Genomic DNA, 226,419 nt, shown 5'->3' on the forward strand with positions numbered 1-226,419 from the left:
TCCCTGATCGCCCGCGGCACCGGCACCGGCTGGATCTCCGGCCCGCGCAACGAGGACTTCACCATCGACCTCGCGGCGGCCGAGCGGGCCGTCGCCGAGCACCGCCCGGACGTCGTCTTCGTCACCAGCCCCAACAACCCCACCGGCACCGCCGTCGCCGCGGACACCGTCATCGCCCTGTACGAGGCGGCCCAGGCGGCCAAGCCCTCGATGGTGGTCGTCGACGAGGCCTACGTGGAGTTCAGCCACCGGGACTCGCTGCTGCCCCTCATCGAGGGCCGCCCGAACCTGGTGGTCTCCCGGACCATGTCCAAGGCCTTCGGCGCCGCCGGACTGCGCCTCGGCTACCTCGCCGCCCACCCGGCCGTGGTCGAGGCCGTCCAGCTGGTCCGGCTGCCGTACCACCTCTCCGCCGTCACCCAGGCGACCGCGCTCGCCGCCCTGGAGCACACCGACACCCTCCTCGGGTACGTCGAGCAGCTCAAGGCCGAGCGCGACCGGCTCGTCACCGAGCTGCGCGGGATCGGCTACGAGGTCACCGAGTCGGACGCCAACTTCGTGCAGTTCGGGAAGTTCCCGGACACCCACGCGGTCTGGCAGCGGATCCTCGACCGGGGCGTCCTGGTCCGGGACAACGGCGTACCGGGATGGCTGCGGGTCACCGCGGGCACCCCCGAAGAGAACGACGCGTTCCTCGACGCGGTTCGTGAATTGATGAAGGAGCAGGAGCGATGAGCCGCGTAGGCCGCGTTGAGCGCACCACCAAGGAGACCTCCGTCGTCGTCGAGATCGACCTCGACGGCACCGGAAAGGTCGATGTGTCGACCGGGGTCGGGTTCTACGACCACATGCTCGACCAGCTCGGCCGGCACGGTCTGTTCGACCTCACCGTCAAGACCGACGGCGACCTGCACATCGACTCGCACCACACCATCGAGGACACCGCCCTCGCCCTCGGTGCCGCCTTCAAGCAGGCCCTCGGCGACAAGGTCGGCATCTACCGCTTCGGCAACTGCACGGTGCCCCTGGACGAGTCGCTCGCCCAGGTCACCGTCGACCTGTCCGGCCGCCCCTACCTCGTGCACACCGAGCCCGAGACCATGGCGCCGATGATCGGTTCGTACGACACGACGATGACCCGGCACATCCTGGAGTCCTTCGTCGCGCAGGCCCAGATCGCGCTGCACGTCCACGTCCCGTACGGGCGCAACGCCCACCACATCGTGGAGTGCCAGTTCAAGGCCCTCGCCCGCGCGCTCCGCTACGCCTCCGAGCGCGACCCGCGCGCCGCCGGAATCCTCCCCTCCACGAAGGGCGCGCTCTAACCGTGACCGGCCTCTCCTCCATCCTGATCGTCGTCGGCCTCTTCCTGCTGGGCGGCGTCTACTCCTTCGTCAAGCAGAAGCTGCCCAAGGGCCTCATCGTGCTCGTCTCCCTCGGCGCCGCGATGTGCCTCTCCGCCGGCGTGCTGCGGCTGAGCGTGTGGTCATGAGCGCGGCCGCCCCCAAGAAGGTCGTCGTCTTCGACTACGGCTTCGGCAACGTGCGCTCCGCCGAGCGGGCCCTCGCCCGGGTCGGCGCCGACGTGGAGATCACCCGCGACTACGACACGGCGATGAACGCCGACGGACTGCTCGTCCCCGGCGTCGGCGCCTTCTCCGCGTGCATGCAGGGCCTCAAGGAGGCCCGCGGCGAATGGATCATCGGCCGCCGCCTCGCCGGCGGCCGGCCCGTGATGGGCATCTGCGTCGGCATGCAGATCCTCTTCGCCCACGGCATCGAGCACGGCGTGGAGACCGAGGGCCTCGACGAGTGGCCCGGCACGGTCGAGCCGCTGAACGCCCCCGTCGTCCCCCACATGGGCTGGAACACCGTCGACGCGCCCGCGGACACCCAGCTGTTCGCCGGCCTCGACGCCGACACCCGGTACTACTTCGTGCACTCCTACGCGGTGCGCGAGTGGACCCTGGAGGTCGGCAACGTCAACATCCGCGCCCCCAAGGTCACCTGGGCCTCCCACGGCGAGCCCTTCGTCGCGGCCGTCGAGAACGGCGCCCTGTGGGCGACCCAGTTCCACCCCGAGAAGTCCGGCGACGCCGGAGCCCAGCTCCTCACCAACTGGATCGGAACCCTGTGACTGTGTCGTCTCGAAGCGTGCTCGAACTCCTTCCCGCCGTCGACGTCCGCGACGGCCAGGCCGTCCGCCTCGTGCACGGCGAGTCCGGCACCGAGACCTCGTACGGCTCCCCGCTCGAAGCGGCGCTCGCCTGGCAGAGCTCCGGCGCCGAGTGGCTGCACCTGGTCGACCTCGACGCCGCCTTCGGCACCGGGGACAACCGGCAGCTGATCGCCGAGGTCGCCCAGGCCATGGACATCAAGGTCGAGCTCTCCGGCGGCATCCGCGACGACGCCTCGCTCGCCGCCGCCCTCGCCACCGGCTGCACCCGCGTCAACCTCGGCACCGCCGCCCTGGAGACCCCCGAGTGGGTCGCCAAGGTCATCGCGGAGTACGGCGACAAGATCGCCGTCGGCCTCGACGTCCGCGGCACGACCCTGCGCGGCCGCGGCTGGACCCGTGACGGCGGCGACCTCTACGAGACGCTGGCCCGTCTCGACTCCGAGGGCTGCTCCCGCTACGTCGTCACCGACATCGCCAAGGACGGCACCCTCCAGGGCCCCAACCTGGAACTCTTGAAGAACGTCTGCGCGGCCACCGACAAGCCCGTCGTCGCCTCCGGCGGCGTGTCCTCCCTGGACGACCTGCGGGCCCTGTCCGGGCTGGTCCCGCTGGGCGTCGAGGGCGCGATCGTCGGCAAGGCGCTCTATGCCAAGGCGTTCACCCTGGAGGAGGCGCTCGAAGTGGTGGCCTCGGCATGACGGACGCGGTGCGCAAGGTCGTCACCGGAGCCCCCTGGGAGGAGCAGATCGGCTACTCCCGCGCGGTCGAGCTCCCCAACGGCCTGGTCCTGGTCGCCGGCTGCACGTCGGTGATCGACGGCCAGATCGCCGACGGCGGCCCGTACGACCAGACGGTCAACTCCTTCAACGTGGCCTTCGCCGCGCTGAAGCAGCTGGGCATGGGCCCGGAGCACGTCGTCCGGACCCGGATGTACATCACCCACGCCCGGGACGTGGACGAGGTCGGACGCGCCCACAAGGAGCTGTTCGACGCCGTCCGCCCGGCCGCCTCGATGGTCATCGTCTCCGGCTTCATCGACCCCCGGCTCGTCGTCGAGGTCGAGGTCGAGGCGTACCGGGGGAGTGCGGAATGAGCCTCGCCGTACGGGTGATCCCCTGCCTGGACGTCGACAACGGCCGGGTCGTCAAGGGCGTCAACTTCCAGAACCTCCGGGACGCGGGCGACCCCGTCGAGATGGCCAAGCTGTACGACGCCGAGGGCGCCGACGAGCTGACCTTCCTCGACATCACCGCCTCCTCGGGTAACCGGGAGACCACCTACGACGTGGTGCGCCGCACCGCCGAGCAGGTCTTCATCCCGCTCACCGTCGGCGGCGGCGTCCGCTCGGCGGAGGACGTCGACAAGCTGCTGCGGGCCGGGGCCGACAAGGTGGGCGTCAACACCGCCGCCATCGCCCGCCCCGAGCTGATCCGGGAGATCGCGGAGCGCTTCGGCCGCCAGGTGCTCGTCCTGTCGGTCGACGCCCGGCGCACCGCCTCCGGCTCCTTCGAGGTGACGACGCACGGCGGCCGCAAGGGCACCGGCATCGACGCCGTCGAGTGGGCGCACCGGGCCGCCGAGCTGGGCGCGGGCGAGATCCTGCTCAACTCGATGGACGCGGACGGCACCAAGGACGGCTACGACACCGAGATGATCGCCGCCGTGCGCGAGCACGTGACGGTGCCGGTGATCGCCTCCGGCGGCGCCGGCAAGCTGTCGGACTTCCCGCCGGCCGTGGCGGCGGGCGCGGACGCGGTGCTCGCGGCCTCCGTCTTCCACTTCGGCGACCTGCGGATCGGGCAGGTCAAGGACGCGCTGCGGGAGGCGGGCCACCCGGTCCGCTGAGCCGCCCGTCTCACGCCACGAAGAAGGGCCCCGCTCCCGGGGCCCTTCTTCTTCGACAAGATGCACAAGATTTATTGCGCATATTCCATTGCGCAAGTTTTCCTTCCTGTCTACCGTCGGGAACATGACCTCGCCCGACTCCCGCCGGATCACCGAGCTCGGCACCCTCAAGGCCCTCTCGCACCCGCTGCGGATGCGCCTCTACCGCGCCCTCTTCGTGGCCCGTACCGCCACCGCCTCCCAGCTCGCAGACCAGGTCGACGAGGCCGTCTCGCTGATCAGCTACCACCTGCGCAAGCTCGCCGAGCACGGCCTCATCGAGGAGGCCGAGGGCCGCTCCACGGACGGCCGCGAACGCTGGTGGCAGCCCTCCTCGTACGGGATCGCCATCCGCGACGAGGACGTGCGCGGAACCCCCGAACTGGCCGCCGCGAGCGACGCCCTCAGCCGCACGATCAACGAGCAGCGCGACGCGCTCCACCGCCGCTTCCTCGACGAGCGCCTCAGCTGGCCCGACGACTGGCGCTCCGCCGCGATCAGCTCCGAGTGGCTGCCCCGCCTCACCGCCGCCGAACTCGCCGCGCTCGGCAAGGAGCTCGACGCCGTCCTCAGGAAGTACGACCAGCGGGCCCGCGCCGCCGAAGCCGCCGGCGACACCGAGTGCCGCGAGAAGGTCGCCGTCCACCTCCACGGCTTCCCCTACCGCTCATGACGGCCCCCGCCGCCGCCCAGGCCGCCCCCGCCGCGCGCCCCGCCCACCGCGACTCCCAGGTTCTCCGCTGGCTCGGCGCCTACACCGCCTCCACCCTCGGCAACAGCGTCTACTACCTCGCCCTCTCCTGGACCGCCGTCAGCAGCGGCACCCCCGCCCAGGCCGGACTCGTCATGGCGGTCTCCGCCGTACCCCGCGCGCTGCTCATGCTCGGCGGGGGCGTCGTCGCCGACCGGCTCGGCCCGCGCCGGGTCGTCATCGCCTCCGACACCGTCCGCTGCCTGGTCGTCCTCGGCCTGGCCGCGACCCTGCTGCTCGCCTCGCCCGGCCTCTGGGCGCTCGCCGCCGTCGCCCTCGTCTTCGGCGTCGTCGACGCCCTCTTCCTGCCGGCCGTCGGTGCCCTGCCGCCCCGGATCACCGAACGCGACCAGCTCGCCCGCGTCCAGGGGATGCGCGGCCTCGCCTCCCGGCTCGGCCCCGTCCTCGGCGGCCCGCTCGGCGGCCTCGCCGTCGCCCTCGGCGGCCCGGCCACGGCCTTCGGAGCCGCCGGACTGCTCTTCGCCCTCTCCCTGCCCCTGCTGTACGCGCTCCGCCTCCGGCCGCTGCCCGACCCGCAGGCGCCCCGCGCCGGGACGGCCCTGCGCGACCTCGCCGACGGACTGCGCTATCTGCGCGGACACCGGGTCCTCGGCCCGCTGATGCTCGTCGTGCTGCTCAGCGACCTCGGCTTCGCCGGCCCCTTCAACGTCGGCCTCGCCGTCCTGGCCGAACAGCGCGGCTGGGGCGCCTCCGGCATCGGCTGGATCCTCGCCGGCTTCGGCGCGGGGGCGGGCGCCGCCTCACTGCTCCTGACCGTCCGGGGACGCGTCCCGCGCGCGGGAGCCGTCAGCGGCTGGACCATGACGGCGGGCGCCGTCGCCATCGCCGCCCTCGCCCTCACCCCGCGGCTGCCCGTCGCGGTCGCCGTCGGCCTGGCCGTAGGCCTGCTCGCCGGACTCTCCGGGGCGCTCTGCAACGCCCTCGTCCAGACCGAGTGCGACCCCGCCTACCTCGGCCGCGTCTCCGCCGTCGCCGCCCTCTGCTCCCTCGGCATCGCACCGCTCAGCTTCCCGCTCACGGGCGCGGCGATCGAGCTGTGGGGCGTCGGACCGGTGTACGCCGTGAGCGCGGCGGTCTGCGCGCTCGCGGGCGGCTACAGCCTGGTGGCCCCCGCCGTCCGGCGGGCCGAGCTGCCCCGCTGACCCTCAGATCCCCAGCTGCCTGGTCTCCCGCAGCCGCTCGATGGCCTCCGGCTCCCCGTCCAGTTCCACCTTGGCCGAGGCCTGGCGCCCGTACAGGTACATCGTCAGCTCGCCCGGCTCCCCGGAGACCGTCACCACCGGGGTGCCGCGGTGGGCGACCGCCGTCTGCCCGTTCGGCCGGCGCAGCACCAGTCCCACCGGCACCTTGCGGCCGAGGAGCCGGGCCGTGCGCTCCAGACGGGACCAGAGGGCGTCCGCGAAGACCGGGTCGAGCTCGCGCGCCGACCAGTCCGGCTGGGCCCGGCGCACGTCCTCCGCGTGGACGTAGAACTCGACGACGTTCGCCCCCTCGTCCACCTGCTTGATGGTGAACGGCGAGAACCGCGGCGGCCCCGTCCGGACGAGCTGGATCAGTTCTTCGTAGGGCTTCTCGGCGAACTCCGCCTGCACCCGGTCCCGCCGGTCCTTCAGCGCCGCTACGAGCGAACCGGCCGCGGCGTCCGGGCGCCGCTCGCGCACCACCACATGGGCGGCGAGGTCCCGGGTCCGCCAGCCCTCGCAGAGCGTCGGCGCGTCCGGGCCGGCCGCCTCCAACAGGTCGGCGAGCAGAAGCCGTTCACGTTTGGCATGGGTCGACATGACCGCCAGCGTACGGCCGCCGCCACCCGTCCGCCCAGTGGACGCCCCGCCGGACCACGGCTGCGGGCGCGGCACAATGGCGCCATGAGCAGCAATCTCGACCCGGCCGTCTCCGCCCGGCTCAAGCGCGGCCCCGACGGGCTCTTCCCCGCCATCGCCCAGCAGTACGACACCGGTGAGGTGCTGATGCTCGGCTGGATGGACGACGAGGCCCTCCACCGCACCCTCACCACCGGCCGCTGCACCTACTGGTCCCGCAGCCGCCAGGAGTACTGGGTCAAGGGTGACACCTCCGGTCACGTCCAGCACGTGAAGTCCGTCGCCCTCGACTGCGACGCGGACACCGTCCTCGTCAAGGTCGACCAGGTCGGAGCCGCCTGCCACACCGGCGACCGGACCTGCTTCGACGCCGACGTGCTCCCCGTATCCACGTCCGACGTGGACCCCGTCTCCGAGTAGGGTCTGGCGCCATGGATCTCGACACCTTCCGCAAGCTGGCGGCCGACCGCCGCGTCATCCCCGTCAGCCGCCGGCTGCTCGCGGACGGCGACACCCCGGTCGGGCTCTACCGCAAGCTCGCCGCCGAACGGCCCGGCACCTTCCTCCTCGAATCCGCGGAGAACGGCCGCAGCTGGTCCCGGTACTCCTTCATCGGCGTCCGCAGCGACGCCACCCTGACGGTGAAGGACGGCGAGGCCCACTGGCTGGGCACCCCGCCCGTCGGCGTCCCCACGGACGGCGACCCGCTCCGGGCCCTGCGCGCCACCGTCGAGACCCTGCACACCCCGCGCGACCTCGCGTCCGGGATGCCCCCCTTCACCGGGGGCATGGTCGGCTACCTCGGCTACGACATCGTCCGCCGCCTGGAGAAGATCGGCGACTCCACCCGGGACGACCTGAAGCTCCCCGAGCTGACCATGCTCCTCACCAGCGACCTCGCCGTCCTCGACCACTGGGACGGCTCGGTCCTGCTGATCGCCAACGCGATCAACCACAACGACCTGGAGACCGGGGTCGAGGAGGCGTACGCGCACGCCGTCGCCCGCCTCGACGCCATGGAGGCCGACCTGGCCCGCCCGGTCGCCACCGTCCCCGCCGCGCTCCCCGCCTCGGAACTGCCGGAGTTCTCGGCGCTCTGGGGCGGGCCGGCCTACCAGGACGCCGTCGAGGACATCAAGGAACGCATCCGGGCCGGCGAGGCCTTCCAGGTCGTGCCCTCGCAGCGGTTCGAGACCCGCTGCACCGCCTCCGCGCTCGACGTCTACCGAGTGCTGCGGGCCACCAACCCGTCCCCGTACATGTACCTCTTCCGCTTCGAGAACGGCTTCGACGTCGTCGGCTCCAGCCCCGAGGCCCTCGTCAAGGTCGAGGACGGGCAGGCGATGCTCCACCCCATCGCCGGCACCCGGCACCGGGGCGCCACCCCGCAGGAGGACCACGACCTCGCCGAGGAACTGCTGGCCGACCCCAAGGAGCGCGCCGAGCACCTGATGCTCGTCGACCTCGGCCGCAACGACCTCGGCCGGGTCTGCACCCCCGGCTCCGTCGAGGTCGTCGACTTCATGTCCGTCGAGCGCTACTCGCACGTCATGCACATCGTCTCCACCGTGACCGGCGAGGTCGCCGAGGGCCGCACCGCCTTCGACGTCCTCACCGCCTGCTTCCCCGCCGGCACCCTCTCCGGAGCCCCCAAGCCGCGCGCGATGCAGATCATCGAGGAGCTCGAACCCTCCCGGCGCGGTCTCTACGGCGGATGTGTCGGTTATCTCGATTTCGCCGGCGACGCCGACACGGCCATCGCCATCCGCACCGCCCTGCTCCGCGACGGAACCGCGTACGTGCAGGCCGGAGCGGGTGTCGTCGCCGACTCCGACCCCGTCGCCGAGGACAACGAGTGCCGCAACAAGGCCGCCGCCGTCCTCCGCGCCGTCCACACGGCCAACCGGATGAACGACAACTGAGGACGTAGGGGATAGTGGGGTACGTGAGTGCCGTACCCGTACCCCAGCCCCGGGCCGCCCGAGCGGCCGTCCCCGGCAACAGCCGCCGCAGCCTGGCCGCGGCCCTCCTCCTCGGTGCCCTCGGCGCCACCGTCGTGCTGCTCTCCGCCGGCCAGATCTGGGCGGAGGGCACCGCCTCCGTCGGCGGCGGCACCGTCCCCGTCGAGGCCGACGGCGGCACCGTCACCGGTGTGCCCACCGCCCTCGCGATCGTCGGCCTGGCGGCGCTCTTCGCCGTCTTCGCCGTCCGCCGCACCGGCCGCACCCTCGTCTCCGCGCTCCTCGCGCTGAGCGGCGCGGGCGCCGCGCTCGCCGCCGTCCTCGGCGCCTCCGACCGCGCCGCGCTGGACGCCGAGGCCGCCCGCATCAGCGGCGACACCGCCGCCGCCGTCGCCGGACTGACCCACACCGTCTGGCCGTACGTGACCGCCGCGGGCGCCGTCCTGATCCTCCTCGCCGGCCTCTTCGCGCTGCGCTTCGGCAAGACCTGGCCCGCGATGGGCGGCCGCTACGAGCGCTCCGGCGCCCCCCGCGCCACCCGTAAGGCCCCCACGACCGACCCCGACCGGCCCGAGGACCTGTGGAAGGCCCTGGACCGAGGCGAGGACCCCACCCACGGCGCCTGACCGGGCGACGGGGGCGGCGGACCGACGGCGCCGGCCCGCCGGCGGGAGGTCCGGCCGCGACGCGTGATCGTCCCGGTACCCCCGATTCATCCTCGCGCGCCCGCGTGCGGGACAATGAACGCCGAGTGTCCGCGCACGCGAGACCTCACCATCGAGCAACTGCAACGAGGAGCAACTCATGGCGGGCAGCGCCCACGGACACACCCCGGCCGCCTGGACCGGTGTCATCATCTCCTTCATCGGCTTCTGCATCGCCGGCGTCTTCATGGTGGCCGCCAACCTGCCCGGTTTCTGGGCCGGCGTGGGTGTCATCGTGCTCGGCGGCATCGTCGGCGGCGCGATGAAGGTGGCGGGTCTCGGCATGCCGAAGGAGTCGGCGGCCGTCACCGCCGCCCGCGAGGCCGCGACCGCGCAGATCCGTTCCTGACACGACACGACGCATCCGAGAGCGCAGTCCGGCCGTGCCGGGCTGCGCTCCCGCGCGTCCGGGGCGAGAATCACCGGGTGGACACGCAGCCGACGGCCGGAGCCGCGACCGAGGAACCCCGCACCCGTCCGGGTGAACCCGGGAACGGAGCCGTACCGCCGCACGCGGGCGGGTGGCCGCCGGGGGGACCCGACGTGCCGCACCACGCGCAGGAGGGGCAGCCCCACGTGCACGGGATGCCGCCGCACGCGCACGCGTGGCCCGGTGAGGGGGACACGCCGTCCCCCGCGCACGCGTGGCCCGGTGGGCCGCGGCCCGCGCCCCGGTCGCTCGCCCGGCGGCTGTTCGTGCCCGGCGCCGTCCTCGCCGGGGCCGTCGCCGCCTTCGCCTACGTCGGGGCCGTCGACCCCAACGAACCCGGGCACTACCCCGTCTGCCCGCTGCTCCGCTTCACCGGGATCTACTGCCCCGGCTGCGGCGGACTCCGCAGCGCCCACGCCTTCGCCCACGGCGACCTCCCCGCCGCCCTCGGCGCCAACGCCCTCGCCGTCGTCGGCTACGGCGTCTTCGCCGTCGTCATGGCCCTCTGGCTGATTCGCGCCGTCCGCGGGGTGCCCATGCGCCTCGCGGTCTCCCCGGCCTGGTCGTGGGGGATCGGGGCCGTCCTCGCCCTCTTCACCCTGGTCCGGAACCTTCCCTTCGGCTCCGCGCTGGCCCCGTGAGGGCCCGTACGGCGCCGAGGCGACCCCTACGGGAGTCCCAGCAGTTGGGACGCCACTCCGGCCGATGCGGGTCCGGAGCCGTCCTGCGGATAGGATCGATGTGGCTGAACCTGGTTCCTCATCACCATCACCGTCCCGGAAGGGGGCCCCTCGCGTGAGTGTGCTCGACGAGATCATCGAAGGCGTACGCGCCGACCTCGCAGAGCGGCAGGCGCGGGTCACCCTCGACGAGCTCAAGGAGCGCGCCGCCAAGGCGCCGCAGGCCAAGGACGGGGTCGCCGCGCTGCGCGGCGACGGCGTCAAGGTGATCTGCGAGGTCAAGCGCTCCAGCCCGTCCAAGGGCGCGCTCGCCGCCATCGCCGACCCGGCCGGACTCGCCGCGGACTACGAGGCCGGCGGCGCAGCCGTCATCTCCGTCCTCACCGAGCAGCGCCGCTTCGGCGGCTCCCTCGCCGACCTGGAGGCCGTCCGGGCCAAGGTCGACATCCCGGTCCTGCGCAAGGACTTCATCGTCACGGCGTACCAGCTCTGGGAAGCGCGCGCGTACGGAGCGGATCTCGCGCTCCTCATCGTCGCCGCCCTGGAGCAGGAGGCCCTGGTCTCCCTCATCGAGCGCGCCGAGTCCATCGGGCTCACCCCGCTCGTCGAGGTGCACGACGAGGAAGAGGTCGAGCGGGCCGTCGACGCGGGCGCCCGGATCATCGGCGTCAACGCGCGGAACCTCAAGGACCTCAAGGTCGACCGCTCCACCTTCGAGCGCGTCGCCCCGGAGATCCCGGCGCACATCGTCAAGATCGCCGAGTCCGGCGTGCGCGGCCCGCACGACCTGATCGCCTACGCCAACGCGGGCGCCGACGCGGTCCTGGTCGGCGAGTCCCTCGTCACCGGCCGCGACCCGAAGGCCGCCGTCGCCGATCTCGTCGCCGCCGGTGCCCACCCCGCCCTGCGGCACGGCCGGAGCTGACCGCGCCATGACCCCGCGCCACGACACGCCGACACCTCCGGGCAGCGCCCGGGGGGCCGTCGTCGTGCCGTCGGCGCCCGGCCGCCGCGGTCGGCTCCGTAGCGCGGCCGCCCCCGTCTCCAAGCACGCCCCGCTGGCCCGCGGCTGCCGGCCGCGCGGCTGCCGGGCGCCGGCCCGGCGGGTCCACGGGCGCCGGGTGCGGTACGTGATCGGCTCCGAGCCGGGCCAGGTCAACGGCATGCGATGGCGCCGGCGCCTCGCGCGCACCTTCACGAACAGCGCAGCCGCCTAGCCCGTAACCGGGCGGGTGGGCTCGGCGGGCGTTCGTGGAGGGGGCGGGCGCATACCGTGACCATCACCCGCACGTCACCCGGGGCACCCGCCCCGCGAGGAGCAACCGCATGTCCAGCGAGTTCTTCATTCCCGACCCGGAGGGTCAGGTCCCCACCGCCGAGGGCTACTTCGGCGCCTACGGCGGCAAGTTCATCCCGGAGGCCCTCGTCGCCGCCGTGGACGAGGTCGCCGTCGAGTACGACAAGGCCAAGTCCGACCCCGAGTTCGCCCGCGAGCTCAACGACCTGATGGTCAACTACACCGGCCGGCCCAGCGCCCTCACCGAGGTGTCCCGGTTCGCCGAGCACGCCGGCGGCGCCCGGATCTTCCTCAAGCGCGAGGACCTGAACCACACCGGCTCGCACAAGATCAACAACGTGCTCGGCCAGGCCCTCCTGACCAAGCGCATGGGCAAGACCCGGGTCATCGCCGAGACCGGCGCCGGCCAGCACGGCGTGGCCACCGCCACCGCCTGCGCCCTGTTCGGCCTCGAATGCACCATCTACATGGGCGAGATCGACACCGAGCGCCAGGCCCTCAACGTGGCCCGGATGCGGATGCTCGGCGCCGAGGTCGTGGCCGTGAAGTCCGGCAGCCGCACCCTCAAGGACGCCATCAACGAGGCCTTCCGCGACTGGGTCGCCAACGTGGACAGGACGCACTACCTGTTCGGCACCGTCGCCGGCCCGCACCCCTTCCCCGCGATGGTCCGCGACTTCCACCGGGTCATCGGCGTCGAGGCCCGCCGCCAGATCCTGGAGCGCGCCGGACGCCTCCCCGACGCGGCCATCGCCTGCGTCGGCGGCGGCTCCAACGCCATCGGCCTCTTCCACGCCTTCGTCCCGGACGCCGGTGTGCGCCTGATCGGCTGCGAGCCGGCCGGCCACGGCGTCGAGACCGGCGAGCACGCGGCCACCCTCACCGCGGGCGAGCCCGGCATCCTGCACGGCTCGCGGTCGTACGTCCTCCAGGACGAGGAGGGCCAGATCACCGAGCCGTACTCGATCTCGGCGGGCCTCGACTACCCGGGCATCGGCCCCGAGCACGCGTACCTCAAGGACAGCGGCCGGGGCGAGTACCGCGCCGTCACCGACGACGCCGCCATGCAGGCGCTGCGCCTGCTCTCCCGCACCGAGGGCATCATCCCGGCGATCGAGTCGGCGCACGCCCTCGCCGGGGCCCTGGAGGTCGGCAGGGAACTCGGCAAGGACGCCCTGCTCCTGGTCAACCTCTCCGGGCGCGGCGACAAGGACATGGACACGGCCGCCCGCTACTTCGGCCTGTACGACGGGGAGGGCTCCCAGTGACGACCGGCAACATCAAGCTGCTCAGCGACACCCTCGCCGTGGCGAAGGCGGAGAACCGGGCCGCGCTCATCGCGTACCTCCCGGCCGGCTTCCCGACGGTCGACGGCGGCATCGCGGCGATCAAGGCCGTCTTCGACGGCGGCGCGGACGTGGTCGAGGTCGGCCTCCCGCACAGCGACCCGGTCCTCGACGGGCCCGTCATCCAGACCGCCGACGACATCGCCCTGCGCGGCGGCGTCAAGATCGCCGACGTGATGCGCACGGTCCGCGAGGCCCACGAGGCCACCGGGAAGCCGGTCCTCGTCATGACGTACTGGAACCCGATCGACCGGTACGGCATCGACCGCTTCACCGAGGAGCTGGCCGCGGCCGGCGGCGCGGGCTGCATCCTGCCCGACCTGCCGGTCCAGGAGTCCGCGGTCTGGCGCGAGCACGCCGACAAGCACGGTCTCGCCACCGTCTTCGTCGTCGCGCCCAGCAGCAAGGACGAGCGCCTCGCCACCATCACGGCGGCCGGCTCCGGGTTCGTCTACGCGGCCTCCCTCATGGGCGTCACCGGCACCCGCGTGTCGGTCGGCGCGCAGGCCGCCGACCTGGTCCGCCGGACCCGGGCGACCTCCGAGCTGCCGGTCTGCGTCGGCCTCGGCGTCTCCGACGCGGCCCAGGCGAAGGAGGTCGCGGCCTTCGCCGACGGCGTCATCGTCGGCTCCGCCTTCGTGAAGCGGATCCTCGACGCCGACGGCGACGAGGCCGCGGGACTCGCCGCCGTAAGGGAACTGGCGGCCGAACTCGCCGAGGGCGTACGGCGCGTTTCGTAACCCATCTGGGTGGATCTGCAACCGGGGAGGCGCGTTCGTGCCTCCCCGGTTCGTTCCTGAGGCGTGAGCGAGAACAACCGTGGTGACGGTAACCGGAGCGCGCGGGAGCGCCTCCAGCAGCAGCGTGAGCGTGACAAGGCCCGCGAGAAGCAGCGGCGCGTCCTGATCGTGTCGGCGGCGGTGGTCGGCGTCCTCGGCCTGGCCGCGATCGTCGGCGTGATCGCGGCCGGCGGCGACAAGGACGGCGGGTCCGACAAGGCGGGCCCGGTGGTCGCGCCGACCGGGGCGATCGAGGAGGACGCGAAGCCCGCCATCCCCACCGGGAAGACGGACGCGCCGTCCACGCTCGCGGTCTGGGAGGACTTCCGCTGCCCGGCGTGCGCCCAGTTCGAGAACGTCATGAGGGCCACGGTCCACGAGCTGGAGGCCTCGGGCGCGCTCAAGGTCGAGTACCACCTCGCCACCCTCATCGACGGGAACATGGGCGGCAGCGGCTCCCTGCGCGCGGCGAACGCGGCGGCGTGCGCCCAGGACGCGGGGAAGTTCACCGCGTACCACGACACGCTCTACATCAACCAGCCGCCGGAGACCGACGACGCCTTCGGCAACAACGACAAGCTGATCGAGCTGGCCGGGAAGGTCCCGGGGCTCGACACGCCCGCCTTCCGCAGCTGTGCGAACGACGGGACGCACGACAGCTGGGTGACCAAGTCGAACGAGGCCTTCCAGAACGGCGGCTTCCGGGGCACGCCGACCGTCCTCCTCAACGGCGAGTCGATCTTCCCGACGAAGGGGAACGAGCAGATCTCCCCGGAGAACCTGAAGAAGTGGGTCGCCGAGGCCAACAAGGGCAAGAAGCCGGGCACCGCCAGCCCCGCCGCCGGGGTCTCCCCGTCGGCCGGCTGAGGCCCGCTCCGGCGGCGTTAGTTACCCAGACGTTGCCGGGTGGGCTGCCGTCCCGCCCGCCCGGCAGGGTAGCGTCGGTCCTGCCATGGACCTTGCCTATATTCCCAGCCCGTCGACCGGCGTGATCAACCTCGGACCGATCCCGCTGCGCGGCTATGCCTTCTGCATCATCATCGGTGTCTTCGTCGCCGTCTGGTACGGCAACAAGCGCTGGATCGCCCGGGGCGGCACCGCCGGCACCGTGGCCGACATCGCCGTCTGGGCGGTGCCCTTCGGCCTCGTCGGCGGACGCCTCTACCACGTGATCACCGACTACCAGCTGTACTTCAGCGAGGGTGAGAACTGGGTCGACGCCTTCAAGATCTGGGAGGGCGGCCTCGGTATCTGGGGCGCCATCGCGCTCGGCGCGGTGGGTGCCTGGATCGGCTGCCGCCGACGGGGCATCCCGCTCCCGGCGTGGGCCGACGCCCTCGCTCCCGGTATCGCCTTCGCCCAGGCCATCGGCCGCTGGGGCAACTGGTTCAACCAGGAGCTCTACGGGCGGCCGACCGATCTGCCCTGGGCCCTGAAGATCACCGAGGGCGCGAACCGCGAGGCCGGGCTGTACCACCCGACCTTCCTGTACGAGTCGCTGTGGTGCGTCGGCGTCGGCTTCCTGGTCATCTGGGCCGACCGCCGCTTCAAGCTCGGCCACGGACGCGCGTTCGCGCTGTACGTCGCCGCGTACTGCTCCGGCCGGGCCTGGATCGAGTACATGCGGGTGGACGAGGCGCACCACATCCTCGGCCTCCGGCTGAACGTGTGGACGGCGATCATCGTCTTCCTGCTCGCGGTGCTCTACATCGTGATCTCGGCGCGGATCCGTCCGGGCCGCGAGGAGATCGTGGAGCCGAGGGCCGTCACGAAGGACGGCGAGGACGCGAAGGGCGACGACGCCGAGGACGGCGAGGCCGCGAAGGCCGAGGCCGGGGAGAAGGCCGAGGACGCCGGCCCCGAGGACGCCGCCGCTGCCGCCGGCGGGCCGGATCTCGTCAAGGACAAGGTCAAGGACGCGGCCAAGGACACGGCCGAGGACGCGGACAAGGACACCGACGGCTCCGACGCGGACGTGGAGCACGGGGCCGACAACGGCGCCGGGTCCGCCGCCAAGAGCTGATCGTTCACAGTCGGTCGAAGGGCCGCCGGAACCTCGTGGTTCCGGCGGCCCTTCCGTATGCCGGGGCACGGCGGCGCCCGCCGGCGGACGGGCGTCAGGCCGCGCGGGCGGCGAGGGCCAGGACCCGCCGGGCGCCCTCGACCACCGCCGCGTCGACGAAACGGCCGTCCGGAAGCGCCAGCGCGCCCTGCCCGGTGGCGGCCGCCGCGACCACCTCCCGGGCCGCGTCGATCTCGGCCGGGGTGGGCAGATAGGCCCGCTCGATGACCGGGAGCTGGCGGGGGTGGATGGCCGCCCGGCCGAAGAAGCCCAGGGCCCGGCCCCGGGCGCAGCCGGTGGCCAGCGCGTCCAGGTCGGCGATGTCCGGATGGACCGACTGGGCCGGCGGCGGGAGGGCGGCGGCGCGGGCCGCCACCACCACCCGCCCGCGCGGCCAGTCGAGGGCCGAGTCCTCCCGTACCCCCAGGTCGACGCGGAGGTCGGCCTCGCCGAGCGCGATGCCGCGCACGGCCGGATGGGCGGTGGCGATGGCGTACGCGTGCTCCACGGCGAGGGCGTTCTCCAGGAGCGGATAGAGGGGGAGGCCCGGGGCCAGCCGGGCGATCCGGTGGATGTCAGTGGCGTGTGTCACCTTGGGTACACGGAGACCGTGGAGGCCGGGGAGGGGGGCCAGGGTGGGGATGTCGTGCGGGGTGTGGACGCGGACGTGGACCGGGACGGGGTGGGAGTCCGCGAGGAGATCCGCCGTGGCGTCCAGGGCGTACGCCTTGCGGTCCGGGGGGACGGCGTCCTCCAGGTCGACGATCACGACGTCGGCGCCGGCGGTCAGGGCCTTGGCGACCACACGGGGGCGGTCGCCGGGCGCGTACAACCAGGTGAGAGGGGTGAAGGGCGCCGGGTACCGGGGGAGTTCCGTGCCGGTCGCGCGGGTCATGGCCCCGCTCATACCGCCCCCTGGTCGCGGAGGGCGTCGATCTCGGCGGGGCTGAGGCCGAGTTCGGAGAGGACGGCGGTGGTGTCGGCGCCGTGCGGGCGGCCGGGCCAGCGGATGGCGCCGGGCGTCTCGGAGAGGCGGAAGAGCACGTTCTGCATCTTGATCGGGCCGAGTTCGGGATCCTGCACCTCGGTGACGGTGCGGAGCGCCCGGTACTGCGGATCGGCCACCACGTCCCGGATGTCGTAGACCGGGGCGATGGCCGCCTCCGCCTTCTCGAAGGCCGCCATGGCCTCGTCCCGGGTGTGGCGGGCGATCCACGAACCGACCGCCTCGTCCAGGACGTCCGCGTGCTCGGCCCGGCCGGTGCCGTCGGCGAACCACGGCTCGTCGATCAGTTCCGGGCGGCCGACCAGCCGGAGGACCCGCTCGGCGATCGACTGGGCGGAGGTGGAGACGGCGACCCAGGAGCCGTCGGCGGTCCGATAGGTGTTGCGCGGGGCGTTGTTGCGGGAGCGGTTGCCCGTCCGGGGCTGGACGTAGCCGAGCTGGTCGTACCAGAGGGAGTGGGGTCCGATGACGGAGAGCATCGGTTCGATGATCGCCATGTCGACGACCTGGCCGCGGCCGGTCGTGTTCCTGGCGTTGAGCGCGGTCATCACGGCGTACGCGGTCGCCAGGGCGGCGATCGAGTCGGCCAGGCCGAAGGGGGGAAGGGTGGGCGGGCCCTCGGGTTCGCCGGTGATGGCGGCGAAGCCGCTCATCGCCTCGGCGAGGGTGCCGAAGCCGGGGCGGTGGGCGTACGGGCCGAACTGGCCGAAGCCGGTGACCCGGGCGAGGACCAGCCGGGGGTTGACGGTGGACAGCTCCTCCCAGCCCAGACCCCAGCGTTCCAGGGTGCCGGGGCGGAAGTTCTCCACGACGACGTCCACGTCGGCGGCGAGCGCGAGCAGGGTGTCACGGCCGCCCGGCGAGGACAGATCGAGGGTGATGGTCCGCTTGTTGCGGCCGAGGACCTTCCACCAGAGGCCGACGCCGTCCTTCGCGGGACCGTGGCCGCGGGACGGGTCGGGCTTGCGGGGGTGCTCGACCTTGACGACGTCGGCGCCGAAGTCCCCGAGCATCATGGCGGCGAGCGGGCCGGCGAAGAGGGTCGCGAGATCCAGGACGCGCAGGCCCTGGAGCGGAGCCGCGGGGGTGGGCGGCGCGGTGGGTGCGGTGGTCATACGGGGTCGGTCTCCCTCGTGCCGAGGGGGCCGAAGGCCGCCTCGATCTCCGTGCGGAACGGCATCGACGTCGAGGCGCCCTCGCGCTGGACGGAGAGCGCGGCGGCGCTCTGCGCCCAGGCGAGCGCCTCGGGGACGGGGCGGCCCTCGCCGAGGGCGACCGCGAGCGCGCCGACGAAGGTGTCGCCCGCGCCGGTGGTGTCCACGGCCCGGACCCGGGGGGCGGGCACCGCGACCGGGTCGGCGCCCCGCGCCGCGTACAGGCTGCCGGCCGCCCCCAGGGTGACGACCACCTCGGGCACGTCCCCGAGCAGGGCGAGGGCGGCCTCGCGCGGGTCGGTGAGGCCGGTGAGCGCGGCGGCCTCGTGCTCGTTGGGCACCAACAGGTCGGTGGCTGCCAGGAGTTCGGGAGGGAGGGGCTGGGCGGGAGCGGGGGTGAGGACGGTACGGACGCCGAGGCGGCGGGCGGTCGTGGCGGCCTCCACGACGACGGAGAGCGGCAGTTCCAGCTGGAGGAGCAGGACGTCGGCGGTACCGAGGAGGGCCTCGTCGCCGTGGGTGAGGGAGGTGACGGTGCCGTTCGCGCCGGGGACGACGACGATCGCGTTGCCGCCCTCGTCGTCGACGACGATGTGGGCCGTGCCGGAGGCCCCCTCGGAGGTGCGCAGGAGGTCGGTGTCCACCCCGCAGTGTTCGAGCGTGGACCGGAGGCGGGCTCCGAACTCGTCCGCGCCGACCGCTCCGACCATCGACACCTCGCCGCCGGCGCGGGCGGCGGCGACGGCCTGGTTGGCGCCCTTGCCGCCGGGGATCGTACGGAAGGAGCGGCCGGTGACGGTCTCGCCGAGGGCCGGGGCCCTCGGTACGTAGGCGACGAGATCCATGTTCGTACTGCCGAGTACGACGATGCTGGTCATGGGCGTACGGCCTCCAGACGGGTCAGTTCGGCCAGGGTGTCGAAGCCGATGCCGTCGAAGGACGGGACCGAGGTCGACAGCCGGTTCTTGAGGGGTGCGGTCCAGTGCTCGGGCAGCCGGTCGGGGTGCCCGGCGAGCAGCCCGGCGACCGAACCGGCGGTGGCACCGTTGGAATCGGTGTCCCAGCCGCCGGAGACCGCCGCGCAGACGGAGCGGGTGAAGTCGCCGTCGGCGTGGGTGAGGGCGGCGGCGAGCAGCGCGGCGTTCGGGACGGCATGGACCCAGTGGTACCCGCCGAGTTCGGCGTGCAGCCGGTCGACGACCGGGTCGAAGCCCGCGCGGTCGCCCGCCGCCTCACGGGCGTACCCGATGCCCCGGCGGACGGCCTCCGCGAGGCGGGAGCGCGGCGGGATCACGGCGAGACCGGCGGCGAGCGCCCGGTGGACGTCGGCGGTGCCGGTCGCGGCGGTGGCGAGGGTGGCGGCGACGAACATGGCGCCGTAGACGCCGTTCGCGGTGTGGGTGAGCACCGCGTCCCGGTGCGCCCGCGCGGCGGCGGCCACCGGGTCGCCGGGGTGGGTCCAGCCGTGGACGTCGGCGCGGATCTGGGCGCCGATCCACTCGCGGAAGGGGTTGCGGTGGACGGCGGTCAGCGGGGGTTCCACGCCGTCGAGGAGGTTGCGGTAGGCGACGCGTTCGGCCGTGAAGGTGCGGCCGGCGGGCAGTTCGTCGAGCCAGAGGCGGGCGACGTCGGAGGTGGTGAAGCCGCGGCCGTGCCGCTGGAGGAGCAGCAGGTTCAGCAGGGGGTAGTTGAGGTCGTCGTCCTCGGGCATGCCGTCGATGTTCTCGGCGAGGGAGGTGGGGGCGGAGCGACGGTTCCAGGGGTGGGCGGCGAGCAGCTCGGGCGGGACGCCACGGGCGGTGAACCAGGTGGAGAGGGGCCAGTTGCCGGCGGCGCGGGCGAGGGCGCGGATCGCGGCGAGGGGCAGTTTCTCGACGGGCTTGCCGAGCAGGCATCCGGCGGCCCGGCCGAGCCAGGCGGCGTGGAGCCGGTCGCGGAGTGCGTCCTCCCCTCCCGGCGGGGACGCGGGACGGCCGCCCGTGGAAGGGGTGGTGGCGGTCGTGCCGGGGGCCGTCAGGGCGCGGATCGCGGGGAGGGAGGTCGGCTCCAGGGCGGCCAGGGGAGTGGGGAGGGAGGCCAGGGCGTCCAGGAGTTCCTCCGCCAGGGGGCGGAGGTCCGGGCGGGGGGTCCCGGAGGCGCCGGCCGTCTCCGGGGCGGGCGGGCCGCCCGCCGCCGCCCAGCGGGCCGCGAGGGCGCGGGCGTCGCGGCCGTCCTCCGCGGCCTGGCGGAGCTCGTGCCCCACCAGGTCCTCCGGCTGGACCCAGGTCAGCCGGAGGTTCACCGGGCCGCGCTCGTCAGCGTGGCGAACGCGGCCTCGTGGGCCCGGCGGCGAGCGGCGTCCTCCGCGAAGACCTCGTGGGTCACCTCGGCCAGCGCCCGGGCCGGGGCGTGCAGATCGAGACGGCTGGCCTCGGCCACCCGCTTCGCCCAGTCGGCGGGCACCGCGGCCTCGCCGTGCAGCGCGCCCACGATCGCCCCCGCCATCGTCGCGATGGAGTCGCAGTCGCGGCCGTAGTTGACGGCGCCGAGCACCGTACGCCGGAAGTCGCCCTCGCCGACCAGCAGCATGCCCAGGGCGACCGGCAGTTCCTCGATCGCGTGGAGGCGGGAGGGGCGGCGGGCGCCGAGGGACGGGGTGCGGTAGTCGGGGCCGACCGAGTCGAAGGGAGCGACGGCCTTGCGGAGCGGGGCGAGGGCCGACTCGAAGTCCCGGTGCCCGGAGGCCACTTCCGCCACCGCTTCGATCGCCGACCGGGTGCCGTCCTTCGCCAGCGCCAGGGCCGTCGCGACCACCGAGGACGGGGTGGCGCCCGGCGCGCACGCCGCCGCCACCGCCGCCGCGAACACGCCGGCCGCCTCACGGCCGTACGAGGACTGGTGGGCGCCCGCGATGTCGAGGGCCTCGGCGTACGCGGCCTCCGGGTGGGCCGCGTTGACGAGGCCGACGGGTGCCATGTACATCGCGGCGCCGCAGTTCACGATGTTGCCGTTGCCCGCCTCGCGCGGGTCCGCGTGGGCGTAGTGGAGCCGGGCCACGATCCACTTCTCGGCGAGGAAGATCCGCTGGAGCGGCAGCGCCTCCGCCTCCAGTTCGGGGATCCAGACGGGGGAGCCCATGAGTTCGGGGACCAGATGGTCCGCGACCGCGTACGCGTCGAGGTGGCCGCGGACCTTCTCGTACACCCTGATCAGGGCGTGGGTCATCAAGGTGTCGTCGGTGACGTGCCCGTCGCCCTTGTGGTACGGGGCGATGGGGCGGGCCGTGCGCCAGTCGCCGCCGTTCCAGGGGCCGACGATCCCGGTGACGCGGCCGCCGTGGCGCTCCACGATCTGCTCGGGGGTGTAGCCCTCGACGGGGCCGCCGAGCGCGTCGCCGACGGCGGCCCCGAGGAGACTGCCGGTGATCCGGTCATCCAGTGTGGGTGTCATGTCGGAATTGTCCACCTGGGGTGGCCGGTTCCGTGGTTGTCAGCAGCCCGGCGAGTTCCACCAGATCCGTCCCCGCGAGCCGGGGGAGCGCGCAGCCCGCCAGTGTCCGGCAGGCGTCCCGCCAGGTCGTCGGCACCGAACGGCCGCCGCCGAGCGCGCCGGTGAGCGCGCCCGCGAGGGCGGGGGCGGAGTCGGCGACCCGGGAGAGGCAGACCGCGGCCGGGACGGCGGCGGTCATCTCGCCCCGGGAGGCGGTCGCCAGGGCCAGCGCCACCGGGACGGTCTCGGCGGCGGCGATGCCGTAGCTGTAGACGTGGTCGACGATCCGGTGCTCCAGGAGCGGCACCAGTTCGAAGGCCGAACCGGCGGTCCGGGCGAGCTTCACCGCGTACCGGGCGTTGCGGCCGATCTCGGTGACCGGGGGGAGTTCGGCGAGGGCCGCCGCGACGGCCTCGTCGACCGTCGCCCCACCGAGGGCCGCCGCGACGGCCGCCGCCGTCGCGCGGGCGCCGTGGACGCCGTCGCCGTCCTGGGTGTACCGGGCGTCGAACTCGGCGAGTTCGGCGGCGGCGCGGGGGTCGCCGGGGTGGACGAGGGCCAGGACGGCGGCCCGGACGCAGGCCGCGTCGTCGAAGTAGTGCGGGTTGTCGTGGCCGGTGGCCGGCGGGCGCAGACCGGTGGCGAGATTGCCGAGGCCGGCGCGGACGGAGATCCGGGCGCGGAGGGGGAGTACGGCGGACTCGACCTCCGGGGCGCGGTCGGCGGCGGCGGCGACCTGGCTCGCCAGGGCGTTCCAGGCCAGGTCCACGGCGGCGCGGAGCCGGCGCTCCGGGGGCAGCGTCGCGAACACCGGGCCGGTGGAGGCGAGCACCGCCTCGGCGGTGAACACCGCCCATTCGGCGTCGTCCGAGGGGCCGAGGCGGAGCGGCTCCGGGGGCTGGTTGAGGGCGATGGGGACGGGGAGGGTGGTCGTGGCGTTCTGCTCGGCGAAGGTGTCGAGTTCACGGGTGAGCCGGCGGGTCCACTCGGGCATGCGGGCGGCACGGTGGCGGGCGGCGGGCCAGCCGGCGGCGTCGCCTGCGGCGATCCCGAGGAGCAGGCCTTCGACGGCGTCGCGGGTGGGGCGGAGGGGAGTGACGGGGGGCGGGGGGTTGTGGGTGCGGTGCCATGCGCCGGTGGCGCGCGGCTGTGAGCCGAAGCCGAGTGGGCCGGGGTCCCGCGGGGCGAGGTCCGTCGGGTCGGCTGCCGGGGCAGGGGGTTCCGCCAGGTCCTGGGGGGTGCCGAGGAGGGGGCCGCAGCCCGCCGTCGTGGGCTGCGCCCACCCTCCCCCGAGCTCTCGGTTCCGTTCGAGCAGGGGGGAGCTGCCTTCCCCGGCGGGACGATGGCCCGCTGCGGTGGAGGTGGTGTCGGTGGTGGCGGCGGTGGTGCCGGTGTCCGGCCCCGTGGCTGTGTCCACGGCGGCGCCGGTGTCCAGCCGCAGGGCTGTGCCCACCGCGGTGCCGTCCGGTCCCGGGGCTGCGCCCCCGGGGGGCGTCGCCTGCGTCGTCAGGTCCGCGCTCATCAGGACTCCTCCTCCGGGGTCAGCAGGTCCGCCACGTCCAGGACGTGGTAGCCGCGCATCGACGGGAGGCAGCTGCCCGTCACCGGGGTGATGGCCGAGGCCCAGTCCGCCGGGATCGCGCCCACGCCGCCCGCCGCGCCGGCCAGCGCGCCCGCCACCGCCGCCGTCGTGTCCGCGTCGCGGCCCATGTTGACGGCCGTCAGGACCGCCGTACGGAAGTCGCCCCGCGCGGCGGCGAACGCGCCGAAGGCCAGGCCCACCGCCTCCGGGGCCAGGTCCGTCCAGGGGTAGCCGCCGATGACGACCGCCGAGCGGACCTGGCGTTCGCGGGTGAGCGGGTCCGGCTGGACGCGCTGCGCCGCGACGACCGCGCGGCGCAGCGAGCGGGCCGTCCAGGAGTCCATCGGGACGACCGAGAGCGCCGCCGCGATGACCGAGGTGACGCTCGCTCCCGTCATCGCCGCCGCCACGCCCGCCGCCACCGCCTGGCCGCCGTAGATGCCCTCGCCGTCGTGGCTGACGCTGCCGTCGATGGCGACGAGCCGGGCCGCCTCCGCCGGGCGCCCCGCCGCGAACACCCCGAACGGCGCCGCGCGCATCGCGAGACCGTCGCTCCAGGCGTGCCGGTGCTGGGCGGAGATGGGGGCGGCGAGGCCCCTGCGGAGGTTCTCCAGCGTGCCGCGCTCCGAGAAGCCCGCACCCCGGAAGGGCCCCTCGTCGAGGTCGGCGATCCAGTGGTGCCAGGCCCGTTCGACGTGGTGGACGGTGAGGGCCGAGCCGTGCCGGGCGAGGAGGAGCGCCGAGAAGATGGCGTACTCGGTGTCGTCGGTGCCCGCGGGGCTCTCCGTCACGAAGCCCTCGATCCGGCCCCAGCGGCGGCGGATCTCGGAGGGCCGCATGTTCTCGGCGGGCGCGCCGAGCGCGTCGCCGACGGCGAGGCCGAGCAGCGCCCCTCTCGCCCGTTCGCGCGTGTCGCGTGCCGTGGTGGTCACCATGTCCGTGGCCCCTTCCTCGGTGGGGGCGCGTCGATGGCGCCCCGATGCCTGGATCTGTGCCACCACGCGCGGCGAACTCGCCGAAGAAACGTCTCTGTCACCCGCCTGACACCCCGCCAGGTTGCGGTGCCCTCAGTGAGGCGGGCCTTAGTAAGTACGGCCTGCCTTGCTGGCGCGCCCCTTACATCGCGCGTACTTTCGAGGGTGTTGGGGGCGGCGGGTGCGACCCGGCCCGCCGGAACGAGGGGAGAGCCATGTCCATCATCGAAGCTCAGGCGCCACTGCACGAGGCCCACCGCGACAACCACACCCACCGTGACGTCAACGGCGGTTGGCTGCGTCCGGCGGTCTTCGGCGCGATGGACGGACTCGTCTCCAACCTCGCCCTGATGACCGGTGTCGCCGGTGGCGCGGTCACCTCGCAGACCGTCGTCATCACCGGCCTCGCCGGACTCGCGGCCGGCGCCTTCTCGATGGCGGCCGGCGAGTACACCTCCGTCGCCTCGCAGCGTGAACTCGTCCAGGCGGAACTGGACGTCGAGCGCCGTCAGTTGCGCAAGCACCCCGTCGACGAGATGGAGGAGCTCGCCGCCCTCTACGTCTCCCGGGGCGTCGAGCCCGCGCTCGCCCGCGAGGTCGCGATGCAGCTGTCGAAGGACCCCGAGCAGGCCCTGGAGATCCACGCGCGCGAGGAACTGGGCATCGACCCGGACGACCTGCCGTCGCCCACGGTCGCCGCGGTCTCGTCCTTCGGCTCCTTCGCGCTCGGCGCCCTGCTGCCCGTACTGCCGTACCTGCTCGGCGCGACCGCGCTCTGGCCCGCCGTGCTGCTCGCCCTCGTCGGGCTTTTCGCCTGCGGCGCGCTGGTGGCCCGGGTGACCGCGCGCGGCTGGCTCTTCAGCGGCATGCGCCAGCTGGTCCTCGGCGGGGCCGCCGCCGCCGTCACGTACGGCCTCGGCATGCTCTTCGGAGCGGCGCTGTAACCCGGGGCCGCCGTGGGGTCCGCGCCGCGCGGACGACCCGGCGGCTGCGGATTCCGTACCCCGCGAAGGGCTCGGCGCCTACGGATTCCGTACCGCCCGGAAGGCGCGACGGAATCCGTACCCACGCAGAAGACCGAGAGGCTCCCATAGGGGGCCTCTCCGGCATTTCGGGGCACCATTCAGGGGCAAAAGACATGAATCGGCTGTGACGTATCTCCCTGGTCCGATCCGCCGCAGCGATGAGACACTATGCGGGACGCCACATAAGTAGCCGGTTACTCGGCGGTTTCGAACCCGTGACCAACGGGAATGAGGCATGAGCGTCGCTGGGCAATGAAGCCCACACAGTGACGGGTCGCCGGAGACCCGGAGATCTTCCGGATCGCCTTCGATCCGCCCCCGCGGGACAGCCCCTGTCGCCGCACCCCCAGGTGAACCTCCCAGGTGAACCCCCATCACCGCTCCGTGTCGGCGGTGTCCGCATGTTGGAATGAACTATCCGCTTCGTGAGAACTCAGCCATCATGTAACCTGCACGAAATTTCGCGGAGGGCCAACGTCGTCCCTCGGCATCTGCATATGCCAATACGACGACGGGAGAGCCGATGCGTTCCGACGCCTGGTCGCCCATGGACGGTCGCCCCGCTCCGCAGGGGATGTACGACCCCCGTAACGAACACGACGCCTGTGGTGTCGGGTTCGTGGCCACCCTCACCGGTGTAGCCAGCCACGCGCTGGTCGAGCAGGCGCTGACCGTACTGCGCAACCTCGAGCACCGCGGCGCCACCGGCTCCGAGCCCGACTCCGGCGACGGCGCCGGCATCCTGCTCCAGGTCCCGGACGCCTTCCTCCGCGAGGTCGCCGGATTCGAGCTCCCCGAGGCCGGCGCGTACGCCGTCGGCATCGCGTTCCTCCCCGAGGACGACACCGAGGGAACCGCCGCGAAGATCGGGACGATCGCCGCCGAAGAGGGCCTGGACGTCCTCGGCTGGCGCGAGGTCCCCGTCGCCCCCGAGCTGCTCGGCGCCTCCGCCCGCTCGACCATGCCGGTCTTCCGCCAGCTCTTCGTGGCCGCCGCCGACCGCTCCACCACGGGCATCGCGCTCGACCGCAAGGCCTTCGTCCTGCGCAAGCGCGCCGAGCGCGAGGCCGCGACGTACTTCCCGTCGCTCTCCGCCCGCACCATCGTCTACAAGGGCATGCTGACCACCGGCCAGCTGGAGCCCTTCTTCCCGGATCTGTCGGACCGCCGCTGCGCCACCGCCGTGGCCCTGGTCCACTCCCGGTTCTCCACCAACACCTTCCCGAGCTGGCCGCTGGCCCACCCGTACCGCTTCGTCGCCCACAACGGTGAGATCAACACCGTCAAGGGCAACCGGAACTGGATGACCGCCCGCGAGGCGCAGCTCGGCTCCGAGGTCTTCGGCGAGGGCCCGCTGGACCGGATCTTCCCGATCTGCACCCCGGACGCCTCCGACTCGGCCTCCTTCGACGAGGTCCTGGAGCTGCTCCACCTCGGCGGCCGTTCGCTGCCGCACGCGGTCCTGATGATGGTCCCGGAGGCGTGGGAGAACCACGAGACCATGGACCCGGCCCGCCGCGCCTTCTACCAGTACCACTCCACGATGATGGAGCCCTGGGACGGCCCGGCCTGCGTCACCTTCACCGACGGCGTCCAGGTCGGCGCGGTCCTCGACCGCAACGGTCTGCGCCCCGGCCGCTACTGGGTTACCGACGAGGGCCTCGTCGTCCTCTCCTCCGAGGTCGGCGTCCTCGACATCGACCCCGCCAAGGTCGTCCGCAAGGGCCGCCTCCAGCCCGGCAGGATGTTCCTCGTCGACACCGCCGAGCACCGCATCGTCGAGGACGACGAGATCAAGGCCGGCCTCGCCTCCGAGAACCCGTACGCGGAGTGGCTGGAGACCGGCGAGATCGAGCTCTCCGACCTCCCCGAGCGCGAGCACATCGTGCACACCCACGCCTCGGTCACCCGCCGCCAGCAGACCTTCGGCTACACCGAGGAAGAGCTGCGTGTCATCCTCGCCCCGATGGCCACCACCGCCGGCGAGCCCCTCGGCTCCATGGGCACGGACTCGCCGATCGCGGCCCTGTCCGCCCGCCCGCGGCTCCTCTTCGACTACTTCACGCAGCTGTTCGCGCAGGTCACGAACCCGCCGCTGGACGCCATCCGCGAAGAGCTGGTGACGAGCCTCCGCTCCTCGCTGGGCCCCCAGGGCAACCTGCTGGAGCCGACCTCCGGGTCGTGCCGCAGCGTCACCCTGCCCTTCCCGGTGATCGACAACGACGAGCTCGCCAAGCTCATCCACATCAACGCCGACGGCGACATGCCCGGCATGAAGGCCGCGACCCTCTCCGGCCTCTACCGGGTCTCCGGCGGCGGCGAGGCCCTCGCCGCCCGCATCGACGCGATCTGCGCCGAGGCCGACACCGCCATCGACGGCGGCGCCCGCCTCATCGTGCTCTCCGACCGGCACTCCGACGCCGAGCACGCGCCGATCCCCTCGCTGCTGCTCACCGCGGCCGTCCACCACCACCTCATCCGCACCAAGCAGCGCACCAAGGTGGGTCTGCTGGTCGAGGCCGGTGACGTCCGCGAGGTCCACCACGTCGCCCTGCTCATCGGCTACGGCGCCGCCGCGGTCAACCCGTACCTCGCCATGGAGTCCGTCGAGGACCTGGTCCGCGCCGGCACCTTCATCGAGGGCCTGGAGCCCGAGCAGGCCATCCGGAACCTGATCTACGCCCTCGGCAAGGGCGTCCTCAAGGTCATGTCCAAGATGGGCATCTCCACCGTCGCCTCCTACCGCGGCGCCCAGGTCTTCGAGGCCGTCGGCCTCGACGAGACCTTCGTCGCCACGTACTTCAACGGCACGGCCACCAAGATCGGCGGCGCCGGTATCGACGTCGTCGCCAAGGAGGTCGCCGCCCGGCACACCAAGGCGTACCCCGTCTCCGGCGTCCCCTCGGCGCACCGCGCCCTGGACATCGGCGGCGAGTACCAGTGGCGCCGCGAGGGCGAGCCGCACCTGTTCGACCCGGAGACCGTCTTCCGCCTGCAGCACGCCACGCGCACCAAGCGGTACGACATCTTCAAGAAGTACACGGACCGGGTGAACGAGCAGTCCGAGCGCCTCATGACGCTCCGCGGCCTCTTCGGCTTCACCTCCGACCGCCCGTCGATCCCCCTCGACGAGGTCGAGCCGGTCTCCGAGATCGTCAGGCGCTTCTCCACCGGCGCCATGTCGTACGGCTCCATCTCCCGCGAGGCGCACGAGACCCTCGCCGTCGCCATGAACCAGCTGGGCGCCAAGTCCAACACCGGTGAGGGCGGCGAGGACCCGGACCGTCTCTACGACCCGGCCCGCCGCTCCGCGATCAAGCAGGTCGCCTCCGGCCGCTTCGGTGTCACCAGCGAGTACCTGGTCAACGCCGACGACATCCAGATCAAGATGGCGCAGGGAGCCAAGCCCGGCGAGGGCGGCCAGCTGCCCGGCCACAAGGTCTACCCGTGGGTCGCCAAGACGCGTCACTCGACGCCCGGCGTCGGCCTCATCTCGCCGCCGCCGCACCACGACATCTACTCCATCGAGGATCTCGCCCAGCTGATCCACGACCTCAAGAACGCCAACCCGGTCGCCCGCATCCACGTGAAGCTGGTCTCCGAGGTCGGCGTCGGCACGGTCGCCGCCGGTGTCTCCAAGGCCCACGCGGACGTCGTCCTGATCTCCGGCCACGACGGCGGTACGGGCGCCAGCCCGCTCACCTCCCTCAAGCACGCGGGCGGCCCCTGGGAGCTCGGCCTCGCCGAGACCCAGCAGACCCTGCTGCTCAACGGCCTGCGCGACCGGATCGTCGTCCAGACCGACGGCCAGCTGAAGACCGGCCGCGACGTGATCATCGCCGCGCTGCTCGGCGCCGAGGAGTTCGGTTTCGCGACCGCGCCGCTCGTCGTCTCCGGCTGCGTCATGATGCGCGTCTGTCACCTGGACACCTGCCCGGTCGGCATCGCCACCCAGAACCCGGTCCTGCGCGACCGCTTCTCCGGCAAGCCCGAGTTCGTCGTCAACTTCTTCGAGTTCATCGCCGAGGAGGTCCGCGAGCTCCTCGCCGAGCTGGGCTTCCGCACCCTCGAAGAGGCCGTCGGCCACGCCGAGCTGCTGGACACCAGCCGCGCGGTCACCCACTGGAAGGCGCAGGGTCTCGACCTGGAGCCGCTCTTCTACGTGCCGGAGCTGCCCGAGGGCGCGGTCCGCCACGCCCTGATCGAGCAGGACCACGGTCTGGAGAAGGCCCTCGACAACGAGCTGATCGAGCTCGCCGCCGAGGCCCTGAACGCCGCCTCCGCCGAGGAGGCCCAGCCGGTCCGCGCCCAGGTCGCCATCCGCAACATCAACCGCACGGTCGGCACCATGCTCGGCCACCGGGTGACGAAGAAGTTCGGCGGCGCCGGCCTCCCGGCCGACACCATCGACATCACCTTCACCGGTTCCGCCGGCCAGTCCTTCGGCGCCTTCCTGCCGGCCGGTGTCACCCTCCGCCTGGAGGGCGACGCCAACGACTACGTCGGCAAGGGCCTCTCCGGCGGCCGGGTCGTCGTCCGCCCCGACCGGGGCGCCGACCACCTCGCCGAGTACTCGACCATCGCGGGCAACACCATCGGATACGGCGCGACCGGCGGCGAACTGTTCCTCCGCGGCCGCACCGGCGAGCGCTTCTGCGTCCGCAACTCCGGCGCCCTGGTCGTCTCGGAGGGCGTGGGCGACCACGGCTGCGAGTACATGACCGGCGGCACGGCGGTCGTCCTCGGCGAGACCGGACGCAACTTCGCGGCCGGCATGTCGGGCGGTGTCGCCTACGTCGTCGACCTCGACCGGGACAACGTCAACTCCGGCAACCTGGGCGCGATCGAGGCCCTGTCGGACGCCGACAAGGAGTGGCTGCACGACGTCGTGCGCCGCCACCACGAGGAGACCGGCTCCACCGTCGCCGAGAAGCTGCTCGCCGACTGGACCGCGAACGCCGACCGGTTCAGCAAGATCATCCCCACCACGTACAAGGCAGTGCTCGCCGCCAAGGACGCCGCTGAGCTCGCCGGTCTCTCCGAGTCCGAGACCACCGAGAAGATGATGGAGGCTGCGTCCCATGGCTGACCCCAAGGGCTTCCTGACCACCGGGCGCGAAGTCGCCCAGACCCGTCCGGTGGGCGAGCGCGTCAGGGACTGGAACGAGGTCTACGTCCCCGGCTCCCTGCTGCCGATCATCAGCAAGCAGGCCGGCCGCTGCATGGACTGCGGCATCCCGTTCTGCCACAACGGCTGTCCCCTCGGGAACCTCATCCCCGAGTGGAACGACTACGCCTACCGCGAGGACTGGTCGGCGGCGCAGGAGCGCCTGCACGCCACCAACAACTTCCCGGAGTTCACCGGCCGCCTGTGCCCGGCTCCCTGCGAGTCGGCGTGCGTGCTCGGCATCAACCAGCCGGCCGTCACCATCAAGAACGTCGAAGTCTCCATCATCGACAAGGCCTGGGACGGAGGCGACGTCAAGCCGCAGGTGCCCGAGCGCCTGTCCGGCAAGACCGCCGCCGTCATCGGCTCGGGCCCGGCGGGTCTCGCCGCCGCCCAGCAGCTGACCCGGGCCGGCCACACCGTGGTCGTGTACGAGCGCGCCGACCGCATCGGCGGCCTGCTGCGCTACGGCATCCCCGAGTTCAAGATGGAGAAGCGGCACATCAACCGCCGCATCGAGCAGATGCGCGCGGAGGGCACCAAGTTCCGCACCGGCATCGAGATCGGCCGCGACATGACGGCGACGGACCTGCGCAAGCGGTTCGACGCGGTCGTCATCGCCGCCGGCGCCACCACCGCCCGCGACCTGCCCGTCCCGGGCCGGGAGCTGAACGGCATCCACCAGGCGATGGAGTACCTGCCGCTGGCCAACAAGGTCGTCGAGGGCGACTTCGTGGCCCCGCCGATCACCGCCGAGGGCAAGCACGTCGTCGTCATCGGCGGCGGCGACACCGGCGCCGACTGCGTCGGTACGGCCCACCGCCAGGGCGCGGCCTCGGTCACGCAGCTGGAGATCATGCCCAGGCCGGGCGAGGACCGGAACGCCGGCCAGCCCTGGCCGACCTTCCCCATGCTCTACAAGGTCACCTCCGCGCACGAGGAGGGCGGCGAGCGGGTGTACTCCGTCTCCACCACCCACTTCGAGGGCGACGAGGACGGCAACGTCCAGTTCCTCCACCTCGTCGAGGTCGAGTTCGTCGAGGGCAAGCTGACCCAGAAGCCGGGCACGGAGCGGAAGATCCCCGCCCAGCTGGTCACGCTCGCGATGGGCTTCACCGGCACGGACGTGGAGAACGGCCTGGTCGCGCAGTTCGGCCTGGACCTGGACGAGCGCGGCAACATCGCCCGTGACGCGGACTTCGCCACCAACGTCGACGGCGTGTACGTCGCCGGTGACGCCGGCCGCGGCCAGTCCCTCATCGTCTGGGCCATCGCCGAGGGCCGCTCCGCCGCCCGCGGCGTGGACCGCTTCCTGACCGGAGCCAGCTCCCTGCCGGCCCCGATCCGTCCGACGGACCGTTCACTGATGGTCTGATCCGGCCGGATCACCCCCGGAGACGTCCCGTACAACGACGTGCGGAACTGAGCGCAGCACCCCCCGAAGGTCCCCGACCGGACGACTGGGGGGTGCTGCGGCGCGTTCGCCGGGGCCTCGGCCCAGACCGGCCAGCCACCCGGCGGCCCCGTCCAGGGCCCCGTCCGCCTCCGGGAGGACGCCCGCCCCGCCCAGGAAGCCGTGGAACATGCCCGTGTGCAGGTGGACCTCGGTCCGGACGCCCGCCGCGGAGAGGCGCCGGGCGTAGGCGAGGCCCTCGTCGCGCAGCGGGTCGCAGTCCGCGAGGACGAGCAGGGCCGGCGGGAGGCCGGTGACGTCGGTGGCCAGACCGGGGGAGGCCGCGGCCGGGTCGCCGTCCGGGCCCAGGTACTGCTCCCAGTACCAGCGCATATGGGCCGTGGTGTGGAAGTGCCCCTCGGCGTACGTCTCCGCCGACGGGCCGGCCAGCCGGTGGTCCAGGGCCGGATAGAGGAGCAGTTGTCCGGCGAGCGGCGGGCCGCCCCGGTCGCGGGCGCGGAGCGCCGCCGCGGCGGCCAGACTGCCGCCGCTGGAGTCGCCCGCCAGGACCAGGGAACGCCCCGGATACGCCTCCGCCGCCCAGGCCAGGGCCGCACACACATCGTCCTCGGCCGCCGGGAAGCGGTGCTCGGGAGCGCGCCGGTAGTCGACCGAGACGAGGGTCGCGCCGGTACGGGAGGCGAGCGCGCGGCACGTGCGGTCGTGGGTGTCCAGGTCGCACAGCACCCAGCCGCCGCCGTGCGCGAAGACGATCACCAGGTCGCCCGTCCCCTCGTACACCCGGACCGGCACGCCGTTCGCCGCGACGGAAGCGGTGGGCGGGATCTCGCCGAGGTGGGCCCTGGCCGCCGCCCGCAGCGCCTCCGCGCCCGCCTCCGGCCGGGGGAAGACCGCCGACATCGCGTCGCAGAGCGCCCGGGCCGCCGGGGTGAGGGAGTCGCCCGTCATGCCGTCAGCCCCCCGTCCACCGTGAACTCGGCGCCCGTCACGTACGAGGCCGCGTCCGAGAGCAGGAAGACGACCAGCTCCCCGGCCTCCTCCGGGCGGCCCATCCGGCCCAGCGGCACAGGGGACCAGTCCCGGTCCGCGACCGCCGCCGTCATCGGGGTGTCGACCGCGCCCGGGTGGACCGAGTTGACGCGGACGCCGTACGGGGCGAGATCGCGCGCCGCCGAGCGGCTCAGTCCCCGGAGCCCGAACTTGCCCGCCGCGTAGGCGGCGTGGCCGGGGACACCCTTGAGGCCGGCCGTGGACGACACGTTCACGATCGCGCCGCCGCCCGTCTCCCGGAGTGCGGGAAGCACCGCCTGGATGCCGAGGAAGGGACCCAGCAGATTGACCCTGAGCAGGAGTTCGAAGTTCTCGTACGTCTCCGACTCCACCGGCGCGGTGCGCCAGAGCGCCGCGTTGTTGACCAGCCCGTCGATCCTCCCGTACGAGGCGAGGGCCGTCCCGGTCGCGGTCCGCCAGTCCTCCGCACGCGTCACGTCGTGGCGGACGAAGACCGCCGCGTCCCCGAGGTCCGCGGCGACCGCCCGGCCCTCCTCCTCCCGTACGTCGGTGAGGACGACGCGCGCCCCCGCCGCCACCAGCAGCCGGGCCTCCGCCGCGCCCTGTCCGCGCGCCGCGCCGGTCACCAGGACGACCTTGCCGCGGAGGCCGTTCACGCCGTCGCCCCCGAGTCGCGGAAGTGCGGGATGACCTTCGTGCCCCACTGGCGGATGGTCTCCAGACAGACCTCCTGCGGGACGGTCCCCATCTGGATCAGGCACATCACCTCGTCGACGCCGATCTCCCGGAGCCGTTCGACGTAGGCGACGGCCGTGGCCGCGTCCCCGTAGGCGTGGTCGGTGTGGTAGGTGCCGGTGTCCACGGGCCGGGCCGGGATGTCCGCCTCGTGGAGCCGGGCGATCAGCTCCTCCCGCTCGCGGGTCAGGGCGCCGGCGTGGTCCTCGTCCTCCGCGTAACCGGTGGGGGCGGGGGCGCCGCCGTACCAGTGCGCGATCGACTCGGCGAAGAAGCGCTGGCCCCGGGTGCCGAGCCGGACGGCGCGGGCGGCGTCGTCCAGGACGATCGTCGGGCAGAGGGCGGAGAAGTGGTCGTTGACCTCGGTGGACACGAACCGGGAACCGTCCCGGCCGGCCACGGCCTCGTCGTACACCGCGCGCATCGCCCGGACGTCCTCGGCGCCCGCGAACCCCATCACCAGGGCCCCGATGCCGAGTTCGGCGGCCTGCCGCAGCGACTCGTGCTGCGAGCAGGCCATGAAGAGCGGGGGGTGGGGGTGCTGGACCGGGCGGGGCAGCACCGCACCGGGGCCGATGTCGAGGGTGCCGTGCCACTCGAACTCCGGCTCGCGCCAGGCGGCGGCGAAGATCCGCAGGGCCTCCTCCGTCTGCGGCCGGGTGTCCTCGGGGCGGACCCCGAACATCCGCGTCTCCTGGCGGGTCGCGCCCCGCCCGGCGCCGACGTCGACCCGGCCGCCGGAGAGGACGTCGAGCATCGCGGCGCGCTCGGCGACCCGGACGGGGTGCTGGTAGCCGAAGGGCATGGTGACGACGCCGTGGCCGACGCGGAGGGTGCGGGTGCGGGCGGCGACCCAGGTCAGGAAGATCTCGGACGCGCTCATGTGGGCGTACTGGGTGAGGGAGTGGTGCTCGACCGCCCAGATCCGGTCGAAGCCCATCTCCTCGGCGAGGACGGCCTGTTCGACGCAGTCGTGGAGGACACGGTGTTCGTTGGCGGGGGTCGGGTCGACGAGCTGTGCTTCGAAGATCATGGAGAACTTCACGGGACGCTCCTCCCGGAGACATGGCGACTATGCCTAATCGAAATACTTCTAGCAGGCATAGATGGGGGAGGGAAGGGCCGCGTAGACTGCCGACCGTGGCGGACGAAGAGACCGTGCCGGCGCTTCCGGCGACGAGCTGGGCCGTGCTCGGACTGCTCTCCTTCGGGCGCGAGTTGTCCGGCTACGACCTCAAGAAATGGTCGGACCGCTCCCTCGGCCTCTTCTACTGGAGCCCGTCCTTCAGTCAGATCTACAGCGAACTCAAACGCCTGGAGTCCGCCGGATACGCCGGCTCCCGGCTGGTCGCCCCCCAGGCCGGCTCCCGCGACAAGCGCGTCTACCGGATCACCGACGAGGGACTCGCCGCCGTCCGCGCCTGGGCCGCCGACGCCCCCCTCGACCCCCCGGTCCTCAAGCACGGGCCGATGCTGCGGCTCTGGCTCGGCCACCTCCTCGAACCCGGGCGGACCCGGGAGATCCTGACCGCGCACCGCGAGCACGCCGAGGGCATGCGGCGGCGCGCCGAGGCGGACGTGGCCGACTCGGGGGCCGACGAGGCCTGGGCGTACCCCCGGCTCACCCTCACCTGGGCCGAGCGGTACTACGCCGCCGAACGCGACCTGGCCGACGCCATGCTCGCGGACATCGAGGAACTGGAGAGGGAACGCCCGTGCCCCTGAGCCTGCGGAAGGTCGAGGAGACCGCGCCCGCCCTGGTGAACCTCTACAAGGAGGCCGGAGCCTCGCTGCGGCGGAACGGGATCGAGGGGCAGCGGGTCGCCGTCCACCTCGTCGTCGACTACTCCGGCTCGATGAAGCCGTACTACCGGAGCGGCGCCGTCCAGGCCCTGGCGGACCGGGTCCTCGGTCTCTCCGCCCACCTCGACGACGACGGACGGGTCCCCGTCGTCTTCTTCTCCACCGACGTCGACGCCGAGACCGAGATCCGGCTCGACGACCACGCCGGGCGGATCGACCGGATCGTCGCCGGGCTCGGCCACATGGGGAAGACCAGCTACCACCTGGCCATGGACGCCGTCATCGACCAGTACCTGGACAGCGGCTCGACCGAACCCGCGCTCGTCGTCTTCCAGACGGACGGCGGGCCGATCAACAAGCTCGCGGCCGAGCGGTACGTGTGCAAGGCGGCCCGGCTGCCGATCTTCTGGCAGTTCATCGGCTTCGGCGACCCGGACAGCCGCCAGTTCGACTTCCTGCGACGCCTCGACGACCTGGACGTGCCGGGGAAGCGGCCCGTCGACAACGCCGGCTTCTTCCACGCCGGGCAGGACCCGGGCCGGATGCGGGACGCCGAACTGTACGACCGGCTGGTCGCAGAGTTCCCCGCGTGGCTCGCGGCGGCCCGGCGGCAGGGCATCGTCCGGTCCTGAACTCCCCGGCGCGGCAAGGGAGGACGAACCCCGCGCGGGGTGGAAAACGGGTGGCCCCGGGCGCGGCCCCGGGACATCATGCGGCCATGAGTTCTCTCGTACGACATGTGACCATCGACTGCGCCGACGCCTACGCGCTCGCCACCTTCTGGGCCGGGGCCCTGGAGGTCGAGCTCTCCGAGGACGACCAGCCCGGTGACCCGGAGGCCCTGGTGGAGTCGCCCGGCGCGAACCTCCTCTTCATCCGGGTCCCCGAGCCGAAGGCGGCCAAGAACCGCGTCCACCTCGACCTCCAGCCGCAGGACCGCAGCCGTGACGAGGAGGTCGAGCGGCTGCTCGGCCTCGGCGCCACCCTGTTCGAGGACCACCGCAACCCGGACGGCACCGGCTGGGCGACCCTCACGGACCCCGAGGGCAACGAGTTCTGCGTGGAGCGCAGCCAGGCGGAGCGGGACGCGACCGCCGCGGTCTGACGCGGCCCGGCCGGTGGCGTCCGGAGTAATCCGGACAGTGGGTGTCGGGTATCCGGTGTTTCCTGGAGACATGGGAAGCATGGGAGACACCGATGACCCGACACCCGGCTGGCCGGCCTTCGAGGCCGCCGAACCCGAACTCGCCGCGACCGTCCGCGCGCGCTTCGGGCAGTACACCCACCACGCCCTCGCCACCGTGCGCAGGGACGGCTCGCCCCGGCTCAGCGGCATCGAGGCGGACTTCCGCTTCGGTGAGCTGTGGCTCGGCATGATGCCGAACTCGCGCAAGGCCCTCGACCTGCGCCGGGACCCCCGCTTCGCCCTGCTCGCCAATCCCGGCCCGGGCACCGACATGGGCGGCGGGGACGTCCGCGTCTCCGGCCGGGCGGTGGAGGTCACCGACCCGGAGACCGTGGACCGGTACGCGGCCGAGGCGGGCGCGCCCCGCCCGTTCCACCTCTTCCGGGTGGAGCCGGCCGAGGTCGTACGCACCTGGGTGGACGACGACGAGATCGTCCTCCACACCTGGACCGCCGCCGGCCCGACCCGCGTCCTCCGTCGCGGCAACGACGACAGCCCGCCGCGCGAGGACGCGTAGCCGTCCCGGGACGCGTACCCCTGCCGCGCTTCGGGCGCGCGCCTCAGGCGTACGCGTCGAGCACGGCCGCCCGGCACTCCGCCGGGTTCCCCCACGCGTCCCTCAGCGGCCGGGCCCTGCGCAGCCAGAGCGAGAGGTCCAGTTCCTCCGTGTAGCCGACGGCGCCGTGGATCTGGAGGGCCGTGCGTGCCGCCGTGTAACCGGCCTCGCCGGTGGCGACCTTCGCGGCGGCGAGGGCGCCTTCGGCCTCCCGCACGTCCGCGTCGTCCCCGGCCGCGAGCGCCACCGCCGCCCCGAACAGCAGCGGGCGGGCGAACTCCAGGGCCAGCAGGGTGTCGGCCAGCCGGTGCTTGACCGCCTGGAAGGCGCCGATCGGGGTGCCGAACTGGGTGCGCTGCCGGGCGTACGCCACCGTCCGGTCGAGCAGCGCCAGGCCCACCCCCAGCGACTGCGACGCCGTCGCCAGCATCGCCCAGCGCCGGGCGTGCGCCGCCGCGACGGCCACCGCCGGTCCCTCGGCGAGGAGTTCCCCGCCGGGCGCCGGGCGGGCCAGCCGCCGCGCGGGGTCGGCGGAGACCCTGACCGGCCCGTGGCCGGGCGCCTGCCACAGCTCCTCGCCCCGTACGACGAGCACGGCATCGGCCCGGTCGGCGTCCAGGGCGTACGGCACGACGTTCCGTCCCGTCTCCGTCCCGGGTCCGGTCATCGCCAGCGTCGCCGTCCGCTCGCCGCTCGCCAGGCCCGGCAGCAGCCGCTTCGCCGGGCCCGGCTCGCCGAGCGCGGCCAGTTCGCCGAGGAGGACCGCCGACGCGACCGTCTCGGCCAGCGGGCCCGGCACCGCGTGGCGGCCCGACTCGACCAGGGCGTGGGCGAGTTCGACGGGCAGCGGGCCCACTCCCTCGTACGCCTCCGGTACGGCGAGGGCGAACACCCCCGCCTCCGCCAGCCGCCCCCACAGCGCCCGCCCGGGAGCCGGGTCGCCGCCCGCCCAGGCCCGTACGGTCGCGGGGGTGTCGGCGGCCGTGAGCATCGCGTCCAGGGAGCGGGCGAAGGCCCGCTGCTCGTCGGTCGGCAGGAAGGCCATCAGCGGCGCCCCTTCGGGAGGCCGAGCAGCCGCTCGGCGATGATGTCGCGCTGGATCTCGTTGGTGCCCGCGTAGAGGGGCCCCGCGAGGGAGAAGACGTACCCCTCGGCCCACGCCGTGTCCGTCAGCTCGCCGTCCGCTCCCAGGAGGTCGAGCGCGGTCTCGTGCAGGGCGAGGTCGTACTCCGACCAGAAGACCTTGTTGAGGCTCGACTCGGCTCCCGCGGAGGCCCCCGGGCCGCCCGCCGCCAGCCGGGCCGCCGCCCCCGCCGTGAACAGGTGGTACGCCCGCGCCCCGATCACCGCGTCCGCGACCCGGTCCCGCACCGCCGTGTCCGCCGGGTCGCCCTCCGCCCGCCACAGCCCCACGAGCCGGTCGGCGGCGGCGAGGAAGCGGCCGGGGGAGCGGAGCATCAGCCCCCGCTCGTTCCCGGTGGTGGACATCGCGATGCGCCAGCCCTGGCCGGGCTCGCCGATCACGTCCTCGTCGGGGACGAAGACCTCGTCGAGGAACAGCTCGGCGAAGGCCGGCTTCCCGTCGAGCCGGCCGATCGGCCGGACGGTCACCCCCGGCGCCCGCAGGTCGAACATCAGATACGTGAGGCCCCGGTGGGGCCGGTCCGCCGTCGGGTCGCTGCGGAAGATGCCGAAGGCCCGGTCCGCGAAGGCGGCCCGGGACGACCAGGTCTTCTGCCCCGAAAGCAGCCAGCCGCCGTCGGTGCGGACCGCGCGGGAGGTCAGCGACGCCAGGTCGGAGCCGGCCTCGGGTTCCGACCAGGCCTGCGCCCAGATCGTCCCGCCGGTCGCCATCGACGGCAGGATCCGGGCCCGCTGCTCCTCGGTGCCGTGGTCGAAGAGGGTGGGGGCGAGGAGCTGGACGCCGTTCTGCGAGACCCGGCCGGGCGCCCCCGCCGCCCAGTACTCCTCCTCGAAGACCAGCCACCGGGCGAGGTCGACGCCCCGCCCCCCGTACTCCTCGGGCCAGGAGACCACCGACCAGCGGGCGGCGGCCAGTTCGGCCTCCCAGGCGCGGTGGGCGGCGAAGCCCTCGGCCGTTTCGAGGGAGGGCGGCGGCGTCGCGGGGACGTGCTCCCGCAGCCACTCCCTGGCCTCCGCCCGGAAGGCCTCCTCGGCCCGTGTGTACGAGAGATCCATCGGTCACCCCGCCCTCACCCGTTCCCTAACAAGTGTTTGGTAGGTTAACGTACGGCCATGAGCAGCGTCGAGGAGTTCCGGGCGGAGATACGGGGCTGGCTGAAGACCCACCTCAGCGGCTCCTTCGCCGCCCTCAAGGGCCGGGGCGGACCCGGCCGCGAACACGAGGCCTTCGCCGAACGGCTCGCCTGGGAAAGGCACTTGGCCGACCACGGCTGGACCTGCGTCGGCTGGCCGAAGGAGTACGGCGGACGCGGTGCGAGCATCGAGGAACAGATCGCCTTCCACGAGGAGTACGCCCTCGCCGACGCCCCCGCCCGCGTCAACCACATCGGCGAACAGCTCCTCGGCCCCACCCTCATCGACCACGGCACCGAGGAGCAGAAGGCCCGCTTCCTGCCCCCGATCCGCGCCGTCCGGGAACTCTGGTGCCAGGGCTACAGCGAACCCGGCGCCGGATCCGACCTCGCCGCCGTCCGCACCCGCGCGAGCCTGGAGGGCGGGAGGTGGGTGGTGAACGGCCAGAAGATCTGGACCTCCCTCGCCCACGAGTCCCAGTGGTGCTTCGTGCTGGCCCGGACCGAGCCGGGCTCGCGGCGCCACGCCGGACTCTCCTACCTCCTCGTCCCCCTCGACCAGCCCGGCGTCGACATCCGTCCCATCGTCCAGCTCACCGGCACCAGCGAGTTCAACGAGGTCTTCTTCGACGGCGCCACCGCCGACGCCGCGCACGTCGTCGGCGCCCCCGGCGACGGCTGGCGCGTCGCCATGGCCACCCTCGGCTACGAGCGCGGCGTCTCCACCCTCGGCCAGCAGGTCGGCTTCCGCCGCGAGCTCGACGCCCTCGTCGCCCTCGCCCGGCGCAACGGCGCCGCCGCCGACCCCGACATCCGCGACCGGCTCGTCCGCGCCTGGGCCGAACTGGAGGCCCTGCGCGCCGGCGCCCTGCGCGGCACCGACCCCTCCGCCGCCAAGCTGTACTGGTCCCACTGGCACCGCGGCCTCGGCGAACTCGCCCTGGAGGTGTGCGGGCCCGCCGCCACCCTCGCCGCCGGAGCCCCGTACGAACTCGACGACTGGCAGCGGCTGTTCCTCTTCTCCCGCGCCGACACCGTCTACGCCGGATCCAGCGAGATCCAGCGCAACATCATCGCCGAGCGGGTGCTCGGCCTCCCGAAGGAGCCGCGACCGTGACCGGGAAGCAGCCACCACCCCCCTACGTGCCGGGCCACGGCCTGCTGGCCGGCCGGACCGCCGTCGTCACCGCCGCCGCCGGAGCCGGCATCGGCGGCGCCACCGCCCGCCGCTTCCTGGAGGAAGGCGCCCGCGTCGTCGTCAGCGACGCCCACACCCGGCGCCTCAAGGAGACCGAGGCCGCGCTCGCCGCCGAGTTCGGCGCCGACGCCGTCGCCTCCCAGCCCTGCGACGTCACCGACGAGCACCAGGTCCAGGCGCTCTACGACACCGCCGAACGCCTCCACGGACGCCTGGACGTCATCGTCAACAACGCCGGCCTCGGCGGCACCGCCGAGCTCGCCGACATGACCGACGACCAGTGGAACCGCGTCCTCGACGTCACCCTCGGCGGCACCTTCCGCTCCACCCGCGCCGCCCTCCGCCGCTTCCGCGACTCCGGCACCGGCGGAGTGATCGTCAACAACGCCTCCGTCGTCGGCTGGCGCGCCCAGACCGGACAGGCCCACTACGCCGCCGCCAAGGCCGGAGTCATGGCCCTCACCCGCTGCGCCGCCGTCGAGGCCGCCGCGTACGGCGTCCGCGTCAACGCCGTCGCCCCCTCCCTCGCCATGCACCCCCACCTCGCCAAGGTCACCACCACCGAACTCCTCGACGAACTCACCGCCCGCGAGGCCTTCGGCCGCCACGCCGAACCCTGGGAGATCGCCAACGTCATCGTCTTCCTCGCCGGCGACTACTCCTCCTACATGACCGGCGAGACCGTCTCCGTCAGCAGCCAGCGCGCGTAGCACCACAATGGACGCGTGCCGACGACCAAGAAGAAGAACCAGGTGAACGCCGCCGCGCCCGAGCGGCGCCGCGAACTGCTCGACACGGCGGCCGAGGTCTTCGCCGCCCAGGGGTACAACGCCACCACCGTCCGCAAGATCGCGGACGCCGCCGGCATGCTCGCCGGCAGCCTCTACTACCACTTCGACTCCAAGGAGTCGATGCTCGACGAGATCCTCTCCACCTTCCTGCACGAACTGTGGGAGGGGTACGACGCCGTCCTCGCCGCCGGGCTCGGCCCCCGCGAGACCATCGAGGCCCTCGTCACCGAGTCCTTCCGCGAGATCGACCGGCACCGCGCCGCCGTCGCGATCTACCAGAAGGAGTCCCGGCACCTCACCGACCTGCCCCGCTTCCACTACCTCACCGACTCGCAGCTCAAGTTCGAGAAGGCCTGGCTCGGCACCCTGGAGCGCGGCGTCGCCGCCGGGGTCTTCCGCGCCGACCTCGACGTCCGCCTCACCTACCGCTTCGTCCGCGACACCGTCTGGGTCGCCGCGTCCTGGTACCGGCCCGGCGGACTGCACAGCCCCGAGGAGATCGCCCGCCAGTACCTCTCGATGGTCCTGGACGGGATCGCCGTACGTACCTAGCCATCTGGAGGAGTCGTCATGGCCGAGGCCTACATCGTCGAAGCGGTCCGCACCCCGGTGGGCCGCCGCAAGGGAGGACTGGCCTCCGTCCACCCGGCGGACCTCGGCGCGCACGTCCTCAAGGCCCTCGTCGCGCGCTCGGGCATCGACCCCGCCGCCGTCGAGGACGTCGTCTTCGGCTGCCTCGACACCGTGGGCCCGCAGGCCGGCGACATCGCCCGTACGGCCTGGCTGGCCGCCGGACTCCCCGAGGAGGTCCCCGGCGTCACCGTCGACCGCCAGTGCGGCTCCTCCCAGCAGGCCGTGCACTTCGCGGCCCAGGGCGTCCTCTCCGGCACCCAGGACCTGGTCGTCGCCGGCGGCACCCAGAACATGTCGATGATCCCGATCGCCTTCGCCTCCCGGCAGGCCGCCGAACCCCTCGGCTTCACCGAAGGCCCCTACGCGGGCTCCGAGGGCTGGCGCGCCCGGTACGGCGACGCGCCCGTCAACCAGTTCCACGGCGCCGAACTCATCGCGAAGAAATGGGGCATCACCCGCCGCGACCAGGAGGAATTCGCCCTCCGCTCGCACGAGCGGGCACTGCGCGCCATCGACGAGGGCCGCTTCGCACGGGAGACCGTGGCCTACGGCGAGGTCACCGCGGACGAGGGCCCGCGCCGGGACACCACCCTGGAGAAGATGGCCGGCCTGAAGACGGTCGTCGAGGGCGGCACGATCACCGCCGCCTGCTCCTCCCAGGTCTCCGACGGCGCCGCGGCGATGCTGCTCGCGAGCGAGCGGGCCGTACGGGAACACGGGCTGACCCCCAGGGCCCGCATCCACCACCTCTCCGTACGCGGCGAGGACCCGATCCGGATGCTCTCCGCCCCCATCCCGGCCACCGCGTACGCCCTGAAGAAGATCGGTCTGACCATCGACGACATGGACCTCGTCGAGATCAACGAGGCCTTCGCCCCCGTCGTCCTCGCCTGGCTCAAGGAGACCGGCGCGGACCCGGCCCGGGTCAACGTCAACGGCGGCGCCATCGCCCTCGGCCACCCGCTCGGCGCGACCGGGGTCAAACTGATGACGACCCTCCTCCACGAGCTGGAGCGCACCGGCGGCCGCTACGGCCTCCAGACGATGTGCGAGGGCGGCGGACAGGCGAACGTGACGATCATCGAGCGGCTGTGACGGCCGCCGCGGGCACCTCCGACGGCCCCCGGGAGCTGTGAGGTCGCCCACGTCGCACGTCGCTGGTCAGGCCGGATCCGTCCTGGCATCGGTCGGGCGGGGCGGGAAGGTCCCGAGGCGCACTATTGTTCCTTGGATACAGCGAGAAAACAGCCGGGGCCCGTATCGCGTGTTCCGGGTAGAGCAGCCGGGGCCCGCACCGTGCAGGTGCGGGCCCCCGCTGTGCCGCGAGCACCGGCCAGAAAGGCACGCATGACCCGCTCCGAGCGCCCCCACAAGCGCAGCCCCCGCACCTCCCCGGCGAAGTCCACGTCACAGCCGAAGGCCTCCCGCGGTGGCCGACGTCCCACCGCGCCCCCGCCCCCGAGCGAGTTCACGCCGCCGGAGACGGTGACCCCCGGGCTTCCCGCGGTGGAGTCCTTCGCCGACCTCGACATGCCCGAGGGCCTGCTGCGGATCCTGGGCGAGCAGGGCGTCACGGAGCCGTTCCCGATCCAGGCCGCGACCCTGCCGAACTCCCTCGCCGGCCGTGACGTGCTCGGCCGGGGGCGTACCGGCTCCGGCAAGACCCTCGCCTTCGGGCTCGCGATCCTGGCCCGCTCGGCCGGCCGCCGCGCCGAGCCCGGCGCGCCGCTCGCCCTGGTCCTGGTGCCCACCCGCGAGCTCGCCCAGCAGGTGACGGACGCGCTCACCCCGTACGCCGCCGCGCTGCGCCTCCGCATCACCACCGTCGTCGGCGGCATGTCGATCAGCCGGCAGTCCTCCGCGCTGCGGCGCGGCGCCGAGATCCTCATCGCCACCCCGGGCCGGCTCCACGACCTCATCGACCGGGGCGACTGCCGCCTCGACCAGGTCGCCGTCACCGTCCTCGACGAGGCCGACCAGATGGCCGACATGGGCTTCCTGCCGCAGGTCACCAAGCTGCTGAAGCAGGTCGAGCCGGGCGGGCAGCGGCTGCTGTTCTCGGCCACCCTCGACCGGAACGTCGACCGGCTGGTCAAGATGTTCCTCGACGACCCGGTCGTCCACTCCGTCGACCCGTCGGCCGGCGCGGTCACGACGATGGAGCACCACGTCCTGTACGTGATGGACGAGACCGACAAGAAGGCCGTCACGCTGAAGATCGCGGCCCGCGACGGCCGCACGATCCTCTTCCTGGACACCAAGCGGTCCGTGGACCGGCTGGTCAAGCGGCTCCTCGCCAACGGCGTACGGGCCTCCGGACTGCACGGTGGCCGCTCGCAGCCGCAGCGCAACCGGACCCTGGACCAGTTCAAGAGCGGCCAGGTCACCACGCTCGTCGCCACGAACGTGGCCGCCCGAGGCATCCACGTCGACGACCTCGACATGGTCGTCAACGTCGACCCGCCGATGGACCACAAGGACTACCTGCACCGCGGTGGCCGCACCGCCCGCGCCGGTGAGTCCGGCAGCGTCTTCACCCTGGTGCTGCCCGAGCAGAAGCGCGACATGGGCCGTCTGATGTCGCACGCGGGCATCAGCCCCCGCACGGCGCAGATCAAGTCCAGCGACGAGCAGCTCGCCGAGCTGACCGGCGCGCGGGAGCCCTCGGGCGTCCCGGTCGTCGTCGAGACGCCGCAGCCGACCCAGCCCCGCAAGGCGGCGGGCGGCGGCACCGGCTCGGGCAGCGGCAACCGCCGTCGCCGCCGTCCGGCTCCGGCCGGCGGCTCCACCGGCACGGGCTCCGGCTCCGGCCGCTCCGGCGCCTCGGGCACGGGCACGGGCGGCCGCTCCGCCGGTGCCGGTGCGGGCCGTACCGCCGGTTCCGCCGGGGGCACGGGCCGTGGCTCCGGCTCCGGCCGTGGCTCCGGCACGGGCGGCGGACGCGGTGCCGCCGCGGGTGCCGGTGCCGGTGCGGGTCGCGCCGGGCGTCAGGCCCCGGGCACCAGCCGTTCGCGCAGCGCCAGCAGCTCGCGGAACTCCAGGCCGAGGCCGACCGACACGTAACGGAACACGCTCCCGTAGGAGCTGCGCAGCTGCTCCAGGGCGGTGTCGAGGTACTCCGCCCGCACCTCCTGGAGCGGCACGATCAGCTCCGGGTTCTGCATCAGCCCGCCCTGCTTCAGCCCCTCCCGCAGCCGCGCGTCGTACGCGGCGCGGAAGGTGTTGGAGGCCAGGTAGTCCGCGCGGGCGAGGCTGTCGGGCACTCCGAGCAGGGTGAGCAGCAGCCAGCCGGTCCAGCCGGTGCGGTCCTTGCCGGAGGTGCAGTGCAGGAGCAGCGGCCCCCGGCGGGGATCGGCGAGGTCCCGCAGGGTCGCCGCGAAGGCGGCCCGGTTCGCGGGATCGGTGACGAAGGTGCGGTACACCTCGCACATGAAGGCGGCGGCCCGTCCGCCGCCCAGCATCTCCTCCTGGCGTATCGGGTCCCGGGAGCCGATCGCGGCCAGCAGCTGCCCGAACAGGCCCTTGTCGGTGACCGGCCGGGAGACCGGGGCCGGTCCCGGGGGCAGCCGGTCGGCGCCGTCGTAACCGACCTCCGCGGGGATCCGCAGATCGACCACGGTCCCGAGACCGAGCCCGGCGAGGGTGCCCAAATCGGCGTCGGTGAGCTTCGCCAGGTGGTCGCCCCGGTAGGCGAGCCCGTACCGGACACGGCTCCCGTCGTACGTGGGGTATCCGCCCAGGTCACGGACGTTGACGGCGCCCTGGAGCGGGATCTGCCGGATGGCGGGCACCGACCGGGGGCGGAGCGTGGGCGCGGGCCGGGGACGGGCGAGCGCCTCCGTCGGCAGGGCGGCGATCAGGGCGGCGGCCCCGGTGGCGGTGAGCAGAGCGCGTCGAGACAGGTGCACGGCCGGACTCCTTTGCGGCTCAGGGTGTCGGGAGCGGTGAGCGGGTGTCACGACTCGGGGCGGGGGAGCGTGCGGAGCACCTGCGCGGCCTCCGTCATGATCCGGGCGACCAGCTCCTCGCAGCTGGGCAGGTCCTCGATGACACCCGCGACCTGGCCCGCGGCCATCACGCCGAGGTCGGTGCGGCCCTCGACCATGGACGCCCGCAGGAGCATCGGGGTGTTCGCGGCGAGCAGCACCTGACTCCAGGACAGGTCCTTGCCGTGCCGCATGGCGAGGCCGTCGCGGACCATCGCCGGCCAGGAGAGCCCGGAGAGCCGCCGGAAACCGGCGGCCCTGCGGACGGCCTGCGCCAGCGCTCGGACCCGGCCGGCGTTCTCCAGGGACGCGACGAGCTCGGTGCGGAGCATCCGGTGCGGCAGCCCGTCGACGGCGGTGGTGACGGTGACGTCCTTGACCGTGGCGGCCAGATAGCGGGCCTTGACCGCGTCCGGCACGGTCGAGTCGGAGGTCAGCAGGAAGCGGGTGCCCATGGCGATGCCGGCCGCCCCGTGGGCGAGGGCGGCGACCAGCCCCCGGCCGTCGTGGAAACCGCCGGCCGCGATCACCGGGATGCCGACGGCGTCCACCACCTGCGGCAGCAGCACGCTCGTGGCGACCTCCCCGGTGTGCCCGCCGCCCTCGCCGCCCTGCACGAGGACGGCGTCGGCGCCCCAGCCCGCGACCTTCTCGGCGTGCCGCCGGGCGCCCACGGACGGGATGACGACGACCCCGGCGTCCTTCAGCTCGGCGATCAGGTCGCGGGACGGGGCGAGGGCGAAGGAGGCCACCCGTACGCCCTCGTCGACGATGATCCGGACCCGCTCGCGGGCGTCCCCCGCGTCGGCGCGCAGGTTCACGCCGAAAGGCCGGTCGGTGCGGGACCGCACCTCGCGGACCGCGGCGCGCAGTTCGTCCGCGGTCATGGTGGCGGAGGCGAGGATCCCGAGCGCGCCCGCGTTCGCGGTGGCGGAGACGAGCCGGGGACCGGCGACCCAGCCCATCCCGGTCTGCACGATCGGGTGGCGGACACCGGTCAGCTCGGTGAGGGCGGTCCTCATCGGGGCGCGACCTCGCGGTCCCGCAGCCCGCGCGGGTCGATCACCTCGCGGATCAGCCGCAGCTCCTCGGCCGTGGGATCCCGGGTGTACGGCACCTCGTCGGCGATCACCAGGTCGAAGCCGGTGGCCGCGCGGACCTCGTCGACGGTGACGCCCGGGTGCACGGAGGCGAGCCGCATCGCGTGGCCGGGGCTCTCGAAGTCGAGGACGGCGAGGTCGGTGACGACCCGGGGGAGGCGGTGGTACGGCCCGACGGCATGGTCGTAGCCCACACCGCTGATCATGTCGACGCGCTCGACGAAGACCCGGGGCGAGTGCTTGGGGATCCAGTAACTCACCGGATTGTTCAGGGTGTTGACCGGCGCGCCGCGCACCCCGAGGAGCTGGCGGGTGGGGCGCTCCCAGTCGCCGATGCAGGAGATGTTCTGGTTGCCGTACCGGTCGATCTGGCTGGCCCCCATCATCACGTGCCGCTTGCCGCCGGTGACCATGGTCAGGTGCCTGCGGTACGGCAGCCAGCCCTCGGGCTGCCCGTCGAGGCCGACGAGCAGGGCCTCGCCGTCGGTGAGGAGGAGGTCGGGGGCGAAGGTGCGCTTGGCCAGCCGGGCGCCGAAGGAGGGGATCGGGCCCATCGGGCTGGCGAGCACCTCGCCGTTGTCGCGCCAGGCCTCGGCGCAGGCGATGAGGCAGTGCTCGGCCCGGCTGACCGCCGGCGTCGTGTCCCTCGTCGTTTCCGTCGTCACGTCCGCTGCTCCTCGTGCCAGGCCTGGACGGCCGCCTGGTAGTCGTTCTCGCTCTTGCCCGACAGGAAGCGCTCGGCGAACTCGGGCCAGGGAGTGGTCGCGTAGAGCTTCTGGAAGGGCTCGTCGCGGTCGTGGTCGGGGGCGCAGGAGGTGAAGTGCGCCCCGTTCGGGGTCTCGACGACGCCGGTGACGCTGTGGCGTCCGATCAGGAGGGTCTGGGGCACGGTGTCGGGCGCGAAGCCGTCGACGAGCGCCTCGCACGAGACGTACGCGGTGTCGGCGGCCTCGCAGAAGAGGTCGTCGAAGTACGGGTCGGGGCCGAGGTACTGGCCGTTGCCGAGCCGGTCGGCGCGGTTGACGTGGACGAGGGCCGCGTCGAGCCGCAGGGCGGGCACGGCGACGAACTCCTCGCCGTCCTCGTACGGCGAGGTGACGGTCCGCAGGCCTGGGTTGACCCGCATCACGTCGGAGCCGAGCCCCGCCCGCACCGGCAGGAAGGGCAGCCGGTTGGCGGCGGCGTGCAGGCCCCACATGAACATCGCCTCGTCGTACTCGGTGAGTTCGAGGGTGCCGCGCTCGCGGGCCGCCCGGAAGTGGGGTTCGAGGGGGATGGAGTCCAGGGTCACGAAGGGGGCGACGAGCCGCCGGATCCGGCCGGCGGCGGCGAGCAGGCCGACGTCGGGGCCGCCGTACGAGACCACCGTGAGATCGGTGATCTCGGACCGGAGCAGCGCTCTGACCAGGGCCATCGGCTTGCGCCGCGAGCCCCAGCCGCCGATCCCGATCGTCATGCCGGAGCGGAGCCGGCCCACGACGTCCTCGGGGGTCATGGTCTTGTCGGTCACGGGGAGTTCTCCTTCCCGAAGGTGTCGCGGACCCGGTCGGCGACCCCGCTCAGATTGGCCTCGAAGGTGAAGCCCTGCTCGAAGCGGTAGCTGCGCCGGACGTCCACGGGGTCGATGCCGTTGAGCGCGGCCTTCGCGAGCCGCAGCAGGCTGCCGTCCTTCGCGGCGATCTCCCCGGCGAGCGCCAGGGCGGCGTCCAGGAGTCCGGCGCGGGGGACCACCTCCCAGACCGAGCCGTGGGCATGCAGTTCGGCGGCGGTCGCGGTCCGCGAGGTGTAGTAGAGCGTCCGCATCAGGTGCTGGGGGACCAGCCGGGCGAGATGGGTGGCGGCGCCGAGCGCGCCCCGGTCCAGCTCGGGCAGCCCGAAGACGGCGTCCTCGGCGGCGACGATCGCGTCGGCGTTGCCGACGAGCCCGATGCCGCCGCCCAGGCAGTGCCCGGCGACCGCGGCCACGACCGGCACCTCGCACTCGTAGACGGCGGCGAAGGCCTCGGCGCAGCCGCTGTTGGCGCCGATCAGGGAGGTGTGCCCGGGGTCGCGCTGCAACTCCTTGATGTCGACGCCCGCGTTGAAGCCGCGTCCCTCGGCGGCGAGGACGACGCAGCGGACCTCGGGGTCGCGGCCGGCCGTGCGGACGGCGTCGGCGAGCGCGTACCAGCCCTTGACGGGCAGGGCGTTGACGGGGGGGAAGTCGACGGTGACCAGGGCCACGCCCGGAGCGGGGCGCGAGGTGCAGACACCCATGAGTGGATCAGCTACCTTTCCACCAAACGTTTGTTAGGTAACCTCTTGAGGAGGAAGGTAGCAGCCGATGGAGCTGGACGGGAGGGTCGTGCTCGTCACCGGCGGAACCCGCGGCGTCGGAGCGGGCATCGCACGCGCCTTTCTGCGGGCCGGCGCCCGGGTCGCCGTCTGCGCCCGCAGGCCCCCGGACACACCGGTCGCGGCGGCGGGCCGCACCGCCGACTTCCACCCGCTCGACCTGCGGGAACCCGCCGCTGTACGGGAGTTCTTCACTGCCTTCGCCGAGCGGTACGGACGGCTCGACGCCCTCGTCAACAACGCGGGCGGCAGCCCGTACCGGCTCCTCGGCGAGGGCGAGGCCGAACGTCACGCGCGGGTCGTCGAGCTGAACCTCACCGCCCCGCTCGCCGTCAGCCTCGCCGCCCGCCCGCTGCTCGGCGCCTCGCGCGGCGCCGTCGTCATGATCGGCAGCGTCAGCGGCACCCGGCCCTCCCCGGGGACCGCCGCCTACGGCGCGGCCAAGGCGGGCCTGGAGAACCTGGCCCGCTCCATGGCCGTCGAATGGGCCCCCGAGGTACGGGTCAACACCCTCGTCCTCGGCATGGTGCGGACCGAGCTGTCCCACCTGCACTACGGCGACGAGGACGGGATCGCCGCCGTCGGCCGGACCGTACCGCTGGGCCGGCTCGCCGAACCGGACGAGATCGGGGAGGCGGCCGTCTTCCTCGCCTCCGGCCGGGCCGGCTACGTCTCGGGGGCCTCGCTCCTCGTGCACGGCGGCGGCGAACGCCCCGCCTTCCTGGACGCCGCAACCGCCAACAAGGAGAGCTGACATGGGGATCTGCGAGGACCGCGTGGTCATCGTGACGGGAGCCGGACGCGGGCTCGGACGGGCGCACGCGCTCGCCTTCGCCGCCGAGGGCGCCCGGGTCGTCGTCAACGACCTGGGGGTCGGCCTCGACGGCCGCCCCGGGCCCGACAGTCCGGCGGCGGCGGTCGTCGAGGAGATCAGGGCCGCGGGCGGCGAGGCCGTCGCGCACGGCGGCGACATCGCGACCACCGAGGGCGCCGCCTCCCTGATCGCGACCGCCCTCGACACGTACGGGCGGCTCGACACCCTCGTCAGCAACGCCGGCTTCCTGCGCGACCGGATGCTCGTCAACCTCGACGAGGAGGACTGGGACGCCGTCATGCGCGTCCACGGCAAGGGCCACTTCCTGCCGCTGCGGCACGCCGCCGCGCACTGGCGGGCCGAGGCGAAGGCGGGGCGGACGCCGGTGGCGCGGATCGTCCACACCACCTCGGGCGCGGGCCTCCTCGGCAGCGTCGGACAGGGCAACTACGCGGCGGCGAAGGCGGCGATCGTCGGCCTCACCCTGGTCGCGGCGGCGGAGCTGGCCCGGTACGGGGTCCAGGTCAACGCCATCGCCCCGGCGGCCAGGACCCGGATGACCGAGCAGGTCTTCGACGGCCTCGACGCCCTCCCCGAGGACGTGTCCCCCCTGGTGGTCTGGCTGGGCTCGGCCGCCTCGGAGGGCGTGACGGGCCGGGTCTTCGAAGCGGAAGGCGGCCGCCTCACGGTCATGGAGGGCTGGCGCCCGGGCCCGACGGCGGACAAGGAAGGCCGCAGAACCCCGACGGAAGCGGGCGAGACGGCCCGCGAACTCCTGACGGAGTCGGAGCGGCCGATGCCGGTCTACGGCGCTTAGCCCTCGTCCGTCAGGCGTTTCGTCGCGGCGCGTTGGCGGGTCGTCGCGCCGGTCAGGAAGCGGGTGATCGTCTTCAGTTCGTCGGTGGTGAACTCCTCGTAGAGTTCGTGCACTTCGCGGGCCCAGTCGTCGAAGAGGGGGGCCAGTTCCGCCAGTTTCTCCGGGCGGGGCTCGACGAGCACCCGGCGCTTGTCCGTCGGGTGCTTCACCCTGCGGACGAAGCCCTTGCGTTCGAGGCGGTCGACGAGGCCGGTGACGGAGGCGGGGGCGAGGCCGGAGTGTTCGGCCAGTTCCTTGGCGGTGAGGGCGCCGTGCCGTTGCAGCAGGTCGAGCGTCTTGGTCTCGGTGGCGCCCAGGTCCTGCTGGGCGGCGACCGCCGAGTGGAAGGCGACGGACGCGGCGCTGGAGTCCCGCCCGGCGGCGGTGAGGGCGGCGGTGACCTCGGCGCGTGTGGGGTCCTGCTGGCTCATGGGGGCAGCCTAGCAAAATTCATTTAGTTCGCCCGAACGAAAGACTTGCGATCACGGGCCGCCCTGTGCCAGTTTTTATTTCGTTCGCCCGAACGAAATAAAAGGAGGGTCGAGATGTCCACGACCGCCACGACCGACACCGCCGCCACCGGCGACCCGTTCACCGTCCACCCGCGCCGCTGGGCCGCCGCCGTCGTCATGATGACCGCCGCCCTGATGGACCTCGTGGACGTCACGATCGTCAACGTCGCCCTGCCCTCCCTCGGGCAGGGCCTCGGCGCCTCCGAGAGCGCCCTCCAGTGGACCGTCTCCGCCTACCTCCTCGGCTTCGCCGCCACCCTCGTCGTCGCCGGACGGCTCGGCGACCGGTACGGCCGCAAGGCCCTCTTCCTCGCCGGCACCGCCGGCTTCGGCCTCGCGAGCCTCGCCTGCGGCCTCGCCCGGACCCCCGGCCAGCTGATCGCCGCCCGCGCCGTCCAGGGCGTGACCGCCGCCGTCCTCATGCCCCAGGTGCTCGGCTCCTTCCAGAGCCTCTTCCGGGGCGAGGAGCGCGGCAAGGTCTTCGGGATGTACGGCGCCGTCGCCGGCTTCGCCTCCGCGATCGGCCTGCTGCTCGGCGGCGTCCTCACCGACGCCGACCTCTTCGGGCTCGGCTGGCGCAGCGTCTTCCTCGTCAACGTGCCCGTCGCCGCCCTCACCCTGGCCGCCGCCTTCGTCCTCGTCCCCGCCACCCGCGAGCGCGCCGCCGACCGGCCCCCGCTGCTCGGCAGCCTCGTCCTCGCCGCCGGTCTCGTCGCCGTCGTCCTGCCGCTCGTCCAGGGCCGCGGCTGGGGCTGGCCGCTCTGGGGCTGGGCCCTGCTCGCCGCCGGAGTGCTCACCGTGACGGCGGTCGCGGTGCGCGGCTCCGTACTGCCCGGCCGGATCTTCGCCGTCCCCGCCTTCTCGTACGGCCTCGCCGTCCAGCTCCTCTTCGCCTTCGGCATGCAGGGCTTCTTCCTGGTCCTCGCGATCTGGCTGCAGGGCGGCCAGGGCTACAGCCCGACCCAGGCGGGCGTCCTGATGGCGGCCTTCTCCGCGGGCGGCTTCCTCACCGCGCCCGCCGCCGAACCGATCGCCGTCAGGCTCGGCCGGTACGTCCCCGCCTCCGGCGCACTGCTGATGGCCCTCGGCTACGGCTGGGTCTGGTACGCCATGGAGGCCGCCGCCCCCGTCCACACCGGCGCCTGGCCGCTGGTCCCCGGCCTCGCCGTCGCCGGCGCGGGCCTCGGACTCCTCGTCGTCCCGCTCGTCGGCATCGTCCTCTCGGCAGCCCCGGCGGAACTCGCGGGCGGCGCGTCCGGAGTCTTCTCCACGGCCCAGCAGTTCGGCGGCGCCCTCGGCGCCGCGGCCATCGGCACCGCCTGGTTCGCGGACCTCTCGCTCGGTGCGGCCATGCCCTGGGTCCTCGCCGCCTACGCGGGCGCGGCCCTGCTGAGCCTGCGGCTCCCGGCGGGCGGCCGGTGAGGCCCACCCCGCGAACGGTGCGGACGGTGCGGCGCCGGGTTCCCCGCGAACCCCGGCTCCGCACACCGGATTCCGGCGGGCTCCGCGCCGCGCACCGGATTCCCGCGAACCCCCGCGCCGCGCACCCGATTCCCGCGGACCCCGCCCCGCACACCGGATCCCCACGTTCGCGGGGAAGCGGTTAACGTCCGGAGAATTGAAGGCCGTCGGGCTTCCCGGCCGGTTCTACGCGCGTCATCGTCGTAGCCATGCGAATCCCCCCTCGATTCACCCTCGCCGGCGGTGTCGCCACCGCCCTCCTGTCCTCCCTCCTCCTCGGCGCCCCCGCCACCGCCGCCCCGGCCCCCGCGCCCGCCGCCGTCACCACCGTCACGGCGACCGCCTCCGTCGGGAGCATCTGCTACTCCGCCCTGCCCGGCCAGGCGTACGACACGCTCCGGCTGATCGACGCGGGCGGCCCCTTCCCGTACAGCCAGGACGGCTCCGTCTTCCAGAACCGGGAGGGCGTCCTGCCCTCCCACACGCTGGGCTACTACCACGAGTACACGGTCAAGACCCCGAACGTCACCACCCGGGGCGCCCGCCGCATCGTCACCGGGAACGCGGCGGACGAGGACTACTACACCTCCGACCACTACGCGTCCTTCGACCTGATCGACCACGGCTGCTGACGCTCCCCGCGCTCAGGCGCGGCGCGGATGCATCCATTCCAGCCGGGTCCTGGCCCGGGGGTCGTGGACGTACTCCAGGGCGGCCAGCGCCGTCTCCCGCGCCGCGCCCTCCGGGTCGCCGTCCGCGAGCACCGCGGCCAGCGCGTCGACGGCGCGCGGGTCCTGACGGATCGCCAGTCCGCGCGCCGCCTCCGCCGCCGTCTCCGGATCGCTGTCGCCGAGCCGCTCCGCGAGCCCCTCCCGTACGAGCGGGGTGTCGTCGGGCAGTTCGGCGAGGGCGAGCGTCGCCCAGTCCCGTACCCGCGCGTCACCGTCCCGGCTCAGCGCGAGCAGCACCCCGAGCGCCTCCACGTGCCCGGCCGGCACGATCCCGGCGAGCGCCCCCGCGACCGCCCGCCGCACCACCGGATCGGGATGCGCGGCCGACGCGAGGAGTTCGGGCACCGCCGACGGCTCCGCGCACTCCCCGAGCGCCCACACCACCGACAGCGCCGGCTCCCGCGCGGTGCCCGTCGCCTCCGCCGCCACCCTCCGCAGCACCGGCACCGCGCTCGGCCCGAAGCCCGGCAGGGCGCCGAGGACCCGTGCGCCCAGCGCCCGGCGCAGCGGATCGCGGTACGCGCACCAGGCCGCCGCCGCCACGAAGGTCTCCTCGTCGGCCCGGCCCGCCAGTTCGGCCACCGCCGTCGTCCAGTCGTCCAGCTCCGGATCGCCGCAGCGCAGCGCCCGCGCGGCCAGCTCCTCGTGCGAGGTGTGCAGCCCGAGCGCGGTCTCCAGCAGGGTGGAGACCGCCGCGTGCCCGGTTCCCCGGTCGTCGCCGCGCCCCGGGGCGCCGTCCTCCCGCAGCAGTTCGACGACGACCGTCACCCCGCCGTCCTCCCGGACCCGGCGCACCACCGCCTCGTACGTCTCCCCGCCCTCGTTCCCGGCGACGAGCCCGCGCCGCAGCTCGGCCGCGATGTCCGCGCCGATCCAGCGCCGTGCCTCCCGGAGCGCCGCCTCCCGCGCGTCCGCCCCGTGGTCGAGGAGCGCCCGCACACAGCCGGTGGAACCGCGCCGGGCGGCGGCCACGAGGGGGAGCAGCCCGTCGGGCCCGCGCCGGTCCGGGTCGGCCCCGTACTCCAGGAGCACCCTCGCCGTGTCGGCGTGCCCGAGGCGCAGCGCCCAGGCGAGCGCCGTGAAGCCGTAGGCCTCCTCCTGGTCCGCCGGCGCGCCCGCCGAGAGCAGGGCCCGCACCACTCCGGCGTGCCCGCCGCAGGCGGCCCCGCACAGCGGCAGGTCGCCGCCGTCCTCGCCGCTGCCCCGGCCCGGGTCCGCCCCGGCGGCCAGCAGCACCCGCACGATTCCGGCCTCGTCGCTGACGGCCGCCCGGTAGAGGGCGGTCTCGTCGTCCTCCCGGTCCTCGGGGTCGGCCCCGTCCCGCAGGGCGCGTACGGCCCCGTCCTCGTCCCCGTCCCGGATGGCGTCGAACAACGTGCTCATGCCCCGACCCTGACTCCCCGTCCGGTCCTGGCGCAAATCGATTGCCCCCGCCGGGCGCGCCGCCGGGTCGCGTCCAGGGCGTGCCGGAAAGTCCCGCCTGGCGCACGACGCCCGGCACGCACGCTCGCCGCGTCAGCCCGCGCACTCCAGGACCGTCCGGCACACCCCGCACCGGGCCCGCAGCGCCCGGCCCGCCGGGACGCGGAGGCGCCGGCGGCAGACCGGGCAGCGGAAGGAGACGCCCGTCGCGGGCGCTCCGCCCTCGAAGCGGTACGGGGCGCCCTCGCCCGCCCGGCCCCGGCGGCGCTCCCAGCCGTACCGGCGGCGCTCGGCCCAGCCCGCTCCGGCGAGCGGCGGCGGCGTCCGCTCCCGGCCGGCCTCCGCCCGGCCGCGTACCCAGGCCTCGTAGGCCACGTCGCTGGTGAACCACGGCGAGGGGTCCTCGCCGAAGACCTCGGCCCGCTTGGCGAGGACGTAGCCGAACTCCTCCGGGGTCAGATAGCCCAGCTTCTGGCTCTCCACGCCGTCCTGCCGGAACGCGTCGAGCAGCAGCCAGCCCGCGCCCAGATAGGTGGTGACGACGTCGGTGAGGATCTCGTTCTCGGCGGTGCCGGGGAAGCCGAGGCCGAGCCGGTGCAGCAGGACATGGGTGATCTCGTGGGCGAGGGCCGCGCCGATGTCCCGGCGGCGGGTCCGGAAGCGGTCGTTCAGCTCCACGAAGTACTCGGGTCCCGCCGCGAGTTCGACGGCCGCCGCGTGTTCCATCGGCCGGAAGCTCACGATCATGCGCGCCTCGGGCAGCCGGAGGTGCCGGACCAGGGTGCGGGCCACCCGCTGGGCGCCGAGGTGGAGGTCCTCGTCGTCGGCGAGGGCCACGTCGGCGGCGGGCACGCTCAGCGGATAGCGGTGGACGCCGTCGGGGGAGAGGCGCCGGTAGAGCGCGGTGAGCGAGTCCTCGACGGTGGCGCGGTGCGGGAAGCCGTGGGCGACACGCGTGCCCTCCTGGCGGTGCGGCATACCGGTTCCCCCCTTCCGTCCACTGTACGGTCCCCTCTCCGGGCCTGGCCGAAAACGCTTCCTTGTGGGGGCAGTTGGCCGCTGTCCATAATCCGGACATGTCTTGACGGGCGCATGTCATCGCCCGTGGAGGCCAACCCCCCATGAGAGAAGGCAGGCACATGAAGCAGCACCGCATGGTCCGCGCACTCCAGAAGCTGGCCGCCGCAGGCGCCGTCGTCCTGGCGGCCGTCAGCCTCCAGCCCACCACCGCGTCCGCCGCCCCCGCCCCCGTCGTCGGCGGCACCCGCGCCGCCCAGGGCGAGTTCCCCTGGATGGTCAGGCTCTCCATGGGCTGCGGCGGCTCGCTGATCAGCCCCCAGGTCGTGCTCACCGCCGCGCACTGCGTCAGCGGCTCCGGCAACAACACGAGCATCACCGCCACCGCCGGTGTCGTCGACCTGCAGAGCTCCAGCGCCATCAAGGTCAGGTCCACCAAGGTGCTCCAGGCCCCGGGCTACAACGGCAAGGGCAAGGACTGGGCGCTGATCAAGCTCGCCAGCCCGATCACCTCGCTGCCCAACCTGAAGATCGCCGACACCACCGCGTACAACAGCGGCACCTTCACGGTCGCCGGCTGGGGCGCCGCGACCGAGGGCGGCAGCCAGCAGCGCTACCTGCGCAAGGCGAACGTGCCGTTCGTCTCCGACGCCTCCTGCCAGTCCTCCTACGGCACGGACCTCGTGCCCGCCGAGGAGATCTGCGCCGGCTACAGCCAGGGCGGGGTCGACACCTGCCAGGGCGACTCCGGCGGCCCGATGTTCCGCAAGGACAACGCCGGTGCCTGGGTCCAGGTCGGCATCGTGAGCTGGGGCGAGGGCTGTGCGCGGGCCGGCTACCCCGGCGTCTACACGGAGGTCTCGACCTTCGCCGCCGCGATCACCTCGGCCGCGGCCACGCTGTAGCGGCCCCGTGAACGGGTGCCCCGGAGCGGCCTCGGCTCCGGGGCACCCCCACGTTCACACCGGGTCCAGCTCCACCGAGGACGGCGCTCCGCCCTCCAGCTCCAGGACCCACACCTCGTTCGCGCCCTCGCGCAGCACGGGCCCCGGTACGAACAGCGCGTCCTGCGGGCCGGCCGTCGTCCAGTAGCGGCCCAGGCAGAAGCCGTTCACCCACACGAAGCCGCGGGTCCCGCCCGGCAGCCGCAGCACCGCGTCCCCGGCCCCGGTCACCTCCAGCGTCCCCCGGTGGAGACCCGGCCCGTACGCCTGCGCCGCCTCGAACGGCAGCTCGTCCACCGCCGCCGCCCCGAACGCATCGAGCCGCAGCCCCCGGGACCGGAACCCGTGCAGATACTGCCGCTCGTGCCGTACGCCCCCGGTGATCCCCTTCGGCTCCGCGAGCCGCGGCCCGTAGTTGACCCGGCCGAGCGACTCCACCCACAGGTCCACGACCGCAGGGCCCGCCACCGGCTCGGGAAGGACGGCGTCCACCTCGTCCAGCACCCCCGCCGGGAGCCCGTCGACGTACACCACCGCGCGGTCCCGCAGCCCCGTCACCCCCAGCGGGTACGGCTGCCGGGGACCCGGCACCGCCACCCGGTGGCGGACCAGACCCCGGTCCACCCCCAGCTCCTCGAAGGTCGGCGGCACCGGCGTCACCGTCTCCTCCCCGCCGAGCGCACCGAGCACCGCGTCCAGCGGCACCCAGCCCTCCAGCGCCCCGGAGACCGGGGCCGCGAGCCGCGCCGGGGGCTCCGGCACCTCCGGCAGCGGCCCCTCCGCGTACGCCGCGAGCACCTCGCGGAAGGCCCAGAACTTCTCCGTCGGCCGCCCCGCCTCGTCGACCGGGGCGTCGTAGTCGTACGAGGTCACCGTCGCCCGCAACGGCCCGTCGTGCAGCTCACCGTCCCGGTTCGCGCCCGCCCAGCCGCCGAAGTTCGTCCCGCCGTGCGCCATGTACACATTGACCGAGGCCCCGCACTCCAGGATCTCCCGCAGCGCCGCCGCCGCGTCCGCCGCGTCCCGCACCGCGTGCTCCCGGCCCCAGTGGTCGAACCAGCCGCACCAGAACTCCATGCACATCAGCGGCCCCGAAGGCTGGTGGCGCCGCAGCGTCGCGAGGCCCTCCCGCGCCCCCGAGCCGAAGTTCGCCGTCGCGAGCACCCCCGGCACCGAACCACCCGTCAGCATGTGGTCCTCCGGACCGTCCGAGGTGAACAGCGGCACGCTCACCCCGCACTCCCGCAGCAGCTGCTCCAGCCACTCCAGATAGCCCCGGTCGCTGCCGTAACTCCCGTACTCGTTCTCCACCTGGACGAGGACCACCGGGCCGCCCCGGTCGATCTGCCGCTCCACCACCTGCGGAAGCAGCCGCCGGAACCAGGACTCCACCGGCGCCAGGAACTCCGGGTCGAAGGTCCGCACCCGCCGCCCGAGCGGTCCGGTCAGCCAGTGCGGCAGCCCGCCGTTCTCCCACTCGGCGCAGATGTACGGCCCCGGGCGCACGATCGCCCGCATCCCGGCCCGCCCCACCGCGTCCAGGAACCGGCCGAGCGCCTCCACGTCCGCGTACCGGCCCGGCTCCGGCTCGTGCAGATTCCAGGGGACGTACGTCTCCACGCAGTCGAGGCCCATCGCACGCAGCATCCCGAGCCGGTGCTCCCACTGCCCCTCGTGCACCCGGAAGTAGTGCAGCGCCCCCGAGAGCAGCCGCACCGGCCGCCCGTCGAGCAGAAAGTCCTCGTCACCCACAGCGAACGTGCTCATGGCCTCAGCCTCACCCCCTGGCGGCGAACCGGTCCATGGACAAAGATCGTCGCAGTTTGGACGTTCAGGGTCCGCCGACGCCGGCCCCGACGTCAGGGCCCGACGGGGCCCGCCCGACCACGTGCCGGCCCGGGGAGGGCAACCACCGCATGTACCACACCTGGATGCGCTACTTCACGCCCAGCCCCGTCCACCACCGCCTCGGCCTCGTCTGCCTCGGCGTCGGCCTCCAGCACGGCACCCTGCCCACCGTCGGGCCCCGCACCCTCGACCACCACGTGGCCGTCGTCGTCTCCGCCGGCGGCGGCTGGTACCGGGGCGCCGACGGGCGCCGCACCGCCGTCACCGCCCCCGCCCTGCTCTGGCTCACCCCCGGCGTCCCCCACCACTACGGGGCCGACCCCGGCACCGGCTGGGACGAGGCCTTCGTCGACTTCTCAGGACCGGCCGCCACCACGTACACCGAACTCGGCTACATCGAGCCCGACCGGCCCGTCGTCCCCCTCTCCGACGCCGCGCCCGCCCGCGCCGCCATCGCACGGATCGCCCGCGCCGCCCGCCCCGGCAACCCCCTCCTGGAGGTCGAGACCGGCGCCGCCGTCCACGAACTCCTCGTCGCCCTGCGCCGCGCCCGCGCCGACACCAACGCCGACGGCGACCCCGTCCTCGCCGCCCTCGCCCGCGACGCCTTCCAGCCGCTCTCCGTCGCGGAGCACGCCGCCCGGCACGGCATGACCGCCGCCGAACTGCGCACCGCCGTCCGCCGGGCCGCCGGGTGCAGCCCCAAGGACTATCTGCTCACCGTCCGCCTCGGCCGCGCCAAGGAACTCCTCGCCGCCACCGAACTGCCCGTCGCCGCCGTCGCCCGCCGCGTCGGCTACGACGACCCCGCCTACTTCTCCCGGCTCTTCACCCGCCGGGTCGGCACCGCCCCCATCCGCTTCCGCGAGCAGCAGGGACGGTCCGTGCACGGGGGCTGGAGCAACCGCGTTCCGGATCCCGAACACCCGCCCACGATCCTCCCGCGATCCGTCTAAGCTCGCAGATCATGAGCGACTCCAGCGCGAATGACCCCACCGTCACCGCAGACGCGATCGACCCGACCGTCACGGCGGAACTGACCCGTCTGCGCGAAAGCATCGACAACATCGACGCGGCGGTCGTGCACATGCTCGCCGAGCGCTTCAAGTGCACCCAGCAGGTCGGCGTCCTCAAGGCCCGCCACCAGCTGCCGCCCGCCGACCCCGCCCGCGAGGCCCGCCAGATCGCCCGGCTGCGGGAACTCGCCGGGAGCGCGAAACTGGACCCGGCCTTCGCGGAGAAGCTCCTCAACTTCATCATCGCCGAGGTCATCCGCCACCACGAGACGATTGCGGACGGAGCACGCTGATGGCCCGCGTCACGGTCTTCACCCTCGGAGGGACGATCTCCGCCCGCGGCGGCGACGCGGCCCGGATGAGCGGCCAGGAGGTCCTCGCCGAGCTCGGCGGCGACCTCGACGTGGTCCTGAAGGACTTCCGCCGCGTCCCCAGCTCCTCCCTCACCCACGAGGACCTCGCCGCCCTCGCCGCCGAGGTGCGCGCCACCGTCGCCGAGGGCTCCGGCGTGGTCGTCGTCCAGGGCACCGACACCCTGGAGGAGACCGCCTTCGTCCTCGACCTGCTCTGCACCACCGAGCAGCCGATCGCCGTCACCGGCGCCATGCGCCGCCCCGACCTGCCGGGCGCCGACGGCCCCGCCAACCTGGCCGCCGCGCTCGCCGTCGCGGCCGACCCCGCCTGCCGCGGCCTCGGCGTCCTCGTCGTCCTCGCCGACGAGATCCACGCCGCCCGGTTCGCCCGCAAGACCCACACGACCTCCGTCGCCACCTTCGCCTCGCCCGGCACCGGGCCCATCGGCTCCGTCGTCGAGGGGGAGCCCCGCGTCCTGCTCCGCCCCGCCGTCCCGCCCACCCTCTGCCGGCTGAAGCTCGACCCCGAGGTGCGGGTGGCCCTGGTGACCCTCTCCCAGGGCGACCGCGGCGAACTCCTCGAAGCCGTCGACCACCGCTTCCAGGGCCTCGTCGTCGCCGCCTTCGGCGCCGGACACGTCCCCACCTGGCTGGTCGAACCCCTCGAAGAGCTCGCCCACCGCATCCCGGTCGTCCTGGCCTCCCGCACCGGCGGCGGCGCGACCCTCTCGCACACCTACCGCGGCCCCGGCTCCGAGTACGACCTGCTGCACCGCGGCCTCGTCCCGGCCGGCCCGCTCGACCCCGCCAAGGCCCGGATCCTGCTCCACACCCTGCTCTCCAGCGGCGCGGCCGGCCCGGCCGGCTACGACCGCCCCCGGATCGCCGCCGCGTTCGCCCACCTGAACGGCTCCGGACTCGCCTGAGCGGAATGCCCGACCACCCCTGCCCGTCGCCGCGAGCATCGGGCAGCATAGGGCCATGTCCGTACTGACGCGCGACGAAGCGCAGACCCGTGCCCAGCTCCTCGACGTCCACCACTACCGCGTGGACCTCGACCTCACCACCGGCGACGAGACCTTCCACTCACGGAGCCTCATCCGCTTCACGGCCCGCGCCGCGGGGGACACCTTCGTCGAACTCAAGCCCGAGACGCTGCACTCCGCCCTCCTCGACGGCGCGCCCCTCGACATCACCGCCCTCGACGGCAACCGCCTGCCGCTGAGCCTCACCGAGGGCGAGCACACCCTGCGCATCAGCACCACCATGCGGTACTCCCGCACCGGCGAGGGCATGCACCGCTTCAAGGACCCGACGGACGGCGAGTCGTACGTCTACACCCAGCTCTTCATGGAGGACGTCCAGCGCGTCTTCGCCGCCTTCGACCAGCCCGACCTGAAGGCCGTCTTCGAGCTGTCCGTCAGGGCGCCCGAGGGCTGGACCGTCCTCTCCAACGGCATCACCGAGCAGCAGCCCGACGGCCGCTGGCAGGCCGCCCCCACCCCGCTGCTCTCCACCTACTTCGTCTGCGTCGCCGCCGGCCCCTGGCACTCGGTCCGCACCGAGCACGCCGGGCTCCCCTTCGGCATCCACTGCCGCCGCTCGCTCGCCGCGCACCTCGACACCGACGCCGACGAGATCCTCGCCGTCACCAAGGCCTGCTACGACCGCTACCACGAGAAGTTCGACGAGCCGTACCCCTTCGACTCGTACGACCAGGCCTTCGTCCCCGAGTTCAACGCGGGCGCCATGGAGAACCCCGGCCTCGTCACCTTCCGCGACGAGTTCGTCTTCCGCTCCGCCGTCACCGTCACCGAGCGCCAGAGCCGCGCCATGGTCATCGCCCACGAGATGGCCCACATGTGGTTCGGCGACCTCGTCACCCTGCGCTGGTGGGACGACATCTGGCTGAACGAGTCCTTCGCCGAGTACATGGGCTTCCAGACCGTCAACGAGGCCTGCGCCGACCTCTTCCCCGACACCTGGGTCGACTTCGGCGTCACCCGGAAGGCCTGGGGCTACGAGGCCGACCAGCGGCCCTCCACCCACCCCGTCGCCCCCGACCCGGAGTCCGTCCCCGACACCGCCTCCGCGCTCCTCAACTTCGACGGCATCTCCTACGCCAAGGGCGCCTCCGCCCTCCGCCAGCTCGTCACCTGGCTCGGCGAGAAGGACTTCCTCGCCGGCATCAACATCCACTTCAAGCGCCACAAGTTCGGCAACGCCACCCTCGCCGACTTCATCGACAACCTCGCCGCCGCCACCGACCGCGACGTCCACGCCTGGGCCGAGCAGTGGCTGCGCACCACCGGCGTCGACGTCCTCACCCCCCGCCTCGAAGGCGAGGGCAACCAGTGGCGGCTGCACGTCGACCGCGACGGCAGCCGCCCGCACCGCATCCAGGCGGGCGTCTACGACCGGCAGCCCGACGGCGCGCTCACCCTGCGCGAGCGCCGCGAGCTCGACGTCCTGCAGGAGGCGCCCGCCGAACTGACCGGCCCGCGCCCCGCGCTCGTCGTCCTCAACGACGGCGACCTCACCTACACCAAGCTCCGCTTCGACGAGGTCTCCGAGGAGTCCGCCCTGCGCGGCCTCTCCCGCGTCCCCGACGCCCTCACCCGCGCCGTGATCTGGAACAGCCTGCGCGACATGGTCCGCGACGGGCAGCTGGAACCCGTCGCCTACCTGGAGACCGCGCGGGCACACCTCGTCGAGGAGACCGAACTCGCCCTCGTCCAGGGCGTCCTGGCCTTCGCCCGCAACCAGATCGCCGACCGGTACGTCACCGAGGCCGAGCGTCCGGCCGCCCTCGCCACCATCGGCGAGATCGCCCGCGCGCTGCTCCGCCGCACCGAGGACGGCGAGGAGCCCGGACTGCGCCTCACCGCCGTCCGCGCCTGCGTCGACAGCGCCACCACCCCCGACAAGATCGCCTCCTGGCTCGACGAGGACACCGTCCACGGCGGCCCGGAACTCGACCCCGAGCTGCGCTGGCGCATCCTCGCCCGGCTCGCCGTCCTCGGCGCCACCGACGAGACCGTGATCGCCGCGGAACTCGAACGGGACCCGAGCGCCACCGGCCAGGAGGGCGCGGCCCGCTGCCGGGCCTCGCTGCCCGCGGCGGATGCCAAGGAGGCGGCCTGGTCGGCCATGTTCGACACGGACGACCTGTCCAACTACCTGTTCACCGCCACCGCCCTGGGCTTCTGGCAGCCCGAACAGGCGGAGCTGGTACGCGGATACGTGCCGCGCTTCTACCCGGCGGCCGTCGCCCTGGCCGACCGCCGGGGCCCGGCGATCGCCGAGGCGGCGGGGCGCTACGCGTTCCCGTCGTACGCCATCGACGCGGAGTCCCTGGCACTGGGCGAGTCCCACCTCGCGAACGACCCGATGATCCCGGCCCTCCACCGCAAACTGGCCGACCAGCTGGACGACCTCCGCCGCGCACTGAAGGCCCGCGAGGCGTAACCGAGTGGGCGGGAGCCGCGCCCCACGGCCGGCTCCCACCCACCCGGCGGGTGCCGTCAACGGCCCGGCGGCGGGGACGCGCCCCCCCGCCCCCCGTCCCCCGTTCGGGTCACAACACCCGCACTCCACGGACAAACCCCGACAACCCCCGGCACCCTGGCGTCCATGCGCGCCGCACCCCCACCCCTCGCCGGAGGCGCCCCCGGCGCCGAGGCACTTCGACCCCTTCTGGACACCGTTCTCGACGCCCTCCGGGAAGGCGCGCGGAACAGGGGCGGGCCCCTCCCGGCCGGCGGCCCGGAGGCGGCCGGACGGCGCGTGCGCGAGGCCCTCGGGGAGCCGCTCCCCGCGACGGGCCGGGGCGCCGACGAAGCGCTCCGCACCCTCGTCCACGCCCTGGCGGAAGGCGCCGCCGACCCCGCCCACCCCCTCTGCGCCGCCCACCTCCACACCCCGCCCCTCGCGCTCGCCGCCGCCGCCGACCTGGCGGCCTCCGCGCTGAACCCGTCCATGGACTCCTGGGACCAGGCGCCCGCCGCCTCCGCCCTGGAAGCCCTGGTCACGGCCGCCCTCGCCGCCGAGGTCTTCCCCGCCGCCGGCCGGCCCGACGCCCTCGTCACGACCGGCGGCACCGAGTCCAACCAACTGGCCCTGCTCCTGGCCAGGGAGCGCCACGGCCCCGCCCTCCGTACCGTCGTCGGAGCCAACGCCCACCACTCCTTCCACCGCGCCGCCTGGCTCCTCGGCCTGCCCGAGCCCGTCGTCGTGCCCACCCCCCGGGGGACGCTCGACCCGGCCGCCCTCGACACGGCGCTGGCCGCCCTCACCGGCCCGGGAGGCCCCGTCCTCGTCGCCGCCACCGCCGGCACCACCGACGAGGGTCTGATCGACCCGCTCCCGGACCTCGCCGAACTCTGCGAGGCCCGGCACGCCGAGTTCCACGTCGACGCGGCCTACGGCGGCCCCGCCCTCTTCAGCCGTACCCACCGGCACCTCCTGACGGGCCTCGACCGCGCCCGTACCGTCACCGTCGACCTGCACAAACTCGGCTGGCAGCCGGCCGCCGCCGGACTCCTCGCCGTACGCGACGCCGACGACCTCGCCGCGCTCGGGCACACCGCCGCCTACCTCAACGCCGACGACGACACCGAGGCCGGCCTGCCCGACCTGCTCGGCCGCTCCCTGCGCACCACCCGCCGCCCCGACGTCCTCAAGACCGCCGTGACCCTCCGCGCCCTCGGCCGCGACGGGCTCGGCGCCCTCGTCGACGCCTGCGTCGCCCTGGCCAGGGACCTCGCCGACCTGGTGGAGAAGGCGCCGGGGCTCGACCTGCGGGCCCGCCCGACGCTCACCACCGTGCTGTTCCGGCCGGCCGGTGCCGAGGACACGGCCGTGGCCGCGATCCGCCGCACCCTCCTCGCCGAGGGCCGCGCCGTCCTCGGCCGCGCCGAGGCGGACGGCCGGCTCTGGCTCAAGGCCACCCTGCTCAACCCCCATGCCACCCCCGGCGACCTGGCTCAGCTCATCACCCTCGTGGAAGGCAGCGCGCACCGATGACCGGCAGCACCCCCAAGGACGACCTCGACCGCCCCCACGATCTGGTGGGCGTCGGCATCGGCCCCTTCAACCTCTCGCTCGCGGCCCTCGCGCACGGCGTCCCCGGCGGTCTCGCCGCCACCTTCTACGAGCAGAAGCCGGCCTTCACCTGGCACCCGGGGCTCCTCATCGAGGGCGCCACCCTCCAGGTCCCCTTCCTCGCCGACCTGGTCACCCTGGCCGACCCCGCCAGCCCGTGGACCTTCCTCAACTACCTGAAGAGCCGCGAGCGCCTCTTCCCCTTCTACTTCGCCGAGAAGTTCCACATCCAGCGCGCCGAGTACGACGCCTACTGCCGCTGGGTCAGCGAGCGGCTGCCCGGACTGCACTTCGGCCACCAGGTCGACTCGGTCCGCTGGAACCCCGAACGGCGCCTGTTCGAGGTCGACTTCACCCAGATCGACCCGGCCGGCGAGGCCGAGGCCCTGGGCCGCGCCTACACCCGGAACATCGTCCTCGGCGTCGGCACCGAGCCGTACGTCCCCGAGCCGCTCAGGCCGCTCGCCGAGGCCCCCGGCGTCCCGGTGATCCACTCCGCCGACTACCTCGCCCACCGCGAGTCCCTGCTGCGCGCCGGGCACGTCACCGTCATCGGCTCCGGCCAGTCCGGCGCCGAGATCTTCCTCGACCTGCTCAGGGCCCGCCCCGCCGGAGCCGAACGCATCCACTGGCTGGCCCGCACCGAGGCCTTCGCCCCGATGGAGTACTCCAAGCTGGGCCTGGAGCACTTCACCCCCGACTACACCCGCTACTTCCACGCCCTGCCCGAGCCGGTACGCGCCGAACTCATGCCCCGCCAGTGGCAGCTGCACAAGGGCATCGACGCCGAGACGATCGCGGCCGTCCACGACGAGCTGTACCGCCGCACCCTGCACGGAGGCTGGCCGGACGCCGTCCTCACCCCCGGCGTCCGGGTCCGCACGGCGGGCCGCGTCGCCACCACCCGGATCGAACTGCACCTGGAGCACCTCCAGCAGGGCAGCCGCTCGCGGCTCACCACCGACGCCGTCGTCCTCGCGACCGGCTACCGGGAGCGGCCGGTGGACCGGATGCTGGCCGGGCTCGACCCGTACCTGCGGCACGACTCGGCGGGGCGCGCCCGGATCGACGAGCAGTACCGGCTGGTCCTCGACCCCTCCGTCACCGGCTCGGTGTACGTCCAGAACGCCGAGCGGCACACCCACGGCGTCGGCGCCCCCGACCTCGGCCTCGCGGCCTGGCGCAGCGCGACCATCCTCAACGCGGTCACCGGCAAGGAGCCGTACCCGCTGCCGCGCCGCACCGCCTTCACCAGCTTCGGCCTGGAGACGCGAGAGGCGCCGGCCATCCCGTCCCAGGACAGGAAGCTGACGCCTCTCACACAGATCGTCTAGGGCCTGCGGACCCCGGGGGGCCTAGAACACCGGCACGCCGTCCCGGGTCAGCTTCCAGTCCACCGAGGCGAAGGTGCCCGGGTCGACGGTCCCCTTGGCCTTCACCCACTGGATGATGGTGTTGCGGATCTCGTCCGAGTTCGCCCACAGCTGCTGGGCGCCGGCGACGTGCGGGAACGCGCCGCCGCCGCTCGCCCGGTAGTTGTTCACCGCGAGGACGAACTTCGCCGCCGGGTCGAGCGGCTTGCCCTCGAAGGACAGGCCGACGATCCGCTGCCCGACCGGCTTGGCGATGTCGATGTCGTACGTCAGACCGGACACGGCGTCGTAGTTGTAGTCCGGCGTGTTGTCCGCGTTGGTCAGCTTCGCGGTGTCGACGGGCGCGCCCGCCGGGGTCTGGACGTAGTACTTCGCCGAGTACTCCAGGTAGTCCTTCAGCTGGGCGCCCGTCAGCAGCCGGGCTTCCATCGTGTTCTCGAAGGGGTAGAGACCGGCGGCGTCCTTGATGGTGATCTCGCCGGCGGGGATGCGGGCGGTGCGGGAGAAGCAGGAGGCCTGCGAGAGCACCGGCAGGGCCGCGTGGGCACCGCCCGCGAGGGCCGCCTTCACCGTCTCGGCCTGGACGACGTTGATCAGGTCGATGATCGGCTCGTCCTTCCACGGCGCGTCGGCCGTGGTGATGGCCGCCGTGGAGGTGCCGATGACCTGGTTGACGTACGCGACGACCTTCTTGTGCTCGTCCGCGAGCAGCCCGGTGATCTCCGGGTCCTCCGCCACCGTGTTGGAGTTGAGGACCTGCGCGCCGACCTTCTCGACGACCCAGCGGCCCTTCTCCCACACCAGGTCGAAGTCGAAGAGGGTGAGGCGCTGGCCCCACTTGAGCGGCTCGGACAGGACGACGTCCTTGCCGGTCTCCTTGTTCGTCACCCGGTACTCGGGGATCTCGCTGTGCGCGTGGCCGACGAGGATCGCGTCGATGCCCGGCACCTGCTCGGCGACGAGCCCGGCCGCGTTCTCGATGTACGGGAGCTGGTCACCGTACGAGGAGGTGCCGCTGGAGCCGGAGTGCGCCGAGACGACGACCACGTCGGCGCCCATCGAGCGGAGCTTCGGCACCCACTTCGCGGCCTGCTCCTCAAGACCGGGGAAGACCATCCTGCCGCTGACGTTCGCCTTGTCCCAGATGGCGATGCCGGGGTTGGTCAGGCCGAGCACCGCGACCTTGACGTCCTTGCCGTGCGGGGTGCGCAGGCGGTGCATGCTGTACGGGGCGAAGGCCGGTCGCAGGGTCTTGGCGTCGAGCGCGTTGGCGCCGAGCAGCGGGAAGTCGCACTGCTCCTCGAACTTCCGCAGCACCGGGATGCCGTAGTTGAACTCGTGGTTGCCGAGCGCGGCGGCGTCGTAGCCGATGGCGTTCATGGCCTGGGCCATCGGGTGGACCGGGCCGCGGCGGGCGGTGATCGGGTCGACCTTGGCGTAGTAGTAGGACAGCTGGGTGCCCTGGATGGTGTCGCCGGCGTCGATGAGCAGGGTGTTGCGGCGGCCCTTCGCCGCGCGGACCTGGTCGACGAGGGTGGAGATCTTGGCGAGGCCGACGTCGTTGTGGGCCTTGTCGTCGAATTCCTTGTCCGTGAAGTAGTCCCAGTTGAAGACGTTGCCGTGCAGGTCGGTCGTGCCCATCACGGTGAAGGAGTACCGCTTCTGCGGACGCGGGCGGCCGGGGCCGTGGGCCTCGGCGGGAACGGCGACGGCTCCGGTGACGGCCACTCCGGCCCCGGCGGCGGCGGTGCGCTCCAGGAACGTCCTGCGGTTCAGCGGCATGTTCTTTTCTCCCCTTGGTTCAGTGACATCGGCGCCGACTGCGGCACACAACGCGCGTAGATTCTGGCTCAGGAGTCACGTCGGCAACAGACCTTTCGGGTTACGGAGTGGGAAAGTGTTCGGTGACACCGCCGACGCCGTACGTGGAGGAGCCCGCCGTGACGCAGGAACACCCGACCCCCGAGGCGCCCCAGGTGACGGTCCGTGGGGAGGGCCGTCTGGAGGTCGATCCCGAGCTGGCCCAGGTCTGGGTGACGGTCGCGTCCCGGGGGACGGACCGGGCGGCGGCGCTCGCCGATCTGACCCGGCGCAACGCCCGGGTGCTCGATCTGCTCAAGGCGCAGGGCACACCGGTGGAGAAGGTGGAGACGGGCAGCGTCTCGATCGCCCCGGACCTCGGCAGGCGGGGGCGCGGCGAACGGGTGCAGAGCTATCGGGGCCGGGTCGCGGTGAAGGCCGAGCTGACCGACTTCACGGTGTTGGGGGAGCTGGTGACGCGGCTCGCCGATCTGGAGATGACGAGCGTGGAGGGCCCGTGGTGGGCGCTGCGGCCGGACTCCCCGGCGTACGCGGAGGCGCGCCGGCTCGCGGTGACGGAGGCGGTCCAGCGGGCGCGGGCGTACGCGGAGGCGCTCGGCACCTCGCTCGCCTCACTCCTCGAACTGTCGGACGCCGGAGCCGACCGGGGCCTCATGCCGAGGGACCGGGGGTACGGCGCGGGGCCGGTGGCCTTCGCGGCGGAGGCGGCCGGCGGGGCCCCGGCGCTCGACCTGGAACCGCAGCGGCAGACGGTCACGGCGGAGGTCGTGGCACGGTTCACGATGCGGCCGCCCGCACTCTGAGACAGGGGGTGCGGGGGCGCGGAAATCGCTCATCGGAGCACCCCGGCGCACAGATTCAAGACTTGTCAACAGCCTTTCACGGAAAGGTTGTTGAGTAGTCATGTCTCGCCAACTCGCTACTGGCGGGTAAGGCCTAGGGTCGACCCATGCGCCGAGCGAAAATCGTTTGTACCCTTGGGCCCGCCACCGAAACATACGACCAGATCAAGGCGTTGGTCGAGGCCGGAATGGACGTGGCCCGCCTCAATCTCAGCCACGGTTCGTACGTCGAGCACGAGGAGCGCTACCGGCGCGTCCGCAAGGCCTCCGACGAGGCCGGCCGCAGCGTCGGGGTGCTCGCCGACCTTCAAGGCCCGAAGATCCGCCTCGGCCGCTTCCGCGAAGGTCCCGTACTCCTTGAACGCGGTGACGAGTTCGCCATCACCGTCGAGCCGATGGAGGGCGACCGCCACTGCTGCGGGACGACCTACTCCGGTCTCGCCGCGGACGTGACCGCCGGGGAGCGCATCCTCGTCGACGACGGCCGCGTCACCCTGGAGGTCACCTCGGTCGAGGGCCCCCGGGTGAACACCCTGGTCATCGAGGGCGGCATGGTCTCCGACCACAAGGGGCTCAACCTCCCCGGCGTCGCCGTCTCCGTCCCCGCCCTCTCCGAGAAGGACATCGAGGACCTGCGGTGGGCGCTGCGCATCGGCGCCGACGTCATCGCCCTCTCCTTCGTCCGCAGCGCCCGCGACATCGACGACGTGCACCGGATCATGGACGAGGAGGGCCGCCGGCTGCCCGTCATCGCCAAGATCGAGAAGCCGCAGGCCGTCGAGAACATCGAGGAGATCGTCGCCGCCTTCGACGGCATCATGGTCGCCCGCGGCGACCTGGGCGTCGAAATGCCCCTGGAGCAGGTGCCGATCGTCCAGAAGCGCGCCGTCAAGCTGGCCAAGCGGAACGCCAAGCCGGTCATCGTCGCCACCCAGATGCTCGACTCGATGATCGACAACTCCCGCCCCACCCGTGCGGAGGCGAGCGACGTCGCCAACGCCGTCATCGACGGCACCGACGCCGTGATGCTCTCCGGCGAGACCAGCGTCGGCCGCCACCCGATCGAGACCGTGCGCACCATGAGCCGGATCGTCGAGGCCGCCGAGGAGGACGTCCTCGCGAAGGGCCTGCCGCCGCTGACCGAGCGGAACAAGCCCCGGACCCAGGGCGGCGCGGTGGCCCGTGCGGCGGCCGAGATGGGTGACTTCCTCGGCGCCAGGTTCCTGGTCGCCTTCACGCAGTCCGGCGACACGGTCAAGCGGCTGTCCCGCTACCGCTCGCCGATTCCGCTGCTCGCCTTCACCCCGGACCCGGCGACCCGCTCGCAGCTCAATCTGACCTGGGGCGTCGAGACCTTCCTCGGCCCGCACGTCGACTCGACGGACGCGATGGTGGCCCAGGTGGACGAGGAACTGCTGCGGATCGGCCGCTGCCGTCCGGGCGACATCGTGGTCATCACGGCGGGCTCGCCGCCGGGTGTCGCAGGGTCGACGAACCTGGTCCGGGTGCACCACATCGGAGAGGCTCTGACGTAGGACGGGCTATTCGTCTCAAACCTTGGAATCAAAGGTAAAGTGCCCCGGGTGGGATTCGAACCCACGCTGTATGGTGTTTGAGACCACTGCCTCTTCCGCTGGGCTACCGGGGCATCCTTCGAAACGAAGGTCGGTGATCACCCGCCGTGTCCCTACCTTACAGGAGGTAGGTAGGCTCATGGGGAGCTGTATCCGCCTCGGAACGAGGCCATCGAACGAGGAGCCCGCGTGACCGCCCCCGAGTCGCCCCAGCCCGCCGACGACGCCGACGCGTCGCACGTCCCGCCGCTGACGACCCGCGTCGTCATCGCCGAGGACGAGGCCCTCATCCGCCTCGACCTCAAAGAGATGCTGGAGGAAGAGGGCTACACGGTCGTCGGTGAGGCCGGCGACGGCGCCACCGCCGTCGAGCTCGCCCGCGAGCACCGCCCCGACCTCGTCATCCTCGACGTGAAGATGCCCGTCCTCGACGGCATCTCGGCCGCCGAGAAGATCGCGGGCGAGTCCATCGCCCCGGTCCTCATGCTCACCGCCTTCTCGCAGCGCGAGCTCGTCGAGCGGGCCAGGGACGCCGGCGCCATGGCGTACCTGGTGAAGCCGTTCAGCAAGAGCGACGTCGTGCCCGCCATCGAGATGGCCGTCTCCCGCTTCTCCGAACTGCGCGCCCTGGAGCAGGAGGTCGCGGACCTCTCCCAGCGCCTGGAGACCCGCAAGCTGGTGGACCGCGCCAAGTCGGTCCTGCAGACCCAGTACGGACTGACCGAGCCGGCCGCGTTCCGCTGGATCCAGAAGACCTCCATGGACCGCCGCATGTCGATGCAGCAGGTCGCCGAGGCGGTCATCGAGGACGCCGAGGAGAAGAAGGCGGCCAAGGGCCAGTAGCAGGCCCCGCCCCGTACACGAGAAGGCCCGCCCCACGACGTCGTGGGGCGGGCCTTCGGTTCGTGGGGCTCAGTCCTCGCCGAGGTACGCCTTGCGGACGGACTCGTCGTGGAGCAGGTCCTGCCCCGTGCCCGAGAGCACGATCTTGCCGATCTCCATCACATGGCCCTGGTCCGCCAGGGCCAGCGCGGCCTGGGCGTTCTGCTCGACGAGCAGGATGGTGGTGCCCTGGGCCTTCAGCTCGGAGATGGTCGCCATGATCTTCTGCATCATGATCGGCGAGAGACCCATGGAGGGCTCGTCGAGCATGAGCAGCTTCGGCTGGGACATCAGCGCCCGGCCCATGGCGAGCATCTGCTGCTCACCGCCGGAGAGCGTGCCGGCCGCCTGCTTGCGACGCTCGCCCAGGATCGGGAAGAGGTCGTAGGCGCGCTGGACGTCCTTGGCGATGCCCGCGGTGTCCTTCCGGAGGAAGGCGCCGAGGAGCAGGTTCTCCTCGATCGACATCCGGGGGAAGATGTGGCGGCCCTCGGGGGAGTGGGCCAGACCCAGCGAGACGATCTTGTGCGCGGGGATCTTGCGGAGGGACTTGCCCTCGAACTTGATCTGGCCGCCGACCGGCTTGAGGAGCCCGGAGAGGGTCCGCAGGGTGGTGGTCTTCCCGGCGCCGTTGGTGCCGATGAGGGTGACGACCTCACCGGCGTCGACGGAGAAGGAGATGCCCTTGACGGCCTCGATCTTTCCGTAGGCGACGCGCAGGTCCTCGACTTCGAGCAGTGCGGTCATGCGTCGTTCTCCTTGCCCGAAGCAGGGTCGTGCGGGGTGTCCTCCGAGGCCTCTTCGGCGGCGGGGGCCTCGGGGGACTCCTCGCTCCCGTCGGCCTCGGGGGCGTCGTCGTCGGCGGTGGTCTCGTCGGCCTCGTCCGCCTCTTCGGCCGCGGGGGCCTCAGGGGCGTCCGGCTCCGCGACCGGCGCCTTCTCCGACTCGACCGGCTCGCCCAGGTACGCGGCGATGACCCGCTCGTCGCTCTGGACGGTCTGGCTGTCGCCCTCGATCAGCTTCTGGCCCTGGACGAGCACGGCGACCCGGTCGCAGAGGTTGAAGATGAACCGCATGTCGTGCTCGATGACGAGCACGGCGATGCCCATGTCCCGGATGGCGAAGATGAGTTCCTCCGCCGCCCGCGTCTCCTGCGGGTTCATGCCGGCGGTGGGCTCGTCGAGCAGGATCAGGCCGGGGTCGCTCGCGAGGGCGCGGGCGATCTCCAGCTTGCGCTGCTCGCCGTACGGGAGGTTCTTCGCGAGGTGCTGCGCCTTGTCCTGCAGGCCGATGAACTCCAGGAGCTCCATCGCCCGCTTCGACGCCTCGGCCTCGGTCTTCCGGAAGCCGGGCAGCCGGAGCAGCGCGGACCAGAGGCCCTGCTTCATCCGGGTGTGGCGTCCGACGAGGACGTTCTCCAGGACCGTCATGTTGTGGAAGAGACGGATGTTCTGGAAGGTACGGGCGATGCCGGCGTCGGTGACCTTGAAGGACGTGGGCGGCAGGACCGTGCCCTTGTACCGGACTTCGCCCTCGGTCGGGATGTAGAGACCGGTGAGGCAGTTGAAGAAGGTGGTCTTGCCGGCGCCGTTGGGGCCGATGAGACCGACGATCTCGCCGCTGTTCACGGTGAGGTTCACATCGCGCACGGCGGTGAGGCCGCCGAACCGCATGGTGACCCCGCGCGCGTCGAGCACGGTCTCGCGGGCGGCCGGCTCGGTGGTGGCCCCGGCCTTGGTGGTGGTCGTCGTCATGGTTCAGGCACCTGCCTTGGCGAGCGTGGCGGGCGTCTCGTCCTTCTCGTGGAACTCCAGCTGGTTGCGCCGGTTGGCGATCATGCCCTCCGGGCGGAAGCGCATGAGCAGGATCAGCGCGACGCCGAAGAGCAGCAGCTGGTACTCGCCCATGAACTGGAGCTTGTTCGGGATGAGGAAGAGCAGGGACGCGCCGACCAGGGGACCGCTCATGGTGCCCATGCCGCCGAGGACGACGGCCGCGAGCAGGAAGGCGGAGTTGGGCGGGATCGGACCGGCGAAGAGGTACTGCTCCGGGGTCACCGTGTAGGTGACGTGGGCCTGCACGGTGCCGGCGAGACCGGCCAGCGAGGCACCGAGCGCGAAGGCGATCAGCTTCACCCGGAAGCCGTTGATGCCCATGGCGAGCGCGGCGGTCTCGTCCTCGCGGATGGCGACCCAGGCGCGGCCGATGCGGGAGTCGCCGCTGCGCCGGAAGACCAGCACGACGACCGCCATGATCAGCAGCATCAGGAAGAAGTAGTTCGCGAAGCGGCCGATGGTGAAGCCGCCGATCACGTGCTCGGCGCCGAAGTCGAACCCGAACATGCTCAGGTTCGGGATGGACGCGATGCCGTTGGAGCCGTTGGTGATGTCGGGACCGGAGGTGCCGTCGGTGTTGTTCACCGTGATCCGGAAGATCTCACCGAAACCGAGGGTGACGATGGCGAGGTAGTCGCCGCGCAGCCGCAGGGTCGGGGCGCCGATGAGGACACCGAAGATCAGGGAGGCCGCCGCACCGACCAGGATGGCCGCCCAGAAGGGGAAGTGCAGACCGAACGGGGAGGTCGGGGCGCCCGAGACGAGGGCGGCCGCGTAGGCACCCACGCCGAGGAAGGCGACGTAACCGAGGTCGAGGAGACCGGCGAGGCCGACGACGATGTTCAGGCCCAGGGCGACCGTGGCGAAGATCAGGATGTAGACGCCGAGCGTCGCGTACTGGTCGTCGGTCTGGGTGAAGGGGAAGAGAGCCGCGGCGGTGAACGCGCCCGCGATGGACAGGTTCTGGTGCTTGCCGGTGAGCTGCGTGGCCTGCGCGATGAGACCCGACTTGTTGACCGCGGCGAAGCCGAGGCCGGCCGTGATCAGGAAGCCGAGGAACAGCTCGTCGTACTCCGTGCCGACACCGTAGGTGAAGACGCCGAGCGCCACGGCGAGGACGCCCGCGATGATCAGGATCTCCAGGGAGGAGTGCATCGAGGGCAGTCGGCGCACCGAACCGGTGGTGGCGAAGGCCGCCTTGAAGGTGGCCCAGTTGTTGCCGGCCTTGTGCTTGAACTGGTCCCAGCCGGTGTCCTCGGGGTCCACGGGCAGCAGCTTCGGCCGCTCGAAGGGGAGGGCGAGGGCGCCGAGGAGGGCGAGCAGGGTGGCGAGCGCGAGGATCGCGCCGCCCGGCTCCAGGTTGACCGGGCCGCCGAGCTCGATGCTGATGGCGCCGACCGTGAACCAGGCGGTGCCGAAGGAGGCGAGCGCGGCGAGCTTGAGGGCCGCGTCACCGCCGGCCGGGGTCAGCCAGCGGGTGCCCTTGACGCCGTACGACGAGAGGGCGAAGAGGACGGTGAGCAGGCCCAGCACCAGGACCTGCATCTGCAGGCCGGCGGGGGAGCCGTAGAACGTGAGGTCGCCGGGGAAGCGGGACGTCCAGGTCCAGGAGAGGAAGCAGCTGGCGACCGTGACGACGGCGCCGCCGAGGGCGAGGGGGCGGGCGGCCCCGGCCGGCACGAAGCCGATGAGGCCGGTCGCCTCGGGGGCGGGAGCCGTCGCCGCCGTGGTGTTCTCGGAGATGGTGGTCATGGTGCTCACGCCCTGTCCGCGACGCGCTCGCCGAGGAGGCCTTGTGGCCGGGCGAGGAGTACGACGATGAGGAGTACGAAGGCCCAGACGTCTGCCCAGGACTGGCCGCCGAGCTGGTCCATACCGGGGATGTGGCTGATGTAGGCCGTCGCCATGGTCTCCGCGACGCCGAGGACCACACCGCCGATCATGGCCCCGTAGATGTTGCCGATGCCGCCGAGGACGGCGGCGGTGAACGCCTTGAGTCCGAGGAGGAAGCCCATCTTGTAGTCGACGACGCCGTACTTGAGGCCGTAGGCGACGGCGCCGACCGCGGCGAACGCGGCACCGAGGGCGAACGCGATCACGATGATCCGGTCGGTGTTGACGCCCATGAGCTTCGCGGTGTCCGGGTCCTGCGCCGTGGCCTGCATGCCGCGGCCGACGCGGGTGCGCATCACGAAGAAGGCGAGGACGGCCATGCAGATCGGGGCGGCGATCAGGAGGAAGACGTCGCCGGTCTGGATGGTGACCGGGCCGAGCTCGATCGGGCCGCCGGGGATCTGCGGGAAGGTCCGGGCGGACTTCGCCTCGGGGTAGAAGGTCCACACGGCCTGCTGGAGGGCGAGCGAGAGACCGATCGCGGTGATGAGCGGGGCGAGGCGGGGGCCACCGCGCAGCGGGCGGTAGGCCAGGCGTTCCGCCCCGACGGCTATCGTCGTCGCGACGAGCACGGCACCGATGATCATGAGGGGCAGCGCGACCCACATGGTGGTGCCGCCGGGCAGGATGAGCCAGACCGTGAGCGCCCCGAAGCCGCCGGTCATGAAGATCTCGCCATGGGCGAAGTTGATGAGCTGGACGATGCCGTAGACCATCGTGTAGCCGACGGCGACCAGCCCGTACATGGATCCCAGTAGCAGGCCGTTGACCAGCTGCTGCGGCAGTTCGTTCACCGCATTGTCCTCCGAGACTTTCGACGGATGTGACACCGCGCGGGGCGCCTGGTGCGGCCCCCCGCGCGATGAAAGTGGTGCTGAGTGGTGCGGTACGGGCTGCTGAGGATCAGCCGCCGAAGGTGCCGGACTCGACCGGCTTGTACGCGCCGCCCTCGACCTTGTAGACCGTGAGCTGCTTGTTCGTGGTGTCACCGAACTCGTCGAAGGAGACCTTGCCGGTCACGCCCTCGAAGGAGACGCCCTGCATGGCCTCGACGACCTTGGCGCGCTCCGGGACCTTGCCGCCGTTGCCCTCGGTGGCCTTCTTGACGGCCTCGATGACCGCCCAGGTCGAGTCGTAGGCGTAGCCGCCGTAGGCCTCGTAGGCCTCCTTGTAGCCCTTGGCCTTGTAGTTGGCCAGGAACTCCTTGGCGGACGGGAGGGACTCGATCGGCGAACCGACGGAGGTGGCGATGTCGCCCTCGGCCGCCGTGGCGCCCGCCAGCTTCACGTACTCGGGGCTGTAGATCGCGTCGCCGCCGACGACGGTGACCTTCGCGCCGGCCTCCTTGATCTGCTTGGCCAGCGGGCCGGCGGCCGGGTACTCGCCACCGTAGTAGACGACGTCGGCGCCGGAGCTCTTCACCTTGGTCGCGACCGCGGAGAAGTCCTTGGTGTCCGGGTTGATGTGCTCGGTGCCGAGGACCTTGCCGCCGAGCTTCTCGAACTCGCCCTTGAAGGTGCCCGCGAGGCCGGCGCCGTAGGTCTTCTTGTCGTCGATGATGAAGGCCTTGGTCTTCTTGGCCTTGTTGAAGACGTACTGCGCGGCGAACGGGCCCTGGATGGCGTCCGTGGTCGCGGTGCGGAAGTACGACTTGTAGCCGCGCTTCTTGTCACCGGTGGACCAGTTGGGGCCCTGGCTCAGCGACGGGTTGGTGTTGGCCGGGGAGACCTGGACCAGCTTGGCGTCGTCGAAGACCTTCTGCATCGACTCGGACACCGAGGAGTTCAGCGGACCCACGACGCCGAGGACGTTCTTGTCGGCGACGAACTTCGTGGCGTTCTGCTGGCCGGCGGAGGGCTGCGCCTGGTCGTCCAGGGTCTCCAGCTTGAAGGTCACGCCCTTGACGTAGGCCTTCTCGTTGGCCGTCTTGACCGCGAGGTCGGCCGAGTTCTTGATGCCGAGGCCGAGGGCGGACAGCTCACCCGTGAGGGGCGCGTCGAGACCGATGGTCACGGTGACATTGCCGCCGTCACCGTTCCCGGCCTCGCCACCCTTGTCGTCGCGAGAACCACAGGCGGTGAGCGTGAGCGCTCCCGCGGTGACCGCGGTGGTGAGTATGAGCAACGAACGGTTTCGCACGAAGGGTCCTTTCCCTGGCGCGGCCCCCTCGGACGAGGCGGTGCCGTGAAGCTGCGGAGCGAGGGGCGCCGTTGTGGAACGCCGGGCCGTACTGGGTTTGGTACAAGGCCGTGCAGTAGAACGCGCCCGGCGGCGCGGTGACTGGCGGTGACTCTAAGCGCAGGTGGGGAGGGTCGGGGAGCGGCGAGGACAGGATGTGACTGTCTTGTTATGCCGAGGGGGAAATGGTGTGCGCGGCGCCTGGGAAAACCGGGGCATAGGGGTCGGTAACGCGGTGTTCACATACTGAGAACGCCCAGTTCCGCTAAGGGGCTTGAGCGATTCTTGGTACTGACGGTCCGCTCAGCGGACTCTCCGGATATCGGACAGCGGCAGAAACCTGAGCGGACGAACCGGCCCTTCCGCTTCAGGTCGGAGCGACTCGTGTGTATGTGACACAGCGTGACGAAGGGGAGGGTGGGCGAAGGGCGGGAACGCCGAAGGGGGCGGCACCCGCGGGTGCCGCCCCCTTCGTGGTCCGTCGCTGGTCAGGCGCCCGGGGCCACCGCCGCGTCCGCGCCGGAGGCCGCCGCGGGGCCGTCGCCCGTCAGCATCGCGGCGTCCTTCGCGGTGACCTCACGCAGCAGACAGGTCAGCCGCGCCGAGCAGACCCGCTTGCCCTGCTCGTCGCTGATCACGATCTCGTACGTCGCCGTCGTGCGGCCGCGGTGCACCGGGGTCGCCACACCGGTCACCAGCCCGCTGCGCACCCCGCGGTGATGGGTGCAGTTCAGGTCGACGCCCACGGCGATCCGGGAGGACCCGCCGTGCAGCATCGAGCCGACGGAGCCCAGCGTCTCGGCGAGCACCGCCGACGCGCCGCCGTGCAGCAGACCGTACGGCTGGGTGTTCCCCTCCACCGGCATCGTGCCGACGACCCGCTCGGCGGACGCCTCCACGATCTGGACGCCCATCCGGTTCCCCAGGTGCCCGGCGGAGAAGAGCGCCGGGAGGTCGACGCCCAGCGCCGCGTACTCGTCGATGACCTCCTGCGGGAACGTCACGTGCTGCTGCTCGCCCATGGGCCGGCTCCGTTCGTCTTCGTACGGCGACTGCTCTTCGTACGGCTGCTGATACCGCCTGAGCAAACGCTTAGGCGGAAGGGGATTGTTCCAGACGGACGACCACGGACTTGCTCGCGGGGGTGTTGCTGACGTCCGCCGTCGACTCCAGCGGCACCAGGACGTTCGTCTCCGGGTAGTACGCCGCCGCGCACCCCCGGGACGTCGGATAGTGCACCACCCGGAAACCGGGCGCCCGCCGCTCGCTGCCGTCCGTCCACTCGCTCACCAGATCCGCGTACGCCCCGTCAGCGAAGCCCAGCGCCGCCGCGTCCGCCGGATGGACCAGCACCACCCGGCGGCCCCCCTTGATGCCCCGGTAGCGGTCGTCCAGACCGTAGATCGTGGTGTTGTACTGATCGTGCGAGCGCAGCGTCTGGAGCAGCAGCCGGCCCTCCGGCACGCGCGGGTACTCGACGGGCGCCGCCGTGAAGTTCGCCCTGCCGGTCTTCGTCGGGAAGCGGCGCTCGTCACGCGGCCCGTGCGGCAGCGCGAAACCGCCGGGGTTCGCCGCGAGCCGCGCGTTGAAGTCCTCGAAACCGGGCACCACGCGCGCGATGCGGTCCCTGATCGTCGCGTAGTCGGCCTCGAACTCCTCCCAGGGCGTCGCCGACCCCGCGCCGAGGACGGCGCGGGCCAGCCGCGCCACGATCGCCGGCTCGGAGAGCAGATGCGGGCTCGCGGGCGGCAGATTGCCGCGCGAGGCGTGCACCAGACTCATCGAGTCCTCGACCGTCACGACCTGCTTGCCGCTCCGCTGCACGTCCTTGTCGGTGCGCCCGAGCGTCGGCAGGATCAGCGCGCGGGTGCCCGTCACCGCGTGCGAGCGGTTCAGCTTCGTCGACACGTGCACCGTCAGCCGCGCGTTCCGCATCGCGGCCTCGGTGACCTCGGTGTCCGGGGTCGCACCGACGAAGTTCCCGCCCATGGCGAAGAACACCTTCGCCTCGCCGTCGCGCAGCGCCTGGATCGACCGCACCACGTCGAAGCCGTGGTGGCGCGGCGAGACGATCCCGAACTCCTTGTCCAGGGCGTCCAGGAAGGCGGGCGCGGGCCGCTCGAAGATCCCCATCGTGCGGTCGCCCTGCACGTTCGAATGACCGCGCACCGGGCACACCCCGGCGCCCGGCCGGCCGATGTTCCCGCGCAGCAGCAGGAAGTTGACCACCTCGCGGATGGTCGGCACCGAGTGCTTGTGCTGGGTGAGGCCCATCGCCCAGCAGACGATCGTCCGCTCCGAGGCGAGCACCATCTCCAGGGCCCGCTCGATCTCGGCGCGGTCGAGCCCGGTCGCCGCGAGCGTCTCGTCCCAGTCGGCCGCCTTCGCCGCCGCCACGAACTCCTCGTACCCATGGGTGTGCTCGCGTACGAAGGCCTCGTCGACGGCCCCGGCGGTCTCCAGGACCAGCTTGTTGAGCAGCCGGAAGAGGGCCTGGTCGCCGCCGATCCTGATCTGGAGGAAGAGATCGGTGAGCGCGGCGCCCTTGAGCATGCCCTGCGGGGTCTGCGGGTTCTTGAAGCGCTCCAGCCCCGCCTCCGGCAGCGGGTTCACCGAGATGATCCGCGCGCCCGCCGCCTTCGCCTTCTCCAGGGCGGACAGCATCCGGGGATGGTTCGTCCCCGGGTTCTGCCCGGCCACGATGATCAGGTCCGCCCGGTGCAGGTCCTCCAGGGAGACGCTGCCCTTGCCGATGCCGATGGTCTCCGTCAGCGCCGAGCCCGAGGACTCGTGGCACATGTTGGAACAGTCCGGCAGGTTGTTCGTGCCGAACTCGCGGGCGAAGAGCTGGAGCAGGAACGCGGCCTCGTTGCTCGTACGCCCCGAGGTGTAGAAGAGCGCCTCGTCGGGGGAACCGAGCGCCCGGAGCTCCTCCGCGAGGATCGCGAAGGCCCGCTCCCAGGTCACCGGCTCGTACCGGTCGCCGCCCTCGGGCAGCAGCATCGGCTCCGTGATCCGGCCCTGCTGGCCCAGCCAGTACCCGCTGCGGGTCGCCAGGTCCGCCACCGGGTGCGCGGCGAAGAACTCCGGGGTCACCCGGCGCAGCGTCGCCTCCTCGGCGACCGCCTTCGCGCCGTTCTCGCAGAACTCCGCCACATGCCGCTTGTCGCCCTCCGGCCAGGCGCAGCCGGGACAGTCGAAGCCGTCCTTCTGGTTGACCTTGAGCAGGGTCCGGGCGGTCCGCAGCGTCCCCATCTGCTCCTGCGCGATCCGCAGCGTGTGCCCGACGGCGGGCAGCCCGGCGGCGGCGTGCTGCGGCGGCGTGACCTGCGGTGCGTCCTGGACCGGGTCGCCCACCGGCGGCTTGCTGACCATCGCGCTCTCCCTTGAGCGGTAATCCTGCTGCGTACGTCCCCGATCCTGTCACGCGGCACCGACAGCCCGGGACCCCGCCGGTGTGGACGGGATTGTCAGCGGTCCGTGGCAGGATCGTCATGTGGCCGAGACAGCATCGAAGAACCCCGCAGACACCCGCCCCCGCCTGCTCCTCATGGACGGGCACTCGCTCGCGTACCGGGCGTTCTTCGCGCTCCCCGCGGAGAACTTCACCACCGCGACCGGGCAGCCGACGAACGCGATCTACGGGTTCGCCTCGATGCTGGCGAACACGCTCCGCGACGAGGCCCCCACCCACTTCGCGGTCGCCTTCGACGTGTCCCGCAAGACCTGGCGGTCCGAGGAGTTCCCGGAGTACAAGGCGAACCGCTCCAAGACCCCCGACGAGTTCAAGGGGCAGGTCGAGCTGATCGGCGAGCTGCTCGACGCGATGCACGCGCCGCGCTTCGCCGTCGACGGCTTCGAGGCCGACGACGTCATCGCGACCCTCGCCACCCAGGCCGAGGCCGAGGGCTTCGACGTGCTCATCGTCACCGGCGACCGGGACTCCTTCCAGCTGGTCTCCGACCGCACGACCGTGCTCTACCCCACCAAGGGCGTCTCCGAGCTGACCCGCTTCACCCCGGAGAAGGTCCAGGAGAAGTACGGCCTCACGCCCTCGCAGTACCCCGACTTCGCGGCCCTGCGGGGCGACCCGTCCGACAACCTCCCCGGCATCCCGGGCGTCGGTGAGAAGACCGCCGCCAAGTGGATCAACCAGTTCGGCTCCTTCGCCGAGCTCGTCGAGCGCGCCGAGGAGGTCAAGGGCAAGGCCGGGCAGAACTTCCGCGATCACCTGGAAGCCGTCAAGCTCAACCGCCGGCTGACCGAGATGTCCAAGGACGTCGAGCTGCCGAAGACGGTCACCGACCTCGCCCGCGAGCCGTACGACCGCGGGGCCGTCGCCCTCGTCCTCGACACCCTGGAGATCCGCAACCCCTCGCTGCGCGAGCGGCTCCTCGCCGTCGACCCGGGCGCCGCCGAGGAGGCCGCCCCGGCCCCCGCCGCCGGTGTCGAGATCGACGGCACCGTCCTCGGCGCCGGCGAGCTGGCGCCCTGGCTCGCCGAGCACGGCACCGAGCCCCTCGGCGTCGCCACCGTCGACAGCTGGGCCCTCGGCACGGGGAACGTGAGCGAGGTCGCCCTCGCCGCCGCCGACGGCGCCGCCGCCTGGTTCGAGCCGAGCGCGCTCGACGAGGCCGACGAGCGCGCCTGGGCCGAGTGGATCTCCGACGCCGGCCGCCCCAAGGTCCTGCACAACGCCAAGGGCGCCATGCGAGTCTTCCCCGAGCACGGCTGGAGCGTCGCGGGCGTCACCATGGACACCGCCCTCGCCGCCTACCTCGTCAAGCCCGGCCGCCGCTCCTTCGCCCTCGACGCGCTCTCCGTCGAGTACCTCGGCCGTGAGCTGGCCCCGGCCGCCGCCACCGACGGACAGCTCGCCTTCGGCGCCGACGACACCGCCGAGGCCGAGGCCCTCATGACGCAGGCGAGGGCCGTCCTCGACCTGGCCGACGCCTTCGACGAGCGGCTCGGCGAGGTCGGCGCCCGCGAGCTGCTCCACGAGGTCGAGCTGCCCACCTCCGCCCTCCTCGCCCGTCTGGAGCGGCACGGCATCGCCGCCGACCGCGACCACCTGGAGGCCATGGAGCAGCAGTTCGCCGGGGCCGTGCAGCAGGCCGTGAAGGAGGCGCACGCCTCCGTCGGCCACGAGTTCAACCTCGGCTCGCCCCAGCAGCTCCAGGAGGTCTTCTTCGGCGAGCTGAACCTGCCGAAGACCAAGAAGACCAAGACCGGGTACACCACGGACGCCGACGCGCTCGCCTGGCTGGCCGGCCAGACCGAGCACGACCTGCCCGTGATCATGCTCCGCCACCGCGAGCAGGCCCGGCTGCGCTCGACGGTCGAGGGCCTGATCAAGACGGTCGCGGCGGACAACCGCATCCACACCACCTTCAGCCAGACCGTCGCCGCCACCGGCCGCCTCTCCTCGACCGATCCCAACCTGCAGAACGTGCCGGTGCGGACGGACGAGGGCCGCGCCATCCGGCACGGCTTCGTCGTCGGCGAGGGCTTCGAGGCCCTCATGACCGCCGACTACAGCCAGATCGAGCTGCGCGTCATGGCCCACCTCTCCGAGGACGAGGGGCTCATCGAGGCCTTCACCTCCGGCGAGGACCTGCACACCACCGTCGCCTCCCAGGTCTTCGGCGTCGAGCGGTCCGCCGTCGACGCGGAGATGCGCCGCAAGATCAAGGCCATGTCGTACGGCCTGGCCTACGGCCTCTCCGCCTTCGGCCTCTCGCAGCAGCTGAACATCGACCCGGGCGAGGCCCGCGGCCTGATGGACACCTACTTCGAGCGCTTCGGAGGGGTACGGGACTACCTGCGCCGTGTCGTCGACGAGGCCCGCGCCACCGGGTACACCGAGACGATGCTCGGCCGCCGCCGGTACCTCCCCGACCTCAACAGCGACAACCGGCAGCGCCGCGAGGCCGCCGAGCGGATGGCGCTCAACGCCCCGATCCAGGGCACGGCCGCCGACATCGTCAAGGTCGCCATGCTCAACGTCGACCGGGCGCTGGCCGAGGAGGGCCTCGCCTCCCGGATGCTCCTCCAGGTCCACGACGAAATCGTGCTCGAACTCGCCCCCGGCGAGCGCGAGCGGGTCGAGGCCCTGCTCCGCGAACAGATGTCGGCCGCGGCCGACCTGCGAGCCCCCCTCGACGTCTCGGTGGGCGTGGGCCCGAACTGGGACTCGGCGGCTCACTGACGCGATGACGGCCCACCGGGGCCGGGCGATCGCCCGGCCCCGGTGGCGCCTTCGGCCCGCACGCCGTGGGCCGTCGCCTCGCCCCGCTCCCGCCTCCGTGCGGGCAAGCGTCCCGCCGGGGCGTGGGGGTTCCCGGACGAAGTCCGGGGGAGGGCGGGCACGCGGGACATCGCCCCTGCCGGGCCGAGGCTCCTGGACGACAGGGCGTCACGGCCAGCACAGGCGCCCGGCCCCGGCGCCTGTGCGCCACTCGGACCAGTCGGAGGGCGCCCCACCACCTCCGCTCCCGAAACTGGGGGCATGACCCCGCGCCGCCGCCCCCGCCTCCCCACCTGGGCCCTCCTCGGCGCCCTGCTCGGCGCGTCCGCCACCACCTGGCCCTGGCCCGCCGAGGCGCACCGGGCAGCCGCCCTCTGCACCTCGACCCGCGAGCCCGCCCTCGCCCTCCGGCTCTCCCAGGACATCGCGGCCGTCCTCAAGGGCCGCGACGGCACGGTCTCCGTCGCCGTCCACGACCCCGCCCGCGAACTGCGCTGCCGGCTCGACGACACCCTGGCCTACGACTCCGCCAGCGTCGCCAAGGTCCTGATCATGCAGGCCGTCCTCGGCCGCGCCGAGGAGCTCGGCCGGGCGCCGACCCGCCTGGAGGCCAGGCGCATGAAGGCGATGATCACGCGCTCCGACAACACCGCGGCCTCCGACCTCTGGCAGGGCCTGTCCCGCGCCCGGCTGAACAGGGTGCTGCGCGAGGCCGGCGCCCAGGACACCGTCCTCGGCCACGACCGCTACTGGGGGCTCACCCGCACCACCGCCCGCGACCAACTGGCCCTGCTCGCCGCCGTCTCCCGCCGCGCCGAGGCGATGAACCTGATGGGCCAGGTCGCCCACGACCAGGCCTGGGGCGTCTCCGCGGGCGCCCCCCGCACGGTCAAGGTCCACCTCAAGAACGGCTGGCTGCCCCGCGCCACCCACGCCTGGCGCGTCCACAGCATCGGCATCGCGCGCCCGGCCTCGCCCGCCCCGGGCGGTGCGCTCGACTACCGCATCGCCCTCCTCAGCCACGACAACCCCACCATGCGGTACGGCGTCCGGACCCTGGAGGGGATCGCCCTCGTCGTGCACCGCGCCCTCTCCGGCGGCGGCACCGCGGCCCGGGGCTTCACCCCGCCGGAGAAGATCAGCGAGACCCCTGACGGGAGCGCTCCGTACGAGCCGCCGGGCGCGCGCCCTCCGGAACGGACCGACCCGACGGAACAGGCTCCCCCGAAGGCCCCACCGGAGCAGGGCCCCGGCCCGGCCGGGCGGACAGCCGCACCCACGTCCCGTACAGCACGAGTCCGACGGCGAGCCCCGCGCCGGCCCCGAAGCAGGCCGTCGGAATGACGTCCAGGGGCGTCTCGATCCGGTCCCAGCCCCAGTACGCGGCCCAGCGCAGCACCCGGTGCCCGATCCCGGCGAGGACACAGCCGCCGATCAGCCCCACGGCAAGGAGCCGCCCCCGCCGGTCCGGGACCGGCACCCCGGCGGGCAGCGCCGGGCCGGGAGCGGCGGAGCGCAGCGCCCGCGCGAGGAACCACCCGAGGAAGCCCAGGGCCAGCGCCGAACCCCCGTACTGCGCGTAGAGGTAGACCGGGAACCCGGCGACGACGTCGCCGAGCACCGGGATCGCCCGCGTGCCCCAGCGGTCGATGTGGGTGAAGGAGTCCCACACGACGTGGGTGGTCGCGCCGAGCGCGGCGGAGAGGCCGAACCATCCGGCGAGCGCGGCCGGGTGCCGGTCACGCCAGGGCCGGCCCCGGACCAGCCCGTACACCCGCCCGCGCCATCCGGCGGGCAGCAGCGCCACGAGCGGCTCGCGGACGGTCAGCCACAGACCCACGAGCAGGGCCGTGATCAGCACGTCGGCGGTGACGACGCCGACGGGGGAGTGGGTGACGTCCCCGAAGGTCATCGCCCCGGGGAAGGCCGTCGCGGCGAAGTAGGTCATGTCGGGCGCGAAGGAGCCCGCGACGAGCGCGGACGCGACCAGCGGCCCGCGCGCGGTCCCGTTCCGGCGCAGTCCGGGCAGCACGGCAGCGGCATGACTCAGCGTGAAGGGCAACGGGACTTCCCCCAGGTTCCGGTGGTGACGGCCGCGGCACGTCGTCGGCCACCGGGGAAGAGGCCCCGGACCGGCCCCCCGGTTCCCGTACGCGCCGGGTCCGGAAGCGGCCGAGAGGTGACGAAAGCGTGAAACAGGGTCAGGCGCCGGTGCCTGGTGGGCCGGTGTTGGCATAGGGTCGCCGGGGGTCACACGCGGGGAGCGTGGGGCCGGAGTCGAGGGGGAAGGGACCACGGACATGTCAGCGACGCATTTGGGCCGCAGGCTGCGCAGGGGAGCCACCAGCGGTGCGGTGGTGGCCGCGGCGGTCGCCGCGCTCGCCGCCTCGCAGGCGCCGGAAGCGGTCTCTCCGCCCACGGACAACGCGGGAGGCGACCGTTCCGTCGGCGCCGGGGACACCGCGACGCCCCCCGGTGACGGCTCCGCCACCGGTGACTCGCCGTACTACACGGACCTGCCGCCGCTGAACACCCCGAACAAGCCCGGTGTGACGCCCGCCGTCCCGCCGGCCTTCACCGGGCCCGCCGAGGCCGGCATACCCGCGTCCGTGATCTCCGCCTACCAGCGCGCCGAGCAGTCGATCCGCTCCACCGACCCCGGCTGCAACCTGCCCTGGCAGCTGCTCGCCGGCATCGGCAAGGTCGAGTCCGGCCAGGCGCGCGGCGGCCGGGTCGACGCCAACGGCACGACGCTGTCGCCGATCCTCGGCCCCATCCTCAACGGCGTCGGATTCGCCAACATCTCCGACACCGACGGCGGCGCCTACGACGGCGACAAGACCCACGACCGCGCCGTCGGCCCGATGCAGTTCATCCCGTCCACCTGGGCCGTCTGGGGCCAGGACGCCAACAGCGACGGGAAGAAGGACCCGAACAACATCTACGACGCCGCGCAGGCCGCCGGGCTCTACCTCTGCGCGAACGACCGCGACCTGGCGCTCAAGGCCGACCTCGACCGGGCGATCCTCAGCTACAACCGCTCGACGGAGTACCTGAACACGGTCCTGTCCTGGTTCACCTACTACCAGCGCGGCACCCACCAGGTCCCGGACGGCACGGGCATGCTCCCGGTCGACCGCAGCGACGGCCGGGGCCAGGGTCACCGCCCCGCCCCCACCTTGCCGCCGGTACGCCTCCCGGCGACCCCCACGCCGAACCCGAAGCCGTCGAAGCCGGGCACCCCGGGGGAGGCCACCCCGCCGCCGACCGCGCCCACCACCCCCACCAAGCCCCCGGTCACCCCGCCGACGAAGCCGCCGACCGTGCCGCCCGCCGCCAAGGTCACCCGCCTCTCGCCCGTCGCGACGGGCAAGCTGACCGCGACCACCGGGAACGCCTTCGCCAAGGCCCCCGCGGTCGCCGCGCTCGACGGCGTCGGCACCCCGGTCAGCGGGGTCGAGATCCGCTTCGAGATCACCGGGACCACCGACTCCCGTTTCCCCGGCGGCTCGACCACCGCGACCGTCACCACGGGCTCCGCCGGCATCGCGACGGCCCCCCTGCCGAAGGCCGGCGAGAAGACCGGGTCGTTCACGATCAAGGCCACCGTCGTCGGCCGCACCCTGGCCGCGGCCGAGTTCACCGCGACCGTCACCGAACGGCAGGCGGACGCCCTCGCCCGGGTCGGTGGTGACCCCCTGACGGCCACCACCGGCACCGCATACGCCCAGCGGGTGCAGGCGAAGGCCACCGACGGGGGCGCGCTCGCCCCCGGCGTCGTCGTCACCGCCGTGGTCGTCGCCTCGGCGGCGGACACCGCGGAGAGCGCCGACGGCCCGTACTTCAAGGACGCGGCGGGCAACCCCCTCCGCACCCTCACGCTCACGACCGACGAGAACGGTCTGATCTCCCTCCCCGAGCTCTTCGCGGGCGACAAGGCCGGCGCGTACGTGCTGCGCCTCACCGCGCCCGGCGGAGGCAGCACGGAGATCACGCTGACGGTCACGGCACCGGCCACCACGCCCACCCCGGACCCGTCCCCGTCCGGCAGCGGCTCGCCCGAGGCCACCCCGTCCGCCTCACCTTCCTCCCCCTCCTCCTCTCCCTCGGCCTGATCCCCGGCCCTCGACCGGGCCTCACCCGCGCTCAGCGCCGCCTCCCCGCGCCGCTTCTCCGCCCACCGGGCGGAGGGGCGGCGCTTCGCGTTGCCCGGGTGCAACGTGTTCTCATCTCGCGGTCGCGTTGCTACGGTGCCCCAGCCCTGACGACTCATCAGATCGCATACCGGGAGGCCGACCATGCGCGCCCTCGTCGCCGCCGCCATCGGACTCGCACCAGTCCTCCTCTTCGTCCTGCTCCTCTCGGTGGTCGATCTGCCGCCCGACGGCCCCACCTCGCCCAAGCCCCTGCTGACCGCCGATCCCGGCCCCAAGAAGTAAGGGGCGACCGCCGTGCGCCGCCGAGCCAGTCTCGTCCTGCTCTCCCTCGCCGTCTTCTGCGCCGCGATGGCCCCGACCCTGCGCTGGTACGCCTTCCCCCGGCTGGCCAAGATCCCGCCGAACCAGTACCAGGAGACCGTCCTGGAGGCGAAGCCCGCGACCCTCCTCAACTACTCCACGCTCAAGTCCGAGCAGGTCGAGAAGATCACGATCATCCAGACCCTCAAGGGCAACGTGGAGGAGTCCCGGCGCATCGAACGCGACGCCGGCCGGGACGTCGTCGTCTGGGACGCCCTCGCCTATGTCACGGGCCCCGACGGGAAGATGGTCTCCAAGGTCCCCGAGCGGTACATCTTCGACGCCCACACCCAGGACCCCGTCCACGTCACCGGCGAGTCCGTCGACGGCGACGCCGTCCGGCGCGAGGGCATCGAGTTCAAGTTCCCCTTCCTCACCGAGAAGCGGGACTACCAGTACTTCGACGCCCAGACCCGCACCTCGGCCCCCATCCACTTCGTGGGCACCCGCACCTTCCGGGGCATGGAGGTCTACTACTTCGAGCAGACCATCCCCTGGACCCAGGTCCCCATGCCCAAGACCATGCCGGTGAAGATCCCCCCGGAGGTCATCACCGAATCCGGCCTCACCCGCTGGTACTCGACCAAGCGGATGTTCTGGATCGAGCCGGTCACCGGCGCCCCCGTCAACGGCGAGGAGATCCACAAGGAGGAGCTCCGCAACGCCAAGGCGCTGATGGGCCGCGACACCCTCACGGTCTTCGAGGGGCACGTGAAGATGCGCGAGGACTACCTGCGGAGCATCGGCGACATGGTCTCCTCCAACCGCCTCATGGTGCTGATGCTGGTCTCCTACCTCCCCTGGAGCTTCACCCTCCTGGCCCTTCTCCTCCTCTCCCTCTCCCTCTGGCTCGAAGCCCGCTCCCGCCGCCCGGCGGACGACGCCCCCGTCGACACCGTCACCACCGCGGCCCCGGTCACCCCTCCCGTCTGAGCCGCGCGCTCGTGTGCCGGGTCGGCTCCGCCGCCGCGGGGTCCTCCGGCCACGGGTGCTTCGGGTACCGCCCCCTCAGCTCCGCCCGCACCGCCCGGTAGCCGTCCCGCCAGAACGACGCCAGGTCGGCGGTCACGGCCGCCGGCCGCCCGGCGGGGGAGAGGAGATGGACCAGCACCGGGACCCCCGCCACCCGGGGCGTCTCGGCCAGGCCGAACATCTCCTGGAGCTTCACCGCGAGCACCGGCCGCTCACCCCCGTACTCGACCCGGATCCGCGAGCCGCTCGGTACCTCGATCCGCTCCGGTGCCAGCTCGCCCAGCCGGCCCGCCTCGCCCGACGCCCACGGCAACAGCCGCCGCAGCGCCTCACCGGCGTCGATCCGCCCCAGATCGGCGCGCCGCGAGGCCCGGGACAACTCCGGCTCCAGCCACTCCCCGGCCCGGTCGACCAGCGCCCCCTCCGCCATGTCCGGCCAGGGCTCACCCAGCTCCCGGTGCAGGAAGGCCAGCCGCTCGCGCAGTTCCCCGGCCTCCCGGTTCCACCGCAGCAGCCCGAGCCCCTCCCGCCGCAGCCCGTCGAGCAGCGCCTCCCGTACGAGCGCCGGATCGGCCTTCGCCCCGAGCGGACGGACCGTCAGCTCGACCGCGCCCAGCCGGTCGACCGAGCGGGCGACCACGTCCCCCTCCTCCCAGCGGACCTCCTCGCCGGTCGAGCGCAGCTGCCCCGCCGCCCACCGGGCCATCTCCTCGTCCACCACGGCCGCCAGCCGCACCCGCGCCGTCGCGTCCCGCGCCGTACGGTCCGCCACCGCCACGGCCAGCCAGGGCGAGGCCCGCAGCGCGGAACCCTCGGCGAGCCGGGCACCGCTGCCCGACACCATCAGATACCCGCCCTGCTCCCGGACCCGGGCCACCCGCTCGGGGAAGGCCAGTGCGGTCACCAGCCCGACCACCGCGTCGTCCCCGACCGGGGCCCCCGCCGCCGAGCCGCGCCCCCGGGCCCGCACAGCCCCACTTCCCGCACCATCCGCCCCGGCCGTCTCCCCGCCGGCCGGTCCCGCGCCGTCCCCTCCCCGCCGGTCCGCCGCCTCCCCGGCCGAGCGCTCCAGGCGGCGTGCCTCCGCCTTCCAGCGGGCGCCGTATCCGTCGGCACCCCGGCGGGCCGCCCGCCAGGCCGCCGCCAGGTCGTCCCCGTAGTCCCGCGGCGGTTCCTCGCTGAGCAGTGCCACCACCTCCGCCGCCCGCCGCGCCCCGACCTCCGGCGTCCCGTCCAGGAGGGCGCGCCCCAGCCGGGGGTGGAGCCCGAGGCGGGACATGCGTACCCCGCGTCCGGTGGCCCGGCCCGCCGCGTCCACGGCTCCGACCGACCCGAGGACCGAGCGCGCCGCGGCCATCGCACCGGCGGGCGGCGGGTCGAGCAGGGCGAGCCCCTCCGCCGTCGGATCGCCCCAGCAGGCGACCCGGAGGGCGAAGTCCGCCAGGTCGGCGACCTTGATCTCCGGGGAAGGGAAACGCGGCCTGCCCCCGTCGTTCGCCTCGGCCCAGCAGCGGTACACCTGGCCGAAGGCCTCACGGCCCGCCCGGCCCAGTCGCTGGGTCGCCGTCGCCTCGGAGACCGTCACCGTCGCCAGCGAGCCCAGCCCCCTGGCGTGGTCCGTCCGGGGTTCCCGGGCGAGCCCCGAGTCCACGACGATCCGGACCCCCGGCACCGTCAGGCTCGACTCGGCCACCGAGGTCGAGAGCACCACCCGGCGCCTCCCGCCCGGCTCGGTGCCGCGCAGCACCGCGTCCTGCACCGACGCGGCGGCCCGCCCGTGCAGCTGGAGCACCTCCGCGTCGACGTCGGCCAGCATCCCGGCCGTCCGCGCGATCTCCCCCGTACCCGGAAGGAAACAGAGGACGTCCCCCTCGTGCCGGTCCAACGCCAGCCGGACCGTCGCGGCGACGTGCCGCAGCAGCGCCGGGTCCACCCAGGTGCCGTGCGCCGGCCGGATGCCGGCGGGCGGGGCCGCGTAGTGGACGCGACAGCCGTGCCCCTCGCCCTTGCTCCGGACGACCGGCGCCGGGCCGGAACCCTCCAGGACCGTGAGGAGATCCGCCCAGGCCGCCGCGTCGCTCGTCGCCGACGCGGCGATCAGCGCCAGCTCCGGCCGCAGCGTGGCCCGCACGTCCACCAGGAAGGCCATCGCCGTGTCGGCGTCGAGGTGCCGCTCGTGGCACTCGTCGAGCAGGACCACGTCCACGCCCGCCAGCTCGGGGTCCCGCTGCAGCCGCTGGAGCAGGATGCCCGTGGTCACCACCTCGACCCGGGTCGCCGGACCGGTCCGGCGCTCGCCGCGCACGGAGAAGCCGACCGTGCCACCGACCTCCTCGCCGAGCAGCCACGCCATCCGCCGTGCCGCCGCCCGCACCGCCATCCGGCGCGGCTCGGCCACCAGGACCCGTCGCCGCGGTCCCTCCCCTATGAGGCCCGCGAGCGCGAGCGGCACCAGGGTCGTCTTGCCCGTGCCGGGAGGCGCGGACAGCACGGCCGTACCGCGCCGGTCGAGTGCGTCGAGCAGCTCGGGGACGGCATGGCGGACGGGGAGACGGTCGAGTGCGTCATTTCGGATCACGCACTCAGTCTCGTATGCCAAGAAAAAAGGTGGGCCCCGTTGTCCACAGGGCCCACCTATAAGTACGACAAGCGCAACGGTCCGGACGGTCGGTCCACAGCCGCGCCTCCCCCGGGCACCGGCCGCTCCGCCGCTACTCCACGGCTACTCCGCCCGCTCGCAGACGAAGATCGCCGTCCCCGGGATCAGGTTCCCCCGCAGCGGGGACCAGCCGCCCCACTCCTGACCGTTCCACGCCGGCCACTCCGGCTCGACCAGGTCCACCAGCCGGAAGCCGCCGGCCACCACGTCCCGCACCCGGTCGCCGATCGTCCGGTGGTGCTCCACGTACACCGCCCGCCCCTGCTCGTCCTGCTCCACATAAGGGGTGCGGTCGAAATAGGAGGCCGCGACCGACAGGCCCTCGGGGCCCGGCTCGTCGGGGAACGCCCAGCGGATCGGGTGGGTCACCGAGAAGACCCACCGGCCGCCCGGCCGCAGCACCCGCCGCACCTCACGGAACACCCGCACCGGGTCGGCGACGAACGGCACCGCGCCGTACGCCGAGCACGCCAGGTCGAAGGAGGCGTCCCGGAAGGGCAGCGCCCCGGCGTCGGCCTCCACGAGCGGCACCTCCCCGCCGATCCGCAGCGCGTGCTGGAGCTGCCGGTGCGAGAGGTCGAGGGCCACCGGCCGCGCCCCCTGCGCGGCCAGCCACCGCGAGCACTGGGCCGCGCCCGCGCCGATCTCCAGGACGTCGAGACCCTTCAGCGACGCGGCAGGCCCGAGGAGTCCGGCGTCCGCCTCGTCGAGCCCCTCGGGACCCCAGACGAACCGGTCGTCGCCCAGGAACGATCCGTGATCGCTCTGGTACTCGTCGGCGTTCCTGTCCCACCAGCCACGGCTGGCCCGGCTGCTCTCCGCGTCCCCCGCGTCACGCCGGGTCGCCTCCGCCTCGTCCTCGGCCGAGTCGGAGGGGACTTCGTGTTCGTACTCTTGGTTCATCTCGCCCGCCGATGTAGTTTGCGCTCAGTGCCGCTGTGCGCGGATCCCGCCGATGAGGCGTGGAAGGACACAAGTTGGTGCCGGAGTTGAGGGGATCTGCCCCGGGTGCGCGCTTCGCGCATTGACCCTGTCCGGCCGCCCCCGTATGCTAAAGGTTGCGCTGCGGGCCTGCGCGCCTCAGACGGAGCAGGCCGCGCTCGTACCTGTTGTATGTCCCCTCGGTTTTCGAGGCTCCCTGCCGTTCGCGGAAGGGCGCTTCATTGGCTGTCCGGCTTCTTGGTGCGATACGGGCTCTCGGCGTAGCAGTACCTACGACTTTCTGTCCGTAACCGGAGCCCTTTCCCACATGACGAGCAGCACCGAGACCACCGCCACCAGCACCACCCCGCAGGTTGCGGTCAACGACATCGGTAACGAGGAAGCCTTCCTCGCCGCGATCGACGAGACGATCAAGTACTTCAACGACGGCGACATCGTCGACGGCGTCATCGTGAAGGTCGACCGGGACGAGGTCCTGCTCGACATCGGTTACAAGACCGAAGGCGTGATCCCGAGCCGTGAGCTCTCGATCAAGCACGACGTCGACCCGAACGAGGTCGTCAAGGTCGGCGACGAGATCGAGGCCCTGGTTCTCCAGAAGGAGGACAAGGAAGGCCGCCTGATCCTGTCCAAGAAGCGCGCTCAGTACGAGCGTGCCTGGGGCACGATCGAGAAGATCAAGGAAGAAGACGGCATCGTCACCGGTACCGTCATCGAGGTCGTCAAGGGTGGTCTCATCCTCGACATCGGCCTCCGCGGCTTCCTGCCGGCCTCCCTCGTCGAGATGCGTCGCGTCCGCGACCTCCAGCCCTACGTGGGCAAGGAGCTCGAGGCGAAGATCATCGAGCTGGACAAGAACCGCAACAACGTGGTCCTGTCCCGCCGTGCCTGGCTCGAGCAGACCCAGTCCGAGGTTCGCCAGACGTTCCTCACCACCCTGCAGAAGGGTCAGGTCCGCTCCGGCGTCGTTTCCTCGATCGTCAACTTCGGTGCCTTCGTGGACCTGGGTGGCGTCGACGGTCTCGTGCACGTCTCCGAGCTGTCCTGGAAGCACATCGACCACCCGTCCGAGGTTGTCGAGGTCGGCCAGGAGGTCACCGTCGAGGTTCTCGACGTGGACATGGACCGCGAGCGTGTCTCCCTGTCGCTGAAGGCGACGCAGGAGGACCCGTGGCAGCAGTTCGCCCGTACGCACCAGATCGGTCAGGTCGTCCCGGGTAAGGTCACCAAGCTGGTTCCGTTCGGTGCGTTCGTCCGCGTGGACGAGGGCATCGAGGGTCTGGTCCACATCTCCGAGCTGGCCGAGCGCCACGTGGAGATCCCGGAGCAGGTCGTCCAGGTCAACGACGAGATCTTCGTCAAGGTCATCGACATCGACCTCGAGCGTCGTCGCATCAGCCTCTCGCTGAAGCAGGCCAACGAGTCCTTCGGTGCCGACCCGGCCTCGGTCGAGTTCGACCCGACCCTGTACGGCATGGCCGCGTCCTACGACGACCAGGGCAACTACATCTACCCCGAGGGCTTCGACCCCGAGACCAACGACTGGCTCGAGGGCTTCGAGACCCAGCGCGAGGCCTGGGAGACCCAGTACGCCGAGGCGCAGTCTCGCTTCGAGCAGCACCAGGCTCAGGTCATCAAGTCCCGCGAGGCCGACGAGGCCGCTGCTGCCGAGGGCGCTGCCGCCCCGGTCGCCGGTGGCAACGCCGGTGCGGGCATCTCGGGTGGTTCGTACTCCTCGGAGTCGGACGACAACTCCGGCGCCCTGGCGTCGGACGAGGCGCTCGCCGCCCTGCGCGAGAAGCTGGCCGGCGGCCAGAGCTGAACAGGCTCTCCGCTGAGCGCTAGCCGCTAGCGAATCGAGGCCCGCTTCCCTTCGGGGGAGCGGGCCTCGGTCATGTTCCGGCACCCTTCTCCGGCGGATCAGGGTGTGACGGGGATGTTCGTCAGGCCGTTCCCGCCGGTCACCGTGTTCGAGGCGTACACCGTGGTCGCGCAGCTCCCGCTCCGGTTGGTGACGTTGATCGCCAGCCGCTGGGCTCCGGTGGCCCCCGTCAGATCCGAACGGTTGTCGCGGAAGACCGTCCCGCAGCCCCAGCCGCTCTGCTGGGTGTGGGTCTCGTAGCCGTTGTTGGTCGTGTTCACGCCGGTGTTGTTCTCGACGAGGACGTTGTTGCCCTTCACGTCGACCCAGGAGTCGTCGTAGTTGGCGCCGGTCAGCCCGCGCCCGTCGAAGGTGTTGCCGACGATCCGCGCCCCGGCGGTCCCCTCCTTGATGTCGACGCTCTCGCCGCCGACGTCCGGACCGATGACGTTGTTCAGGATCTGCGCGTTGTCGCTGCGGTCGGTGAGCGTGTTGGCGGTGCCGACGTACACGCCCTCGCCCATGCCCCGGCCGTCGTTCCCGGTGTCGTAGATCCGCGAGTTCCTGATCACGCCGTTCCTGCTGGAGTTGCGGAAGTGCACGCCCTCCATGTCGAGGTCGTGCACGGTCACCCCGTCGATCACCACGCTCTCCGCGGCGTCGGCCATGATTCCCTTCTGGCCGCCGGTCACCGTGAGGCCCTGGACCGTCCAGTACGAGGCACCGTTCAGATGCAGCCCGTAGCCGCCGCCCGCCGTCAGTACCGCGCGCGAGGAGCCGGTCAGGGTGATCCGGGCCGAGAAGGTGCCGGGGACCGCCGCCTTGAAGTTCCCCGTGTACGTGCCGTCCGCGAGGTGGATCGTGTCGCCGGGGCGGGCGTTGGTGAGCGCCGTCTTCAGCTGCGCCGCGGTCGAGACCTCGACGGTCGCTGCGGAGGAGGCGAGGGCGGCGGAGGCGGGGGCGGTGACGAGGGGGACGGCGAGGAGCGCCGGGAGCAGGGGGAGGAGCAGCGTCCGGGTGCGCATGGGGGTGCCTTCCGTGCGGAGTGGGGGAGTTCCTGTATGTGCACGAGGGTCGAAATGCTGAACGCGAAGCTGTCCCGAGACGGTAGGGAGCCGTGCCGGACGTGTCAAGGTCTGGACCAGTGGCCGGAGTTCGCGGGGCCGAACCACCGGAAGCCGCCCACCGGAAGCCGCGTGTCACGGGAATGGTCGCGCGGCACGAGACGTTTTCAGAGAGAACACGAGGAGGAGCGGTAATCGTGCTTGATCCCCAGGATTTGTACGAATGGGACGCGAAGGGCCTGGCGGTCGTCGATCTGGCCCTGGCGCAGGAGTCGGCCGGGCTGGTCATGCTCTACCACTTCGAGGGCTACATCGACGCGGGTGAGACCGGCGAGCAGATCGTCGAGGGGCTGCTCGACACCCTGCCCCACCAGCTGGTGGCCCGCTTCGACCACGACCGGCTCGTGGACTACCGCGCCCGCCGCCCGCTGCTCACCTTCCGGCGCGACCGCTGGACCGCGTACGAGACGCCGTCCATCGAGGTCCGCCTCGTCCAGGACGCCACCGGCGCCCCCTTCCTCGTGCTGTCCGGCCCGGAGCCCGACGTGGAGTGGGAGCGGTTCGCCGTCGCCGTCCGGCAGATCGTCGAGCGTCTCGGCGTGCGCCTCTCCGTCAACTTCCACGGCATCCCCATGGGCGTGCCGCACACCCGGCCCGTCGGACTCACTCCGCACGGCAGCCGCACCGACCTCATGCCCGGCCACCGCAGCCCCTTCGACGAGGCCCAGGTGCCCGGCAGCGCCGAGTCCCTCGTCGAGTACCGGCTGACCGAGTCCGGTCACGACACCCTGGGTGTCGCCGCGCACGTCCCGCACTACGTCGCGCGTTCCCCGTACCCGGACGCGGCCCTGACCGCCCTGGAGGCCGTCACCGCCGCCACCGGCCTCGTCCTCCCCGGGGTCGCCCACTCGCTGCGGACCGAGGCGCGCCGCACCCAGACCGAGATCGACCGCCAGATCGGCGAGGGCGACGAGGAGCTGGTCGCGCTCGTGCAGGGCCTCGAGCACCAGTACGACGCGGTCGCCGGCGCCGAGACCCGCGGCAGCCTGGTCGCCGAGCCGGTCGACCTGCCCTCGGCGGACGAGCTGGGCCGCGAGTTCGAGCGCTTCCTCGCGGAGCGGGAGGGCGACGCCTAGCCCCGCCGGGGCAGGCCCTAAGCTGCCGCTCATGCTGAAGGTGGGCCTGACCGGCGGGATCGGCGCCGGCAAGAGCGAAGTGTCACGGCTGCTCGTCTCGTACGGGGCCGTGCTGATCGACGCGGACCGGATCGCCCGTGAGGTCGTCGAACCCGGCACGCCGGGGCTCGCGGCCGTCGTCGAGGCCTTCGGGGACGGCGTACTCACCGGGGAAGGGGCGCTCGACCGGCCGAAGCTCGGCTCCATCGTGTTCGCCGACCCCGACCGCCTCGCCACCCTCAACGCCATCGTGCACCCCCTCGTCGGGGCCCGGTCGGCGGAGCTGCAGGGCCGCGCGGTGCCCGGGGATGTCGTCGTCCACGACGTACCGCTGCTCACCGAGAACGGCCTCGCACCGCTGTACGACCTGGTCGTGGTCGTCGACGCGTCCCCCGAGACCCAGCTCGACCGGCTCGTACGGCTCCGGGGCATGGCCGAGTCCGAGGCACGCGCCCGGATGGCGGCCCAGGCCACGCGCGCGCAGCGGCTGGCGGTGGCGGACGTGGTGATCGACAACAACGGCCCGCTCGACGCCCTGGAACCGCAGGTGCGGAAGGTCTGGGAGGAACTGGAGCGCCGGGCGGCGGGCACCGCGTAGGAGCCGCCCCGGGCGGCGCGCCCCGGCCGGCGGCGGAATGAGGGTGCCGGGTCCGGTGTTCAACCACCGGATCGAGGGGAAGGATTCCATGGTGGCCGACAGAAACCCGGAAACGCACGTCATCGACTTCCGCGCCGCCGAGCACCTGCTGGCCGCCCGGGACCCTCGCGGCGCGGTGAAGCTGCTGGACTCGGTGATCGCCGCCCATCCCGAGAACACGGCCGCCCGGCTGCTGCGCGCCCGGGCGTTCTTCGCCGCCGCGCAGCTGCGTCCCGCCCAGCTGGAATTCGAACTGGTCCTGGAGCGCGAGCCGGACAACGCCTTCGCGCACTTCGCGCTCGCCCGCACCTTCGAGCGCTCCGGCCTGACCGCCCGGGCCACCCGGCACTTCCGCCTCGCCGCCGCGCTCGACCCGAAGCCGGAGTACCTCCAGGCGGCGGGCTTCGACACGGAGAAGTAGGCGCTGCCGGTCCCCGTCACGGAGGACGGGCGCGACGTCACGGAGGACGGGCGCGACGTCACGGAGGACGGGCGCGACGTCACGGAGGACGGGCGCGACGTCACGGAGGACGGGCGCGACCGCTCAGCGGCGCGTCCCGCCGTGGTCGGGCTCGTACGGGGGGATGTTCCGGCCCGGCTGCCAGTGCGGGCCCTGGTGGATGTGGTGCAGCACCGTCGTCATGTCGACCAGGGCCACCAGGAACAGCACACCGCAGGCCGTGGCCCAGCCCGTGCTGCCGAGCAGCGAGAACACGGTCGTGCCGAAGACCGCCCAGAGCAGCCCCCACACGCTCAGCCAGAAGCGCATGCGCAGGGCGCTGCGCGCGTTCGCCGGTTCGTTCCCGGTCCGCATGACGGTCACCGTCTCCCGTCGGAGCCCGTGGAGGGGCACTTCCAGGATGGACCCGATGGAGGAGGAAGGGAACCGTCGCCGCCACCGGCCGGGACGGACGCCCGTGACAGACACGAGGACGCCGGGAAGGAAACCGGTACGGACGCCGCGACCGGCGGCGCGGCGTGATCAGTGGATGATGCTGTAGCTGCGCCACGGCAGGGTGCCCGGCGCGATCCTGTTCGAGGAGTTGGTGGGGACGTAGATGGAGTTCTCGCCCTTGCAGTCGCGCGTCCGGTACATCACGACGTCGACCAGGGTGTCGTTCACGACCCTGGTGGCACCGCTGGGCGCGAGGCGGTGACAGCCCTGCACCAAGGGGCTGGTCACGCTCACCAGCAGCTCGCGCTGCGTCTCGTAGGAGAGCGGCCCCACGGCCGTGCGGCCCAGGCCCGAACAACCGGCGACGGTGAGGGTGAGCAGCACGGCCCCGGTGGCGGTCGTGAGACGCCGGCGTACGGACATGGCGGGTCCTCTTCTGTCGTGGTCGATCTCGGTCGTGGCGGATCTCCGGCGCGGTCGGTGCCTGGCTCGGCCGACGCGCTGATCGTCACCCTTCCGCCCCCGGAGCCCGCTGTCATCCGGGGCTGGGCCGCTCGGGCGACCCCGCCTGGCGGCCGTTGTCAGACCCCACCCGTAAGGTCGGAGGTCCAGTCGGAAGTTCCGCCACCCGGGCTTCCGCCATTCGATCGGGACCGTCCGGCGGGAAGGAGCGCGGAGTCGTGGCAGAGACCTGGATCGGCAGCGCCGCCGTCTTCCTGCCCGCCGCCCTGCCCCGCGAGGGCCGGGTCGCGTTCTGGTCGCCCGACGGCGCGGGCCTCCCGGACCCGGCGGACAGTGGCGCGGAGCGCGTCGAGCTGACCGTGGTCCGGCGGCACGGCGGCGGCGCCCGGAGCCGGACCGTGCCCGCCCTGACACTCCCCGTCGACGCCGCCCTGCCCCACCTCGTCGCCGCCCGGCACCACCCGGCCGCGCATCCCGCCACCGCCGGCTGGGGCGCCGCGGCCCTGCACGCCCTGCACCTCGTGGCCCGGGGCCGGCTGCTGCCCGGTCTGACCCCCGACGACCTGGACGCCTGGCGGGCCGGACCGCTGGACGCCGACGACATCGCCCATCTGCGGGCCGTCGCCGCGGCCCTGCCGTACGAGGCGCACGCCGTGCCCGTCCCCGGGAGCGGACCGCTGCGGCTGCCCGACCCCGAGGCCCTGGTGCGTGCCTTCCTCGACGCGGTGGCCGACACCCTGCCCCGCACCCCGGCCGCCGCGCACGCCGTCGGGGCGCCGTTCGCGGCCCGCGCCCCGCAGCACCTGCCCCGCGCACGGGCCTGGGCCGCCGAGGCGGCGGCCGGGATGGACGCGGGCGTCCGCGTATCGCTCCGCCTCGACCTGTCCGCGTCCGAGCTGTTCGACTCGGCCGCGGCGGACGACGGGACCGGACCCGGTGGCGGCACCCGTCCGGAAGACCGCGCCGACACCGGCGGCGGCCGGGAGGACCGGGTGGACCGCGGGCGGCACGCCGCCGCCGCGATCCTCCAGATCCACAGCCTCGCCGACCCGACCCTCGTCATCGACGCCACCGACCTGTGGGCCGGGGACGGCGAGCACTTCGGCCCCCGTGCCCGGATCGACGCCGTCCTCGCCCTGCGCCGGGCCGCCCGCGTCTGGCCCCCGCTCGCCCGCCTCCTGGAGCGGGACGTGCCCGACGTCCTCGCCGTCACCGAGGAGGAGCTGTACGAACTGCTCGGCCCGGCCGCCGCCCGGCTCGCCGACGCCGGGGTCGCCGTCCACTGGCCGCGCGAGCTCGCCCGCTCGCTCAGCGCCTCCGCCGTCGTCCGCCCCGACCGGACGGCGCCCGGCTCCGCGACCGACGGCACCTCCTTCTTCGACAGCGAGGAACTGCTGCGGTTCAACTGGCAGCTCGCCCTCGACGGCGATCCGCTCACCGACCGTGAGATGGACCTCCTGGCCGAGGCGCACCGGCCCGTCGTACGGCTCCGCGACCAGTGGGTCGTCATCGACCCGGCCCTCGTCCGCAAGGCCCGCAAGCGGGAACTCGGCCTGCTCGAACCGGTCGACGCCCTCGCCGTCGCCCTCACCGGCACCGCCGAGGTGGACGGCGAGACCGTGCCCGCCGTCCCCGTCGGCGCGCTCGCCGCGCTCCGCGACCGGCTCCTCGCCGGGCCCGAGGACGTACAGGCCCCGCCCGGCCTGACCGCCACCCTCCGCGACTACCAGCTCCGCGGCCTCGCCTGGCTCGACCTGATGACCTCGCTCGGCCTCGGCGGCTGCCTCGCCGACGACATGGGCCTCGGCAAGACCGTCACCCTGATCGCCCTCCATCTGCGCCGTGCCCGCAGGGCCCCCACCCTCGTCGTCTGCCCGGCCTCCCTGCTCGGCAACTGGCAGCGGGAAGTGGGGAAGTTCGCCCCCGACGTGCCCGTGCGCCGCTTCCACGGCGCCGAGCGCGACCTCGGAGGAGCCGAGGGCGGCTTCGTCCTCACCACCTACGGCACCCTGCGCACCAGCGCCGCCGAACTCGCCGCACGGGACTGGGGGATGGTCGTCGCCGACGAGGCCCAGCACGTCAAGAACCCGTTCTCCGCGACCGCGAAGGCACTGCGCGAGATCCCCGCGCCCGCCCGGGTCGCCCTCACCGGCACCCCCGTCGAGAACAACCTCTCCGAGCTCTGGGCCCTGCTCGACTGGACCACCCCCGGCCTCCTCGGCCCGCTGAAGGCCTTCCGCTCGCGCCACGCCCGCGCGGTGGAGAACCACGAGGAGATCGAGCACGCCGAGGCCGTCGAGCGGCTCGCCCGGCTCGTACGGCCCTTCCTGCTGCGCCGCCGCAAGTCCGACCCCGGAATCGTCCCCGAGCTGCCGCCCAAGACCGAGTCCGACCACCCCGTCTCCCTCACCCGGGAACAGGCCTCGCTCTACGAGGCGGTCGTCCGGGAGACCATGGCGCAGATCGAGGAGGCCGAGGGCATGGCCCGGCGCGGCCTCGTCATGAAGCTGCTGACCTCCCTCAAGCAGATCTGCAACCATCCCGCGCAGTACCTCAAGGAACAGGCGCCGCGCGGCAGCGGCACCGCACGGCTCGCCGGCCGCTCGGGCAAGCTCGCGCTCCTCGACGAACTGCTCGACACGATCCTCGCCGAGGACGGGTCCGTGCTCGTCTTCACGCAGTACGTGTCGATGGCCCGGCTGCTCGCCGACCACCTGGCCGCGCGCGGCGTCCCCGCCCAACTCCTCCACGGCGGCACCCCGGTGGCCGAGCGCGAGCGGATGGTCGACCACTTCCAGGCGGGCGAGGTGCCCGTCTTCCTGCTCTCCCTGAAGGCGGCGGGCACCGGCCTCAACCTCACCCGGGCCGGCCATGTCGTCCACTACGACCGCTGGTGGAACCCCGCCGTGGAGGAACAGGCCACCGACCGGGCCTACCGCATCGGGCAGACCCAGCCGGTGCAGGTCCACCGGCTCGTCGCCGAGGGCACCGTCGAGGACCGGATCGCCGAGATGCTCCGCGCCAAGCGGGCGCTCGCCGACGCCGTCCTCGGCTCGGGCGAGGCGGCCCTCACCGAACTGACCGACCGGGAGCTGGCCGACCTGGTGTCCCTGAGGAGGTCCTCGTGAACACCGCACGCGGCGCGCGCGGAGCCGTCCCCCGCCATGACGACCGCCGCCGCAGCTTCCCCCAGGTCGCGCCCCGCGAGGCCCCCGACGGGCGGTTCGCCGCCACCTGGTGGGGGAACGCCTGGGTGGAGGCCCTGGAGGACACCGCCCTCGATCCGGCGCGCCTCGCCCGCGGCAAGGCCTACGCGGGCCGTGGCCACGTGGACGCGATCACCGTCACCCCCGGCCGGGTCGTCGCGTACGTCCACGGGAGCCGGGCCCGCCCGTACCGCACCGAGATCAGGATGCGGACCCTCGGCGACGACGGCTGGGAGCGGTTCCTCGACGAGGTCGCCGCCCGCCCCGACCACATCGCGGCAGTGCTCGACAAGGACGTGCCGCACGCCCTGGAAGCCGTCACCGGGCTGCTGCCCGCGCCGGGGGACCTCGTCCCCGACTGCTCCTGCCCGGACGACGGTTACCCCTGCAAGCACGCCGCCGCCCTCTGCTACCAGGCCGCGCGCCTCCTCGACGAGGACCCGTTCGTCCTCTTCCTGATGCGAGGCCGCGGCGAGCAGGAACTCCTCGCCGAACTCACCCGGCGCAACGCCGCGCTGTCCGCCGCCGAGACCACCGCCGCGGCGCCCCCGATGCCCACCGTCCCCGCCCGCGCCGTGCTCACCGCGACCGGGCCCGCGCTGCCCCTGCCGCCCGAACTGCCCGTACCGGACCGCCCGGGCCGCCCCGCCGTCTTCCCGCCCGACCCCGACGCCCCCGATCCGCTCGCCCTCGACCTGCTCGCCACCGAGGCAGCCGCCCGCGCCCTCGCCTTCCTCGCCACCGGGCACGACCCGGTCGCCGCGCTCACCCCCTGGCAGGACGCCGTCCGGCTGGCCGCCGCGCACCCCGGCTCCGGACTCACCGCCTCGACCCGCGCGCTCTACCGGGACCTCGCGTACGCGCTCGACCGCACCCCCACGGACCTCGCCCGCGCCGTCGCCGCCTGGCGGCAGGGCGGCGCCGCGGGCCTCGCCGTACTGGAGGAGCCCTGGGATCCGCCGGCGGGTCCGTTCGACCGGGCCCGGCCCGCGCTGATCGCCGCCGACTTCCCCGCCTTCCGCCCCTGGCGCAACCGGCTCTCCACCGAGTCCCTCCAGCTCCGCCTGGGCCGGGACGGCCTCTGGTACGGCTACGAGTCGGACGCCGGACGGGAGGACTGGTGGCCGCGCGGCGCCCCCGATCCGGACCCGGTCGGGGCTCTCACCGACCTCCTGGGGCGCTGACGGACACTCGAACGGAGTCCCACTCGATGGAGTGAAACCCGTCAACAGCCGGATCCGGCACGTGCGTTTGTCGCGTTGATTCCGGTACGGGCACTTGCCCGTGCACAACTCCGGAAGGCAGGAAGCCATGAGGCAGATTCGCCGAAGTGGTCTGGCCACACTGTTGGTCACGGGTGGAGCGCTCGCGCTCTCGGCGGGCGCCGCGCACGCCGACTCCGGCGCGCAGGGCGCCGCGGTCGGTTCGCCGGGCGTCGGTTCCGGCAACACGGTTCAGCTGCCGGTGCACGTGCCGGTCAACGTCTGCGGGAACACGGTCAACGTCGTCGGGCTGCTCAACCCGGCCTTCGGCAACGGCTGTGCCAACCGCTCGGCCGCGCCCGAGTCCGGCGGGTACGGCTCGTCGAACGGCGGCGACCGGGCCCACAAGGACCAGCCCGGCACCCCGCGCGGCGGCGAGCAGGCGGGCGGCTCCGGCGGCTCCCAGAGCGGCGGTTCGTCCAACGGCGGTGGTTCCACGGCCGAGACCCACGTCGCGGGATCTCCCGGCGTGCTCTCCGGGAACGGCCTCCAGCTGCCCATCGACCTGCCCGTGAACCTCAGCGGCAACTCGGTCAACGTGGTCGGCGTCGGCAACCCGGTCTTCGGCAACACCTCGGTCAACGGCCCGGCCAAGCCCCAGCAGCCGATCGAGAAGCCGACCCCGCGCCCGCAGACCCCGGTCCGCCACGTGCCGGCTCCGCAGGCCGAGACCCCCGCTCCGGCGCCCGCGCCGCAGGGTGAGTCGAGCACCGCCTCGCTGGCCGCCACCGGTTCGGACACCATCGGCTTCGCCGCTCCGGCGAGCGCCGCGCTGCTGCTCGGCGGCGCCCTGCTCTACCGTCGCGCGCGCCGCACCGGAGACCGCGCCTGACGGTCCCGTCCCAGAGGGCGTCCTGCCGGTCGGCCCGGGCTCGCGAAGCCCCCGGCGGTCCGGCCGACACGCGCTGACGCCCGAGTCGTCAGCCGTGTCCCCGACCGAGGGCGTTCGCCCCTCCGTGACGCCAGGCCCGGAGCACCGCCTCGATGGCGGGAGCGACCCTCGTCCGGGCCTGGTGCCGGGGAACCCCCTGCATCAGCAGGGTGTCGTACGGGGTGTCCACGTGCCGCACGGAAGCCCGTACGGCGGCCGTGACGGCGCCGCGGTCGAGCGCGCGGCCCGCGGCCGTGCGCCCCACCCGTCCACTGCCCTTCGCCGAGGCGTGGACGGCGACCTCCGTGGCCCGGTCCTCCGGGCAGGAGGGGAACAGCCGCAGGATCTCCGCACGGAGGACCTCGGTGATCTCGGTGTCGTGAGCCGCGCGCCGTTCGGCGTCACGGGCCCGCCGCCTGGCCCGTGCGTCCGCGTCCGCCAGGCAGGCCCGCTCCGCCGCGGCGAGCGCCGCCTCCTCGACGAGCAGTCCCTGACGCTCGTACCGGGTGCGGCGCCGGTTGTGCCGTACGACCACGGCCCAGAGGGTGCTGTGTTCGCGGGCCCGGCGGGTGAGCGCGGTGTCTCCGCGCCGCAGGAAGACGAGATGCCCGAGGTCCGCGCAGTCCAGACAGACCGGCGCGTTGAACTCGACGATCATCCGCTCCAGCGGGCCCTGCCGGCATTCCGAACAGCGGCGGCGCTTCAGCGGCTCGACGACGACCGGTGCGACGAGGTCCATGGGCGGGCCCGCTCAGCGGACGCCGGGCGCGGCGGCGGCGATGAACACGGCGAGTGCCTCCTTCGCCTGCGCGGAGCGGCGGGCGCGCTCGGACTCGCCCTCCGCGTCGTGCATGCAGTGGGTCTCCTCGAAGGCGGCCTCCGCGAGCCGGCGCAGGGCCGGGTCGTCGCAGACCAACTGGACCCGGAACAGTGCCTGTCGCGCGGCGGTGCGCTGCCGGTAGGAGGCGTGCCGGGACTCCTCCGCCTCCTCCGAGCCGGGGTTCTTGAAGGCCCGGAACCAGCGGTCGTTCTGGCTGTGCCGGTAGTCGACGACCGCCCCGGCGTAGGCGCTGTAGGTCGCGATCCGCTCCTGGCGGAGCTGCTCGGTCCGGGCGAGCGAGGCCGTGCGCTCGGTGGCCCGTCCCTGGAACCAGTGCGTGGCGATGACGCCCAGCAACGTTCCTGCCACGGCTATCAGCGCCACATCCATGACCCGTCGCCCCTCCGTCCGTTCGTCGGCCCGAAAGATCTTTCGGACCATCAGATCATGGCAGGAGTAGGGGCGTTGCGTCACTGCCGGTAGCTGCTCAGGAAGCGGCCGATACGGCTGATGGCGGCGTCGAGGTCGTCGGCGTACGGCAGCGTCAGGATGCGGAAGTGGTCCGGGTGCGGCCAGTTGAAGCCGGTTCCCTGGACGACCTGGATCTTCTCGCGCAGGAGCAGGTCCAGGACGAACTTCTCGTCGTCGTGGATCCGGTGCACCTTCGGGTCGAGTCGGGGGAAGGCGTACAGCGCGCCCTTCGGCTTCACGCAGGAGACGCCGGGGATCTCGTTGAGCTTCTCCCAGGCCCGGTCGCGCTGTTCGCGCAGCCGCCCGCCGGGGGCGGTCAGCTCGTGGATGGACTGCCGGCCGCCGAGTGCGGCCTGGATGGCGTACTGGGCGGGGGCGTTGGGGCAGAGCCGCATGGAGGCCAGCATGGTGAGGCCCTCCAGATAGTTCCTGGCGTGCTGCTTCGGGCCGGTGACGACCAGCCAGCCGGAGCGGAAGCCCGCCACCCGGTAGGTCTTGGAGAGCCCGCCGAAGGTGAGGACGACCAGGTCGGGGGCGAGGGAGGCGGCCGGGTGGTGGACGGCCCCGTCGTAGACGATCTGGTCGTAGATCTCGTCGGCGAGGACCATCAGGCCGTGCCGCCGGGCGAGTTCGAAGATGCCCTCCAGGATCTCCTTCGGGTAGACGGCGCCCGTGGGGTTGTTCGGGTTGATGACGACGACGGCCTTGGTGCGGTCGGTGATCTTCGACGCCATGTCGTCGAGGTCCGGGTACCAGTCGGCGGACTCGTCGCACAGGTAGTGCACGGGCCTGCCGCCCGCGAGCGTGACCACCGCGGTCCAGAGCGGGTAGTCCGGGGCGGGTACGAGGACCTCGTCGCCGTCTTCGAGGAGGGCCTGGACGGCCATCGAGATCAGCTCGGAGACGCCGTTGCCGAGGAAGATGTCGTCGACGTCCACCTCCGGCAGGCCCATGGACTGGTAGCGCTGGGCGACCGCGCGGCGGGCGGAGAGGATGCCGCGCGAGTCGGTGTAGCCGTGGGCCCTGGGGAGCATCCGGATCATGTCCTGGACGATCTCCTCGGGCGCCTCGAAGCCGAAGAGCGCGGGATTGCCGGTGTTGAGGCGGAGGACGCTGTGGCCCGCCTCCTCCAGCGCGTTGGCCTGCTCGATGACCGGGCCCCGGATCTCGTAACAGACCTCGTTCAGCTTGCTCGACTGCCGGAACTCCATGTCCGACCTCCCCAGGTCCCCGGAATCAGTGTTGCTTGGTTTTACCAAGTCCGAGCTTGGAAAGTCCAACAACATGTCTAGACTGCGTCGCATGCCACGTCAGCCACGCCGCCGCAGCTACGACCAGCACTGCGCCGCCGCGCGCGCCCTCGACCTCGTCGGCGACCGCTGGACCCTGCTCGTCGTCCGCGAACTCCTCGCCGGGCCGCGCCGCTACACCGACCTCCACGCCGACCTCCCCGGCGTCAGCACGGACATGCTCGCCGGCCGCCTCAAGGACATGGAGGCCGCCGAGCTGGTCACCCGCCGCCGGCTTCCCCCGCCCGCCTCGGCGTACGTCTACGAACTCACCGCCCGCGGACGCGAGCTGCTGCCCGTGCTGCGCACCCTCGCCGCCTGGGGGGCGCCGGAGCTGGGCGAGCCGCGCCCCACCGACGCCGTCCGCGCCCACTGGTACGCGATCCCGCTGCTCGGCGCACTCGCCGAACTGGGCCCCGGGGTCGTCCAGGTGACCCTGGACGAGGGCGAGTTCCACGTACGGGTCGGAGCGGACGGAAGCGTGGCGTACGGAGACGGCGGGTACGGCGACGGTACGACGGAGCTGCCCGACGCCCGGCTGCGGACGGACGCGGCGACCTGCCGGGCCCTCGCGGGCGGGGAGTCGACGCTCGCCGAGGCGATCGAGTCCGGGCGCGCGGCCCTGGACCGGCCCCTACGGGCGGCCGGGGTCGGCTGACCGCGCCGACAGGGTGCGCGCCAGCCGGTCCCGGGCCTCGGTCTGCGCCGCGATGCGCGCGTCGAGCACGGCCAGCCGTTCGCGGGCGATCTCCAGCCCGCGGGCGGACGGCGGGGCCGAGGGCATGTCCCCGTCCAGACAGGAACGGAACGCGGACACGTCGTCCAGCGTGAGCCCCGCGTCGAGGAGGTGGCGGATGTTCGCCACACGGATGACCGCGCCCTCGCCGTACACCCGGTAACCGTTCTCCGCGCGGGCCGAGGCGATCAGTCCCGCCGTCTCGTAGTGGCGCAGCGCCCGGGGCGACACCCCTGTCCGCCGGGCCAGTTCACCGATGCGCACGGCTGCCACCTCCTCTCGCAGTCCTATCACGCGCCCGGCGTGGGGCCGGCGGCTCAGGCTCCCCGGCGCGCGCCGGCGGCTCACGCGACCAGTGCGCCCCCGTCGACGGGCAGGACGGTGCCGGTCAGGAAGGCGGCGTCCGGCGCGGCGAGCGAGGTGATCGCCCAGGCGACCTCCTCGGGCCTGCCGATCCGGCCGAGCGGGGTGTGCGCCAACTGCCAGGCCCGGAGCGCCTTCAGCCGCTCGGGGGAGAGGCCCATGTGGTCGCCGATCGGGGTCTCGACCGCACCGGGCGCCACCGCCACCACCCGTACGCCGTCCGGCGCGAGCTCCACCGCCCAGCAGCGGGTCAGCGTCTCCAGGGCGCTCTTGGTCGCCGGATAGACGGAGTTGGCGGGCCAGCCGCGCTGACCGATCGTCGTCGTCACGTTCACCACGACGCCCCGGGACTCCCGGAGCGCGGGGACGGCGGCCTGGGTGAGCAGGACCGGGGCGACGACGTTCGTCTCCAGGAGCGGGGTGATCACGGAGCGGTCGAGGCCGCCGAGCGGGCCGCCCGCGGAGATCCCGGCGTTGTTGACGAGCACGTCGAGGCGGCCGTGGCCGGTCAGGGCGGCGCGGACGATCTCCTCGGCCGCTCCCTCCGCCGTGACGTCGGCGACGAACGGGTGGATCGTGGGGTGCCCCTCGGCGGTCTCCCGCAGCGGCTCCGGCCGGCGGCCGACGGCGACGACCGTCGCCCCCTGTCCGGCGAAGGCGCGGGCGGTGGCCCGGCCGATTCCGGTGCCCGCGCCGGTGACGAGGACGACCCTGGTGGGTGCGGTGGTGTCGGTGAATCCCTTGGTCATGAAGCCGATGGTGAAACAGTGACGCCAGTGACAAGGTCAAGCCGAGGCGAGGGAACCCCGGTCACGCCACCCCGGGTGACGTCACCGAGCCGTCGCCGCGAGCGCCCGGAACCCGGTTGTCGGTTCTCAGTTCTCGGGGCTGAGGAATTCCGGGGGTGTCGGCCGGTACACGTCAGGGGGAGCGACGGGCAGGATGAGCGGGATGCGATACGAGGCGATCACCTGGGAACGGCTGGCCGAGACGCTCGCCGGGCACGTCGACGCGGCCACCCCCGGTGACGGCGGCGAGTGGCTCAAGGTCGGCGTCGACGGGCCGCCCGCCGCACCCGGCGGTGAACTCGCCGGGCTGCTCGCCGAGGCGCTGCGGACGCGCGGGCGCTCCGTCCACGTCGTGGGGACCGGTGGGTTCCTGCGGCCCGCGTCCCTCCGTTACGAGTACGGGAAGAAGGACCCGGACGCGTACTACGACGGCTGGACCGACATCAAAGCCCTCTGGCGGGAGGTCTTCGCACCGCTGGAGCCCGGTGGCAGCGGGCGTGTGCTGCCCGATCTGTGGGACCCGGCGCGGGACCGGGCGACCCGCAGCCCGTACGTGACGCTGCCGCCGGGCGGAGTCCTCGTGGTGCACGGCCCCTTCCTCCTCGGCCACTGGTTCCCCTTCGACCTCACCGCGCACCTCAGGCTCTCGCCCGCCGCGCTCGCCCGGCGCACCGAGGAAGCCTGGACCCTGCCGGCCTTCGCCCGTTACGAGACGGAGGTCGACCCCACCGAGGCCGCGGACGTCGTCGTACGCGCGGACGACCCGCGCCACCCGGCCTGGACGGGACTGCGGGGGTAGTCCGGCTCGGGGCGGGGGTGGTTCAGCCCAGGGCTGCCCGCCCGTCCGGCGGTCTGCCGCCCATCACGGTGACCGCCTCCGCGCCGGCGCGGCAGCCCGCCTCGGCGGCCCCCGCGGCGTCCGCGCCCGCGAGCAGGGCCGCCAGGAACGCCCCCGTGAACGCGTCTCCCGCGCCCGTCGAGTCCACCGGCCGCACCCGGGGTGCCGTGACCCGCGCGGTGACCTCGCCGCCCCGGGCCACCAGCGCGCCCGCCGCCCCCAGCGTGACCACGACCGAGGGGAACCGGCGGCTCAACTCGGCCGCCGCCCCCTCCGGTTCGCCGCGACCGGTGAGCAGCCGGGCCTCGTCCGCGTTGGGCAGCAGGACCTCGGCGCCCTCCGCGGCCGCCAGGAACCGGTCCGTCCCCAGCTCCGCCAGGAACCCCGCCGAAGCCGGGTCCACGCTCACCGGGATCCCCGCCTCCCGGGCGTCCCGCAGCGCCCGCCGGGCCGTCGCCCGGCTCGTACCGGAGAAGTACAGATAGCCGGAGAGGTGCAGCCGGGCCACGCCGTCGAGGAGCCGGGCGGACCAGTCGTCGGGGGAGAGGCGCAGGGCGGCGCCGCTGTCGGTCAGGAACGTGCGCTCCGCCGAGGAGTCCACCAGCGCGATCACGGTGGCCGTCGCCGCCTCCGGGTCGGGGACGAGCAGGGGGCGCACGCCCGCGCGCCGCAGCGCCCGGTCGTGCCAGCCCGCCGTGTCGGTGCCCACCCTGCCGAGGAGCCGTACCTCCTCGTGCCCGGAACGCGCCGCCCAACAGGCGGCGTTGGCCCCGGCGCCGCCCGGGAGCGTACGGATGCGCGCCGCCGTGTCCGTGGCCGGGGCGAGCGGGGTCCGGTGCAGCGCGACGACGTCCGTGACCACGTCACCGACGACGAGCAGCGCACCCGGGGCCCGCGTCACCGGCCGCCCGCGCCGGGCCCCGCTCCTGTGCCGGGCTCAGCAGCTCTGCCGGGTTCAGCAGCTCTGCCGCGCTCCGGCTCCGTGCCGCCGCGCTCCGCCCCCGCGCCGCCGGCCCCCGTCGCGTACGCCCCCGCGATGCTCGCCGCGAGCCGTACGTTGCCCCGCACCGCCGCGAGATTGGCCTCCAGAGACGCCCCTTCCGTGTGCGTCGTCAGGTACTCCAGCAGGAACGGCGTCACCGCCTGCCCCGTGATCCCCTTCTCCTTCGCCGCCGCCAGGCCCCCCGCGAGCACCCGGTCGTGCAGCGCGGGATCCAGCTGCTCCGCCACCGGCACCGGGTTGGCCACGACGAGCGCCGCGCGCGGTCCGCCGAGCCGGTCCCGCGCCCGTATCACCTCCGCCACTTCCCCGGGGGTCCGCAGGGTCCAGTCGACGGGCTGCCCCGAGGAGGCGAGGTAGAAGCCGGGGAAGTGCTCCGTGCCGTACCCGACGACCGTCACCCCCAGCGTCTCCAGACGCTGGAGCGTCGCGGGCACGTCGAGGATCGACTTGACCCCGGCGCACACGACGGTGAGGCCGACCAGGGACAGCAGCCGCAGGTCGGCGGACTCGTCCTGGGTCTCGCTCCACTCGCGGTGCACCCCGCCGACGCCGCCGGTCGCGAACACCCGTATGCCCGCCGCGTCCGCGAGCAGGGCCGTCGCCGAGACGGTCGTCGCACCGGTCGCACCGGCCGCCAGGGCCGGGGCGAGGTCCCGGTGCCCGAGCTTGCGCACGGACGGGTCCTCGGCGATACGGGTCAGGGCCGCGCCGTCCAGGCCGATCCTGGCCGTGCCGTCGACCACGGCGATGGTGGCGGGGACGGCGCCCCCGGCCCGCACCAGCTCCTCCAGCTCGACGGCCACGGCCAGGTTGCGCGGGCGCGGCAGGCCGTGGGCGATGATCGTCGATTCCAGCGCGACGACGGGCCGCCCCTCGTGGAGGGCCTCCCGTACCTCTTCGGACACCTGTGTGGACATGTCCCATTCCTGGCGCGGCCACGGGTCCCGCAAACCTCGTTGGCGGCCACCTGCCACGCCGTGGACGCCCCCTGCGGAATCCGTCCCGGAGCGCCCGGCGAGGTCCCCGAGCGGGACGCGCCACCCTTCCGGCGTCGCACCGGAGGGGCGGTGCGGATTTCGTCGCCGTCGGCCAATTCCGGTATCACGCCTGGTGGGAGGCGAAGCGGACGGGGTCATTCCCGCCGATCCCGACCTTGGAGCGGTTCCGGAGCCCGGCTACAGTCACCGCCCATGACCACACATGACCAGCCTTCCTTCGCCGTGCACATCCCCGACGCCGAGCTCGAGGTGGACCCCCTCGACCCCGCCCAGATCGTCTCCGGTACGCCCGAGGTGACGGGAAAGGTGCTGTGGGAGTCGGCCGACGGCAAGCAGATCCGCGGCATCTGGCAGATCACCCCCGGCGTCGTCACCGACACCGAGGCCAACGAGCTGTTCGTGGTGGTCTCCGGGCGGGCGACCGTCGCCGTCGAGGGCGGCGAGACCCTGGAGATCGGCCCGGGGGACGCCTGCGTGCTGCGCGAGGGCGACCGGACCACCTGGACCGTGCACGAGACCCTGCGCAAGGCGTACCACATCAGCCTCTGACGTCCGGGGGAGAGCACCGGGACGGCCCGGGGGGCCTCCGGACGGGCCCGGGGTGGGGGCTCGGGGGAGCCCTCGGAACGGCCCGGGGGAGCCCCCGGAACGGCCCGGGGCAGGGTCTCGGGAGAGCGCCGGGACGGCGTGCGGCAGGGCCTCGGGAAGGCCCGGGAGAGGCTCGGGGAAAGCCCTGGAGAGGCTCGGGGAATGCCCTGGAGGGGACCCCCGGGCGAACCCCCGGAAGCCTCCCGGGAAACCCCCGAAAGATCCCCGCCACACCCCCGAACTCCCCGGTTCCGGTCACCCGTTGAGGGTCTGGTAGGAAACCTTCCTATCCGCTAGCATCCCCGGCAGCGGCTTGGCGCGGCGGCCCGTACCCGGGGCGTGACGCGCTCAGTGAGAGCTCTGACCCGGCCGCCGAGCACCACCGCGCCGCGCGGCGCCCCGAATCGCCGCGCGGCCGGTCCTCCGTGTTCGCGAACCCGCGGCACACGGTCGGCCCGTCCGTGCCGTGCGCCCGGTCCGTGGTGCACCGCACCGGTGTCCAGCTCTCGCCCACCCCCAGGCCAGGGAGCCAGGTATGCGCCTGAACACCTCCGCCCCACCTCGCCGCACCACCACCCCTCTCCCCTTCGTCCTCGCCGCCGTGCTGCTGCTCGTCGGCGGGCTCCTCCTCGCTCTCCCCGAGCGGGCCGGAGCCGCCGCCGACGTCCTGATCTCCCAGGGCCGCCCGGCGACCTCATCCTCCGTCGAGGACAGCACCTTCGGCCCGGAGAAGGCCTTCGACGGCGTCTCCACCACCCGCTGGGCCAGCACCGAGGGCGTCGACCCGCAGTGGATCAAGGTCGACCTCGGTCCCTCGGCGACCGTCTCCCGCGTCAAGCTCGTCTGGGAGGCCGCCTACGCCAAGGCCTACCGCGTCGAGATCTCCGCCGACGGCACCACCTGGACCCGCCTCGCCACCGAGACCGCGGGCAACGGCGCCACGGACGACTGGACCGGACTCACCGGCCAGGGCCGTTACCTCCGCGTGTACGGGACCGCCCGCGGCACCTCGTACGGCTACTCCCTCTACTCCGTCGAGGCCTACGGCACCACCGGCGGCACCACGACCCCGCCGACCACCCCGCCCACGACCCCGCCCCCCGGCTCCTTCACGGTCGTCGCGGCCGGTGACATCGCCGCCCAGTGCACGGCCTCCAGCAGCTCCTGCGCCCACCCCAAGACCGCGGCCCTCGCGCAGCGGATCGCGCCCTCCTTCTACCTGACGATGGGCGACAACCAGTACGACGACGCCCTGCTCTCGGACTTCCGCAACTACTACGACAAGAGCTGGGGCGCCTTCAAGGCCAAGACCCGCCCCGTCCCCGGCAACCACGAGACCTACGACCCGGCCGGCCCGCTCGCCGGCTACAAGTCGTACTTCGGCGCCATCGCGTACCCGCAGGGCAAGTCGTACTACAGCTACGACCAGGGCAACTGGCACTTCGTCGCCCTCGACTCCAACTCCTTCGACGACGCCGCGCAGATCCAGTGGCTCAAGGACGACCTCGCGCGGAACACCAAGGGCTGCATCGCCGCCTACTTCCACCACCCGCTGTACTCCTCCGGCGGCCACGGCAACGACCCCGTCTCCAAGCCCGTCTGGCAGATCCTCTACGGCGCCAAGGCCGACCTCGTGCTCAACGGCCACGACCACCACTACGAGCGCTTCGCCCCGCAGAACCCGAGCGGGCAGGCGACCGCCGACGGCATCGTCGAGATCGTCGGCGGCATGGGCGGCGCCGAGCCGTACGACATCGAGACGGTCCAGCCCAACAGCCAGAAGAGGATCAGCGGCACCTACGGCGTGCTGAAGCTGGACCTCACCGACACCACCTACACCTGGCAGTACGTCGGCACCGACGACCAGGTCAAGGACTCCGGCCCGACCTACACCTGCCACTGATGTACCTCGCGACCACCGGTCGCCGCGGCGCGCCGCCCGCCCCCTCGGGGGTCCGGCGGCGCGTCCCCGGCACCGTCCTCGCCCTCGGCGCGGTCAGCCTCGTCACCGACGTCTCCTCGGAGATGGTGACGGCCGTCCTGCCGCTCTACCTGGTCCTCGGACTCGGCCTGTCCCCCCTCCAGTTCGGCCTGCTCGACGGCCTCTCGACCGGTGCCACCGCACTCGTACGGCTCCTCGGCGGCGCCACCGCCGACCGTGGCGGCCGCCACAAGCAGATCGGCGGACTCGGGTACGCCCTCTCCGCCTGTTCCCGCCTCGGCCTCCTCCTCGCGGGCGGCGCGACCGGCTGGATCGCCGGTGCGATCACCGCCGACCGGCTCGGCAAGGGCGTCCGCACCGCCCCGCGCGACGCCCTCATCACCCTGCACAGCCCGCCCGAGGACCTGGGCCGCGCCTTCGGCACCCACCGCGCCATGGACACCACCGGCGCCCTCCTCGGCCCGCTGGCCGCCTTCGCCCTGCTGTGGGCGACGGCCGACGCGTACGACGCGGTCTTCGCCGTCAGCTTCTGCGTCGGGGCCTTCGGCGTCCTGCTCTGGGTGCTGCTCGTCCCCGGCCGGAACCGCGAGGCCGGGAACGGCGGGGCCCGGAACCGCGAGGCCCGGGACGCGGGACCGCGCGAAGGCCGGGGCGTACGGCCGGACATGGACGGCGGCGCACGGCCCGACGCCCAGGCGCCGCCACGCGCGCGTGGCGGGCTCCTCGCCGGGCTGCGCTCGCCCGCGTACCGGCGGATCGTGCTCTGCGCCGGACTCCTCGGAGCCGCCACCGTCGGCGACTCCTTCCTCTACCTGCTGCTCCAGCGACGGCTCGACTTCGACGCCACCTGGTTCCCGTTCCTGCCGCTCGGCGCCGCCGCCGTCTATCTGCTGCTCGCCGTCCCGGCCGGCCGCCTCGCCGACCGCGTCGGCCGCCGCGGACCCCTCCTGTACGGCCACGGGGCCCTGCTCCTCGCCTACGGGCTGCTCCTGGCCCCGCTGCCCGACCCGGTGGTCCTGCTGGGCGTCCTCGCCCTGCTCGGGGTCTTCTACGCCACCACCGACGGCGTCCTCATGGCCCTGACCGGCCCCTTCCTGACCGAGGGACGGCAGGCGGGCGGCCTCGCGCTCGTCCAGACCGCCCAGGCGCTCGCCCGGCTCGGCGCCGCCGTCGCCTTCGGCGCCGTCTGGACCGCGAGCGGCCCCGAGACCGCGCTCGTCGTGGCGCTCCTGGCCCTCGCGGTGGCCGTCGGCTGCTCCGCGCGCCTGCTGCCCAGGGGCCTCCCCGCCCCCTCCGGGCACCCCGTCCCCGAGCCCTCCGAGAGGACCGACTGACCCATGCCCGCACTGACCGGCGCCCGCCCGTCCACCCGTACGCGCGTGTGGATCCTCGTCCTCGCACTGCTGCTGCTCGGCGGCGGAGCCACCGCCTACACCCTCCGGGCGGCCTCCGGACGCGAGGCCGCGGCCACCGGGACCGCCGATCCCGGCTTCACCCTCGACGCCGGCACCGGCGCGCTCTACACCCGGGACACCGCGAGCGGGCGCGTCGCGCGCGTGGACCCGTCCGCGCCCGGCGGCCGGGTGGTGGGCGGCCCCACCTGCGACCGCTTCCACGCGGCCGGCCGCACCGCGCTCTGCCTCCAGCGCAGGCCCGGCGTGCCGGCCCGTTCGTACGTCCTGGTGCTCGACCGGCAGCTGCGCGAGGTGCGCCGCATCGGACTGCCGGGCATCCCCAGCCGGGCCCGGGTCTCCGCCTCGGGGAACATGCTGTCCTGGACGATGTTCGCGACCGGCGACTCCTACGCCCGCTCGGCGTTCTCCACCCGCACCTCGATCCTCGACCTGCGCACCGGCTACCTGATCAAGAACATCGAACAGCTCCCGCTCACCCTCGGCGGGCGCCGCTACCACGCCCCCGACGTCAACTACTGGGGCGTCAGCTTCGCCGCCGACGACAACCGCTTCTACGCCACCGTCGCGACGGCCGGCCGCACCCACCTCGTCGAGGGGGACATGCGGAACTGGTCGGCCCGGACCCTCCGCGAGAACGTCGAGTGCCCCTCGCTCTCCCCGGACGGCACCCGGATCGCCTTCAAGAAGCGGGTGTCCGACGGCCCGACCGAGCCGTGGCGGCTGTACGTGTACGACCTGGCCACCGGGCGCGAACACGCGGTCGCCGAGCCGCACGGCATCGACGACCAGGCGCTGTGGACGGGCCGGGACACCCTCGCGTACGGGTACGGCGGAGACGTGTGGTCGGTGCCGGCCGACGGGACGGGAGCCCCGCGCCGGCTGGCCCGCGGCGCCTCCTCCCCGACGGTGACGAACTGACGGAGCGGTCCCCGCGGAGCCGGGCCGAGGTCCGCCTCCGCGTCAGGCCGCCTTCCGCAGCGAGCCGCGGAGCGCCAGCACCGCCATCGGCAGCAGCAGGCAGGCGGCGATGGCGTTGAGCGGGCCGTAGCCCAGCTTGGACACGATCAGACCGGCGGCGAGGCCGCCCACACCGGCGGCGGTGTTCATCACGAAGTCGGACACGCCCTGCACCGCCGCCCGCGAGGCCTGCGGCACCGAGTCAGTGAGCAGCGCCGAGCCGGACACCAGCCCCGCCGACCAGCCGAGTCCGAGCACGAAGAGGCCCAGGGCGGTCCGGCCGTGGCTGGGTCCCGCCGTGCCCGCGATCAGCGCCGCAGCGCCGATGAGCCCGACCGCGAGCCCGATCACGGACAGCCGGCCCAGCCGGTCGGACAGCCAGCCCATCAGCGGGGAGAAGGCGTACATGCCCGCGATGTGTCCGCTGATCACGAGTCCGATCAGCTGGATGTCCGCGCCGTGGTGGGTGAGCGCCACCGGGGTCATCGACATGATCGACACCATGGCGGTGTGCGAACCGGCGACGGTGACCAGGGCGAGACGGGCCCGGGGGGACTCCCGTACGGCCCGCATACCGGCCCGCAGGGAGCGGTCCTCCGCCGCCTCGCCCGGCGTCCGGGCGTCGGCCAGCGCCCGCGCGGTGAGGAGCGGGTCGGGGCGCAGCAGGACGGCCACGACGACCGCGGCGACCACGAAGACACCGGCGGCCCAGACGAACGGGCCCGCCGTGGCGGGTATGCCCAGGCCCGAGACGCTCCGCCCGGCGGGCGCGGCGATGTTCGGCCCGAGCACGGCGCCGATCGTGGTCGCCCACACGACCGTGGAGATGGCCCTGGCCCTGCGGTCCGGTTCGGCCAGGTCGGCGGCGGCGAAGCGGGCGGCGAGGTTCGCGGAGGAACCGGCGCCGAAGCAGACGAGCCCGAGGAGCAGCAGGGGGAAGCTGTCCGCGACGGCCCCGAGCACCGCGACACCGGCGCCGAGCGCCCCGATCAGGTACGCGAGGACCAGCCCGGCCCGGCGTCCCCGCGAGGCCATCAGGGAGGCCAGCGGCATGGCGAGCAGCGCGGGACCGGCCACGGTCGCCGTGGACGCCAGCCCGGACATCGCCTCGGAGCCGCTGACGTCCCTGGCGAGGACGGCGGCGAGCGCGACACCGGTGGCGATGCCGAGACCCCCGAGGATCTGGGTGGCGATCAGCACGGCCTGGACGCGCCGCCGCAGCGCCGGCAGCTCGGCCTCGCCGACGAGGACGGACGGAGGTGGGGCGGGCAGGGTCGAGTCAGGGGCATCGGGGGTGTGGGTCACTTACGTGAGTGTGCCAGCCGTCCCATCTGATGGGAACGGCCACCCTTCCCGGACGCGGACGGCCGCCTTCCCCGACGTGGACCGCCACCCGTCCCCGACACGGACCGCCGCCTTCTCGACACGAACCGCCACCAGTCCCCGACGCGACCGACCCCCGTCAGAACAGCGGTTCCGGCAGGACCCCCTCCAGGGCCAGCAGCTGCCGCTTGGTCTCCAGGCCGCCCCCGAACCCGCCGAGGCCCCCGTCGCTCTCCACCACCCGGTGGCACGGCACCACGACCGGCAGCGGGTTGGAGCCCATCGCCGCTCCCACCGCCTGGGCCGCGCCCGGCTGCCCCACGCGTCTCGCCAGCTCGCCGTACCCGACGACCGTGCCGTACGGGACGCCCGCCGCCAGCTCGCGCAGCACCTGCCGGTTGAACCCGGCCGAGAGGCTCCAGTCCAGGGGCAGGTCGAGGGCGTCCGGCTCGCCCGCGAAGTACCGGTCGAGCCGTCGTATCGCCCCCGCGAGCAGTCCCGAGGCGCGCTCCACCGGCTCCGCGCCGAGCTGTCCCGCCAGACGGGCGAGCATCCGCTCGCGCCGCGCCGCGTCGGCGTGGAACTCGACCCGCACGAGCCCCCGCCCGGTGGCGGCGAGGAACAGCGGCCCGATGCCGCTCTCCATGACCGTCCACTCCGCCGGCACGGCCCGTCCGCCGCCCGTCGCCCCCGCTTCGATGTCCATGCCGCCCACGGTACGACCCGCCACCGACAACCCGGTCGGAAACGGTCCCGGGACCGTCTCCAAGATCACGGGCCGGTCTCGCTCCGGTCTCGCGACCGCCAAATCCCCGGGCACGTGGTCGCGCGACCCCCCGCGCGCCATAATCTCGCCCCGGTAGCACTACCCAGCGGTACCGACTGTTTTCGGACGACGTTGCACCAGGGGTGGAGGACACACGCTCATGCAGGGCACGGTCGACGGATTCAGCTACGGGCTCGTCACACCGGTGGCCGCCTTTCTCATGGCCTGCCTCGGCGGCGCCCTCGGACTGAGGTGCACCACCCGGTCGCTCCGCCACCGCGACAGCTTCAAGGCGGGCTGGCTCGCCCTCGGCGCCACCTCGATCGGCACCGGCATCTGGACCATGCACTTCATCGCGATGATGGGCTTCTCCGTCCAGCAGGCGCCCATCGACTACGACCGCCCCATCACCTTCGCCAGCCTGGGCGTCGCCGTCCTGATGGTCGGCATCGGCATCTTCATCGTCGGCTACCGGGGCGCGACCGCGCTCACCCTGGTCACCGGCGGCACCATCACCGGCCTCGGCGTCGCCACCATGCACTACCTCGGCATGGCCGGGATGCGCCTCCAGGGCCGCATCGAGTACGACACCCTCACCGTCGCCCTGTCCGTGGTGATCGCCGTCGTGGCCGCCACCGCGGCCCTCTGGGCGGCCGTCTCCATCCATGGATTTCTGGCCAGCCTCGGTGCCAGCCTCGTGATGGGAGTCGCCGTCAGTGGTATGCACTACACCGCCATGGCCGCGGTCAGCGTCCACCTGCACGGCACCACGGCCTCGACCCGTACCGGCGACAACGCCGGCTCGCTGCTCCTGCCGATGCTGATCGGCCCGGCGGTCTTCCTCATCCTCGCCGCCGTCGTCGTCATGTTCGACCCGCTCCTGGTGATGGGCGACCCGGACTGGCAGGGGTCGCGGGCCCGGACCGTCCACCGGCCGGGCGTGCCCGCCCCGCGCCATGTGCCCTCGTACGGCGAGCCCGCGAACTGGACGGCCCGCCCCGGTGCCCGCGGCGCCCGCAGGGCCGTCCCCAGGGGTGGCCACCGCTCCCAGGACTGGTGATCGGCACCCGACTGTCAGTGGCGGGTCGTACGGTGGTTCCATGCGGCCCGTTTCCAAGATCGAACGTTCGGTGGCGCCCTTCGAGGTCGTCAGTGAGTACAAGCCCAGCGGTGACCAGCCGGCGGCCATCGCCGACCTGGAGCGGCGCATCCGCGCGGGCGAGAAGGACGTCGTGCTGCTCGGCGCCACCGGTACCGGCAAGTCGGCGACCACCGCCTGGATGATCGAGAAGCTCCAGCGCCCCACCCTCGTGATGGCGCCGAACAAGACGCTGGCCGCCCAGCTGGCGAACGAGTTCCGGGAGCTCCTCCCGAACAACGCGGTGGAGTACTTCGTCTCGTACTACGACTACTACCAGCCCGAGGCGTACGTCCCGCAGTCGGACACCTACATCGAGAAGGACTCCTCCATCAACGAGGAGGTGGAGCGGCTCCGCCACTCCGCGACGAACTCCCTGCTCACCCGCAGGGACGTCATCGTGGTGGCCTCCGTCTCCTGCATCTACGGCCTCGGCACGCCGCAGGAGTACGTGGACCGGATGGTCCCGCTCAAGGTCGGCGAGGAGATCGACCGCGACCAGCTGCTGCGCCGCTTCGTCGACATCCAGTACACCCGCAACGACCTGGCGTTCACCCGCGGCACCTTCCGCGTCCGCGGCGACACCATCGAGATCTTCCCGGTGTACGAGGAGCTCGCCGTCCGCATCGAGATGTTCGGCGACGAGATCGAGGCCCTCTCCACCCTCCACCCGCTCACCGGCGAGATCATCAGCGAGGACCGCGAGCTGTACGTGTTCCCCGCCAGCCACTACGTCGCGGGCCCCGAGCGCATGGAGCGGGCGGTCAACGACATCGAGCGCGAGCTGGAGGTACGCCTCGCCGAACTCGACAAGCAGGGCAAGCACCTGGAGTCCCAGCGCCTGCGCATGCGGACCACGTACGACATCGAGATGATGCGGCAGATCGGTTCCTGCTCCGGCATCGAGAACTACTCGATGCACTTCGACGGCCGCGAGCCCGGCTCCGCCCCGAACACCCTCATCGACTACTTCCCCGAGGACTTCCTGCTCGTCATCGACGAGTCGCACGTGACCGTCCCGCAGATCGGCGCCATGTACGAGGGCGACGCCTCCCGCAAGCGGACCCTCGTCGACCACGGCTTCCGGCTCCCGTCCGCGCTCGACAACCGCCCGCTGAAGTGGGAGGAGTTCCAGGAGCGGATCGGCCAGACCGTCTACCTCTCCGCGACCCCCGGGACGTACGAACTGTCCCGAGGCGACGGCTTCGTCGAGCAGATCATCCGCCCCACCGGCCTCGTCGACCCCGAGGTCGTCGTCAAGCCCACCGAGGGCCAGATCGACGACCTGGTCCACGAGATCCGGCTGCGCACCGAGCGTGACGAGCGGGTCCTCGTCACCACCCTCACCAAGAAGATGGCCGAGGACCTCACCGACTACTTCCTGGAGCTCGGCATCCAGGTGCGCTATCTGCACAGCGACGTCGACACCCTCCGCCGCATCGAGCTGCTGCGCGAGCTGCGCGCCGGCGAGTACGACGTCCTCGTCGGCATCAACCTCCTCCGCGAGGGCCTCGACCTGCCCGAGGTGTCGCTCGTCGCCATCCTCGACGCCGACAAGCAGGGCTTCCTGCGCTCCGGGACCTCCCTGATCCAGACGATCGGCCGCGCCGCCCGAAACGTCTCGGGCCAGGTCCACATGTACGCGGACCGGGTCACCCCCGCGATGGAGCAGGCCATCGAGGAGACCAACCGCCGCCGCGAGAAGCAGATCGCGTACAACACGGAGCACGGCATCGACCCGCAGCCGCTCCGCAAGAAGATCAACGACATCGTCGCGACCATCGCGCGCGAGGAGGTCGACACCGAGGAACTCCTCGGCTCCGGCTACCGCCAGGGCAAGGAGGGCAAGGGCGCCAAGGCACCCGTCCCCGCGCTCGCCGCGCACGGCGTCAAGGCCAAGGGCAAGGGCGGCAAGGCTGGTACGACCCTGGACCTCGGCGACCGGCCCGCCGCCGAACTGGCCGCGGTCATCGAGGAGATGACCGACCGGATGCGCGCCGCCGCCGCCGACCTGCAGTTCGAGGTGGCGGCCAGGCTCCGCGACGAGGTGGGGGAGCTGAAGAAGGAACTGCGCCAGATGAAGGAGGCCGGACTCGCCTGACCGGGCGGGGACGGGCGCCCGCGGGCGGGCGGTCCGGTGTGTTGCAAGACCGACACAAAACCGGACCGCGCCTCCGCGCTGTCAGTGGCGCTGCGTAGGGTGCTGGACAACCGCACGCACGGGAACAGCGGTCGCGGGGAACGCCAACGAGAGGGGCAGACGCGTGTCGGTCAACATGACCAAGGGTCAGGCCATCAGCCTGGAGAAGAAGGGCGGGGGCAACCTCACCCAGGTGCGGATGGGCCTCGGTTGGCAGGCCGCGCCGCGCCGCGGCCTCTTCGGCTCGCGCACCCGGGAGATCGACCTGGACGCCTCGGCCGTCCTCTTCGCCGAGAAGCAGCCGGTCGACGTGGTGTTCTTCCGCCACCTGGTCAGCGACGACGGCTCGGTCAAGCACACCGGTGACAACCTCGTGGGCGGCGCCGGCCAGGGCGGCGACGACGAGGCGATCCTCGTCGACCTGGAGCGGGTCCCGGTCCACATCGACCAGATCGTCTTCACGGTGAACTCCTTCACCGGCCAGACGTTCCAGGAGGTGCAGAACGCGTTCTGCCGCATCGTCGACGAGACGAACGGCCAGGAGCTCGCGCGCTACACCCTGGACGGCGGCGGCAACTACACCGCGCAGATCATGGCGAAGGTGCACCGGGTCGGCTCCGGCTGGCAGATGACCGCCCTGGGCAACCCGGCCAACGGCCGCACCTTCCAGGACCTGATGCCCTCGATCCTGCCGCACCTGTAGAACAGGCCCGCGCGGCGGACACCCACAGCTCCCGGAGGCGGCGGACGCCCCCGGGAGCTGTCCCGCATGAAACAGACGATGTGCTTCAACCGAGCCGAGCAACGCTGAGGGGACAGAGCCGATGACGGCCGAGCTGGTCCGGGGACAGAACCACCCCCTGCCCGACACCCGACTGGAGATCCGGGTGTCGGCCGGGCATCCCGTCCTCGCCGGCGCCACCCTCGGCGACGAGCAGGGCAGGGTCCCCGGCATCGAGTGGATCGCCCACCCCGGCTCGCCCTCGCTCCCCGGCGTCGACGTCCCCGGTCGGACCGCCGCCGACCACCGCCTCACCGTCGACCTGACAGCGGTCCCCGAGGCCGTCCACCGCGTCTCGGTCCTGCTCGCGCTGCCCGTCGCCGCCACCCGGTTCGGCACGGTCGCCGCCCCCTTCGTCGCCGTCGCCGGCCCCGACGGCACGGACGTCGCCAGCTACACCATCACCGGCCTCGACCGCGAGTCCGCCGTCGTCGCCCTGGAGCTCTACCGGCGCCAGGGCACCTGGAAGGTCCGGGCCATGGGCCAGGGGTACGAGGGCGGGCTCGCCGCGCTCCTCGGCGACCAGGGCCTGGAGTGTCCCGCAGAGCTGGCCGCGGCCATCCTGGAGACGGCGATGCCCGGGGCCGTCCCGGCCGCCACGCCGACACGGCGCGCTCCCGAGGCGGAGCGCGTACGCCACACGGAGCCGGTGACCACCCCGGACCCGGCGGCCGCGCAGACGCCCCCGGACCCGACTCCTCGGACGCCGACCGCGAGCCCGTCGGCGTCCACCACGCCGACGGGCTTCCCGGAGACGCCGACCGCCGTCCCGGAGCCGCCGATGTCGACGGGGCCGGTCGTACCGCCGCCGTCCACCCCGCTCACCCCGCCGCCGCCCACCCCGCCGACGGGTACCGACGCGGGCGCGCCCGTCTCCGGTCCCACCCCTGCCATGGGTACGCCCTCCGGCGGCCCCATCGACTACTCCCACCCCCGTCGCCGCCGGACGCCCCCGCCCTCCGAGCCGGCTCCCGCCTCCGCTCCCGCCGCCGAGCCGCGCCAGGCGCCGCCCGTCCCGGTCGCCGGGGACGCCTCGGGCTGGTCCATGGACGAGCGCCTGTACAACCAGGTGTGGGGCATGTTCGAGGACCTGGCCCGGACCGCCGCCGCCTACCGCAGCGCCTGCGACTTCGCCGAGTCCCGGCTCGACCGCGAGCTCGACCAGTCGCTCTCCGACTACCGTTCCCGGGTCGGCGGCGCGAACGACGCCGCGCGGGCGACCGCCCGCGCCCGGCACGACGAACTCGTCGAGCGGGCCCAGGCGGTCCTGGACCGGGACCTCGCGCAGCTCGCGGCGGAGTCCGAGGTCGTCGAACCGGCCCTGCCGCCGGCCTACGCCCGCTGGGACAACCCCGTCTGGCACGCCTACCGCGTCCCGGCCGAGGAGCCGATGGCCGTCCGCCTGGGCGACCTCCACCTCCCCGAGCGCAGGGAGCTGCGCATCCCCATGCTGATCAGGCTGCCGCTGGAGCGCGGTCTGTGGGTGGACAGCGGCCGGGGCCATTCGGAGGCCGCCTCCCTCCTCGACGAGACCGAGCTGCGGCGGCTCGCCCTGGACAGCGCCGTCGCGCACGCGGCGCGGCTGCTCGCGGCGCACCCGGCCGGCCAGTTCACCCTCCATGCCGTCGACGCGGCGGGCGCGGGCGCCGCAGCGCTCGCACCGCTCGTGGAGACCGGGGTGCTCGCCGCCCCGCCGGCCCGGGGCGCGGCCGGGGTCACCGCCGTCCTGGAGCAGCTCACCGAGCGGGTCGACCTGCTGCAGATGGCGCTGCGGAACGGCGCTGCCGACGCCCTGCCGCCGGGCCTGGACGCGTCCAGGCAGTTGCTGCTCGTGCATGACTTCCCGCACGGCTTCGACGACCGGGCCGTGACCCGGCTGCGGTACCTGGCCGACGAGGGCCCCTCGGTCGGCGTCCACCTCCTGATGGTCGCGAACCGGGAGGACGCGGCGGCGTACGGGCCGCTGCTCGACCCGCTGTGGCGCTCGCTGCTGCGTCTGACGCCCGTGGCCGACGACCACCTCGCCGATCCCTGGGTCGGCCATGCCTGGTCGTACGAGCCGCCGCTGCTCCCGCCGGGCAGCGGGATCCTGCGGCAGGTCCTCGCGCAGGTGGCTGCCTCACGCTCGGACAAGAGGCTCTGACCAGCGCTTTTGGTGGCTCTTTACCCTTTCCTTTACCTCCTCTTGGTCTTTCGGGTACTCTTCTTCCTGCGGAGGGGAGTACTCCCCATGTGCGGCGTACCCGTCAATACGGACGGATCCTCGGTGATCCGATCCCGGGGCGTCGGCCCGGCGGTGATCGTCCGTCGCCGGGTGGAAGAGACCTCCGGCAGCGACGACGCTGATCAGTAGCCGTACGACGCCGGAGGCGCAGTGGACGTTTCAATGACCCTGTGGGTCCTGACCATTCTCGGTCTGGGTGCCCTGATCGGTGCCGACTTCTTCATCGGGCGCAAGCCCCATGACGTGTCGGTGAAGGAAGCCGGAATCTGGACGATCGTCTGGATCGTCCTCGCCGGGCTCTTCGGGCTCGGCCTGCTGATCTTCGGCAACAGCCAGGCCTCCGGCGAGTTCTTCGCCGGATACATCACCGAGAAGTCGCTCAGTGTCGACAACCTCTTCGTCTTCGTCCTGATCATGGCGAAGTTCTCGGTGCCCTCCCACCTCCAGCAGCGCGTGCTGCTCGTGGGCGTGCTGATCGCCCTGGTGCTCCGCGCGATCTTCATCGCCGCCGGCGCCGCGATCATCGCGAGCTTCTCCTGGGTCTTCTACATCTTCGGCGCGTTCCTGATCTACACCGCCTGGAAGCTCATCCAGGAGGCGCGCTCCGACGACGACGAGGAGGACTGGGAGGAGAACCGTCTCCTCAAGACCGTCGAGAAGAAGTTCGGCGTCGCCGACCGGTACCACGGCACCAAGCTGTTCATCCAGAACAACGGCAAGCGGGTCCTGACCCCGCTGATGGTCGTCATGCTCGCCATCGGCACCACGGACATCCTCTTCGCCCTCGACTCCATCCCGGCGATCTTCGGCCTCACCCAGGACCCGTACATCGTCTTCACGGCCAACGCCTTCGCCCTCATGGGTCTGCGCCAGCTGTACTTCCTGATCGGCGGCCTGCTCAAGAAACTGGTCCACCTCAGCTACGGCCTGTCGGTGATCCTCGGCTTCATCGGCGTCAAGCTCGTGCTGCACGCCCTGCACGAGTCCGGGGTGCACGTCCCCGAGATCTCCATCCCGTTCTCCCTCGCGGTCATCGGCGGTGTCCTGGTCGTCACCACGATCACCAGCCTGATCGCGTCCAAGAGGCAGTCGGAGCGAGCTGCCGCCGAGAGCGTGGCCGACGCCGACGGCGCCGAGAAGGACAGCATCGGCGCCTGACGCGGCACACACGGCGACGGCTCCTTCGTCTCCACGCCCACGCGCCCGGGGAGGGTCTCCGGCAGCAGCGCGAAACAGCCCAGGCTGACGAGCGCGACCAGGGTCAGATAGGCCGCGACCCCCCAGGGCGGACCGGAACCGCCGTCGGACAGGGCCGTGGCGACGATCGGGGTCAGGGCGCCGCCCAGGACACCGGCGAGGTTGTAGCCGACGGCCGCGCCCGTACAGCGGACGCGGGGCTCGTACAGCTCCGGCAGATACGCGGCCACCACCGCGAACATGGTGATGAACGCGAGCAGCGAGCCCAGGAACCCGAGGAACATCAGCAGCGGCCGCGCCGTGTGCAGCAGCGCCACCATCGGGAACATCCACAGCGCCGAGGCCGCGCATCCCGCGAGGCACAGCGGCCGGCGGCCCCAGCGGTCCGCCAGGAGCGCCACGAAGGGGGTGACCGCTCCCTTGACCGCCACCGCCGCCATCACACAGGTCAGCATCACCGTGCTGCTCACCCCGAGCCGCTCGGTTCCGTAGGCCAGCGCCCAGGTGGAGACCGTGTAGAAGGTGGCGTACCCGACGGCCAGCGCCCCCGCCGTCAGGAGGACGAGCCGCCAGTGGTCGCGGGCGACCTCGGCCAGCGGGGCGCCCGCCCGCTCGCCGGACGCGGACAGCTCCTCGAACTGCGGGGTCTCCGCCAGCGAGGAGCGCAGCAGCAGCCCCACGGCCGCCAGCAGGCCCGCCGCCCAGAACGGCACCCGCCAGCCCCAGGAGCGGAAGTCCGCGTCGCTCAGCCCGGCGGTGAGCGCCAGCATCACCCCGTTCGCCAGGAGGAAGCCGATCGCCGGCCCGATCTGCGGGAAGCTCGACCACAGCGCCCGCCGGTGCGCGGGGGCGTGCTCGGCGGTCAGCAGTACGGCTCCGCCCCACTCGCCGCCGAGGCCCAGTCCCTGGACGAAGCGGAGCACCAGCAGCAGCACGGGGGCGGCGATGCCGAGCGTCGCGTACGTGGGGACGCAGCCGACCGCGACCGTGGCACAGCCGGTCAGCAGCAGCGAGGCGAAGAGGACCGGCCGCCGGCCGTACCGGTCGCCGATGTGACCGAAGAGGACCGAGCCCAGCGGGCGGGCCAGGAAGCCCGCGGCGAAGGTGCCGAAGGCCGCCAGGGTCCCGGCGAGCGGGGAGAAGGTCGGGAAGAAGAGCGGCCCGAGGACGAGGGCAGCGGCGGTCCCGTAGACGAAGAAGTCGAAGAACTCGACAGCGGTGCCGACGAGCGAGGCGGCGGCGAGCCGGACCATCGAAGGGGTCCCGGTCGGCGACGGAGGGTGACTTTGGCGCATGTCGCGCCAACTACCCCGCCGCCGTCCCGGTTACGGGGGCGTGCGGAGGCGCGCAGCTCCGGGGCTGCGCGCCGGGCGTCACCAGCCGCGCTCGCGCCACCCCGCGAGGGACGGGCGCTCGTCACCGAGCGTGGTGTCCTTGCCGTGGCCGGGGTAGATCCAGGACTCGTCCGGGAGGACCGCGAAGAGCTTGGTCTCCACGTCGTGGATCAGGCTCGCGAAGGCCTCCGGGTCCTTCCACGTGTTGCCCACGCCGCCGGGGAAGAGGCAGTCGCCGGTGAAGACGTGCGGGTGGCCGTGCGGGTCGTCGTAGACGAGGGCGATCGAGCCGGGGGTGTGCCCGACGAGACGGCGCGCGGTCAGCTCGACGCGCCCCACCCGGATCGTGTCGCCGTCCTCGACGGACACGTCGGTCGCCACCGGGATGCCCTCCACGTCGTACGCGCCCGCGTAGGTCACGGCGCCGGTCGCGGCCACGACCTCGGCGAGCGCCTGCCAGTGGTCGCCGTGCCGGTGGGTGGTGACGACGGCCTTGATGCCGTCGTCACCGATCAGCGTGAGGAGCGTGTCCGCGTCGTTGGCGGCGTCGATCAGCAGCTGCTCGCCGGTGGTCCGGCAGCGCAGCAGATACGCGTTGTTGTCCATCGGGCCGACCGCGACCTTCGAGATCATCAGGTCCGTCAGCTCGTGCACGTCCGCAGGTCCGCCGACCTTCACCACTCCGCTGTACGTCATGGGCTCCACACTAGGGCCTGACAGCGGGGCTACAGCGCCGGGAGCTTCGGCAGCGGGCCGCCCTCGACCTTCAGGGCGGAGCCGTCGCGGCGGCCGGCGAGCCAGCCGAGGAGGTCGGGGGCGGGGCCGGAGACGCCGACGGAGGCTCCCTCGGCGCCACCGCCGGTCGTCCAGATGCTGCCCTCGTCGCTGCGGACGCCCGTCGAGGGCACGTCCTTGTGGCCGGCGAACCGCTCCGCGAGGAAGTCGATCTCCCGCAGGACGAACTCCTCCGGCAGGTCCTCCAGCTCGTAGCCGACGCCCAGGTCGACGTGGTGCAGGTCGACCTCCACCCAGCGGCGGAAGGGAATGCGGGAGGCGCTGTCGGTGACGCCGTTGCGCAGCTCGACCGTCCGGCTCCAGTCGGCGGGCTCGGTGCCCACGGCCGCGAAGCGGTCGGCGGTCGCGCGCACGTCGGCGAGCTGGACGTCGAGCGGGCGGGCGGAGTCGCGCTCGATGTCGGAGTCGCGGGTCGCGGCGTCGGGGTACATGGGGATGCCCGTGAGGACGTTCACGAGGGCGTCGGCGTTGCGGGCGACGTGGGCGAGCACATGGCCACGGCTCCAGCCGGGCAGCCGTGACGGCTCGGCCACCGCCGCGTTGTCAAGGGAAGCGACGGCGTTCAGCAGTCGTGCGGTCGCCTCGTGGACGTGGGCGAGGTCGCGTTCGTGGTCGATCATGGCGCCGACCCTAGTGCCAGCGGGGGAGTCGCCACTCGTTCGGGTGAAGAGGTCTCCGGGACGCCGGAAATCGAATGTGCGTGCTATAGGCTCGATGGAAGCATCCGGCATCCTTGAAGTGTTGGGTGTTCAGGCACATCCGCTCTCTGAAGAAAGGTGCGGACCGGCGTGGCCGACCGTCTCATCGTCCGTGGCGCTCGTGAGCACAACCTCAAGAACGTCTCGCTCGACCTCCCGCGTGACTCCCTGATCGTCTTCACCGGGCTCTCGGGATCGGGCAAGTCCTCCCTCGCGTTCGACACGATCTTCGCCGAGGGGCAGCGCCGCTACGTCGAGTCGCTCTCCTCCTACGCCCGGCAGTTCCTCGGCCAGATGGACAAGCCGGACGTCGACTTCATCGAAGGTCTGTCGCCCGCCGTCTCCATCGACCAGAAGTCGACCTCGCGCAACCCGCGCTCCACGGTCGGCACCATCACGGAGGTCTACGACTACCTCCGGCTCCTCTTCGCCCGCATCGGCAAGCCGCACTGCCCGGAGTGCCGACGGCCGATCTCCCGCCAGTCCCCGCAGGCCATCGTCGACAAGGTCCTGGAGCTCCCCGAGGGCAGCCGCTTCCAGGTGCTGTCCCCGCTCGTGCGCGAGCGCAAGGGAGAGTTCGTCGACCTCTTCGCGGACCTCCAGACCAAGGGCTACAGCCGCGCCCGCGTCGACGGCGTGACCGTACAGCTGAGCGAACCGCCGACGCTGAAGAAGCAGGAGAAGCACACGATCGAGGTAGTCGTCGACCGCCTCACCGTGAAGGACGGCGCCAAGCGCCGGCTCACCGACTCCGTCGAGACCGCGCTCGGACTCTCCGGCGGCATGGTCGTGCTCGACTTCGTCGACCTCCCCGAGGACGACCCCGAGCGCGAGCGGATGTACTCGGAGCACCTCTACTGCCCGTACGACGACCTGTCCTTCGAGGAGCTGGAGCCCCGCTCCTTCTCCTTCAACTCGCCCTTCGGCGCCTGCCCCGACTGCACCGGCATCGGCACCCGCATGGAGGTCGACCCGGAGCTGATCGTCCCCGACGAGGACAAGTCGCTCGACGAGGGCGCCATCCACCCCTGGTCGCACGGCCACACCAAGGAGTACTTCGGCCGGCTCATCGGCGGTCTCTCCCAGGCCCTCGGCTTCCGCACGGACATCCCGTACGCGGGACTTCCGCAGCGCGCGAAGAAGGCCCTGATGCACGGCCACAAGACCCAGGTCGAGGTCCGCTACCGCAACCGGTACGGGCGGGAGCGGGCGTACACCACCCCGGCCTTCGAAGGGGCCGTCTCCTTCGTCAAGCGGCGCCACACCGAGGCCGAGAGCGACTCCAGCCGCGAGCGCTTCGAGGGCTACATGCGCGAGGTGCCCTGCCCCACCTGCGAGGGCACCCGCCTCAAGCCGATCGTGCTCGCGGTCACGGTCATGGACCGGTCCATCGCCGAGGTCTCCGCGATGTCCATCAGCGACTGCGCCGAGTTCCTCTCCCGCCTCACGCTCAACGCCCGGGACAAGCAGATCGCCGAGCGGGTCCTCAAGGAGGTCAACGAGCGGCTGCGCTTCCTCGTCGACGTCGGCCTCGACTACCTCTCGCTCAACCGCGCGGCCGGCACCCTCTCCGGCGGCGAGGCCCAGCGCATCCGGCTCGCCACCCAGATCGGATCCGGCCTGGTCGGCGTGCTGTACGTGCTCGACGAGCCGTCCATCGGCCTCCACCAGCGCGACAACCACCGGCTCATCGAGACCCTCGTACGGCTCCGGGACATGGGCAACACGCTCATCGTCGTCGAGCACGACGAGGACACCATCAAGGTCGCCGACTGGGTCGTCGACATCGGCCCCGGCGCCGGTGAGCACGGCGGCAAGGTCGTCCACTCCGGCACCATGAAGGAGCTCCTCGCCAACGAGGAGTCGATCACCGGGCAGTACCTGTCCGGCCGCCGCGCGATCCCCACCCCGGAGATCCGCCGCCCGGTCGACCCCGGGCGCCGGCTCACCGTCCACGGGGCACGCGAGAACAACCTGCGGGACATCGACGTCTCCTTCCCGCTGGGCGTCCTCACCGCCGTCACCGGCGTCTCCGGCTCCGGCAAGTCGACCCTGGTCAACGACATCCTCTACACCCACCTGGCGCGCGAGCTGAACGGCGCCAAGTCGGTGCCCGGCCGGCACACGCGCGTGGACGGCGACGACCTCGTCGACAAGGTCGTGCACGTCGACCAGTCCCCGATCGGCCGCACCCCCCGGTCGAACCCGGCGACGTACACCGGCGTCTTCGACCACGTCCGCAAGCTCTTCGCCGAGACGATGGAGGCCAAGGTCCGGGGCTACCTGCCCGGCCGCTTCTCCTTCAACGTCAAGGGCGGCCGCTGCGAGAACTGCTCCGGCGACGGCACGATCAAGATCGAGATGAACTTCCTCCCGGACGTCTACGTCCCGTGCGAGGTCTGCCATGGCGACCGGTACAACCGGGAGACCCTGGAGGTCCACTACAAGGGCAAGTCCATCGCCGAAGTCCTGAACATGCCGATCGAGGAGGCCCTCGACTTCTTCGAGGCCGTCCCGACCATCGCGCGCCATCTGCGGACCCTCAACGAGGTCGGACTGGGGTACGTACGGCTCGGGCAGTCCGCGCCGACGCTCTCCGGCGGTGAGGCGCAGCGCGTCAAGCTGGCCTCCGAGCTCCAGAAGCGCTCGACCGGCCGCACGGTCTACGTCCTGGACGAGCCGACCACCGGTCTGCACTTCGACGACATCTCGAAGCTGATCAAGGTCCTCTCCGGTCTGGTCGACAAGGGCAACTCGGTGATCGTCATCGAGCACAACCTCGATGTCATCAAGACCGCCGACTGGCTCATCGACATGGGCCCCGAGGGCGGCAACGGCGGCGGTCTCGTCGTCGCCGAGGGCACGCCCGAGGAGGTCGCCTCGGTCCCGACCAGCCACACCGGCAAGTTCCTCCGCGAGATCCTGGACGCGGACCGGGTCAGCGACGCGGGCGGGACGGTACCGGCGGCGCGCGGGGCGAAGAAGGCGGCGGCGAAGAAGACGGCGCCCGCCAAGAAGGCGAGCGCCACCAAGGCCGCCGCCGCCAAGGCGGCCGCTCCGGCCAAGAAGACGGCCACGAAGACGGCCACCAAGGCCGCCGCGAAGAAGGCGACGACCCGGGCCCGCAAGGCCTGAGGCCGGCGGCGGGGCCCCTGAGAGTGTGGGGGTCCCGCCGCGCGGTCGGCCGGCGCCCGCCCGCAGCTCTCGCGGCGGGCCGGTGCTCCGGGTCTCCTGCCGCACGGGGCCGGGCCTCCGTCCCGTCCTCCACCCCGGGCCCGGGGGTCGGTGCCGGAAGCCGCGCCGGTATCGTCGGTTCGGTCACGCCTTGCCCCGATCCACCGTGGAGCGCACATGTCCGGCCAGTCCAGCCGCCGTACCGTCCTGAAGGGCGCCGCCCTCGCGGGTGCCGCCGGGCTGGGAGTCGCCGCCTGCTCCACCGAGTCCAAGCTCGGCCACGCCGAGGTGCCGACCCCGACCGCACCGGTCGCCCTCGGCGCCCCGGACGAGATCCCCGTCGGCGGCTCCAAGCTCTACCGTGAGCAGCGCCTCGTGGTGAGCTGCCCGGCCAAGGGCCAGTACAAGGCCTTCAGCGCCCAGTGCACCCACGCCGGCTGCGTCCTGGACAAGGTCGAGGAGAACGAGGGCAACTGCCCCTGCCACGGCAGCCGCTTCGACGTGACGACGGGCAAGGCGCTGCGCGGCCCGGCGACCGTTCCGCTCCCCGAGGTCCCGGTCCGCGTCGAGAACGGCAAGCTGGTCGCCGGCCCCGAGGCCGCACCCAAGGCCTGAGCCGGCCCCGGGCCCGTCCGAGCCGGGTGCCTCCGGGCCCCGCCCGGCTCACGTCCAGTCCCAGTCGACCCCCAGGATTCCCGGGCGTACGCCCTGTTCCACGAGGTGCACCGTGCGGTGCCGGCCGCTCAGCGTCAGCTCCGCACGGCCGCCGCGCGGTGCCCCCGCCGAGGCCTGCGCGAACCGCCGGCACCGTACCGGCAGCGCCGCCTCGTCGAAGCGCACCTGCAGCACGTACTGCCCGCCCGCGAAGCTGAACCCGCGCACGTACTCCCCGCTCGGGCCCGCCGTACCGTCCTCGAACCCGTACGAGAAGAGATACGTGTCCCCGGGCCGCAGCCGCGCGTCGAAGAGCAGCTCCGCGACCACCACCCCGGTCCCCGCGTGCCACCGCACCCGCCCGGTCCGACAGTTCTCCAGCGCCCGCACGCTCACCCGCGACGGATCGCAGCCGGGGTCCCCGTGGTGGATGGCCAGATAGCGGTCCACCCCGTCCCGGTGCGCCCGCACCACGTGCTGCGACTCGCGCTCCACCAGCTCCCGGCCCGCCCCGATCCGTACCCGCTCGTGGTGCCCCACCGTGTGCAGCCCGCCGTCCGCCGGTGACTCCAGGTCCGCGAGCAGCTCCTCGACCGAGCCGGAGGCCTCCACGAGTGAGCGGTACGAGCGGGCCGCCGGGCGCTCCACCTCGGACCGCGCGGCGGCGTCCTCCGTGAGCAGCCGCAGCAATGAGTTCCCGGGCAGCTGCAGCACCTCCTCCAGGGCGCGGACCGCCTTCAGGGACTCCGGGCGCTGCGGGCGGCGCGCGCCCTGCTGCCAGTAGCTCAGACTCGTCACCCCGACCTTGATGCCCCGGTGCGCCAGATGGTGCTGGACGCGCTGGAGCGGCAGCCCGCGCACGGCGAGCGCGGCGCGCAGCGCCAGATGGAAGGGGCCGGTGTGCAGCAGCTGCACGAGATCGGCCTCGGTGTGGCTCACGAGGACTCCTCAGTGAACGTTCACGACGGGGGCGCGGACCGTCGCGCCGCGAGGGGTGGGCGGGGAGGTGGGCCGAGGGCGTCCGTTCACACCCGGGCCACACCGTTCACAGTCCGATGTCACCCCGCATTGAAGCGTGTTGACCGGATACGGACAACGGCAGATGCTCCTGACCAGCGTCCGGACGCGCTCCTCCACCCCCCATCCCCCCCTCGATCCACCCATCCCCACACCCCCCGTCCCAGGGAGGAACGCGATGCGCACCAGAAGGCTGTACCTCGCGGCACTCGCCGCGGCCGCCCTCTTCCTCGTCCCCACCACCTCCGCGTCCGCCGCACCCGCCGGCGAGGACGCGGCCGCCGTGCTCGGCTCCAAGCGGCTGAACATCACCATGCAGGCCCAGCAGAAGACCAACTGGTGCTGGGCCGCCGGCGGCAACACGATCGCCACCTGGTTCGGCCGGAACTACAGCCAGAACCAGTTCTGCAACGCCGCCTTCAACCGGCAGCAGGGCTACGAGTGCCCCAACGACCAGGCCACCCTCGGCAACGTCCAGACGGGGCTGAGCTGGGCGGGCGTCAACCCGGGCTCGTACGTGAACGGCTGGCTGCGGTACGCGACGCTGCAGACCGAGATCAACGCCGACCGGCCCGTCGAGACCCGCATCCAGTGGGCCGGTGGCGGCGGCCACATGCATGTGATCTACGGCTACGACGACGCGAACAGCTGGGTCTACTGGGGCGACCCCTGGCCCTCCAGCAACCGCTACAACTGGGCCTCGCACGCCTGGTACGTCAACAACAACACCTTCTCCTGGACCCACTCGCTCTACCGGATCGGGGCGTGACGGCCATGAACGCACGTGCCATGGGAGCCGGGCTCCTCGCCACCGCCGCGCTCGTCCTCCTCGGGGCGCTGCCCGCCGACGCGGCCGGGGCGCCGCCGTCGGCGCCCACCCCGGAGCAGGCCGCCGCCGCGCCGGGGACCCTGGACACCCTGTCCCGGTTCTTCGCCCGTGACGGGGCCGTCGCCCGCTCGGCGGCGGCGCCGCGCGTCGAGGGCGCTTCGGTGCCGGTGCGGATCCTCTCCCCGGACTTCGTCGCAGGGAAGGCGGGGGCGCCGGTCGCCCGCGTCGAGTTCCGGGCCAGCCGGGCGGTGTCCTCGGACGGCCAGAAGGCCTCGCTGTGGACGGTGGAGCAGCCGGGCGGCGGCTGGCAGGTGGTGAACATCGCCACCGGCGACGACGAGGTCCGCTACGCGGAGCTGGGCGGTGGCGGGCTCGTGTTCCGCGAGCCGCAGATCGACGCGTGGTACGTCCAGAAGGGGGCGAAGGTGCTGCCGCTGGACGAGGACGCGGTGCGGGCGGTCGGTCGGAACGGGACGAGCCTCGCCGCGTACCGGGACCGGGTGTCCCGCGCGTACGGAGACAAGCTCCCGGGCTCGGCCTACGCGAGGAAGGGAGCGGCGGGAGGGTACGCGCCGGGGGAGACGGACGCGGCGGCTCGGCCGGACGTGGTGACGGCGGGCGGTGAGCGGCCGACCGGCACGAACACGGCGACGGTGGCCGGGGCCGGGGCGGTCCTGGTACTGGCTCTCGGTGCGACGACGGCGATACGGAGACGCCGGGTGAACTGAACCGGCCGCCTCGGAGGTCCGCCCGCCCCTGATGGGGGCACGACGGACGGGCCCGGGCCCCGCGCCCGAACCCGCGCCACCGATGCACCGCACCGGTGGCGCGGGCCACAGTGACAAGGGGCCGAGCGGGCCGTCCCGCGTGCCCGCCCCCACCCGATGCGCCATGCCCCGCCAACGAGCGCGCGAGGCCGGAGTGTCGGTGCCCGCCAGTAGGGTGGGGAGCATGGCAGACCCCTCCAGCTACCGCCCCAAGCCGGGGCAGATCCCCGACTCCCCGGGGGTCTACAAGTTCCGCGACGAGCACCGCCGGGTGATCTACGTGGGGAAGGCGAAGTCCCTGCGCCAGCGGCTGGCGAACTACTTCCAGCCGCTCACGAGCCTGCACCCGCGCACGGCCACCATGGTGACCACCGCCGCCTCGGTGGAGTGGACCGTCGTGTCGACCGAGGTCGAGGCGCTCCAGCTGGAGTACTCCTGGATCAAGGAGTACGACCCCCGGTTCAACGTCAAGTACCGCGACGACAAGAGCTACCCGTACCTCGCGGTGACCATGAACGAGGAGTTCCCCCGCGTCCAGGTCATGCGCGGCCACAAGAAGAAGGGCGTGCGCTACTTCGGGCCGTACGCGCACGCGTGGGCGATCCGCGAGACCGTCGACCTGATGCTGCGGGTCTTCCCGGTGCGGACCTGCTCCGCGGGCGTGTTCAGGAACGCCGCGTCGGCCGGCCGCCCCTGCCTCCTCGGCTACATCGGCAAGTGCTCGGCGCCCTGCGTCGGCCGGGTCACCCCGGAGGAGCACCGCGAACTGGCCGAGGAGTTCAGCGACTTCATGGCCGGCCGTACCGGCACGTACATCCGCCGGCTGGAGAAGCAGATGATGCTCGCCGCCGAGGACATGGAGTACGAGAAGGCGGCCCGGCTCCGCGACGACATAGAGGCCCTGCGCCGCGCGATGGAGAAGAACGCGGTCGTGCTGGCCGACGCCACCGACGCCGACCTGATCGCCCTCGCCGAGGACGAGCTGGAGGCCGCCGTGCAGATCTTCCACGTGCGCGGCGGGCGCGTCCGCGGCCAGCGCGGCTGGGTCACCGACAAGGTCGAGGCCGTCGACACCGCCGGGCTCGTCGAGCACGCGCTCCAGCAGCTGTACGGCGAGGAGACCGGCGACACGGTCCCCAAGGAGGTCCTGGTCCCGGCGCTGCCGGAGGACGCCGAGGCGGTGAGCGCCTGGCTGGCCGGCCGACGCGGGTCCCAGGTCTCGCTGCGGATCCCGCAGCGCGGCGACAAGAAGGACCTGATGGAGACCGTCGCGCGCAACGCCCAGCAGGCGCTCGTCCTGCACAAGACGAAGCGCGCCAGCGACCTCACCACCCGCTCCCGGGCCCTGGAGGAGATCGCCGATGCCCTGGACCTGGACTCGGCGCCGCTGCGGATCGAGTGCTTCGACATCTCGCACCTCCAGGGCGAGGACGTGGTGGCCTCGATGGTGGTCTTCGAGGACGGGCTGCCCCGCAAGAGCGAGTACCGCCGCTTCCAGATCAAGGGCAGGGTCGGGGACACCCAGGTCTGGCACGGCGAGGGCCAGGACGACGTCCGGTCCATGCACGAGGTGATCAGCCGCCGCTTCCGGCGCTACCTCATGGAGAAGGAGAAGACCGGGGAGTGGGACCCCGAGGGCGTCGTCGAGGACCCGGACGAGGCCGGGCGGCCGAAGCGGTTCGCCTACCCGCCGCAGCTCGTCGTGGTCGACGGCGGGCAGCCGCAGGTCGCGGCGGCCCGCCGCGCGCTCGACGAGCTGGGGATCGACGACATCGCGGTCTGCGGGCTCGCCAAGCGCCTGGAGGAGGTGTGGCTGCCCGGCGAGGACGATCCGGTGGTGCTGCCCCGCTCCAGCGAGGGCCTGTACCTCCTTCAGCGGGTACGTGACACGGCTCACGACTTCGCCATCCGCTACCAGCGGTCCAAGCGGACGAAACGTATCCGGACCAGCCCTCTCGACGCCGTCCCCGGCCTCGGCGAGACCCGGAAACAGTCGTTGATCAAGCATTTCGGCTCGGTGAAGCGGCTCCGGCAGGCGACAATCGAGCAGATCTGCGAGGTCCCCGGCATGGGCCGGAAGACCGCGGAGGCGGTCGTCGTGGCCCTCGCCCAGACGGCCCCGGCGGCACCCGCCGTGAACACGGCGACAGGAGAGATCATGGAAGACGACGGGGGCGGCACGGCATGACCGCGCACGAACAGCAGGACCCGCACCACCCGCAGGACGAGCACCACCCGCAAGGCGAGCACCACGAGCACGACCGAGAAGACGGAGCAGGACACGTGAGTACGGGCACGAAGGAGACCCCCGGCGACAACGGCGCCGAGGCGGCCATTCCCGAGCTGGTGATCATCTCCGGCATGTCCGGAGCGGGCCGGTCCACCGCGGCGAAGTGCCTGGAGGACCTCGGCTGGTTCGTCGTCGACAACCTGCCGCCCGCGCTGATCCCCACCATGGTGGAGCTCGGCGCCCGCTCCCAGGGCAATGTCGCCCGGATCGCGGTCGTCGTCGACGTCCGCGGCCGGCAGTTCTTCGACAACCTCCGCGAGTCCCTCGCCGACCTGGACGCCAAGCAGGTCACCCGCCGGATCGTCTTCCTGGAGTCCTCCGACGACGCCCTCGTCCGGCGCTTCGAGTCGGTCCGCAGGCCGCACCCGCTCCAGGGCGACGGCCGGATCACCGACGGCATCGCGGCCGAGCGCGACCTGCTGCGCGAGCTGCGCGGCGACGCCGACCTGGTCATCGACACCTCCAGCCTCAACGTCCACGAGCTGCGCGCCAAGATGGACGCCCAGTTCGCCGGCGACGAGGAGCCCGAGCTGCGGGCCACCGTCATGTCCTTCGGCTTCAAGTACGGCCTGCCGGTCGACGCCGACCTCGTCGTCGACATGCGCTTCCTGCCCAACCCGCACTGGGTCCCCGAACTGCGCCCCTTCACCGGCCTCAACGAGGAGGTGTCGAACTACGTCTACAACCAGCCCGGCGCCAAGGAGTTCCTCGACCGCTACACCGAGCTGCTCCAGCTGATCGCCGCGGGCTACCGCCGCGAGGGCAAGCGGTACGTGACCATCGCGGTGGGCTGCACCGGCGGCAAGCACCGCTCCGTGGCCACCGCCGAGCGGCTCGCCGCCCGCATCGCCGCCGAAGGGGTCGAGACCGTCGTCGTGCACCGGGACATGGGGCGCGAATGAAGCCGACCCGTCGGCGTGGCTCCACCCTCACGGTGCGGCGTGCGCTCCGCAGACGCGGCGCCCAGCCCAAGGTGGTCGCACTGGGCGGCGGCATGGGCCTGTCGGCCTCCCTCGCCGCCCTCCGCCGGATCACCGGCGACCTCACGGCCGTCGTCACCGTCGCCGACGACGGGGGCTCCAGCGGCCGGCTCCGGGAGGAGCTGGGCGTCCTGCCCCCCGGTGACCTGCGCAAGGCGCTCGCCGCGCTCTGCGGGGACGACGACTGGGGTCAGACCTGGGCCCGGGTCATCCAGCACCGCTTCCAGTCCAAGGGCGAGATCAACGGCCACGCCGTCGGCAACCTGCTGATCGTCGCCCTCTGGGAACAGCTCGGCGACCCCGTGCAGGCCCTGGACCTGGTCGGCCGGCTGCTCGGCGCCCAGGGCCGGGTGCTGCCCATGTCCGCCGTACCCCTGGAGCTCCAGGCCCTGGTCAAGGGCCACGACCCGGAGCGCCCGGACGACGTGGACACCGTGTGCGGTCAGGCGACCGTGGCCCTCACCCCCGGTGAGGTGCAGTCCGTGCACCTCGTGCCGCACGACCCGCCGGCCGTGCCCGAGGCGGTCGAGGCGGTCCTCGACGCGGACTGGGTGGTCCTCGGTCCCGGCTCCTGGTTCTCCTCGGTGATCCCGCACCTGCTCGTCCCCGAACTGCTGGACGCCCTGGCCGAGACGAAGGCCCGGAAGGTGCTCTCGCTGAACCTCGCGCCGCAGCCCGGAGAAACCGAGGGCTTCTCCCCGCAGCGTCATTTGGAGGTTTTGGGACGACACGCCCCTAAACTCGCCCTGGACGTGGTGCTGGCCGACGAGGCCGCCGTGCCCGACCGCGAGTCCCTCGCCGATGCCGCCAAGCGGCTCGGCGCCGCGGTCGAGCTGGCGCCGGTGGCCGGGCCCGACGGCTCCGCGAAGCATGACCCGGAGCTGTTGGCCGCCGCGTACGACCGTATTTTTCGGATGCATGGAAGGATCGGCCCATGGCGATGACGGCAGCGGTGAAGGACGAGATCTCCCGGCTTCCCGTCACCCGGACCTGCTGCAGGAAGGCAGAGGTCTCGTCGATCCTGCGGTTCGCGGGCGGTCTGCACCTGGTGAGCGGCCGCATCGTGATCGAGGCGGAACTCGACACCGCGATGGCGGCCCGCCGCCTCAAGCGGGACATCCTGGAGATCTTCGGGCACAGCTCGGAGCTGATCGTGATGGCCCCCGGCGGTCTGCGGCGCGGCTCGCGCTTCGTGGTGCGGGTGGTGGCCGGGGGAGACCAGCTCGCCCGGCAGACGGGACTGGTCGACGGACGGGGGCGCCCCATCCGGGGTCTCCCCCCGCAGGTGGTCTCCGGGGCCACCTGTGACGCGGAGGCGGCCTGGCGGGGCGCGTTCCTCGCACACGGCTCGCTGACCGAGCCGGGCCGCTCCTCCTCCCTGGAGGTGACCTGCCCCGGCCCGGAGGCCGCGCTCGCCCTGGTCGGCGCGGCGCGCCGGCTCTCCATCGCGGCGAAGGCCCGCGAGGTCCGGGGGGTGGACCGGGTCGTCGTCCGCGACGGCGACGCGATCGGCGCCCTCCTCACCCGGCTCGGCGCGCACGAGTCGGTGCTCGCCTGGGAGGAGCGGCGGATGCGGCGCGAGGTCCGCGCCACCGCCAACCGCCTGGCCAACTTCGACGACGCCAACCTGCGCCGCTCGGCCCGCGCCGCGGTGGCCGCCGGGGCCCGGGTGCAGCGCGCGCTGGAGATCCTCGGCGAGGAGGTGCCCGAGCACCTCGCCGCGGCCGGCCGGCTCCGCATGGAGCACAAGCAGGCCTCCCTGGAGGAGCTGGGCGCGCTCGCCGACCCGCCGCTGACGAAGGACGCGGTGGCCGGGCGGATCCGCCGGCTGCTCGCGATGGCCGACAAGCGGGCGCAGGACCTGGGCATTCCCGGGACCGAGTCCAACCTGACCGAGGAGCTCGACGACAGCCTCGTCGGCTGATCCGCTTCCCTGGTCAACTCCGAACCGCCGGTGCCTTTCTGAGGTACCGGCAGTTCCGTTTTCCGGCCTCCGCGACGCGCCGACAGGCACCCTTGACAGTGCCCTGGGCGCCCATGAGCCTGGCGTCTGTTCACCTTCGTGGCAGACAACAGCAAGGGGGGCTCATGAGACGCAGAGCGAGATCGATCCTCGCCGCGGCTTCACTGCTGATCGCTGGAGTGGCGGCGGCACCCGTGGCCGGAGCGCAGCCGAACGACCGGGACGGCGGTGACGCCCTCTCCGTATGGCGTGCCGAGGTCACGGCGGAGCAGGTACCGCTGCTCCTCGAAGCCGGGGCCGACGCCCATGAGCTGACCGAGCAGGTGCCCGCGAAGGGCTCCGCGACGGTCGAGCTCTTCCTCACCGGCCGGCAGGCCGGGCAGCTGCGCGGCAAGGGTGTCGAACTCGCCGAGCACAGCCTGTCCGCCCAGGCCGAGAAGCGGGTCGCTGCCGCGGGGGACGGTGTCTTCCGCCCGTACGGAGGCCCGAACGGCCTCAAGCAGGAGATCCTGGACACCGCGCGGGCCAACCCCGGCATCACCAAGGTCGTCTCCATCGGCAAGACCCTCAAGGGTCAGGACATCCTCGCCCTCAAGGTGAGCAAGGGCGCCCAGCGCGCCAAGGACGGCTCGAAGCCGGCCACGCTCTACATGTCCAACCAGCACGCGCGCGAGTGGATCACCCCCGAGATGACCCGGCGGCTGCTCCACCACTACCTCGACGGATACGGCAAGGACGAGCGGATCACCCGGATCGTCGACTCCACCGAGCTGTGGTTCGTGCTCTCCGCCAACCCGGACGGCTACGACTACACGCACGCCGACCCCGACAACCGGCAGTGGCGCAAGAACCTCCACGACAACGACGGCGACGGACGCCTCACGGCCGCCGACGGCGTCGACCTCAACCGCAACTTCGCCTACAAGTGGGGTTACGACAACGAGGGTTCGTCCCCCGACCCGACCGACGAGACCTTCCGCGGCACGGGCCCCATGTCGGAGCCCGAGACCAAGGCCCTCGACGCCTTCCAGAAGCGCATCGGCTTCGCGTACGGCATCAACTACCACTCGGCCGCCCAGCTCCTGCTGTACGGCGTGGGCTGGCAGATCGCCACCGACACCCCCGACGACGTGGCCCTCAAGGCCCTCGCCGGCACCCCGCAGAACTCGGCCGTCCCCGGCTACCGGCCGCAGGTCTCCTCCGAGCTGTACATCACCAACGGCGAGGCGGACGGACACGCCGCCAACGTCAACGGGATGCAGATGTTCACCCCGGAGATGTCGACCTGCGCCACCGCGTCCCGGATCGACCCGAACGACGCCTGGAACCCGGCCGACTGCGCCTCCGTCTTCACCTTCCCGGACGACGAGAAGCTGATCCAGGCCGAGTTCGCCAAGAACATCCCCTTCGCGCTCGCCGTCGCCGAGACCGCCGCCCACCCGGACCGGCCCGTCTCCCCGGTCGGCATCGACGCCCCCGATCTCACCCCGAAGTCCTTCACCGCCTCCTACGCCCGCGGTGAGGACCAGGAGGTCGCCGTCACCGCGCGCAAGTCGCTGCGCGGCAAGACCCTGAAGTACCGGATCAACGGCGGCCGCACCCACAGCGAGCAGCTCGACGCCTGGAAGGGCGGCGAGACCTACGGCGGCGAGGACAACCTCTACTTCGACGAGTACCGCGGCGAGGTCGAGGGCGCCGAGCCCGGCGACTCCGTGGAGGTCTGGTTCACCGCCCGCACCCGCGAGGGCCGGGCCACCGCCTCCGCCCCCTTCACCTACAAGGTCGCCGAGCGCCCCCGCGGCGACGTCCTCGTCCTCGCCGACGAGGGCGGCACCACAGCCGCGAAGCACACCGCGGAGTACGTGAAGGCGCTCGCCGACAACGGCCGCAGGGCCGCCGTCTGGGACGTCGCCACCCAGGGCACCCCGGACGCCCTCGGCGTCCTCTCCCACTTCCGCACCGTCGTCTGGTACACCGGCGCCGAGCGGCCCTCCGGGGCCGCCCAGCTCGCCGTCCGCGCCTACCTCAACGAGGGCGGGAAGCTGATCAACGCCGGCGAGAAGTCCGGCGGACTCACCCGGATCGGCCTCGCCGAGTCCAACGACTTCGCCCAGTACTACCTCGGCGCCTACCACCGCGCCGGCCTCAAGAACCCGCCCGCCTTCGCCGGCGGCGGCGCCTTCGCGGGCGTCGGAGCCGCCCTCGGTTCCGCGGCCGACAACCCGCTGGACAACGCGGGCGCGTACACCGTCACCTCGGACACCCTGAAGCCGAAGGACTTCCCGCAGTTCGCGAGCAGCGCGTCCGCCGGTGACTACCCGGGCATCCGCACCCCCTTCGAGCCCGCCGAGGGCAAGAGCTTCATGGCCGTCAAGCACGCCGACGACACCTGGGCCCGGCTCAGCAGGACCGTCGACCTCACCGGCGTCCCCGCGGCGGCCGGACCCCGGCTGGACTTCCAGGTCAGCTACGACACCGAGCCCGGCTACGACAACCTCGTCGTCGAGGCCCACACCGTCGGCCAGGACGACTGGACGACGCTGCCCGACACCAACGGCGGCACCTCCGCCGAGCCGCCCGCCGACTGCGGCGAGGGCTACTACGTCCAGGGCCACCCCTTCCTCGCCCACTACCTCACCGTCGGCGAGGACGGCTGCGCCGCCACCGGCACCACCGGCTCCTGGAACGCCTTCACCGGCCCCTCCAACGGCTGGCGGCAGGCCTCCGTCGACCTGAGCGCCTGGGCCGGCAAGCAGGTCGAGCTCTCGATCTCCTACGTCTCCGACCCCGGCACGGGCGAGATGGGCGCCTTCGTCGACGACACCCGCCTCGTCACCGCGAGCAGCACCGAGGCGGAGGGCTTCGAGACCGCCCTCGGCGCCTGGACCGTCCCCGGCGCGCCCGCCGGCAGCCCCGGCAACGGCTCCGACTGGACGCGCTCCGCCGCGCTCTTCCACTCGCAGGCCGCGGTCACCACCCGGGACACCGTCCTCCTCGGCTACGGCCTGGAGCACGTGCCCGGCGCGACCGACCGCGCACGGCTCGTCGGACGCGCCCTCGGGGCGCTCCGGCGCTGACGGAGAGTAGTGGGGACAAAGGTCCCATGACGGCCCGTACCCGTTGGTAGGTACGGGCCGTCGGCCGTTTTCCCTCACTTTCCGGGCTCGTACGGATGCGCTGGATGTCACTCCCGCACGCCCGGGGGGGTAGGGTCGTAAGCGGTCGGGGACATCCCAAAAAACAAGAATCTCGCCGGCGTCGAGCACACCGGCGTACCTAACGAGGAGATCGGTTCGTGACGATCCGCGTAGGCATCAACGGCTTTGGCCGCATCGGCCGGAACTACTTCCGCGCGCTGCTTGAGCAGGGTGCGGACATCGAGATCGTGGCTGTCAACGACCTGGGCGACACCGCGACCACGGCCCACCTTCTGAAGTACGACACCATCCTCGGCCGCCTCAAGGCAGAGGTCACCCACACCGCCGACACCATCACCGTCGACGGTCACACCATCAAGGTGCTCTCCGAGCGTGACCCCGCCGACATCCGCTGGGGCGAGCTGGGCGTCGACATCGTCATCGAGTCGACCGGCATCTTCACCAAGAAGGCCGACGCCGCGAAGCACCTCGCCGGCGGTGCGAAGAAGGTCCTCATCTCGGCTCCGGCCACCGACGAGGACATCACCATCGTCATGGGCGTCAACCAGGACAAGTACGACCCGGCGCAGCACGACATCATCTCGAACGCGTCGTGCACCACCAACTGTGTCGCGCCGATGGCCAAGGTTCTCGACGAGAACTTCGGCATCGTCAAGGGCCTGATGACCACGGTCCACGCGTACACCAACGACCAGCGCATCCTGGACTTCCCGCACAAGGACCTGCGCCGCGCCCGCGCCGCCGCGGAGAACATCATCCCGACCACGACCGGTGCCGCGAAGGCCACCGCCCTGGTCCTCCCGCAGCTCAAGGGCAAGCTCGACGGCATCGCCATGCGCGTCCCGGTCCCGACCGGCTCCGCCACGGACCTGGTCGTGACCCTCGACCGCGAGGTCACCAAGGACGAGGTCAACGCCGCGTTCAAGAAGGCCGCCGACGACGGCGACCTCAAGGGCTTCCTGTTCTACACCGAGGACCCGATCGTGTCCTCGGACATCGTCGGCGACCCGGCCTCCTGCACCTTCGACGCCTCCCTGACCATGGTCCAGGACGGCAAGACGGTGAAGATCCTCGGCTGGTACGACAACGAGTGGGGCTACTCCAACCGACTCGTCGACCTCACCGTCTTCGTCGGCGGCCAGCTCTAAGCCCTAGGGTTCAGGGCAGGCTTTCGATGTGAGCAGGGCTCGGGCAGCGCAACGCCGCGCTGTGCGAGCCCTGTTTGTGTGCTCCACCGCGTACCAAGGAGTCTGTTAACAGATGAAGACGATCGACGAGCTTCTCCACGAGGGCGTCGAAGGAAAGCGTGTGTTCGTCCGCGCCGACCTCAACGTGCCGCTCGACGGCACCACCATCACCGACGACGGCCGCATCCGCGCCGTCGTCCCCACGGTCAGGGCGCTCGCCGACGCGGGTGCCCGCGTCGTGGTCGCCTCGCACCTGGGCCGCCCCAAGGGCGCCCCGGACCCGGCGTTCTCGCTCGCCCCGGCCGCCGCGCGCCTCGGCGAACTGCTCGGCGCCGAGGTGGCCTTCGCGACCGACACGGTCGGCGAGTCCGCCACCGCCACGGTCGCCGGGCTCGGCGACGGCCAGGTGGCCGTCATCGAGAACCTCCGCTTCAACGCCGGCGAGACCTCGAAGGACGACGCCGAGCGCGGCGCCTTCGCCGATCAGCTCGCGGCCCTCGCCGACCTGTACGTCGGCGACGGCTTCGGCGCCGTGCACCGCAAGCACGCCTCGGTCTTCGACCTGCCGGCGCGCCTCCCGCACGCCGCCGGCTACCTCATCGCCACCGAGGTCGGCGTCCTGAAGAAGCTCACGGAGGACGTCCAGCGGCCGTACGCGGTCGTGCTCGGCGGCTCCAAGGTCTCCGACAAGCTCGGCGTGATCGACCACCTCCTGGAGAAGGCCGACCGCATCCTCGTCGGCGGCGGCATGGTCTTCACCTTCCTCAAGGCCCTGGGCCACGAGGTCGGCACCTCGCTGCTCCAGGAGGACCAGATCCCCGTCGTCCAGGAGTACCTGGCGCGTGCGAAGGAGCGCGGCGTGGAGTTCGTGCTCCCCGTCGACGTGCTGGTCTCGTCCGAGTTCCCGGACATGAAGACCAAGGCCCCGGCCCACCCGGAGACCGTCGCCTGGGACGCCATGCCGGCCGGCCAGATGGGTCTGGACATCGGTCCGGAGACCCGTAAGCTCTACGCCTCGAAGCTCGCCGACGCGGCCACCGTCTTCTGGAACGGTCCGATGGGCGTCTTCGAGCACCCCGACTACGCCGAGGGCACCAGGGCCGTCGCCCAGGCGCTCGTCGACTCCCCGGCCTTCACGGTGGTCGGTGGTGGCGACTCCGCCGCGGCCGTCCGCATCCTGGGCTTCGACGAGAACACATTCGGCCACATTTCGACCGGCGGCGGCGCCTCCCTCGAGTACCTCGAGGGCAAGACGCTTCCCGGCCTCGCCGCACTGGAGGGCTAAGCACCTTATGACTGCATCTGTTTCTTCTGGCCGCACCCCGCTGATGGCGGGCAACTGGAAGATGAACCTCAACCACCTCGAGGCCATCGCCCACGTCCAGAAGCTCGCCTTCGCCCTGACCGACAAGGACTACGACGCCTGTGAGGTCGCGGTCCTGGTCCCCTTCACCGACCTGCGGTCCGTCCAGACCCTGATCGACGGCGACAAGCTCAAGATCAAGTACGGCGCCCAGGACATCTCGGCGCACGACTCCGGTGCCTACACCGGCGAGATCTCGGGCCTGATGCTGTCCAAGCTGAAGTGCGCCTACGTGGCCGTCGGCCACTCCGAGCGCCGGCAGTACCACGCCGAGAACGACGAGGTCTGCAACGCCAAGGTGAAGGCCGCCTTCAAGCACGGCGTGACCCCGATCCTCTGCGTCGGCGAGGGCCTCGACATCCGCAAGGCCGGCCGGCAGGTCGAGTACACCCTCGCCCAGCTCGACGGCGGCCTGAAGGACGTCCCGGCCGAGCAGGCCGAGTCGATCGTGATCGCCTACGAGCCGGTGTGGGCCATCGGCACCGGCGAGGTCGCCACCCCGGAGGACGCGCAGGAGGTCTGCGGAGCGATCCGCGGCCGTCTCGCGGAGCTGTACTCGCAGGAGCTGGCCGACAAGGTCCGCATCCAGTACGGCGGCTCGGTCAAGTCCGGGAACGTCGCCGCGATCATGGCGCAGCCGGACGTCGACGGCGCCCTGGTGGGCGGCGCGGCACTGGACGCCGACGAGTTCGTCAAGATCGCCCGCTTCCGCGACCAGTGAGTATGCGGTAGCGGAGTTACGTCGTACCCTTGCGGGGGTCGGGCAGGTGCCCGGCCCCCGTCCGTATAAGTCCGAGGAAGTTGGTCCAGCCGTGGTTATGGGGTTCTCGATCGCCCTGATCGTCTTCAGCGCGCTGCTGATGCTGCTCGTGCTGATGCACAAGGGGAAGGGTGGCGGCCTCTCCGACATGTTCGGTGGCGGCATGCAGTCCTCCGTGGGTGGCTCCTCGGTCGCCGAGCGCAACCTGGACCGGATCACCGTTGTGATCGGTCTGCTCTGGTTCGCCTGCATTGTGGTACTTGGTCTGCTGATGAAGTTGGACGGGTAACTCCGAACACTGGACGCGCGTTGGGCCTTACGTAGACTGGGGCATCTTCGAGCACCATCACGCAGGGAGTTACGACCGTGGCAAGTGGCAACGCGATCCGGGGAAGCCGGGTCGGAGCGGGGCCGATGGGCGAGGCCGAGCGGGGCGAATCGGCGCCGCGCGCCCGCATCTCCTTCTGGTGCTCGAACGGGCACGAGACGCAGCCGAGCTTCGCCAGCGAGGCGGCGGTCCCGGAGACCTGGGACTGCCCGCGCTGCGGCTTCCCGGCAGGTCAGGACCGGGACAACCCGCCGGACCCGCCGCGCACGGAGCCGTACAAGACCCACCTCGCCTATGTGCGTGAGCGACGCAGCGACGCGGACGGCGAGGCGATCCTCGCCGAGGCGCTCGCCAAGCTGCGCGGCGAGATCTGAAGCATGGTGTGACGGTGTGACGAACGGGCCCCGCCCGCGAACTCGGTTCGCGGGCGGGGCCCGTTCGCCGTTCACGCCCGCCTTCGCGTCGCCCGCCCCTCTGATCAATTAGGTTTGGGGGTGCAGCGGGGCAGACAAGCAGGACGAGAAGAAGTGGGCGATGTCCGAGATGAACAACGAAGGCCGCACCAGGCTGAACCGGCTGCCCGAGTGGGCGGCCCTCGGCAAGCACCGTGAGCAGCTGGGCGGGACCCGGCTGCGCGAACTGTTCGCCGCCGACCCGGAGCGGGGCACCGCGTACGCCCTGCGCGTCGGTGACCTCTACCTGGACTACTCCAAGCAGCTCGTCACGGACGAGACGCTGACCCTGCTGCGCGAACTGGCCGCCGTCACCGGCGTCGCCGAGCTGCGCGACGCGATGTTCCGCGGCGAGAAGATCAACACCACCGAGGACCGCGCGGTCCTCCACACCGCGCTGCGCGCCCCCCGGGACGCCGTGATCGAGGTCGACGGGGAGAACGTCGTCCCCGGCGTCCACGCCGTCCTCGACAGGATGGGCGCGTTCTCCGACAGGGTCCGCGCCGGCGAGTGGACCGGCCACACCGGCAAGCCGGTCAAGAACATCGTCAACATCGGCATCGGCGGCTCCGACCTCGGCCCCGCCATGGCCTACGAGGTCCTGCGCTCCTTCACCCAGCGGGACCTGACGTTCCGTTTCGTCTCCAACGTCGACGGCGCCGACCTCCACGAGGCCGTCCGCGACCTCGACCCCGCCGAGACGCTGTTCGTCGTCGCCTCGAAGACCTTCACCACCATCGAGACGATCACCAACGCCACCTCCGCGCGCAACTGGCTCCTCACCGGCCTCCGGGCCGACCAGGACGCCGTGGCCAAGCACTTCGTCGCCCTCTCGACCAACGCCGAGAAGGTCGAGGAGTTCGGCATCGACACGGCGAACATGTTCGAGTTCTGGGACTGGGTCGGCGGCCGCTACTCGTACGACTCCGCCATCGGCCTCTCCCTGATGATCGCCATCGGACCGGACCGCTTCCGCGAGATGCTCGACGGCTTCCACCTCGTCGACGAGCACTTCCGCACCGCCCCGCCCGAGGAGAACGCGCCGCTGCTGCTCGGCCTCCTCGGCGTCTGGTACGGCGCCTTCTTCGACGCCCAGTCGCACGCGGTGCTGCCGTACTCCCACTACCTGTCCAAGTTCACCGCCTACCTCCAGCAGCTGGACATGGAGTCCAACGGCAAGTCGGTGGACCGCCAGGGCAACCCGGTCGACTGGCAGACCGGCCCCGTCGTCTGGGGCACCCCGGGCACCAACGGGCAGCACGCGTACTACCAGTTGATCCACCAGGGCACCAAGGTCATCCCGGCCGACTTCATCGGCTTCGCCCGGCCCGTCGACGACCTGCCGCCCGGCCTGGTCGGCCAGCACGACCTGCTCATGGCCAACTTCTTCGCCCAGACCCAGGCGTTGGCCTTCGGCAAGACCGCGGAGGAGGTACGGGCCGAGGGCGTCCCCGAGGAACTGGTCCCGCACAAGACCTTCCAGGGCAACCACCCGACGACCACGATCCTCGCCGACGCGCTCACCCCGTCCGTCCTCGGCCAGCTGATCGCCCTCTACGAGCACAAGGTCTTCGTCCAGGGCGCGATCTGGAACATCGACTCCTTCGACCAGTGGGGCGTCGAACTCGGCAAGGTCCTCGCCAAGCGGATCGAGCCGGTACTGACCGGGGGAGAGGGCGGCGAGCGGCTCGACAGCTCCACCGCCGGACTGGTCACCGCCTACCGCTCGCTGCGCGGACGGTAGACACATGACGGGGGAGGACGCGGTGCGGCTGCGACCGCCCAGGAACGCCGTGGACGAGCGGGCCGTCACCTGGTGGCGCAGCCGGCTCCTGGCGACCACCGCCGTACCGGTGCTGGTCCTCGCCGTCCTCGGCACCCTGATCGGGCCCGCCCGGTCCTGGCTGCTGCTGTCGGCGGGAGTCCTCGCGGCCCTGGGCCTCGGCTGCACCGCGTTCCTCCCCGCCTGGTGGTTCCGCGTGCACCGCTGGGAGGTCACCGAGGACGCCGTCTACGTCCGCACGGGGGCCTTCTGGCAGGAGTGGCGGATCGCGCCGATGTCGCGGATCCAGACCGTCGACACCTCACGGGGCCCGCTGGAACAGCTGTTCCGGCTGGCCACCGTGACGGTGACCACGGCCTCCTCCAAGGGCGCCCTCCGGATCGAGGGCCTCGACCACGAGCTGGCCGCCGGCCTCGCCGAGCGGCTGACCGTGATCACCCAGGCCACCCCCGGGGACGCCACATGAGCGAGGGGACGGGCGGGGCCGCGGCCGGCCAGGACTGGCTGCGCCTCGACCCCCGCACCGTCCTCGTCCGCGTCGCCCTCTTCGCCGGGGTCCTCGGCGGCGCCGCCCTGCCCGTCGCGTTCGGCCTGGCCGGGACGCGTCCCCTGTGGCAGGCCTTCGCCTGGGTCGCCACGGGCTTCGCGCTCGTCCTCGGCGCCACCGCCGTCGCCGAGACGGTCCGCTTCCGCCGCACCCGCTACCGGGTCGGGCCCGAGCGGGTCGAACTCCACACCGGCCTCCTGGTCGTCCAGCGCCGCTCCCTCGCCCGCGAGCGGGTCCGCAGCGCCGACCTCAGCGCCAACCCCCTCCAGCGCGTCTTCGGCCTCGTCAAGGTCCGGGTCGGCACCGGCGAGCACACCGGCGGCGAGTCCACCCTCGAACTCGACCTGGTCACCCGGGCCGAGGGCGAGCGGCTCCGGCGCGAACTGCTCGCCCGCACCGCCGTCGCACCCGCCGGGGAACCGGAGCACGACGACGCCCTCGCCGTCCTCGACCCGCGCTGGATCCGCTTCGCCCCCGTCTCCTTCCTCGCCCCCGCCCTCGGCGGCGCGGCCGTCGGAGCCGTCCTCCAGGTCAGCGAGTGGTTCGGCGCCCAGGGGAAGGTCATCGACTGGATAGGGGACCGCTTCGAGGACGTCTCCCTCGCCTGGACGATCGTCGACCTGATCCTCGTCGCCACCCTCGTCGGCGCGGTCGGCGCCCTCGGGCTCTGGGTCGAGATGTGGTGGAACTACCGCCTGGAGCGGGAGCCCGGCGGCACCCTCCGGGTCTCGCGCGGCCTCTTCACCGCCCGCTCGGTCTCCCTGGAGGAACGCCGGCTGCGCGGGATCGAACTGGTCCAGCCGCTCGGCGTCCGGCTGTGCGGGGCGGCCCGCGTCGACGCCGTCGCCACCGGCCTCGCCCAGGACGACGGCGACAAGCACGCCGACCTCAAGAACCTGCTGCCGCCCGTGGAGCGGGACCTCGCCGACCGGATCGCCGCCCAGGTGCTGCGCGAGCCGGAGCCGCCCACCGGGGCGCCCCTCGCCGCCCACCCCCGGGCGGCCCGCACCCGCAGGGTGCGCTGGGCGCTCTGGACCGTCCTCGTGCCCGTCGCGGTCCTCGTCCTCCTCGGACTGCTCCTCACCCCGGTCCTGCTGTACGTGGCGGCCGGCTGCGCCGTCGTCGGCACCCCGGTCGCCGTGCTGTTCGCCCTGGACGCCTACCGCGGCCTCGGGCACGGCGTCAGCGGCGGCTATCTGGTGACCCGTTCGGGTACGGTCCGGCGCGCCACGGTCGCCCTCCAGCGCTCCGGGGTCATCGGCTGGACGGTCAAGCAGTCGTACTTCCAGCGGCGCGCCGGCCTCCTGACGCTCACCGCCACCACGGCGGCCGGGGCGGGGGCGTACGACATCCTCGACGCGGGCCGGAGCCAGGGCCTGGCCTTCGCCGCCGAGGCCGTACCGGACCTGCTCGCGCCCTTCCTGGAACCCGTACCCGAGCTCGCGCCCGAGCCCGTGCACACGCCGGAGGCCCGGTCCGCCGAGGGGTGAACCGGGCCTCAGGGGCGTGGGATCAGGCCGACGCCGGCGGGTACAGACCGCGCGGCAGCTCCGACGCGGCCGCCGCGTCGAGCAGCCACAGCGTGCGCGAGCGGCCGCGGGCGCCCGCAGCCGGGGCCTGCACCTCGCCCGCGCCCGACAGCGCGATGGCCGCCGCCTTCGCCTTGTCCTCGCCGGCCGCGAGCAGCCAGACCTCCTTGGCCGACCGGATCGCCGGAAGGGTCAGCGAGATCCGGACCGGCGGCGGCTTGGGCGCGCCGCGCACACCGACCACCGTCCGCTCGGTCTCGCGGACCGCGGGCAGCTCCGGGAAGAGCGAGGCCACATGGGTGTCCGGGCCGACGCCCAGCATCAGGACGTCGAAGGCCGGCACCGCGCCGTCCCCGGCGGCGGCGAGCTCCGCCGCGTAGGCGGCCGCCGCGGCGTCGACATCGGCGCCGTACGGCCCGTCCGAGGCCGGCATGGCGTGCACCCGGGCCGGGTCGAGCGGCACCCGGTCGAGCAGGGCCTCCCGGGCCTGGGTGACGTTCCGCTCGGGGTCTCCCTCGGGCAGGTACCGCTCGTCGCCCCACCAGAGGTCGAGCCGCGACCAGTCGATCGCGTCCCTGGCGGGCGTCGAGCCGAGGGCCTTGAGCAGGCCGTTGCCGTTGCGGCCGCCGGTGAGGACCACCGAGGCGGAGCCGCGGACGGCCTGGGCGTCCACGATCCGGGTGATCAGCCGGGCCGCGGCGGCCTCGGCCATCAGTTCCTTGTCGCGGTGGACGACCAGCTGAGGGGTGCTCACTTGGCCGCCGCCTTCTTGGCCGTGGCCTTCTTCGCCGAGGGCTTGGCGGGCGCGGGGGCCGGTGCCTCGACCGTCTCCACGACCTCCTCGGGCTCGGGAGCGGTCATGGCCGCCTCCTCGTCCAGTCGTTCGAGACCGAACTTGAGCGCCGTCGCGTAGGTGTCGTCCGGGTCGAGCCGGCGCAGCTCCTCCGCGATCAGCTCGGCCGTCTCGCGGCGCTTGAGCGCCACGGCACGGTCCGGCTGCCCCTGGATGGAGAGCGTCGCGAGCGAGCCGTCCGGCCGGTCGAGCACGATCGGGCCGGAGCTGGTCTCCATCCGTACGGAGGTGAGACCGGGGCCCGCCGACTTCGCGCGCCGCACGGGAACCTTCAGCCGCTCCGCGAGCCACATGGCGAGCAGTTCGACGCTGGGGTTGAACTCCTCGCCCTCCACCTCGGCGGAGGTCACCTCGCACACGACCTGGTCGAGCGCGGCGGCCAGCATCGAGCGCCACGGGGTGATCCGGGTCCAGGAGAGGTCCGTGTCCCCCGGGGTGTACGCGTCCGCGCGCGCGGTCAGCTCGTGGATGGGCTGCTCGGCGGCGTACGTGTCGGTGACCCGGCGCTGGGCGAGCGCGCCCAGCGGGTCCTTCGCCGGGTCGGTCGGCGCGTTCACCGGCCACCAGACGACGACCGGCGCGTCCGGGAGGAGCAGCGGCAGGACCACCGACTGGGCGTGGTCGCCGACCTCGCCGTACAGCCGGAGGACCACCGTCTCGCCGGTGCTGGCGTCGGCGCCGAGGCGGACCTCGGCGTCGAGCCGTGCCTGGGAACGGTCCCGCGGGGAGCGCGAGACCCGCTTGATGACGACGAGGGTCCGCGAGGGGTGCTCGCGGGACGCGTCGTTGGCCGCCTTCAGGGCGTCGTAGGCGTTCTCCTCGTCGGTGACGATGACGAGGGTGAGCACCATGCCGACGGCCGGGGTGCCGATCGCCCGCCGCCCGAGCACCAGCGCCTTGTTGATCTTGGAGGACGTGGTGTCCGTCAGGTCGGTCTTCATGGCCGGCGCCAGCTCCGTCCGTCTCGTGCGAGCATCTCGTCCGCCTCGACCGGACCCCAGGTCCCGGACTGGTACTGCGCGGGCTTGCCGTGCTTGTCCCAGAACTGCTCGATCGGGTCGAGGATCTTCCAGGACAGCTCGACCTCCTCGACGCGCGGGAAGAGGTTCGAGTCGCCGAGCAGGACGTCGAGGATGAGCCGCTCGTACGCCTCGGGGCTGGACTCCGTGAAGGACTCGCCGTACGCGAAGTCCATGGACACGTCCCGGATCTCCATCTGGGTGCCGGGCACCTTGGAGCCGAACCGCATCGTCACGCCCTCGTCCGGCTGGACCCGGATGACGATGGCGTTGCGGCCGAGTTCCTCGGTCGCGGTGTGGTCGAAGATGGAGTGCGGGGCGCGCTGGAAGACGACCGCGATCTCCGTGACGCGACGGCCCAGACGCTTGCCGGTGCGCAGGTAGAAGGGGACGCCCGCCCAGCGGCGGTTGTCGATCTCCAGCTTCACGGCGGCGTAGGTGTCGGTCTTCGACTGGGGGTCGATGCCGTCCTCCTCCAGGTAGCCGACGGCCTTCGCGCCGCCCTGCCACCCGGCCGCGTACTGGCCGCGGACCGTGGACTCGCCCAGGTCCTTGGGCAGCTTCACCGCGCCGAGGACCTTGGTCTTCTCGGCCGCGAGCGCGTCGGCGTCGAAGGAGGCGGGCTCCTCCATCGCGGTCAGCGCGAGCAGCTGGAGCAGGTGGTTCTGGATGACGTCACGGGCGGCGCCGATGCCGTCGTAGTAGCCGGCGCGGCCGCCGATGCCGATGTCCTCGGCCATGGTGATCTGCACGTGGTCGACGTACGACCGGTTCCAGATCGGCTCGAAGAGGGTGTTGGCGAAGCGGAGCGCCAGGATGTTCTGGACGGTCTCCTTGCCGAGGTAGTGGTCGATCCGGAAGACCTCGTTGGGCGGGAAGACCTCGTGGACGACCTCGTTGAGCTCCTTGGCGGAGACCAGGTCGTGACCGAAGGGCTTCTCGATGACCGCGCGGCGCCAGGAGCCGTCCTTCTGGTCGGCGAGCCCGTGCTTCTTGAGCTGCTGGACGACCTTGGGGAAGAACTTCGGCGGCACGGACAGGTAGAAGGCGAAGTTGCCCCCGGTGCCCTGCGCCTTGTCCAGCTCCTCGATGGTGGCCTTGAGCTGCTCGAAGGCGTCGTCATCGTCGAAGTCGCCCTGGACGAAACGCATCCCCTGGATCAGCTGCTGCCACACCTCCTCGCGGAACGGGGTGCGCGAGTGCTGCTCGACGGCGTCGTGGACCTCCTGCGCGAAGTCCTCGTCCTGCCACTCGCGCCGGGCGAAGCCGATGAGCGAGAAGCCCGGCGGCAGCAGGCCGCGGTTGGCGAGGTCGTAGACGGCAGGCATCAGCTTCTTACGGGACAAATCGCCCGTGACGCCGAAGATCACCAGACCCGACGGCCCCGCGATGCGCGGGAGCCGTCGGTCTGCGGCGTCACGGAGCGGGTTGGCTCCGTGGACTGCGCTCAAAGTGCTTACGCCTCCGAAGGTGCGAGGCGCGAGAGCTCCGCCTCGGTGGACTTGAGCAGGTCGTTCCAGGACGCCTCGAACTTCTCGACGCCCTCGTCCTCCAGGAGCTGCACGACGTCGTCGTAGGCGATGCCCAGCTTCTCGACGGCCGCCAGCTCGGCGCGCGACTGGTCGTACGTGCCGCGCACGGTGTCACCGGAGACGACGCCGTGGTCGGCGGTGGCCTCCAGGGTGGCCTCCGGCATGGTGTTGACCGTGCCGGGGGCGACCAGGTCCACGACGTACAGGGTGTCCTTGTACGCCGGGTCCTTGACGCCGGTCGAGGCCCACAGCGGACGCTGCTTGTTGGCCTGCGCCTTGTCGAGGGCGGCCCAGCGCTCCGAGGAGAAGACCTCCTCGTACGCCTCGTAGGCGAGGCGCGCGTTCGCCAGCGCGGCCTTGCCCTTGAGGGCCTTGGCCTCGTCGGTGCCGATGCCGTCCAGGCGCTTGTCGATCTCCGAGTCCACACGGGAGACGAAGAAGGACGCCACCGAGTGGATCTTGGAGAGGTCGAGGCCGCGCTCGCGGGCCTTCTCCAGACCCGCCAGGTAGGCGTCCATGACCGCGCGGTAGCGCTCCAGCGAGAAGATCAGCGTCACGTTGACGCTGATGCCGAGGCCGATGACCTCGGTGATCGCCGGCAGACCCGCCTTGGTGGCCGGGATCTTGATGAGCGTGTTCGGCCGGTCCACCAGCCAGGCCAGCTGCTTGGCCTCGGCGATCGTGGCGGTCGTCTCGTGGGCGAGACGGGGGTCGACCTCGATGGAGACCCGGCCGTCCTGGCCGTCGGTCGCCTCGAAGACCGGCCGCAGGATGTCGGCGGCGTCGCGGACGTCCGCCGTCGTGATCATGCGGATGGCCTCGTCGACGGTCACCTTGCGGGCGGCGAGGTCCGCGAGCTGCTGCTCGTAACCGTCCCCGTGCGAGATGGCCTTCTGGAAGATCGACGGGTTGGTGGTCACACCGACCACATGGCTCTGGTCGATGAGCTCGGCCAGGTTGCCGGACGTGATCCGCTTGCGCGAGAGGTCGTCCAGCCAGATCGCGACGCCTTCGTCGGAGAGGCGCTTGAGAGCGTCTGTCATGAGAATTGCATCTCCATTGAGTCGTACGTATCCGCGTCAGCGCGCGGCGGCAGCGATCGATTCCCGTGCGGCGGCGACGATGGCCTCCGGAGTGAACCCGAACTCGCGGAAGAGGACCTTCGCGTCCGCCGAGGCACCGAAGTGCTCCAGCGAGACGATCCGGCCGGCGTCCCCGACGTACCGGTGCCAGGTGAGACCGATGCCGGCCTCGACCGCCACGCGGGCCTTGACCGACGGCGGCAGGACCGAGTCCTTGTACTCCTGGTCCTGCTCCTCGAACCACTCCACGGACGGCATCGAGACCACCCGGGTCGGGACACCGGCGGCCTGGAGCTGCTCGCGGGCCTCGACGGCCAGGTGCACCTCGGAACCGGTACCGATCAGGACCACCTCGGCGTCGCCGCCCTCGGCCTCGAACAGCACGTAGCCGCCCTTGACCGTGTCCTCGTTCGGCGCGTACGTCGGCACGCCCTGGCGGGTGAGCGCCAGACCGTGCGGGGCGCCCTTGCCGAAGACCTTGGTGTGGCGCTGCATGATCTCGCGCCAGGCGATGGCCGTCTCGTTGGCGTCCGCCGGACGGACCACGTTGAGACCCGGGATCGCGCGCAGCGAGGCCAGGTGCTCCACCGGCTGGTGCGTCGGGCCGTCCTCGCCCAGACCGATCGAGTCGTGGGTCCAGACGTACGTCACCGGCAGGTGCATCAGGGCCGACAGACGCACGGCGTTGCGCATGTAGTCGGAGAACACCAGGAAGGTGCCGCCGTAGATGCGCGTGTTGCCGTGCAGCGCGATGCCGTTCATCTCCGCGGCCATGGAGTGCTCGCGGATGCCGAAGTGGATCGTGCGGCCGTACTTGTCGGCCTCCGGGAGCGGGTTGCCCTCGGGGAGGAACGACGAGTCCTTGTCGATCGTCGTGTTGTTCGAGCCCGCGAGGTCGGCCGAGCCGCCCCACAGCTCCGGGATGACCGCGCCGAGCGCCTTGAGGACCTGGCCCGAGGCGGCACGGGTGGCGACACCCTTGCCCGGCTCGAAGACCGGGAGCTTCTCGGCCCAGCCGGCCGGCAGCTCGTTGGCCTGGATGCGGTCGAACTCGGCCGCGCGCTCCGGGTTGGCCGTACGCCACTCGGCGAGCTGCTTCTCCCAGGCGGCGCGGGCCTCACGGCCGCGGTCGCCCAGCGAACGGGTGTGCGCGATGACCTCGTCCGAGACCTCGAAGGTCTGCTCCGGGTCGAAGCCCAGGACGCGCTTGGTGGCCGCGATCTCCTCGTCGCCGAGCGCCGAGCCGTGCGCGGCCTCGGTGTTCTGCGCGTTCGGCGCGGGCCAGGCGATGATCGAGCGCATCGCGATGAACGACGGACGCCCGGTCTCGGCCTCGGCGGCCCTGATCGCCGCGTACAGCCCGGCCGGGTCCAGGTCGCCGTTGGCCTGCGGCTCGACGCGCTGGACGTGCCAGCCGTACGCCTCGTACCGCTTCATCGTGTCCTCGGACACGGCCGTCTCGGTGTCGCCCTCGATCGAGATGTGGTTGTCGTCCCACAGCAGGATCAGGTTGCCGAGCTTCTGGTGGCCGGCGAGCGAGGACGCCTCCGCGGAGATGCCCTCCTGCAGGCAGCCGTCACCGGCGATGGCGTAGATCCGGTGGTCGAACGGAGAAGCGCCGTCGGCGGCCTCCGGGTCGAACAGACCGCGCTCGTAGCGGGCGGCCATCGCCATGCCCACCGCGTTGGCGACACCCTGGCCCAGCGGGCCGGTCGTCGTCTCGACGGCGGCGGTGTGGCCGTACTCCGGGTGGCCCGGGGTCTTCGAGCCCCAGGTGCGGAAGGCCTTGAGGTCGTCCAGTTCGAGCCCGAAGCCACCCAGGTACAGCTGGGTGTAGAGGGTCAGGGACGAGTGGCCGGCGGAGAGGACGAACCGGTCGCGCCCGACCCACTCGGGGTCGGCCGGGTCGTGCCGCATCACCTTCTGGAAGAGGGTGTACGCGGCGGGCGCCAGGCTCATCGCCGTACCGGGATGGCCGTTGCCGACCTTCTGTACGGCGTCCGCGGCCAGGATGCGGGCGGTGTCGACGGCCCGCTGGTCCAACTCGGTCCACTCGAGGTCTGTGGTGGTCGGCTTAGTGCTCACCCTGGGTCAGGGCTCCTCTCCACATGTCTTGGGCCGGTGACTGAGGGTGTACCGGCGTTGTCGAGCCTACCCCCGCCGGAACGCCCCTCTTTTCGTGTGCATGCCCCTCAAATGAGCGGACAGGGCAAGACTGCCGCCGCCCGTGCGACTTCGCCTCCCGAAGCGCGTCCACGCCTTGGGACACACCGCCTCAACACGACCCCACCCCCGCGAAGATCGGCGTCTGGGCAACGTCTACAGTGGCGTGGTACGCGCAAGCTTTACCCCGTCTTCATCCGGGGAGCTTGCTGGGAATTTCTCTGTCAGGGGTGTGCGTGACGGCCGTCGAGTCCCGACCCGCAGGGGTCGTCTTGACTCCCAGCCCGGGGGGCCATCGGCCGTTCGGGGCCCGCGTCAAGGCATTCGTGGCGCTGACCAAGCCGCGGATCATCGAGCTGCTGCTCATCACCACCGTGCCGGTGATGTTCCTCGCCGAGCAGGGCGTGCCCGACCTGTGGCTGGTGCTCGCCACCTGCTTCGGCGGCTACCTGTCGGCGGGCGGCGCCAACGCGCTGAACATGTACATCGACCGCGACATCGACGCGCTGATGGACCGCACCTCCCAGCGACCGCTGGTCACCGGCGTGCTCACACCGCGAGAGGGCCTGGTCTTCGGCCTCAGCCTCGCCGTGATCTCCACGCTCTGGTTCGGCCTGCTCGTCAACTGGCTGTCCGCCGCGCTCTCGCTCGGCGCGCTCCTCTTCTACGTCGTGGTCTACACGATGATCCTGAAGCGGCGCACCGCGCAGAACATCGTCTGGGGCGGCATCGCCGGCTGCCTGCCGGTGCTCATCGGCTGGTCCGCCGTGACGAACTCGATGTCCTGGGCCGCGGTCATCCTCTTCCTCGTCATCTTCTTCTGGACGCCGCCGCACTACTGGCCGCTGTCCATGAAGGTGAAGGACGACTACGCGCGGGCCGGCGTGCCCATGCTCCCGGTGCTCGCCTCCAACAAGGTCGTCGCCAAGCAGATCGTCCTCTACAGCTGGGTGATGGTCGCCGTCTCGCTGCTCCTCACCCCCCTGGGCTACACCGGCTGGTTCTACACCGCCGTGGCGGTGCTCACCGGCGGCTGGTGGCTCTGGGAGGCGCACGCGCTGCTCAACCGCGCCAAGGCGGGCGCGACCGGCGCGAAGCTCAAGGAGATGCGCCTCTTCCACTGGTCCATCACCTATGTGTCGCTGCTCTTCGTGGCCGTCGCCGTGGACCCCTTCCTCCGCTAGGGCCTGTCTGACACCGCACTCCTCCCGCTCGTACGAGCGGAACGGCCGACGGCCGGGTCACGTGGGACAGCCCACACGGCCCGGCCGTCGCCAGTGGATCTACCGCTCGGTAGCATCCCTTTCATGGCAGAAACGAAGCAGGAAGAGCGCAGGGCGGCCAGGCTCGCCAAGGAGATCAAGGCCTTCTCCGAGCAGCACGGCGGCTCCGAGGGACACCTCGCGCACATCGGCCAGGCGGGCACCCGCATCGTCCTGGTCGGCACCGACGGCGGCTGGGGCGACCTCGTCGCCCCGACGCACGAGATCGCCCGCCTGGCCGCCGAGAAGGCCGGACTGACCCTCCACGAGGAGTTCGACGGCGAGTTCGCCGCCAAGGTCACCACCGGCCCGTACGAGTGGACCCGGATGGCCGGCATCCAGATCGGCGGACCCTCCAACAGCTGAGGCAACAACCTCGCGCGGGGCTCACCCGTTAGGACGTGTGGAGACGCGACACGTCCACACAGGGAGCCCCCCGAGATGATCGACACGCCGGACCTGGTGGACCAGTACTGCCACGGGGTGCTCCGCACGGAGCTCGGCCTCGGCACCTTCGAGGCCCGCCTCGGCGCCCAGCTCGGCGGGAGCGGCACGCTGCCCGCCCCGGGCACCACCTTCTTCGACACACAGACCGGCTTCGCCGTCCGCCGCTGGTGCCCACCGGTCCTCGGGCTCGAACCGCACTGCCCGCCCGCCCGCTACCTCGCACGCCGGCGCGAACTCGGGGCGGCGGAGGCGGGTCGCCGGCTGCTCAGGGCCTCCGGGATCGCCGCCTACCTGGTCGACACCGGACTCCCCGGCGACCTCACGGGCCCCGCCGAGCTGGCCGCCGCGGGCGCCGCGGAGGCCCATGAGGTCGTCCGCCTCGAACCCCTCGCCGCACAGGTCGCCGACACCTCGGGGACCGTCGAGAACTTCCTCGGCAACCTCGCCGAGGCCGTCCACGGGGCCGCCGTCCACGCCGTGGCCCTCGCCTCCGCCGCGGGCGTACGCCAGGGGCCGGGCTGCACGCCCGCCCCACCCGGACCCGGGGAGGTACGCGGCGCCGCGGGGCGCTGGCTCGCCCGGCGCACGGCCGGCGGACCGCTCACCGACCCCGTCCTGCTGCGCCATCTGCTCTGGACCGCGGTCACCGCCGGGCGCCCCCTCCAGCTGCACACCGACGACCGGGACCCGGCGGCCCTCGCGAACTTCGCCGCCGCCACGGCGGGGCTCGGCACCGACCTCGTCCTGCTGCACTCCTACCCGCACCACCGGGCCACCGCGCACCTGACCGGGGTCCATCCGCACGTCTACGCGGACCTGGGCCCCGTCCTCGCCCACAGCGGGGCGCGGGCGGCGGCCGTCCTCGCCGAGGTCCTGGAGCGGGCGCCCTTCGGGAAGCTGCTGTTCTCCAGCGGCGCCCACGGGCTGCCCGAGCTGCACGTGGTGGCCGCGAGCGTCTTCCGCACCGCGCTCACCCGGGTGCTCGGCGAATGGGTCATGGACGGCGCCTGGTCCCGTACGGACGCGCAGCGGGTGGCGGGGATGATCGCGGCGGAGAACGCGCGACGGGTCTACCGGCTGGCGGGGAGCCGGTAGACCCGTCGGGTCGCGGGGGTGGCCGGGACTCAGGCCTTGGCCAGCTCCGCGTCGGCCTGGGCCGGGATGTCCGCGGTGGGCACCGGGCGCTCGCGCAGGCTCAGGGCGAGCCGCAGCACGGCGATCCACATCAGCGAGGAGCCGAGCATGTGGGCGGCGACCAGGAGCTCGGGAACCCCGGTGAAGTACTGGACGTAGCCGATGACGCCCTGCGCGAGCAGCACGATCAGCAGGTCGCGGGCGCGGGCCCGGGTGTCGAGCGGGGCGTCGACCACGCGCAGGACCAGCCACATCGCGAGCGCCAGGGCGCAGACGACCCAGGCGGCGATGGCGTGGACGTGCGCGGCGTCCGTCCAGTTCCAGGGCATGCGCGGGACGTCGCTGCTGTCGCCGGCGTGCTTGCCGGCGCCGGTCACCGTCGTACCGAGCACGATGAGCAGGGCCGAGACGATCGTGATCGCCCAGGACAGCTTCCGCACCGGGCGCGGCACGCGCGGGCGGGGGGCGGTGTCGCCCTCGCCGGTCCGGTGCCAGGTGATGACCGCGACCGTGAGCAGGGAGTTCGCGGCGAGGAAGTGGCCGGCCACCGTCCACGGGTTGAGGCCCATCCACACCGTGATGCCGCCGATGACGGCGTTGCTCATCACGATCCAGAACTGGGCCCAGCCGAGCCGGGTGAGCCCGCGCCGCCACGGCTTGGTGGACCGGGCCGCGACGATCGCCCAGCCGACGGCGGCCGACAGGACGTACGTCAGCATCCGGTTGCCGAACTCGATCACGCCGCGGTAGCCCTGCTCGGGCGTGACGATCAGGCTGTCGTCGGTGCACTTGGGCCAGGTGTCGCAGCCCAGACCGGAACCGGTCAGCCGGACCGCGCCGCCCGTGACGATGATGAGGACGCTCATCACGACGGCGGAGAGCGCGGCGCGCCGGAGCGTCCTGGGGGACGGGGTCCAGCGCCTGGCGATGGAGGCGAGGGGGGTCAGCACGCGCCCTATCGTAGGCGGGGGCTTGTGCACGCTTTCACGAGGGGTGCCTTGTCGGGAAACGTCACCCTCTGGGATCCCTCCGCTACTCCCAGCGGAAGAACTTCGCCGCCGCGCCGAGGCCCAGCACCGCCCAGACCGCCAGGGTCAGGGCGTCGCCCCAGGGCAGGGACGCGCCGTCCTGGAGGATCGCGCGCAGCCCGTCGGAGAGGGCCGAGATCGGGAGCAGCTCCAGGACCGAGCGGGCCGCGTCCGGGAACTTCTCCAGCGGGACGATGACCCCGCCGCCCACCAGGAGCAGCAGGAACACCAGATTGGCCGCGGCCAGCGTGGCCTCCGCCTTCAGGGTGCCCGCCATCAGCAGGCCGAGGCCGGAGAAGGCGGCCGTGCCGAGGACCAGGAGGAGCAGGACGGAGAGCGGGTTGCCGTGCGGGGACCAGCCCAGGGCCAGGGCGATCACCGTCAGCAGGGCGATCTGGAGGACCTCGGTGACCAGGACGGCGAGCGTCTTCGAGGTCATCAGGGCCCAGCGGGGGAGCGGGGAGGCGCCGAGGCGCTTGAGCACCCCGTACCGCCGCTCGAAGCCGGTCGCGATGGCCTGGCCGGTGAAGGCGGTCGACAGGACGGCGAGGGCGAGGACGCCCGGGGCGAGGAAGTCGACGGCCTCGTCGGCGCCGGTGTCGACGATGTCGACCGTCGAGAACAGCACGAGCAGCAGCGAGGGGATGATCACGGTGAGCAGCAGCTGCTCGCCGTTGCGCAGCAGCATCCGGGTCTCGAGGGCGGTCTGCGCCGCGATCATCCGGCCGACGGGGGCGGCGCCGGGCTTCGGCGCGTACGTACCAGTGCTCACGACCGCGGTTCCCTGCTCGTCGGTTCCATGCTGTGCCGACCCGGGGGGCGACCCCCGGGCCCCCGGCGAATCACCGTGTCGACCGGCGTCATCCGCGCAACTCCTTGCCCGTGAGCTCGAGAAAAACGTCTTCGAGGGTGTGGCGCTCGACGGCGATGCCGTCGGGCATGACCCCGTGCTGGGCGCACCAGCTGGTGACCGTGGCGAGCAGCTGCGGGTCGACGGTGCCGCTGATCCGGTACGTGCCCGGGAGCGGCTCCGCCGCGGCCGTGCCGTCGGGGAGCGCCTTCAGGAGCGAGCCCAGGTCGAGTCCGGGGCGTCCGGTGAAGCGCAGGGTGTTCTCGGCGCCGCCCCGGCAGAGCTGCTCGGGGCTGCCCTGGGCGGCGACCCGGCCGGCGTCGACGATGGCGACGTCGTCGGCGAGTTCCTCCGCCTCCTGCATGAAGTGGGTGGTGAGGACCACGGTCACGCCGTCGGCGCGCAGCTCGCGCACGAGGTCCCAGGTGGCGCGGCGGGCCTGCGGGTCGAGTCCGGCGGTGGGCTCGTCGAGGAAGACCAGCTCGGGGCGGCCGACGACGGCCATGGCGAGCGCGAGGCGCTGCTGCTGGCCGCCGGAGAGACGCCGGTAGGTGGTGCGCCCGCAGGAGCCGAGGCCGAGGCGCTCGATCAGGGCGTCCACGTCCAGGGGGTGGGCGTGGAGCTTCGCCATGTGGCGGAGCATCTCGTCGGCGCGGGCGCCGGAGTAGACGCCGCCGGACTGGAGCATGACGCCGATCCGGGGGCGCAGGGCGGCCGCGTCGGCGACCGGGTCGAGGCCGAGGACGCGGACGGTGCCGGCGTCGGGCCTGCGGTAGCCCTCGCAGGTCTCGATGGTGGTGGTCTTGCCGGCGCCGTTTGGGCCGAGGACGGCGGTGACCGCGGCCGCCCGTACGTCGAGGTCGAGGCCGTCGACGGCGGTCTTGCTCCCGTACCGCTTGACCAGGCCGCGGACCTGGACGACGGAGGCGGAGTCGGAGTCGGTGTGCTGGGTCCCGCGCATGGAGGAAGTCTAGAGAGGGGGCGAAGGTCCTCCCGGCCCGGGTCCCGGGACGGGGCGGCCGCACCCGGCCGCTAGGGCCTGTCGTCACACTCCCGTCTGCCCCACGACGCCTGGCACGCGCTCTCGCCGCACCGGGCGAAAGCCCGAGTACGGTCCAGTACGAGGGCTTCCGCCCGGCACGCCGAGAGCACGCACCAGACGCCGCGGGGCCGCCCTTCGGGCAACGACGGGAGTGTGACGACAGGCCCTAGGCGGGGCGGGCCGGAGCGCTGATTCGTCCTACGAATGATCGTTTTTGCAGCTCAGGTAAGCCTTACCTGAGTGATGTACGGCACCGAGGCCGCCACCGGCGCGGCTTGTCAGTCCGAGATTAATTACGCAACAATGGCGTTGTGAAAAACGTTGGCGCGGCTCCGGTGGAGGAACTCGCGACCCGAGAGCGTTCGACGCGCAACCGGGTCGCGCGGTCGATCCTGGACCACGGTCCCTCGACCGTCGCCGACCTGGCCGAGCGGCTCGGCCTCACCCAGGCCGCCGTCCGCCGCCACCTCGACTCGCTCGTCGCCGACAGCGTCGTGGAGGCCCGCGAGAAGCGCGTCTACGGGACCCGTACCCGCGGCCGTCCCGCCAAGGTCTTCGCGCTCACCGACTGCGGCCGGGACGCCTTCGACCAGTCCTACGACTCGCTCGCCGTCGAGGCACTGCGCTGGATCGAGCGCAACGCGGGAGGGGAGGCGGCCGTGGCGGCCTTCGCCCGCGACCGCATCGAGTCCCAGTCCGAGGGCTACCGCGAGGCCGTCGACGCGGCCGAGCCCGAGCGGCGGGCCGAGGCGCTCGCCAAGGCCCTGACCGCGGACGGGTACGCTGCCACTGCGCGGAACGCGCCGGTCGGCGAGCAGCTCTGCCAGCACCACTGCCCGGTGGCCCACGTCGCCGAGCAGTACCCACAGCTGTGCGAGGCGGAGACGGAGTTCTTCTCCCGCCTCCTGGGAACACACGTCCAGCGTCTGGCCACCATCGCCCACGGTGACGGCGTCTGCACCACGTTCATCCCGCACAGCGCTCCACAGACCACTGAATCAGCATCCGCAAGCACGGCCGGGAGGAACCCCGCATGACCACCGAGATCAGCCACCCCGAGCTCGAGGGCCTGGGTCGGTACGAGTACGGCTGGGCCGACTCCGACACCGCCGGTGCCACCGCCAAGCGCGGTCTGAACGAGGACGTCGTCCGCGACATCTCCTCGAAGAAGAACGAGCCCGAGTGGATGCTGAAGCTGCGTCTCAAGGGTCTGCGGCTCTTCGGCAAGAAGCCCATGCCCACCTGGGGCTCGGACCTCTCCGGCATCGACTTCGACAACATCAAGTACTTCGTGCGGTCCACCGAGAAGCAGGCCGAGTCCTGGGAGGACCTGCCGGAGGACATCAAGAACACGTACGACAAGCTCGGCATCCCCGAGGCGGAGAAGCAGCGCCTCGTCGCCGGTGTCGCCGCCCAGTACGAGTCCGAGGTCGTCTACCACCAGATCCGCGAGGACCTGGAGGAGCAGGGTGTCATCTTCGTCGACACCGACACCGCGCTGAAGGAGCACGAGGAGCTCTTCCGCGAGTACTTCGGCACGGTCATCCCGGTCGGCGACAACAAGTTCGCCTCCCTGAACACGGCCGTCTGGTCCGGCGGCTCGTTCATCTACGTGCCGAAGGGCGTGCACGTCGAGATCCCGCTCCAGGCCTACTTCCGTATCAACACGGAGAACATGGGCCAGTTCGAGCGGACGCTGATCATCGTCGACGAGGACGCCTACGTCCACTACGTCGAGGGCTGCACCGCCCCGATCTACTCCTCGGACTCGCTGCACAGCGCCGTCGTCGAGATCATCGTGAAGAAGGGCGGCCGCTGCCGCTACACGACCATCCAGAACTGGTCGAACAACGTCTACAACCTGGTGACCAAGCGCGCCGTCGCCTACGAGGGCGCCACCATGGAGTGGGTCGACGGCAACATCGGCTCCAAGGTCACCATGAAGTACCCGGCCGTCTACCTCATGGGCGAGCACGCCAAGGGCGAGACCCTGTCCATCGCCTTCGCGGGCGAGGGCCAGCACCAGGACGCCGGCGCCAAGATGGTCCACATGGCCCCGAACACCTCCTCCAACATCGTCTCCAAGTCGGTGGCGCGAGGCGGCGGCCGCACCTCCTACCGCGGTCTCATCGAGATCGGCGAGGGTGCCCCGGGCGCCAAGTCCAACGTGCTCTGCGACGCGCTGCTCGTCGACACGATCTCCCGCTCGGACACGTACCCCTACGTGGACGTGCGCGAGGACGACGTCTCCATGGGCCACGAGGCCACCGTCTCCAAGGTCTCCGAGGACCAGCTCTTCTACCTGATGAGCCGCGGCCTCACCGAGTTCGAGGCCATGGCGATGATCGTCCGCGGCTTCGTCGAGCCCATCGCCAAGGAACTCCCGATGGAGTACGCCCTGGAGCTCAACCGGCTGATCGAGCTGCAGATGGAAGGCGCGGTCGGCTAACAGCCACCGCACCAGCAGCGACCGACTCACACGTACGCAGGAAGAGAGCAACACGACAGCCATGGCTGAGGCTCAGAACATCCCCGCGGGCTCGACCACCGCGGGCTCGATCGCGGTGGCCGCCGAGTCCACCGTCGCCACGCGCATGAGCGCGCCCCCGTCCTTCGACGTCGCGGACTTCCCCGTCCCGCACGGCCGCGAGGAGGAGTGGCGGTTCACCCCGCTCGCCCGCCTCCGCGGACTCCACGACGGCACCGCCGTCGCCTCCGGCGAGGGCGTCAAGGTCGAGATCGAGGCCCCCGAGGGCGTCACCGTGGAGACCGTCGGCCGCGAGGACGAGCGCCTCGGCAAGGCCGGCACGCCCGTCGACCGCGTCGCCGCGCAGGCGTACTCCTCCTTCGAGAAGGCCTCGGTCGTCACCGTCGCCAAGGAGACCGTCCTCGCGGAGCCGATCCGCATCACCGTGCAGGGCCAGGGCGGCACCGCCTTCGGCCACCAGGTGATCGAGCTCGGCGCCTTCGCCGAGGCCGTCGTGGTCATGGACCACACCGGTGACGCCGTGCTCGCCGCCAACGTCGACTACGTTCTCGGGGACGGCGCCAAGCTGACCGTCGTCTCCGTCCAGGACTGGGACGAGAAGGCCGTCCACGTCGCCCAGCACAACGCCCTGGTCGGCCGCGACGCCTCCTTCAAGTCCGTCGTCGTCACCTTCGGCGGCGACGTCGTCCGCCTCCACCCCCGAGTGGCGTACGCCGGCCCCGGCGGCGAGGCGGAGCTGTTCGGCCTGTACTTCACGGACGCCGGCCAGCACCAGGAGCACCGCCTCCTGGTCGACCACAACACCCCGCACTGCAAGTCCAACGTGGCCTACAAGGGCGCGCTGCAGGGCCAGGACGCGCACGCCGTCTGGATCGGCGACGTGCTCATCCAGGCCGCCGCCGAGGGCACCGACACGTACGAGCTCAACCGGAACCTCGTCCTCACGGACGGCGCCCGGGTCGACTCCGTACCGAACCTGGAGATCGAGACCGGCGAGATCGCCGGCGCCGGTCACGCCTCGGCCACCGGCCGTTTCGACGACGAGCAGCTCTTCTACCTGATGTCCCGCGGCATCCCGGAGACCGAGGCCCGCCGCCTCGTCGTCCGCGGCTTCTTCGCGGAGCTCGTCCAGCAGATCGGTCTGCCGGACGTCCAGGAGCGACTCCTCGCCAAGATCGAGGCCGAGCTGGAGGCCTCCGTCTGATGGCCTTCGTCCGAGTCTGCGCGCTGAGCGAGCTGGAGGCCGACACCCCGAAGCGGGTCGAGGTCGACGGCACGCCGGTGTCGGTCGTGCACACCGAGGGCGAGGTGTTCGCGATCAACGACATCTGCTCGCACGCGAACGTCTCCCTCTCGGAGGGCGAGGTCGAGGACTGCGCGATCGAGTGCTGGCTGCACGGCTCCAGCTTCGACCTGCGCACCGGCAAGCCCTCCGGCCTTCCCGCGACGCGTCCCGTCCCCGTATACCCCGTAAAGATCGAAGGGGACGATGTGCTCGTCTCCGTCACCCAGGAGTCCTGAGTCACCCATGGCAACGCTTGAAATCCACGACCTGCACGTCTCCGTCGAGGCGGAGAACGGCCCCCGCGAGATCCTCAAGGGCGTCGACCTGACCATCAAGCAGGGCGAGACCCACGCCGTCATGGGCCCCAACGGCTCCGGCAAGTCGACCCTGGCCTACTCCCTCGCCGGTCACCCGAAGTACACGATCACCGGCGGCACCGTCACCCTCGACGGTGAGGACGTCCTGGAGATGTCGGTCGACGAGCGCGCCCGCGCCGGCGTGTTCCTCGCCATGCAGTACCCGGTCGAGGTCCCCGGTGTCTCGGTCTCCAACTTCCTGCGCACCTCCGCCACCGCCGTCCGCGGCGAGGCGCCCAAGCTGCGCACCTGGGTGAAGGAGGTCAAGTCCGCGATGGAGCAGCTCCAGATGGACCCGGCCTTCGCCGAGCGCAACGTCAACGAGGGCTTCTCCGGCGGTGAGAAGAAGCGCCACGAGATCCTCCAGCTGGAGCTCCTCAAGCCGAAGATCGCGATCCTCGACGAGACCGACTCGGGCCTCGACGTCGACGCGCTCCGCATCGTCTCCGAGGGCGTCAACCGCGTCCGCGAGACCGGCGAGGTCGGCACCCTGCTGATCACGCACTACACGCGGATCCTCCGCTACATCAAGCCCGACTTCGTGCACGTGTTCGCGAACGGCCGCATCGTCGAGTCCGGCGGCGCCGAGCTCGCCGACCAGCTGGAGAACGAGGGCTACGACAAGTACGTGAAGGGTGGCGCGTCCGCGTGACTTCTGCCCATCAGGGGCTCTCCGGCCTCCTCGACACCGAGGCGATCCGCAAGGACTTCCCGCTCCTGGATCGCGTGGTCCACGACGGCAAGAAGATCGTGTACCTCGACTCCGCGGCGACCTCGCAGAAGCCGCGGCAGGTCCTCGACGCGCTCACCACGTACTACGAGCGCCACAACGCCAATGTGCACCGTGGCGTCTACACGGTCGCCGAGGAGGCGACGGCGCTGTACGAGGGCGCCCGTGACAAGGTCGCGGCCTTCATCAACGCGCCGAGCCGCGACGAGGTGATCTTCACCAAGAACGCCTCCGAGTCGCTCAACCTCGTGGCCAACATGCTGGGCTGGGCCGACGAGCCCTACCGCGTGGACCACGAGACCGAGATCGCCATCACGGAGATGGAGCACCACTCCAACATCGTGCCGTGGCAGCTGCTCTCGCAGCGCACGGGCGCGAAGCTGAAGTGGTTCGGCCTCACCGACGACGGCCGTCTCGACCTCTCGAACATCGAGGAGGTCATCACCGAGAAGACCAAGATCGTCTCGTTCACGCTGGTCTCGAACCTGCTGGGCACGGTCAACCCGGTGGAGACGATCATCCGTCGCGCCCAGGAGGTCGGTGCGCTCGTCTGCATCGACGCCTCCCAGGCGGCCCCGCACATGGTCCTGGACGTACAGGCGCTCCAGGCCGACTTCGTGGCCTTCACCGGCCACAAGATGTGCGGTCCGACCGGCATCGGCGTGCTGTGGGGACGGCAGGAACTCCTGGAGGACCTGCCCCCGTTCCTCGGTGGCGGCGAGATGATCGAAACCGTCTCGATGCACTCCTCGACGTACGCGCCGGCCCCGCACAAGTTCGAGGCGGGTACGCCCCCGATCGCCCAGGCCGTCGGCCTCGGCGCGGCCGTGGACTACCTGTCGGCGATCGGCATGGAGAACATCGCGCGCCACGAGCACGCGATCACCGAGTACGCCGTCCGGCGCCTCCAGGAGGTCCCGGACCTGCGGATCATCGGCCCCACCACGGCCGAGGACCGCGGCGCGGCGATCTCCTTCACGCTCGGTGACATCCACCCGCACGACGTGGGCCAGGTCCTCGACGAGGAGGGCATCGCGGTCCGCGTCGGCCACCACTGCGCGCGACCGGTCTGCCTGCGCTACGGAATTCCTGCGACCACGCGAGCGTCGTTCTATCTGTACTCCACCCCGGCCGAGGTCGACGCCCTGGTCGCAGGTCTGGAGCACGTACGGAACTTCTTCGGCTAGGGGATGTCGTGAAGCTGGATTCGATGTACCAGGACGTCATCCTGGACCACTACAAGCACCCGCACGGGCGCGGTCTCCGGGACGGCGACGCCGAGGTGCACCACGTCAACCCGACGTGCGGCGACGAGATCACGCTCCGCGTGAAGTACGACGGCTCGCGCATCGAGGACGTGTCGTACGAGGGCCAGGGCTGCTCCATCAGCCAGGCCTCGGCGTCCGTGCTCAACGAGCTGCTCGTCGGCAAGGAGCTGGCCGAGGCGCAGAAGATCCAGGGCACCTTCCTGGAACTGATGCAGTCCAAGGGCCAGCTGGAGCCGGACGACGCGATGGAGGAGATCCTGGAGGACGCCGTCGCGTTCGCCGGGGTCTCGAAGTACCCGGCCCGTGTGAAGTGCGCCCTGCTCAGCTGGATGGCGTGGAAGGACGCGACCGCCCAGGCGCTCGGGGACGACCAGAAGTCTGTGAGGAAGTCGGCATGACCGAGAACGCCGAGGCCACCATGAAGCCGGCCTCCGAGGAAGAAGTCCGTGAGGCGCTGTACGACGTCGTCGACCCCGAGCTGGGCATCGACGTCGTCAACCTGGGCCTGATCTACGGCATCCACATCGACGACTCGAACGTCGCGACGCTGGACATGACGCTGACGTCGGCGGCCTGCCCGCTGACCGACGTGATCGAGGACCAGGCGAAGTCCGCGACGGACGGCATCGTCAACGAACTGAAGATCAACTGGGTCTGGATGCCGCCGTGGGGCCCGGACAAGATCACGGACGACGGCCGCGAGCAGCTGCGCGCGCTCGGCTTCAACGTCTGATCCGTACGCGTACGTGAGAACGGCCGTGCCCTCCGGGGCGCGGCCGTTCTCACGTTCCCGGAACGAACCCGCCTCAGAACAGACCCGCCGCCCGGGCCAGCTCCGGGGCCAGGTTCTCCTTGCGGATGCGCTGGTCGACGTAGAGCAGACCGGTGACGATCGGCGGGAAGAGCGAGACGATCGCCTGGGTGATCATCTGGCCGATGACCAGGAAGCCGATGAGGACCGCGAAGGAGGCGATCAGGGCGCCCCGGTCCCCACCGGAGAAGTCGGCGGCCGAGAGCGGGGCCGAGACCAGCAGCGAGAGCACCTGCTGGATCAGCCCGCTCACCACGGAGGCCATCAGACCGGCCGCGAGCAGGCAGCCGAACATGCGCCACCACGAGCCGCGGACCAGGGACGAGGAGCGGCGCATCGAGGCGAAGGCGCCCTGCCCCTCGATCACCGCCGCCGTCTGGGCCAGGCTGAACTTCACCCAGATCCACAGCGCGAGCGGGGCGATGAGCAGGGCCACGACGATGGCGATCACGGGGACGAGCAGCAGGCCGGTCACCGGGGTGCCCGTCGACTCGTCAGCGGCCAGGAGCGTCTGCACGACCATCCAGACGAAGGCCGCGACGAACAGCGCCATCGGGATCACCAGGGCCAGGCCTGTCAGGATCACCGTGCCCAGGACGGCCGGCATCCGGGACCAGGAGCGGCGCCAGACCGCGCCGAAGGTCGTGGGCCGGCCGAGGACCGCTTCCTGGACCACGACCGGGCAGGCCGCCGCCACCACGCCGCTCGCGCAGATCATCGCGACCATGGCGACGATCCAGACGCAGACGAAGGCGACGACCAGCGGCCGGGCGTCGTCCCACTGGGGGTCCTGGCCGTCCGGCAGGTCGAACACGGCGGGGAGGAGATCGCCGACGGCGGCGTACGCGATGCCGAGTGCCGCCCCGACGAGGAGGAGCGCGCCGCCGTAGGCGGCCCCCGTCACACCGAGCAGCTGCTTCCAGTAGCGGCCGAGGGTCGCGAAGGCGCCGGTCAGGATCGCGCTGAAGCCGAGCGGCGCCAGGGGTATCACGCCGGGCTTGGGCGGCGGGGGCGGAGGCGGGTAGCCGTAGCCGTACGGCGGCCCTGGAGGATACGTCATGCGGGACACCGTAGCGGGGCCCGTTGTGTACGCTCGTACGCATGGGTTACGGACTGCTCGCGGGCGCCATCGCCGCGGAGATACTCGCCACCACCTCCATGAAGTACAGCGAGGGATTCACCAGGCTCTGGCCCTCGATCGTCACCGGCGCGGGCTATCTCGTCGCCTTCGCGCTCCTCGCCCAGGCGCTCAAGACCCTCCAGGTCGGCACCGCGTACGCCATCTGGTCCGGCATCGGCACCGCGGCCGTCGCCACCATCGGCATCCTCTTCCTCGGCGAGACCCTCAACCTCGCCAAGGTCGCCGGGATCGTCCTCATCATCGCCGGGGTCGCCGTCCTCAACCTCGGCGGCGCCCACTGATGGCCCGGCCCCGCCGCCACGACCCCGAACGGCGCGAGCGGATCGTCGACGCCGCCCTCCGGGTCGTCGGACGCTCCGGCCTCTCCGGGCTCAGCCACCGCACGGTGGCCGCCGAGGCGGACGTACCGCTCGGCTCGACCACGTACCACTTCGCCTCCCTCGACGAACTCCTCGTCGCGGCGCTCCGCAAGGCCAACGAGGGCTTCGGGCGGCTGCTCCGCGACAGCCCCGCCCTGGCCGCGCCCGACGGCGACCTCGCCGCCGCGCTGGCCCGGCTGCTCGGGGAGTGGATGAGCGGCGACCGCGCCCGGGTGGAGCTGGAGTACGAGCTGTACCTCGCCGCGCTGCGCCGCCCCGCGCTCCGCCCGGTCGCCGCCGAATGGACGGAGACCGTCGTCACCGTCCTCGCCCACCGCACGGACCCCGTCACCGCGCGCGCCCTGGTCGCCCTCATGGACGGCATCTGCCTCCAGTCGCTGCTGACCGGCACCGCGTACGACGAGGAGTACGGACGGCTCGTGCTGGCGCGGATCCTGGACACCGGAGCCTGAAGGAACCGCCGAAACCGCCCGCCGGGGGCTCGTCGGAACCGCCGACGGACTCGACCGACACCTGAGACCGGTTGGCCCGCGCGGGGCCCCGCCGGTTAGGTTTTCCGTCATGACCACTGCTCCTCGCACCACCGGCGCCGTCGCCGCCGGCCTCGCCACCATCGCCGGCGACGGCACCGTTCTCGACACCTGGTTCCCCGCCCCCGAGCTGACGGAGGCTCCCGGCCCCGCCGGCACCGAGCGGCTCTCGCCCGACGAGGCCGTGAACGCCCTCGGCGAGGGCGCCGCCAAGGCCCTCGGCGTGGACGCCCGCCGTGGCGTCGAGGTGGTCGCCGTCCGTACCGTCATCGCCGCGCTCGACGAGAAGCCGCTCGACGCCCACGACGCCTACCTGCGGCTGCACCTGCTCAGCCACCGCCTGGTCAAGCCGCACGGCCAGTCCCTCGACGGCGTCTTCGGCCTCCTCGCCAACGTCGCCTGGACCTCGCTCGGTCCGGTCGCCGTCGACGACATCGAGAAGGTGCGGCTCAACGCCCGCGCCGAGGGCCTGCACCTCCAGGTCACCTCGATCGACAAGTTCCCCCGCATGACGGACTACGTCGCGCCCGCCGGTGTGCGGATCGCCGACGCCGACCGCGTCCGCCTCGGCGCCCACCTCGCCGCCGGCACCACCGTCATGCACGAGGGCTTCGTCAACTTCAACGCCGGAACCCTCGGCACCTCCATGGTCGAGGGCCGGATCTCCGCCGGTGTCGTCGTCGGCGACGGCTCCGACATCGGCGGCGGCGCCTCCACCATGGGCACCCTCTCCGGCGGCGGCAACGTCGTCATCGCGATCGGCGAGCGCTGCCTGATCGGCGCCGAGGCCGGCGTCGGCATCGCGCTCGGCGACGAGTGCGTCGTCGAGGCCGGTCTGTACGTCACCGCCGGCACCCGGGTGACGATGCCCGACGGCCAGGTCGTGAAGGCCCGCGAGCTGTCCGGCGCCTCGAACATCCTGTTCCGCCGCAACTCGGTCACCGGTACCGTCGAGGCCCGCCCGAACAACGCGGTCTGGGGCGGACTGAACGACGTCCTGCACAGCCACAACTGATCCACCGGCAGAGGCCGCACGCTGACCGCCCCGCCCCGTCTCAGACGGCCGGCAGGGCGGTCAGCCGCTTTCCGTGGAGGGCGACCAGACGCTTCCCCGCGGAGGTGACGTACCACTTCTCCAGCGAGCCCGTGCCGTCGTTGTACGTCCAGCGGTGCTTGCCGTCGCGGGCGTCGAAGGCGAGGACACCGCCCTTGTCGTCCAGCTCCGTCGCCGCGTAGAGGGTCCCGCCGACCTTGGTGAACTGCCAGGGGTACGCCACCTCCAGAAGGCCGTCGTTCCGCCAGAGCGTGCTGCCCTTCGCCGGGTCGACCGCGCGCAGGACATGGCTGGAGTCGGCGGCGTAGAGCACCCCGTCCAGGACCGCCGGGTCGTGGAAGCGGGTGAACTCCTCGGTCGCGAGCGACCAGCGCTCCTTCCCGTCCGCCAGGGCGAAGGCCCGCAGCCGCTGCCCGTCCGCGACGACCGCGAGGTCCGCGTGGACCGCGAACCGGCCGCTGTTGGACCGGCCGATCTTCTTCGTCCACAGCTGCCGGCCGGTGGCCGTGTCACGGACCGTCACGTTCTCGCGGTAGTCGGTGTACACGAGGTGCCGGCCGACGACCGCCGCGGTGATGCCGTACTCCTCGGTGCCCGCGTCGCGCCGCTCCTGCCACACCACCTTCCCGGAGGCGGTGTCGATGGCCGCGATCACGTTGTTCGGGGTGCTGAAGTCCTTCTCCAGGATGCCCGCGAGGACATAGACGTGACGCGCGTCGGCGGCGATCGTACGAGGCTGGGAGAAGCGCTTCCCCAGCCGGCTGCGCCAGGTCTCCCGGCCCGTCGCCGGGTCCAGGCCGACCACGTCCCCGTCGTACTCGGCGCTCGCGAGGTACAGCGTGCCGCCGCTCACGAGGAGCTTCGCGCCCGGCACGGCGACGCCCTCGCGCGACCACACCACCTTGCCGGTCACGACGTTCCTGCCGACCAGCGGGTCGCCCGAGACCAGGACCACGTCCCCGGCGACGGCGAGCGCGTCCAGGGCGCCCAGCGCGCCGGAGGCGGCCGGTTCCTGCCACAGCGGCCCGGGGGCGGTGCCCGGCGGGGGAGTGGTGAAGGCGTCCCCGCCCGCGCCGGGCGTGGCGCCCTTCCCCGGCGCGGTCGCCGAGGGCCCCGCGGCGGCCGGGTCCTCCACCGGACCGCAGCCCCACGCGCCCGCGCCCAGGGCCGCCAGACCGATTCCGGTTCCGGCCAGCCGCAGCAGCCGTCTGCGGGACGGCGCGGGCCCCTCGACGCCCTCGGCACCCGGTGCTCCGGCCACGCGTCCCCCGTGTATCCGCATCCGTCCGATCCCCACTTCCCGTTCCGGTTCACGCCGTCGGGCCGTCATCGGTGCCCGGGGCGCGCCCAGGCTAGCCGCGGCCCGGCGATTCCCCCCGGGGCGGTACGCAACGGGGACACCGTCGTGAAACTCCTGTCACACGGCAACCGAAGTGGTGACTCCGCGTTAACAGGTCGGAGCGCAGGGTTCCGAGAAGCGGACGAGGCGAGGAGTCGACATGAGGACGAAGCCCACGGTCACCGGGGTGCTCACGATGGCGGCGGTCCTGCTGCCCGCGGGGACGGCGGCGGCCGACGAGACGCACAGTCACTCGCACAACGGGCCGAACATCTCCCTGATCTCCACCGGGCAGATCGACGACCCCCTGGAGGACGTCCTGGAGCACGCGGCGGTCCTCGGCCGGACCTACACCAGCGACTCCGCCTGACCGCCGCGGAGCGGGGACCGCGCCCGACCGCCGGTGGCCGGTGAGTCCGCCGGGTCGCGGCGGACCAGCGCCTCGTACACCGCGCGCAGCCCGTCGGCCGTCTCCCGGTCGGCGGGCTGGAGCGGTTCCCGCACCGCTCCGCCGAGCAGCGCCTTGGCCGTCACCGTGCCGGGCAGGCCCGAGGCCATCATGAGTTCGGCGAGCGGCAGGAGCGCGGCGTTCAGCCGGGCCGCCTCCGCGGTGTCGCCCGCGTCGAAGGCGTCGAGGACGGCGCGGAGCTGACGGGGGGCCACATTGGCGACCGTGCTGACGTACCCGGCGCCGCCCACCGCGTACAGGGGCAGGTTCAGCTCCTCGCAGCCCGAGTAGTACGCGAGCCCCGTCTCCGCGATCACCCGAGCCGAGCCGAGCAGGTCGTACGCGCAGTCCTTGACCGCCACGATCCGCGGATGTTCGGCGAGCCGCCGCATCGTCGCCGGCTCCACCCGGGTGCCGGTGCGGCCGGGGATGTCGTAGACCATGACCGGCAGTCCGGTCGCGTCGGCGACCTTCAGGAAGTGCGCCTCCACGGCCGGCTGCGGCGGGCGGCTGTAGTACGGGGTGACCACGAGCAGCCCGTCCGCGCCCGCCTCCTCGGCCCGGCGGGCCAGCTCCGCGGTGTGCCGGGTGTCGGCGGTGCCGACGCCCGCGACGACCGAGGGGCCCGGTCCGACGGCCGCCCGCACCGCGCGGACCAGCTCGGCCTTCTCGGCGTCGGTGGTGGTGGGGGACTCGCCGGTGGTGCCGTTGAGGACCAGGCCGTCGCAGCCCTCGGCGACGAGCCGGGCGGCCAGTTCACCGGCCTCGTCGAGGTCGAGCGCGCCGGCGGGGGTGAACGGGGTGATCATCGCGCAGAGGGCGCGGCCGAAAGGGCGTGCAGTGCTCATCCAGGAAGTCTGGGTGCACCGGACGCTGAAGGTCCACTTAGATCTTCTTGGTTCGAGGGATAAGGAGCGCTGAAGGGTCCCGGCGGTCCGGCGGAACGTCACCGCGGTCGCGTCCGGACCGACCGCGAAGGGGCCGGGACCGGTTCAGAGGGGCAGCTTGAAGCCGTCGTGGCTGCCGGTGAAGCCCAGGGAGGCGTAGAAGCGGTGGGCCGCCGTCCGCCGCTTGTCGCTCGTCAGCTGGACCAGCGCGCAGCCGCGTTCCCGGGCCCGGGTCACGGCGCGCTCCATCAGCTCCCGGCCGAGGCCGCCGCCGCGCCGGTCGGCCCTGATCCTCACCGCCTCGATCAGGGCCCGCTCGGCGCCACCCTTGCCGAGGCCCGGGATGTACGTGATCTGGAGGCAGCCGAGGACGAGGCCGTCGTCGTCCACCAGGACCAGCATCTCGTTGCGCGGGTCGGCCGCGATGTCCGCGAAGGCCCGCTCGTAGGCCTCGGTGACCACGACCGAGGCCGGGTCGACGACCGCGTTCTCGTCGGCCAGCAGGGCGAGGACCGCGGGGAGTTCGGCGCGGGTGGCGGGGCGAAGGATCATGGCGCGAAGTCTCGCACGGGCGGGGCCCTTGACCTCAAGCAAGGTTGAGGGAGGACGGTGGAGCCGTCCGAACCGATCGGACCACGCCGCACCGCAGCGAAGGAGACTTCCCATGAACGCCGTCGCGCACCCCGACGCCCGCCCCGACCTGTACCGCCCCGGAGTCGGCGCCGTCCTGGCCAGTACCTGGCGGGTCGGCACCCCCGAGCGCCAGCGCGCCGCCGTCGAGGCGATCCGCACGGCCTGGGAGAGCCGGGAATGGCCGGACCTGGGGCTGCTCGCGTACACCGTCTACATCGGTACGGACGGGGACACGCTGATGCACTACTCGCAGTGGACCGGCGAGCAGGCGTACGAGGACTTCGTCCGGACCTACCGCGACGACCGGAACGCCGAGATCGACGCGGCCGTCCCCGGCATCGAGCGGGTGGTGCTCCACCGCTACGCCCCGCCGTCCCGCTCCGCCGTGCTCAGCGAGGAGGGCGCCGGGGCGCTGCCGGGGGCCGTCGCGGTCGTCGAGGTCGACTTCGACGGACCGGACGCCGGGCGGCAGGAGGCCTGGGTGGAGGCCGTGTTCACGGCCATGGCCGACGACGAGGGGAAGCGGCCGGCGCGCGGCGGGATCGGCGCGCACTTCCATCTCTCCACCGACGGCACCCGGGTCCTGAACCTCGCCGAGTGGGAGAGCGAGCAGGCCCACATCGAGTGGCAGGCCGAGTACGACCCGCTGAGCGAGGCGTGGACGCGGGTGCTGCGTCACCCCGGGCTCGTCGGCAGCCGGGTGCGGCGGTACACGCCCGCGCTCAGCCTGAGCGCGGGCGTGTGACCGGACGTCCGGCCGGGGGAACTACGGGCGGAAGCGCAGGACCTGCGGGTCGTGGTCGCTGTCCTGGTCGGCGAACTCCGCGTTGATGTGCACGCTGTCGTACTCGAAGTGGTGCACGCCCGGGCTGGTCAGGATCTGGTCGAGGACCTGGCTGTTGCCCTGGTAGACGTACGAGTAGCGCTCGCTGCGCGGCAGCGACGTCACGGCCGGGTACAGCGCGCCGCCGTCGGTCAGCGCCTGCGTGGTGCCGGAGAACTCGAAGTCGTTGATGTCACCGACGACGAGGACGTCGGCCTGCTTCTCGACCGCGACGATGTCCTTCACGAAGGCGTTGACCGCCTGCGCCTGCTGCAGGCGCTTCGCCTCGGAGGAACGGTTCGGCGGCTGGTGGTGCGAGACGATGGACTCGTCGCCGCCCTTCGAGCCGAAGTGGTTGGCGATCACGAAGACCGTACGGCCGCGGAAGACGAACTCGCCCGCGAGCGGCTTGCGGCTGCTCTCCCAGGCGGTGTTCGCCGGGTCGATCCGGCCGGGGGAGAGGGTCAGGGCGGCGCGGCCCTTCGTGCCCGTCACGGCGGTGGCGGTGGTCGCGTCGCCGCCCGCGCGGTCCGTGAAGGAGACCCGCTCGGGGTTGAAGAGGAAGACCTGACGGATATTGCCGCCGGGCTCGCCGCCGTCCTTGTTGTTCTCCGGGTCGACCGAGCGCCACTCGTACGCCGGGCCGCCGGCCGCCACGATCGCGTCGGTGAACTTCTTCACCGTCAGGTCGGCGGCGACCGTGCCGTCGTTCTTGGCGCCGGTGTTGTCCTGGATCTCCTCCAGGGCGAGGATGTCGGGCGAGGCGAGGTTCGCGACGACCGCCTTCGCGAGCGCGTCGAACTTCTCCTGCGGGTCGCTCGGGTCGAGGTTCTCCACGTTGTACGTGGCCACGGCCAGCTCGTTCTTGTGCTGCTTGTCCGTGGTCTCGCGCTCCAGGCCCGCGTCGACGACCGTGCCCAGGGTGCGGGCCGTCAGCGTGTAGCCGCCGAACTGGTTGAAGTCGAGCGGCCCCTCGGTGGTGCCGGTCAGCCGGTCGCCGACGTTCGCCTTGGGGAAGGGCTGCTGGGCGAGCGGGGTCAGCGACTGGATCTGGAGCCGGCCCGTGTTCTGCGACTCGTACGAGCCGTAGACCGTGCCGCCGCGCAGGTTGCGGTTCTCCCAGGGCTTCACCGTCACCCACAGCTCCGCGTACGCGTCGGTGGCGCCGACGATCCGCGAGGAGTCGACGCGGACGTTCGTGCCCTCCAGGGACTCGTAGTAGTCCAGGGCGTACGTCTCCGGGTCGAGGGTCAGGCCGTTGATCGAGCCGCCGGCGGCCGCGTCGCCCTCGGGGGCGTACGCGTCGGGCACGGACCAGGCGGAGATCGTCACCGGGGCCGGGACCGGGTTGCCCTTCGAGAGCACGGTCACGACCGGCTTCGAGATCTGGGTGAGCGACTGGTTGCCCGAGTTCAGGCCGCCCGGGACGTACTCGGTGACCGTGCCGTTCAGGCTGACCGCGTCGCCGACGGCGACCGTCGGGACCGAGCTGGTGAAGACGAAGACGCCCTCGCTGGTCGCCGGGTTCGCGTCCGCCTCGGGGTCCTGGATCCAGAAGCCGCGCGAGCCGTACGTGCGGACGCCGGTGACGATGCCCGTGACGCCCGTGACCTGCTTGCCGACGAGCGGGGAGACGCGGGTCGTGCCCTGGATGTCGTGGATCCGCGTGCCGGTGGCGGTGTCCTCGGCGGCGGCGTTCGCCGCACCGGCCAGCAGGCCGGCGGCGAGGGCGGCGGCGACCACGGCGGAAACGGCGGCGGATCTCGGTATGGAGGAAGGCATCAGGGGACTCCGAGGGTGCTTGGAGGAACGGCAGATGAATCTACGCGCGTCAATCTCTTGGCAGAGCGGTGGACTTGTCAAGAGTCGACGGGTGTACGAAGGCTGACGGACGCGTGAACCGGCGGACGTCCTCCCGGATGCGTCTAGGCTGAGAGCCGCGCTTCGAGCCCTTCGCCGAGCCCCTCACCCTTCACCCACGCACGCGTCGAGGAGACCCCCCAGATGTCAGCGGAGCACCCCACCCTTCCCCCCGTTCGGCTGCGTGCGGACGCGGAGCTGGCGCGGGACGCCCTGGCCGCCCCCCTCCTCGCCCACGCGGTGCGGCTCGCCCGCTGGGCCGGACCCGACACCCGGGTCGACGCGGGCGGCGAACTCGTCGACGAGCAGCTCCCCGAGGCCGTCGGGGTGCTGGGCCTCACCGACGACGAGGACGGCGAGCTGTGGGCGGGCGACGCCTGGCGGCTCGCCGTCGACACCGGCCTGGTCGACGTCCAGGACGGCACGGAGGGCACCGGGGACGAGGACGGCACCCCGGGGCGGGCCGCGCCCGGCGAGAACCTCGCGCTCGTCACCGGCGGTTCGCCGCAGGACGTCCTCGCGCTCTGGCTGGACGGCTTCGACGCGGTCTTCGGCGACGCCGTCGCCCCCGTCATCGACGACATCGACGCGATCGTCGGCGAGGACGGCGAGATCGACATCGAGGCGCTCGACTGGGACCCCGAGGCGGAGGCCGAGTTCCTGGAGGGCGTCCTCGGCAACCTCTACCTCCTGACCGTCAGCGACGGCGGACCCGGCGACGGTCCCGTACCGCTGCCGGCGCTCGCCGCGTCGATGGTCGTCCCCGACGACATGGGCGAACCCACCGACGACGTCCTGGAGCAGGTCTCCGACGCGATGATGCGCCTCGACGAGCAGTTCCGGCTGCTCGAACCGATCGGCCTCGTCGCCTACCAGCCCGTCGACGAGGCCCTGATGGCCGAGGAGGGTGAGGAGCCCGCGCCGCCCGTCGACGACGAGGACGTCACCCGTTACGGCATGGTCCGGCTCACCCCCCTCGGCCTCTACGGCGTCCGGGCCCGGATGCTGGAGGCCGGCGTGGACGCGCCCGCCGTCGGCGACCTCGCGGACAAGGGCGCCGACGCCCTCCTCGACGGGATCGCCCTCTACCCGGAGGCCGCGGCCCGCGAGGAGACCGCCGGCTGGCTGGCCGGGCGCGACGCGCTCGGCGCCGCCCGGGAGCTGCTGCACGCCGCGCGCGGCACGGACGCCGGCTCGCCGCTCCGCCGCCTCCACTGCCAGCAGACCCTGTCCCTGGTCGGCCCCGAGGCGGAGCCCGCCGTACGGGAGGTCCTGGACGACGCGGAACTCGGCGGCCTGGCGCGCGTCTGGCTCGCCGAGCGGGGTGCGGCGGACGTGCCCGCGCCGCCGGAGTCGATGATCTTCTGGCTGGCGATCGACACGATCGCGGCCCAGCTCGACGCGGACGGCGACCTGGAGGAGCTCCAGGAGCTGATCGAGGGTCTGGCGGGCCGCCACGGCGGCTTCTTCGAGGCGGCCTGGCGGGTGGAGCACCCGGCGACGGGCGAGGTCCTGGAGGCGATGGGCCGTCTGCACCGGGACAAGACGGTGGCGAAGGAGGCCCGCAAGGCGGCCTTCAAGGCGCGGTCGCGGTCGGGGGGCTGACGGGCCGGGACGCAGGGGCGGCCGGGGGGCGGTCGCACGGCGGGTCCGAGTGGCCGGCCGTACGAGGGCGCCGGGGGTCCGGCTCTACGAGGGTGCCGGGGGTCCGGCCGTACGGCAGCGCCGAGGGCCGGCCGGACGGCGACGCGCTGTTTCCGGTGGTCGTACGGCGGTGCCCGGCCTCCCACCGCCGTCCCGGCGTCGGCCGTTCGTCGCCTCGCGCCCCGCGGTGTTCCCGTGGAGTTCAGACGGCGTTCGCGGCGACACGGGAGGGTGGCCCGCGAGATCCGGCCACCACAGGGAGAACGCCACACCATGCCCCTCAACCGCAGAGAGTTCACCAAGCAGTCCGCCGTCGCCGGCGCGGGGCTCGCCCTCACCGGCGTCGTGGGGGCTCTCGCCACCGCGCCCGAGGCGCTCGCCTCCGACGAGCCCGAGGCGTACGGCTCCGGGCACGACCACGGCCACGGGCACGGCCACGGACACGACCACGGCCTCGGGTACGGAGAACTCGTCCCCGACCCCGAGGGGATGCTGGCCCTGCCGGCCGGGTTCTCGTACCGCGTCGTCACCCACAGCGGTGTGACCCGCCTGGAGTCCGGCGAGTTCACGCCCTCCAACCACGACGGCACCGCCGCCTTCGCCGGCCCGCGCGGCACCACGTACCTGGTCAACAACCACGAGCTCAAGGGCACCCGCGACAAGTGGGAGCACCCCGTCCCGCTGACCGAGGGCCTCGTCTACGACCCCGCCGCGGCCGGCGGCTGCACGGTCGTCGAGGTGCACCGCGACGGCACCGTCGCCGAGTGGGTCGGCGTCGCCGGCACCTCCACCAACTGCGCGGGCGGCCGCACCTCCTGGGGCACCTGGCTGACCGGCGAGGAGACCGAGGACCTGGCCGGCAAGAACGGCATGACCAAGGACCACGGCTACATCTTCGAGGTCGACCCGCGCGACCGTCGCGCCAACCTCGCCCCGAAGCCCGTCAAGGCCTTCGGCCGCTACGCCCACGAGGCCGTCGTCGTCGACCCCAAGCGCGGTCACGCCTACCTCACCGAGGACGCCTCCGGCCCCAACGGGCTGCTCTTCCGCTGGGTGCCGCCGCACGGCTTCGAGCACGGCCGCGGGAAGCTCCGTACCCTCGCCGACGACGCCGGTGTGCTCCAGGCCTTCAAGTGCACCGACTCCTCCGGCGTCTTCGTGGACGACCTCTCCCGGGCGACCCGGATCGGCACCGTCTACGGCGTGGACTGGGTCGACGTCCCCGACCGCGACGGCCGCACCATCCCCGTCCGCAAGCAGTTCACCGCCGGCCAGGTCACCCGCGCCCGCAAGCTGGAGGGCATGTGGTGGGCCGACGGCGGCACCTACTTCGTCTCCTCCTACGCCCGTGAGGAGAGCCCCGGCGCCGCGCACGACGGCCAGGTCTGGTTCTACGACCCGAAGCGCCGCACGCTCACCCTCAAGGTGCTGCTCGGCGTGAACGCGAACCCGGACGCGGACGGCGCCTTCGACGGCCCCGACAACATCACCGTCTCCCCGTACGGCGGGCTCGTCATCGCCGAGGACGGCGAGGGCGTCCAACACCTCTTCGGCGCGACCGACTCGGGCCGCACCTACCCGATCGCCCGCAACGACCTGAACGACAGCGAGTTCACCGGCGTCACCTTCTCGCCCGACGGCGACACGCTGTTCGCCAACATCCAGACCCCGGGCATCATGGTCGCGATCACCGGCCCCTGGCGCCGCCAGCCCCGCCGCTGACCCCTGGTCGGATCCATGGGCTGACATCTAACATGTCAGCCCATGGACGCACTACGGCCCGTGGGCCGGACCCTGTTGCGTGACCGGGCGTACGAGGCGCTGCGCGAGGCCATCGTGCGCGGCGACCTCGCCCCCGGCGCCCCGCTCAAGGACGCCGACCTCGCCGAACGGCTCGGGCTCTCGCGCGCACCCGTGCGCGAGGCCCTGGTCCGGCTCGGCGACGAGGGGCTCGTCGAGTCCAAGCCACAGAGCTACACGCGGGTCACCCGGCCGGTCAGCCGGGTCGTCAGGGACGCCGCCTCGGTGGTGCGGGTGATGCACGAACTCGCCGCGAGGACCGGCGTCCCGCTGCTCGGGCCCGAGGGCATCCGGGCCATGCGCGAGGCCAACGAGCGCTTCGCGGCGGCCGTCCGCGCCTCCGACGTGGAGGCCGCCCTCGCCGCCGACGACGCCCTGCACCAGGTGCTCGTCGTCGCCAGCGGCAACCACGCCGCCGCCGCCACCATCGCCCGCTACACCCCCCTGATCCGCCGGGTCGAGCGGCGGCTCTTCGGCGACGCCGGAAGCTGCGGCTCGGCCGAGCTGCACACCCGGCTCATCGACGCCTGCGAGGCGGGGGACGCGGCGGAGGCGGTACGGGTCACCACGGAGATATGGGCCGCCCTCGAACAGCTCGCGGACGACGCCATCGAGGTCGCCGAGGTCACGGGCATCACCGCGGCGGACGGGCGATCCGCCGGACCCCCCGCGCCGTAGCGCGCGTCCTGGAACGCCGACCAGCAGCCGTCACTCACCGGGAGCCGCTTTGCCGATCACCGATTTCGACCGCTACCCGCTCCTCTTCGGGCCCTCGCCGGTCCACCCCCTCGAACGGCTCACCCACCACCTCGGCGGCGCCACCCTGTGGGCCAAGCGCGAGGACTGCAACTCAGGTGTGGCGTACGGCGGGAACAAGACCCGCAAGCTGGAGTACCTGGTCGCGGACGCCCTCGCGCAGGGCTGCGACACCCTCGTCTCGATCGGCGGGGTCCAGTCCAACCACACCCGTCAGGTCGCCGCCGTCGCCGCCCGCGCCGGGCTCAAGTGCGTCCTGGTCCAGGAGAGCTGGGTGGACTGGCCGGACTCCGTCTACGACAAGGTCGGCAACATCCTGATCAGCCGGCTCGCGGGCGCCGACGTGCGCCTGGTGAAGGCCGGCTTCGGCATCGGCTTCAAGGAGAGCTGGGAGCAGGCCCTGCGGGAGGTCGAGGAGAACGGCGGCAAGCCGTACGCCATCCCGGCCGGCGCCTCCGACCACCGGCTCGGCGGTCTCGGCTTCGCGAACTGGGCGTACGAGGTGGCGGAGCAGGAGCGCGAGCTCGGTGTCCTCTTCGACACGATCGTGGTCTGCTCGGTGACCGGCTCCACCCAGGCCGGCATGGTCGCGGGCTTCGCCGCGCTGGCCGAGGAGGGCGGCCCGGCCCGCCGGATCCTCGGGATCGACGCCTCCGCGAAGCCCGGCCCGACCCATGAGCAGATCACCCGGATCGCCCGTGACACCGCCGCCCTGATCGGGGTCGAGCGCCCGGTGACGGCGGCCGACGTCGAGCTGGACGAGCGCTACCACGCCGGGGTGTACGGCCTCCCGGACGAGACGACCCTCGACGCGATGCGGCTGGCCGCCCGCACCGAGGGCATGGTCACCGACCCGGTGTACGAGGGGAAGTCGATGGCGGGTCTGGTCGACCTGGTGGACCGGGGGGAGATCGGCAGCGACTCGACCGTGCTCTACGCCCACCTCGGCGGCCAGCCCGCCCTCAACGCCTACAGCGCCCTGTTCTCGTAGCGGGGGAGCGGAGCCGGCCGCCCGGAGTGCCCGGGCGGCCGGCTCCGTCGTGTCCCGCCGGCTCAGAGGGCCTGGGCGGCCGGCTTCACCATGCCGCGGACGGTGCGGGACTTCACGAACTCGCCCATCGCCGTCATCTCCCACTCGCCGGAGAACTGCTTGATCAGCTTGGCCATCATCACGCCGGTCTGCGGCTCGGCGGTGGTCAGGTCGAAGCGGACCAGCTCCTCGCCCGTCGCCGCGTCGATCAGCCGGCAGTAGGCCTTGGCGACCTCGGTGAACTTCTGGCCGGAGAAGGAGTTGACCGTGAAGACCAGACCGGTGGTGTCGGCCGGCAGCCGGCCGAGGTCGACGACGATCACCTCGTCGTCGCCCGCGCCCTCGCCGGTGAGGTTGTCGCCGGAGTGCTTCACCGAGCCGTTCAGGATGGACAGCTTGCCGAAGTAGCAGCTGTCCAGGTGGTTGCGCTGCGGGCCGTACGCGATGACGGAGGCGTCCAGGTCGATGTCCTTGCCCCGGTACGCGGGCTCCCAGCCGAGGCCCATCTTGACCTGGGAGAGCAGCGGGCGGCCGCCCTTGACCAGGGACACCGTCTGGTTCTTCTGGAGGCTGACCCGGCCCTTGTCGAGGTTGATCTTGCCCGTGGAGACGGGGGCGGCGGCCGGGGGCGCGGGCGGCGGCGTGGAGGCGAGGATCCGGGGGTCGACGGGCGGCACCGGGGGCGCGAGCGGCGGGGCCGGCGGCGCGACCGGGGCGGGCGGGGCGACGGGCGCGGCCGGGGCGGCGGCGGGCTCCTCGTCCACCGAGACGCCGAAGTCCGTGGCGATGCCGGCCAGCCCGTTCGCGTAGCCCTGGCCGACGGCGCGGGCCTTCCACGCGCCGTTGCGCAGATAGATCTCGACGACGACGAGCGCCGTCTCGGTGGAGAGCTGCGGCGGGGTGAAGGTGGCGAGGACGCTGCCGTCGTCGGCGTTGCGCACGGTGGCGGTGGGCTCGATGCCCTGGAAGGTCTGGCCCGCGGCGTCCGGGCTCGCGGTGACGACGATCCTCTCGACGCCGGCCGGGACGGCGCCGGTGTCCACCAGGATCGCGTCGGGGGCGGCGCCGCCGCCGGAGCGGTAGGTGACGCCGGGGCCGGACGGCTGGTTGTAGAAGATGAAGTCGTCGTCCGAGCGCACCTTGCCGTTGGCGCCGAGCAGCAGGCCCGAGACGTCGAGCCGCACCGGGGCGGCGACGTCCACCGCCACGCGTGCGACGGTGAGAGGGATGTTCGAGCCGGGGGTCATTGCGGTCATGCCTGGGGTAACGAGCCGGGCGCCTTTGCCGTTCCCTTACCCTCCTCCGGTTCGGCCACTCCGGTGACCCGGCCGTCCGCCACCGGGGGCCGGTCCGGTCAGCGGCCGCCCTGGTTGCGGGGGTGGTTCCTGGCCTGCCGCTCGTTGCCGAAGCGGTACGAGCCCGTCCAGCGGGCCATGACCAGCTGGGCGTCCCCCGACTCGACCTCGGCGAGGAACTTCTCGGCGCGCCCGCCGCGCAGCACGCCCGCGGCGCGTCCGAGGTGCGTGAGGACGACGGAGCCGTCCCGGCGCCGCTCGTACGTGAATCCATGAGGTCGTGGCATGCCGGGCATCCTGCCGTTCCCGGCCAGATCCGTCATATGAATATTCTTTCGACCCATAGGTGCAGTGGGGGCGGAAGGGCTGGTGGAGCCCGTGGGGGCAGGGGGCGGGGTGGGCGCGGTGGACCCGGTGGGTGGGAGCTGTTTCCGGACACAGGACGTGGACGAGGCGCGCGAGGAGCTGGACGCCCGCTACTACGCGAACCGCATGGACGTCGTCGACCGTGAGCGGCGCCCCTTCGTGGCGCGCTTCGACACCGTCGCGCTCGGTCCGCTGGTGATCGGCGACCTGAGCTGCGGGGCAGATGTGCGGATGAGTTTCGGGGAGCTGGGCGCGTACCACCTGAACGCCCCGCTCAGCGGCACGATGGAGATGCGCCAGGGCGGGGCCCCGCTCGTCGCCACGCCCGGCGAGGCGCTGCTGCTCGACCCGGCGGGCGACACCTTCCTCGACCGCTGGAGCGGGGACTGCCGGACCCTCTCGGTGAAGATCGGGGCGGCCGCCCTGCGCGACCGGCTGGAGCGGCTGATCGGCCGGGCGCCCCGGAGCCCGCTGGTCCTGGGGACCGGCCTGGACATCACGCGCGGACCCGGGCTCAGCTGGGTGCGCTTCGCCCGCCAGGTCGCGGCCGAGGCGCTCGCCGGGGAAGGCCTGGCCCGGCACGAACTGGTGGCCGCGCCGCTCCAGGAGGCGCTGCTCAACGGGCTGCTGCTGGCCGCCGAGCACCCCTGGCGCGAGGCGCTGGCCCACCCGGGGGAGCCGCGCCGCCCGGCCCCCGTCAAACGCGTGATGGACGCGGTGCGGGAGCGCCCGGAGCACCCGTTCACGACCACCGAACTCGCCGATCTGGCCCGGGTGAGCGTGCGCCGCCTCCAGGAGTCGTTCCGGGAGTACGTGGGGATGTCCCCGATGGCGTACGTCCGTGAGGTCCGCCTCGACCGGGTCCGCGAGGAACTGCGGGCGGCGGCGCCGGACGGGGTGAGCGTGAGCGAGGTCGCCTGGCGCTGGGGCTTCGCCCACCAGGGACGCTTCGCGGCCCGCTACCGGGAGAAGTTCGGCGAGTCGCCGTCCCGCACCCTGCGCGCGTCCCGCTGAGCCGGGGCCGGGGCCGGGGCCGAGCCGGGGTCGGGGGCGCGTGCGGCGGGGTGCCCGTGCCTCCGTGCGCCAACCCACCGCGCATTCCGGACAGGTGCCGCGTTCCGCGGCTCGCGATGATCTTCGGCCGGGCCTACGGTGAACACGTCCGGTGCGCCAGCGCACCCGCGACCCGGGCCCCGGCCGGCTCCCCCGTATCAGTCCGGCCGGGTCCTGTGTATTTCCGCGCGGTCCGGTTCAGTGCGGCCACTGGGGCGGCGTCACGCAGAAGTGGCCGCCCAGGTAGAGGTCGTCGGCGCTGCCCTCCGGCGGGAAGCCCTTCTCCGCGATCACCTTCTCCGCATACGGCTCCGAGTCGTCCCGCGGCTCGTAGCCGAGCGCCCGCGCCGTGGAGAGGTCCCACCACGCGCGCGTGTTGGCGGAGGAGCCGTAGACCACGGTGTGGGCCACGTCCTGCGCGGTGAGGCAGGCGTGCAGCAGCCGGGCGCAGTCGGCGGGGCTGAGCCACATCGACAGCATCCGGACCGAGGTGGGCTCCGGGAAGCAGGAGCCGATGCGGACCGAGACGGTCTCGACGCCGTGCAGGTCCCAGTAGAGCTGTGCCAGGTCCTCGCCGAAGCACTTGGAGAGGCCGTAGAAGGTGTCCGGGCGGTGCGGGGTGCCGACCGGGACGAGCGGCTCGCCCTCGCGGGGCCGCGGGGTGAAGCCGATCGCGTGGTTGCTGGAGGCGAGGACCACCCGCCCGACGCCCTCCTCGCGTGCGGCCTCGTAGAGGTGGTACGTCCCCGCGATGTTGGCGGCCATGATCTTGTCGAAGCTCGACTCCAGGGAGATGCCCGCGAGATGCACGATCGCGTCGACGCCCCGGACCGCCTCGCGCAGCGCCGCGCGGTCCGCGAGGTCGGCCACGATCGCGTCCGGCGCCCCGGGCACGGGAGCGACGTCCAGGAGGCGGAGCTCGTAGCCGTACGGGGGCAGCAGCTCCCGCATCAGCGTGCCGACGCCCCCGGCGGCGCCGGTGAGCAGGACGGTGCGGGGGACGGACATGGGAACGCATCTCCTCCGTTGAGTGGCATTCACAACCGTGGACACGCTAGGGAGCGGCCCAACGGAGCGTCAAGGGTCGGCCGTGCGACGGCTTCTCTTCTTGACCCTTGTTCCGGGCTGATCTAGCGTGCGTCACGGAATCGTTCAAGAATATGGATGACAGTCAGAAATGTGCACAGCGGCTGTGCACGACGGACTTCCCTGGGAGCGCCCGTGACCACTGCACCGCTCGCCGGCCGGCTCGACGGCCTGCTGTTCTTCCCCGTGACCGCCTTCGCGCCCGACGGCTCCGTCGACCTCGACGTCTTCCGCGCCCATGTACGCGCGGGCGTGGACGCGGGCGCCGCCGCCGTCTTCGCCTGCTGTGGCACCGGTGAGTTCCACGCCCTCGCCCCCGAGGAGTTCCGGGACTGCGTCGCCGCCGCCGTCGAGGCGGCCGAGGGCCGTGTCCCCGTCGTCGCCGGCGCCGGATACGGCACCGCGCTCGCGATCCGGTACGCGCGCCTCGCCGAGGAGGCGGGCGCCGACGGACTCCTCGCCATGCCCCCGTACCTCGTCGTCGCCGACCAGGCCGGACTGCTCCGCCACTACACCGAACTCGCCGCCGCCACCTCGCTCGACGTCATCGTCTACCAGCGCGACAACGCGGTCCTCACCCCCGCCACCGCCGTCGCCCTCGCCCGCACCGACGGCGTCATCGGCATCAAGGACGGCCTCGGCGACCTCGGCCTCATGCAGCGGATCGTCAGCGCCGTCCGCGCCGAGGGCCTCGGCCTCCTCTACTTCAACGGCCTGCCGACCGCCGAACTCACCGGAGCCGCCTACCGGGGCATCGGCGTCACCCTCTACTCCTCCGCCGTCTTCTGCTTCGCCCCCGACATCGCCCTCGCCTACCACCGCGCCCTGGGTGGCGGCGACGAGGCCACCGTCGACCTGCTCGTCGATGTCTTCTACCGGCCCCTCGTCGAACTCCGCGACCGGGGCCGGGGATACGCCGTCTCGCTCGTCAAGGCGGCGGTGCGCCGGGGCGGCCTGGACGTCGGCGAGGTGCGGCCGCCGCTGAGCGAACCCGCCCCCGAGCACGTCGAGGAGCTCGCCCTGCTCGTCGAGCGCGCCCGCGCCCTCCTCAAGGAGGCCGGAAAGTGAGGACCGGAGCCTTCGTCTACCCCTGGGACGTCGACGGCGACCCCGCCGCCCCCGGACTCCTCGCCGGACTCGGCCTCGCGCAGGTCACGCTCGCCGCCGCCTACCACTCCACCCGCGCCCTCACCCCCCGCCACCCGGCCCACCGCGTCGTCACCGCCGAACACGCCGCCGTGCTCTACCTGCCGGACCCGGACCGCTGGGCGGGCCGCACGCTGCGCCCGTACCCGGCGGGTGACTGGGCCCCCGGCGACGCCTTCGGGCGGGCCGCCGACGCGCTCGCCGGCGCGGGCCTGGAGGTGCACAGCTGGGTCGTCCTCGCCCACAACTCCCGCCTCGGCGCCGAACATCCGGACACCTCCGTCGTCAACGCCTACGGCGACCGCTACCCCTGGGCCCCCTGCGTGGGCCGCCCCGAGGTCCGCGAACTGCTCGTCTCCCTGGCCGCCGAGGCCGCCGTACGGCCCGGCGCGGCCGGCACCGAACTGGAGTCCTGCGGCTGGTACGGCCTCGCCCATCTGCACGCCCACGACAAGACCGGCGGCGTCGCGCTGGGCGAGCGCGAGCAGTACCTGATGTCGCTCTGCTTCTGCTCCTCCTGCCGGGAGGGGTACGGGACCGGGGGCGCCGACCCCGAGGAGCTGGCCGCCGCCGTGCGGGCCGCCCTGGCACCCGTATGGGCGGGGACGGGCCCGGCGGGCGGCCTCGGCGCCCTGGAGGCCCCGGCCCTGGCCTGGCGCGCCGGGACGGCCCGCGCTTTCCAGGAGGCCGCCGTGGCCGCCGTGCGGGCCGCCGCCCCGCCCGGCTTCCGGGTCCTGCTGCACGCCGACCCCGACCCGTACCGCTGCGGCGCCGACACCGGCACCGACCCGGCGCACGTCCTCGGCCTCGCGGACGGGGTGGTCGCCCGGCCGCCCCGGGTCGCGCACTTCGCAGCCCATGCCGGCCCGGACACCGTCGTCGCCGCGAACCTGTCCGTCGTCACCGGCATGGGCGGCGCCCCGGACCGGCTGGCCGCCGACGCGGAGACGGCCCGCGCGGCGGGCGCGACCGAACTGCGGCTCTACCACGCCGGGCTGGCCTCGGACGAGGACCTGTCGGCGGTCCGGACGGCGCTGCGGAAGCTCGGCGCGGAGACCTCCGGCTAGGGCGTGTCGTCACACTCCTGTCGTTGCCCGCGGGGCAGACGGGAGTGTGACGGCAGGCCCTAGGGGGCGTCCGGAGTGCCCCTCGGGGCGGCCAGCAGCCGGGCGGTCGAGGCGCGGGTGTCGGCGACGTGGGCGCGGGCCAGGGTCTCCGCGGCGTCCTCGTCGCCGTCGCGGACGGCCTCGTAGAGCCGCTCGTGGGCCCCGCACATCGGTTCGGCGTCCGAGCGCGCCGAGGTGAGCCGGAAGAGCCGGCGCAGCCGGGAGTCGAGCGGAGCCATCAGGTCCACCAGGAGCGGGTTCCCGGAGAGTTCGACGATCCGGCGGTGGAAGTCGGCGTTGAGGGAGGCGGCCTCGCGGAGCCGTCCGGACTCCGCCGCCCTCCTGGCCCGCGCCGGCAGCCGCTCCAGGTCCCGCAGCCGGGCGGGGTCCGCGTGCCGTGCGGCCAGCCGCGCGGCCAGGCCCTCCAGGTTCTCCCGTACGTCGAAGAGGTGTTCGGCGTCCTCCGGGCCGAACTCCGCCACCACCGAACCCCGGCGCGGCTGCACCGAGAGGAAGCCCTCCGACTCCAGGCGCTGCATCGCCTCGCGCACCGGCACCCGCGAGACCCGCAGCTCGTCGGCGACCTCCCGCTCCACGAGCCGCATGCCGGCCGGGTATTCCGCCTCGATGATCCGCTCGCGCAGCTCCACGTAGACCCGCTCCCGCAGGGACACGGGGGCGTCCCCGGCGGCGGTGCCGCGGACGTCGGGGCGCTGGACGGTCATGGAGGCGGCTCCGGTCGGGGCGGGGAGGCGGGGAGCGGGGAGGGGGAGGGGGAGCGGGCGCGCGGGCGGCGGGGGCCGCGCTCCTGTGATCTTCGCAGACCCCCGCGCGCGGAGATCGCCGGGCGCGGGCGCGGCACGCGGAACCTCCGTCCCGGACATCATTGATCGACATTCGGTATACCAGATACCTTGGCGCCGCACCGCGCTCGCCAGGGGATCTCCGGCACGGCCCCTCCGAGTCCCGAGAACCCTGAAGGAGAAGTCATGGGCGAACCCACCGTCCTCACCGGGGCCACCCTCCCCGACGGCCGCACCGCCGACGTCCGTCTGGCGGACGGCCGGGTGAGCGCCGTCGAGGACCACGTCCCCGGCCGCCCCACCCCGCCCGGCGCCCTCGACCTCGGCGGCGCGCTCCTGCTGCCCGCCCTCGTCGACGGCCACGCCCACCTCGACAAGACCTTCCTCGGTGCCCCCTGGCGCCCGCACCGCGCCACCGCCACCCTGCGCGAGCAGATCGACGCCGAGCGCGCCTCCCGCCGTACCGAGGAGGTGCCCGTCGCCGTACGGGCCGCGGCCCTCGCCCGCCGGATGGTCTCCCTCGGCACCGGCCACGTCCGCTCCCACGTCGACGTCGACCCGGACACCGGCCTCGACCACCTGCACGCCCTCCTCGGCGTCCGCGAGGAGTTCCGCGACCGGCTCGGCATCCAGCTCGTCGCCTTCCCGCAGAGCGGGGTCGTCACCGCCCCCGGCGTCGCCGACCTCCTCGACGCGGCCCTCGCCGACGGGGCCGACCTCGTCGGCGGACTCGACCCGGTGGGCTTCGACGGCGACGCCGACGGCCAGCTCGACGTCGTCTTCGGCCTCGCCGAACGCCACGGCAAGGGCATCGACCTGCACCTCCACGACGGCGGCGTCACCGGCACCGCCCAGCTGCGGAACATCGCCGCCCGCACCGCCGCGCTCGGCCTCGGCGGCAAGGTCGCCGTCAGCCATGCCTACGCCCTCGGCGGCGTCGACGAGGCCGAACTCGACCGCACCGGTACGGCCCTCGCCGCCGCCGGGGTCGCCATCATGACCAACGGCCCCCGGGGCCCGATGCCCCCCGTCCTGCGGCTGCGCGAGCACGGCGTCCGGGTCTTCGCCGGCTCCGACAACATCCGCGACACCTGGTGGCCCTACGGCACCGCCGACATGCTCGAACGCGCCACGATCATCGGCCTGCGGGCCGGGCTCATGACCGACGCCGAACTGGGCGCCGCCGCCTCCCTCGTCACCGGCGAGGCCGCCGCCGCCCTCGGTCTCGACGGCCACGGCCTCGCCCCCGGCTGCCGCGCCGACCTCGTCGCCGTCGCCGCCGGCTCCGTCGCGGAGGCCGTCGCCTGCCACCCGCGCCGGCTGCTCGTGCTGCACGCCGGGCGGATCGTCGGCCCCTTCACCGACGACGACTACCCCGAGCCCGTCCCCTCCGCCGGAGGAGCCGGCTGAGCGCCGAGGTCCCGGCGCCCGGACCACTGCCCGGCGATCCCGTACGGGGGCGGGCCCGGCGCGCCACCTCCGTACGGCGGCCCGTCAGACCAGGCGGCCGTCCCGCGCGACCACCCGGCCGGCGCGGACCACCAGGTCACGGCGGGGGAGGTCCACCACCGCCTGCGGCAGGCACTCGCCGTCGACCAGCATGAAGTCGGCCGGGGAGCCCGGGCGGAGGTCCGCCTTCGGGAGGCCGAGGAGTTCCGCGCCGCCGTCGGCCGCCAGCCGGAAGCAGGCTTCGAGCTCCTCGTCGAGCCTCAGGTCCAGGGCCCAGGCGGCCAGCCAGGCGCGGTGCAGCATGTCCGCGTTGCCGAACGGGCTCCAGTTGTCCCGGACGCCGTCCGAGCCGAGCCCGACCGTGACCCCGCGTTCGGCGAGCCGCCGGAACGGCAGGATCGTCGTCACGGACAGGGCGACCGTCGTGAGCGAGACCCCCGCCTCCGCGAGCAGGTCCGCCGTCTCGTCGAGCTCCGCGCCGGAGAGACCGGCGACCGCGAAGGCGTGCGCCACGCTCACCCGGCCCCGGAGGCCGAGCGCGCGGGTGCGGGCCGCGATGTCCCGCAGCGGCGCGAGGCCCTGCTCGCCCCGGTCGTGGAGGTGGATGTCGAGCCCCAGTCCGTGCTTCTCCGCGAGCGCGAAGACCGTGCCCAGCTGGTCGCCCCCGTGGCCGCCGTCCGCGTCGAAGCCGGCCGGGTCGATGCCGCCGATGTGGGTGACGAGCCCGCTCGCGGCGGCCTCGGCCAGGAGCTCGGCCACCCCCGGCGTCCTGACCACCCCGTGCTGCGGGAAGGCGACCAGCTCCACGTCGAGGACGCCGGCGAGCTTCCCGGCGGCCTCCGCGATCCCCTCGATCCCGGCGAGCCCGTAGGCCGGGGCGACGTCCGCGTGGGCGCGCATCGCCCGGGTGCCCTGCGCCGCGGCGTGCGACATCAGCCGCAGCGCGCGCTCGCCCACCGGGGTCGGCAGGGCGCGGGACAGCTCCACGTCACCGGCGACGTACTCGGCGATGCCGTGCGCGGGGCGGCGGCTGTGCCAGGGCTCGCCCCAGGAGGTCTTGTCGGGGTGGATGTGCGCGTCGACCAGGGTCGGCAGCGCCAGCCGGCCGGCGCCGTCGACCCGCTCGACGACGGCGCCCGGAGGTGCCTCCGCCACCAGGATTCCGTCCACGGCGACCAGATCGCGGGCCGGCCCGCCGAAGGGCCGTACGTCGTGGAAGAGGGTGGCGGTGCGGGGCGGCGGGGTCACGGGGTCTCCTCGTGGGCGGGTGCCGGACGGTGGGGAAGCGGTCCCGTACGGAGGCGTACGGGACCACTGACACTCCATTTGGTATACCATGTCGGGTCGACGGGGCGCCGCCGTTCACCACGCCAGGTCCTCCAGCGCGTCCAGATCCGGCACCACCATCGCCACCGGCTCCGGGCCGTCCGCGCCCACCCGCAGCTCCGCCCAGATCGTCTTCCCGCGCCGGCCGTACCGGGTGCCCCACCGCTCCGCGTACTGCGCCACCAGATACAGACCGCGCCCGCCCTCGTCCGTCGTCGCCGCGTGCCGCAGGTGCGGCGAGGTGCTGCTGCCGTCCGACACCTCACAGATCAGCGTCCGGTCGTGCAGCAGCCGGACCCGTACCGGATCGGCCCCGTACCGCACCGCGTTGGTGATCAGCTCGCTGAGGATCAGCTCCGCCGTGAACGCCAGCCCGTCGAGCCCCCACTCCGACAGCTTCGCCGCCGCCGCGTTCCGCACCGGCGACACCGCCGCCGGATCGCGCGCCACCTCCCACTCCGCGATCCGCTCCGGGTCGAGCATCCGGGTCTCCGCCACGAGCAGCGCGATGTCGTCGCGCGGCGACGGCGACAGCAGCGTCGCGAGCACGTCCGCGCAGGTCTGCTCCGGCGTCCGGTCCGGCTGGGCGAGCGTGGACCCCAGCAGTTCGAGCCCCGTGCCGAGGTCCCGTCCCCGGTCCTCGAGGAGCCCGTCCGTGAACAGCACCAGCTTGCTGCCCTCCGGCAGCCGCAGCTGCGCCGTCTCGAACGGCGCGTCGCCGAGCCCCAGCCCCAGCGGCATCCCCGGCGGCAGGTCCGGGAACTCGACCCGCCCGTCGGGACTCACCAGCGCCGGACCGGGATGCCCGGCGCTCGCCACCGTGCACAACCCGGACGCCGGGTCGTAGATCGCGTACAGACACGTCGCGCCCGTGATGCCCTCCTCCCGCCGCCGCGCCTCGCCGTCCGGGTCCTCCGACTCCCGGTCGTCGATCCGGCCCGTCAGCTCGTCCAGATGCCCCAGCAGCTCGTCCGGCGGCACGTCGAGCGTCGAGAAGTTGTGCACCGCCGTCCGCAGCCGCCCCATGGTGGCCGCCGCGTGCAGCCCGTGCCCCACCACGTCCCCGACGACCAGCGCCACCCGCGCCCCCGGCAGCGGGATCACGTCGAACCAGTCGCCGCCCACGCCCGCCTTCGCCGGGAGATAGCGGTACGCCACCTCCACCGCGCTCTGCTCGGGCAGCACCCGGGGCAGCAGGCTCCGCTGGAGCGTCACCGCCATCGCGTGCTCCCGGGTGAACCGGCGCGCGTTGTCGATGGCGACCGCCGCCCGCGCCGCCAGCTCCTCCGCGAACGACAGGTCCTCCTCCCCGAACGGCTCCGGGGTGTCCGCGCGCCAGAAGTTGGCCATCCCCAGAACCACCCCACGGGCCAGCAGCGGCACCGTGAGCAGCGAGTGCATCCCGTACGCCAGCGCCTGCGCCGCCCCCTCGGGGTCCTGCGCCCGCCAGCCCTCCGCCGCCGCGAGCTCCGCCTGCACCACCGCGTGCCCCGCCCCCAGGGCCGTCGCCATCGGAGTGTCCGACACGTCGAAGCGCACGGTGTCCCCGACCGGCTGCAGCGGCTGGTCGGGCCGCAGCCCGCTCAGCGCCGTCCGCCGCATCTCCGTCGCCGCCGCCGCGGAACCCGGCGGCTCCTCCCCGCGCAGCACCGGTTCGAGCAGCTCCACCGTCGCGAAGTCCGCGAACCTCGGCACCGCGACCTCCGCCAGCTCCTCCGCCGTCCGGACGACCTCCAGCGTCGTCCCGATCCGCACGCCCGCCTCGTACAGCAGCTGGAGCCGGCCACGGGCCACCGCCGCCCGGCCCGTCAGGGCGGCCAGCTCGGTGGTGTCCCGCATCGTCATCACGCTGCCGGACTCGGAACCGTCCCGGACCGTCGGCCGCACGCTCACCGCGAGCAGCCGGTCACCCGCCCGGTGCACCTCGTCCGTCGCCGACCGCCCCGACACCAGGAGTTCGACCGTACGGGGATCGAGACCCAGCTCCGACACGTGCCGCCGCTCCGCGTCGGCGGACAGTCCGAGCAGCCGGCGCGCCTCGTCGTTGGCGAGCAGCAGCCGCCGGTCCGCGCCCACGATCAGGACCCCTTCGCGCACCGCGTGCAGGACCGCCTCGTGGTGCTCCTTCATCCGGGTCATCTCGGTGGGGCCGAGGCCGTGCGTCTGCCGCCGCAGCCGCCGGCTCACCAGGCCCGCGCCGCCCACGGCCAGCACCAGCGCGCCCGCCGCCGCACCGACGAGCAGCGGCAGCCTGCCCTCCACCGCGTGCGTGATGCTCTCCACCTCGATGCCGCTGGTGACCAGGCCGAGGGTCCGGCCGTGCGGGTCCACGACGGGCACCACGGCCCGCACGGCGTCGTTCGGGGCGCCCCGGAAGTGCTCGGTGAAGGACGCGCCGTCCACCGTCGCGCGGGTGAAGTCCCCGCTCGCCTTCTGGCCGATCAGCGCCTGGACGGGGTCCGTGTACCGCACGCCGGCCGGGCTCAGTACGGAGATGAAGTCCACTCCGGTCGACTGGCGGGTGGCCTCCGCGCGGGACTGCAGCACCGCCGTCGGATCGGGGGAGGCGAGGGCCTGGTCGATGCCGGGCGCGTGTGCGAAGGCCTCGGCGACGGCGAGCGAACGGACCCGGGCGTCCCGCTCGGTGTCGCTCTGGGCCTGGTGGAAGGTCACGAACACGGCCGCCGCGATCACCAGGAGCGCGATGAGCGCCTCCAGCGCGAACACCTGGCCGGCCACGCTCCGGAGCCCGGAGCCGCGCTCACGGGGACCGGAACCCGCTGCCCGGGCCGTACCCGACGCCGTCGGCGGCGAGCCCCGTCGCCGTCCTCCGCCCCGGTCCCGGGCGCGGTCCCGGGACGTCATCCCGTGCTCCGGGCGATGAGCAGCGCCACGTCGTCCGCCGCGCCCGGCCGCCGCAGCGCTCTGAGCAGGTGGTCGCAGGTCTCCTCGAGAGGGCCGCGCGCCTCGTCGAGGAGGCCCACCAGCAGGGCGAGGCGCTCGTCGATCGCGTCGTGACGGGTCTCGATCAGACCGTCCGTGTAGAGCACCAGCCGGTCCCCGGGCTCGAACGGCACCCGGGTCGTACGGAACGTCCCGCCGCCCACCCCCAGGGGCACCCCCGGCGGTACGTCCACCAGCTCGGCCGGCCCGTGCGCGGGGACCCGTACGGGAGGGAGATGGCCCGCGTTCGCGATCCGGCACCGGCCGTGGACCGGGTCGTGCACCGCGAAGAGACAGGTCGCGATGTAGTGCTCCAGGCCCTCCGTGATCCGGTCCAGGTGCTTCAGGACCTGGGCGGGTGACAGATCGAGGTCCGCGAACGCGCAGGTCGCGGTCCGCAGCCGGCCCATCGTCGCCGCGGCGTCGATGCCGCTGCCCATCACGTCCCCGACGACCAGCGCCGTCTTGTCGTCGGGCAGCGGGATCACGTCGTACCAGTCGCCGCCGACCTCGCTCGACGCCTGCGCCGGCTGATAGCGGGCCGCCACCTCCAGTCCGGCCCGCTCCGGGGGCGCGCCCGGCAGCAGACTGCGCTGGAGGGTCACCGCCGAGTTCCGGACGCTCTGGTACCAGCGCGCGTTGTCGATGCTCACGGCCGCCCGGGAGGCCAGTTCGGTGGCGAGCAGGACGTCGTCGCCGTCGAAGGGGAGCGCGTTGCGGTCCCGCTTGAGGTCGAGCGCGCCGAGGACCTCGCCGCGCGCGATCAGCGGCACGGCGAGGTAGGAGTGCACGCCCGCGCGGGCGAGGAGTTCAGCCGCCTCGGGGCTGCGGGCGATCCGGGCCAGGTCGCCGGGGTCGACGTGCTGCACCAGGACCGGCAGGCCGGTGTGCACACACCGGGTGACGAGCCGGTCGGCCCCGTACATCGCGACCTCCCCGGGCGGGTCCGCCGCCGGCAGCGCCTCCGTGCGGCCGGAGGCCTTCACCGCGAGCGCCCGGAACAGTTCGGGGCCCTCCTCGGGGGCGCCCGGCCTGCGGAGGGTCAGGACGGAGTCGAGGACGTCGACCGCCGCGATGTCCGCGAGCGTCGGCACCACCACCGAGGCCAGCTCGTCGGCCGTGCGTTCCACCTCCAGGGTCGTGCCGACCCGGGCCGAGGCCTCCGCGATGAGCGCGAGCCGGCGCCGGGACCGGTTGGCCTCCGCGTCCGCCCGGTGCCGCTCGGTCACGTCGATCACGGAGGCCGCGACGCCCAGGACCCGGTCCTCGGCGCCCTCCAGACGGTAGAAGGACAGCGACCAGGCGCGGTCGCGGTCCGGGTCCGCCGGGGTCCTGCCGATGACGGGATGGTCGAGCAGCGGGGTCCCGGTGGCCAGGACGGTGCGCAGCGCGGCCTCCAGGGCGGTGGCGTCGACGCGGGGCAGCATGTCGCCGATCCGGCGGCCGACGTGCAGCGCGGCGGGCACGCCGTTGATCCGCTCCAGGGCCGGGTTCACCAGGACGTAGCGCAGCTCGGTGTCCAGGACGGCGAGGCCGATCGGGGACTGGGAGACGAGCCGGTCGGAGAGGGCGAGCTCGGTCTCGACCCGTTCGACGGCGGCCCGGTCGGCGGCGATCCCCAGCGCGTACAGGCCGCCCAGGTCGTCGGTGAGCCGCATGTTGCGGAACTCCACCTGCCGGACGGTGCCGTCCTTGTGCCGTACGGGGAAGGTGCCCGCCCAGGCCGTGCCCTCGCGCAGCACCTCGCCGAAGAGGCGCATCGCCTCCTCCCGGTGCTCCGCGCCGACGATCAGCCGGGCCACGTACCGGCCCAGGGCCTCCTCGGCCGCGAAGCCGAAGAGGGCCTCGGCCTGCGGGCTCCACAGCACGATCCGGCCCTGGGCGTCGACGACGACGGCGGCGACCCCGAGCACGTCGAGGAGCCCCGTGCCGTCCAGGGGCACACCTGCCCGCCCAGTCGTCCCCGGGAAGGAACCGGCCGTCACACTGCCCTCCTCCCGCCGTGCCCACGCTTGCTTCCATGCTCCCCGCCCCCCGGGCCCACCGCACCGCGAACCGTCGGTGCCGGGCTCCCGCCGCCCCGCACCGCGAGGCCCGCCGCCCAGGCCAGCCCGGCCACGGCGAGCAGCGGCAGCAGGACGCGGACGTCGACCAGGGCGACCAGGCCCGCGCCCAGGGCGAGGGCCAGCGCGTTCGGCGCGAGGACCAGGGCGTTCGCGGTGGCCGCCACCCGGCCCAGTGCCTCCGGCGGTGCCGCCTTCTGCACCGCCGTCATCACCGCGACGAGGACCCACGGCAGGCCCAGGCCGATCACCGCGCTCGCCGCCAGGGCCGTCGGCCCGTGGGGCAGCGCCCGTACGCCCACCGCGAGCGCGAACAGCGCGAGACCGACGGCCGCGAGCGTCCGCTCCGGCATACGGCGGAGCAGCGGGCCGGTGACCAGGCCGGCGAGGACCGAGCCGGCGCCCTGGACGGCGTAGAGCACACCGGCGTACGCGGGGGAGTGGCCGAGGCCCCGGTCCACGACGGCGTAGATGGCCGCGCCGTTCACCCCGGCGAGCAGCATGGTGAACCCGCCCGTCGCGACGAGTGGCCGCAGGACGGGCGAGGCCCGCAGCAGCCGTACGCCCTCGCCGGTCTCCCGCCACCAGTTCCGGGGCGCGGACCGGGCGGGGCGGGGCTCCTCCACCCGCATCAGCGCGAACACGCCCGCCGCGAGCGCGAAGCTCGCCGCGTCGAGGAGGGCGACGGGCCCGCCCCCGTACCGGGCGAAGAGCCCCGCGGCGACCAGGGGGGCGATCAGCTTCGTCGACTCGTTGGCGGTCATCCGCAGCCCGTTGAGGGTGCCGAGCCGTCCCCCGTCCAGGACGGTGGCGACGAGGGCCTGCTCCGCTGCCTCGTGGACGGCGCCCTGCGCCCCGTACAGCACGAGCACCGCGAAGAGCAGCCACACCCGGTCCGCCGCATCCACCCACAGGAGCAGCGGGAGCAGAGCCGCCATCCCCAGGTCGAGCACGACCAGGAGCGGCCGCCGCCGCACCCGGTCGGCGAGCGTGCCGAGCAGCGGTCCGAGGAGGACCGGGGCCCAGAGGGCGAAGGCGGCCAGAGCCGCCAGACTGTCGGACCCCGTCAGGGACTTCACCCAGATTCCGGAGACCAGCCACATCGCCGTCGTTCCGAACCCGGACACGACGACACCTGTCAGATACCAGCGCATGGGCCACAGGCTGGCCTCTGAGGAGGGACGGGCGGATCGGTCGGTTGCCCTAGTGGATCAAGGGAACCCGTCCGTAGTCAGGGGACCGGGCCGCCGTCACCCGGCCCGGACGCTCCTCAGGTCGTGTCCGGAAAGTCCCGCCTGGCCCGCGACGCGCCCTAAGGCGTGCCCGGCAGCGCCGCCGTCAGGTCGACCTCGACCAGCTGGCCCGAGAACCCGAGCCTGGTCACTCCGAGCAGCGTGCTCGCGGTGGTCAGCGCCGGGCCGAGGGCCGATTCGGCCAGTCGTCGCCAGACGGCGCCCAGCACGTTGCCCTCGTCGCCGACCACGTAGACCACCGAGCGGACGACGTGCTCGGGACGGGCGCCCACCGCTTCCAGGGCGACGAGCGCGTTGGCCACCACGCGGTCGATCTGGGCGTCGAGATCGCCCGGCCCCACCAGCGTCCCCGAGGGGTCGAGCGGGCACTGCCCGGCCAGGTACGCGGTGCGGCCGGCCTCCACGACGGTGATGTGGTGGTATCCGGGGGTCGGGTGCAGCTCGGCGGGGTTGATGCGCGTGATCCTGTCGGTCATGCGCGCGAGTCTGGTGGCCCCGGCCGTCGCGGCGCACCCGGTTTTCGCCCCGAGCGGGCGAGCGGGCGGTCGGTCGGGCGGGCCGCCGGGTGGGCCGCGACGGCCGTCACGCGGCCGGTGACGTGACGGCCGTCCGCTTCTCGTACAGCAGCGCCGCCCCCGTCACCACCGCGCCGAGTCCCTCCCACAGACCCACGCCCAGGAAGCCGGCCGGGGCGCGGCCGGTGACGACCGCGAGGGTGAAGACCGCGCAGGTGAGCAGACGGAAGGGGACCGTCCAGCGGAAGAAGGCCTTCCAGTCGGCGAGCGCGGCGCCCACGTAGTAGACGCCCATGTTCAGCGCGGCCATCGAGGAGGCCGTGAGGAAGACGAGGGTGTGGTCGCCGTCCGCGCGTGCGCCGTCGGGCACCGGCTCGAAGCCCATCACGGTGATCAGCGCGTCCGGGACGACCAGGCCGACGACCCCCAGCGAGGCGGCGAGCACCCCGAAGACCGCCATGGTCCAGCCGGAGAGGGAACGGGGCAGGCGCACGGCGGTCCTCCGCGAGGTGAGAGCAGGTTCAGTGGCTCGAATGCGTGATCGACACGAGCGTGACCCTGCATATCGCGTGACGGGCCCCGACGGCCAATCGGGGCCCGGGCCGCGTCACTTCAGGCCCGCCTCACCCCGGCGCCGCGCCCCACCCCGCCTCACCCCGGCGCCGTGCCCCACCCCGCCTCACCCCGGCGCCGTGCCCCACCCCGCCTCATTCCGGCGCCGTGCCCCACCCCGGCTCACCCGCCTCACTTCAGCGCCGCCGCCATCATCTTCTGCGCCACCGGCGCCGCCAGGCCGTTGCCGCTCACCTCGGAGCGGGCCGCGCCCGAGTCCTCGATCAACACCGCGACGGCGACCTGCTTCCCGGTCGAGGGGTCCTTCGCGTACGAGGTGAACCAGGCGTACGGCGTCTTGCTGTTGTTCTCGCCGTGCTGCGCGGTACCCGTCTTGCCGCCGACCTCGGCCCCGGCGACGGCCGCGTTGCTGCCCGTGCCCTCCTCCACGACCGTCCGCATCGCGCTGCGCAGCTGCTCCGCCGTCGAGGAGGAGACGATCCGCTTCCCGTCCCCGTCCGCGAAGGAGGTGAGCGGGTCGCCGTCGGAGTCGACGACCTCCGACACCATGTGCGGGGCGGCGAGGACGCCGTCGTTGGCGATGGCCGCCGACACCATGGCCATCTGGAGCGGGGTGGCGGTCACGTCGAACTGGCCGATGCCGGTCAGCGCGGTCTGCGCCTTGTCCATGCCGGAGGGGTACACGCTCGGGTAGGCGCGGACCGGCACGTCCAGTTCGGCGTCGTTGAATCCGAACTTCTCCGCCGTCGCCTTCACCTTGTCCTGCCCCAGGTCGGCGGCGATCTTCGCGAAGACGTTGTTGCAGGAGTAGCGGAGCGCGGTGCGGATCGTGGCGTTCTCGCAGGGCGCGGACGCGTTCTCGTTCGGCAGCACGGTCCGGGTGCCCGGCAGGGTGTACGGGTTGGGGCTCTTCGTCGCCGTGTCCACGGAGCCGTACAGCCCGTCCTCCAGGGCCGCCGCCGCGACGACCAGCTTGAAGGTGGAGCCGGGCGGCAGCGGCTGCCGCAGCGCCCGGTTGACCAGCGGCTTGTCCTCGTCGGCGAGCAGCGCCTGCCAGGCGGCGCCGTCCGAGGTGCCGGTGATCTTCGACGGGTCGTAGGACGGGGTGGAGGCGAGGGCGAGGATCCGGCCGGTGGCCGGGTCGACGGCGACGGCCGCGCCCTTCTTCTTCCCGAGCGCCCGGTAGGCGGCCTTCTGTACGTCCGGGTCGATCGTGGTGACGACCGTGCCCGGTTCCTGCTGCTTGCGGGTGACGGCGTCGACCGGGTTCTTCAGCCGGTCGTCGGTGCCGTCCAGGACGCCGGAGTAGATGCCCTCCAGCTGGGTCGCGCCGTAGGCCTGCGAGCTGTAGCCGGTGACCGCCGCGTACAGCTCGCCGTCCGTGTACGTGCGCTCGTACACGAGGTCCGTTCCCTCCGTCCTCTCCGAGCCGGTGACCGGCGAGCCGGCCACGACGATGTTCCCGAGCGGCTGCGCGTACTGCGCGATGGTCTTCCGCCGGTTCTTCTGGTCGTCCGCGAGCGCCTTGCCTTCGTACGCCTGCACCCAGGTGGCCCGCCCGAGGAGGGCGAGCACCAGGACCAGGACGAAGACCGACGTGTGCCTGATCGTCTTGTTCATCGCACTTCTGGGGACGAACGGACCGGTGGCGGACGTTCCGGATGTGTCCGGTTTCTCAGCGGATCCTCATCCGGGCGGCGGGAACCCCGCGCGAACCCGCCCGCCCGCACGACCCGCCCGCTCCCCCCCACGACCGCCCGCTCCCTCACCCCGCGCGCACGAATCCCGACTCGTACGCGAGGATCACCGCCTGGGTGCGGTCCCTGGCGCCCGATTTCGCCAGGACCGCCGCCACGTGCGTCTTGACCGTCGCCGCGCCCACGCCCATCCGGCCCGCGATCTCCGCGTTCGTCAGGCCCGTCGCCACCAGGCGCAGCACCTCCGCCTCCCGCTCGGTGAGCCGGCCCACCCACGGGGGCGCCGCCGGGGCCCGGTGGCGGGCGTGCTCGGCGGCCAGGCCGCGGACCGCCGCCGGGTAGAGCAGCGAATCGCTCCGGGCGACCAGCCGGACCGCGCCCACCAGCTCCTCGGCCGCCGCCCGCTTCAGCAGGAAGCCGGCCGCGCCGACGCGCAGCGCGTCGTACACGTAGGCGTCGTTCTCGAAGGTGGTCACCACCACGATCCTCGGAGGCTCCGCCGTCCCCGCGAGGATCTGCTCGGTGGCCCGGATGCCGTCGATCTCCGGCATCCGCACGTCCATCAGGACGACGTCCGGCCGCTCGGCCCGCACCACCGACACCGCCTCGGCGCCGGTGGACGCCTCTCCCACGACCCGCAGGTCGGGCTCCGCGTCCAGGATGACCCGCAGGGCCGTCCGCACCATCCGCTCGTCGTCGGCGACGACCACCCGGATCACCGGAGCGTCCGTCGGCGCGTCCGTCCGCCCGCTCACCGGGGGATCCTCGCCGTGAGGCGCCACACGCCGCCGGCCGGGCCCGCCCCGGCGGTGCCGCCGAGCAGGCGGGCCCGCTCGGCGATCCCGCGCAGGCCGCGCCCGCCGTCGGGCCGGGTGGCCGGGGGACGGTCGGGCAGGGGGTTCTCCACGCTGATCTCCAACTCCTCGGTACGGGCGTCGAGCCGTACGGTGACGGGCGCGCCGCCCGCGTGCCGGGCCGCGTTCGTCAGCCCTTCCTGGACGATCCGGTACGCCTCCCGCGACAGCGTCTCCGGTACGGGGCCGAGGTCGCCGGTCACGGTCAGCGCCACCCGCGGCCCCGCCCCCCGCACCAGGGCGTCCAGGGCGTCGAGCCCCGGGCCGACGCCCTCCTCGGCCCCTTCGCCGCGCCGCAGCAGACCGAGCACCCCGTCCAGCTCGCCGACCGTGCGCCGGGTGGTCTCCTCGATCGCGGTCAGCGCCTCCCGGACGAACTCCAGGTCCGCCCCGGCCCCGCCGTCCAGGACCCGGCGGGCCGCGCCCGCCTGGAGGGTGACCGCGCTCAGCGCGTGACCGACCGAGTCGTGCAGCTCCCGGGCCAGCCGGTTGCGGGACTCGGCCTCCGCCGCGCGCCGCTCGGCCGCCGCGAGCCGGTCCGCCGGGCTCGGCCCGAGCAGCCGGGGCGCCTGCCGGGCCAGCAGCGCCCCGGTCGCGGCGACCGCGACGAGGAGCGCGAGCAGCATCAGAAGTCCCGCGGGGAAGGCCGCCCAGACCCACCCGGCCCGGTCGAGACCCCAGAAGCCGCCGAGCTCCGACTCCCGCAGCGAGGGCGAGAACGGCAGCGCGAGCACCGCCACCGCGAACGGCGGCAGGGCCAGCGAGGCCCCGCTGACCAGCGCCCCCGCGCCCAGGTGCAGGGTGAACCAGGCGGCCGTCCGGGTCCTCGCCTCCCGGCCCCGCGCCGGGCCGTCCGCGAACCGGTCGGCTGGCACCCCGCAGAGCGCCCGCGCCGCCGCCACCGACATCGGCCGGGCCAGCGGGAACAGCGCGGTCACCGCGACGAGCGGCAGCGCCACCCCGTACGCCCCGAACTGCACCCCGGCACTGCCGGAGAACATCCCGCCGCTGTCGAGCAGCGGCCCCACGACCAGGGTGCCGACCATCCAGTACGGCATGAACAGGGCGCCGCCCACGATCAGATGGAGCCAGCGGCGCCGGGCCCGCTGACCCAGCAGGGCGACCGCGCACCGTCTCACGCCCCGGCGCTCCGCCGCCGCAGGAACAGCGCCACGCACGCGGCCAGCAGGAACCCGGTGATCATGTCGCCAGCGTAGGACAGCTGTACGAGCCCGGGGACCTGCTTGCTCGGATCCGTCTCCGGCAGCAGCGCGACGAGCGACATGTAGGCGCCCCAGCAGCCGACGGCGGCCGAGCCCGTCCAGGCCAGGGCGAGCGTGGTGCGGACCCGGAGCCGGGCGGGCCGGCGCAGTACCAGGAAGAGGGTGAACACGACGGCGACGGCGAGGAATCCGAGCCGTTCGGCCTCTAGGACGTAGAAGTCGGCGTCGCGTTCGGCGATGCGCCGGGCGGACAGACCCGTGGTCGAACCGGCCGTCCACAGCAGATGGAGGGCGGCGGGGCCCAGGGCGAGCACCGAGCCGGCCACGGCGAGGGCCCGCGCGCCGGCCCCGGACGTACGGGCGGACAGCTCGCCCAGCCGGCCCCGCCACAGCCCGCCCCAGCGGTCCCGGGCGTACAGGAAGAAGAGGGTGCCGAGGGCGAGGCCCTGGAGGATGAAGCCGCCGTAGACGACGCCGAAGACCCAGTCGTCCAGGAAGGGTTCGGCCGGTGCGGCGGCCTTCTCGTCGCCGGTGACCAGGGCGACCGCGAGCTGCGCCGGGTAGCCGGTCATGATCGGGGTGAGCAGTCCGGTCGCCGCCCACATGGGGAGGGCGAGCAGCCAGGCGGGGAACCGTCTGCCCCAGGCCTGGGTGAGCAGCAGGGCGAGGACGACGACGAGGACGTCCGCGAGCACCGAGACCGAGTTGGCGACGGCCATCAGCTGCCGGCGCTCCAGGAGCGCGCTCCCGGCCGGGATGCCCAGCTCGCCGCCGGCCACCCAGACGACCTTGAGCGAGATGTACGGGAGGCAGGCGACGATCGCGAGGGCGCGCAGCGCCCGGCGGGCGGGGCTCGGGCGGTGGCCGGGGAGGGCGGGCGCCGGGGCCGTGGGAGGCGCGGTCTGTGTCATGGCTCCACGCTCCCGCGAGGTCCCCGCCCGCCACCTCCTGCCGAGCGGTGAACCGCCTCCGCCGCACGGGGGAGGCGCCCTCCTCCCTGCCGTCGCCCCGACCTGGATTGACCCATGATCCGGATGATCGATTGACCCTGTGGCGGGGGTCAATGGCTCTCTAGAGTGGTGCTCATGAACGAGACCGACACCTTCGCCCCGCTCCTCACCCGCGCCGCCACCGCCGAGACCACGGCCGACCCCAGCAGCGTGATGACCCTCCTCGCGGACTCCGGCACCACCGGCGGACAGCTCACCAGCTACCGGTCCTCCTTCGCGAAGGGCGCGGTCGGCGCCCCGGCGCACTTCCACACCAGGGCCTCGGAGATGTTCTTCGTCCTCGGCGGCTCGCTCCAGGTCCTGGTGGACGAGGAGCTGACCGTCCTGGAGCAGGGCGACTTCCTGCTCGTCCCGCCGCACACCCCGCACGCCTTCGCGGCGGCGCCCGGCGCCGAGGCCGACGTCCTCTTCGTCTTCACGCCGGGCATGGCCCGCTTCGACTACCTGCGCCTGCTGGGCCGGGTCATGCGGGGCGAGGCGAGCTTCGAGGAGATCAAGGCCTCCTCGGAGCGGTACGACAACCACTACGTGGACAGCCCGGTCTGGCAGAAGGCCCTCGCCGACCGCGCGTGATCGGGTGATCAGAGACGGCGGGTCGCCAGCGTCAGCCGGTCCCGCGCGTCGAAGAGCGCGTCCTTGATCATCTGCTCGTGGGCCGGGGTCAGCCGGGCCACCGGCACCGAGCAGCTGATGGCGTCCCGCGCCGGGGTCCGGTAGGGGATCGCGACGCCGAAGCAGCGCAGCCCCAGAGTGTTCTCCTCGCGGTCCACCGAGAGGCCCTGATCGCGGATGGCCCGCAGTTCCTCGATGAGCTCCTCGCGGTCGGTGATCGTGTGCTCGGTCAGCGCCGGAAGGGTCTCCGGGAGCAGCTTGCGCACCTGCTCGTCGGTGTGGGTGGCGAGCAGCGCCTTGCCGAGCGAGGTCGAGTGCGCGGGCAGCCGGCGCCCGACCCGGGTGAACGGCCGCAGGTAGTGCTGGGACTGGCGGGTCGCCAGATAGACCACGTTGGTGCCGTCGAGCCGCGCCAGGTGGATGGTCTCGGTGGTGTCGTCGGAGAGCCGGTCCAGGGTGGGCCGGGAGGCGGCCACGACCTCGTCGCCGTCGATGTACGAGGTGCCGACGAGCAGCGCCCGCACGCCGATGCCGTACCGGGTGCCGGTCGCGTCGGTCTCCACCCAGCCCAGCTCGACGAGGGTGCGCAGCAGCATGTACAGGCTGGACTTGGGGTAGCCGACGGCCTCCTGGACGGCGGCGAGCGAGTGCATCCCGGGGCGCCCGGCGAAGTACTCGAGCAGCTCCACGGTCCGCACCGCGGACTTCACCTGCGCTCCGCCCGCGTCGGCAGTCGCCATGTCCCTCGCCCCTTTTCGTCGTCCGGTCGGCCGGTGGTCCGGTCGTCCCCGTGTCCGGCCGCCCGCTCGCCCCCATGGTCGTCCCGTGGCCACCTGGCCGAACGGGCCCCTTGTGGAGACGGTCGCGCCGTCCCTAGAGTCCCGTGAAGATGCGTTCATCTACGGGAACAACGTTCAGAATAGCGAACAGGGGCGTGGCGGTGGCGGCAGAACCAGTGTGGAGTGTGGACCCCCGGACGGGGAAGCCGCGCGAACAGGTCGCGGTGGAGGCCACGGCCGAGGACGTCGACCGGTCCGTACGGGCCGCCCACGAGGTCCGCGAGAGCCTCGCCGACCGGACCGTGCGGGCCGCCTTCCTCCGTACCGCGGCCGACCTCCTCGACGGGGCGCGCGAACAGATCGTGGCGACCGCCGACGCCGAGACGGCCCTCGGGCCGGTCCGGCTCACCGGCGAACTCGCCCGCACCACCGCGCAGTTGCGCGCCTTCGCCGAGGTGGTCGAGGAGGGTTCCTTCCTCGACATCCGGATCGACCTGCCCGACCCCGGCGCCACCCCGCCCCGGCCCGACATGCGCCGCTGGAAGATCCCGCTGGGCGTCGTCGCCGTCTACGCCGCGAGCAACTTCCCGCTCGCCTTCTCCGTCCCCGGCGGCGACACCGCGAGCGCCCTCGCGGCCGGCTGCCCCGTGGTGATCAAGGCCCACCCGGACCACCCGGCGACCTCCGAACTCTGCGCCGGGCTGCTGCGCCGGGCCGCCGCCAAGGCCGGTCTCCCCGAGGACGTCGTGGTCCTCGTGCACGGCTTCGACGCGGGCGTACGGCTCGTCCGCCATCCGCTCGTCGCGGCGGCCGGCTTCACCGGTTCGGTACGCGGCGGGCGGGCGCTCTTCGACGCGGCCGCCGCCCGGCCCGCCCCGATCCCCTTCCACGGCGAACTCGGCTCCCTCAACCCGGTCGTGCTCACCCCGGCCGCCGTCGAGGAGCGCGCCGAGGAGATCGGCGCCGGACTCGCCGGCTCCATGACCCTGGGCGCGGGCCAGTTCTGCACCAAGCCCGGTTTCGTCCTGGCCCCCTCGGGCGAGGCGGGCGACCGCTTCCTCGACGCCCTGGCCGCCGGGGTCTCCGCGACCGGCCCCGCCGTCCTGCTCGACCACCGGATGCGCGAGGCCTTCGTCGCCGGGGTCACCGCACGCGCCGCGCTCGCCGGAGTGGGCACCCCCGTCGCCCCCGGCGCGGGCGACGCCCACACGGTCGGCGCGGGCGTCCTCACCGTCGACGCCGCACGGCTCACCGCCGGCGAAGGCCGGGGCGAAGCCGGAGCCGACGGCGGGAACGACCACCACCTCCTCCTGGAGGAGTGCTTCGGCCCGGTCACCGTCGTCGCCCGCTACGACTCCCCGGCGCAGATCACCGAGGTCCTCGCCGGGCTGCCCGGCAACCTCACCGCCACCCTGCACATCGCCGACGCGTCCGAGGACGGGGACGCGGCGCCGCTGCTCGCCGCACTCACCCCGCTCGCGGGCCGCGTCCTCGTCAACGGCTGGCCCACCGGCGTCGCCGTCGCCGCCGCCCAGCACCACGGCGGCCCCTACCCGGCGACCACCTCCACCTCCACCTCGGTGGGCGCCACCGCGATCGAGCGCTGGCTGCGCCCGGTCACGTACCAGTCGACCCCCGCCCGGCTCCTCCCGCCGGAGCTCCGCGACGACAACCCGCTGGGCCTGCCCCGCCGCTGAGTCCGGCTCCCGGGCGTGTCCGGGGAGCCCCGCCGGCTCCGTCCTCCGGACACGCCCTACGCGCCGACGCGCACCACGATCTTCCCGACGTGCGTGTTCGACTCCATCAGCCGATGGGCGTCGGCGATCCGCTCCAGACCCTCGAAGGTCTCGGCGATCACCGGCGCCAGCGAGCCGTCGCGCAGCCCGGAGCCGATGTACCCGGCCGCGCGGCGGCGCCCCTCCGCCGTCCGGGCGAGCGCCCCGTTGGCGTACGTGTGCACCGTCTGCGGCCAGTTCGCCGAGAGGGCCACCGGGCGCGGGTCGAGCCAGCCGTACAGCACGGCCGTGCCACCGGGCCGCAGCGCGTCCCCGAGCCGGGCGAAGCCGGGCCCGCCGACCGGGTCGAACACCAGGTCCGCGCCCGCCCCGCCGGTGATCCGCCGCACCTCCCCGGTCAGGTCCTCGGAGTCCGTCACGACCACGTGCGGCGCCCCGAGATCCCGCAGCACCTTCCGCTTGCCCTCGCCCCGGGTGACGGCGATCGGCACCGCCCCGGCGCGCAGTGCGATCTGGACGGCGGCGGTCCCCACCCCGCTCGACGCCCCCGTGATCACCACGTGGTCGCCCGCGCCGAGTCCACCGGTCAGCACCATCCCGCCGTAGGCCGTGAAGTACGTCAGCCAGACCGCCGCCGCCGTCACCGCGTCCACCCCCTCGGGCCGGGCCACCAGGTACTCCTCCGGCAGCACCACCCGCTCCGCGTACACCCCGTGCGCCCCGAAGTCGAAGTTGGCCGCCGCCATCACCGGATCACCGGGGGCGTACGCGGTGACCCCCGCGCCGACCGCCTCGACGGTCCCCGCGGCCTCGTAGCCGAGCCGCGAACCCGGCAGCGTGGGCCGGTAGTAGTAGGTGCCCGCGCGGAACAGCGCCTCGGCGCGGTTGAGTCCGATCGCCTCCACCCGTACGAGCACCTCCCCGGGCCCCGGGTCCGGCAGCGGCACCTCCTCCACCGTCAGCACCTCGGGCCCGCCCAGCTCGTGGAAGAGAACCGCCCTGGTCGTCCCGCCTGTTGTCGTGTGCTTCGTCATGACATCGACCGTAGGAGTCCCCGACGAGACGATCCATGTCCCGGTGGCTCCCGAAGATGTCCGATCGTCTCGCCCGCGCCGACGAGGGGTGCGGTGCCGGATCCGGTGAGGAGTACGGTGCCGGGATGGACGTACTGAGCGATGCCGTCGCCGCCATGCGCACCGGGCGGCCCCACTCCTCCCGCACGGTCCGCTTCGCGCCCTGGGGCATCCGCTTCCCCGCGAGCAAGGGCGCCGGATTCCACGTCGTCCTCCAGGGCACCGCCTGGCTGCTGCCCCCGGACGACGCGGCCCCCGTCCGGCTCGGCCCCGGCGACGTCGTCCTCCTCGCCCACGGCACCGGCCACGGCCTCGCCGACCGGCCCGACACCCCGCTCGTCGACGCCCGCCCCGCCCCCGACGGCTCCTGGCCCACCCCGCCCGACCGGGGCCCGATCGGCGCGTCGGAGACCCTGCTGCTGTGCGGGGCCTACCAGCTCAGCCGCGCCCGCGCCCACCCCCTGCTCACCGAACTGCCGCCGTACGTCCACCTCCCCGCCCGGGTCGGCGCCCACCCCCGGCTGCGCGCCGCCGTCGACCTGCTCGGCGCCGAACTCGCCGAACCCCAGCCGGGATCCGACGCGGTCGTGCCCGCGCTGCTCGACACCCTGCTCCTCTACCTGCTGCGCACCTGGTGGCTCACCGAACGCGCCGACCGGTCCACCGGCTGGTCCGCCGCCCTCGCCGACCCGGTGGTCGCCGGGGCCCTCCGCGCCCTGCACGACGACCCCGCGCGGAGCTGGACGGTCGAGGAACTCGGCGCGCTCGGCGGCCTCTCCCGCGCCGCCTTCGCCCGCCGGTTCACCGGCCTGGTCGGCCGCTCACCCCTCGCGTACCTCACCTGGTGGCGGATGACCACGGCGGGCCGCCTGCTCCGCTCCGACGACCTCCCGCTCCGCACCGTCGCCCAACGCTCCGGCTACTCATCGGAGTTCGCCTTCGCCAAGGCCTTCAAGCGGGAGTACGGGGTGGCACCGGGGCAGTACCGCAGGAGCGCCTGAGGCCCCGGGCGCCACCGCGCCCTCGGCTCCCACGACCGCCGTCCCGCCTCCCCGACCCGCCCCCCGCAACCGCGCCCCGCCCTCCCGCGTCCTGAAGGGTCATGATCCGACTCGCCACCGCCGACGACCTCGACGCCATCGCCGCCCTCCACACCGAGGCCCGCGCCACCTACTACCGGGGGCACCGCCCCGACGCCGACTTCCTCGGTCCCGAGGAGGTCGGCCGCTCCCGGGCCGGCTGGGCCGCCGCCGTCGGCCGGGGGACCGTGCTCTGCGCGGTACGGGACGGCGAGGTCGCCGGCGTCGCCGCGTACGGGGAGCGCGAGGGGCTGATGCACCTCACCCAGCTGCACGTCCTGCCCGCCCGCTGGCGCGCCGGCGTCGGCGCCGAGCTGCACGCCGCCTGCGTCGGGATCTGGCGCGCCGCCGGGGTCACCACCGTCCGCCTGGAGGTCTTCGAGAAGAACGAACGGGCCCAGGCCTTCTACGCGGCCCAGGGCTGGACCCCCGACCCCGAGAACCCCCGCGACGGCGACCACGTCGTGCTCCGGCTCACACTCGGGCCCGAAACGGAATGATCCGGACCGGCGGGGGCGTTCCCCCGACGGACACCCCCACCGCCGAACCCCGGAGAGAAGTCACATGCGCGTCGAGATCTGGAGCGACATCGCCTGCCCCTGGTGCTACATCGGCAAGGCGCGCTTCGAGAAGGGGCTCGCGGCCTTCGCCCACCGCGACGACATCGAGGTCGTGCACCGCTCCTTCGAGCTCGACCCGAACAGCCCCAAGGGCGACCGGGCGCCCGTCCTGGAGATGCTGGCGAAGAAGTACGGCCGCACCCTCGACGAGGCCCGCGCCATGGAGGTGCACGTCGCCTCGAACGCGCACTCCGAGGGCCTCGGCTACCTGACCGACGGCCGCGACCACGGCAACACCTTCGACATCCACCGGCTGCTGCACCTCGCCAAGGAGCGCGGGCTGCAGAACGAGCTGCTCGACCTGGCCTACCGCGCCAACTTCGCCGAGGAGCGCTCCGTCTTCGACGCCGAGACCCTGGTGGCGCTCGGCGTCGAGGCCGGTCTCGACGAGACCGAGGTCCGGTCCGTCCTCGCCGACCCCTCCGCCTACGCCGAGGCCGTCCGCGAGGACGAGCGCGAGGCCGCCGAACTCGGCGCCAACGGCGTGCCGTTCTTCGTCCTCGACCGCCGCTACGGCATCTCCGGCGGCCAGCCCGCCGAGGTCTTCACCCAGGCCCTGGAGCAGGCCTGGCAGGGCCGGGTCCTCCAGCCCGTCGGCCAGGACGCGGAGGTCTGCGGCCCGGACGGCGCCTGCGCGGTCCCGCAGGCCTGACCTGCAGGGATAAGCGCGCCTTGGGTCTCCCCACGGTCGGATCGCCATTGACGGGTGATCGTGGGGAATCCAGGGTGGGCCCATGGAATCCCTTGACCAGCCGCTCGGCGGCGCCGAGTTCGCGCCCAAGAAGACCTATCTGAACACCTCGGCCTGCGGGCTGCTGCCCCGCAGGACCGTCGGGGCGGTCACCCTCCTCGCGCAGGAGACCGCCGACGGCCGGGCCGACGGCGCCGGGGACTTCGCGGTCGTCGAGGAGGCCCGCGCCGCCTTCGGCCGCCTCGTGGACGTCCCGCACGAGCGGGTCGCCGTCGGCAGCTCGGTCGCCGTGCACTGCGGGATGATCGCCCAGTCGATGCCCGCCGGGGCCGAGATCCTCTTCCCCGAGGGCGACTTCTCCTCGGTCATCACCCCGTTCACGATCCGCGGCGACCTCAAGACCCGGTTCGTGCCCCTGGAACAGCTCGCCGAGTCCGTCCGCCCCGAGACCGCGCTCGTCGCCTTCTCGGCCGTGCAGTCGGCGGACGGCCGTACGGCCGACCTCGCGGCGGTACGGGCCGCGGCGGCCGCCCACGGCGCCCGTACCCTCCTCGACGCCACACAGTCGGCGGGCTGGCTGCCGCTGCGCGCGGGGGAGTGGGACTACACGGTCGCCGGCGGCTACAAGTACCTGCTCTGCCCGCGCGGGGCGTCCTTCCTCACCGTCACCGAGGAGGCGCAGGACTCGCTGCTCGCGATCCACGCCAACTGGGTCACCGGCGAGGAGCTGTGGGTGAACAGCTACGGCCCGGTCCGCGAACTGGCCCGCTCCGCACGCCGTTTCGACGAGCCGGTGGGCTTCCTCTCGTACCACGGGGCGGCCCGCTCGCTCGCCCTCCTGGAGGAGATCGGCATCGAGCGGATCGAGGCCCACGACAAGGGGCTCGCGGCCCGCTTCCGCTCCGGGCTCCTCGCCCTCGGCCACGCGCCCGTCATGGACGACTCGACCGTCGTCGCCGTTCCGGGCCTGGGGGACCGCGCGGACGCGCTCCGCGAGGCCGGTGTCCTGCTCTCGGCCCGCGCGGGCAACCTGCGGGCCTCGTTCCACCTGTACAACACGGCCGCGGACGTGGACCGCGCCCTGGAGGTCCTGGCGGGCTGAGCCCCGTACCGGCCCCGCGGGTGTGCGTACGCGCGGGTGTACGGACGCGCCGGGGCGCCCGCGCTCCCGTCCCGTCAGCGGCCCGGCGGGCCCGGGGCCCCGTCAGCGGCGCGCCGGGCCCGTGCCCCGTCTCAGCCGCTGCCCGCCGAACCCGTGCCCCGTCTCAGCAGCGGTCCGGCGGGACCGGGCACTCGGCTCCCTCGCCCGCCTCCTCGCGCAGGTTGTCCGCCACCAGGCCGAGGAGCCGGGCCAGTTCGGTCCGGTCGGCCGGACCGAGGCCGTCGAGGGACAGCGCCTCCAGGTCCTTCCACACGCCCTCGACGCCGGCGCGCAGCGCCCGTCCCTCGTCCGTCGCCTCGACCAGGACCGCGCGGCGGTCGGCCGGGTCGGGGCCGCGGCGGACGTGACCGCACTGTTCGAGGCGCTGGAGCATCTTCGTCACCGTCGAGGCGTCGAGGCCCAGGGACTGGATCAGCTCGGACTGGCGGACCGGCCCGCAGTCCCAGAGCCGCATCATCATCATCTCCTGGCCCGGGTAGAGGCCGAGCTCCTTGAGCCGCCGCCCGGCGGAGATCCGGTGCATGCGGGCCACCGTCGCCAGGGCGATGCTGACGGGCCCGAAGCGGGCGGCCGACGGCGCTCCCTCCGGGCAGGCGGGCGACGCCGGCTCGGTACAGGCGGGGTCGGTTCCTGACATGCGGACTCCTCCGGACGGTTCTTGCCGCAATATTACCTTGGTCGGCCAATCAATGGGTTACAGTGACAACGGCCCGATTAGTTGGCCGACCACATATTTCTTGTGAGGGACAGCCGTGACCACTGCGTTCGACCCCATCGACCTCGCCGGAACCCGCCTGGCCAACCGCATCGCGATGGCCCCCATGACCCGCAGCCGCGCCAACGGCGAGGACGGCACGCCTCCCGCGATCGTCGCCGAGTACTACGCCCAGCGCGCCTCCGCCGGACTGATCATCAGCGAGGGCGTCCAGCCGGTCCCCGAGGGCCAGGGCTACCCCAACACCCCCGGGCTCCACAGCCGCGAGCAGATCGCCGCCTGGCGCGAGGTCACCGCCGCCGTCCACGAGCGCGGCGGCCGGATCTTCGCCCAGCTGATGCACTCCGGCCGGATCGGCCACCCCGACCTCCTCGACGGCGACCTCCACCCCGTTGCCCCCTCGCCCGTCGCCGCCGCCGGCCAGGTCTACACCCACGAGGGCCCCAAGGACTTCGTCACCCCGCGCGAGCTCACCTCCGACCAGGTGCGCGAGGCCGTCGCCGGCTTCGTCTCCGCCGCCCGCAACGCCGTCGAGGCCGGTTTCGACGGCGTCGAGATCCACGGTGCCAACGGCTACCTCATCCAGCAGTTCCTGGCCTCCGGCTCCAACCACCGCACCGACGAGTGGGGCGGACCGGTCGAGAACCGCATCCGCTTCGCCGTCGAGGTCGTGAAGGCCGTCGCCGCCGAGATCGGCCCCGAGCGCACCGGCCTGCGGATCTCCCCGGCCAACACCCTCAACGACATCAGCGAGACCGACACCGAGGAGATCTACGTCCAGCTCCTCACCGCGATCGAGCCCGTCGGCATCGCCTACCTCCACGTCCTGGAGACCGGCCCGGAGCGCCGCCCGCTCGTCCTCGACCTGCGCAAGCGGTTCGCCGGCACCTTCATCCTCAACCCGTCCACCGGCGCCGACCCGACCGGCGCCGAGTCCCTGGCCCTGATCGAGGACGGCACCACCGACCTCGTCGCCTACGGCAGGCTCTTCATCTCCAACCCCGACCTGCCCGCCCGCCTGGCCGCCGACGGCCCCTTCGCCACCCCGAACCCCGCAAACATGTACGCGGGCGGCGCCGAGGGCTACATCGACTACCCGGCGCTGTAGTCCGGGCCACCCCGGTACGGAGGAGGGGCGGGGGTCCGGACCACCGGACCCCCCTCCTACCAGGCCTCGGTGACGGCCCGGCGGGCCCCCTCCAGGTCCACCGTCCGGCCCGTCTCGCCGAGCGCCGCGCCCAGCGCCGCCAGCGAGGACTGCACGGCGCCCGGAGTCGCGTCCACCCCGTAGTGGTTGACCCGGATCATCTCCTTGGCCAGCGCCCCGCCGCCCGCGATCAGCGGCAGCGACGGATCGGCGGAGAGCGCCTTCGCGACCAGCTCCGAGGCGTCCACCCCGGCCGGCGCGCGCAGCGTCGTCGCCACCGGAGCCGCGTCCCTCGCCTCGTACACGTACGGCTCCAGACCGCCGCCCAGGGCCAGCGCACCCGCCCGGGTCGCCGCCGCCGCCGAGGCGTGCCGCGCCATCAGGGCGTCCAGACCCTCCGCCTCGATCCGCTCCACACAGGCCTCCAGGGCCAGCATCTCCAGCTGCGCGGGCGCGTGCAGCAGCGCCTTGCGGCCGCCGTCGATCCAGCGCTCCTTCCAGTCCAGGAGGGAGAGGTACGAGCGGCGCGGCGCGGCCGGGTTGGCCGCGAACCGCTCCCAGGCGCGGGCGCTCACCGACACCGCCGACACCCCCGCGGGGCCGCCCATCGCCTTCTGCGCGCCGATGATGCACATGTCCACGCCCCAGGCGTCCGGCAGCACCGGCTCCGCGCCGATCGAGGCCACCGCGTCCAGGTAGAACAGCGCGCCGTGCGCCCGGACGACCTCACCGATCTCCGCCACCGGGTTGGTGTTGCCGGTCGCCGCCTCCGCGTGCACCAGCGACACGAAGTCGATCTCCGGGTGCGCGGCGAGCGCCTGCTCCACCTGGGCGGCCGTCACCGCGGTGTGGAAGGGCACCTCCAGGTCGACCACGGTCGCGCCGCAGTCCCGCAGCCAGTTGCCGAAGGTCTGCCCGTACGGTCCCGTGACCACGTTCAGCGCGGTCGAACCCGCCCGCGCCCCACTGCGGATGCACCCCTCCAGGGGAAGCAGCGCCTCGCCCTGGGTGATCACCACGTCCTGCTCCGTGGAGAGCAGCGCGGCCACCCGCCGCTCGATCGACGCGAAATGCGCGGCGGTCAGCGGGGCCAGGTCCAGGAGCGGATGTGTCACGGTCACGGCGGTGCCTTCTTCGACTCGGTGCGGTGCGGGCGGAACTCCGGATCAGAGTACCGACGCACCCCCGCCCACCCCTTGGCCCACCTGTACAAAAGGGATCTTCGTTCCCGTACAACCGTCATGGGACAACAGGTGTCCAACAGGGCGACGGACCGGGCTCGGGCCCCGTCCGGCGCACCCCCGCAGCCGCCCGGAACCCTCCGACACCAGGAGCCGCTCCATGCGCAAGCACCGTTCCGCAGCCCTCGCCGCGGCGACCCTCCTCCTTCTCACCGGCGCCGGGATCGCGACCGCGCCCGCCGCCTGGGCCGGGGTGCCCGGCAGCACCCGCGCCGACGACCGCAACTGCGACTTCGACGGCGACGGCTTCGACGACGTCCTCGTCGGCGCGCCCGGCGCCGCCGTCGGCGGACAGCGGGGCGCGGGCCTCGTCACCGTCCAGTACGGCTCACCGCACGGCATCGACACCCGGGCCGCCACGCTCATCAGCCAGAACACCTCCGGCGTGCCCGGCGGCTCCGAGGCGGGCGACTCCTTCGGCGCCGCCGTCGCCACCGGCGACCTCGACGGCGACGGCTACGACGACGCGGTCATCGGCGCCCCCGGCGAGGACATCGGCACCCGTGCCGACGTCGGCGGCGTGATCGTGCTGTGGGGCTCCCCGCACGGACTCGTCGGCACCGACAGCGTCTGGCTCGACAGTCTCCTCGGCCCGGTGGCCGGCGCCCGCTTCGGCTCCGCCCTCGGCGCCGCCCGGTTCACCGCCGAGACCCCGGGCGACCAGCTCGTCGTCCTCGACCGCGGGGCGGCGGAGCGGCACCTCTTCGGCTCCGTGCCCCAGCCCGGCGAACCCCGCGTCGCCACCGACCCCCGTTGGCGCCGTGCCGTGCCCCTGGACCGCTCCGCCGTCGGGCGGAGCGGCACGCGCGGCGCCGCCGACGAGCCCGCACCGCCGCTCCGCGACCTCGTCGCCACCTCCGTCACCACCGGCGACTACGACCGGAACGGCTTCGCGGACCTGGTGATCAGCGGGCTCTCCACCGGGGCCGAACCCGGTCACGGCTGGTCCTGGTACCTCGCCGGAGGCACCGAGTACCTCAGCTACGAGCGCGACCTGCGCGGCGGCCCGGTCGCCGCCTCCGGGGACATCGACGGCGACGGCTACGACGACCTCGTCACCGGGGAGCCGTACAGCCCCGACGACGGCGGCGGCGAGACGATGACCGGCGGGCTCGTCGGCGTCTACCGGGGGAGCCCCGACGGGCCGGCCGGTGCCACCGGCGTCGGCACTCCGCCGCAGTGGTGGAACCAGAACTCGCCCGGCGTGCCCGGCGCCTCCGAGCGCGGCGACGGCTGGGGCGCCGACCTCTCGCTCGGCGACACGAACGGCGACGGGTACGCCGACCTCGCGGTCGGGGCCCCCGGCGAGGACAACGGCACGATCGCCGATGCCGGCATGGTCACCCTCCTGCGCGGCACGGCCCGGGGCCTGACCGGCACCGGCTCCGCCTCCTGGACGCAGAACTCGCCGTCCGTGCCCGGCGCGGTGGAGAAGGGCGACAGGTTCGGCGGCCAGGTCCGGCTGGTCGACCCCAACGCGGACGGCCGCTTCGGCCTGCTCACCGCCGCCCCCGGCGAGGACACCGCCGACGGCTGCGTCTGGGTCTTCTCGGCGGGTACGGGCGGCCTCACCGCCACCGGCTCGTGGACCGTGAACGCCGGCACCTTCGGCGGCCCGGCCCCCGACGCCCGCTACGGGGCCGCGATCGACGAGTGACCACCCCCGATCGGGGGTCCCGGCCCGGCACCCGCCCTCGTACAGTGCAGACATGAGCGATCACACGGTGCTGCACGTGAAGGGGCGGGTGCTCGTCGGCCCCGAGGACGTACGGGACGAGCTGTGGTGCGTCGACGGGCGGATCACCTTCGACCGGCCCGCCGCCGAGGCGGTCACCGTCGAGGGCTGGGTGCTGCCCGGACTCGTCGACGCCCACTGCCACGTCGGCCTCGACCGGCACGGCCCCGTCGACGAGACCACCAGCGAGAAGCAGGCCCTCACCGACCGGGACGCGGGCACGCTGCTCATCCGCGACGCGGGCTCGCCGTCCGACACCCGCTGGATCGACGACCGCGAGGACCTGCCGAAGATCATCAGGGCCGGCCGGCACATCGCCCGTACCCGCCGCTACATCCGCAACTACGCCCATGAGATCGAGCCCGCCGACCTCGTCGCGTACGTCGGCCGCGAGGCGCGGCGCGGCGACGGCTGGGTCAAGCTCGTCGGCGACTGGATCGACCGCGAGGCGGGCGACCTCACCGCCTGCTGGCCGCGCGCCGAGGTCGAGGCGGCCATCGCGGAGGCGCACCGGCTCGGCGCCCGCGTCACCGCGCACTGCTTCGCGGAGGACTCGCTCCGCGACCTCGTCGAGGCGGGGATCGACTGCGTCGAGCACGCCACCGGCCTCACCGAGGACACGATCCCGCTCTTCGCCGAGCGGGGCGTCGCCATCGTCCCCACCCTCGTGAACATCGGGACCTTCCCGCACCTCGCCGACGGCGGCGAGGAGAAGTTCCCCCGCTGGTCGGCGCACATGCGCAGGCTGCACGAGCGGCGGTACGACACCGTCCGCGCCGCCTTCGACGCGGGCGTCCCCGTCTTCGTCGGCACCGACGCGGGCGGCTCCCTCGCCCACGGGCTCGTTGCGGAGGAGGTCGAGGAGCTGACCCGGGCGGGCATCCCACCGCTGGACGCGCTCGCGGCCACCGCGTGGGGGGCCAGGGCCTGGCTCGGCCGCCCCTCCCTGGAGGAGGGCGCCCCGGCCGACCTCGTCGTCTACGGCGAGGACCCGCGCGCGGACGTCCGCGCGCTCGCGGCGCCACGCCGGGTCGTCGTCAACGGGCGGGTGGTGGGCTAGGGCCTGTCGTCACACTCCTGTCGTTGCCCGAAGGGGGGCGGACGGGAGTTTGACGACAGGCCCTAGCTCGCGTCCGGAGGACAGCGCCGCCCGCGGGCCGGTCGGGGCTTTCCGGACACGGCCCGGGGATCGCCCTGGTGGTCCCCGTCCTCCCGGCTCAGCGGCGGGTCAGGAAGGCGAGTCGTGCCCGCTTCTCCGGGATGAAGACCTCCGGCAGGTCCACCTCCGGCAGCACGACTTCAGGGCCCGCCTCGAACCCGGCCCGCAGCATGCGGGCGACCGCCTTCTCGTTGGCGGCGTCCGGATCGACCACGATCCGGCTGTGGTCCCGCAGCGAGAAGGCGATCAGCGCCGAGAGCAGCCGGCCGGTGTAGCCGGGCCGGGGGGCCGCGCCCGGGGCGATCAGCAGATGTACGCCGATGTCCCCGGGCAGCACCTCGTAGCACTCGCCGACCCGGTCGGCGGCGGGGTCGTACGTCTGGAAGACGGCCGCGGGCTCCCCGTCCAGGCTCACCAGGAAGCCGTGGTGGGTGGTGAGCGAGTCGAGGTGCGCGTAGACGTCCCTGACCTGCTCGACGGTGGTCCCGAGCATGCCCCAGAAGCGGGAGCGCTCCTCGTTGACCCAGCCGTGCAGCAGGGGGGCGTCCCGGTCGGGCTCGACCGGCCGGACCGTGACGGTGCCGAGTTCCTCGACGTGGTGGACGTAGACGGCGGTGGTCATCCCTGCTCCTTGGTGAGGTACTGCCAGTCGGTGGTGACGGGGGCGAGTTCGCCCCGCAGCCACAGGGGGAGTTGGTCGAGGTGGTGCGGGTCGCCGGGCACGCCGGACGCGCCGAACGGCACGATCCAGCGGCTCCGCTCGCGGTCGGCGAGGTCCCAGACGTACCGGGCGGCCGAGGCGCGGGCGCTGCGGTCGGTCCAGCCGGGCACGCTGGACGTGGAGAGCACGCAGTCGTGGTCCCCGCCGAGGCCCGGCCACCGCGCGTCGTCGGGGTCGGGCAGCGCCTGCCAGGGCGCGAGCCGGTGCGTCACACCCCAGGCGGCGGGCGGCTCGCCCGCCGCGACCTCGTCGAGCGCCCCGCGCACGATCCGGTCGACGTCGGCGGCGGGCACGGGCCCGGCCACGAGCAGCGTCTCCAGGGCGAAGGCGACGCGCGGCCCGAGCGCCAGCCAGGGCCGGAACAGGGCCGGGTACGGGGCGGGTTCGCGCAGCGCCGCGAAGGCCTCGTGCCCGGCGAGCCGGCGCACCACCGCCCCGCGCACGGCGGCGTAGAGACCGGCGTCGGTGCTCTCCGCGTCCATCCGCCGGTCCCAGGCGAGCAGCCGGTCCCGTACGGCGGAGGCGGCGGGGGAGAGGTCCGTCGCCCGCTCCGCGGCGGCGAGGAGCGGGGCCGCCGAGGGGTTGTCGGTGTCGGTGTGGACGGCGGCCGTGGACTCGGGGGTCCACTCGGCCGAGGCGCCGAGCAGCGCGTCGATCCGGTCCGCCCGGTGCGGCGGCGCGAACTCGACGCCGAGCGGTGCGGCCAGGCCCCGGGCGTTCGCCATCACGGCGTGGCCGTCGACGTCGGCGCGGGGCAGCGGCGCGGGGGCGTCCTCCCAGGCGTGCGCCGGGTCCCAGGCGGGCACGAGACGCAGGGAGTTGGTCCGGTGCCGTACGGGTACGTGCCCGGCGACCCGGTGCAGCAGACCGCCCCGGGTGTCGGCGGCCTGGACGACGTTCACCGGCTCGACCCAGTGGTCGAGCGCGGCGTCCACGTCGCCGACGGTCCGGGCGCGGAGCAGCGCGGGCAGCACGCCGAATCCGAGCGAGCCGGTGACGCGGGGCGGGTACCGGAGACTGACGGCCTCAAGGACGGGGGAGGGGACGCCGCCGCCCGAGACAGCCGCCGGACCGCCGTCGGCCCCGTCTCCGTAAGCGTCCTCGGACCTGTCCCCGGACCCGGGCCTGTCCCCGTTCCCGGGCCTGTCCCCGGACCCGGGCCTGTCCCCGGACTCGGGCCTGTCCCCGGACTCGGACCCGGACCTGTCCCCGGACCCCGGCGCACCCCCGCCGTCGCCCTCGGCCCCGCCGATGATCACCGGCCCCCGGTCGGTCTCCACCACCTCGATCACCACCGGCTCCCCGCCCGCGACCTCGATCGTCTCCGTGTGGGCCGTCGCCGGGCGCCAGCCCTCGGGGCCGTACGCCTCCACCCCGCCGTCCGGGCGCCGCCGCAGCCGCTCCCGGTACAGGTCCTGGTAGTCCGCCATCGCGTTGGTGATGGCCCAGGCCACCGGGCCGGTGTGGCCGAAGTGGGCGAGTCCGGGGACGCCGGGCACGGCGAGGCCCACCACGTCGTACGCGGGGCAGGCGAGACGGATCTGCTGGTAGACGCCCGGCGCCTCGATGAACCGGTGCGGGTCCCCGGCGACCAGCGCCGCCCCGCTCGCGGTCCGCCCGCCGGCGACCACCCAGCCGTTGGAGCCCGCGGTGCCGGGTCCGTCGGTCGCGAAGAGCCCGGTCCACTCCTCGCCCAGCCGCCGGGCGACCTCCTCGCGCCACAGCTTGGTGGGGAAGCCGGCGAACAGGATGTGCGTGGACAGCCAGACGGCGAGCGGCGTCCACGGCTCCCACCGCCCGGCCGCGAGGCCGACCGCGGCGAACTCGGGTGCGCGCCGCGCCCCTTCCGCCAGCCCGTCGTTGACCCCGGCCACGTACGCGCGGACCCACGCGGCCGTGGCGGCGTCCTCGCGGGCGAGCCGCTCGAAGCAGCGGCGGGCGGTGTCGGCGAGCCGGGACCGGCGGGCGAAGACGTCCCAGTCCAGCTCGGCGGCGCCGAGGAACGCGGCCGAGGTGCCCTGGGCCCGGTGCCGCTCGACCTCCAGCTGCCACGCCCGGTCGTGGGCGGTCACCCGGCCCTGGGCGAAGGCGAGTTCGTCCGGGTCCGCGGCGCGCAGATGGGGGACGCCCCAGGCGTCCCGGTAGACCTCGATGCTCACGGAGACCCCGATCCCGTCCGTATCGTTCGTGAATTCTTAGGTTAGGCTGGCCTAAGTAAATCTACAGGAGTCCGGGGAGGGGTTCGCGGCGGGGCGCCGACGCGCCGGGTTGACGATCCGTTACTTCGCCTGGGAGTGGATCGTTCTCACCTCTCCCATGGATACCCGCGCGTGCGAAAGACGCGGGGCGGCCGGGAACGGTTGTGTCTAAAAAAATCGAAAATGAACACGGAAACCCCACTTTGGAGTGAACTCACGTCAGGCGACTGTCGGTTCACTCTCCGTGCGTAAAGATTCCGGTGTCTCAAGTCGCCGAGGCCGCGCCGACCCACCGTCCCCGTGGTGAGCGGCCGGCGACGCCATGTCTCCTGTGGGGGTTCCACCATCTTGAACAGCAACACCTTCCGCATGCCCGTACGCCGTACCGCCACCGCCGCGACCGTCGCCGCCCTGACCGTCGGCCCCGTCCTCCTCGCGGCCCCGGCGGCGCAGGCCACGGGCGGCGAAGGGCGCGCCACCGCCGTCGTCCTGCGGACCGGCCTCGACGTCTCCCTCCTCGGCAAGACGGTCCAGGTGCCGCTGCGGGCCTCCCTCAACGAGGTCGAGGCGCCGAAGACCGAGAGCGAGACCGCGCTCACCGTGAAGGTGCAGGGGGCCGAGGAGGGGAAGCCGATCGACGTCCTCGCCGCCGACGTCGCCACCTCGAAGGCCACCGTGGACGAGGAGAAGGCCGAGGGGTACGTGAACCTCGTCAAGGCGCGGGTGCACGTACCCGGAATCCCGCTGCTCTCCCTCATCGAGATCGAGAAGGTCACCTCCAAGGCGCTGTGCGAGACCGGGAAGAAGCCCGTCGCCACCTCCAACGTCCTCGGTCACGTGACCGTCTTCGGCAAGAAGACCACCCTCTCCGCGGGCGGCCGGACCCAGGTCACCGTGCCCGGCATCGGCCAGGTCGCCCTGGACCTCTCCCGCACCTCCACCACCGCCCGTACGGCCGCCGCGACCGCCCTCGAACTCAAGGTGGACGTCAACCCGGCGAACCTCGGCGTGGCGGAGGTCCACGGCACCGTCACCCTCGCCGAGGCGACCTGCGAGACGCCCAAGGGCACCGCCCCGATCGAGCGGCCCACGGAGCGGCCCACCGAGCAGCCGACCGGGCAGCCCACGGAGCAGCCCAGCGAACGGCCCTCCGAGCAGCCCACGCAGCAGCCCTCGGCCCGGCCGAGCGAGGCCGGCGGCATCACGACCAACAACGGCGGCACCACGCCCACCGAGAACCTCGCCGAGACCGGCGGCAGCTCCACCACCCCGTACATCGCGGGCGGTGCGCTCGCCCTGCTCGTCGCGGGCGGCGGCGCCCTCGCGCTGACCCGCTCGCGCGCCCGCTCCCGGGGCTGACGGCCCGAGGGGGACGCGCCGGGGGGCGCCGGAGGGGAAACACGGGTCCGGGGAGGGCGGCGGTGACGACGCCGCCCTCCCCGGACCCGCACGCGTTCCCGAAGCGGCCGACCGGCCACGGGCCACCGCGGACCGGCGGCCCGTCAGCAGGTCATCGGCCGCCGATCAGGAGTGCCTGGTCGAGCGCCTGGAGGAACCGGTTCGTCGTCACCCGGTCCCGGACCGCCAGCCGCAGCCAGTTCCGGTCGAGCCCCGGGAAGGTGTCGCCCCGGCGGACCGCGAAGCCCAGCGACCGCAGCCGCTCACGCACCGTGTCCGCCCCGTCGGTCCGGAGCAGCACGAAGGGGCCTTCCGCCCCCGCCACCGTCCGCACCTCGTCGAACTCCGCCAGACCGGCCAGCAGATGGGCCCGCTCCACACCGATCCGGTGCGCCGCGTGCTCCGCCTCCGCCAGCGCCCCGCGCGACATGCAGGCCTCCGCCGCCACCAGGGCGGGCGTCGACACCGGCCACAGCGGCTGCGTCCGCTCCAGGGCCGCGACCGTCTCCGGCTCGGCCAGCACGTACCCGATCCGCAGCCCGGCGAGCCCCCACGTCTTGGTGAGGCTGCGCAGCACCACGAGCCCCGGCACGTCGGTCCGCCCGGCCAGCGACTCGCGCTCGCCCGGCACCGCGTCCATGAAGGCCTCGTCGACCACCAGGATCCGGCCGGGACGGGCCAGCGCGGCGATCGAGGCGGCGGGATGCAGCACGGAGGTCGGGTTCGTGGGGTTCCCGATCACCACCAGGTCCGCGTCCTCGGGGACCGCCGACGGATCCAGCCGGAACCCGTCCTCCTCGCGCAGCAGCACCCGGCCCACCTCGTGCCCGGCGTCGCGCAGCGCCGCCTCCGGCTCGGTGAACTGCGGATGCACCACGACGGGTCTGCGCACCGGCAGCGCCCGCGCGAGCAGGACGAAGGCCTCCGCCGCGCCCGCCGTGAGCAGCACCCGGTTCGGCGGCAGGTCGTGGCGCT

At 73.0% G+C, this 226,419-nt stretch carries 201 protein-coding genes, 1 tRNA gene and 2 pseudogenes (2 of these 204 running past the window's edge); 120 read left to right on the forward strand and 84 right to left on the reverse strand.

The genetic code is table 11. The features are described from left to right. From ASD33_RS17470 to ASD33_RS17510, 9 genes are all read left to right on the forward strand, one after another. Positions 1 to 735, forward strand: partial view of a histidinol-phosphate transaminase gene (locus tag ASD33_RS17470; RefSeq protein ID WP_056560678.1) — the 3' portion only. It extends 378 nt beyond the left edge of the window; only the last 735 of its 1,113 coding nucleotides appear in the window; the start codon falls outside the window, past its left edge; the stop codon is at positions 733 to 735. Then, positions 732 to 1,325, forward strand: a complete 594-nt coding sequence (gene hisB / locus ASD33_RS17475; RefSeq protein ID WP_056560681.1) for an imidazoleglycerol-phosphate dehydratase HisB — start codon at positions 732 to 734, stop codon at positions 1,323 to 1,325. The genes ASD33_RS17470 and hisB overlap by 4 nt, the downstream gene beginning before the upstream one ends. 2 nt (positions 1,326 to 1,327) lie before the next feature. Continuing rightward, positions 1,328 to 1,492, forward strand: coding sequence for a hypothetical protein (locus ASD33_RS35795; protein WP_056560684.1), 165 nt, complete (start codon positions 1,328 to 1,330; stop codon positions 1,490 to 1,492). Next, entirely contained in the window at positions 1,489 to 2,136 is a 648-nt protein-coding gene (gene hisH / locus ASD33_RS17485) for an imidazole glycerol phosphate synthase subunit HisH (RefSeq protein ID WP_056560687.1), read from the forward strand. Before ASD33_RS35795 ends, hisH begins: the two co-directional genes overlap by 4 nt. A gap of 2 nt (positions 2,137 to 2,138) precedes the next feature. Then, complete coding sequence (gene priA, locus ASD33_RS17490) at positions 2,139 to 2,876, forward strand: bifunctional 1-(5-phosphoribosyl)-5-((5-phosphoribosylamino)methylideneamino)imidazole-4-carboxamide isomerase/phosphoribosylanthranilate isomerase PriA (RefSeq protein WP_056560690.1); 738 nt, start codon at positions 2,139 to 2,141, stop codon at positions 2,874 to 2,876. Next, on the forward strand, positions 2,873 to 3,271 hold the full coding sequence (locus tag ASD33_RS17495; RefSeq protein ID WP_056560693.1) for a RidA family protein: 399 nt from the start codon (positions 2,873 to 2,875) through the stop codon (positions 3,269 to 3,271). Before priA ends, ASD33_RS17495 begins: the two co-directional genes overlap by 4 nt. Then, the gene (gene hisF / locus ASD33_RS17500) at positions 3,268 to 4,023 is read left to right on the forward strand and encodes an imidazole glycerol phosphate synthase subunit HisF (RefSeq protein WP_056560696.1); all 756 of its coding nucleotides are present in this window, start codon (positions 3,268 to 3,270) and stop codon (positions 4,021 to 4,023) included. The genes ASD33_RS17495 and hisF overlap by 4 nt, the downstream gene beginning before the upstream one ends. A gap of 124 nt (positions 4,024 to 4,147) precedes the next feature. Next, positions 4,148 to 4,735: a helix-turn-helix domain-containing protein gene (locus ASD33_RS17505; RefSeq protein ID WP_056560699.1), complete on the forward strand. Its 588-nt coding sequence runs from the start codon at positions 4,148 to 4,150 to the stop codon at positions 4,733 to 4,735. Then, positions 4,732 to 5,976 carry an MFS transporter gene (locus tag ASD33_RS17510; RefSeq protein WP_056560701.1) on the forward strand — a complete coding sequence of 415 codons (1,245 nt, stop codon included), beginning with the start codon at positions 4,732 to 4,734 and terminating at the stop codon, positions 5,974 to 5,976. The genes ASD33_RS17505 and ASD33_RS17510 overlap by 4 nt, the downstream gene beginning before the upstream one ends. Positions 5,977 to 5,979: 3 nt before the next feature. Here ASD33_RS17510 and ASD33_RS17515 read toward each other — a convergent pair whose 3' ends face one another. Beyond that, the gene (locus ASD33_RS17515) at positions 5,980 to 6,615 is read right to left on the reverse strand and encodes a TIGR03085 family metal-binding protein (protein WP_056560703.1); all 636 of its coding nucleotides are present in this window, start codon (positions 6,613 to 6,615) and stop codon (positions 5,980 to 5,982) included. Positions 6,616 to 6,699: 84 nt separating this feature from the next. Between ASD33_RS17515 and hisI the strand changes: the two genes are divergently transcribed. From hisI to lgt, 11 genes are all read left to right on the forward strand, one after another. Next, the gene (gene hisI, locus ASD33_RS17520; RefSeq protein WP_056560706.1) at positions 6,700 to 7,074 is read left to right on the forward strand and encodes a phosphoribosyl-AMP cyclohydrolase; all 375 of its coding nucleotides are present in this window, start codon (positions 6,700 to 6,702) and stop codon (positions 7,072 to 7,074) included. 11 nt (positions 7,075 to 7,085) lie between these two features. After that, positions 7,086 to 8,576, forward strand: coding sequence for an anthranilate synthase component I (locus ASD33_RS17525; RefSeq protein ID WP_056560709.1), 1,491 nt, complete (start codon positions 7,086 to 7,088; stop codon positions 8,574 to 8,576). A 14-nt stretch (positions 8,577 to 8,590) separates the two neighbouring features. Then, a complete protein-coding gene (locus ASD33_RS17530) occupies positions 8,591 to 9,241 on the forward strand; it encodes a TIGR02234 family membrane protein (protein WP_056560712.1) in 651 nt (216 codons plus the stop codon). Positions 9,242 to 9,419: 178 nt separating this feature from the next. Then, positions 9,420 to 9,668, forward strand: a complete 249-nt coding sequence (locus ASD33_RS17535) for an HGxxPAAW family protein (protein WP_056560715.1) — start codon at positions 9,420 to 9,422, stop codon at positions 9,666 to 9,668. Positions 9,669 to 9,904: 236 nt separating this feature from the next. Continuing rightward, positions 9,905 to 10,390: a DUF2752 domain-containing protein gene (locus ASD33_RS17540; protein ID WP_079044858.1), complete on the forward strand. Its 486-nt coding sequence runs from the start codon at positions 9,905 to 9,907 to the stop codon at positions 10,388 to 10,390. A gap of 154 nt (positions 10,391 to 10,544) precedes the next feature. After that, positions 10,545 to 11,354 carry an indole-3-glycerol phosphate synthase TrpC gene (gene trpC / locus ASD33_RS17545; protein ID WP_056560719.1) on the forward strand — a complete coding sequence of 270 codons (810 nt, stop codon included), beginning with the start codon at positions 10,545 to 10,547 and terminating at the stop codon, positions 11,352 to 11,354. Between the two features lie 64 nt (positions 11,355 to 11,418). After that, entirely contained in the window at positions 11,419 to 11,646 is a 228-nt protein-coding gene (locus ASD33_RS17550; protein ID WP_056561565.1) for a hypothetical protein, read from the forward strand. A 109-nt stretch (positions 11,647 to 11,755) separates the two neighbouring features. Further along, positions 11,756 to 12,994: a tryptophan synthase subunit beta gene (gene trpB / locus ASD33_RS17555; protein WP_056560722.1), complete on the forward strand. Its 1,239-nt coding sequence runs from the start codon at positions 11,756 to 11,758 to the stop codon at positions 12,992 to 12,994. After that, positions 12,991 to 13,812, forward strand: a complete 822-nt coding sequence (trpA, locus tag ASD33_RS17560) for a tryptophan synthase subunit alpha (RefSeq protein ID WP_056560725.1) — start codon at positions 12,991 to 12,993, stop codon at positions 13,810 to 13,812. The genes trpB and trpA overlap by 4 nt, the downstream gene beginning before the upstream one ends. A 63-nt stretch (positions 13,813 to 13,875) precedes the next feature. Next, entirely contained in the window at positions 13,876 to 14,718 is an 843-nt protein-coding gene (locus ASD33_RS17565) for a thioredoxin domain-containing protein (RefSeq protein ID WP_056560728.1), read from the forward strand. A gap of 85 nt (positions 14,719 to 14,803) precedes the next feature. Beyond that, positions 14,804 to 15,874 (forward strand): prolipoprotein diacylglyceryl transferase, encoded by a 1,071-nt coding sequence (gene lgt / locus ASD33_RS17570; protein ID WP_056560731.1) that lies wholly within the window; start codon positions 14,804 to 14,806, stop codon positions 15,872 to 15,874. Between the two features lie 94 nt (positions 15,875 to 15,968). On the opposite strand, the gene ASD33_RS17575 is transcribed toward lgt, so the two are convergent. Genes ASD33_RS17575 through ASD33_RS17605 form a run of 7 tightly spaced genes read right to left on the reverse strand, consistent with a single transcriptional unit; the run spans position 15,969 to position 24,058 of the window. Then, the gene (locus tag ASD33_RS17575; protein ID WP_056560734.1) at positions 15,969 to 16,808 is read right to left on the reverse strand and encodes an aldolase/citrate lyase family protein; all 840 of its coding nucleotides are present in this window, start codon (positions 16,806 to 16,808) and stop codon (positions 15,969 to 15,971) included. A gap of 8 nt (positions 16,809 to 16,816) precedes the next feature. Further along, positions 16,817 to 18,034: a CoA transferase gene (locus ASD33_RS17580; RefSeq protein WP_056560737.1), complete on the reverse strand. Its 1,218-nt coding sequence runs from the start codon at positions 18,032 to 18,034 to the stop codon at positions 16,817 to 16,819. Further along, positions 18,031 to 18,951 carry a ribokinase gene (gene rbsK / locus ASD33_RS17585; protein WP_056560740.1) on the reverse strand — a complete coding sequence of 307 codons (921 nt, stop codon included), beginning with the start codon at positions 18,949 to 18,951 and terminating at the stop codon, positions 18,031 to 18,033. Before rbsK ends, ASD33_RS17580 begins: the two co-directional genes overlap by 4 nt. Continuing rightward, on the reverse strand, positions 18,948 to 20,354 hold the full coding sequence (locus ASD33_RS17590) for an ADP-ribosylglycohydrolase family protein (RefSeq protein WP_056560743.1): 1,407 nt from the start codon (positions 20,352 to 20,354) through the stop codon (positions 18,948 to 18,950). The genes rbsK and ASD33_RS17590 overlap by 4 nt, the downstream gene beginning before the upstream one ends. Next, positions 20,351 to 21,502, reverse strand: a complete 1,152-nt coding sequence (locus tag ASD33_RS17595; RefSeq protein ID WP_056560745.1) for an ADP-ribosylglycohydrolase family protein — start codon at positions 21,500 to 21,502, stop codon at positions 20,351 to 20,353. The genes ASD33_RS17590 and ASD33_RS17595 overlap by 4 nt, the downstream gene beginning before the upstream one ends. Beyond that, on the reverse strand, positions 21,483 to 23,063 hold the full coding sequence (locus ASD33_RS17600) for an ADP-ribosylglycohydrolase family protein (protein WP_242427021.1): 1,581 nt from the start codon (positions 23,061 to 23,063) through the stop codon (positions 21,483 to 21,485). Before ASD33_RS17600 ends, ASD33_RS17595 begins: the two co-directional genes overlap by 20 nt. Beyond that, a complete protein-coding gene (locus tag ASD33_RS17605; RefSeq protein WP_056560748.1) occupies positions 23,063 to 24,058 on the reverse strand; it encodes an ADP-ribosylglycohydrolase family protein in 996 nt (331 codons plus the stop codon). The genes ASD33_RS17600 and ASD33_RS17605 overlap by 1 nt, the downstream gene beginning before the upstream one ends. Positions 24,059 to 24,312: 254 nt before the next feature. Between ASD33_RS17605 and ASD33_RS17610 the strand changes: the two genes are divergently transcribed. The 3 genes from ASD33_RS17610 (at position 24,313) to ASD33_RS17620 (ending at position 31,664) form a co-directional block, all read left to right on the forward strand. Next, complete coding sequence (locus ASD33_RS17610) at positions 24,313 to 25,041, forward strand: VIT1/CCC1 transporter family protein (RefSeq protein WP_056560751.1); 729 nt, start codon at positions 24,313 to 24,315, stop codon at positions 25,039 to 25,041. A 604-nt stretch (positions 25,042 to 25,645) separates the two neighbouring features. Next, positions 25,646 to 30,211 (forward strand): glutamate synthase large subunit, encoded by a 4,566-nt coding sequence (gltB, locus tag ASD33_RS17615; RefSeq protein WP_056560754.1) that lies wholly within the window; start codon positions 25,646 to 25,648, stop codon positions 30,209 to 30,211. After that, complete coding sequence (locus tag ASD33_RS17620; protein WP_056560758.1) at positions 30,204 to 31,664, forward strand: glutamate synthase subunit beta; 1,461 nt, start codon at positions 30,204 to 30,206, stop codon at positions 31,662 to 31,664. The genes gltB and ASD33_RS17620 overlap by 8 nt, the downstream gene beginning before the upstream one ends. On the opposite strand, the gene ASD33_RS17625 is transcribed toward ASD33_RS17620, so the two are convergent. From ASD33_RS17625 to ASD33_RS17635, 3 genes are read right to left on the reverse strand one after another with little or no spacing between them, the layout of a single operon-like run. Continuing rightward, positions 31,650 to 32,651, reverse strand: coding sequence for an alpha/beta hydrolase (locus tag ASD33_RS17625; protein ID WP_079044825.1), 1,002 nt, complete (start codon positions 32,649 to 32,651; stop codon positions 31,650 to 31,652). The two genes, ASD33_RS17620 and ASD33_RS17625, sit on opposite strands and share 15 nt — an antisense overlap. Further along, on the reverse strand, positions 32,648 to 33,370 hold the full coding sequence (locus tag ASD33_RS17630; protein ID WP_056560761.1) for a glucose 1-dehydrogenase: 723 nt from the start codon (positions 33,368 to 33,370) through the stop codon (positions 32,648 to 32,650). Before ASD33_RS17630 ends, ASD33_RS17625 begins: the two co-directional genes overlap by 4 nt. Next, the gene (locus ASD33_RS17635; RefSeq protein WP_056560765.1) at positions 33,367 to 34,494 is read right to left on the reverse strand and encodes an LLM class flavin-dependent oxidoreductase; all 1,128 of its coding nucleotides are present in this window, start codon (positions 34,492 to 34,494) and stop codon (positions 33,367 to 33,369) included. The genes ASD33_RS17630 and ASD33_RS17635 overlap by 4 nt, the downstream gene beginning before the upstream one ends. 95 nt (positions 34,495 to 34,589) lie before the next feature. On the opposite strand from ASD33_RS17635, the gene ASD33_RS17640 reads away from it, so the two are divergent. The 4 genes from ASD33_RS17640 (at position 34,590) to ASD33_RS17655 (ending at position 36,955) form a co-directional block, all read left to right on the forward strand. Continuing rightward, a complete protein-coding gene (locus tag ASD33_RS17640) occupies positions 34,590 to 35,174 on the forward strand; it encodes a helix-turn-helix transcriptional regulator (protein WP_056560768.1) in 585 nt (194 codons plus the stop codon). Continuing rightward, complete coding sequence (locus ASD33_RS17645; RefSeq protein WP_056560772.1) at positions 35,165 to 35,884, forward strand: VWA domain-containing protein; 720 nt, start codon at positions 35,165 to 35,167, stop codon at positions 35,882 to 35,884. The genes ASD33_RS17640 and ASD33_RS17645 overlap by 10 nt, the downstream gene beginning before the upstream one ends. A gap of 86 nt (positions 35,885 to 35,970) precedes the next feature. After that, the gene (locus ASD33_RS17650; RefSeq protein WP_056560776.1) at positions 35,971 to 36,357 is read left to right on the forward strand and encodes a VOC family protein; all 387 of its coding nucleotides are present in this window, start codon (positions 35,971 to 35,973) and stop codon (positions 36,355 to 36,357) included. Between the two features lie 79 nt (positions 36,358 to 36,436). After that, positions 36,437 to 36,955 carry a pyridoxamine 5'-phosphate oxidase family protein gene (locus ASD33_RS17655; RefSeq protein ID WP_056560779.1) on the forward strand — a complete coding sequence of 173 codons (519 nt, stop codon included), beginning with the start codon at positions 36,437 to 36,439 and terminating at the stop codon, positions 36,953 to 36,955. Positions 36,956 to 36,998: 43 nt separating this feature from the next. Here the strand turns inward: ASD33_RS17655 and ASD33_RS17660 are convergent, their stop codons facing one another. Both ASD33_RS17660 and ASD33_RS17665 read right to left on the reverse strand, forming a co-directional pair. Then, entirely contained in the window at positions 36,999 to 38,039 is a 1,041-nt protein-coding gene (locus ASD33_RS17660; RefSeq protein WP_056560782.1) for an acyl-CoA dehydrogenase family protein, read from the reverse strand. Further along, a complete protein-coding gene (locus ASD33_RS17665) occupies positions 38,039 to 39,193 on the reverse strand; it encodes an acyl-CoA dehydrogenase family protein (protein ID WP_056560785.1) in 1,155 nt (384 codons plus the stop codon). Before ASD33_RS17665 ends, ASD33_RS17660 begins: the two co-directional genes overlap by 1 nt. A 57-nt stretch (positions 39,194 to 39,250) precedes the next feature. Here ASD33_RS17665 and ASD33_RS17670 point away from each other — a divergent pair, with 57 nt between their 5' ends. The 5 genes from ASD33_RS17670 (at position 39,251) to ASD33_RS17690 (ending at position 44,955) form a co-directional block, all read left to right on the forward strand. After that, positions 39,251 to 40,387 carry an acyl-CoA dehydrogenase family protein gene (locus ASD33_RS17670; protein WP_056560788.1) on the forward strand — a complete coding sequence of 379 codons (1,137 nt, stop codon included), beginning with the start codon at positions 39,251 to 39,253 and terminating at the stop codon, positions 40,385 to 40,387. Beyond that, the gene (locus ASD33_RS17675) at positions 40,384 to 41,178 is read left to right on the forward strand and encodes an SDR family oxidoreductase (RefSeq protein WP_056560791.1); all 795 of its coding nucleotides are present in this window, start codon (positions 40,384 to 40,386) and stop codon (positions 41,176 to 41,178) included. Before ASD33_RS17670 ends, ASD33_RS17675 begins: the two co-directional genes overlap by 4 nt. Before the next feature lie 15 nt (positions 41,179 to 41,193). Further along, positions 41,194 to 41,811, forward strand: coding sequence for a TetR/AcrR family transcriptional regulator (locus ASD33_RS17680; protein WP_056560794.1), 618 nt, complete (start codon positions 41,194 to 41,196; stop codon positions 41,809 to 41,811). An 18-nt stretch (positions 41,812 to 41,829) separates the two neighbouring features. Beyond that, positions 41,830 to 42,987: an acetyl-CoA C-acetyltransferase gene (locus tag ASD33_RS17685; RefSeq protein ID WP_056560797.1), complete on the forward strand. Its 1,158-nt coding sequence runs from the start codon at positions 41,830 to 41,832 to the stop codon at positions 42,985 to 42,987. A gap of 252 nt (positions 42,988 to 43,239) precedes the next feature. Beyond that, positions 43,240 to 44,955: a DEAD/DEAH box helicase gene (locus ASD33_RS17690; RefSeq protein WP_056560800.1), complete on the forward strand. Its 1,716-nt coding sequence runs from the start codon at positions 43,240 to 43,242 to the stop codon at positions 44,953 to 44,955. On the opposite strand, the gene ASD33_RS17695 is transcribed toward ASD33_RS17690, so the two are convergent. Genes ASD33_RS17695 through ASD33_RS17715 form a run of 5 tightly spaced genes read right to left on the reverse strand, consistent with a single transcriptional unit; the run spans position 44,880 to position 49,234 of the window. Further along, entirely contained in the window at positions 44,880 to 45,800 is a 921-nt protein-coding gene (locus ASD33_RS17695; protein WP_056560803.1) for a tyrosine-protein phosphatase, read from the reverse strand. The two genes, ASD33_RS17690 and ASD33_RS17695, sit on opposite strands and share 76 nt — an antisense overlap. Positions 45,801 to 45,847: 47 nt before the next feature. Beyond that, positions 45,848 to 46,900, reverse strand: a complete 1,053-nt coding sequence (locus ASD33_RS17700) for a nitronate monooxygenase (RefSeq protein ID WP_056560806.1) — start codon at positions 46,898 to 46,900, stop codon at positions 45,848 to 45,850. Then, the gene (locus ASD33_RS17705; RefSeq protein ID WP_056560808.1) at positions 46,897 to 47,643 is read right to left on the reverse strand and encodes a CoA-transferase; all 747 of its coding nucleotides are present in this window, start codon (positions 47,641 to 47,643) and stop codon (positions 46,897 to 46,899) included. Before ASD33_RS17705 ends, ASD33_RS17700 begins: the two co-directional genes overlap by 4 nt. Beyond that, a complete protein-coding gene (locus ASD33_RS17710) occupies positions 47,640 to 48,488 on the reverse strand; it encodes a CoA-transferase (protein ID WP_056560811.1) in 849 nt (282 codons plus the stop codon). The genes ASD33_RS17705 and ASD33_RS17710 overlap by 4 nt, the downstream gene beginning before the upstream one ends. Further along, positions 48,485 to 49,234 carry an enoyl-CoA hydratase family protein gene (locus tag ASD33_RS17715; RefSeq protein WP_056560814.1) on the reverse strand — a complete coding sequence of 250 codons (750 nt, stop codon included), beginning with the start codon at positions 49,232 to 49,234 and terminating at the stop codon, positions 48,485 to 48,487. The genes ASD33_RS17710 and ASD33_RS17715 overlap by 4 nt, the downstream gene beginning before the upstream one ends. Positions 49,235 to 49,301: 67 nt before the next feature. Here ASD33_RS17715 and ASD33_RS17720 point away from each other — a divergent pair, with 67 nt between their 5' ends. Then, a complete protein-coding gene (locus ASD33_RS17720) occupies positions 49,302 to 50,066 on the forward strand; it encodes an SDR family oxidoreductase (protein WP_056560817.1) in 765 nt (254 codons plus the stop codon). A gap of 1 nt (position 50,067) precedes the next feature. Next, a complete protein-coding gene (locus tag ASD33_RS17725) occupies positions 50,068 to 50,943 on the forward strand; it encodes an SDR family oxidoreductase (RefSeq protein ID WP_056560819.1) in 876 nt (291 codons plus the stop codon). On the opposite strand, the gene ASD33_RS17730 is transcribed toward ASD33_RS17725, so the two are convergent. Next, the gene (locus ASD33_RS17730; RefSeq protein ID WP_056560822.1) at positions 50,940 to 51,413 is read right to left on the reverse strand and encodes a MarR family transcriptional regulator; all 474 of its coding nucleotides are present in this window, start codon (positions 51,411 to 51,413) and stop codon (positions 50,940 to 50,942) included. The genes ASD33_RS17725 and ASD33_RS17730 overlap by 4 nt on opposite strands. A gap of 114 nt (positions 51,414 to 51,527) precedes the next feature. Here ASD33_RS17730 and ASD33_RS17735 point away from each other — a divergent pair, with 114 nt between their 5' ends. Both ASD33_RS17735 and ASD33_RS17740 read left to right on the forward strand, forming a co-directional pair. Next, positions 51,528 to 52,916, forward strand: coding sequence for an MFS transporter (locus tag ASD33_RS17735; protein ID WP_056560825.1), 1,389 nt, complete (start codon positions 51,528 to 51,530; stop codon positions 52,914 to 52,916). A gap of 248 nt (positions 52,917 to 53,164) precedes the next feature. Beyond that, positions 53,165 to 53,587: a ribonuclease domain-containing protein gene (locus ASD33_RS17740; protein ID WP_056560827.1), complete on the forward strand. Its 423-nt coding sequence runs from the start codon at positions 53,165 to 53,167 to the stop codon at positions 53,585 to 53,587. 12 nt (positions 53,588 to 53,599) lie between these two features. Here the strand turns inward: ASD33_RS17740 and ASD33_RS17745 are convergent, their stop codons facing one another. After that, positions 53,600 to 55,069 carry an ankyrin repeat domain-containing protein gene (locus ASD33_RS17745; RefSeq protein ID WP_056560830.1) on the reverse strand — a complete coding sequence of 490 codons (1,470 nt, stop codon included), beginning with the start codon at positions 55,067 to 55,069 and terminating at the stop codon, positions 53,600 to 53,602. Positions 55,070 to 55,201: 132 nt separating this feature from the next. Then, positions 55,202 to 56,086, reverse strand: a complete 885-nt coding sequence (locus ASD33_RS17750) for a hypothetical protein (protein WP_056560833.1) — start codon at positions 56,084 to 56,086, stop codon at positions 55,202 to 55,204. A gap of 161 nt (positions 56,087 to 56,247) precedes the next feature. On the opposite strand from ASD33_RS17750, the gene ASD33_RS17755 reads away from it, so the two are divergent. Then, positions 56,248 to 57,030 carry a serine protease gene (locus tag ASD33_RS17755; protein ID WP_056560835.1) on the forward strand — a complete coding sequence of 261 codons (783 nt, stop codon included), beginning with the start codon at positions 56,248 to 56,250 and terminating at the stop codon, positions 57,028 to 57,030. Between the two features lie 54 nt (positions 57,031 to 57,084). Here the strand turns inward: ASD33_RS17755 and ASD33_RS17760 are convergent, their stop codons facing one another. Then, positions 57,085 to 58,836, reverse strand: coding sequence for a beta-galactosidase family protein (locus ASD33_RS17760; protein WP_056560838.1), 1,752 nt, complete (start codon positions 58,834 to 58,836; stop codon positions 57,085 to 57,087). A gap of 149 nt (positions 58,837 to 58,985) precedes the next feature. Here ASD33_RS17760 and ASD33_RS17765 point away from each other — a divergent pair, with 149 nt between their 5' ends. From ASD33_RS17765 to ASD33_RS17790, 6 genes are all read left to right on the forward strand, one after another. Next, positions 58,986 to 59,873, forward strand: a complete 888-nt coding sequence (locus ASD33_RS17765) for an AraC family transcriptional regulator (RefSeq protein ID WP_056560841.1) — start codon at positions 58,986 to 58,988, stop codon at positions 59,871 to 59,873. Positions 59,874 to 59,884: 11 nt separating this feature from the next. Continuing rightward, positions 59,885 to 60,226: a chorismate mutase gene (locus tag ASD33_RS17770; RefSeq protein WP_056560843.1), complete on the forward strand. Its 342-nt coding sequence runs from the start codon at positions 59,885 to 59,887 to the stop codon at positions 60,224 to 60,226. After that, positions 60,226 to 61,212 carry an asparaginase gene (locus tag ASD33_RS17775; protein ID WP_056560847.1) on the forward strand — a complete coding sequence of 329 codons (987 nt, stop codon included), beginning with the start codon at positions 60,226 to 60,228 and terminating at the stop codon, positions 61,210 to 61,212. The genes ASD33_RS17770 and ASD33_RS17775 overlap by 1 nt, the downstream gene beginning before the upstream one ends. 55 nt (positions 61,213 to 61,267) lie before the next feature. Further along, positions 61,268 to 63,754: an aminopeptidase N gene (gene pepN / locus ASD33_RS17780; protein ID WP_056560850.1), complete on the forward strand. Its 2,487-nt coding sequence runs from the start codon at positions 61,268 to 61,270 to the stop codon at positions 63,752 to 63,754. Positions 63,755 to 63,919: 165 nt separating this feature from the next. Next, a complete protein-coding gene (locus ASD33_RS17785) occupies positions 63,920 to 65,311 on the forward strand; it encodes an aminotransferase class V-fold PLP-dependent enzyme (RefSeq protein ID WP_056560853.1) in 1,392 nt (463 codons plus the stop codon). Further along, the gene (locus tag ASD33_RS17790; RefSeq protein ID WP_056560856.1) at positions 65,308 to 66,723 is read left to right on the forward strand and encodes a SidA/IucD/PvdA family monooxygenase; all 1,416 of its coding nucleotides are present in this window, start codon (positions 65,308 to 65,310) and stop codon (positions 66,721 to 66,723) included. Before ASD33_RS17785 ends, ASD33_RS17790 begins: the two co-directional genes overlap by 4 nt. Positions 66,724 to 66,744: 21 nt before the next feature. Here the strand turns inward: ASD33_RS17790 and ASD33_RS17795 are convergent, their stop codons facing one another. Continuing rightward, a complete protein-coding gene (locus tag ASD33_RS17795; protein WP_056560859.1) occupies positions 66,745 to 68,544 on the reverse strand; it encodes a 5'-nucleotidase C-terminal domain-containing protein in 1,800 nt (599 codons plus the stop codon). A 158-nt stretch (positions 68,545 to 68,702) separates the two neighbouring features. Between ASD33_RS17795 and ASD33_RS17800 the strand changes: the two genes are divergently transcribed. Then, positions 68,703 to 69,386: an SIMPL domain-containing protein gene (locus ASD33_RS17800; protein ID WP_107103751.1), complete on the forward strand. Its 684-nt coding sequence runs from the start codon at positions 68,703 to 68,705 to the stop codon at positions 69,384 to 69,386. Positions 69,387 to 69,532: 146 nt separating this feature from the next. Further along, positions 69,533 to 70,960: a pyruvate kinase gene (gene pyk / locus ASD33_RS17805; RefSeq protein WP_056560862.1), complete on the forward strand. Its 1,428-nt coding sequence runs from the start codon at positions 69,533 to 69,535 to the stop codon at positions 70,958 to 70,960. A gap of 40 nt (positions 70,961 to 71,000) precedes the next feature. On the opposite strand, the gene ASD33_RS17810 is transcribed toward pyk, so the two are convergent. Then, positions 71,001 to 71,073 (reverse strand) — tRNA-Leu (locus ASD33_RS17810). A 115-nt stretch (positions 71,074 to 71,188) separates the two neighbouring features. Here ASD33_RS17810 and ASD33_RS17815 point away from each other — a divergent pair. Continuing rightward, complete coding sequence (locus ASD33_RS17815; protein ID WP_056560864.1) at positions 71,189 to 71,842, forward strand: response regulator; 654 nt, start codon at positions 71,189 to 71,191, stop codon at positions 71,840 to 71,842. A 69-nt stretch (positions 71,843 to 71,911) separates the two neighbouring features. Here ASD33_RS17815 and ASD33_RS17820 read toward each other — a convergent pair whose 3' ends face one another. From ASD33_RS17820 to ASD33_RS17850, 7 genes are all read right to left on the reverse strand, one after another. Beyond that, positions 71,912 to 72,628, reverse strand: coding sequence for an ABC transporter ATP-binding protein (locus ASD33_RS17820; protein ID WP_056560867.1), 717 nt, complete (start codon positions 72,626 to 72,628; stop codon positions 71,912 to 71,914). Next, positions 72,625 to 73,635 carry an ABC transporter ATP-binding protein gene (locus ASD33_RS17825; protein WP_056560870.1) on the reverse strand — a complete coding sequence of 337 codons (1,011 nt, stop codon included), beginning with the start codon at positions 73,633 to 73,635 and terminating at the stop codon, positions 72,625 to 72,627. Before ASD33_RS17825 ends, ASD33_RS17820 begins: the two co-directional genes overlap by 4 nt. Positions 73,636 to 73,638: 3 nt before the next feature. Continuing rightward, positions 73,639 to 75,468 carry a branched-chain amino acid ABC transporter permease gene (locus ASD33_RS17830; RefSeq protein WP_242427022.1) on the reverse strand — a complete coding sequence of 610 codons (1,830 nt, stop codon included), beginning with the start codon at positions 75,466 to 75,468 and terminating at the stop codon, positions 73,639 to 73,641. 5 nt (positions 75,469 to 75,473) lie between these two features. Beyond that, complete coding sequence (locus tag ASD33_RS17835) at positions 75,474 to 76,403, reverse strand: branched-chain amino acid ABC transporter permease (protein ID WP_056560876.1); 930 nt, start codon at positions 76,401 to 76,403, stop codon at positions 75,474 to 75,476. Positions 76,404 to 76,512: 109 nt separating this feature from the next. Continuing rightward, positions 76,513 to 77,748 carry a branched-chain amino acid ABC transporter substrate-binding protein gene (locus ASD33_RS17840; protein ID WP_056560878.1) on the reverse strand — a complete coding sequence of 412 codons (1,236 nt, stop codon included), beginning with the start codon at positions 77,746 to 77,748 and terminating at the stop codon, positions 76,513 to 76,515. Between the two features lie 527 nt (positions 77,749 to 78,275). After that, positions 78,276 to 78,809: a hotdog fold thioesterase gene (locus ASD33_RS17845; protein WP_056560881.1), complete on the reverse strand. Its 534-nt coding sequence runs from the start codon at positions 78,807 to 78,809 to the stop codon at positions 78,276 to 78,278. Between the two features lie 70 nt (positions 78,810 to 78,879). After that, the gene (locus ASD33_RS17850; RefSeq protein WP_056560884.1) at positions 78,880 to 81,162 is read right to left on the reverse strand and encodes an FdhF/YdeP family oxidoreductase; all 2,283 of its coding nucleotides are present in this window, start codon (positions 81,160 to 81,162) and stop codon (positions 78,880 to 78,882) included. A 175-nt stretch (positions 81,163 to 81,337) separates the two neighbouring features. On the opposite strand from ASD33_RS17850, the gene polA reads away from it, so the two are divergent. Together polA and ASD33_RS36315 are read left to right on the forward strand one after the other, a co-directional pair. After that, the gene (gene polA, locus ASD33_RS17855; RefSeq protein ID WP_242427056.1) at positions 81,338 to 83,995 is read left to right on the forward strand and encodes a DNA polymerase I; all 2,658 of its coding nucleotides are present in this window, start codon (positions 81,338 to 81,340) and stop codon (positions 83,993 to 83,995) included. A gap of 666 nt (positions 83,996 to 84,661) precedes the next feature. Further along, a pseudogene (locus tag ASD33_RS36315) lies at positions 84,662 to 84,955 on the forward strand (serine hydrolase); the annotation flags it as partial. A gap of 217 nt (positions 84,956 to 85,172) precedes the next feature. Here the strand turns inward: ASD33_RS36315 and ASD33_RS34210 are convergent. Continuing rightward, positions 85,173 to 86,096, reverse strand: coding sequence for a DUF4184 family protein (locus ASD33_RS34210; protein WP_079044826.1), 924 nt, complete (start codon positions 86,094 to 86,096; stop codon positions 85,173 to 85,175). 238 nt (positions 86,097 to 86,334) lie between these two features. Here ASD33_RS34210 and ASD33_RS17870 point away from each other — a divergent pair, with 238 nt between their 5' ends. From ASD33_RS17870 to ASD33_RS17875, 3 genes are all read left to right on the forward strand, one after another. Then, the gene (locus tag ASD33_RS17870) at positions 86,335 to 88,149 is read left to right on the forward strand and encodes a hypothetical protein (RefSeq protein WP_056560896.1); all 1,815 of its coding nucleotides are present in this window, start codon (positions 86,335 to 86,337) and stop codon (positions 88,147 to 88,149) included. A 183-nt stretch (positions 88,150 to 88,332) separates the two neighbouring features. Continuing rightward, positions 88,333 to 88,473 (forward strand): SPW_0924 family protein, encoded by a 141-nt coding sequence (locus tag ASD33_RS35020; protein ID WP_107072740.1) that lies wholly within the window; start codon positions 88,333 to 88,335, stop codon positions 88,471 to 88,473. A gap of 12 nt (positions 88,474 to 88,485) precedes the next feature. Beyond that, entirely contained in the window at positions 88,486 to 89,484 is a 999-nt protein-coding gene (locus ASD33_RS17875) for a DUF3068 domain-containing protein (RefSeq protein WP_056560899.1), read from the forward strand. On the opposite strand, the gene hrpB is transcribed toward ASD33_RS17875, so the two are convergent. Beyond that, positions 89,468 to 92,101, reverse strand: a complete 2,634-nt coding sequence (gene hrpB / locus ASD33_RS17880; RefSeq protein WP_056560902.1) for an ATP-dependent helicase HrpB — start codon at positions 92,099 to 92,101, stop codon at positions 89,468 to 89,470. The two genes, ASD33_RS17875 and hrpB, sit on opposite strands and share 17 nt — an antisense overlap. A 144-nt stretch (positions 92,102 to 92,245) precedes the next feature. Further along, positions 92,246 to 93,085 (reverse strand): class I SAM-dependent methyltransferase, encoded by an 840-nt coding sequence (locus ASD33_RS17885; protein WP_056560906.1) that lies wholly within the window; start codon positions 93,083 to 93,085, stop codon positions 92,246 to 92,248. A 346-nt stretch (positions 93,086 to 93,431) separates the two neighbouring features. On the opposite strand from ASD33_RS17885, the gene rpsA reads away from it, so the two are divergent. Then, a complete protein-coding gene (gene rpsA / locus ASD33_RS17890; RefSeq protein ID WP_056560909.1) occupies positions 93,432 to 94,946 on the forward strand; it encodes a 30S ribosomal protein S1 in 1,515 nt (504 codons plus the stop codon). Between the two features lie 98 nt (positions 94,947 to 95,044). Here rpsA and ASD33_RS17895 read toward each other — a convergent pair whose 3' ends face one another. After that, on the reverse strand, positions 95,045 to 96,010 hold the full coding sequence (locus ASD33_RS17895; protein ID WP_056560912.1) for a right-handed parallel beta-helix repeat-containing protein: 966 nt from the start codon (positions 96,008 to 96,010) through the stop codon (positions 95,045 to 95,047). Between the two features lie 236 nt (positions 96,011 to 96,246). On the opposite strand from ASD33_RS17895, the gene ASD33_RS17900 reads away from it, so the two are divergent. The 3 genes from ASD33_RS17900 to ASD33_RS17910 all read left to right on the forward strand — a co-directional run bounded on the left by ASD33_RS17900 (position 96,247) and on the right by ASD33_RS17910 (position 98,282). Next, positions 96,247 to 97,185 (forward strand): PAC2 family protein, encoded by a 939-nt coding sequence (locus tag ASD33_RS17900; RefSeq protein ID WP_056560915.1) that lies wholly within the window; start codon positions 96,247 to 96,249, stop codon positions 97,183 to 97,185. 31 nt (positions 97,186 to 97,216) lie between these two features. After that, positions 97,217 to 97,822: a dephospho-CoA kinase gene (gene coaE, locus ASD33_RS17905; protein ID WP_056560918.1), complete on the forward strand. Its 606-nt coding sequence runs from the start codon at positions 97,217 to 97,219 to the stop codon at positions 97,820 to 97,822. Positions 97,823 to 97,913: 91 nt separating this feature from the next. Then, entirely contained in the window at positions 97,914 to 98,282 is a 369-nt protein-coding gene (locus tag ASD33_RS17910) for a tetratricopeptide repeat protein (protein WP_056561571.1), read from the forward strand. Positions 98,283 to 98,405: 123 nt separating this feature from the next. Here ASD33_RS17910 and ASD33_RS17915 read toward each other — a convergent pair whose 3' ends face one another. Together ASD33_RS17915 and ASD33_RS17920 are read right to left on the reverse strand one after the other, a co-directional pair. Then, the gene (locus ASD33_RS17915; RefSeq protein WP_056561573.1) at positions 98,406 to 98,675 is read right to left on the reverse strand and encodes a DUF6343 family protein; all 270 of its coding nucleotides are present in this window, start codon (positions 98,673 to 98,675) and stop codon (positions 98,406 to 98,408) included. Positions 98,676 to 98,843: 168 nt separating this feature from the next. Next, positions 98,844 to 99,179 carry a hypothetical protein gene (locus ASD33_RS17920; RefSeq protein ID WP_056560921.1) on the reverse strand — a complete coding sequence of 112 codons (336 nt, stop codon included), beginning with the start codon at positions 99,177 to 99,179 and terminating at the stop codon, positions 98,844 to 98,846. Between the two features lie 257 nt (positions 99,180 to 99,436). Between ASD33_RS17920 and ASD33_RS17925 the strand changes: the two genes are divergently transcribed. From ASD33_RS17925 to ASD33_RS17935, 3 genes are all read left to right on the forward strand, one after another. Beyond that, the gene (locus ASD33_RS17925) at positions 99,437 to 102,346 is read left to right on the forward strand and encodes a DEAD/DEAH box helicase (RefSeq protein WP_079044827.1); all 2,910 of its coding nucleotides are present in this window, start codon (positions 99,437 to 99,439) and stop codon (positions 102,344 to 102,346) included. Beyond that, positions 102,343 to 103,608, forward strand: a complete 1,266-nt coding sequence (locus tag ASD33_RS17930) for an SWIM zinc finger family protein (protein WP_056560925.1) — start codon at positions 102,343 to 102,345, stop codon at positions 103,606 to 103,608. Before ASD33_RS17925 ends, ASD33_RS17930 begins: the two co-directional genes overlap by 4 nt. Before the next feature lie 127 nt (positions 103,609 to 103,735). After that, positions 103,736 to 104,518 (forward strand): chaplin, encoded by a 783-nt coding sequence (locus tag ASD33_RS17935; RefSeq protein ID WP_056560928.1) that lies wholly within the window; start codon positions 103,736 to 103,738, stop codon positions 104,516 to 104,518. An 88-nt stretch (positions 104,519 to 104,606) separates the two neighbouring features. Here the strand turns inward: ASD33_RS17935 and ASD33_RS17940 are convergent, their stop codons facing one another. From ASD33_RS17940 to ASD33_RS17950, 3 genes are all read right to left on the reverse strand, one after another. After that, positions 104,607 to 105,296 carry a DUF2293 domain-containing protein gene (locus ASD33_RS17940; RefSeq protein ID WP_056560931.1) on the reverse strand — a complete coding sequence of 230 codons (690 nt, stop codon included), beginning with the start codon at positions 105,294 to 105,296 and terminating at the stop codon, positions 104,607 to 104,609. 12 nt (positions 105,297 to 105,308) lie between these two features. Further along, entirely contained in the window at positions 105,309 to 105,767 is a 459-nt protein-coding gene (locus ASD33_RS17945; RefSeq protein WP_056560934.1) for a hypothetical protein, read from the reverse strand. Positions 105,768 to 105,847: 80 nt separating this feature from the next. Next, a complete protein-coding gene (locus ASD33_RS17950; RefSeq protein ID WP_056560937.1) occupies positions 105,848 to 107,059 on the reverse strand; it encodes a pyridoxal phosphate-dependent aminotransferase in 1,212 nt (403 codons plus the stop codon). Between the two features lie 91 nt (positions 107,060 to 107,150). Here ASD33_RS17950 and ASD33_RS17955 point away from each other — a divergent pair, with 91 nt between their 5' ends. Beyond that, positions 107,151 to 107,795 (forward strand): helix-turn-helix domain-containing protein, encoded by a 645-nt coding sequence (locus ASD33_RS17955; RefSeq protein WP_056560940.1) that lies wholly within the window; start codon positions 107,151 to 107,153, stop codon positions 107,793 to 107,795. On the opposite strand, the gene ASD33_RS17960 is transcribed toward ASD33_RS17955, so the two are convergent. Continuing rightward, positions 107,772 to 108,137 (reverse strand): MerR family transcriptional regulator, encoded by a 366-nt coding sequence (locus ASD33_RS17960; RefSeq protein WP_056560943.1) that lies wholly within the window; start codon positions 108,135 to 108,137, stop codon positions 107,772 to 107,774. The genes ASD33_RS17955 and ASD33_RS17960 overlap by 24 nt on opposite strands. A gap of 80 nt (positions 108,138 to 108,217) precedes the next feature. Further along, positions 108,218 to 108,985, reverse strand: a complete 768-nt coding sequence (locus ASD33_RS17965) for an SDR family oxidoreductase (protein WP_056560946.1) — start codon at positions 108,983 to 108,985, stop codon at positions 108,218 to 108,220. A gap of 202 nt (positions 108,986 to 109,187) precedes the next feature. Between ASD33_RS17965 and ASD33_RS17970 the strand changes: the two genes are divergently transcribed. After that, positions 109,188 to 109,823 (forward strand): hypothetical protein, encoded by a 636-nt coding sequence (locus tag ASD33_RS17970; RefSeq protein WP_056560949.1) that lies wholly within the window; start codon positions 109,188 to 109,190, stop codon positions 109,821 to 109,823. A gap of 22 nt (positions 109,824 to 109,845) precedes the next feature. Here the strand turns inward: ASD33_RS17970 and ASD33_RS17975 are convergent, their stop codons facing one another. Then, positions 109,846 to 110,763 (reverse strand): PfkB family carbohydrate kinase, encoded by a 918-nt coding sequence (locus tag ASD33_RS17975; RefSeq protein WP_056560951.1) that lies wholly within the window; start codon positions 110,761 to 110,763, stop codon positions 109,846 to 109,848. Next, complete coding sequence (locus tag ASD33_RS17980; protein ID WP_242427023.1) at positions 110,760 to 111,782, reverse strand: pseudouridine-5'-phosphate glycosidase; 1,023 nt, start codon at positions 111,780 to 111,782, stop codon at positions 110,760 to 110,762. Before ASD33_RS17980 ends, ASD33_RS17975 begins: the two co-directional genes overlap by 4 nt. A gap of 273 nt (positions 111,783 to 112,055) precedes the next feature. Between ASD33_RS17980 and ASD33_RS17985 the strand changes: the two genes are divergently transcribed. The 4 genes from ASD33_RS17985 (at position 112,056) to ASD33_RS18000 (ending at position 116,726) form a co-directional block, all read left to right on the forward strand. Next, positions 112,056 to 112,412 carry a cupin domain-containing protein gene (locus tag ASD33_RS17985; protein ID WP_056560954.1) on the forward strand — a complete coding sequence of 119 codons (357 nt, stop codon included), beginning with the start codon at positions 112,056 to 112,058 and terminating at the stop codon, positions 112,410 to 112,412. A gap of 574 nt (positions 112,413 to 112,986) precedes the next feature. Further along, positions 112,987 to 114,354: a discoidin domain-containing protein gene (locus ASD33_RS17990; RefSeq protein ID WP_056560957.1), complete on the forward strand. Its 1,368-nt coding sequence runs from the start codon at positions 112,987 to 112,989 to the stop codon at positions 114,352 to 114,354. Next, complete coding sequence (locus tag ASD33_RS17995) at positions 114,354 to 115,727, forward strand: MFS transporter (RefSeq protein WP_056560960.1); 1,374 nt, start codon at positions 114,354 to 114,356, stop codon at positions 115,725 to 115,727. Before ASD33_RS17990 ends, ASD33_RS17995 begins: the two co-directional genes overlap by 1 nt. 3 nt (positions 115,728 to 115,730) lie before the next feature. Beyond that, positions 115,731 to 116,726, forward strand: a complete 996-nt coding sequence (locus ASD33_RS18000) for a hypothetical protein (RefSeq protein ID WP_056560963.1) — start codon at positions 115,731 to 115,733, stop codon at positions 116,724 to 116,726. Positions 116,727 to 116,768: 42 nt separating this feature from the next. Here the strand turns inward: ASD33_RS18000 and ASD33_RS18005 are convergent, their stop codons facing one another. Then, the gene (locus ASD33_RS18005) at positions 116,769 to 118,037 is read right to left on the reverse strand and encodes an MFS transporter (protein ID WP_056561576.1); all 1,269 of its coding nucleotides are present in this window, start codon (positions 118,035 to 118,037) and stop codon (positions 116,769 to 116,771) included. A gap of 190 nt (positions 118,038 to 118,227) precedes the next feature. After that, entirely contained in the window at positions 118,228 to 118,794 is a 567-nt protein-coding gene (locus ASD33_RS18010) for a methylated-DNA--[protein]-cysteine S-methyltransferase (protein WP_056560966.1), read from the reverse strand. Between the two features lie 220 nt (positions 118,795 to 119,014). Between ASD33_RS18010 and ASD33_RS18015 the strand changes: the two genes are divergently transcribed. The 5 genes from ASD33_RS18015 to ASD33_RS18035 all read left to right on the forward strand — a co-directional run bounded on the left by ASD33_RS18015 (position 119,015) and on the right by ASD33_RS18035 (position 126,295). Then, complete coding sequence (locus tag ASD33_RS18015; RefSeq protein ID WP_056560969.1) at positions 119,015 to 119,914, forward strand: MHYT domain-containing protein; 900 nt, start codon at positions 119,015 to 119,017, stop codon at positions 119,912 to 119,914. Positions 119,915 to 119,954: 40 nt separating this feature from the next. Then, on the forward strand, positions 119,955 to 122,093 hold the full coding sequence (uvrB, locus tag ASD33_RS18020; protein ID WP_056560972.1) for an excinuclease ABC subunit UvrB: 2,139 nt from the start codon (positions 119,955 to 119,957) through the stop codon (positions 122,091 to 122,093). Positions 122,094 to 122,256: 163 nt separating this feature from the next. Further along, positions 122,257 to 122,835: a TerD family protein gene (locus tag ASD33_RS18025; RefSeq protein WP_056560975.1), complete on the forward strand. Its 579-nt coding sequence runs from the start codon at positions 122,257 to 122,259 to the stop codon at positions 122,833 to 122,835. A 121-nt stretch (positions 122,836 to 122,956) separates the two neighbouring features. After that, positions 122,957 to 125,056, forward strand: a complete 2,100-nt coding sequence (locus tag ASD33_RS18030) for a TerD family protein (RefSeq protein ID WP_056560978.1) — start codon at positions 122,957 to 122,959, stop codon at positions 125,054 to 125,056. Between the two features lie 243 nt (positions 125,057 to 125,299). Beyond that, positions 125,300 to 126,295: a TerC/Alx family metal homeostasis membrane protein gene (locus ASD33_RS18035; protein ID WP_056560981.1), complete on the forward strand. Its 996-nt coding sequence runs from the start codon at positions 125,300 to 125,302 to the stop codon at positions 126,293 to 126,295. Positions 126,296 to 126,309: 14 nt separating this feature from the next. Here the strand turns inward: ASD33_RS18035 and ASD33_RS18040 are convergent. From ASD33_RS18040 to ASD33_RS18050, 3 genes and pseudogenes are all read right to left on the reverse strand, one after another. Continuing rightward, a pseudogene (locus ASD33_RS18040) lies at positions 126,310 to 127,587 on the reverse strand (MFS transporter); the annotation flags it as partial. Positions 127,588 to 127,707: 120 nt separating this feature from the next. Continuing rightward, on the reverse strand, positions 127,708 to 128,364 hold the full coding sequence (locus tag ASD33_RS18045; RefSeq protein ID WP_056560984.1) for an MBL fold metallo-hydrolase: 657 nt from the start codon (positions 128,362 to 128,364) through the stop codon (positions 127,708 to 127,710). Between the two features lie 29 nt (positions 128,365 to 128,393). After that, positions 128,394 to 129,083, reverse strand: coding sequence for a maleylpyruvate isomerase family mycothiol-dependent enzyme (locus ASD33_RS18050; protein WP_056560987.1), 690 nt, complete (start codon positions 129,081 to 129,083; stop codon positions 128,394 to 128,396). Between the two features lie 168 nt (positions 129,084 to 129,251). On the opposite strand from ASD33_RS18050, the gene uvrA reads away from it, so the two are divergent. Together uvrA and ASD33_RS18060 are read left to right on the forward strand one after the other, a co-directional pair. Beyond that, a complete protein-coding gene (uvrA, locus tag ASD33_RS18055) occupies positions 129,252 to 132,296 on the forward strand; it encodes an excinuclease ABC subunit UvrA (protein ID WP_056560990.1) in 3,045 nt (1,014 codons plus the stop codon). A 216-nt stretch (positions 132,297 to 132,512) separates the two neighbouring features. Beyond that, positions 132,513 to 132,950, forward strand: a complete 438-nt coding sequence (locus tag ASD33_RS18060) for a Rieske (2Fe-2S) protein (protein ID WP_056560993.1) — start codon at positions 132,513 to 132,515, stop codon at positions 132,948 to 132,950. A gap of 48 nt (positions 132,951 to 132,998) precedes the next feature. Here ASD33_RS18060 and ASD33_RS18065 read toward each other — a convergent pair whose 3' ends face one another. After that, positions 132,999 to 133,928: a hypothetical protein gene (locus tag ASD33_RS18065; RefSeq protein WP_056560996.1), complete on the reverse strand. Its 930-nt coding sequence runs from the start codon at positions 133,926 to 133,928 to the stop codon at positions 132,999 to 133,001. Positions 133,929 to 134,184: 256 nt separating this feature from the next. On the opposite strand from ASD33_RS18065, the gene ASD33_RS18070 reads away from it, so the two are divergent. The 15 genes from ASD33_RS18070 to ASD33_RS18140 all read left to right on the forward strand — a co-directional run bounded on the left by ASD33_RS18070 (position 134,185) and on the right by ASD33_RS18140 (position 151,903). Beyond that, a complete protein-coding gene (locus tag ASD33_RS18070) occupies positions 134,185 to 134,775 on the forward strand; it encodes a papain-like cysteine protease family protein (RefSeq protein ID WP_056560999.1) in 591 nt (196 codons plus the stop codon). Continuing rightward, entirely contained in the window at positions 134,772 to 135,563 is a 792-nt protein-coding gene (locus tag ASD33_RS18075) for a hypothetical protein (protein ID WP_199863535.1), read from the forward strand. Before ASD33_RS18070 ends, ASD33_RS18075 begins: the two co-directional genes overlap by 4 nt. Before the next feature lie 223 nt (positions 135,564 to 135,786). After that, positions 135,787 to 137,790 (forward strand): excinuclease ABC subunit UvrC, encoded by a 2,004-nt coding sequence (uvrC, locus tag ASD33_RS18080; RefSeq protein ID WP_056561003.1) that lies wholly within the window; start codon positions 135,787 to 135,789, stop codon positions 137,788 to 137,790. After that, a complete protein-coding gene (gene rapZ, locus ASD33_RS18085) occupies positions 137,787 to 138,794 on the forward strand; it encodes an RNase adapter RapZ (protein WP_079044831.1) in 1,008 nt (335 codons plus the stop codon). Before uvrC ends, rapZ begins: the two co-directional genes overlap by 4 nt. Continuing rightward, a complete protein-coding gene (gene yvcK, locus ASD33_RS18090) occupies positions 138,791 to 139,816 on the forward strand; it encodes a uridine diphosphate-N-acetylglucosamine-binding protein YvcK (protein ID WP_056561006.1) in 1,026 nt (341 codons plus the stop codon). Before rapZ ends, yvcK begins: the two co-directional genes overlap by 4 nt. Then, a complete protein-coding gene (whiA, locus tag ASD33_RS18095) occupies positions 139,807 to 140,796 on the forward strand; it encodes a DNA-binding protein WhiA (protein WP_030205188.1) in 990 nt (329 codons plus the stop codon). Before yvcK ends, whiA begins: the two co-directional genes overlap by 10 nt. A gap of 164 nt (positions 140,797 to 140,960) precedes the next feature. Further along, complete coding sequence (locus ASD33_RS18100) at positions 140,961 to 143,912, forward strand: M14 family metallopeptidase (RefSeq protein WP_056561009.1); 2,952 nt, start codon at positions 140,961 to 140,963, stop codon at positions 143,910 to 143,912. A 218-nt stretch (positions 143,913 to 144,130) separates the two neighbouring features. After that, positions 144,131 to 145,141, forward strand: coding sequence for a type I glyceraldehyde-3-phosphate dehydrogenase (gene gap / locus ASD33_RS18105; protein ID WP_056561012.1), 1,011 nt, complete (start codon positions 144,131 to 144,133; stop codon positions 145,139 to 145,141). 112 nt (positions 145,142 to 145,253) lie between these two features. Then, positions 145,254 to 146,465 carry a phosphoglycerate kinase gene (locus tag ASD33_RS18110; protein ID WP_056561015.1) on the forward strand — a complete coding sequence of 404 codons (1,212 nt, stop codon included), beginning with the start codon at positions 145,254 to 145,256 and terminating at the stop codon, positions 146,463 to 146,465. Positions 146,466 to 146,472: 7 nt separating this feature from the next. After that, complete coding sequence (gene tpiA, locus ASD33_RS18115) at positions 146,473 to 147,264, forward strand: triose-phosphate isomerase (RefSeq protein ID WP_056561018.1); 792 nt, start codon at positions 146,473 to 146,475, stop codon at positions 147,262 to 147,264. Between the two features lie 97 nt (positions 147,265 to 147,361). Further along, complete coding sequence (gene secG, locus ASD33_RS18120) at positions 147,362 to 147,592, forward strand: preprotein translocase subunit SecG (protein ID WP_056561581.1); 231 nt, start codon at positions 147,362 to 147,364, stop codon at positions 147,590 to 147,592. 77 nt (positions 147,593 to 147,669) lie between these two features. Continuing rightward, positions 147,670 to 148,005 carry an RNA polymerase-binding protein RbpA gene (locus tag ASD33_RS18125; RefSeq protein ID WP_079044832.1) on the forward strand — a complete coding sequence of 112 codons (336 nt, stop codon included), beginning with the start codon at positions 147,670 to 147,672 and terminating at the stop codon, positions 148,003 to 148,005. Between the two features lie 169 nt (positions 148,006 to 148,174). Next, complete coding sequence (gene pgi, locus ASD33_RS18130; protein ID WP_056561583.1) at positions 148,175 to 149,827, forward strand: glucose-6-phosphate isomerase; 1,653 nt, start codon at positions 148,175 to 148,177, stop codon at positions 149,825 to 149,827. A 4-nt stretch (positions 149,828 to 149,831) separates the two neighbouring features. Then, entirely contained in the window at positions 149,832 to 150,332 is a 501-nt protein-coding gene (locus tag ASD33_RS18135; RefSeq protein ID WP_056561026.1) for a PH domain-containing protein, read from the forward strand. Continuing rightward, positions 150,329 to 151,903 (forward strand): PH domain-containing protein, encoded by a 1,575-nt coding sequence (locus tag ASD33_RS18140; protein ID WP_056561029.1) that lies wholly within the window; start codon positions 150,329 to 150,331, stop codon positions 151,901 to 151,903. The genes ASD33_RS18135 and ASD33_RS18140 overlap by 4 nt, the downstream gene beginning before the upstream one ends. A gap of 22 nt (positions 151,904 to 151,925) precedes the next feature. Here ASD33_RS18140 and pgl read toward each other — a convergent pair whose 3' ends face one another. Genes pgl through tkt form a run of 5 tightly spaced genes read right to left on the reverse strand, consistent with a single transcriptional unit; the run spans position 151,926 to position 158,513 of the window. Then, positions 151,926 to 152,696 (reverse strand): 6-phosphogluconolactonase, encoded by a 771-nt coding sequence (gene pgl / locus ASD33_RS18145; RefSeq protein WP_056561032.1) that lies wholly within the window; start codon positions 152,694 to 152,696, stop codon positions 151,926 to 151,928. After that, on the reverse strand, positions 152,693 to 153,736 hold the full coding sequence (opcA, locus tag ASD33_RS18150) for a glucose-6-phosphate dehydrogenase assembly protein OpcA (protein WP_056561035.1): 1,044 nt from the start codon (positions 153,734 to 153,736) through the stop codon (positions 152,693 to 152,695). The genes pgl and opcA overlap by 4 nt, the downstream gene beginning before the upstream one ends. Continuing rightward, positions 153,733 to 155,265: a glucose-6-phosphate dehydrogenase gene (zwf, locus tag ASD33_RS18155; protein ID WP_056561038.1), complete on the reverse strand. Its 1,533-nt coding sequence runs from the start codon at positions 155,263 to 155,265 to the stop codon at positions 153,733 to 153,735. The genes opcA and zwf overlap by 4 nt, the downstream gene beginning before the upstream one ends. Positions 155,266 to 155,270: 5 nt before the next feature. Continuing rightward, complete coding sequence (gene tal, locus ASD33_RS18160; protein WP_056561041.1) at positions 155,271 to 156,389, reverse strand: transaldolase; 1,119 nt, start codon at positions 156,387 to 156,389, stop codon at positions 155,271 to 155,273. A gap of 36 nt (positions 156,390 to 156,425) precedes the next feature. Next, positions 156,426 to 158,513, reverse strand: a complete 2,088-nt coding sequence (gene tkt, locus ASD33_RS18165; RefSeq protein WP_056561043.1) for a transketolase — start codon at positions 158,511 to 158,513, stop codon at positions 156,426 to 156,428. A gap of 314 nt (positions 158,514 to 158,827) precedes the next feature. Here tkt and ASD33_RS18170 point away from each other — a divergent pair, with 314 nt between their 5' ends. From ASD33_RS18170 to ASD33_RS18180, 3 genes are all read left to right on the forward strand, one after another. Further along, positions 158,828 to 159,775, forward strand: coding sequence for a heme o synthase (locus tag ASD33_RS18170; RefSeq protein ID WP_056561046.1), 948 nt, complete (start codon positions 158,828 to 158,830; stop codon positions 159,773 to 159,775). 123 nt (positions 159,776 to 159,898) lie between these two features. Then, positions 159,899 to 160,219: a hypothetical protein gene (locus ASD33_RS18175; RefSeq protein WP_056561050.1), complete on the forward strand. Its 321-nt coding sequence runs from the start codon at positions 159,899 to 159,901 to the stop codon at positions 160,217 to 160,219. Between the two features lie 75 nt (positions 160,220 to 160,294). After that, entirely contained in the window at positions 160,295 to 161,395 is a 1,101-nt protein-coding gene (locus ASD33_RS18180; protein ID WP_056561053.1) for an amidohydrolase family protein, read from the forward strand. 29 nt (positions 161,396 to 161,424) lie between these two features. Here ASD33_RS18180 and ASD33_RS18185 read toward each other — a convergent pair whose 3' ends face one another. The 3 genes from ASD33_RS18185 to ASD33_RS18195 form a co-directional block, all read right to left on the reverse strand. Then, on the reverse strand, positions 161,425 to 162,393 hold the full coding sequence (locus ASD33_RS18185) for a COX15/CtaA family protein (protein WP_107103752.1): 969 nt from the start codon (positions 162,391 to 162,393) through the stop codon (positions 161,425 to 161,427). Positions 162,394 to 162,466: 73 nt separating this feature from the next. Further along, positions 162,467 to 163,183 (reverse strand): ABC transporter permease, encoded by a 717-nt coding sequence (locus ASD33_RS18190; RefSeq protein WP_056561584.1) that lies wholly within the window; start codon positions 163,181 to 163,183, stop codon positions 162,467 to 162,469. A gap of 139 nt (positions 163,184 to 163,322) precedes the next feature. Then, positions 163,323 to 164,273 (reverse strand): ABC transporter ATP-binding protein, encoded by a 951-nt coding sequence (locus ASD33_RS18195; protein WP_056561059.1) that lies wholly within the window; start codon positions 164,271 to 164,273, stop codon positions 163,323 to 163,325. 392 nt (positions 164,274 to 164,665) lie between these two features. On the opposite strand from ASD33_RS18195, the gene ASD33_RS18200 reads away from it, so the two are divergent. From ASD33_RS18200 to ASD33_RS18235, 8 genes are all read left to right on the forward strand, one after another. Continuing rightward, positions 164,666 to 165,391, forward strand: a complete 726-nt coding sequence (locus tag ASD33_RS18200) for a metalloregulator ArsR/SmtB family transcription factor (protein WP_056561062.1) — start codon at positions 164,666 to 164,668, stop codon at positions 165,389 to 165,391. Further along, the gene (sufB, locus tag ASD33_RS18205; protein WP_056561066.1) at positions 165,388 to 166,803 is read left to right on the forward strand and encodes a Fe-S cluster assembly protein SufB; all 1,416 of its coding nucleotides are present in this window, start codon (positions 165,388 to 165,390) and stop codon (positions 166,801 to 166,803) included. Before ASD33_RS18200 ends, sufB begins: the two co-directional genes overlap by 4 nt. Positions 166,804 to 166,864: 61 nt before the next feature. Beyond that, on the forward strand, positions 166,865 to 168,046 hold the full coding sequence (sufD, locus tag ASD33_RS18210; RefSeq protein ID WP_056561069.1) for a Fe-S cluster assembly protein SufD: 1,182 nt from the start codon (positions 166,865 to 166,867) through the stop codon (positions 168,044 to 168,046). Beyond that, complete coding sequence (locus ASD33_RS18215) at positions 168,046 to 168,363, forward strand: bifunctional 3-phenylpropionate/cinnamic acid dioxygenase ferredoxin subunit (RefSeq protein WP_030322524.1); 318 nt, start codon at positions 168,046 to 168,048, stop codon at positions 168,361 to 168,363. The genes sufD and ASD33_RS18215 overlap by 1 nt, the downstream gene beginning before the upstream one ends. 7 nt (positions 168,364 to 168,370) lie before the next feature. Then, positions 168,371 to 169,135, forward strand: a complete 765-nt coding sequence (gene sufC / locus ASD33_RS18220) for a Fe-S cluster assembly ATPase SufC (RefSeq protein ID WP_046907885.1) — start codon at positions 168,371 to 168,373, stop codon at positions 169,133 to 169,135. Further along, positions 169,132 to 170,400 (forward strand): cysteine desulfurase, encoded by a 1,269-nt coding sequence (locus ASD33_RS18225; protein ID WP_056561072.1) that lies wholly within the window; start codon positions 169,132 to 169,134, stop codon positions 170,398 to 170,400. Before sufC ends, ASD33_RS18225 begins: the two co-directional genes overlap by 4 nt. Positions 170,401 to 170,408: 8 nt before the next feature. Then, positions 170,409 to 170,879 (forward strand): Fe-S cluster assembly sulfur transfer protein SufU, encoded by a 471-nt coding sequence (sufU, locus tag ASD33_RS18230; RefSeq protein WP_056561075.1) that lies wholly within the window; start codon positions 170,409 to 170,411, stop codon positions 170,877 to 170,879. Continuing rightward, positions 170,876 to 171,214, forward strand: a complete 339-nt coding sequence (locus tag ASD33_RS18235) for a metal-sulfur cluster assembly factor (protein ID WP_017238620.1) — start codon at positions 170,876 to 170,878, stop codon at positions 171,212 to 171,214. The genes sufU and ASD33_RS18235 overlap by 4 nt, the downstream gene beginning before the upstream one ends. A 73-nt stretch (positions 171,215 to 171,287) precedes the next feature. On the opposite strand, the gene ASD33_RS18240 is transcribed toward ASD33_RS18235, so the two are convergent. Next, positions 171,288 to 172,352, reverse strand: coding sequence for a hypothetical protein (locus tag ASD33_RS18240; protein WP_056561077.1), 1,065 nt, complete (start codon positions 172,350 to 172,352; stop codon positions 171,288 to 171,290). A gap of 41 nt (positions 172,353 to 172,393) precedes the next feature. Between ASD33_RS18240 and ASD33_RS18245 the strand changes: the two genes are divergently transcribed. From ASD33_RS18245 to dapD, 3 genes are all read left to right on the forward strand, one after another. After that, positions 172,394 to 172,714 carry a multidrug efflux SMR transporter gene (locus tag ASD33_RS18245; protein WP_056561078.1) on the forward strand — a complete coding sequence of 107 codons (321 nt, stop codon included), beginning with the start codon at positions 172,394 to 172,396 and terminating at the stop codon, positions 172,712 to 172,714. Then, on the forward strand, positions 172,714 to 173,265 hold the full coding sequence (locus ASD33_RS18250) for a TetR family transcriptional regulator (protein WP_056561079.1): 552 nt from the start codon (positions 172,714 to 172,716) through the stop codon (positions 173,263 to 173,265). The genes ASD33_RS18245 and ASD33_RS18250 overlap by 1 nt, the downstream gene beginning before the upstream one ends. 109 nt (positions 173,266 to 173,374) lie before the next feature. Then, positions 173,375 to 174,358 carry a 2,3,4,5-tetrahydropyridine-2,6-dicarboxylate N-succinyltransferase gene (gene dapD / locus ASD33_RS18255; RefSeq protein WP_056561081.1) on the forward strand — a complete coding sequence of 328 codons (984 nt, stop codon included), beginning with the start codon at positions 173,375 to 173,377 and terminating at the stop codon, positions 174,356 to 174,358. 40 nt (positions 174,359 to 174,398) lie between these two features. On the opposite strand, the gene ASD33_RS18260 is transcribed toward dapD, so the two are convergent. Further along, the gene (locus ASD33_RS18260) at positions 174,399 to 175,658 is read right to left on the reverse strand and encodes a PQQ-binding-like beta-propeller repeat protein (RefSeq protein WP_242427024.1); all 1,260 of its coding nucleotides are present in this window, start codon (positions 175,656 to 175,658) and stop codon (positions 174,399 to 174,401) included. A gap of 238 nt (positions 175,659 to 175,896) precedes the next feature. Between ASD33_RS18260 and ASD33_RS18265 the strand changes: the two genes are divergently transcribed. Next, on the forward strand, positions 175,897 to 176,106 hold the full coding sequence (locus ASD33_RS18265; RefSeq protein ID WP_056561083.1) for a hypothetical protein: 210 nt from the start codon (positions 175,897 to 175,899) through the stop codon (positions 176,104 to 176,106). Here ASD33_RS18265 and dapA read toward each other — a convergent pair. Continuing rightward, the gene (gene dapA / locus ASD33_RS18270; RefSeq protein ID WP_079044833.1) at positions 176,085 to 177,032 is read right to left on the reverse strand and encodes a 4-hydroxy-tetrahydrodipicolinate synthase; all 948 of its coding nucleotides are present in this window, start codon (positions 177,030 to 177,032) and stop codon (positions 176,085 to 176,087) included. The genes ASD33_RS18265 and dapA overlap by 22 nt on opposite strands. A 144-nt stretch (positions 177,033 to 177,176) precedes the next feature. Continuing rightward, positions 177,177 to 177,623 carry a GNAT family N-acetyltransferase gene (locus ASD33_RS18275; RefSeq protein WP_056561088.1) on the reverse strand — a complete coding sequence of 149 codons (447 nt, stop codon included), beginning with the start codon at positions 177,621 to 177,623 and terminating at the stop codon, positions 177,177 to 177,179. Positions 177,624 to 177,735: 112 nt separating this feature from the next. Here ASD33_RS18275 and ASD33_RS18280 point away from each other — a divergent pair, with 112 nt between their 5' ends. Beyond that, complete coding sequence (locus ASD33_RS18280) at positions 177,736 to 178,449, forward strand: antibiotic biosynthesis monooxygenase (RefSeq protein ID WP_056561090.1); 714 nt, start codon at positions 177,736 to 177,738, stop codon at positions 178,447 to 178,449. Between the two features lie 21 nt (positions 178,450 to 178,470). On the opposite strand, the gene ASD33_RS18285 is transcribed toward ASD33_RS18280, so the two are convergent. Continuing rightward, positions 178,471 to 180,309, reverse strand: coding sequence for an endonuclease/exonuclease/phosphatase family protein (locus ASD33_RS18285; RefSeq protein ID WP_056561091.1), 1,839 nt, complete (start codon positions 180,307 to 180,309; stop codon positions 178,471 to 178,473). Between the two features lie 222 nt (positions 180,310 to 180,531). Here ASD33_RS18285 and ASD33_RS18290 point away from each other — a divergent pair, with 222 nt between their 5' ends. The 4 genes from ASD33_RS18290 to ASD33_RS18305 all read left to right on the forward strand — a co-directional run bounded on the left by ASD33_RS18290 (position 180,532) and on the right by ASD33_RS18305 (position 185,578). After that, positions 180,532 to 181,992 carry a hypothetical protein gene (locus ASD33_RS18290; RefSeq protein WP_056561095.1) on the forward strand — a complete coding sequence of 487 codons (1,461 nt, stop codon included), beginning with the start codon at positions 180,532 to 180,534 and terminating at the stop codon, positions 181,990 to 181,992. Positions 181,993 to 182,304: 312 nt separating this feature from the next. Further along, positions 182,305 to 183,753, forward strand: a complete 1,449-nt coding sequence (locus tag ASD33_RS18295) for an alkaline phosphatase PhoX (protein ID WP_056561097.1) — start codon at positions 182,305 to 182,307, stop codon at positions 183,751 to 183,753. 42 nt (positions 183,754 to 183,795) lie between these two features. Further along, positions 183,796 to 184,509: a GntR family transcriptional regulator gene (locus ASD33_RS18300; protein WP_056561099.1), complete on the forward strand. Its 714-nt coding sequence runs from the start codon at positions 183,796 to 183,798 to the stop codon at positions 184,507 to 184,509. Between the two features lie 49 nt (positions 184,510 to 184,558). Then, positions 184,559 to 185,578, forward strand: coding sequence for a 1-aminocyclopropane-1-carboxylate deaminase (locus ASD33_RS18305; RefSeq protein ID WP_056561102.1), 1,020 nt, complete (start codon positions 184,559 to 184,561; stop codon positions 185,576 to 185,578). 62 nt (positions 185,579 to 185,640) lie between these two features. Here the strand turns inward: ASD33_RS18305 and ASD33_RS18310 are convergent, their stop codons facing one another. Then, a complete protein-coding gene (locus tag ASD33_RS18310; protein WP_199863536.1) occupies positions 185,641 to 186,873 on the reverse strand; it encodes a TerD family protein in 1,233 nt (410 codons plus the stop codon). Between the two features lie 98 nt (positions 186,874 to 186,971). Further along, the gene (locus ASD33_RS18315) at positions 186,972 to 187,199 is read right to left on the reverse strand and encodes a hypothetical protein (protein ID WP_079044859.1); all 228 of its coding nucleotides are present in this window, start codon (positions 187,197 to 187,199) and stop codon (positions 186,972 to 186,974) included. Between the two features lie 157 nt (positions 187,200 to 187,356). On the opposite strand from ASD33_RS18315, the gene ASD33_RS18320 reads away from it, so the two are divergent. Beyond that, positions 187,357 to 188,292: an AraC family transcriptional regulator gene (locus tag ASD33_RS18320; protein WP_056561107.1), complete on the forward strand. Its 936-nt coding sequence runs from the start codon at positions 187,357 to 187,359 to the stop codon at positions 188,290 to 188,292. A gap of 237 nt (positions 188,293 to 188,529) precedes the next feature. Here the strand turns inward: ASD33_RS18320 and ASD33_RS18325 are convergent, their stop codons facing one another. Then, on the reverse strand, positions 188,530 to 189,339 hold the full coding sequence (locus ASD33_RS18325; RefSeq protein WP_056561110.1) for an NAD(P)-dependent oxidoreductase: 810 nt from the start codon (positions 189,337 to 189,339) through the stop codon (positions 188,530 to 188,532). Between the two features lie 213 nt (positions 189,340 to 189,552). Between ASD33_RS18325 and ASD33_RS18330 the strand changes: the two genes are divergently transcribed. Both ASD33_RS18330 and ASD33_RS18335 read left to right on the forward strand, forming a co-directional pair. After that, positions 189,553 to 190,485, forward strand: a complete 933-nt coding sequence (locus ASD33_RS18330; RefSeq protein WP_056561114.1) for a 5-dehydro-4-deoxyglucarate dehydratase — start codon at positions 189,553 to 189,555, stop codon at positions 190,483 to 190,485. After that, the gene (locus ASD33_RS18335; RefSeq protein ID WP_056561118.1) at positions 190,482 to 191,630 is read left to right on the forward strand and encodes a hypothetical protein; all 1,149 of its coding nucleotides are present in this window, start codon (positions 190,482 to 190,484) and stop codon (positions 191,628 to 191,630) included. The genes ASD33_RS18330 and ASD33_RS18335 overlap by 4 nt, the downstream gene beginning before the upstream one ends. Positions 191,631 to 191,689: 59 nt before the next feature. Here the strand turns inward: ASD33_RS18335 and ASD33_RS18340 are convergent, their stop codons facing one another. Continuing rightward, positions 191,690 to 192,394, reverse strand: coding sequence for a GntR family transcriptional regulator (locus ASD33_RS18340; RefSeq protein ID WP_056561121.1), 705 nt, complete (start codon positions 192,392 to 192,394; stop codon positions 191,690 to 191,692). 264 nt (positions 192,395 to 192,658) lie between these two features. Here ASD33_RS18340 and ASD33_RS18345 point away from each other — a divergent pair, with 264 nt between their 5' ends. Beyond that, positions 192,659 to 193,882, forward strand: a complete 1,224-nt coding sequence (locus tag ASD33_RS18345; RefSeq protein WP_056561124.1) for an amidohydrolase — start codon at positions 192,659 to 192,661, stop codon at positions 193,880 to 193,882. A gap of 84 nt (positions 193,883 to 193,966) precedes the next feature. Here ASD33_RS18345 and ASD33_RS18350 read toward each other — a convergent pair whose 3' ends face one another. The 10 genes from ASD33_RS18350 to ASD33_RS18395 form a co-directional block, all read right to left on the reverse strand. Then, positions 193,967 to 195,169 carry an amidohydrolase gene (locus tag ASD33_RS18350; RefSeq protein ID WP_056561127.1) on the reverse strand — a complete coding sequence of 401 codons (1,203 nt, stop codon included), beginning with the start codon at positions 195,167 to 195,169 and terminating at the stop codon, positions 193,967 to 193,969. A 114-nt stretch (positions 195,170 to 195,283) separates the two neighbouring features. Next, positions 195,284 to 197,986 (reverse strand): SpoIIE family protein phosphatase, encoded by a 2,703-nt coding sequence (locus ASD33_RS18355; RefSeq protein WP_056561130.1) that lies wholly within the window; start codon positions 197,984 to 197,986, stop codon positions 195,284 to 195,286. 122 nt (positions 197,987 to 198,108) lie between these two features. Then, complete coding sequence (locus ASD33_RS18360; protein ID WP_056561133.1) at positions 198,109 to 200,175, reverse strand: SpoIIE family protein phosphatase; 2,067 nt, start codon at positions 200,173 to 200,175, stop codon at positions 198,109 to 198,111. Further along, the gene (locus tag ASD33_RS18365) at positions 200,172 to 201,407 is read right to left on the reverse strand and encodes an MFS transporter (protein WP_079044836.1); all 1,236 of its coding nucleotides are present in this window, start codon (positions 201,405 to 201,407) and stop codon (positions 200,172 to 200,174) included. The genes ASD33_RS18360 and ASD33_RS18365 overlap by 4 nt, the downstream gene beginning before the upstream one ends. 158 nt (positions 201,408 to 201,565) lie before the next feature. Beyond that, positions 201,566 to 201,982: a RidA family protein gene (locus ASD33_RS18370; RefSeq protein ID WP_056561138.1), complete on the reverse strand. Its 417-nt coding sequence runs from the start codon at positions 201,980 to 201,982 to the stop codon at positions 201,566 to 201,568. Positions 201,983 to 202,088: 106 nt separating this feature from the next. Continuing rightward, positions 202,089 to 202,481, reverse strand: a complete 393-nt coding sequence (locus tag ASD33_RS18375) for a hypothetical protein (RefSeq protein ID WP_056561593.1) — start codon at positions 202,479 to 202,481, stop codon at positions 202,089 to 202,091. 284 nt (positions 202,482 to 202,765) lie between these two features. Beyond that, positions 202,766 to 204,214, reverse strand: coding sequence for a penicillin-binding protein 2 (locus tag ASD33_RS18380; RefSeq protein ID WP_056561141.1), 1,449 nt, complete (start codon positions 204,212 to 204,214; stop codon positions 202,766 to 202,768). 145 nt (positions 204,215 to 204,359) lie between these two features. Then, positions 204,360 to 205,007, reverse strand: a complete 648-nt coding sequence (locus tag ASD33_RS18385) for a response regulator transcription factor (RefSeq protein WP_079044860.1) — start codon at positions 205,005 to 205,007, stop codon at positions 204,360 to 204,362. A 35-nt stretch (positions 205,008 to 205,042) separates the two neighbouring features. After that, a complete protein-coding gene (locus ASD33_RS18390) occupies positions 205,043 to 206,284 on the reverse strand; it encodes a histidine kinase (protein WP_056561144.1) in 1,242 nt (413 codons plus the stop codon). Beyond that, on the reverse strand, positions 206,281 to 207,279 hold the full coding sequence (locus tag ASD33_RS18395; protein ID WP_056561147.1) for a hypothetical protein: 999 nt from the start codon (positions 207,277 to 207,279) through the stop codon (positions 206,281 to 206,283). Before ASD33_RS18395 ends, ASD33_RS18390 begins: the two co-directional genes overlap by 4 nt. Before the next feature lie 174 nt (positions 207,280 to 207,453). Between ASD33_RS18395 and ASD33_RS18400 the strand changes: the two genes are divergently transcribed. After that, positions 207,454 to 207,951, forward strand: a complete 498-nt coding sequence (locus ASD33_RS18400; RefSeq protein ID WP_056561598.1) for a cupin domain-containing protein — start codon at positions 207,454 to 207,456, stop codon at positions 207,949 to 207,951. An 8-nt stretch (positions 207,952 to 207,959) separates the two neighbouring features. On the opposite strand, the gene ASD33_RS18405 is transcribed toward ASD33_RS18400, so the two are convergent. Beyond that, a complete protein-coding gene (locus ASD33_RS18405; protein WP_056561150.1) occupies positions 207,960 to 208,730 on the reverse strand; it encodes an IclR family transcriptional regulator in 771 nt (256 codons plus the stop codon). A gap of 200 nt (positions 208,731 to 208,930) precedes the next feature. On the opposite strand from ASD33_RS18405, the gene ASD33_RS18410 reads away from it, so the two are divergent. After that, a complete protein-coding gene (locus ASD33_RS18410; RefSeq protein WP_277922090.1) occupies positions 208,931 to 210,466 on the forward strand; it encodes an aldehyde dehydrogenase (NADP(+)) in 1,536 nt (511 codons plus the stop codon). A 56-nt stretch (positions 210,467 to 210,522) separates the two neighbouring features. Here ASD33_RS18410 and ASD33_RS18415 read toward each other — a convergent pair whose 3' ends face one another. Beyond that, entirely contained in the window at positions 210,523 to 211,539 is a 1,017-nt protein-coding gene (locus ASD33_RS18415; protein ID WP_056561153.1) for a zinc-dependent alcohol dehydrogenase family protein, read from the reverse strand. A gap of 125 nt (positions 211,540 to 211,664) precedes the next feature. Between ASD33_RS18415 and ASD33_RS18420 the strand changes: the two genes are divergently transcribed. The 4 genes from ASD33_RS18420 (at position 211,665) to ASD33_RS18435 (ending at position 215,070) form a co-directional block, all read left to right on the forward strand. After that, positions 211,665 to 212,579, forward strand: coding sequence for an AraC family transcriptional regulator (locus tag ASD33_RS18420; protein WP_056561602.1), 915 nt, complete (start codon positions 211,665 to 211,667; stop codon positions 212,577 to 212,579). A gap of 101 nt (positions 212,580 to 212,680) precedes the next feature. Beyond that, complete coding sequence (locus tag ASD33_RS18425; protein WP_056561156.1) at positions 212,681 to 213,157, forward strand: GNAT family N-acetyltransferase; 477 nt, start codon at positions 212,681 to 212,683, stop codon at positions 213,155 to 213,157. Positions 213,158 to 213,221: 64 nt separating this feature from the next. Next, positions 213,222 to 213,929 carry a DsbA family oxidoreductase gene (locus ASD33_RS18430; protein ID WP_056561159.1) on the forward strand — a complete coding sequence of 236 codons (708 nt, stop codon included), beginning with the start codon at positions 213,222 to 213,224 and terminating at the stop codon, positions 213,927 to 213,929. 82 nt (positions 213,930 to 214,011) lie between these two features. Next, positions 214,012 to 215,070, forward strand: a complete 1,059-nt coding sequence (locus ASD33_RS18435) for an aminotransferase class V-fold PLP-dependent enzyme (protein WP_056561162.1) — start codon at positions 214,012 to 214,014, stop codon at positions 215,068 to 215,070. A 163-nt stretch (positions 215,071 to 215,233) separates the two neighbouring features. Here ASD33_RS18435 and ASD33_RS18440 read toward each other — a convergent pair whose 3' ends face one another. Further along, positions 215,234 to 215,767: a MarR family winged helix-turn-helix transcriptional regulator gene (locus tag ASD33_RS18440; RefSeq protein ID WP_056561165.1), complete on the reverse strand. Its 534-nt coding sequence runs from the start codon at positions 215,765 to 215,767 to the stop codon at positions 215,234 to 215,236. Between the two features lie 115 nt (positions 215,768 to 215,882). Here ASD33_RS18440 and ASD33_RS18445 point away from each other — a divergent pair, with 115 nt between their 5' ends. Continuing rightward, entirely contained in the window at positions 215,883 to 216,953 is a 1,071-nt protein-coding gene (locus tag ASD33_RS18445) for an alkene reductase (protein WP_056561167.1), read from the forward strand. A 56-nt stretch (positions 216,954 to 217,009) separates the two neighbouring features. On the opposite strand, the gene ASD33_RS18450 is transcribed toward ASD33_RS18445, so the two are convergent. Further along, positions 217,010 to 218,107: an aminotransferase class V-fold PLP-dependent enzyme gene (locus ASD33_RS18450; RefSeq protein WP_056561604.1), complete on the reverse strand. Its 1,098-nt coding sequence runs from the start codon at positions 218,105 to 218,107 to the stop codon at positions 217,010 to 217,012. Positions 218,108 to 218,333: 226 nt separating this feature from the next. Here ASD33_RS18450 and ASD33_RS18455 point away from each other — a divergent pair, with 226 nt between their 5' ends. Both ASD33_RS18455 and ASD33_RS18460 read left to right on the forward strand, forming a co-directional pair. Further along, positions 218,334 to 219,890 (forward strand): FG-GAP repeat protein, encoded by a 1,557-nt coding sequence (locus ASD33_RS18455; protein WP_056561169.1) that lies wholly within the window; start codon positions 218,334 to 218,336, stop codon positions 219,888 to 219,890. Between the two features lie 52 nt (positions 219,891 to 219,942). After that, complete coding sequence (locus ASD33_RS18460; protein WP_056561171.1) at positions 219,943 to 221,028, forward strand: amidohydrolase family protein; 1,086 nt, start codon at positions 219,943 to 219,945, stop codon at positions 221,026 to 221,028. Positions 221,029 to 221,185: 157 nt separating this feature from the next. On the opposite strand, the gene ASD33_RS18465 is transcribed toward ASD33_RS18460, so the two are convergent. Further along, a complete protein-coding gene (locus ASD33_RS18465) occupies positions 221,186 to 221,749 on the reverse strand; it encodes a GNAT family N-acetyltransferase (protein WP_056561173.1) in 564 nt (187 codons plus the stop codon). Next, the gene (locus ASD33_RS18470; RefSeq protein WP_056561175.1) at positions 221,746 to 224,007 is read right to left on the reverse strand and encodes a penicillin acylase family protein; all 2,262 of its coding nucleotides are present in this window, start codon (positions 224,005 to 224,007) and stop codon (positions 221,746 to 221,748) included. The genes ASD33_RS18465 and ASD33_RS18470 overlap by 4 nt, the downstream gene beginning before the upstream one ends. 387 nt (positions 224,008 to 224,394) lie before the next feature. On the opposite strand from ASD33_RS18470, the gene ASD33_RS18475 reads away from it, so the two are divergent. Beyond that, the gene (locus tag ASD33_RS18475) at positions 224,395 to 225,405 is read left to right on the forward strand and encodes an SCO1860 family LAETG-anchored protein (RefSeq protein WP_056561177.1); all 1,011 of its coding nucleotides are present in this window, start codon (positions 224,395 to 224,397) and stop codon (positions 225,403 to 225,405) included. 151 nt (positions 225,406 to 225,556) lie between these two features. Here the strand turns inward: ASD33_RS18475 and cobC are convergent, their stop codons facing one another. Then, positions 225,557 to 226,419: the 3' portion of an Rv2231c family pyridoxal phosphate-dependent protein CobC gene (gene cobC / locus ASD33_RS18480; RefSeq protein WP_079044837.1), read on the reverse strand. Its footprint extends 706 nt past the window's final position; 863 of the gene's 1,569 nt are visible here — the last part of the coding sequence; its start codon lies beyond the right edge, outside the window; its stop codon occupies positions 225,557 to 225,559.

It is taken from the genome of Streptomyces sp. Root1304 (assembly GCF_001426405.1).
Classification (GTDB): domain Bacteria; phylum Actinomycetota; class Actinomycetes; order Streptomycetales; family Streptomycetaceae; genus Streptomyces.

What these genes read in the sequence shown, in the direction of transcription:
- ASD33_RS18280 (WP_056561090.1), top strand. Translation starts at nt 177,736, where the DNA reads ATGAACGCCGTCGCGCACCCCGACGCCCGCCCCGACCTGTACCGCCCC.
- ASD33_RS18290 (WP_056561095.1), top strand. Translation starts at nt 180,532, where the DNA reads ATGTCAGCGGAGCACCCCACCCTTCCCCCCGTTCGGCTGCGTGCGGAC.
- ASD33_RS18395 (WP_056561147.1), bottom strand. Translation starts at nt 207,279, where the DNA reads ATGACACAGACCGCGCCTCCCACGGCCCCGGCGCCCGCCCTCCCCGGC.
- ASD33_RS17510 (WP_056560701.1), top strand. Translation starts at nt 4,732, where the DNA reads ATGACGGCCCCCGCCGCCGCCCAGGCCGCCCCCGCCGCGCGCCCCGCC.
- opcA (WP_056561035.1), bottom strand. Translation starts at nt 153,736, where the DNA reads ATGAAGACCGACCTGACGGACACCACGTCCTCCAAGATCAACAAGGCG.
- ASD33_RS17625 (WP_079044825.1), bottom strand. Translation starts at nt 32,651, where the DNA reads ATGACGGGCGACTCCCTCACCCCGGCGGCCCGGGCGCTCTGCGACGCG.
- pyk (WP_056560862.1), top strand. Translation starts at nt 69,533, where the DNA reads ATGCGCCGAGCGAAAATCGTTTGTACCCTTGGGCCCGCCACCGAAACA.
- ASD33_RS18325 (WP_056561110.1), bottom strand. Translation starts at nt 189,339, where the DNA reads ATGTCCGTCCCCCGCACCGTCCTGCTCACCGGCGCCGCCGGGGGCGTC.
- ASD33_RS17825 (WP_056560870.1), bottom strand. Translation starts at nt 73,635, where the DNA reads ATGACGACGACCACCACCAAGGCCGGGGCCACCACCGAGCCGGCCGCC.
- ASD33_RS17755 (WP_056560835.1), top strand. Translation starts at nt 56,248, where the DNA reads ATGAAGCAGCACCGCATGGTCCGCGCACTCCAGAAGCTGGCCGCCGCA.
- ASD33_RS18015 (WP_056560969.1), top strand. Translation starts at nt 119,015, where the DNA reads ATGCAGGGCACGGTCGACGGATTCAGCTACGGGCTCGTCACACCGGTG.
- ASD33_RS18245 (WP_056561078.1), top strand. Translation starts at nt 172,394, where the DNA reads ATGGGTTACGGACTGCTCGCGGGCGCCATCGCCGCGGAGATACTCGCC.
- ASD33_RS17720 (WP_056560817.1), top strand. Translation starts at nt 49,302, where the DNA reads ATGGAGCTGGACGGGAGGGTCGTGCTCGTCACCGGCGGAACCCGCGGC.
- ASD33_RS18175 (WP_056561050.1), top strand. Translation starts at nt 159,899, where the DNA reads ATGGCAGAAACGAAGCAGGAAGAGCGCAGGGCGGCCAGGCTCGCCAAG.
- ASD33_RS18045 (WP_056560984.1), bottom strand. Translation starts at nt 128,364, where the DNA reads ATGACGTACAGCGGAGTGGTGAAGGTCGGCGGACCTGCGGACGTGCAC.
- uvrB (WP_056560972.1), top strand. Translation starts at nt 119,955, where the DNA reads ATGCGGCCCGTTTCCAAGATCGAACGTTCGGTGGCGCCCTTCGAGGTC.
- ASD33_RS17955 (WP_056560940.1), top strand. Translation starts at nt 107,151, where the DNA reads ATGCCACGTCAGCCACGCCGCCGCAGCTACGACCAGCACTGCGCCGCC.
- rapZ (WP_079044831.1), top strand. Translation starts at nt 137,787, where the DNA reads ATGACCGCGCACGAACAGCAGGACCCGCACCACCCGCAGGACGAGCAC.
- hisF (WP_056560696.1), top strand. Translation starts at nt 3,268, where the DNA reads ATGAGCCTCGCCGTACGGGTGATCCCCTGCCTGGACGTCGACAACGGC.
- ASD33_RS17700 (WP_056560806.1), bottom strand. Translation starts at nt 46,900, where the DNA reads ATGAGGACCGCCCTCACCGAGCTGACCGGTGTCCGCCACCCGATCGTG.
- ASD33_RS17765 (WP_056560841.1), top strand. Translation starts at nt 58,986, where the DNA reads ATGTACCACACCTGGATGCGCTACTTCACGCCCAGCCCCGTCCACCAC.
- ASD33_RS18400 (WP_056561598.1), top strand. Translation starts at nt 207,454, where the DNA reads ATGAACGAGACCGACACCTTCGCCCCGCTCCTCACCCGCGCCGCCACC.
- ASD33_RS18285 (WP_056561091.1), bottom strand. Translation starts at nt 180,309, where the DNA reads ATGCCTTCCTCCATACCGAGATCCGCCGCCGTTTCCGCCGTGGTCGCC.
- ASD33_RS17610 (WP_056560751.1), top strand. Translation starts at nt 24,313, where the DNA reads ATGTCCATCATCGAAGCTCAGGCGCCACTGCACGAGGCCCACCGCGAC.
- ASD33_RS17740 (WP_056560827.1), top strand. Translation starts at nt 53,165, where the DNA reads ATGCGAATCCCCCCTCGATTCACCCTCGCCGGCGGTGTCGCCACCGCC.
- lgt (WP_056560731.1), top strand. Translation starts at nt 14,804, where the DNA reads ATGGACCTTGCCTATATTCCCAGCCCGTCGACCGGCGTGATCAACCTC.
- ASD33_RS17660 (WP_056560782.1), bottom strand. Translation starts at nt 38,039, where the DNA reads ATGGCCTTCCTGCCGACCGACGAGCAGCGGGCCTTCGCCCGCTCCCTG.
- ASD33_RS17995 (WP_056560960.1), top strand. Translation starts at nt 114,354, where the DNA reads ATGTACCTCGCGACCACCGGTCGCCGCGGCGCGCCGCCCGCCCCCTCG.
- ASD33_RS35020 (WP_107072740.1), top strand. Translation starts at nt 88,333, where the DNA reads ATGCGCGCCCTCGTCGCCGCCGCCATCGGACTCGCACCAGTCCTCCTC.
- pgi (WP_056561583.1), top strand. Translation starts at nt 148,175, where the DNA reads ATGAACAACGAAGGCCGCACCAGGCTGAACCGGCTGCCCGAGTGGGCG.
- secG (WP_056561581.1), top strand. Translation starts at nt 147,362, where the DNA reads ATGGGGTTCTCGATCGCCCTGATCGTCTTCAGCGCGCTGCTGATGCTG.
- ASD33_RS17950 (WP_056560937.1), bottom strand. Translation starts at nt 107,059, where the DNA reads ATGGAGTTCCGGCAGTCGAGCAAGCTGAACGAGGTCTGTTACGAGATC.
- ASD33_RS17945 (WP_056560934.1), bottom strand. Translation starts at nt 105,767, where the DNA reads ATGGATGTGGCGCTGATAGCCGTGGCAGGAACGTTGCTGGGCGTCATC.
- trpB (WP_056560722.1), top strand. Translation starts at nt 11,756, where the DNA reads ATGTCCAGCGAGTTCTTCATTCCCGACCCGGAGGGTCAGGTCCCCACC.
- coaE (WP_056560918.1), top strand. Translation starts at nt 97,217, where the DNA reads ATGCTGAAGGTGGGCCTGACCGGCGGGATCGGCGCCGGCAAGAGCGAA.
- rpsA (WP_056560909.1), top strand. Translation starts at nt 93,432, where the DNA reads ATGACGAGCAGCACCGAGACCACCGCCACCAGCACCACCCCGCAGGTT.
- ASD33_RS17785 (WP_056560853.1), top strand. Translation starts at nt 63,920, where the DNA reads ATGCGCGCCGCACCCCCACCCCTCGCCGGAGGCGCCCCCGGCGCCGAG.
- ASD33_RS17620 (WP_056560758.1), top strand. Translation starts at nt 30,204, where the DNA reads ATGGCTGACCCCAAGGGCTTCCTGACCACCGGGCGCGAAGTCGCCCAG.
- ASD33_RS18100 (WP_056561009.1), top strand. Translation starts at nt 140,961, where the DNA reads ATGAGACGCAGAGCGAGATCGATCCTCGCCGCGGCTTCACTGCTGATC.
- ASD33_RS17850 (WP_056560884.1), bottom strand. Translation starts at nt 81,162, where the DNA reads ATGGTCAGCAAGCCGCCGGTGGGCGACCCGGTCCAGGACGCACCGCAG.
- ASD33_RS18365 (WP_079044836.1), bottom strand. Translation starts at nt 201,407, where the DNA reads ATGCGCTGGTATCTGACAGGTGTCGTCGTGTCCGGGTTCGGAACGACG.
- ASD33_RS17980 (WP_242427023.1), bottom strand. Translation starts at nt 111,782, where the DNA reads ATGTCCACACAGGTGTCCGAAGAGGTACGGGAGGCCCTCCACGAGGGG.
- ASD33_RS17595 (WP_056560745.1), bottom strand. Translation starts at nt 21,502, where the DNA reads ATGACACCCACACTGGATGACCGGATCACCGGCAGTCTCCTCGGGGCC.
- ASD33_RS18050 (WP_056560987.1), bottom strand. Translation starts at nt 129,083, where the DNA reads ATGATCGACCACGAACGCGACCTCGCCCACGTCCACGAGGCGACCGCA.
- gltB (WP_056560754.1), top strand. Translation starts at nt 25,646, where the DNA reads ATGCGTTCCGACGCCTGGTCGCCCATGGACGGTCGCCCCGCTCCGCAG.
- ASD33_RS18430 (WP_056561159.1), top strand. Translation starts at nt 213,222, where the DNA reads ATGCGCGTCGAGATCTGGAGCGACATCGCCTGCCCCTGGTGCTACATC.
- yvcK (WP_056561006.1), top strand. Translation starts at nt 138,791, where the DNA reads ATGAAGCCGACCCGTCGGCGTGGCTCCACCCTCACGGTGCGGCGTGCG.
- whiA (WP_030205188.1), top strand. Translation starts at nt 139,807, where the DNA reads ATGGCGATGACGGCAGCGGTGAAGGACGAGATCTCCCGGCTTCCCGTC.
- ASD33_RS17760 (WP_056560838.1), bottom strand. Translation starts at nt 58,836, where the DNA reads ATGAGCACGTTCGCTGTGGGTGACGAGGACTTTCTGCTCGACGGGCGG.
- rbsK (WP_056560740.1), bottom strand. Translation starts at nt 18,951, where the DNA reads ATGACCAGCATCGTCGTACTCGGCAGTACGAACATGGATCTCGTCGCC.
- ASD33_RS18250 (WP_056561079.1), top strand. Translation starts at nt 172,714, where the DNA reads ATGGCCCGGCCCCGCCGCCACGACCCCGAACGGCGCGAGCGGATCGTC.
- pepN (WP_056560850.1), top strand. Translation starts at nt 61,268, where the DNA reads ATGTCCGTACTGACGCGCGACGAAGCGCAGACCCGTGCCCAGCTCCTC.
- ASD33_RS17750 (WP_056560833.1), bottom strand. Translation starts at nt 56,086, where the DNA reads ATGCCGCACCGCCAGGAGGGCACGCGTGTCGCCCACGGCTTCCCGCAC.
- ASD33_RS17885 (WP_056560906.1), bottom strand. Translation starts at nt 93,085, where the DNA reads ATGAACCAAGAGTACGAACACGAAGTCCCCTCCGACTCGGCCGAGGAC.
- ASD33_RS17535 (WP_056560715.1), top strand. Translation starts at nt 9,420, where the DNA reads ATGGCGGGCAGCGCCCACGGACACACCCCGGCCGCCTGGACCGGTGTC.
- sufB (WP_056561066.1), top strand. Translation starts at nt 165,388, where the DNA reads ATGACCACCGAGATCAGCCACCCCGAGCTCGAGGGCCTGGGTCGGTAC.
- ASD33_RS18405 (WP_056561150.1), bottom strand. Translation starts at nt 208,730, where the DNA reads ATGGCGACTGCCGACGCGGGCGGAGCGCAGGTGAAGTCCGCGGTGCGG.
- ASD33_RS17665 (WP_056560785.1), bottom strand. Translation starts at nt 39,193, where the DNA reads ATGGATCTCTCGTACACACGGGCCGAGGAGGCCTTCCGGGCGGAGGCC.
- ASD33_RS18315 (WP_079044859.1), bottom strand. Translation starts at nt 187,199, where the DNA reads ATGCCACGACCTCATGGATTCACGTACGAGCGGCGCCGGGACGGCTCC.
- ASD33_RS17725 (WP_056560819.1), top strand. Translation starts at nt 50,068, where the DNA reads ATGGGGATCTGCGAGGACCGCGTGGTCATCGTGACGGGAGCCGGACGC.
- ASD33_RS17970 (WP_056560949.1), top strand. Translation starts at nt 109,188, where the DNA reads ATGCGATACGAGGCGATCACCTGGGAACGGCTGGCCGAGACGCTCGCC.
- ASD33_RS17525 (WP_056560709.1), top strand. Translation starts at nt 7,086, where the DNA reads ATGGATCTCGACACCTTCCGCAAGCTGGCGGCCGACCGCCGCGTCATC.
- ASD33_RS17505 (WP_056560699.1), top strand. Translation starts at nt 4,148, where the DNA reads ATGACCTCGCCCGACTCCCGCCGGATCACCGAGCTCGGCACCCTCAAG.
- ASD33_RS17795 (WP_056560859.1), bottom strand. Translation starts at nt 68,544, where the DNA reads ATGCCGCTGAACCGCAGGACGTTCCTGGAGCGCACCGCCGCCGCCGGG.
- ASD33_RS18300 (WP_056561099.1), top strand. Translation starts at nt 183,796, where the DNA reads ATGGACGCACTACGGCCCGTGGGCCGGACCCTGTTGCGTGACCGGGCG.
- ASD33_RS18415 (WP_056561153.1), bottom strand. Translation starts at nt 211,539, where the DNA reads ATGACGAAGCACACGACAACAGGCGGGACGACCAGGGCGGTTCTCTTC.
- ASD33_RS18375 (WP_056561593.1), bottom strand. Translation starts at nt 202,481, where the DNA reads ATGGCGGTCTTCGGGGTGCTCGCCGCCTCGCTGGGGGTCGTCGGCCTG.
- ASD33_RS18340 (WP_056561121.1), bottom strand. Translation starts at nt 192,394, where the DNA reads ATGACCGTCCAGCGCCCCGACGTCCGCGGCACCGCCGCCGGGGACGCC.
- ASD33_RS17775 (WP_056560847.1), top strand. Translation starts at nt 60,226, where the DNA reads ATGGCCCGCGTCACGGTCTTCACCCTCGGAGGGACGATCTCCGCCCGC.
- dapA (WP_079044833.1), bottom strand. Translation starts at nt 177,032, where the DNA reads ATGAGCACTGCACGCCCTTTCGGCCGCGCCCTCTGCGCGATGATCACC.
- ASD33_RS18240 (WP_056561077.1), bottom strand. Translation starts at nt 172,352, where the DNA reads ATGACGTATCCTCCAGGGCCGCCGTACGGCTACGGCTACCCGCCTCCG.
- ASD33_RS17820 (WP_056560867.1), bottom strand. Translation starts at nt 72,628, where the DNA reads ATGACCGCACTGCTCGAAGTCGAGGACCTGCGCGTCGCCTACGGAAAG.
- ASD33_RS18000 (WP_056560963.1), top strand. Translation starts at nt 115,731, where the DNA reads ATGCCCGCACTGACCGGCGCCCGCCCGTCCACCCGTACGCGCGTGTGG.
- ASD33_RS17655 (WP_056560779.1), top strand. Translation starts at nt 36,437, where the DNA reads ATGGGAGACACCGATGACCCGACACCCGGCTGGCCGGCCTTCGAGGCC.
- ASD33_RS18425 (WP_056561156.1), top strand. Translation starts at nt 212,681, where the DNA reads ATGATCCGACTCGCCACCGCCGACGACCTCGACGCCATCGCCGCCCTC.
- ASD33_RS18310 (WP_199863536.1), bottom strand. Translation starts at nt 186,873, where the DNA reads ATGACCGCAATGACCCCCGGCTCGAACATCCCTCTCACCGTCGCACGC.
- ASD33_RS17730 (WP_056560822.1), bottom strand. Translation starts at nt 51,413, where the DNA reads ATGAGCCAGCAGGACCCCACACGCGCCGAGGTCACCGCCGCCCTCACC.
- ASD33_RS17605 (WP_056560748.1), bottom strand. Translation starts at nt 24,058, where the DNA reads ATGGTGACCACCACGGCACGCGACACGCGCGAACGGGCGAGAGGGGCG.
- ASD33_RS17735 (WP_056560825.1), top strand. Translation starts at nt 51,528, where the DNA reads ATGTCCACGACCGCCACGACCGACACCGCCGCCACCGGCGACCCGTTC.
- ASD33_RS18265 (WP_056561083.1), top strand. Translation starts at nt 175,897, where the DNA reads ATGAGGACGAAGCCCACGGTCACCGGGGTGCTCACGATGGCGGCGGTC.
- ASD33_RS18030 (WP_056560978.1), top strand. Translation starts at nt 122,957, where the DNA reads ATGACGGCCGAGCTGGTCCGGGGACAGAACCACCCCCTGCCCGACACC.
- ASD33_RS17770 (WP_056560843.1), top strand. Translation starts at nt 59,885, where the DNA reads ATGAGCGACTCCAGCGCGAATGACCCCACCGTCACCGCAGACGCGATC.
- ASD33_RS17940 (WP_056560931.1), bottom strand. Translation starts at nt 105,296, where the DNA reads ATGGACCTCGTCGCACCGGTCGTCGTCGAGCCGCTGAAGCGCCGCCGC.
- ASD33_RS18180 (WP_056561053.1), top strand. Translation starts at nt 160,295, where the DNA reads ATGATCGACACGCCGGACCTGGTGGACCAGTACTGCCACGGGGTGCTC.
- ASD33_RS18195 (WP_056561059.1), bottom strand. Translation starts at nt 164,273, where the DNA reads ATGCGCGGGACCCAGCACACCGACTCCGACTCCGCCTCCGTCGTCCAG.
- polA (WP_242427056.1), top strand. Translation starts at nt 81,338, where the DNA reads ATGGACGGGCACTCGCTCGCGTACCGGGCGTTCTTCGCGCTCCCCGCG.
- ASD33_RS17990 (WP_056560957.1), top strand. Translation starts at nt 112,987, where the DNA reads ATGCGCCTGAACACCTCCGCCCCACCTCGCCGCACCACCACCCCTCTC.
- ASD33_RS17690 (WP_056560800.1), top strand. Translation starts at nt 43,240, where the DNA reads ATGACCCGCTCCGAGCGCCCCCACAAGCGCAGCCCCCGCACCTCCCCG.
- ASD33_RS18455 (WP_056561169.1), top strand. Translation starts at nt 218,334, where the DNA reads ATGCGCAAGCACCGTTCCGCAGCCCTCGCCGCGGCGACCCTCCTCCTT.
- ASD33_RS18440 (WP_056561165.1), bottom strand. Translation starts at nt 215,767, where the DNA reads ATGTCAGGAACCGACCCCGCCTGTACCGAGCCGGCGTCGCCCGCCTGC.
- ASD33_RS17600 (WP_242427021.1), bottom strand. Translation starts at nt 23,063, where the DNA reads ATGAGCGCGGACCTGACGACGCAGGCGACGCCCCCCGGGGGCGCAGCC.
- tal (WP_056561041.1), bottom strand. Translation starts at nt 156,389, where the DNA reads ATGACAGACGCTCTCAAGCGCCTCTCCGACGAAGGCGTCGCGATCTGG.
- ASD33_RS17895 (WP_056560912.1), bottom strand. Translation starts at nt 96,010, where the DNA reads ATGCGCACCCGGACGCTGCTCCTCCCCCTGCTCCCGGCGCTCCTCGCC.
- ASD33_RS17985 (WP_056560954.1), top strand. Translation starts at nt 112,056, where the DNA reads ATGACCACACATGACCAGCCTTCCTTCGCCGTGCACATCCCCGACGCC.
- ASD33_RS18135 (WP_056561026.1), top strand. Translation starts at nt 149,832, where the DNA reads ATGACGGGGGAGGACGCGGTGCGGCTGCGACCGCCCAGGAACGCCGTG.
- ASD33_RS17715 (WP_056560814.1), bottom strand. Translation starts at nt 49,234, where the DNA reads ATGGGTGTCTGCACCTCGCGCCCCGCTCCGGGCGTGGCCCTGGTCACC.
- uvrC (WP_056561003.1), top strand. Translation starts at nt 135,787, where the DNA reads ATGGCAGACCCCTCCAGCTACCGCCCCAAGCCGGGGCAGATCCCCGAC.
- ASD33_RS17965 (WP_056560946.1), bottom strand. Translation starts at nt 108,985, where the DNA reads ATGACCAAGGGATTCACCGACACCACCGCACCCACCAGGGTCGTCCTC.
- ASD33_RS18435 (WP_056561162.1), top strand. Translation starts at nt 214,012, where the DNA reads ATGGAATCCCTTGACCAGCCGCTCGGCGGCGCCGAGTTCGCGCCCAAG.
- ASD33_RS18110 (WP_056561015.1), top strand. Translation starts at nt 145,254, where the DNA reads ATGAAGACGATCGACGAGCTTCTCCACGAGGGCGTCGAAGGAAAGCGT.
- ASD33_RS17670 (WP_056560788.1), top strand. Translation starts at nt 39,251, where the DNA reads ATGAGCAGCGTCGAGGAGTTCCGGGCGGAGATACGGGGCTGGCTGAAG.
- hisH (WP_056560687.1), top strand. Translation starts at nt 1,489, where the DNA reads ATGAGCGCGGCCGCCCCCAAGAAGGTCGTCGTCTTCGACTACGGCTTC.
- ASD33_RS17790 (WP_056560856.1), top strand. Translation starts at nt 65,308, where the DNA reads ATGACCGGCAGCACCCCCAAGGACGACCTCGACCGCCCCCACGATCTG.
- sufC (WP_046907885.1), top strand. Translation starts at nt 168,371, where the DNA reads ATGGCAACGCTTGAAATCCACGACCTGCACGTCTCCGTCGAGGCGGAG.
- ASD33_RS18010 (WP_056560966.1), bottom strand. Translation starts at nt 118,794, where the DNA reads ATGGACATCGAAGCGGGGGCGACGGGCGGCGGACGGGCCGTGCCGGCG.
- hisI (WP_056560706.1), top strand. Translation starts at nt 6,700, where the DNA reads ATGAGCAGCAATCTCGACCCGGCCGTCTCCGCCCGGCTCAAGCGCGGC.
- ASD33_RS17515 (WP_056560703.1), bottom strand. Translation starts at nt 6,615, where the DNA reads ATGTCGACCCATGCCAAACGTGAACGGCTTCTGCTCGCCGACCTGTTG.
- ASD33_RS18275 (WP_056561088.1), bottom strand. Translation starts at nt 177,623, where the DNA reads ATGATCCTTCGCCCCGCCACCCGCGCCGAACTCCCCGCGGTCCTCGCC.
- ASD33_RS17575 (WP_056560734.1), bottom strand. Translation starts at nt 16,808, where the DNA reads ATGACCCGCGCGACCGGCACGGAACTCCCCCGGTACCCGGCGCCCTTC.
- ASD33_RS17935 (WP_056560928.1), top strand. Translation starts at nt 103,736, where the DNA reads ATGAGGCAGATTCGCCGAAGTGGTCTGGCCACACTGTTGGTCACGGGT.
- ASD33_RS17540 (WP_079044858.1), top strand. Translation starts at nt 9,905, where the DNA reads ATGCCGCCGCACGCGCACGCGTGGCCCGGTGAGGGGGACACGCCGTCC.
- ASD33_RS17870 (WP_056560896.1), top strand. Translation starts at nt 86,335, where the DNA reads ATGTCAGCGACGCATTTGGGCCGCAGGCTGCGCAGGGGAGCCACCAGC.
- ASD33_RS18295 (WP_056561097.1), top strand. Translation starts at nt 182,305, where the DNA reads ATGCCCCTCAACCGCAGAGAGTTCACCAAGCAGTCCGCCGTCGCCGGC.
- ASD33_RS18460 (WP_056561171.1), top strand. Translation starts at nt 219,943, where the DNA reads ATGAGCGATCACACGGTGCTGCACGTGAAGGGGCGGGTGCTCGTCGGC.
- ASD33_RS17830 (WP_242427022.1), bottom strand. Translation starts at nt 75,468, where the DNA reads ATGACCACCATCTCCGAGAACACCACGGCGGCGACGGCTCCCGCCCCC.
- ASD33_RS17845 (WP_056560881.1), bottom strand. Translation starts at nt 78,809, where the DNA reads ATGGGCGAGCAGCAGCACGTGACGTTCCCGCAGGAGGTCATCGACGAG.
- ASD33_RS18380 (WP_056561141.1), bottom strand. Translation starts at nt 204,214, where the DNA reads ATGAACAAGACGATCAGGCACACGTCGGTCTTCGTCCTGGTCCTGGTG.
- tpiA (WP_056561018.1), top strand. Translation starts at nt 146,473, where the DNA reads ATGACTGCATCTGTTTCTTCTGGCCGCACCCCGCTGATGGCGGGCAAC.
- ASD33_RS18465 (WP_056561173.1), bottom strand. Translation starts at nt 221,749, where the DNA reads ATGACCACCGCCGTCTACGTCCACCACGTCGAGGAACTCGGCACCGTC.
- ASD33_RS18370 (WP_056561138.1), bottom strand. Translation starts at nt 201,982, where the DNA reads ATGACCGACAGGATCACGCGCATCAACCCCGCCGAGCTGCACCCGACC.
- hisB (WP_056560681.1), top strand. Translation starts at nt 732, where the DNA reads ATGAGCCGCGTAGGCCGCGTTGAGCGCACCACCAAGGAGACCTCCGTC.
- ASD33_RS18215 (WP_030322524.1), top strand. Translation starts at nt 168,046, where the DNA reads ATGGCCTTCGTCCGAGTCTGCGCGCTGAGCGAGCTGGAGGCCGACACC.
- ASD33_RS18345 (WP_056561124.1), top strand. Translation starts at nt 192,659, where the DNA reads ATGGGCGAACCCACCGTCCTCACCGGGGCCACCCTCCCCGACGGCCGC.
- ASD33_RS18070 (WP_056560999.1), top strand. Translation starts at nt 134,185, where the DNA reads ATGCGCACCAGAAGGCTGTACCTCGCGGCACTCGCCGCGGCCGCCCTC.
- ASD33_RS17495 (WP_056560693.1), top strand. Translation starts at nt 2,873, where the DNA reads ATGACGGACGCGGTGCGCAAGGTCGTCACCGGAGCCCCCTGGGAGGAG.
- ASD33_RS17745 (WP_056560830.1), bottom strand. Translation starts at nt 55,069, where the DNA reads ATGAGCACGTTGTTCGACGCCATCCGGGACGGGGACGAGGACGGGGCC.
- ASD33_RS18190 (WP_056561584.1), bottom strand. Translation starts at nt 163,183, where the DNA reads ATGATCGCGGCGCAGACCGCCCTCGAGACCCGGATGCTGCTGCGCAAC.
- ASD33_RS18420 (WP_056561602.1), top strand. Translation starts at nt 211,665, where the DNA reads ATGGACGTACTGAGCGATGCCGTCGCCGCCATGCGCACCGGGCGGCCC.
- sufD (WP_056561069.1), top strand. Translation starts at nt 166,865, where the DNA reads ATGGCTGAGGCTCAGAACATCCCCGCGGGCTCGACCACCGCGGGCTCG.
- ASD33_RS18060 (WP_056560993.1), top strand. Translation starts at nt 132,513, where the DNA reads ATGTCCGGCCAGTCCAGCCGCCGTACCGTCCTGAAGGGCGCCGCCCTC.
- ASD33_RS17915 (WP_056561573.1), bottom strand. Translation starts at nt 98,675, where the DNA reads ATGCGGACCGGGAACGAACCGGCGAACGCGCGCAGCGCCCTGCGCATG.
- ASD33_RS17650 (WP_056560776.1), top strand. Translation starts at nt 35,971, where the DNA reads ATGAGTTCTCTCGTACGACATGTGACCATCGACTGCGCCGACGCCTAC.
- ASD33_RS18235 (WP_017238620.1), top strand. Translation starts at nt 170,876, where the DNA reads ATGACCGAGAACGCCGAGGCCACCATGAAGCCGGCCTCCGAGGAAGAA.
- ASD33_RS17920 (WP_056560921.1), bottom strand. Translation starts at nt 99,179, where the DNA reads ATGTCCGTACGCCGGCGTCTCACGACCGCCACCGGGGCCGTGCTGCTC.
- dapD (WP_056561081.1), top strand. Translation starts at nt 173,375, where the DNA reads ATGACCACTGCTCCTCGCACCACCGGCGCCGTCGCCGCCGGCCTCGCC.
- ASD33_RS18140 (WP_056561029.1), top strand. Translation starts at nt 150,329, where the DNA reads ATGAGCGAGGGGACGGGCGGGGCCGCGGCCGGCCAGGACTGGCTGCGC.
- ASD33_RS17580 (WP_056560737.1), bottom strand. Translation starts at nt 18,034, where the DNA reads ATGACCACCGCACCCACCGCGCCGCCCACCCCCGCGGCTCCGCTCCAG.
- ASD33_RS18035 (WP_056560981.1), top strand. Translation starts at nt 125,300, where the DNA reads ATGACCCTGTGGGTCCTGACCATTCTCGGTCTGGGTGCCCTGATCGGT.
- ASD33_RS17685 (WP_056560797.1), top strand. Translation starts at nt 41,830, where the DNA reads ATGGCCGAGGCCTACATCGTCGAAGCGGTCCGCACCCCGGTGGGCCGC.